General features: G+C 50.9%; 218 protein-coding genes, 1 pseudogene and 4 riboswitches (2 of these 223 cut by a window edge). Of the genes and pseudogenes, 165 read left to right on the top strand and 54 right to left on the bottom strand.

From position 1 onward, the window contains the following. The 10 genes from BMX91_RS04635 to BMX91_RS04590 all read left to right on the top strand — a co-directional run. Positions 1-231: the 3' end of a thiolase family protein gene (locus tag BMX91_RS04635; protein WP_092050420.1), read on the top strand. Its footprint begins 909 nt before the window's first position; the window shows 231 of its 1,140 coding nt (coding positions 910-1,140); its start codon lies off the left edge, out of view; the stop codon is at positions 229-231. A gap of 51 nt (positions 232-282) precedes the next feature. Then, positions 283-1,053 (top strand): 3-hydroxyacyl-CoA dehydrogenase, encoded by a 771-nt coding sequence (locus BMX91_RS04630; protein ID WP_092050417.1) that lies wholly within the window; start codon positions 283-285, stop codon positions 1,051-1,053. Positions 1,054-1,301: 248 nt separating this feature from the next. Next, positions 1,302-2,468 (top strand): acyl-CoA dehydrogenase family protein, encoded by a 1,167-nt coding sequence (locus tag BMX91_RS04625; protein WP_092050415.1) that lies wholly within the window; start codon positions 1,302-1,304, stop codon positions 2,466-2,468. Continuing rightward, positions 2,465-3,448 (top strand): CaiB/BaiF CoA transferase family protein, encoded by a 984-nt coding sequence (locus tag BMX91_RS04620; RefSeq protein ID WP_092050413.1) that lies wholly within the window; start codon positions 2,465-2,467, stop codon positions 3,446-3,448. The genes BMX91_RS04625 and BMX91_RS04620 overlap by 4 nt, the downstream gene beginning before the upstream one ends. A gap of 178 nt (positions 3,449-3,626) precedes the next feature. Continuing rightward, a complete protein-coding gene (locus tag BMX91_RS04615) occupies positions 3,627-5,240 on the top strand; it encodes a long-chain fatty acid--CoA ligase (RefSeq protein WP_092050411.1) in 1,614 nt (537 codons plus the stop codon). A 181-nt stretch (positions 5,241-5,421) separates the two neighbouring features. After that, on the top strand, positions 5,422-6,843 hold the full coding sequence (locus BMX91_RS04610) for a YfcC family protein (RefSeq protein ID WP_092050409.1): 1,422 nt from the start codon (positions 5,422-5,424) through the stop codon (positions 6,841-6,843). A gap of 54 nt (positions 6,844-6,897) precedes the next feature. Further along, positions 6,898-8,109, top strand: coding sequence for a M20 metallopeptidase family protein (locus BMX91_RS04605; RefSeq protein ID WP_092050407.1), 1,212 nt, complete (start codon positions 6,898-6,900; stop codon positions 8,107-8,109). Positions 8,110-8,267: 158 nt separating this feature from the next. Beyond that, entirely contained in the window at positions 8,268-9,572 is a 1,305-nt protein-coding gene (locus BMX91_RS04600) for a DUF4139 domain-containing protein (protein ID WP_092050404.1), read from the top strand. 157 nt (positions 9,573-9,729) lie between these two features. Continuing rightward, complete coding sequence (locus BMX91_RS04595) at positions 9,730-10,341, top strand: DedA family protein (protein WP_092050402.1); 612 nt, start codon at positions 9,730-9,732, stop codon at positions 10,339-10,341. 6 nt (positions 10,342-10,347) lie between these two features. Next, the gene (locus BMX91_RS04590; protein ID WP_092050399.1) at positions 10,348-11,178 is read left to right on the top strand and encodes an undecaprenyl-diphosphate phosphatase; all 831 of its coding nucleotides are present in this window, start codon (positions 10,348-10,350) and stop codon (positions 11,176-11,178) included. Positions 11,179-11,307: 129 nt separating this feature from the next. On the opposite strand, the gene BMX91_RS04585 is transcribed toward BMX91_RS04590, so the two are convergent. Continuing rightward, on the bottom strand, positions 11,308-12,297 hold the full coding sequence (locus BMX91_RS04585; RefSeq protein WP_177168269.1) for a nuclease-related domain-containing protein: 990 nt from the start codon (positions 12,295-12,297) through the stop codon (positions 11,308-11,310). Between the two features lie 369 nt (positions 12,298-12,666). Here BMX91_RS04585 and BMX91_RS04580 point away from each other — a divergent pair, with 369 nt between their 5' ends. From BMX91_RS04580 to BMX91_RS04570, 3 genes are all read left to right on the top strand, one after another. Next, positions 12,667-13,857: a M14 family zinc carboxypeptidase gene (locus tag BMX91_RS04580; RefSeq protein WP_092050395.1), complete on the top strand. Its 1,191-nt coding sequence runs from the start codon at positions 12,667-12,669 to the stop codon at positions 13,855-13,857. 117 nt (positions 13,858-13,974) lie between these two features. Continuing rightward, positions 13,975-15,018, top strand: a complete 1,044-nt coding sequence (locus BMX91_RS04575) for a M14 family zinc carboxypeptidase (protein ID WP_092050393.1) — start codon at positions 13,975-13,977, stop codon at positions 15,016-15,018. A gap of 194 nt (positions 15,019-15,212) precedes the next feature. After that, positions 15,213-16,751: an AbgT family transporter gene (locus BMX91_RS04570; RefSeq protein ID WP_092050391.1), complete on the top strand. Its 1,539-nt coding sequence runs from the start codon at positions 15,213-15,215 to the stop codon at positions 16,749-16,751. A 163-nt stretch (positions 16,752-16,914) separates the two neighbouring features. Here BMX91_RS04570 and BMX91_RS04565 read toward each other — a convergent pair whose 3' ends face one another. Next, positions 16,915-17,646: an IclR family transcriptional regulator gene (locus BMX91_RS04565; protein WP_092050389.1), complete on the bottom strand. Its 732-nt coding sequence runs from the start codon at positions 17,644-17,646 to the stop codon at positions 16,915-16,917. A gap of 200 nt (positions 17,647-17,846) precedes the next feature. Between BMX91_RS04565 and BMX91_RS04560 the strand changes: the two genes are divergently transcribed. From BMX91_RS04560 to BMX91_RS04535, 6 genes are all read left to right on the top strand, one after another. Then, entirely contained in the window at positions 17,847-18,722 is an 876-nt protein-coding gene (locus BMX91_RS04560; RefSeq protein ID WP_092050386.1) for a dimethylarginine dimethylaminohydrolase family protein, read from the top strand. 44 nt (positions 18,723-18,766) lie between these two features. Beyond that, entirely contained in the window at positions 18,767-20,407 is a 1,641-nt protein-coding gene (locus BMX91_RS04555; RefSeq protein ID WP_092050797.1) for a M20/M25/M40 family metallo-hydrolase, read from the top strand. Positions 20,408-20,420: 13 nt separating this feature from the next. Further along, the gene (locus BMX91_RS04550) at positions 20,421-21,188 is read left to right on the top strand and encodes a dimethylarginine dimethylaminohydrolase family protein (RefSeq protein ID WP_092050383.1); all 768 of its coding nucleotides are present in this window, start codon (positions 20,421-20,423) and stop codon (positions 21,186-21,188) included. 169 nt (positions 21,189-21,357) lie between these two features. Next, positions 21,358-22,773, top strand: coding sequence for an amino acid permease (locus tag BMX91_RS04545; protein WP_092050381.1), 1,416 nt, complete (start codon positions 21,358-21,360; stop codon positions 22,771-22,773). Between the two features lie 218 nt (positions 22,774-22,991). Continuing rightward, entirely contained in the window at positions 22,992-23,231 is a 240-nt protein-coding gene (locus BMX91_RS15705) for a hypothetical protein (protein WP_092050379.1), read from the top strand. Further along, a complete protein-coding gene (locus BMX91_RS04535) occupies positions 23,165-23,959 on the top strand; it encodes a nuclease-related domain-containing protein (RefSeq protein WP_245744246.1) in 795 nt (264 codons plus the stop codon). Before BMX91_RS15705 ends, BMX91_RS04535 begins: the two co-directional genes overlap by 67 nt. Positions 23,960-24,128: 169 nt before the next feature. Here BMX91_RS04535 and BMX91_RS04530 read toward each other — a convergent pair whose 3' ends face one another. Then, positions 24,129-24,464 (bottom strand): zinc ribbon domain-containing protein YjdM, encoded by a 336-nt coding sequence (locus BMX91_RS04530; RefSeq protein ID WP_092050375.1) that lies wholly within the window; start codon positions 24,462-24,464, stop codon positions 24,129-24,131. Between the two features lie 129 nt (positions 24,465-24,593). Beyond that, the gene (locus tag BMX91_RS04525) at positions 24,594-25,328 is read right to left on the bottom strand and encodes an MBL fold metallo-hydrolase (protein ID WP_092050373.1); all 735 of its coding nucleotides are present in this window, start codon (positions 25,326-25,328) and stop codon (positions 24,594-24,596) included. Positions 25,329-25,515: 187 nt separating this feature from the next. Between BMX91_RS04525 and BMX91_RS04520 the strand changes: the two genes are divergently transcribed. The 8 genes from BMX91_RS04520 to BMX91_RS04485 all read left to right on the top strand — a co-directional run bounded on the left by BMX91_RS04520 (position 25,516) and on the right by BMX91_RS04485 (position 32,331). Beyond that, complete coding sequence (locus BMX91_RS04520; RefSeq protein WP_092050371.1) at positions 25,516-26,208, top strand: response regulator transcription factor; 693 nt, start codon at positions 25,516-25,518, stop codon at positions 26,206-26,208. Then, on the top strand, positions 26,205-27,551 hold the full coding sequence (locus BMX91_RS04515) for a sensor histidine kinase (protein WP_092050369.1): 1,347 nt from the start codon (positions 26,205-26,207) through the stop codon (positions 27,549-27,551). The genes BMX91_RS04520 and BMX91_RS04515 overlap by 4 nt, the downstream gene beginning before the upstream one ends. Positions 27,552-27,619: 68 nt before the next feature. Continuing rightward, positions 27,620-28,354, top strand: a complete 735-nt coding sequence (locus tag BMX91_RS04510; RefSeq protein ID WP_092050367.1) for a PepSY domain-containing protein — start codon at positions 27,620-27,622, stop codon at positions 28,352-28,354. Positions 28,355-28,417: 63 nt separating this feature from the next. Beyond that, complete coding sequence (locus BMX91_RS04505; protein ID WP_092050365.1) at positions 28,418-28,762, top strand: DUF6176 family protein; 345 nt, start codon at positions 28,418-28,420, stop codon at positions 28,760-28,762. 90 nt (positions 28,763-28,852) lie between these two features. Further along, complete coding sequence (locus BMX91_RS04500) at positions 28,853-29,359, top strand: PepSY domain-containing protein (RefSeq protein ID WP_092050363.1); 507 nt, start codon at positions 28,853-28,855, stop codon at positions 29,357-29,359. Between the two features lie 93 nt (positions 29,360-29,452). Continuing rightward, positions 29,453-30,055 carry a PepSY domain-containing protein gene (locus tag BMX91_RS04495; protein ID WP_092050362.1) on the top strand — a complete coding sequence of 201 codons (603 nt, stop codon included), beginning with the start codon at positions 29,453-29,455 and terminating at the stop codon, positions 30,053-30,055. 399 nt (positions 30,056-30,454) lie between these two features. Further along, the gene (locus tag BMX91_RS04490; RefSeq protein WP_092050360.1) at positions 30,455-31,138 is read left to right on the top strand and encodes a response regulator transcription factor; all 684 of its coding nucleotides are present in this window, start codon (positions 30,455-30,457) and stop codon (positions 31,136-31,138) included. 167 nt (positions 31,139-31,305) lie between these two features. Continuing rightward, positions 31,306-32,331 carry a sensor histidine kinase gene (locus BMX91_RS04485; protein ID WP_092050358.1) on the top strand — a complete coding sequence of 342 codons (1,026 nt, stop codon included), beginning with the start codon at positions 31,306-31,308 and terminating at the stop codon, positions 32,329-32,331. Between the two features lie 6 nt (positions 32,332-32,337). Here the strand turns inward: BMX91_RS04485 and yyaC (BMX91_RS04480) are convergent, their stop codons facing one another. Continuing rightward, positions 32,338-32,934, bottom strand: a complete 597-nt coding sequence (gene yyaC / locus BMX91_RS04480) for a spore protease YyaC (RefSeq protein ID WP_092050356.1) — start codon at positions 32,932-32,934, stop codon at positions 32,338-32,340. A 134-nt stretch (positions 32,935-33,068) separates the two neighbouring features. Here yyaC (BMX91_RS04480) and BMX91_RS04475 point away from each other — a divergent pair, with 134 nt between their 5' ends. From BMX91_RS04475 to yedF, 9 genes are all read left to right on the top strand, one after another. Beyond that, a complete protein-coding gene (locus BMX91_RS04475; RefSeq protein WP_092050354.1) occupies positions 33,069-34,184 on the top strand; it encodes an AbrB family transcriptional regulator in 1,116 nt (371 codons plus the stop codon). Between the two features lie 227 nt (positions 34,185-34,411). Continuing rightward, on the top strand, positions 34,412-36,910 hold the full coding sequence (locus BMX91_RS04470; protein ID WP_092050351.1) for an NEW3 domain-containing protein: 2,499 nt from the start codon (positions 34,412-34,414) through the stop codon (positions 36,908-36,910). A gap of 168 nt (positions 36,911-37,078) precedes the next feature. Then, positions 37,079-38,242 carry an ROK family transcriptional regulator gene (locus tag BMX91_RS04465; protein ID WP_092050349.1) on the top strand — a complete coding sequence of 388 codons (1,164 nt, stop codon included), beginning with the start codon at positions 37,079-37,081 and terminating at the stop codon, positions 38,240-38,242. Between the two features lie 20 nt (positions 38,243-38,262). Then, a complete protein-coding gene (locus BMX91_RS04460) occupies positions 38,263-39,387 on the top strand; it encodes an extracellular solute-binding protein (protein WP_177168267.1) in 1,125 nt (374 codons plus the stop codon). Between the two features lie 108 nt (positions 39,388-39,495). Continuing rightward, positions 39,496-40,593 (top strand): ABC transporter ATP-binding protein, encoded by a 1,098-nt coding sequence (locus BMX91_RS04455; RefSeq protein WP_092050346.1) that lies wholly within the window; start codon positions 39,496-39,498, stop codon positions 40,591-40,593. A 49-nt stretch (positions 40,594-40,642) separates the two neighbouring features. Next, complete coding sequence (locus BMX91_RS04450; protein WP_092050344.1) at positions 40,643-42,331, top strand: ABC transporter permease; 1,689 nt, start codon at positions 40,643-40,645, stop codon at positions 42,329-42,331. Positions 42,332-42,358: 27 nt separating this feature from the next. Next, positions 42,359-43,792: an argininosuccinate lyase gene (argH, locus tag BMX91_RS04445; protein ID WP_092050341.1), complete on the top strand. Its 1,434-nt coding sequence runs from the start codon at positions 42,359-42,361 to the stop codon at positions 43,790-43,792. 130 nt (positions 43,793-43,922) lie between these two features. Continuing rightward, positions 43,923-45,134 (top strand): selenium metabolism membrane protein YedE/FdhT, encoded by a 1,212-nt coding sequence (gene yedE / locus BMX91_RS04440; protein ID WP_092050338.1) that lies wholly within the window; start codon positions 43,923-43,925, stop codon positions 45,132-45,134. After that, positions 45,124-45,351 carry a sulfurtransferase-like selenium metabolism protein YedF gene (yedF, locus tag BMX91_RS04435; protein ID WP_092050336.1) on the top strand — a complete coding sequence of 76 codons (228 nt, stop codon included), beginning with the start codon at positions 45,124-45,126 and terminating at the stop codon, positions 45,349-45,351. The genes yedE and yedF overlap by 11 nt, the downstream gene beginning before the upstream one ends. Before the next feature lie 648 nt (positions 45,352-45,999). On the opposite strand, the gene BMX91_RS04425 is transcribed toward yedF, so the two are convergent. Then, on the bottom strand, positions 46,000-46,398 hold the full coding sequence (locus BMX91_RS04425; protein ID WP_092050331.1) for a VOC family protein: 399 nt from the start codon (positions 46,396-46,398) through the stop codon (positions 46,000-46,002). A 308-nt stretch (positions 46,399-46,706) separates the two neighbouring features. Here BMX91_RS04425 and BMX91_RS04420 point away from each other — a divergent pair, with 308 nt between their 5' ends. The 16 genes from BMX91_RS04420 (at position 46,707) to dmpG (ending at position 62,205) form a co-directional block, all read left to right on the top strand. Further along, on the top strand, positions 46,707-47,501 hold the full coding sequence (locus BMX91_RS04420) for an ABC transporter ATP-binding protein (protein WP_092050329.1): 795 nt from the start codon (positions 46,707-46,709) through the stop codon (positions 47,499-47,501). Further along, positions 47,479-49,437, top strand: a complete 1,959-nt coding sequence (locus BMX91_RS04415; RefSeq protein WP_245744244.1) for an ABC transporter permease — start codon at positions 47,479-47,481, stop codon at positions 49,435-49,437. Before BMX91_RS04420 ends, BMX91_RS04415 begins: the two co-directional genes overlap by 23 nt. A 143-nt stretch (positions 49,438-49,580) precedes the next feature. Further along, the gene (locus BMX91_RS04410) at positions 49,581-50,915 is read left to right on the top strand and encodes an LLM class flavin-dependent oxidoreductase (RefSeq protein WP_092050326.1); all 1,335 of its coding nucleotides are present in this window, start codon (positions 49,581-49,583) and stop codon (positions 50,913-50,915) included. 170 nt (positions 50,916-51,085) lie between these two features. After that, positions 51,086-51,190: riboswitch (guanidine-I (ykkC/yxkD leader) on the top strand. Between the two features lie 89 nt (positions 51,191-51,279). Continuing rightward, positions 51,280-51,624 carry a DMT family transporter gene (locus tag BMX91_RS04405; RefSeq protein WP_092050323.1) on the top strand — a complete coding sequence of 115 codons (345 nt, stop codon included), beginning with the start codon at positions 51,280-51,282 and terminating at the stop codon, positions 51,622-51,624. Further along, on the top strand, positions 51,606-51,920 hold the full coding sequence (locus BMX91_RS04400; protein WP_092050321.1) for a DMT family transporter: 315 nt from the start codon (positions 51,606-51,608) through the stop codon (positions 51,918-51,920). The genes BMX91_RS04405 and BMX91_RS04400 overlap by 19 nt, the downstream gene beginning before the upstream one ends. Before the next feature lie 145 nt (positions 51,921-52,065). Then, positions 52,066-52,245: riboswitch (cobalamin riboswitch) on the top strand. A 225-nt stretch (positions 52,246-52,470) separates the two neighbouring features. Then, positions 52,471-54,672 carry a ribonucleoside-diphosphate reductase subunit alpha gene (locus BMX91_RS04395; RefSeq protein ID WP_092050319.1) on the top strand — a complete coding sequence of 734 codons (2,202 nt, stop codon included), beginning with the start codon at positions 52,471-52,473 and terminating at the stop codon, positions 54,670-54,672. Between the two features lie 75 nt (positions 54,673-54,747). Beyond that, a complete protein-coding gene (locus BMX91_RS04390) occupies positions 54,748-55,209 on the top strand; it encodes a flavodoxin (protein WP_092050317.1) in 462 nt (153 codons plus the stop codon). A gap of 32 nt (positions 55,210-55,241) precedes the next feature. Beyond that, positions 55,242-56,294, top strand: a complete 1,053-nt coding sequence (locus BMX91_RS04385) for a ribonucleotide-diphosphate reductase subunit beta (protein WP_092050315.1) — start codon at positions 55,242-55,244, stop codon at positions 56,292-56,294. A 123-nt stretch (positions 56,295-56,417) separates the two neighbouring features. Beyond that, on the top strand, positions 56,418-57,098 hold the full coding sequence (locus tag BMX91_RS04380; RefSeq protein ID WP_177168266.1) for a transposase: 681 nt from the start codon (positions 56,418-56,420) through the stop codon (positions 57,096-57,098). Positions 57,099-57,163: 65 nt separating this feature from the next. Then, positions 57,164-58,123 carry a 2-hydroxyacid dehydrogenase gene (locus BMX91_RS04375; RefSeq protein ID WP_092050311.1) on the top strand — a complete coding sequence of 320 codons (960 nt, stop codon included), beginning with the start codon at positions 57,164-57,166 and terminating at the stop codon, positions 58,121-58,123. A 141-nt stretch (positions 58,124-58,264) separates the two neighbouring features. Then, complete coding sequence (locus BMX91_RS04370) at positions 58,265-58,465, top strand: hypothetical protein (RefSeq protein WP_092050310.1); 201 nt, start codon at positions 58,265-58,267, stop codon at positions 58,463-58,465. A gap of 142 nt (positions 58,466-58,607) precedes the next feature. Next, positions 58,608-59,036, top strand: a complete 429-nt coding sequence (locus BMX91_RS04365) for a VOC family protein (RefSeq protein WP_092050794.1) — start codon at positions 58,608-58,610, stop codon at positions 59,034-59,036. Next, positions 59,036-59,302: an iron-sulfur cluster biosynthesis family protein gene (locus tag BMX91_RS04360; RefSeq protein ID WP_092050308.1), complete on the top strand. Its 267-nt coding sequence runs from the start codon at positions 59,036-59,038 to the stop codon at positions 59,300-59,302. Before BMX91_RS04365 ends, BMX91_RS04360 begins: the two co-directional genes overlap by 1 nt. A gap of 169 nt (positions 59,303-59,471) precedes the next feature. Beyond that, positions 59,472-60,248 (top strand): IclR family transcriptional regulator, encoded by a 777-nt coding sequence (locus BMX91_RS04355; RefSeq protein WP_092050306.1) that lies wholly within the window; start codon positions 59,472-59,474, stop codon positions 60,246-60,248. 33 nt (positions 60,249-60,281) lie between these two features. Beyond that, positions 60,282-61,166, top strand: coding sequence for an acetaldehyde dehydrogenase (acetylating) (locus BMX91_RS04350; protein ID WP_092050304.1), 885 nt, complete (start codon positions 60,282-60,284; stop codon positions 61,164-61,166). Positions 61,167-61,179: 13 nt separating this feature from the next. Then, positions 61,180-62,205: a 4-hydroxy-2-oxovalerate aldolase gene (gene dmpG, locus BMX91_RS04345; RefSeq protein ID WP_092050302.1), complete on the top strand. Its 1,026-nt coding sequence runs from the start codon at positions 61,180-61,182 to the stop codon at positions 62,203-62,205. A 178-nt stretch (positions 62,206-62,383) separates the two neighbouring features. On the opposite strand, the gene BMX91_RS04340 is transcribed toward dmpG, so the two are convergent. The 7 genes from BMX91_RS04340 to BMX91_RS04310 all read right to left on the bottom strand — a co-directional run bounded on the left by BMX91_RS04340 (position 62,384) and on the right by BMX91_RS04310 (position 69,612). After that, entirely contained in the window at positions 62,384-63,586 is a 1,203-nt protein-coding gene (locus BMX91_RS04340; RefSeq protein WP_092050300.1) for a M20 family metallopeptidase, read from the bottom strand. Between the two features lie 21 nt (positions 63,587-63,607). Then, positions 63,608-64,474, bottom strand: a complete 867-nt coding sequence (locus BMX91_RS04335; RefSeq protein ID WP_092050298.1) for a MetQ/NlpA family ABC transporter substrate-binding protein — start codon at positions 64,472-64,474, stop codon at positions 63,608-63,610. A 49-nt stretch (positions 64,475-64,523) separates the two neighbouring features. Next, the gene (locus tag BMX91_RS04330) at positions 64,524-65,186 is read right to left on the bottom strand and encodes a methionine ABC transporter permease (RefSeq protein ID WP_092050296.1); all 663 of its coding nucleotides are present in this window, start codon (positions 65,184-65,186) and stop codon (positions 64,524-64,526) included. Continuing rightward, a complete protein-coding gene (locus BMX91_RS04325) occupies positions 65,176-66,201 on the bottom strand; it encodes a methionine ABC transporter ATP-binding protein (RefSeq protein ID WP_092050294.1) in 1,026 nt (341 codons plus the stop codon). Before BMX91_RS04325 ends, BMX91_RS04330 begins: the two co-directional genes overlap by 11 nt. 84 nt (positions 66,202-66,285) lie before the next feature. After that, positions 66,286-66,399, bottom strand: a riboswitch (SAM riboswitch). Positions 66,400-66,854: 455 nt separating this feature from the next. Then, positions 66,855-67,556 (bottom strand): ABC transporter permease, encoded by a 702-nt coding sequence (locus BMX91_RS04320; protein WP_322787444.1) that lies wholly within the window; start codon positions 67,554-67,556, stop codon positions 66,855-66,857. Then, the gene (locus BMX91_RS04315; protein ID WP_092050792.1) at positions 67,556-68,401 is read right to left on the bottom strand and encodes an ABC transporter ATP-binding protein; all 846 of its coding nucleotides are present in this window, start codon (positions 68,399-68,401) and stop codon (positions 67,556-67,558) included. The genes BMX91_RS04320 and BMX91_RS04315 overlap by 1 nt, the downstream gene beginning before the upstream one ends. 155 nt (positions 68,402-68,556) lie before the next feature. Next, positions 68,557-69,612, bottom strand: coding sequence for a LytTR family transcriptional regulator DNA-binding domain-containing protein (locus tag BMX91_RS04310; RefSeq protein ID WP_092050290.1), 1,056 nt, complete (start codon positions 69,610-69,612; stop codon positions 68,557-68,559). Between the two features lie 647 nt (positions 69,613-70,259). Between BMX91_RS04310 and BMX91_RS04300 the strand changes: the two genes are divergently transcribed. The 4 genes from BMX91_RS04300 (at position 70,260) to BMX91_RS04285 (ending at position 74,832) form a co-directional block, all read left to right on the top strand. Next, positions 70,260-71,441 carry an acetyl-CoA C-acetyltransferase gene (locus BMX91_RS04300; protein WP_092050286.1) on the top strand — a complete coding sequence of 394 codons (1,182 nt, stop codon included), beginning with the start codon at positions 70,260-70,262 and terminating at the stop codon, positions 71,439-71,441. A gap of 144 nt (positions 71,442-71,585) precedes the next feature. Continuing rightward, complete coding sequence (locus tag BMX91_RS04295; RefSeq protein WP_092050284.1) at positions 71,586-72,827, top strand: acyl-CoA dehydrogenase family protein; 1,242 nt, start codon at positions 71,586-71,588, stop codon at positions 72,825-72,827. Between the two features lie 233 nt (positions 72,828-73,060). Further along, positions 73,061-73,804, top strand: a complete 744-nt coding sequence (locus BMX91_RS04290) for a 2-phosphosulfolactate phosphatase (RefSeq protein WP_177168265.1) — start codon at positions 73,061-73,063, stop codon at positions 73,802-73,804. After that, positions 73,801-74,832, top strand: a complete 1,032-nt coding sequence (locus BMX91_RS04285; RefSeq protein ID WP_092050280.1) for a phosphotransferase family protein — start codon at positions 73,801-73,803, stop codon at positions 74,830-74,832. Before BMX91_RS04290 ends, BMX91_RS04285 begins: the two co-directional genes overlap by 4 nt. A gap of 443 nt (positions 74,833-75,275) precedes the next feature. Here the strand turns inward: BMX91_RS04285 and BMX91_RS04280 are convergent, their stop codons facing one another. Continuing rightward, positions 75,276-76,133, bottom strand: coding sequence for a glycerophosphodiester phosphodiesterase (locus BMX91_RS04280; protein WP_092050278.1), 858 nt, complete (start codon positions 76,131-76,133; stop codon positions 75,276-75,278). A gap of 478 nt (positions 76,134-76,611) precedes the next feature. On the opposite strand from BMX91_RS04280, the gene BMX91_RS04275 reads away from it, so the two are divergent. From BMX91_RS04275 to BMX91_RS04240, 8 genes are all read left to right on the top strand, one after another. After that, positions 76,612-79,236: a Cna B-type domain-containing protein gene (locus BMX91_RS04275; RefSeq protein ID WP_092050275.1), complete on the top strand. Its 2,625-nt coding sequence runs from the start codon at positions 76,612-76,614 to the stop codon at positions 79,234-79,236. Then, positions 79,233-80,966 carry a SpaH/EbpB family LPXTG-anchored major pilin gene (locus BMX91_RS04270; protein WP_092050791.1) on the top strand — a complete coding sequence of 578 codons (1,734 nt, stop codon included), beginning with the start codon at positions 79,233-79,235 and terminating at the stop codon, positions 80,964-80,966. Before BMX91_RS04275 ends, BMX91_RS04270 begins: the two co-directional genes overlap by 4 nt. A 77-nt stretch (positions 80,967-81,043) precedes the next feature. Next, complete coding sequence (locus BMX91_RS04265) at positions 81,044-81,892, top strand: class C sortase (protein ID WP_092050273.1); 849 nt, start codon at positions 81,044-81,046, stop codon at positions 81,890-81,892. After that, a complete protein-coding gene (locus BMX91_RS04260) occupies positions 81,882-82,583 on the top strand; it encodes a class C sortase (protein ID WP_092050270.1) in 702 nt (233 codons plus the stop codon). The genes BMX91_RS04265 and BMX91_RS04260 overlap by 11 nt, the downstream gene beginning before the upstream one ends. Before the next feature lie 45 nt (positions 82,584-82,628). Further along, positions 82,629-82,841 (top strand): hypothetical protein, encoded by a 213-nt coding sequence (locus BMX91_RS04255; RefSeq protein WP_092050268.1) that lies wholly within the window; start codon positions 82,629-82,631, stop codon positions 82,839-82,841. A gap of 135 nt (positions 82,842-82,976) precedes the next feature. Next, on the top strand, positions 82,977-83,873 hold the full coding sequence (locus BMX91_RS04250; protein ID WP_092050266.1) for a hypothetical protein: 897 nt from the start codon (positions 82,977-82,979) through the stop codon (positions 83,871-83,873). After that, complete coding sequence (locus BMX91_RS04245) at positions 83,870-84,082, top strand: hypothetical protein (RefSeq protein WP_092050263.1); 213 nt, start codon at positions 83,870-83,872, stop codon at positions 84,080-84,082. Before BMX91_RS04250 ends, BMX91_RS04245 begins: the two co-directional genes overlap by 4 nt. Before the next feature lie 114 nt (positions 84,083-84,196). Then, complete coding sequence (locus BMX91_RS04240) at positions 84,197-84,715, top strand: YfiT family bacillithiol transferase (protein WP_092050261.1); 519 nt, start codon at positions 84,197-84,199, stop codon at positions 84,713-84,715. Between the two features lie 55 nt (positions 84,716-84,770). Here BMX91_RS04240 and BMX91_RS04235 read toward each other — a convergent pair whose 3' ends face one another. Further along, entirely contained in the window at positions 84,771-85,034 is a 264-nt protein-coding gene (locus BMX91_RS04235; protein ID WP_143059348.1) for a hypothetical protein, read from the bottom strand. Positions 85,035-85,260: 226 nt separating this feature from the next. Between BMX91_RS04235 and BMX91_RS15700 the strand changes: the two genes are divergently transcribed. Next, positions 85,261-85,419, top strand: coding sequence for a hypothetical protein (locus BMX91_RS15700; RefSeq protein ID WP_177168264.1), 159 nt, complete (start codon positions 85,261-85,263; stop codon positions 85,417-85,419). A gap of 49 nt (positions 85,420-85,468) precedes the next feature. Here BMX91_RS15700 and BMX91_RS04230 read toward each other — a convergent pair whose 3' ends face one another. After that, complete coding sequence (locus BMX91_RS04230; RefSeq protein WP_092050256.1) at positions 85,469-86,161, bottom strand: GDSL-type esterase/lipase family protein; 693 nt, start codon at positions 86,159-86,161, stop codon at positions 85,469-85,471. 138 nt (positions 86,162-86,299) lie between these two features. Between BMX91_RS04230 and BMX91_RS04225 the strand changes: the two genes are divergently transcribed. Then, positions 86,300-87,007 carry a GntR family transcriptional regulator gene (locus BMX91_RS04225; protein ID WP_092050254.1) on the top strand — a complete coding sequence of 236 codons (708 nt, stop codon included), beginning with the start codon at positions 86,300-86,302 and terminating at the stop codon, positions 87,005-87,007. Positions 87,008-87,047: 40 nt separating this feature from the next. Here the strand turns inward: BMX91_RS04225 and BMX91_RS04220 are convergent, their stop codons facing one another. After that, a complete protein-coding gene (locus tag BMX91_RS04220; RefSeq protein WP_092050252.1) occupies positions 87,048-88,685 on the bottom strand; it encodes an SLC13 family permease in 1,638 nt (545 codons plus the stop codon). 226 nt (positions 88,686-88,911) lie between these two features. Here BMX91_RS04220 and BMX91_RS04215 point away from each other — a divergent pair, with 226 nt between their 5' ends. From BMX91_RS04215 to tcuA, 3 genes are all read left to right on the top strand, one after another. Then, positions 88,912-90,006 carry a tartrate dehydrogenase gene (locus tag BMX91_RS04215; protein WP_177168263.1) on the top strand — a complete coding sequence of 365 codons (1,095 nt, stop codon included), beginning with the start codon at positions 88,912-88,914 and terminating at the stop codon, positions 90,004-90,006. A 95-nt stretch (positions 90,007-90,101) separates the two neighbouring features. After that, a complete protein-coding gene (locus BMX91_RS04210; RefSeq protein WP_092050248.1) occupies positions 90,102-91,247 on the top strand; it encodes a glycerate kinase family protein in 1,146 nt (381 codons plus the stop codon). 148 nt (positions 91,248-91,395) lie between these two features. Further along, the gene (gene tcuA / locus BMX91_RS04205) at positions 91,396-92,886 is read left to right on the top strand and encodes an FAD-dependent tricarballylate dehydrogenase TcuA (protein ID WP_092050246.1); all 1,491 of its coding nucleotides are present in this window, start codon (positions 91,396-91,398) and stop codon (positions 92,884-92,886) included. A gap of 318 nt (positions 92,887-93,204) precedes the next feature. On the opposite strand, the gene BMX91_RS04200 is transcribed toward tcuA, so the two are convergent. Further along, positions 93,205-94,083, bottom strand: coding sequence for a LysR family transcriptional regulator (locus tag BMX91_RS04200; protein WP_092050244.1), 879 nt, complete (start codon positions 94,081-94,083; stop codon positions 93,205-93,207). A 113-nt stretch (positions 94,084-94,196) separates the two neighbouring features. Here BMX91_RS04200 and yyaC (BMX91_RS04195) point away from each other — a divergent pair, with 113 nt between their 5' ends. Next, positions 94,197-94,793 (top strand): spore protease YyaC, encoded by a 597-nt coding sequence (gene yyaC / locus BMX91_RS04195; RefSeq protein ID WP_245744242.1) that lies wholly within the window; start codon positions 94,197-94,199, stop codon positions 94,791-94,793. 65 nt (positions 94,794-94,858) lie between these two features. Here the strand turns inward: yyaC (BMX91_RS04195) and BMX91_RS04190 are convergent, their stop codons facing one another. Further along, positions 94,859-96,172: a CitMHS family transporter gene (locus tag BMX91_RS04190; RefSeq protein ID WP_092050242.1), complete on the bottom strand. Its 1,314-nt coding sequence runs from the start codon at positions 96,170-96,172 to the stop codon at positions 94,859-94,861. 172 nt (positions 96,173-96,344) lie between these two features. After that, positions 96,345-97,208: a LysR family transcriptional regulator gene (locus BMX91_RS04185; RefSeq protein ID WP_092050240.1), complete on the bottom strand. Its 864-nt coding sequence runs from the start codon at positions 97,206-97,208 to the stop codon at positions 96,345-96,347. A 148-nt stretch (positions 97,209-97,356) separates the two neighbouring features. Between BMX91_RS04185 and BMX91_RS04180 the strand changes: the two genes are divergently transcribed. After that, positions 97,357-98,484: a 2-methylaconitate cis-trans isomerase PrpF family protein gene (locus BMX91_RS04180; RefSeq protein WP_092050237.1), complete on the top strand. Its 1,128-nt coding sequence runs from the start codon at positions 97,357-97,359 to the stop codon at positions 98,482-98,484. Positions 98,485-98,628: 144 nt separating this feature from the next. Here BMX91_RS04180 and BMX91_RS04175 read toward each other — a convergent pair whose 3' ends face one another. The 3 genes from BMX91_RS04175 to BMX91_RS04165 all read right to left on the bottom strand — a co-directional run bounded on the left by BMX91_RS04175 (position 98,629) and on the right by BMX91_RS04165 (position 101,338). Next, a complete protein-coding gene (locus BMX91_RS04175; RefSeq protein WP_092050235.1) occupies positions 98,629-99,153 on the bottom strand; it encodes an SMI1/KNR4 family protein in 525 nt (174 codons plus the stop codon). A gap of 22 nt (positions 99,154-99,175) precedes the next feature. After that, positions 99,176-100,549 (bottom strand): Na+/H+ antiporter NhaC, encoded by a 1,374-nt coding sequence (gene nhaC / locus BMX91_RS04170; RefSeq protein WP_092050233.1) that lies wholly within the window; start codon positions 100,547-100,549, stop codon positions 99,176-99,178. A 333-nt stretch (positions 100,550-100,882) separates the two neighbouring features. Continuing rightward, positions 100,883-101,338 carry an SMI1/KNR4 family protein gene (locus BMX91_RS04165; RefSeq protein WP_245744240.1) on the bottom strand — a complete coding sequence of 152 codons (456 nt, stop codon included), beginning with the start codon at positions 101,336-101,338 and terminating at the stop codon, positions 100,883-100,885. A gap of 913 nt (positions 101,339-102,251) precedes the next feature. On the opposite strand from BMX91_RS04165, the gene BMX91_RS04160 reads away from it, so the two are divergent. Together BMX91_RS04160 and BMX91_RS04155 are read left to right on the top strand one after the other, a co-directional pair. Further along, positions 102,252-103,211 (top strand): S8 family peptidase, encoded by a 960-nt coding sequence (locus BMX91_RS04160; protein ID WP_092050228.1) that lies wholly within the window; start codon positions 102,252-102,254, stop codon positions 103,209-103,211. Then, positions 103,208-103,972 (top strand): endonuclease I family protein, encoded by a 765-nt coding sequence (locus tag BMX91_RS04155; RefSeq protein ID WP_092050225.1) that lies wholly within the window; start codon positions 103,208-103,210, stop codon positions 103,970-103,972. The genes BMX91_RS04160 and BMX91_RS04155 overlap by 4 nt, the downstream gene beginning before the upstream one ends. 34 nt (positions 103,973-104,006) lie before the next feature. Here the strand turns inward: BMX91_RS04155 and BMX91_RS04150 are convergent, their stop codons facing one another. After that, the gene (locus BMX91_RS04150) at positions 104,007-104,900 is read right to left on the bottom strand and encodes a sulfurtransferase (protein WP_092050223.1); all 894 of its coding nucleotides are present in this window, start codon (positions 104,898-104,900) and stop codon (positions 104,007-104,009) included. A 241-nt stretch (positions 104,901-105,141) separates the two neighbouring features. Further along, positions 105,142-105,519 carry a hypothetical protein gene (locus tag BMX91_RS04145; RefSeq protein WP_092050220.1) on the bottom strand — a complete coding sequence of 126 codons (378 nt, stop codon included), beginning with the start codon at positions 105,517-105,519 and terminating at the stop codon, positions 105,142-105,144. A 126-nt stretch (positions 105,520-105,645) separates the two neighbouring features. On the opposite strand from BMX91_RS04145, the gene BMX91_RS04140 reads away from it, so the two are divergent. Together BMX91_RS04140 and BMX91_RS04135 are read left to right on the top strand one after the other, a co-directional pair. After that, on the top strand, positions 105,646-105,939 hold the full coding sequence (locus tag BMX91_RS04140; protein ID WP_092050218.1) for a hypothetical protein: 294 nt from the start codon (positions 105,646-105,648) through the stop codon (positions 105,937-105,939). A 261-nt stretch (positions 105,940-106,200) separates the two neighbouring features. Continuing rightward, positions 106,201-106,836, top strand: coding sequence for a DapH/DapD/GlmU-related protein (locus BMX91_RS04135; RefSeq protein ID WP_092050216.1), 636 nt, complete (start codon positions 106,201-106,203; stop codon positions 106,834-106,836). 251 nt (positions 106,837-107,087) lie between these two features. On the opposite strand, the gene BMX91_RS04130 is transcribed toward BMX91_RS04135, so the two are convergent. Further along, the gene (locus BMX91_RS04130; protein ID WP_092050213.1) at positions 107,088-107,975 is read right to left on the bottom strand and encodes an S-layer homology domain-containing protein; all 888 of its coding nucleotides are present in this window, start codon (positions 107,973-107,975) and stop codon (positions 107,088-107,090) included. Positions 107,976-108,170: 195 nt separating this feature from the next. On the opposite strand from BMX91_RS04130, the gene BMX91_RS04125 reads away from it, so the two are divergent. The 3 genes from BMX91_RS04125 (at position 108,171) to BMX91_RS04115 (ending at position 111,351) form a co-directional block, all read left to right on the top strand. After that, the gene (locus tag BMX91_RS04125) at positions 108,171-109,145 is read left to right on the top strand and encodes an agmatinase family protein (protein ID WP_092050210.1); all 975 of its coding nucleotides are present in this window, start codon (positions 108,171-108,173) and stop codon (positions 109,143-109,145) included. Positions 109,146-109,383: 238 nt separating this feature from the next. Then, positions 109,384-110,025, top strand: coding sequence for a helix-turn-helix transcriptional regulator (locus BMX91_RS04120; protein WP_092050787.1), 642 nt, complete (start codon positions 109,384-109,386; stop codon positions 110,023-110,025). A 75-nt stretch (positions 110,026-110,100) separates the two neighbouring features. Further along, complete coding sequence (locus BMX91_RS04115; RefSeq protein WP_092050208.1) at positions 110,101-111,351, top strand: Nramp family divalent metal transporter; 1,251 nt, start codon at positions 110,101-110,103, stop codon at positions 111,349-111,351. Between the two features lie 139 nt (positions 111,352-111,490). Here BMX91_RS04115 and BMX91_RS04110 read toward each other — a convergent pair whose 3' ends face one another. Then, complete coding sequence (locus BMX91_RS04110) at positions 111,491-112,468, bottom strand: DMT family transporter (RefSeq protein WP_092050206.1); 978 nt, start codon at positions 112,466-112,468, stop codon at positions 111,491-111,493. A 123-nt stretch (positions 112,469-112,591) separates the two neighbouring features. Here BMX91_RS04110 and BMX91_RS04105 point away from each other — a divergent pair, with 123 nt between their 5' ends. Next, complete coding sequence (locus tag BMX91_RS04105; protein ID WP_092050204.1) at positions 112,592-113,485, top strand: LysR family transcriptional regulator; 894 nt, start codon at positions 112,592-112,594, stop codon at positions 113,483-113,485. A 180-nt stretch (positions 113,486-113,665) separates the two neighbouring features. Here BMX91_RS04105 and BMX91_RS04100 read toward each other — a convergent pair whose 3' ends face one another. The 3 genes from BMX91_RS04100 to BMX91_RS04090 form a co-directional block, all read right to left on the bottom strand. After that, a complete protein-coding gene (locus tag BMX91_RS04100; protein ID WP_177168262.1) occupies positions 113,666-114,568 on the bottom strand; it encodes an S-layer homology domain-containing protein in 903 nt (300 codons plus the stop codon). A 245-nt stretch (positions 114,569-114,813) separates the two neighbouring features. Beyond that, positions 114,814-115,710, bottom strand: a complete 897-nt coding sequence (locus tag BMX91_RS04095; protein ID WP_177168261.1) for an S-layer homology domain-containing protein — start codon at positions 115,708-115,710, stop codon at positions 114,814-114,816. A 13-nt stretch (positions 115,711-115,723) separates the two neighbouring features. After that, positions 115,724-116,620: an S-layer homology domain-containing protein gene (locus BMX91_RS04090; RefSeq protein ID WP_092050198.1), complete on the bottom strand. Its 897-nt coding sequence runs from the start codon at positions 116,618-116,620 to the stop codon at positions 115,724-115,726. 155 nt (positions 116,621-116,775) lie between these two features. Between BMX91_RS04090 and BMX91_RS04085 the strand changes: the two genes are divergently transcribed. Both BMX91_RS04085 and BMX91_RS04080 read left to right on the top strand, forming a co-directional pair. Next, the gene (locus BMX91_RS04085) at positions 116,776-117,360 is read left to right on the top strand and encodes a hypothetical protein (protein WP_143059347.1); all 585 of its coding nucleotides are present in this window, start codon (positions 116,776-116,778) and stop codon (positions 117,358-117,360) included. Between the two features lie 12 nt (positions 117,361-117,372). After that, positions 117,373-117,594 carry a DUF2188 domain-containing protein gene (locus tag BMX91_RS04080; protein ID WP_177168260.1) on the top strand — a complete coding sequence of 74 codons (222 nt, stop codon included), beginning with the start codon at positions 117,373-117,375 and terminating at the stop codon, positions 117,592-117,594. Between the two features lie 45 nt (positions 117,595-117,639). Here BMX91_RS04080 and BMX91_RS04075 read toward each other — a convergent pair whose 3' ends face one another. Together BMX91_RS04075 and BMX91_RS04070 are read right to left on the bottom strand one after the other, a co-directional pair. Beyond that, positions 117,640-117,870 carry a hypothetical protein gene (locus BMX91_RS04075; protein ID WP_092050192.1) on the bottom strand — a complete coding sequence of 77 codons (231 nt, stop codon included), beginning with the start codon at positions 117,868-117,870 and terminating at the stop codon, positions 117,640-117,642. Positions 117,871-118,055: 185 nt separating this feature from the next. Then, positions 118,056-118,688 carry a GntR family transcriptional regulator gene (locus BMX91_RS04070; protein ID WP_092050190.1) on the bottom strand — a complete coding sequence of 211 codons (633 nt, stop codon included), beginning with the start codon at positions 118,686-118,688 and terminating at the stop codon, positions 118,056-118,058. 168 nt (positions 118,689-118,856) lie between these two features. Here BMX91_RS04070 and BMX91_RS04065 point away from each other — a divergent pair, with 168 nt between their 5' ends. The 5 genes from BMX91_RS04065 (at position 118,857) to BMX91_RS04045 (ending at position 124,477) form a co-directional block, all read left to right on the top strand. Then, positions 118,857-120,044, top strand: a complete 1,188-nt coding sequence (locus BMX91_RS04065; protein WP_092050188.1) for a CaiB/BaiF CoA transferase family protein — start codon at positions 118,857-118,859, stop codon at positions 120,042-120,044. Next, a complete protein-coding gene (locus tag BMX91_RS04060) occupies positions 120,041-120,877 on the top strand; it encodes an HpcH/HpaI aldolase/citrate lyase family protein (protein WP_092050186.1) in 837 nt (278 codons plus the stop codon). The genes BMX91_RS04065 and BMX91_RS04060 overlap by 4 nt, the downstream gene beginning before the upstream one ends. Before the next feature lie 19 nt (positions 120,878-120,896). Next, positions 120,897-122,204: a 2-hydroxycarboxylate transporter family protein gene (locus tag BMX91_RS04055; protein ID WP_092050184.1), complete on the top strand. Its 1,308-nt coding sequence runs from the start codon at positions 120,897-120,899 to the stop codon at positions 122,202-122,204. A gap of 115 nt (positions 122,205-122,319) precedes the next feature. Next, positions 122,320-123,216, top strand: a complete 897-nt coding sequence (locus BMX91_RS04050; RefSeq protein WP_092050182.1) for an AEC family transporter — start codon at positions 122,320-122,322, stop codon at positions 123,214-123,216. Positions 123,217-123,493: 277 nt separating this feature from the next. Further along, complete coding sequence (locus tag BMX91_RS04045; protein ID WP_177168259.1) at positions 123,494-124,477, top strand: nuclease-related domain-containing protein; 984 nt, start codon at positions 123,494-123,496, stop codon at positions 124,475-124,477. A 139-nt stretch (positions 124,478-124,616) separates the two neighbouring features. Here the strand turns inward: BMX91_RS04045 and BMX91_RS04040 are convergent, their stop codons facing one another. From BMX91_RS04040 to BMX91_RS04025, 4 genes are all read right to left on the bottom strand, one after another. Next, complete coding sequence (locus BMX91_RS04040) at positions 124,617-125,516, bottom strand: fumarylacetoacetate hydrolase family protein (protein WP_092050178.1); 900 nt, start codon at positions 125,514-125,516, stop codon at positions 124,617-124,619. Between the two features lie 6 nt (positions 125,517-125,522). Further along, the gene (locus tag BMX91_RS04035; RefSeq protein ID WP_092050176.1) at positions 125,523-127,526 is read right to left on the bottom strand and encodes a sodium:solute symporter family protein; all 2,004 of its coding nucleotides are present in this window, start codon (positions 127,524-127,526) and stop codon (positions 125,523-125,525) included. Between the two features lie 12 nt (positions 127,527-127,538). After that, a complete protein-coding gene (locus tag BMX91_RS04030) occupies positions 127,539-128,309 on the bottom strand; it encodes a cyclase family protein (RefSeq protein WP_092050174.1) in 771 nt (256 codons plus the stop codon). Positions 128,310-128,393: 84 nt separating this feature from the next. Next, positions 128,394-129,197, bottom strand: coding sequence for a TrmB family transcriptional regulator (locus tag BMX91_RS04025; protein WP_092050172.1), 804 nt, complete (start codon positions 129,195-129,197; stop codon positions 128,394-128,396). Positions 129,198-129,486: 289 nt separating this feature from the next. Here BMX91_RS04025 and BMX91_RS04020 point away from each other — a divergent pair, with 289 nt between their 5' ends. Next, the gene (locus tag BMX91_RS04020) at positions 129,487-129,708 is read left to right on the top strand and encodes a hypothetical protein (protein WP_092050170.1); all 222 of its coding nucleotides are present in this window, start codon (positions 129,487-129,489) and stop codon (positions 129,706-129,708) included. Between the two features lie 30 nt (positions 129,709-129,738). Here BMX91_RS04020 and BMX91_RS04015 read toward each other — a convergent pair whose 3' ends face one another. Further along, positions 129,739-130,464: a hypothetical protein gene (locus BMX91_RS04015; RefSeq protein ID WP_143059346.1), complete on the bottom strand. Its 726-nt coding sequence runs from the start codon at positions 130,462-130,464 to the stop codon at positions 129,739-129,741. A gap of 241 nt (positions 130,465-130,705) precedes the next feature. On the opposite strand from BMX91_RS04015, the gene BMX91_RS04010 reads away from it, so the two are divergent. The 15 genes from BMX91_RS04010 to BMX91_RS03940 all read left to right on the top strand — a co-directional run bounded on the left by BMX91_RS04010 (position 130,706) and on the right by BMX91_RS03940 (position 145,856). Further along, positions 130,706-131,431: a YveK family protein gene (locus BMX91_RS04010; RefSeq protein ID WP_092050166.1), complete on the top strand. Its 726-nt coding sequence runs from the start codon at positions 130,706-130,708 to the stop codon at positions 131,429-131,431. 4 nt (positions 131,432-131,435) lie between these two features. Continuing rightward, positions 131,436-132,155: a CpsD/CapB family tyrosine-protein kinase gene (locus BMX91_RS04005; protein ID WP_092050164.1), complete on the top strand. Its 720-nt coding sequence runs from the start codon at positions 131,436-131,438 to the stop codon at positions 132,153-132,155. Between the two features lie 56 nt (positions 132,156-132,211). Continuing rightward, on the top strand, positions 132,212-132,979 hold the full coding sequence (locus BMX91_RS04000; RefSeq protein ID WP_092050162.1) for a tyrosine-protein phosphatase: 768 nt from the start codon (positions 132,212-132,214) through the stop codon (positions 132,977-132,979). A 279-nt stretch (positions 132,980-133,258) separates the two neighbouring features. After that, positions 133,259-135,100 carry a polysaccharide biosynthesis protein gene (locus BMX91_RS03995; RefSeq protein WP_092050160.1) on the top strand — a complete coding sequence of 614 codons (1,842 nt, stop codon included), beginning with the start codon at positions 133,259-133,261 and terminating at the stop codon, positions 135,098-135,100. Positions 135,101-135,161: 61 nt separating this feature from the next. Beyond that, the gene (locus tag BMX91_RS03990) at positions 135,162-136,667 is read left to right on the top strand and encodes a lipid II flippase MurJ (RefSeq protein WP_177168258.1); all 1,506 of its coding nucleotides are present in this window, start codon (positions 135,162-135,164) and stop codon (positions 136,665-136,667) included. After that, a complete protein-coding gene (locus tag BMX91_RS03985; RefSeq protein ID WP_092050156.1) occupies positions 136,664-137,194 on the top strand; it encodes an acyltransferase in 531 nt (176 codons plus the stop codon). The genes BMX91_RS03990 and BMX91_RS03985 overlap by 4 nt, the downstream gene beginning before the upstream one ends. A 41-nt stretch (positions 137,195-137,235) precedes the next feature. After that, positions 137,236-137,739, top strand: coding sequence for an acyltransferase (locus BMX91_RS03980; RefSeq protein WP_092050154.1), 504 nt, complete (start codon positions 137,236-137,238; stop codon positions 137,737-137,739). A 4-nt stretch (positions 137,740-137,743) separates the two neighbouring features. Further along, the gene (locus tag BMX91_RS03975) at positions 137,744-138,868 is read left to right on the top strand and encodes a glycosyltransferase family 4 protein (RefSeq protein WP_092050152.1); all 1,125 of its coding nucleotides are present in this window, start codon (positions 137,744-137,746) and stop codon (positions 138,866-138,868) included. Then, positions 138,865-139,983, top strand: a complete 1,119-nt coding sequence (locus BMX91_RS03970; RefSeq protein WP_092050150.1) for a glycosyltransferase — start codon at positions 138,865-138,867, stop codon at positions 139,981-139,983. Before BMX91_RS03975 ends, BMX91_RS03970 begins: the two co-directional genes overlap by 4 nt. A 2-nt stretch (positions 139,984-139,985) precedes the next feature. Then, positions 139,986-140,996, top strand: a complete 1,011-nt coding sequence (locus BMX91_RS03965) for an NAD-dependent epimerase (RefSeq protein ID WP_092050147.1) — start codon at positions 139,986-139,988, stop codon at positions 140,994-140,996. A gap of 12 nt (positions 140,997-141,008) precedes the next feature. Then, positions 141,009-142,289: a nucleotide sugar dehydrogenase gene (locus tag BMX91_RS03960; protein WP_092050145.1), complete on the top strand. Its 1,281-nt coding sequence runs from the start codon at positions 141,009-141,011 to the stop codon at positions 142,287-142,289. Further along, entirely contained in the window at positions 142,286-143,437 is a 1,152-nt protein-coding gene (locus BMX91_RS03955) for a glycosyltransferase family 4 protein (RefSeq protein ID WP_092050143.1), read from the top strand. The genes BMX91_RS03960 and BMX91_RS03955 overlap by 4 nt, the downstream gene beginning before the upstream one ends. Before the next feature lie 14 nt (positions 143,438-143,451). Beyond that, complete coding sequence (locus BMX91_RS03950; RefSeq protein WP_092050141.1) at positions 143,452-144,075, top strand: sugar transferase; 624 nt, start codon at positions 143,452-143,454, stop codon at positions 144,073-144,075. Beyond that, positions 144,072-144,710: an acetyltransferase gene (locus tag BMX91_RS03945; RefSeq protein ID WP_092050138.1), complete on the top strand. Its 639-nt coding sequence runs from the start codon at positions 144,072-144,074 to the stop codon at positions 144,708-144,710. Before BMX91_RS03950 ends, BMX91_RS03945 begins: the two co-directional genes overlap by 4 nt. Then, positions 144,711-145,856 (top strand): aminotransferase class I/II-fold pyridoxal phosphate-dependent enzyme, encoded by a 1,146-nt coding sequence (locus BMX91_RS03940; protein ID WP_092050135.1) that lies wholly within the window; start codon positions 144,711-144,713, stop codon positions 145,854-145,856. 1,060 nt (positions 145,857-146,916) lie between these two features. Here the strand turns inward: BMX91_RS03940 and BMX91_RS03925 are convergent. The 3 genes from BMX91_RS03925 to BMX91_RS03915 form a co-directional block, all read right to left on the bottom strand. Beyond that, the gene (locus BMX91_RS03925; protein ID WP_092050130.1) at positions 146,917-148,164 is read right to left on the bottom strand and encodes a hypothetical protein; all 1,248 of its coding nucleotides are present in this window, start codon (positions 148,162-148,164) and stop codon (positions 146,917-146,919) included. Between the two features lie 215 nt (positions 148,165-148,379). Continuing rightward, a complete protein-coding gene (locus BMX91_RS03920) occupies positions 148,380-149,729 on the bottom strand; it encodes an ABC transporter permease (RefSeq protein ID WP_092050128.1) in 1,350 nt (449 codons plus the stop codon). After that, entirely contained in the window at positions 149,707-150,396 is a 690-nt protein-coding gene (locus tag BMX91_RS03915) for an ABC transporter ATP-binding protein (protein WP_092050126.1), read from the bottom strand. Before BMX91_RS03915 ends, BMX91_RS03920 begins: the two co-directional genes overlap by 23 nt. Positions 150,397-152,057: 1,661 nt before the next feature. Between BMX91_RS03915 and BMX91_RS03910 the strand changes: the two genes are divergently transcribed. Beyond that, complete coding sequence (locus BMX91_RS03910; protein WP_322787441.1) at positions 152,058-152,519, top strand: VanZ family protein; 462 nt, start codon at positions 152,058-152,060, stop codon at positions 152,517-152,519. A gap of 92 nt (positions 152,520-152,611) precedes the next feature. Here the strand turns inward: BMX91_RS03910 and BMX91_RS03905 are convergent, their stop codons facing one another. Beyond that, positions 152,612-153,151 (bottom strand): DUF6241 domain-containing protein, encoded by a 540-nt coding sequence (locus tag BMX91_RS03905; protein WP_092050124.1) that lies wholly within the window; start codon positions 153,149-153,151, stop codon positions 152,612-152,614. Positions 153,152-153,779: 628 nt separating this feature from the next. On the opposite strand from BMX91_RS03905, the gene BMX91_RS03900 reads away from it, so the two are divergent. From BMX91_RS03900 to BMX91_RS03820, 18 genes and pseudogenes are all read left to right on the top strand, one after another. Further along, positions 153,780-155,162, top strand: a complete 1,383-nt coding sequence (locus BMX91_RS03900; RefSeq protein ID WP_245744237.1) for a sigma-54 interaction domain-containing protein — start codon at positions 153,780-153,782, stop codon at positions 155,160-155,162. A gap of 196 nt (positions 155,163-155,358) precedes the next feature. After that, positions 155,359-156,684 (top strand): acyclic terpene utilization AtuA family protein, encoded by a 1,326-nt coding sequence (locus BMX91_RS03895; RefSeq protein WP_092050119.1) that lies wholly within the window; start codon positions 155,359-155,361, stop codon positions 156,682-156,684. Further along, positions 156,677-156,985 carry an AtuA-related protein gene (locus tag BMX91_RS03890; RefSeq protein WP_092050117.1) on the top strand — a complete coding sequence of 103 codons (309 nt, stop codon included), beginning with the start codon at positions 156,677-156,679 and terminating at the stop codon, positions 156,983-156,985. The genes BMX91_RS03895 and BMX91_RS03890 overlap by 8 nt, the downstream gene beginning before the upstream one ends. A 19-nt stretch (positions 156,986-157,004) precedes the next feature. Then, on the top strand, positions 157,005-158,294 hold the full coding sequence (locus BMX91_RS03885; RefSeq protein ID WP_092050115.1) for a CitMHS family transporter: 1,290 nt from the start codon (positions 157,005-157,007) through the stop codon (positions 158,292-158,294). Positions 158,295-158,458: 164 nt separating this feature from the next. Then, positions 158,459-159,343, top strand: coding sequence for an NAD(P)-dependent oxidoreductase (locus tag BMX91_RS03880; protein WP_092050783.1), 885 nt, complete (start codon positions 158,459-158,461; stop codon positions 159,341-159,343). 177 nt (positions 159,344-159,520) lie between these two features. Then, a complete protein-coding gene (locus tag BMX91_RS03875; RefSeq protein WP_092050113.1) occupies positions 159,521-160,192 on the top strand; it encodes a GntR family transcriptional regulator in 672 nt (223 codons plus the stop codon). Positions 160,193-160,224: 32 nt separating this feature from the next. Further along, positions 160,225-161,427, top strand: coding sequence for a trans-sulfuration enzyme family protein (locus BMX91_RS03870; protein ID WP_092050112.1), 1,203 nt, complete (start codon positions 160,225-160,227; stop codon positions 161,425-161,427). A 111-nt stretch (positions 161,428-161,538) separates the two neighbouring features. Then, positions 161,539-162,303: an amino acid ABC transporter ATP-binding protein gene (locus BMX91_RS03865; RefSeq protein WP_092050110.1), complete on the top strand. Its 765-nt coding sequence runs from the start codon at positions 161,539-161,541 to the stop codon at positions 162,301-162,303. Between the two features lie 24 nt (positions 162,304-162,327). Continuing rightward, positions 162,328-163,143 carry a transporter substrate-binding domain-containing protein gene (locus BMX91_RS03860; protein ID WP_092050108.1) on the top strand — a complete coding sequence of 272 codons (816 nt, stop codon included), beginning with the start codon at positions 162,328-162,330 and terminating at the stop codon, positions 163,141-163,143. A 123-nt stretch (positions 163,144-163,266) separates the two neighbouring features. Beyond that, the gene (locus BMX91_RS03855) at positions 163,267-164,016 is read left to right on the top strand and encodes an amino acid ABC transporter permease (RefSeq protein WP_245744235.1); all 750 of its coding nucleotides are present in this window, start codon (positions 163,267-163,269) and stop codon (positions 164,014-164,016) included. Positions 164,017-164,018: 2 nt separating this feature from the next. Continuing rightward, positions 164,019-164,711 carry an amino acid ABC transporter permease gene (locus tag BMX91_RS03850; RefSeq protein ID WP_092050106.1) on the top strand — a complete coding sequence of 231 codons (693 nt, stop codon included), beginning with the start codon at positions 164,019-164,021 and terminating at the stop codon, positions 164,709-164,711. Between the two features lie 27 nt (positions 164,712-164,738). Continuing rightward, positions 164,739-165,773, top strand: coding sequence for a uroporphyrinogen decarboxylase family protein (locus BMX91_RS03845; RefSeq protein WP_092050104.1), 1,035 nt, complete (start codon positions 164,739-164,741; stop codon positions 165,771-165,773). A 63-nt stretch (positions 165,774-165,836) separates the two neighbouring features. After that, positions 165,837-167,183, top strand: a complete 1,347-nt coding sequence (locus tag BMX91_RS03840; protein ID WP_092050102.1) for a hypothetical protein — start codon at positions 165,837-165,839, stop codon at positions 167,181-167,183. Positions 167,184-167,220: 37 nt separating this feature from the next. Next, complete coding sequence (locus BMX91_RS03835) at positions 167,221-168,138, top strand: cation diffusion facilitator family transporter (protein WP_092050100.1); 918 nt, start codon at positions 167,221-167,223, stop codon at positions 168,136-168,138. A gap of 141 nt (positions 168,139-168,279) precedes the next feature. Next, a pseudogene (locus BMX91_RS03830) lies at positions 168,280-168,459 on the top strand (pyridoxamine 5'-phosphate oxidase family protein); the annotation flags it as partial. Between the two features lie 202 nt (positions 168,460-168,661). After that, positions 168,662-168,964, top strand: coding sequence for a hypothetical protein (locus BMX91_RS15885; RefSeq protein ID WP_245744233.1), 303 nt, complete (start codon positions 168,662-168,664; stop codon positions 168,962-168,964). Then, entirely contained in the window at positions 168,898-169,644 is a 747-nt protein-coding gene (locus BMX91_RS15995) for a DUF6731 family protein (RefSeq protein ID WP_322787447.1), read from the top strand. Before BMX91_RS15885 ends, BMX91_RS15995 begins: the two co-directional genes overlap by 67 nt. A 4-nt stretch (positions 169,645-169,648) precedes the next feature. Next, the gene (locus tag BMX91_RS03820) at positions 169,649-170,146 is read left to right on the top strand and encodes a hypothetical protein (protein WP_092050097.1); all 498 of its coding nucleotides are present in this window, start codon (positions 169,649-169,651) and stop codon (positions 170,144-170,146) included. 732 nt (positions 170,147-170,878) lie between these two features. Here BMX91_RS03820 and BMX91_RS03815 read toward each other — a convergent pair. Genes BMX91_RS03815 through BMX91_RS03790 form a run of 6 tightly spaced genes read right to left on the bottom strand, consistent with a single transcriptional unit; the run spans position 170,879 to position 176,439 of the window. Beyond that, positions 170,879-171,784, bottom strand: a complete 906-nt coding sequence (locus BMX91_RS03815) for a VOC family protein (protein ID WP_092050095.1) — start codon at positions 171,782-171,784, stop codon at positions 170,879-170,881. Beyond that, entirely contained in the window at positions 171,777-172,571 is a 795-nt protein-coding gene (locus BMX91_RS03810; protein ID WP_177168257.1) for an IclR family transcriptional regulator, read from the bottom strand. The genes BMX91_RS03815 and BMX91_RS03810 overlap by 8 nt, the downstream gene beginning before the upstream one ends. A gap of 29 nt (positions 172,572-172,600) precedes the next feature. Beyond that, a complete protein-coding gene (locus tag BMX91_RS03805) occupies positions 172,601-173,908 on the bottom strand; it encodes a TRAP transporter large permease (protein WP_092050090.1) in 1,308 nt (435 codons plus the stop codon). Then, positions 173,905-174,480, bottom strand: coding sequence for a TRAP transporter small permease (locus tag BMX91_RS03800; RefSeq protein WP_092050089.1), 576 nt, complete (start codon positions 174,478-174,480; stop codon positions 173,905-173,907). Before BMX91_RS03800 ends, BMX91_RS03805 begins: the two co-directional genes overlap by 4 nt. Positions 174,481-174,502: 22 nt before the next feature. Then, entirely contained in the window at positions 174,503-175,519 is a 1,017-nt protein-coding gene (locus tag BMX91_RS03795; protein ID WP_092050087.1) for a TRAP transporter substrate-binding protein, read from the bottom strand. 32 nt (positions 175,520-175,551) lie between these two features. After that, positions 175,552-176,439 (bottom strand): fumarylacetoacetate hydrolase family protein, encoded by an 888-nt coding sequence (locus BMX91_RS03790; RefSeq protein ID WP_092050085.1) that lies wholly within the window; start codon positions 176,437-176,439, stop codon positions 175,552-175,554. Positions 176,440-176,586: 147 nt separating this feature from the next. Here BMX91_RS03790 and BMX91_RS03785 point away from each other — a divergent pair, with 147 nt between their 5' ends. The 11 genes from BMX91_RS03785 (at position 176,587) to BMX91_RS03735 (ending at position 186,672) form a co-directional block, all read left to right on the top strand. Then, entirely contained in the window at positions 176,587-177,246 is a 660-nt protein-coding gene (locus BMX91_RS03785) for an aspartate/glutamate racemase family protein (RefSeq protein WP_092050083.1), read from the top strand. Between the two features lie 26 nt (positions 177,247-177,272). Beyond that, entirely contained in the window at positions 177,273-178,877 is a 1,605-nt protein-coding gene (locus tag BMX91_RS03780) for an FAD-dependent monooxygenase (protein ID WP_092050081.1), read from the top strand. 408 nt (positions 178,878-179,285) lie between these two features. Continuing rightward, positions 179,286-179,636 carry a cupin domain-containing protein gene (locus BMX91_RS03775; RefSeq protein ID WP_177168256.1) on the top strand — a complete coding sequence of 117 codons (351 nt, stop codon included), beginning with the start codon at positions 179,286-179,288 and terminating at the stop codon, positions 179,634-179,636. A 39-nt stretch (positions 179,637-179,675) separates the two neighbouring features. After that, positions 179,676-180,728 (top strand): TRAP transporter substrate-binding protein, encoded by a 1,053-nt coding sequence (locus BMX91_RS03770; RefSeq protein ID WP_092050078.1) that lies wholly within the window; start codon positions 179,676-179,678, stop codon positions 180,726-180,728. A gap of 73 nt (positions 180,729-180,801) precedes the next feature. Next, the gene (locus BMX91_RS03765) at positions 180,802-181,326 is read left to right on the top strand and encodes a TRAP transporter small permease (protein ID WP_092050076.1); all 525 of its coding nucleotides are present in this window, start codon (positions 180,802-180,804) and stop codon (positions 181,324-181,326) included. Next, positions 181,323-182,615, top strand: a complete 1,293-nt coding sequence (locus BMX91_RS03760) for a TRAP transporter large permease (RefSeq protein WP_092050075.1) — start codon at positions 181,323-181,325, stop codon at positions 182,613-182,615. Before BMX91_RS03765 ends, BMX91_RS03760 begins: the two co-directional genes overlap by 4 nt. A 20-nt stretch (positions 182,616-182,635) precedes the next feature. Continuing rightward, the gene (locus BMX91_RS03755) at positions 182,636-183,412 is read left to right on the top strand and encodes an IclR family transcriptional regulator (protein WP_177168255.1); all 777 of its coding nucleotides are present in this window, start codon (positions 182,636-182,638) and stop codon (positions 183,410-183,412) included. After that, positions 183,409-184,293 carry an HpcH/HpaI aldolase/citrate lyase family protein gene (locus BMX91_RS03750; RefSeq protein WP_092050071.1) on the top strand — a complete coding sequence of 295 codons (885 nt, stop codon included), beginning with the start codon at positions 183,409-183,411 and terminating at the stop codon, positions 184,291-184,293. The genes BMX91_RS03755 and BMX91_RS03750 overlap by 4 nt, the downstream gene beginning before the upstream one ends. 5 nt (positions 184,294-184,298) lie before the next feature. Further along, a complete protein-coding gene (locus tag BMX91_RS03745) occupies positions 184,299-184,757 on the top strand; it encodes a MaoC family dehydratase (RefSeq protein ID WP_092050070.1) in 459 nt (152 codons plus the stop codon). 20 nt (positions 184,758-184,777) lie between these two features. Beyond that, positions 184,778-185,935, top strand: a complete 1,158-nt coding sequence (locus BMX91_RS03740; protein WP_092050068.1) for a CaiB/BaiF CoA transferase family protein — start codon at positions 184,778-184,780, stop codon at positions 185,933-185,935. 260 nt (positions 185,936-186,195) lie between these two features. After that, positions 186,196-186,672, top strand: coding sequence for a pyridoxamine 5'-phosphate oxidase family protein (locus BMX91_RS03735; RefSeq protein ID WP_092050067.1), 477 nt, complete (start codon positions 186,196-186,198; stop codon positions 186,670-186,672). 529 nt (positions 186,673-187,201) lie between these two features. On the opposite strand, the gene BMX91_RS03730 is transcribed toward BMX91_RS03735, so the two are convergent. Continuing rightward, entirely contained in the window at positions 187,202-188,809 is a 1,608-nt protein-coding gene (locus BMX91_RS03730) for a PucR family transcriptional regulator (RefSeq protein ID WP_092050065.1), read from the bottom strand. Between the two features lie 144 nt (positions 188,810-188,953). Here BMX91_RS03730 and BMX91_RS03725 point away from each other — a divergent pair, with 144 nt between their 5' ends. The 16 genes from BMX91_RS03725 to BMX91_RS03655 all read left to right on the top strand — a co-directional run bounded on the left by BMX91_RS03725 (position 188,954) and on the right by BMX91_RS03655 (position 205,123). Then, a complete protein-coding gene (locus BMX91_RS03725) occupies positions 188,954-190,117 on the top strand; it encodes a M20 family metallopeptidase (protein ID WP_143059344.1) in 1,164 nt (387 codons plus the stop codon). A gap of 61 nt (positions 190,118-190,178) precedes the next feature. Further along, positions 190,179-190,316: a hypothetical protein gene (locus tag BMX91_RS15695; RefSeq protein ID WP_177168254.1), complete on the top strand. Its 138-nt coding sequence runs from the start codon at positions 190,179-190,181 to the stop codon at positions 190,314-190,316. Continuing rightward, on the top strand, positions 190,297-191,724 hold the full coding sequence (locus BMX91_RS03720) for a sodium:solute symporter family transporter (RefSeq protein WP_092050062.1): 1,428 nt from the start codon (positions 190,297-190,299) through the stop codon (positions 191,722-191,724). Before BMX91_RS15695 ends, BMX91_RS03720 begins: the two co-directional genes overlap by 20 nt. 173 nt (positions 191,725-191,897) lie before the next feature. Next, on the top strand, positions 191,898-192,761 hold the full coding sequence (locus BMX91_RS03715; protein ID WP_218143872.1) for a nitrilase family protein: 864 nt from the start codon (positions 191,898-191,900) through the stop codon (positions 192,759-192,761). Positions 192,762-192,801: 40 nt separating this feature from the next. Beyond that, positions 192,802-193,503 carry a DUF1028 domain-containing protein gene (locus BMX91_RS03710; protein WP_092050058.1) on the top strand — a complete coding sequence of 234 codons (702 nt, stop codon included), beginning with the start codon at positions 192,802-192,804 and terminating at the stop codon, positions 193,501-193,503. Between the two features lie 214 nt (positions 193,504-193,717). Beyond that, a complete protein-coding gene (locus BMX91_RS15875; protein ID WP_245744231.1) occupies positions 193,718-193,987 on the top strand; it encodes a fumarylacetoacetate hydrolase family protein in 270 nt (89 codons plus the stop codon). Further along, positions 193,872-194,219, top strand: a complete 348-nt coding sequence (locus BMX91_RS03700; protein ID WP_245744277.1) for a pyridoxamine 5'-phosphate oxidase family protein — start codon at positions 193,872-193,874, stop codon at positions 194,217-194,219. Before BMX91_RS15875 ends, BMX91_RS03700 begins: the two co-directional genes overlap by 116 nt. 179 nt (positions 194,220-194,398) lie before the next feature. Next, positions 194,399-195,778 carry a M20/M25/M40 family metallo-hydrolase gene (locus tag BMX91_RS03695; RefSeq protein ID WP_245744230.1) on the top strand — a complete coding sequence of 460 codons (1,380 nt, stop codon included), beginning with the start codon at positions 194,399-194,401 and terminating at the stop codon, positions 195,776-195,778. Beyond that, positions 195,775-197,019, top strand: coding sequence for a M20 metallopeptidase family protein (locus BMX91_RS03690; RefSeq protein WP_092050057.1), 1,245 nt, complete (start codon positions 195,775-195,777; stop codon positions 197,017-197,019). Before BMX91_RS03695 ends, BMX91_RS03690 begins: the two co-directional genes overlap by 4 nt. Beyond that, positions 197,016-198,572 (top strand): ABC transporter substrate-binding protein, encoded by a 1,557-nt coding sequence (locus BMX91_RS03685; RefSeq protein ID WP_092050055.1) that lies wholly within the window; start codon positions 197,016-197,018, stop codon positions 198,570-198,572. The genes BMX91_RS03690 and BMX91_RS03685 overlap by 4 nt, the downstream gene beginning before the upstream one ends. A gap of 46 nt (positions 198,573-198,618) precedes the next feature. Beyond that, positions 198,619-199,533, top strand: a complete 915-nt coding sequence (locus BMX91_RS03680) for an ABC transporter permease (protein ID WP_092050053.1) — start codon at positions 198,619-198,621, stop codon at positions 199,531-199,533. A gap of 13 nt (positions 199,534-199,546) precedes the next feature. Beyond that, positions 199,547-200,449 (top strand): ABC transporter permease, encoded by a 903-nt coding sequence (locus BMX91_RS03675; protein ID WP_092050052.1) that lies wholly within the window; start codon positions 199,547-199,549, stop codon positions 200,447-200,449. A 17-nt stretch (positions 200,450-200,466) separates the two neighbouring features. Further along, positions 200,467-201,450, top strand: a complete 984-nt coding sequence (locus tag BMX91_RS03670; RefSeq protein ID WP_092050050.1) for an ABC transporter ATP-binding protein — start codon at positions 200,467-200,469, stop codon at positions 201,448-201,450. Beyond that, a complete protein-coding gene (locus tag BMX91_RS03665; protein WP_092050048.1) occupies positions 201,447-202,466 on the top strand; it encodes an ABC transporter ATP-binding protein in 1,020 nt (339 codons plus the stop codon). Before BMX91_RS03670 ends, BMX91_RS03665 begins: the two co-directional genes overlap by 4 nt. 20 nt (positions 202,467-202,486) lie before the next feature. Continuing rightward, entirely contained in the window at positions 202,487-203,794 is a 1,308-nt protein-coding gene (locus BMX91_RS03660) for a hypothetical protein (RefSeq protein WP_092050046.1), read from the top strand. 78 nt (positions 203,795-203,872) lie between these two features. Continuing rightward, positions 203,873-205,123 carry a M20/M25/M40 family metallo-hydrolase gene (locus BMX91_RS03655; protein WP_245744229.1) on the top strand — a complete coding sequence of 417 codons (1,251 nt, stop codon included), beginning with the start codon at positions 203,873-203,875 and terminating at the stop codon, positions 205,121-205,123. A 196-nt stretch (positions 205,124-205,319) separates the two neighbouring features. Here the strand turns inward: BMX91_RS03655 and BMX91_RS03650 are convergent, their stop codons facing one another. Further along, the gene (locus BMX91_RS03650) at positions 205,320-206,540 is read right to left on the bottom strand and encodes a M20 family metallopeptidase (RefSeq protein ID WP_092050044.1); all 1,221 of its coding nucleotides are present in this window, start codon (positions 206,538-206,540) and stop codon (positions 205,320-205,322) included. 283 nt (positions 206,541-206,823) lie between these two features. On the opposite strand from BMX91_RS03650, the gene BMX91_RS03645 reads away from it, so the two are divergent. The 3 genes from BMX91_RS03645 to BMX91_RS03635 all read left to right on the top strand — a co-directional run bounded on the left by BMX91_RS03645 (position 206,824) and on the right by BMX91_RS03635 (position 210,694). After that, positions 206,824-207,735, top strand: a complete 912-nt coding sequence (locus BMX91_RS03645) for a fumarylacetoacetate hydrolase family protein (protein ID WP_092050042.1) — start codon at positions 206,824-206,826, stop codon at positions 207,733-207,735. Between the two features lie 229 nt (positions 207,736-207,964). Next, a complete protein-coding gene (locus BMX91_RS03640; RefSeq protein WP_092050040.1) occupies positions 207,965-209,485 on the top strand; it encodes an AbgT family transporter in 1,521 nt (506 codons plus the stop codon). 33 nt (positions 209,486-209,518) lie between these two features. Beyond that, positions 209,519-210,694 (top strand): M20 metallopeptidase family protein, encoded by a 1,176-nt coding sequence (locus BMX91_RS03635; protein WP_092050039.1) that lies wholly within the window; start codon positions 209,519-209,521, stop codon positions 210,692-210,694. Between the two features lie 100 nt (positions 210,695-210,794). Here BMX91_RS03635 and BMX91_RS03630 read toward each other — a convergent pair whose 3' ends face one another. Further along, positions 210,795-211,739 carry a LysR family transcriptional regulator gene (locus tag BMX91_RS03630; RefSeq protein ID WP_177168253.1) on the bottom strand — a complete coding sequence of 315 codons (945 nt, stop codon included), beginning with the start codon at positions 211,737-211,739 and terminating at the stop codon, positions 210,795-210,797. 370 nt (positions 211,740-212,109) lie between these two features. Here BMX91_RS03630 and BMX91_RS03620 point away from each other — a divergent pair, with 370 nt between their 5' ends. From BMX91_RS03620 to BMX91_RS03610, 3 genes are all read left to right on the top strand, one after another. After that, a complete protein-coding gene (locus BMX91_RS03620; protein ID WP_092050034.1) occupies positions 212,110-213,648 on the top strand; it encodes a sodium:solute symporter family protein in 1,539 nt (512 codons plus the stop codon). Next, entirely contained in the window at positions 213,626-214,558 is a 933-nt protein-coding gene (locus BMX91_RS03615; protein WP_092050032.1) for a carbon-nitrogen hydrolase family protein, read from the top strand. Before BMX91_RS03620 ends, BMX91_RS03615 begins: the two co-directional genes overlap by 23 nt. Positions 214,559-214,832: 274 nt before the next feature. Next, the gene (locus BMX91_RS03610; protein WP_092050030.1) at positions 214,833-215,603 is read left to right on the top strand and encodes a hypothetical protein; all 771 of its coding nucleotides are present in this window, start codon (positions 214,833-214,835) and stop codon (positions 215,601-215,603) included. A 46-nt stretch (positions 215,604-215,649) separates the two neighbouring features. On the opposite strand, the gene BMX91_RS03605 is transcribed toward BMX91_RS03610, so the two are convergent. Both BMX91_RS03605 and BMX91_RS03600 read right to left on the bottom strand, forming a co-directional pair. Beyond that, complete coding sequence (locus BMX91_RS03605; RefSeq protein WP_092050028.1) at positions 215,650-216,165, bottom strand: DUF6241 domain-containing protein; 516 nt, start codon at positions 216,163-216,165, stop codon at positions 215,650-215,652. A 259-nt stretch (positions 216,166-216,424) separates the two neighbouring features. Beyond that, positions 216,425-216,531, top strand: a riboswitch (SAM riboswitch). 48 nt (positions 216,532-216,579) lie between these two features. After that, on the bottom strand, positions 216,580-217,473 hold the full coding sequence (locus tag BMX91_RS03600; RefSeq protein ID WP_092050026.1) for a LysR family transcriptional regulator: 894 nt from the start codon (positions 217,471-217,473) through the stop codon (positions 216,580-216,582). 147 nt (positions 217,474-217,620) lie between these two features. On the opposite strand from BMX91_RS03600, the gene BMX91_RS03595 reads away from it, so the two are divergent. The 9 genes from BMX91_RS03595 to BMX91_RS03555 all read left to right on the top strand — a co-directional run bounded on the left by BMX91_RS03595 (position 217,621) and on the right by BMX91_RS03555 (position 227,155). Beyond that, positions 217,621-219,177, top strand: a complete 1,557-nt coding sequence (locus BMX91_RS03595; RefSeq protein WP_092050024.1) for a long-chain-fatty-acid--CoA ligase — start codon at positions 217,621-217,623, stop codon at positions 219,175-219,177. 198 nt (positions 219,178-219,375) lie between these two features. Beyond that, positions 219,376-220,155, top strand: coding sequence for an enoyl-CoA hydratase/isomerase family protein (locus tag BMX91_RS03590; protein WP_092050022.1), 780 nt, complete (start codon positions 219,376-219,378; stop codon positions 220,153-220,155). A gap of 13 nt (positions 220,156-220,168) precedes the next feature. After that, complete coding sequence (gene dctP / locus BMX91_RS03585) at positions 220,169-221,227, top strand: TRAP transporter substrate-binding protein DctP (RefSeq protein WP_092050020.1); 1,059 nt, start codon at positions 220,169-220,171, stop codon at positions 221,225-221,227. Between the two features lie 36 nt (positions 221,228-221,263). Further along, positions 221,264-221,740 carry a TRAP transporter small permease gene (locus tag BMX91_RS03580; protein WP_092050018.1) on the top strand — a complete coding sequence of 159 codons (477 nt, stop codon included), beginning with the start codon at positions 221,264-221,266 and terminating at the stop codon, positions 221,738-221,740. After that, positions 221,730-223,040, top strand: coding sequence for a TRAP transporter large permease (locus BMX91_RS03575; RefSeq protein ID WP_092050016.1), 1,311 nt, complete (start codon positions 221,730-221,732; stop codon positions 223,038-223,040). Before BMX91_RS03580 ends, BMX91_RS03575 begins: the two co-directional genes overlap by 11 nt. A 277-nt stretch (positions 223,041-223,317) precedes the next feature. After that, a complete protein-coding gene (locus BMX91_RS03570; RefSeq protein ID WP_092050014.1) occupies positions 223,318-223,806 on the top strand; it encodes a hypothetical protein in 489 nt (162 codons plus the stop codon). Positions 223,807-223,832: 26 nt separating this feature from the next. Next, a complete protein-coding gene (locus BMX91_RS03565; protein ID WP_092050012.1) occupies positions 223,833-224,180 on the top strand; it encodes a hypothetical protein in 348 nt (115 codons plus the stop codon). 149 nt (positions 224,181-224,329) lie between these two features. After that, positions 224,330-225,688 (top strand): SEC-C metal-binding domain-containing protein, encoded by a 1,359-nt coding sequence (locus tag BMX91_RS03560; protein ID WP_143059343.1) that lies wholly within the window; start codon positions 224,330-224,332, stop codon positions 225,686-225,688. 267 nt (positions 225,689-225,955) lie between these two features. Beyond that, a complete protein-coding gene (locus BMX91_RS03555; protein WP_092050007.1) occupies positions 225,956-227,155 on the top strand; it encodes an iron-containing alcohol dehydrogenase in 1,200 nt (399 codons plus the stop codon). A 473-nt stretch (positions 227,156-227,628) separates the two neighbouring features. Here BMX91_RS03555 and BMX91_RS03550 read toward each other — a convergent pair whose 3' ends face one another. After that, complete coding sequence (locus tag BMX91_RS03550) at positions 227,629-228,396, bottom strand: SDR family oxidoreductase (protein WP_092050005.1); 768 nt, start codon at positions 228,394-228,396, stop codon at positions 227,629-227,631. Between the two features lie 54 nt (positions 228,397-228,450). Further along, positions 228,451-229,260: a DeoR/GlpR family DNA-binding transcription regulator gene (locus BMX91_RS03545; RefSeq protein ID WP_092050774.1), complete on the bottom strand. Its 810-nt coding sequence runs from the start codon at positions 229,258-229,260 to the stop codon at positions 228,451-228,453. A gap of 210 nt (positions 229,261-229,470) precedes the next feature. On the opposite strand from BMX91_RS03545, the gene BMX91_RS03540 reads away from it, so the two are divergent. Together BMX91_RS03540 and BMX91_RS03535 are read left to right on the top strand one after the other, a co-directional pair. Beyond that, the gene (locus BMX91_RS03540) at positions 229,471-230,580 is read left to right on the top strand and encodes an MDR/zinc-dependent alcohol dehydrogenase-like family protein (protein WP_177168252.1); all 1,110 of its coding nucleotides are present in this window, start codon (positions 229,471-229,473) and stop codon (positions 230,578-230,580) included. A gap of 22 nt (positions 230,581-230,602) precedes the next feature. Further along, positions 230,603-230,686, top strand: partial view of an MFS transporter gene (locus BMX91_RS03535; protein WP_092050003.1) — the 5' end (the start) only. Its footprint extends 1,209 nt past the window's final position; 84 of the gene's 1,293 nt are visible here — the first part of the coding sequence; it begins with the start codon at positions 230,603-230,605; the stop codon falls past the right edge of the window.

Here is a 230,686-nt window from a genome sequence, read left to right as displayed (position 1 = left end):
GCTTTCGCGCCTGTCCCGCTTGCCTGGCTCAAAGAAACCGGTGCGGATCCGGAAAAGCTGAACGTCGACGGCGGCGCCATCGCACTCGGCCATCCGCTCGGCGCAACAGGAACAAAACTGCTTGTCACACTCATGAACCGCCTGGATCGGACCGGCGGGCGATACGGACTGCTTGCGATCTGCGAAGGCATGGGCATGGCCAATGCCACAGTCATTGAACGAATTGATTAATAATCATTAATTACACCGAATGAGCATTCAGTCAGGTTAGGGGGATTTGAGTTGGACATGAACAATGTGAAGGCGATCATCACCGGCGGGGCGTCAGGTCTTGGCGGTGCGACCGCAAAGCGGATCGTCGAAGCCGGCGGCAAGGTCGCCATCTTTGATCTGAATGAAGAAAAGGGCACGGGGTACGCGGCTGAGCTTGGAGAGGGTAACGCCTTCTTTTATGAGACAGACGTCGCCGACGGGAAAGCCGTTGAGGCGAACGTGGCGGCGGCAAAAGAAGCGATGGGCGGACTCAACACCGTCGTCAACTGCGCCGGCATCGGCACGCCGGGCAAGCTGATCGGCAGGAAGGGTGTCCATCCGCTTGAGCAGTTCGAGCAGGTGATCCGCGTCAATCTGACCGGCACCTTCAACGTCATCCGGCTTGCCGCGGACGCGATGACGGACAATGAGCCCGGCGAGGACGGCGAGCGCGGCGTCATCATCAACACCGCTTCCGTCGCCGCCTTCGAAGGCCAGATCGGCCAAGTCGCCTACAGCGCGTCCAAAGGCGGCGTCGCCGGAATGACGCTCCCGATCGCCCGCGAACTCGCGGCATACGGCATCCGTGTGATGACGATCGCCCCGGGCCTAATCAACACGCCGATGTTCGACGGCCTGCCGGACAGCGCGCGCACCGCGCTCGAGCAGACCGTGCCGTTCCCGAAACGCCTCGGCCAGCCGGAAGAATACGCCCAGCTCGTCGAATCGATCGTGACAAACCGCATGCTGAACGGCACCGTCATCCGCTTGGACGGCGCCATCCGGATGCAGCCGAAGTAAGGGGGAGTTGGGTTGGAGGGAGCGGACGCGGAATTGGGTGTTGCAGTCGCGGATTTGCGGGTTGTCGGCGTGAATTTGCAAGTTGCCGGCGCGAAATCCCGAGTTGTGGGCGCGAATCCGGTTGCCGGCGCAGAATCGCTGGATGCCGGCGCAGAATCCCGAGTTGCCGCCGCGAAACCGACAGTTGCCGCCGCGAATCCAATCCACCCGCCCCAACCAACCCACATACAAAGAAGGGAGTGGTCGCCATGCCGCGATACCGATGGGAAACCGAAGAGCATGATCTGTTCCGGGAGTCACTCCGGAAATTTCTCGAAAAAGAAGCCGTGCCGCATTATGAACAATGGGAACAGGACCGGCTGATTCCGAAATCGTTCTGGAAAAAGCTCGGGGAGATGGGGTTCCTCTGCCCGCAGGTTGAAGAACAATACGGCGGGCTTGGGCTGGATTTCAGCTTCGGCGTTGTGATCGAAGAAGAGATGGAGCGTGTCGGCGCCGGGCTCACCGGTGTCGGCCTTCATAACGACATCGTCGTGCCGTATATCGAATCGTACGGGACCGATGAGCAGAAAAAACGTTTCCTGCCGGGCTGTGTGACAGGGGATGTCATCACCGCCATTGCGATGACCGAGCCCGGAACCGGATCGGACCTTGCCAACATCAAGACGACCGCGATCAAGGACGGCGATCATTATGTCGTGAACGGCCAGAAGACGTTCATCACAAACGGAATCAATACGAACCTGGCACTGGTTGCGGTAAAGACCGATCCTAAGGCGGAGCCGAAACACCGCGGGATGAGTCTGCTTTTGATTGAAGAGGGGACTCCAGGATTTACGAAGGGCCGGAAGCTCGACAAGGTCGGCATGGATTCACAGGATACGGCGGAACTTTACTTCGAGGACTGCCGCGTGCCTGCCTCGAATCTGATCGGCGAAGAGAGCAAGGGCTTCCACTATATGATGGAAAAGCTGCAGCAGGAGCGGCTCACAGTGGCAATCGGTGCCCAGACCGCGATGGAGGATATGCTCGAGATCACCATCGACTATGTAAAGTCCCGCGAGGCGTTTGGCCGCCCGGTCGCCGCGTTCCAGAACACCCAGTTCAAGCTGGCGGAACTCGCGACGGAAGCCGAACTTGGCAAGGCATTCCTCGAGTCACTGATTGCCGACCACCTGGACGGCAAAGACATCGTGACGAAGGTGTCGATGGCGAAGTACTGGATCACCGAGACCGCGCGGAAGGCGGCTGCCGAATGCATGCAGCTCCATGGCGGCTACGGCTATATGGAAGAATACAAGATCGCCCGCTGGTACCGCGATATTCCGGTCATGTCGATCTACGCCGGCACAAACGAGATCATGAAAACGATCATCGCGAAAAACATGGGACTGTCGGGAGGAAGGAAGGCATGACCAGCATGAAAGAAACCCGTAAGCGAAATGCCGTCCGCCCTCCAGGCGGCGGATTCCTCGAAGGCATAAAAGTGCTCGACGTGACATATTATCTCCCGGGACCGTATTCGAGTTACCGGCTCGCTGAAATGGGCGCCGACGTTACAAAAGTCGAGCCGCCCGGCGGGGAACCCGCCCGCCGCCTTGCCGGAGGGCTGATCCATGAAAAGAAAAACGCCGGCAAGACGATCGTCGAGCTCGACCTGAAGTCAAAGGAAGGCCACGAGAAGATGAAGGAATTCATTCGCGGCACCGACGTCCTGATCGAATCGTTCCGCCCCGGTACGCTGGAGCGGCTCGGCTTCGGAGAGGACGAGCTGTTTGAGCTCAACCCCGGACTCATCTACTGCTCGATGACCGGCTACGGCCTGGATGGTGAGTTCGCCAGGGCCGGCAGCCATGACCTCAATTATCTGGCGCTGTCCGGTGTGCTTTCGCAACTTACCGATGAAAACGGCCGGCCGGTCCAGCCGAAAAACACGCTGGCCGACTTTGCCGGCGGGCACTTTGTCGCGGAAGCCGTCCTCGCCGCGCTTGTCCGGAAGATGAAAACCGGGGAAGGCGCGCGTCTGGACGTCTCCATCACCGACGGGCTCACGCATTGGCAGAGTGTCCACAAGGCATTCGAAGAAGCCGGCCTGTCTGACCGCGGGGTGCCCGACCTTGACGGCTCCCGCGCCCGTTACGCCATTTATCCGACTGCCGACGGCCGATACGTCGCGCTCGGTGCGCTCGAGGACAAGTTCTGGCACGCCTTCTGCGACTTTGCGGGCCATCCGGAGTGGAAAAACCGCGACGATGTTCATGAAGACGTCGCCCGCTACTTCGGGGCGGAACCGCTAAGCCACTGGCTCGACGTCTCGCTCCGGACCGACTTCTGCCTGACCCCGGTTCTCCGTCCGGGCGAACTTGACGAACACCCGCACTGGATGAAGAGCTGAGCAGGACGTAATCTTCAAACTCGGGGGGCCTAATCTTCAAACTCAAGCGTGTAATCTTCAAACTCAAGCACCTAATCTTCAAACTCACATCCGATAACCGCCAGCCATGCCATGCAGCAACCCACTCAACCAGACCTTCACCATCGCCAATCCACCATACAAAAGGAGCTGGATTCAAATGATGAAGACGCCGCTGCTATTGAAGACGTTCGTGGACCGCGCGGAGCGCTATTTCCCGGACAAGGAGATCATCTCGAAAACCGCCACACAAACGCATCGCATTCCGTACCGCGAATTCGCGAAGCGTACCCGGAAGCTCGCTTCTCTCCTGACCGAACTCGGCATGGAGCGGGGGACAAAGGTTGGCTCGTTCGCCTGGAACACACACCGCCATCTCGAGGCGTATTTCGGTGTCCCGTGCGCCGGAGCAATCCTGCACATGATCAACATCCGCCTGTCACCGGAGCACATCGTCTATGTCATCAACCACGCAGAGGATGAAATCCTGCTTGTCGACGACGACCTGTTCCCGCTGATCGAGAAACTTGCGCCGCAGCTGAAGACGGTCAAGCACATCATCGTCATGTCGGACTCGGACAAGCTGCCGGAAACGGCCCTCAGCAACGTCCACTCCTACGAAGCACTAATGTCGAAAGCATCGGACGACTATGTATTTCCGGATGACCTCAACGAAAACACGCCGGCCGGCATGTGCTACACAAGTGCCACGACCGGCAATCCGAAAGGCGTTGTCTACTCCCACCGAGGGCTCGTCCTCCACAGTTACGCGCTCGGGCTTGCCGACGGCATGGGCCTGTCGGAGCGGGATATCACGCTGTCGGTCGTCCCGATGTTCCATGCGAACGCGTGGGGCCTCCCGTTTGCCGGTGTCTTTTTCGGCATCACGCAGGTGCTGCCGGGACCGGGCGGATTCAATCCGGACGTCCTGCTTGATCTGATCGAACAGGAAAAAGTCACACTCACAGCGGGTGTGCCGACCATCTGGCTTGGCGTGCTGAAGACACTCGAGCAGAAGCCGCGTGACATCAGCTCGCTGCGCGCCATCGTCTGCGGAGGATCCGCCTCGCCGAAGGGCCTGATCAAGGCGTTCGAGGAAAAGTACGGTGTTCCGTTCATCGTCGGCTACGGCATGACCGAAACGTCGCCGCTTGTCAGCTTGTCGAACTACACCTCTTCGGTGGAAGAAAAGACCGCCGAAGAAAAGCTCGACCTCCGCGCCTCGCAGGGCATGACGATCCCGGGCATCGATACGCGCGTCATCAACGAGCAGGGCGAAGTGCCGTGGGACGGCAAGACGATGGGCGAGCTGACCGTCCGCGGCCCGTGGATCGCGGACGAGTACTATAAGGATGAGCGCACGAAAGACGCGTTCCGTGATGGCTGGCTCTATACCGGCGACATCGCCGTCATGACACCTGACGGCTATATCAAGATCACCGACCGGACCAAGGACCTGATCAAGTCCGGAGGCGAATGGATTTCCTCGGTTGACCTCGAGAACGCCCTTATGACGCATCAGGACGTCTTCGAGGCAGCGGTCATCGCCGTCCCGCATGAGAAGTGGCTCGAGCGTCCGCTCGCCTGCGTCGTCCTGAAAGACGGCATTGAGCGGAATGAGGAAAAAAAGCAGGAACTCCTCGGCTATCTGGAAGGCCAGTTCGCCAAATGGTGGGTTCCGGACAACGTCGTCTTCCTCGATGAAATTCCAAAAACCTCCGTCGGCAAATTCCTCAAGGCGAAGCTGCGGGAGCAGATGGGGCAGACGGTATAACCTTTCATAAAGATCCGATAAAAACCGGGCAATGCCCGGTTTTTCCATTTCTTGAAAATCTAATAAAAGGAGGGGGCGAGATTTATTTTCTGTAGATTTCGTATTGACCGCCTACTTCTATTAACTTATATTTATACATACTTAAATTTCGACGGTCTTCGACCTATAGGAGTGACTGTGCATGGCCAATATTTCAGACACCACCAACCGCCGCAAAAAGCGGTTCAAGTTCGAAGTTCCCCATCCATTCGCCATATTGTTCGCAGTTATCCTGCTGACGGCAATCAGTACATATCTGATTCCGGCCGGTGAATATGAACGGACGACAAACGAAGAAGGACAGACCCTGGTAGTGGAAGGCTCCTATCACCAGATTGAGTCCAACCCGGCCGGATTCATGGATATCTTCAAGGCGATCCATGCGGGCCTCACAACCAGTGCCGGCATCGTCTTCTTTATTTTCATCGTCGGCGGGGCGTTTAACGTCTTCAAGGAGACCAAAGCGATCGAAGGCGCATTCGGCTCCGTCTCAGGCAGGCTGGAGGGCCGGGAGATGCTGATGATCCCGGTATTCATGATGTTCTTCGCCATCGGGGGCGCGACAATCGGCATGTTTGAAGAAGCACTGCCGTTTATTCTGATCCTGGTGCCGCTTGCGATGATGATGGGCTTTGACTCGATGACCGGCGCCGCAGTGGTCATGGTCGGAGTCGCCACCGGATTCACCGCTGCGTTCATGAATCCGTTCACGGTCGGCGTTGCACAGGGGATCGCCGAACTTCCGACCTTCTCAGGAATGGTGCCGCGGATCTTCTTCTGGTTTGCCTACGTAACGGTATCGATTCTCTTCGTCATGCGCTACGCGGCCAAGGTCAAGAAAAATCCCGAGCTGAGCGTGACCTATGAAGAAGACAAAAAACGCAATGTGGACAAGGCGGCCGCGCTGGATATGAAGCTGTCCCGCAGGCAGGGTGTAACGCTTCTGATTCTGCTGGCCACATTCATCGCCCTTGCTTACGGCGTCATCAAGTACGGATGGTATATCCAGGAAATCTCCGCGCTGTTCGTCATCATGGCGATTGTAATCGGAATCGTGAACCGCATGGGGATCAACGGGACGACGATGGCGTTCGTCCGGGGATGCGAGGAGCTGATCGTCGGCGCCCTTGTCGTCGGATTCGCTTATGGTGCGGTCACGTTGCTTGAAAACAGCAACACGATCGACACCATCCTCTATGGCATCTCGGGCCTTGTATCGGAGCTGCCGACCGTGATGGCCGCGGGTGCCATGTTTGTCGTTCAGGCGTTCATGAACCTCATCGTTGCTTCCGGAAGCGGCCAGGCCGCACTGACGATGCCGCTCATGACGCCGCTCGGCGACCTGATCGGCGTCAGCCGCCAGACGGTGGTCCTCGCTTTCCAGATGGGTGACGGCATCACGAACATCTTCTCGCCGACAAACGGGCTGCTGTTCGCGGCACTCGCCATGGCCGGCATTTCCCTTACGAAATGGTTTAAGTGGATGGCACCGCTGTTTGTCATCCAGTTCATCATGGCGATTATTATTGTCACGATCGCCCATCTGTTTATCTGGCCGGCTTGATCAAATCTTTGGGGCGGCAGTTGCCGTCCCTTTTAAAATGGAGGAGTAAAGAACATGAATCAACCATTATATGAACGGTTCAGTCAGTTGCAAGAGGAGCTCGTCGCGATCCGCCGCGACCTCCATATGCATCCGGAAGTCGGGCATACCGAAGAGCGTACGCCGGCGTTTGTCGCCGAGTATCTCCGGAACCTCGGCATCGAGGTCCGCACCGGTGTCGGCGGCCGCGGGGTTGTCGGGACACTGAAGGGCGGCAAGCCAGGCAAAACTGTCGCCCTGCGCGCGGACTTTGACGCGCTTCCGATCCAGGATGAAAAAGAGGTTCCGTATAAATCGACCGTGCCGGGCGTCATGCACGCCTGCGGCCACGACCTTCATACAGCCACGCTGCTGGGCGTAGCCAAAGTGCTTTCTGAAGTCCGTGATGAACTTTCAGGCACGGTCGTCTTCCTTCATCAGCACGCTGAGGAAACGACGCCGGGCGGAGCGGACTTCATGATCCAGGACGGCTGCCTGGACGGGGTGGATGTGATCTACGGCGCTCATGTTATGGCCGATGAGCCCCTGGGAAGCGTCGGGGTGATGGAAGGCTATGCCTCTTCTGCACAGGACGATTTTGAGATCGCGATTTTAGGCAAGGGCGGCCACGGAGCGGCGCCGCACACAACGATCGACCCGCTCGTGACCGGCAGCCAGCTCGTCGTCAACTTCCAGCAGATCCTCAGCCGCCGCGTGAACCCGATGCGCTCGGGCGTCATCACGGTCGGCTCGTTTCAAAGCGGGGACGCGACAAATGTCATCCCGGACAAGGCGGTTCTGAAAGGTACGGTCCGCACCTATGATCCGGAAGTGCGTGACCTGATCGAAGAAGCGATGGAACGCCTGACACGAACGACGTGTGAAGGGAACGGCGCGACCTACGAATTCCATTACGTCCGCGACTGCCCGTCCATCTACAATGATGCGGAGGAGACAAAGCGCGTTGCCAAGGTGGCGGCTTCCATCTTCGGCGCTGAAAATGTCCGTTACGTTGAACCGATGTCCGGCAGCGAAGACTTTGCCTACTACACCGAGCACGTGAAAGCTTCTTATTTCATCGTCGGCGGAGGCAATCCGGAGATCGGGGCAGACTTCCCGCACCACCATCCGAAATTCAATGTCGATGAACGATCGATCCAGTACATCGGCAAAACCTTCATCGGCGCGGTCCTCGACTTTCTTGGGGACACGGCGGCAGAGGAGAAAACGACAGAGATTCATGCATGAGGAATCGGGCTCCGGCCCGATTTTTTCATTTTTGGAAGGTGGTATCATGCCTGAAGCATCCGGCGAGTAAATTGAAGTAAAGCCAGCTCCAGGCGCTGCATTTACATAAGGGCGGATGGACAGACGGGTGATCCAGTCATAGAAAAGGGGGAGTTGCCATGCCGGCTGATATTTCGGGTAAAGACACGGTGTCACGTGCATTGACGGTCTATAACGACGGGTTTGCGCTGGTCAAGGAAACGAGGAAGCTGCCGGAGTTTCCTGAGGACGGGGTGCTGCGGTATCTGGATGTCGCACAGCGGATCGAAACGGAGTCGATCCTCGTGGAAGGGCTCGAGATCCGTGAGATGAACTACGAATACGATCTCGTGGACAAGAATAAATTGCTGGAGAAGTATATCGGGCGCGAGATTACGATCGTCGACCCGGAGTCCGGCAAGCGGATGCGCTACCGCCTGCTCAGTGTCGCGAACGGCATGGTCGTCGAAGACCTGGAGACGGGCGAGGTTGTCCTTGATCCGGAAGGGCAAGTCCGTCTGCCGGAACTCCCGGGGGGCCTGATTTTGACGCCGGCACTTGTCTGGCATGCGGCACCGTCCGGATCGGACGAAGTGCGCGTGAGCTACCTGACACAGGGGATGACATGGGAGATGGACTATGTCATCTCGCTGCCGGCCGAGTCATCCGGCGAGGAGACATTCAGCCTGACCGGCTGGATGACACTCCGGAACGAGTCGGGGATGACGTATGAGGATGCAGTCCTCCGAGTACTAGCGGGGGAGGTCCACCGTGCGGAAGACGCGGATCCGTATGTCCTCTACAGCGCCATCCCGGAGCGCGGCATGCCGGAGCAGGAATCCTTCGCCGACTATCACCTATATACGATTCCGGGCACCGTCACCATCAAGGATCGCCAGCAAAAACAGATTTTCCTGATCGGCGCGGAGGGTGCGAAGGGCCGCACCATTTATGAAGCAGGTCCGTATGACCGCAACCCGGCGATCTATTTTGAGTTCGACAACACCGAAGCGGCCGGCCTCGGTTTCCCGCTGCCGCAGGGCACCGTGAAGTTTTACAGGAACAATTCGTCTGACGGTACGGCAGAATTTATCGGAGAAGACCGGATGGATCACACCGCCACGGGAGAGCGGGTCCGTCTCCGTCTCGGCAACGCATTCGACATCACCGTGGATTCAGGCCTCACATCGTCCGGGAAAGAGGGGCGCTACGATCTCGAGTCCTATATGTATGCGATCCGCAACGCAAAGGACGTGCCCGTGACGGTCATCATCCGCCATCCGGTCCACGAGCGACACTGGGACATTGCCGAGTCCGACCACCCGGCGGAGCGGGAGTTCGGTGATGTCCTGATTCCCGTCACGGTTCCGGCGAACGCCGAGGAGACCGTCCGTTTCACGCTCCGGATCGACCGGTCGGTCACCATCGCCGGGGAAGAGGAATAACCGGGAACCTTACCGGGCCGGCTGCGTCTCTATATGAATCTCGGGAGAACATCCCGCGCGTCCTGCAGGCCGTACAGCAGGTGCGTCGCACGGCACGTCTTCCCAAAATGTACATTCTTTAGTAAACTGGCTAAAGGAAAAAATTCGGAGGGAACTGATGGAAAACTGGATTACCGACATCATGGAACAGTTCGGATACTTTGGTGTATTCGTCCTGATCATGGTGGAAAACGTGTTCCCGCCCATTCCGTCCGAAGTGATTCTGACGTTCGGCGGATTCATGACAACTGCGAGCTCACTGACGAAAGTCGGGGTCATCGGCACGGCGACCGCAGGGTCTGTCGCGGGTGCCGTCATTCTATATGGCATCGGCCTGCTGCTTGATGTGGAGCGGCTCGAGAAGATCGTGGACCGCTGGGGCAGGGTGCTCCGGCTGACGAGGGAAGACATCCACAAAGCGGATGCCTGGTTCGATAAGTACGGACCGTGGACAGTGTTTTTCTGCCGCCTTGTGCCGCTGATCCGGAGTCTGATCTCGCTTCCGGCCGGGATGTCGAACATGAACTTCCTGCTGTTCCTTCTCCTCACAACGCTCGGCAGCCTGATCTGGAACACCGTTCTCGTATCGCTCGGAGCGGCTGTCGGAGATAACTGGGAAAGCATCGTCCGTTATATGGATATCTATTCCAATATTGCATATGCCGTCATAGCAGTGCTGGGGATTGCAGCAATCATCTGGTACATTAACTTCAGAAGAAAGCGGGCTTAATAAAGTATGGATTGGTTTGACCTGTTAAAAGCCATTATTCTGGGGTTCGTCGAAGGGATGACGGAGTTTGCTCCGGTCTCCTCGACGGGCCACCTGATCATCGTCGACGATATGTGGCTGAAGACCGAGGAATTCCTCGGCAAGTATCCGGCGAATACGTTCAAGATCGTCATCCAGCTCGGATCGATCCTCGCGGTTGTCATTGTGTTCTGGAAGCGGCTGTTCAGCCTGATCGGACTTTACCAGGTGGAGACGCGCGAAGGCGGCAGCACCCGGTTCAACCTGATGCACGTCATCATCGGCATGCTGCCGGCGGTCGTGCTCGGATTTGCGTTCAAGGACCTGATCGATGATTACCTGTTCGGCGTCGAAACTGTCATCTGGGCACTGGTCGCCGGGGCGATCCTTATGATCGCGGCCGACAAGTTCGGCCCGAAGACGCCGAGCGTCACGTCGCTTGACCAGCTGACGTACAAGCAGGCCTTCTCGATCGGCCTCGTCCAGTGCCTCTCGCTCTGGCCGGGCTTCTCGCGCTCCGGCGCGACCATCTCGGGCGGCGTCCTGTTCGGCCTGAACCACAAGACTGCCGCCGACTTCACCTTCATCATGGCCGTCCCGATCATGGCCGGTGCGAGCCTCGTCTCCGTCGTCAAGAACATGGACATGATGTCGATGGACTACCTGTCGTTTTATGTGGTCGGCTTCGTGAGCGCGTTTCTGTTCTCGCTCCTGTCGATCAAGTTCTTCCTGAAACTCATCGACCGCATCAAACTCACCCCATTCGCCATCTACCGCATCGTCATCGCCGCGGTTCTGGCGTGGATCGTGTGGATGTAATGTAATAACCCCGCTGCGGCGGGGTTTTTTGTGTGGGCGTAACACTCAGACGGGCGTGTGTAACACTCACCGGCCGTTATGTAACACTCAGGTGGGCTTGTGTAACACTCAGCTCCCGTTCCGTAACACTCACGGTTTCAGCAGTTGGTTGAGCGCTTCAAAGTCAGTGTAATCAATCCGGTAAAGGGTATGTTTTCCACCTTTCCCCTCGACCTTGGTCAGCCGCATCCGGCCCAGCAGCCTCCATGCACTCTGTCTGTGAATGCCGAACAGCGCGGCGCATTGCTGGACAGTAATGGTTTCACTCCTCAAAAGGAACCAATCTAACAATGCAGGTCCATAAGCGGGCGTTCCCTGAAGTTTGCAGTTCTCACAGTTCCAACGCCGCTCCGTCGATTTAATTAGCTGAGACCCGCACCCGCAGCGCGGCCCCCACTGTATTTTCGTAGAATCAATCCCATAACGCCCACAGAGTGGGTAAGGGATAAAGCGGGAGCGGCTTTTTTCGATCGTATTGACGAGAAGCCGGACGTCCTTTGAGCTAAGAACAGGCTCGGCCTGAACAGCAGACCGGATAAAACCGCGAAGTTCCCGCAGGCTGATGATTGGGAGATTAGGTGGACCTTCGATCACCGGATTGGTCGTGAACACGACAGACCCGTCAACGGGGGCCCGGAACCCCCTCGTTGCCAGCCAAAGGGTAAAGCTATCCCGCTGATCTTCAAATTGAGCGGCCGGACAATCCATCACAAGTGTGACTTCGCCGTTTTCGACTTTTTGAAGGGCAGCCGGATTCTGGACAAACCGCAGCCTTCCCGCGATCTGCTTGGACTCAAAAATCAGCACACCATGCCTGAGTACCATTACAATATCCATCTGGATAAACACGGAAGGGGACAATGGCAGGCCGACGTCCCAGAAAATCGGGGTGTCTGGAGGCAACCCTGCAGACTGAAGCACCTCGATTACCCGCTCTTCGCCGGCCATTCCGGCACGACGGTTCCTCTGCTGTTGTTCCAGCTCGTCCCGCTTTGGTTCCCATTTCGGAAGCACCGCCAACAATCGCTCATGAGCATAAACATTCCAGTAAGCAGACCCTTTTAGAGTGATTTCCCCCACCATCCCCGCTCCTTTTCATCCACCATACCACTGAACATCCTGATCGGAAAGAGGCCTGGAAACCGCATTACACCGCGGATTTGGCCGTTTTTCAATCTTGCGCATGATCAGGTAGCCAAGTTTTAATTTTGCCTATGTAAAATGAGTGGTTGGACCTATATGGCGTGACAGAACAATCTACTTCGACCTACGAAAGACTTCGGCATTTCACTCCATTGAATCACACGGCACCCCCTCCGTTTGGCATCCCTTTTCCCAATGATTCGACAGCAGACTGGATCTATATAACTGAAAATTAGAACAGTTATTGAGGGATACGAAGAACCTTGCTATGCTTGCGTTGAACATACCGAAGGGGAGTGGAGATAGATGAAGAAGTGGGTTGGCGTGACGGCGGCAATCGCCATGGTCGCAGGAATCGCCTTGCCGGCAGCACCGGGGGAGGCGCTGGCGAAGGAAGAGTCGCATCATGAGTTTTCGATCAAGGGCTTCACTGATTATGCGGAGCTGACAAAAAAACTCCAGCAGATCGAGAAGACGAGCAAGGGACTGGTGTCCGTTGACGTGGCAGGCCAATCGAACCAGGGCCGCGACATCTACACGGTGCGTGTGGGCTCCGGTGAAAAGGTCGTTCTGATCCAGAGCGAGATCCACGGCAACGAAAAGACCGGGACCGATGCGATCCTGAATCTCCTGAAGACGGTATCGGGCAGTTCACCTTACGCGCAGCAGCTTCGCGAAGAGATCACGTTCGTCTTCATGCCGATGATGAACCCGGATGCATCCGTTGGGGACAAGCGCCGCAATACGATGACATGGTCGGAAGTGGTTGAGGACTTCCCGCAGCTTAGCGGTGTACAGCCTTCATGGAACTATCTGGACGACCGAATCCAACAGAATTATGATTACAGCCAAAACCCGGGCTTTGATGTGAACCGTGACTTCAACCCGGATCTTAATTACGTGCCGCAGCCGGAGGACTTCCCGGGAAGCTCGTCCGACCCGGGCTGGTTCATCACACCGGAGTCCCAGACGTCCCGTGACGTTTACAAATCGCTCGTCGAGGAGTTCGGCAAAGTCGACGTCTTCATCGATCTGCACCATCAGGGGATCTACTACGTGGAAGGCACATCCGACGAAGTGACGCTGTCGCTGTCGGCGCAGTTTGTCCCGGACCCGTCCAGTTCTGAAGGCGCGGAATACGCCGAGTACGCGGACAAGTACAACTATGACTTCTCGCGCCAGCTGAACGTTGCCGCCTACGACGCGCTGCAGGCCAAGGGCAACTCGGGCTTCAGCAACATCACGCTTTACTCGCAGGGGCTTGACCTGCCGGGAACGGCACTTGGTTCTTACGCCCTGAACGGCAGCGGCACCGTTCTGTTCGAAGTGACCGGCCAGACGCAGTCGTTCGGCCAGAAAAAGCGCGGCCAGCTTGTGAAGGCAGTTGAAACCGGTCTTCTCGGAATCGTAAATGCGGTCGCAGACGGCTCTGTACATGACCTTAATCCGGAAGACTATGAGGACATCCCGCTGACGTCTTACCGCCCGGCGGAATAAAGGCTCCTGCGGATGGGGCCTTGCCCGAAGGTATTACGGACAGGACCTGGTCCGTTGCGGGACGGAACGCCCGGGAGAAACAATTGCGGAACCGATTAAACAAAGGGGAGTGGGAATATGAAGAAAAAGTTGATCACACTGGCCGCAGCGGGGGCGCTCCTATTGAGCGCGGCGCCGCTGCAGGCGGATGCTGTGGGGAACGGACCGAACTACGGGGGAAATGAAACGATCAACACGTCGATCCTCCATACGTACAGCGAGCTTGCGTCTTACCTGCAGAAACAGGAGGCCAAGCAGCAGGATTTGGAGCTCGAGGTGATCGGCCAGTCGGTCAAGGGCCGCGACCTGTACCTCGTGAAGTATATGAAGAACCCGGAAAATCCGACGATCCTCTTCCTGACACAGCAGCACGGCAATGAGCAGCTGACGACGGAAGGCGCGCTTGAGTTCATCAAGCATCTCGGCACGGGCAAGATGAAGGGCGTGACGGACAACGTCAACATCCTGATTGTCCCGATGCTGAATCCGGACGGGGCGATGGGGGATGTCGACTTCTCGCTGGATGACTATGTCGCTTCAGGTGACCGCCATCTGACGCGCTATAACGCGCTCGGCGTCGACCTGAACCGTGACCACGTCACGAAGATCCAGCCGGAAACACAGGCGCTGCACAGCAATGTCATGCAGAAGTATGACATCGATTATATGATCGATCTGCATCATCAGGGTGCGGACCGTGTGATCAACGGGGATGAGCTCGTTTCAGGCTCCATCCTGTACCCGACAACGCCAAATGTCGATCAAGAAGTACTGGCCGGCTCCAAAAAGCTTGGAGCGGTCGTCTATGATGCCATTAATCCAAAAGGCTGGGGCACACTCGGCAAGTATCCGGGCGGATCGGCTGAGACGATTTCCCGCAACGGCATTGCGGTGGAATACGGCATTTCCACGCTCCTCTTTGAAATGCGTGGCATGTCCGACCACAACGATCCAAACCGTGTGCTCGGCCAGAAGAGCAACGGCTACCTGATCAAGCAGACGATCACTACACTGGAGTCCACTGTCAAGGCAATCGCAGACGGCTCCATCGACTCGAAAGATACATCATTCTGGGATACGCTCCCTGAACAGACGACGCTTCCTTCCGAAGAAGATGAATAACCCTTTAGCCCCGGCTGATTTGGCCGAGGCTTTTTATATCGTCCACCGATTATAAAGGTTCGCCCTATTTCACCAATTAGAACATATTGAAAACACCTTCAATTCTTCCTCAGTCCACGATATACTGTGCAAAGCGTAATTTTCTGAACGCTAAATTGACGGAATATTATTTGTCATCTAAGAAAGGAGATAACATGGAAACGACCAAGAAAAAAGGGTTCGTCCAGAAATTCCTAGATACGATCGAAACGGTCGGGAACAAGCTGCCCCATCCGGTCACGCTATTTGCCGGGCTGGCGCTTCTCGTACTCGTCCTTTCCGCAATCGTCTCGTCCTTCGGCATCTCGGTAGAACACCCGGGTAAAGAAGGGGAAATCATCGAGGTCAAGAACCTCCTCAATAAAGAGGGAATCCATTACATATTCACGAGCATGACCGATAACTTCATCGGCTTTGCGCCGCTTGGCGTCGTGCTCCTCACAATGCTCGGCATCGGGGTCGCGGAACATTCCGGCCTCATCTCTGCACTTCTGCGCGGCTTCGTCATGTCGGTGCCAAAGCGCCTTATCACGCTCGGCCTCGTATTCGCAGGGGTTATGTCGTCCGTCGCATCCGATGCGGGCTATGTCGTCCTGCCTCCGCTCGGTGCGGTCATCTTCGCCGCGCTCGGCCGGCACCCGCTAGCGGGTCTCGCTGCCGCTTTCGCCGGCGTATCCGGCGGATTCAGTGCGAACCTGCTCCTGTCGGGAACGGACGCGCTCCTCGGTGAGCTGACGATCCTTGGCGCTGCGATCATCGACCCGGCATATGCTGATGGCATGAACATCGCCATGAACTACTACTTCATCATCATCTCCGTATTTGTTCTGACATTCGTCGGTGCATGGATCACGGAGAAAATCGTCGAGCCGCGTCTCGGCGAATACAAGGGTGAGTTCCGTGAAAGCATGGACAAGCTCACGGCTGTTGAGAAAAAGGGCCTCGTCTGGGCAACGGTCTCCGTCGTTGTCGCATCGGCTCTAATGGCATTGCTTGTCCTGATCCCGGGCGCTCCGCTCCGCGGCGATGAGGCGGACATGCCGATTATCCGCTCGCCGTTCATGAGCTCGCTCGTGCCGATCATCGCGATCCTGTTCTTTATCCCAGGGCTGGTCTACGGAATGGTCACAAAAGCGATCCGGAATGACAAAGACGTCGCCGAAATGATGGGCAAGACGATGGCATCGATGGGGATGTTCATTGTCCTCAGCTTCACCGCCGCACAGTTCGTCGCCTACTTCTCCGAATCGAATATGGGCCTTGTCCTCGGCGTGTACGGTGCAGAGTTTCTGCAGAGCATCAACCTGACAGGCATTCCGCTCGTCCTGCTCTTCATTCTGATCGCCGCGTTCATTAACCTGTTCATCGGTTCCGCTTCCGCGAAGTGGGCCATGATGGCACCGATCTTCGTGCCGATCATGATGCAGCTTGGCTACTCGCCTGAGCTCACACAGATGGCGTACCGCATTGCGGACTCCTCGACGAACATCATCTCGCCGCTCATGACGTACTTCGCGATCATCATCGCGTTCGCACAGAAATACGATAAGAAAATGGGGATCGGGACACTCGTTTCCACGATGTTCCCTTACTCCATGGCGTTCCTGTTAGTCTGGTCGGCTGTCCTCATTATCTGGATGCTTCTCGGCCTCCCGCTCGGACCGGACGCACCGATCTACTACAACGCAAACTGATGCTGAAAACCCCCTCGCTTTGGCGAAGGGGGTTTTTGTGTGGGGTGAGACGGGTTTCGCCTGAGTTTGAAGATTAGTGGCGTGAGTTTGAAGATTAGGTGCCCAAGCTTGAAGATTAGGCTCCCGAGTTTGAAGATTAGCTCCCTCCCCGCTTTCCCGATCCTCAGCCGGCCCCCAGATTCCTTGAAATACGGGCACCGGTTTCTTTTACTTTCTCCGACAGGTAAGCGAGCCGCTCTTCGGTCAGGTCATAGCTGATGAAGCCGATTGAGACGGCGCCGACGAGGGTGCCGAGCCCATCCCTGACAGCGACGGCAACTGAAGAGGTGCCGGGTGTGCGTTCACCGTGGCTTTCGGCATATCCGGCCTGCCGGATGGCCGCAAGCCCGGCATGGAAAGCCTGCTGCTCGTCGCGGGGGACGAGTTGGCCGATGATTTCCGCAGCTTCTCCAGGCGGCATATCCGCGAGCATGGCCTTGTTGGCAGCCCCGATATGGAGCGGGATCCGGATGCCGAGCGGGTCATTGATCCGGATCGGATTGTCATCACTGTCAATGCGCTCCATCACAATCGCCTCATGGCCCGATGGCCGGCTCAGATACACGCTTTCCTTTACCTCGCGGGAGAGACGCTCGAGTTCTGGCCGGATCTTGGTGATGTAATCCATCGAGTCATACAGGCGGAGACCGTATTCCAGCCAAACCGGGCCGAGCCGGTACAGTTTGGTCTGTGGGTCCTGCTCAACCATCCGCTGCTTTTCCATCCCTTTCAGGATCCGGTGCATCGTGCCGAGCGCGAGTCCGCTTTTCTTGGAAAGGTCCGAGATCGACATTCCCCCATTTTCCGCCTCCGATAATAGTCCCGTAATACTCATTGCCCGTTCCAGTGCCTGCATTGCAACTTCTCCTTTGATTGTGAACCGATTCTAACGTGTTATGTATGCCAGTTGACTTCTCTTTGTATAGAAGAAAGATATTCCTGAAATGAAGGTTCAAAATATATTGACAGTATAGCACGAATTGACTATATTAATCGTAACAACTTTCCGTTTAATGAAAATACTTTCCGTACAACGGAAAAAGGAGCTTGATCAATATGGTTTATCTGTCATCCATGCATGAGCCGCTCCGACGTGTGATCGTCAAGCGGCCTCAGGAAGCATTCAAAAGCCAAAAGCATCTTGATGAAAACTGGAAGCGCTTTAACTATGCCGAGGTTCCTGAATACGAGGAAGCGCTCCGGGAGTATGAGGCGTTCCTCGATATCCTGAAAGAGCATGTCGAAGAGATCGACTTTCTTCCGGAGGCAGAGGAGACGGGACTCGACTCGCTTTATGCGCACGATCCGGTCAAGTTTACACCGGCGGGAGCCATCATCCTGAAATCAGGCAAGGCCCTCCGGCAGCCGGAGGCGCAGGTCTATAAGAAGTTTCTCGAAGAAAAAGGCATTCCGGTCATTGGTGAACTGGAAGGGGATGCGGTCTCCGACGGTGGAGACATCGTCTGGCTCGACAACCGGACGATTGCGGTCGGCAGGGGTTACCGGACAAATGATGAAGCGATTAGACAGCTCCGCGAAATCACTGCCCCATTTATTGATGAATTCATCGAAGTGCAGCTGCCGCATGACCGCGGGGAGGCGGAGTGCCTCCATCTGATGTCGTTCCTGAGCATCGTCGACAAGGATCTGGCCGTCGTCCATTCCCCGCTCATGCCGGTATTCCTTCGTCAGCGCCTCATTGAAAATGGGGTCCGGCTGGTCGAAGTGCCTCAGGACGAGTATGAGAATCTCGGTTGCAACGTCCTCGCGTTGGCACCGCGCAAAGTGGTCATTCCGGCGGGCAATCCCGTGACGAAAGCGGACCTCGAGGAAGCCGGTGCAACCGTGTATGAATACAAAGGCGATGAAATCTCTTATAAAGGAACCGGCGGGCCGACTTGCCTGACCTGCCCGGTGGTGAGAACTACATGACTCTGGCATACGAACAAAAACAGATGAACAAGGGGGAACAGCCGATGGGACGCCGATGGAGCACACCTGAAGCACGCCGCGCGCTTCTCTGTGAATTGGTCAGCTGGGACAGCCGGACGCTGACGGAAGGAGAGCGGCTGTTTGCGCAGCGGCTCGAGACGAAACTCCGCGAAATGCCTCACTTCCAGCAGCATCCGGAACGGGTCGCTCTTCACGATGCGGGCCTTGGCCGCCAGACGGTGACGGCACTTTACAAGCATCCTTATGCGACGGATACGATCGTGCTGATCAGCCATTTTGACACGGTCCAGACCGAGGAATACGGAGCCCTTCAGGCGCTTTCGACTTTGCCGGAGGAACTGACGGCAAAGCTCCACGACGTCAAGGACACGCTCCACGCGGAAGCGCGCGCCGACCTGGAGTCGGGTGAGTACCTGTTCGGCAGAGGCACGATGGACATGAAGGCGGGCCTAACCGCCCATCTTTCGCTGCTCGAGCAGGCGATCGACGAAGATTGGCCGGTCAACCTTCTTCTCCTGACCGTACCGGATGAGGAAGTGAACTCCGCAGGGATGCGGGCCGCGGTGGGTGTCATGCTTGAAATCGCCGAGAAGGAAGGGCTCACATTCAGCCTGTTCCTGAACGGGGAGCCGTCCTTCACGCAGGAACCGGGCGACACAAAGGAGTATATCTACTCCGGAACGATCGGCAAGATCATGCCGGCTGCCCTGTTCTATGGAAAGGAAACCCACGTCGGGGAACCGCTACAGGGCCTGACTGCAAACTATATCGCTTCCTATATGACGCAGCAGATGGAGTTCAGCGACCTGTTCGAGGAGAGCGTGTATGGTGAGAAGACACCGCTCCCGGTTTCGCTGTACCAGCGGGACCTGAAGGACCAGTACTCCACCCAGACACCGTACCGCGCGGCCGCGCTCTATAATGTCTTCCTCTTCAAGCGCACGGCGGCGGACGTCATGGAGACATTCGAAAAGGTTGCCGGTGAAGCGGCATCCGCGTGCAACTCGGCCTATAGGGAACTGTGCCGCCGCCACGGCGTAAGCGGCGTCGGTGACGTGAAGGTGTACCGCTACGAGCAGATCCTGACTCATGCGGAAGACAAACTTGGCGAGGAAGAGGTCCGTAAGCTGAAGGAAAAAGCAATAGCCCTGGCCGGTCCGGACGAGCGGGCGCAGAGCTTCGCCGTCGCCGACCGGCTCATGATCGAATGCCAGGAACTGTCACCGGCAATTGTCCTTCTATACGCGCCGCCATACTACCCGGCGGTCAATTCCACAGAGGACCAGCTGATCCGGGATGCGGTCTCGCTCATGCAGGACACCGCACGAACGCTCGGCACCGAACTGGAGCAGGTTCACTACTTCAACGGCATCTGTGACCTGAGCTATGTGAACTACCGTGACGGCAGTGCAGGCTGGACCGCCTACGAACGCAACACCCCGGTCTGGGGGGACACGTACAGCATCCCGTTTGAAGACATGCGGAAACTGAACGCTTCCGTACTGAACGTCGGACCGCTGGGCCGTGACGCCCATCAGCGCACAGAGCGCCTCCACACCGACAGTGCCTTCCGCCGGCTGCCGATCATGCTGGAGACGCTGATCCGCAAGCTGTTTATTGAAAGAAGTGAACATGCCGCAACCCAATACAACCACTCATCCTGAAAGGAAGATCTCCATGTCCCGATTCCAGAACGTCATCGTCAAAGCGCCCGCCAGAAGCTATGTGGACGGGCTGACAACCTCCGACCTCGGCAAGCCGGACTATGAGAAGGTCGTCGAACAGCACAAAGCCTACGTCGAAGCGCTGAAAAGCTGCGATGTCGAAGCAACCGAACTTCAGGCAGACGAGCAGTACCCGGACTCCGTATTCGTCGAGGACCCTGCTGTCCTGACACCGGAATTCGCCGTGATCGCCAATCCGGGCGCGGAATCCCGAAATGGGGAAAAGGAAGCGATCGAAGAGGCCCTGAAGAAATTCTACGACAAGTTCTACCGTATCGAAGCACCCGGTTATCTCGACGGCGGCGATGTGCTCCAGGCAGACGAGCACTTTTACATCGGCCTGTCCGAGCGCACCAATGAAGAAGGCGCCCGCCAGCTCAAAGAGATTCTTGAAAAAGAAGGATACAAGGCGGACATCCTGCCGCTCAAGGAATTCTTCCACCTGAAGACGGGGATTGCCTACCTCGGCAACAACAACATGGTCGTCGCCGGAGAGTTCATTGACCACCCGGCCTTTGCGGATTACAACCGGATCGTCATCAGCAAGGAAGACGAGTACTCCGCCAACTGCATCAAGGTCAACGACACCGTCATCATCCCGTCCGGCTACCCGGAAACGAAGCGCAAGATCGAAGAAGCCGGTTACCGGACCCTGGAGCTCGACATGAGCGAAGTCCAAAAGCAGGACGGGGGACTCAGCTGTCTGTCGCTGAGGTTTTGATTAAGAGAAATGGGGAGGAACCGACCGCCGTCGCGCGACCGGGTCCTCCCATTTCCGATAGTGATAGTGACTGAAAATTGCCACCATTAGCCATTGCTGTAAGCGGATTCACAACAAAACAGGCGGTTTCCGGCTGAAGGGTTACGGAACCGCCGGACAGGGGGAAATGATGAACGATCCACAAACGCTGCTGCCTCCACAGGAACTGAACCGCTCCATGAAGAGCCGGCACTTGCTGATGCTGAGCCTGGGCGGTGTCATTGGGACGGGGCTGTTCCTGAACGCCGGATATACGATCAACCAGGCCGGTCCGGGAGGCGCCATTCTCGGTTATCTCGTCGGAGGGCTCATCCTGTACATGGTCATGACCTGCCTCGGAGAACTGGCGACCCATATGCCGGTCACCGGATCCTTTCAGACGTACGCCACAAAATTTATCAGTCCTTCCGCCGGGTTCTCGCTTGGCTGGATGTACTTCGTCGGATCAGCCGCGACCGCGGGCGTCGAGTTTACCGCAGCCGGGATTCTCATGCAGCACTGGTACCCGGATGTGCCGGTCTGGATCTGGTGCGCAGTCTTCATGCTGCTTCTGTTCGGGCTGAATGCACTGTCGACACGGGGCTTCGCGGAGGCGGAGTTCTGGTTCGCCGGCATTAAGGTGCTGGCGGTCATCGCGTTTATCATCATCGGCGCGCTAGCCATCTTCGGAGCGGTGCCGCTCGCCGACCGGCCGACACCGGGGCTGTCCAACCTTGCGCCGACCGGCCTGTTCCCGGCGGGGATCGCCATCGTCTTTGTAACGATGATGAACGTCATCTTCTCCTATCAGGGCTCGGAGCTGGTCGGGGTGGCTGCCGGAGAAACGGAAAACCCGGAAAAGAACATCCCGCGTGCAATCCGCACGATCCTCGTCCGGATCATCCTGTTCTACATCGCATCCATCGTCATTTTGTCTTCCATCTTCCCGGCGTCCGAACTCGGCTTGCTTGAAAGCCCGTTCGTCACGCTCATGACGATCGCCGGCGTGCCGTTCGCCGCGGACATCATGAACTTCATCATCCTGACGGCAATCCTGTCTGTCGGCAACTCGTGCCTCTATGCATCGACGCGCCTGCTCTGGTCGATGTCAGGCGAAGGCATGGCGCCAGGCGTGTTCCGCAAGCTGACCAAGCGCAAAGTCCCGCTGAACGCGCTGCTCTTCACGATGGTCTTCTCGCTCCTGTCGCTTTTGACCAGTTTCATGGAAGCCGACGCCGTCTTTGTCCTGCTGATGTCGATCGCCGGCATCTCCGTCACGATCTCCTGGATGGGCATCGCCGCCAGCCAGTTCATGTTCCGCAGAAAGTATGTGCGGGATGGCGGCCGCATCGAGGACCTGAAATTCAAGGCGCCGCTCTATCCGTTCCTGCCACTGTTCTGCATCGCCTTCTGCCTGCTCATCCTCGGATTCCTGTTCGTCGATCCGACCCAGCGCATCGGCCTGATTTACGGCGTCGGCTTCTTCATCGCCTGCATGGTGTTCTTCAAGGTGAAGGAAATGCGCGGGAAGAAAGTGTTGCCCGACCCGCCGGCGGCTGCGGAGTGAGGGCGTGGGTGTACTAATCTTCAAACTCAGGCGGGTAATCTTCAAACTCAAGACACTAATCTTCAAACCCGTCTAATAACGCTCGTATGAATGCCCCGCCAGCCGGGGCATTTTTCAATTTTGACATGCAATAATGCTTCAAAATCCAAAGATGCCAAGTTGTCTTCCGGCTTGTTCCCCGATATGTTATGGTTCGGAAAAAGGAAGGGGAGGATCCGTTGGGGAACGAATCGATGTCGGTCCTTAAAGGGAATGCGCATGAACGGCTGCTTGTCCGTGTTGGCAGCCGTCACCGATCTTACACAGATATTCAGGGGAAAATGAATTCCATCAAAGCGGGAATAGCGGGAGAAGAAAAGGTCCTGAACTACATCCGGCGACTGAAAGTCCCGTGGCCCATTCTTTGGATGTCAATTTGGAAGTCACGCCCGGGCAATACGTTCAGATCGATGTCCTGATCCTCCTGCCCTCGGGAGCGGTTATTTATGAAGCCAAGAATATGGCTGGAAGACTCCGGTTTGAGGAACACCCCAAGAGGCTGGACAAGGTAGATGAACATGGAAGCATCACTGATCGCTACGACTGCCCCATGCTGCAGTTGCAGGACGAAATCGCCAACCTGCAGGTCTGGTTTCATCTGCACGGTATACCGTTCGGGGCAGATGGCGCTGTCATCATGACGGGAAGTGCGATCATCGAGAAACCTCCAGCCAATGGACGCATCTTCAGCCTCCGTGAAATCCGTGGACACCTTGCCGAAAAAGAGAAGAAGACGGGAATGACCGTCCAGGAACTCCGTCAACTTGCCGACTACATCCGCCGCCATAACAGGCCCTATATCGCCTTCCCGCTGATCGGACGGTTTGGCATTTCTGCCGAAGAGGTTGAGTGGGGGCCGCTCTGTGAAACTTGTAATAGCCGGCTCGGAAGAAAAAGTGAACGGGTCTGGTTGTGCCCGGCCTGCAAATGGAAAACTGCCGACCCCTTCACCCGCACATTGCAAGACTGGTTCACCCTAAGGAGCGGGACGATTGTGAACAGACAGGTCCGGGAGCTGTTCGGCATGAAAAGCCCGGGAGCCGCCTCCCGTCTGCTTCAGTTCTATCCACTGAACAAAGACGGCGACGGGCGGTCGACCTGTTATGCCTGGGACTATACCACGCCCCTGACGCGCCGGCAGGAATGAGGAAAGGGGGTTCGCCGCGGCGAACCCCCTTTCTATTTCGAGTGAGTTTGAAATAAAACGGTCTGAGTTTGAAGAATAGGCGTCCGAGTTTGAAGATTAGGGCCTTCCTTCATCACCTGTGGTGTGCGAAAAATGGCCCCGTATTCCATAGCGGAATACGGGACCATGATTAGGCCTTTTTCACAAATTCAGATTTTAGTTGCATGGCACCAAATCCATCGATTTTGCAATCAATATTGTGATCACCATCAACGATGCGAATCCCTTTTACTTTCGTACCGATTTTGAGGACTGAGGAACTGCCCTTCACTTTTAAATCTTTGATGACGGTCACCGTATCTCCATCTTTCAAAACATTGCCGTGGACGTCTTTTACAACGTTTTCCTCACTTTTTTCACCATCTTCATGTGTCCACTCGTTTCCACATTCAGGACATACGAATACATTGCGGTCCTCGTAAGTATACTCCGATTGGCATTTGGGGCAATTCGGCAAAACAGCCATGATCGTTTATCCTCCTTCAGATAAATGTCTGCAGCACCAACTACAACATTCTATATGATTATCCAGAAATGGCAAATTAGCACCACAAAGAACAGGGTTCCGCCATCCCCGACGGAACCCTGTTCTCATTCATACCTCTATCACTTCTCCAGCTTCCGCCAGCCTCGCACTCCCGCCGAACGCTTCCTGAGCAGCCGACAAGATCAGCTGCACGTCGCCTTCCTGCGGCAGGTGGGTCAGAAGCAGCCGCTTCGCACCGGCGAGCCGCGCCAGCTCACCGGCCTCGCTTCCCGCCATATGCCCAGGCGACTTGCCCTTATATTCCTCATACAGATTCGCCTCGCTCACAAGCAAATCGGCGCCCGACGCGAATTCTGCGAGCGGCTCGTGGAACTCCGTGTCTGCGGTGAATACGACCGCCTTGCCGTCGACCTCAAACCGTGCCGCCAGGCAGTACACCGGATGCACCGTCTCGGCGAACGTCACCGAAAACGGCCCGATTTCGTACGTCTCACCCGGTGCCACCGCATGCCCCCCGGCAACTTCCTTATACGTCAGCTTCCCGAAGCCGTCCGCATCCCGGTCATGCGCGTAAAACGGCAGCTTCCGGAGCGGCCGCCCCGTGTAGTACGCAATCAGATGATGATACTGCAGGCTCCCGATATCCGCCACATGATCCGCATGATAATGGCTGATCACAACTGCATCAATCTCATCAAGCCTGATGTACCGCTGCACCTGCGCCAGCACCCCGCTCCCGCAGTCGAACAGCACCCGGAACCCTTCATGCTCGATCAGAAACGATGACGTCGCCGACTCCGCCTTCGGATAACCACCCCAGATCCCGACAGGAATCACCTTCATCCAAAACCCCTCCTCTGAAAAACTCATTACCAACAGTGTACCACCGGCACGGACGGTGAACCCTTTTGGGAAGAAAAGCCGTGCGCCGCACGCCCTTTGCATCCTGCAGGCTTTGAGCCCTTCCGCCCTTGACGCCGAAATCCATCCCAATCATAGTTATAGGTAGAAAGAGAAGGAGGCAGACGCCATGGCAGAACGGATCCTGATTGTGGAGGACGAGGAGAACATCGCGCGGGTGCTGCAGCTGGAGCTGGAGTTTGAGGGCTACGAGGCAGGCGTGGCGCACGCAGGGGACGAGGGGCTGATCAAGTTCCGCGATGGCGGATGGGATCTCGTGCTGCTCGATCTGATGCTTCCGGGGCTCTCCGGGCTGGATGTACTGCGCCGCATCAGGGCGAGTGATACGGCTGTTCCGGTCATCCTCCTCACGGCGAAGAGTGATGTGGAAGACAAAGTGGCGGGGCTGGATCTCGGAGCGAACGATTACGTCACGAAGCCGTTTGAGATCGAGGAGCTTCTGGCGCGCATCCGTGCGACGCTGCGCGTGGCGCAGGCAATCACCGGACCCAAGGAAGAAAGGCCGGAGCACATCCATTCGTTCGCCGGGCTCACGATCAATGAAGAAACGCGCGACGTGACCCGTGACGGGCGTTCCATCGACCTGACCCCGAGGGAGTATGACCTGCTGCTGTATCTCCTCAAGAACCCGAACCGCGTGTTCGAACGTGACCAGCTTCTGGATGCGGTATGGGGGTTTGACTACTACGGCGACACAAATGTCGTGGATGTGTATGTCCGTTATGTGCGGAAGAAGATCGGAGACGGGCTCATCCACACGGTCCGCGGGGTCGGCTATGTGCTGAAGGAAGCACCAAAATGAAATTAAGGACGAGGATTCACGTATTTACGACGCTCCTCATGTTCCTGATCCTAGCCGGGCTCAGCATCGGCATCTACTTCCTGTTCGAGAAGATGACGTACGAACGACAAGCGGACCAGCTGATGGCGAGGGGCGAGGAGCTGACCGCGGCGCTGCAGGAAACCGCTGCGGAAGATAAAAACATGGTCATAAGGGCTTACATGCCGCCGGACGGCTCGCTGCTGATTGTTGGGTCAAACGGACAGGTGATTGATGAAGTGGAGAGCGACAGGCGGCTGCGCGGTTTCCCGGCTGAACCCGATGGCAGCGGCCCGTATACGATCACCAATGTAAAAGGTGTGCCTGCCGTAACGGTGGCCATGCCGTTCATCAGCACGGGCGGAGAAGTGGCCGAGCTCCGCATCACCCAGCTTGCTGACGACATCGCGAACGAACTTTCCACACTCAGACTGATCCTTATCGGCCTTACCGCCGCCGCGATGATTCCCGTCATTGCCTCGAGTGTCGCGCTCGGCCGCATCGTCACCCGGCCGATCAATGTGCTAACAGGCACGATGCGCGAGAACCGGGAAAAGGGGGCCTACGAGAAGATCGACGAGGGCCGTGGCCGTGACGAACTGCACGAAATGACCCTTGCCTACAACGACATGATGGACCAGCTGGGCCGGAACTACGAAAAGCAGGAACGATTCGTGTCTGATGCCTCGCACGAACTGAAGACGCCGATAACCGTCATCGAAAGCTACGCACGTTTGCTGAAGCGTCGCGGGTTCGATGACCGGAATGTCGCGGATGAAGCCGTCGGGGCCATTTTGTCGCAGGCGGTCCGCATGAAAGACCTGACGGCACAGCTCCTGGACCTCGCACGATCTGACCGGGCTGCAGCCTACTCCTTTAAACAGGCAGACATCCGGAAGATTGCAGAAGAAACAGTCCAGCCGATGCGCCAGGCATACGGCCGGGAATTTTCGATCGAAGGGCCGGAAGAACTCCTGGCCGTTACCGATCCGGACAAGCTCCGGCAGCTGCTGTTCATCCTCTTGGATAACGCACGAAAGTATAGCGACGGAGCAGTCCGGCTTATATTGGAAGAAAGCGGCGGCCGCGTCGAACTCGCCGTTGCTGACCACGGGCCGGGCATTCCGGAAACGGATCTTCCGCATCTCTTCGACCGCTTTTACCGCGTCAACAGCGACCGGAACCGCAAAACCGGTGGCACTGGGCTCGGCCTCGCGCTGGGCAAGGAAATCTCAGACGGCCTTGGGGCGGATATCAGTGTGGAGAGCGTCGTCGGTATCGGAACGGTATTCAGGGTGGGCTTGCCGAAAGAGCGCCAAGAATAAGTGGAGCATTCTCAGCGTTTTTTAATTTTCACCCTCTATAATGGGAAGAAAGGAGGGGGTCGTTCAGCATGGATAACCGAAAATGGCTATGGCTCGCGGCAATCGGAGCGGCAGCATTGATTGTGGTCGTGGTGTCTGTCATGGCGCTCCGCGGCGGCGAGGCGATGGCGGCAGATGATGTCGAGCAGAAGCTTCTGAATATGTACGGCGGCGAGGTGCAGGAGATCGTGCAGGACGGCGACCTCTACCGCGTCACGCTGGAACGTATCGACGGGGTCTTTGAGGCGGTCGTCGACAGCGACGGCGGCGCCATCATCTCGATGGAAAAGACGGGAAGCGTCGATCCGATTCCGGAAGACGACATGAAAGCGAAGATCGCTGAACAATACGGCGCAGAGCCGTCGGCGATCGCGCTGAAGGATAACGTCTACAGCGCAACGGTCGAAGAAGAAACCCGCACGACCGAAGCAGAGTACGACGCCGTCACAGGGGAGCAGATCAAAGAATCTGTGACAGAAAAAGAGCCTGCCGCACCACCGGCAAAGGAAGAGACACCGCCGGCGCAGGAAGAAACACCGCCGGCACAGGAAGCACCGAAACCATCCGTCCGGCTCACCCCGGGCGAAGCGGCGAATATCGCCCTCAAGGAGGTTGCGGGCGACCTGGACGATGACATCGATTTCGAAGAAACCCAGGACGGCGGCTATTACATCGTCCAGGTCGAAACCGTGGATGACCGGGAAGCCGACATCCAGATCCATGCCATCACCGGAAAAATTCTGACTGTGTCTTGGGACGATTAATAATTGAACCATTCAGGGCCGGGAGATACCCGGCCTTTCTTACATAGAAAGGGGGAAGCGAACATGAATGTGGAGCTGACACGTTTCCGGGTAAAGTCCGGCATGTCTGAAAAGGTGGATGAATGGCTGACGTTTCTGAAAGAACATATGGAAGATGTACTTGTCACACTCGAGGGCGAGAAAATGCATGTGGAGACCATTTTTCGCGAAGTGCTGGACGGGGAAGAATATTTATATTGGTATTCCATTCAAGGTGAGGGCGGCCAAGAAGTTGAAGAATCGGACCACTGGATCGACAAAAAGCACCTAGCGTATTGGGGTGCGTGCATCGACCCGGATTTCCGCCCGGTCGACCTGAAGACGGAAGTGGTGATGGTTCCCGAAAAAATCCGCCGTGCCATGGTTTGACTAATTCTCATCGTTTTCTAATCGTTCTTTCAAAGTTGTTTCATTCCCGGAAGGTAACCTGTAGGTAACGAAGCCAAGGAGGAGAGCGGGTTGAAGAAACGATGGATGGTTGCGCCGATTGCATCAGGGATTCTGGCTATTGGAGGATTGGCAGCTGTGGCCTACGGCGAACAGGGGAAACTCATCCCGGTGGATCCGGTTACGCTGGAGCCGGTCGAAGCGGCGGAGCAACCGGCTGCTTCCGATCAAACCAGTGCAGAGAACGATCGGGAATATGCTCCGGTTGCTTCTGAGGAAGCACCTGCACAGATTCCTGCCGCTGCTGAGCCGGTCACTTCCCCGGAAACCGGCCACCAACCAGTTGTCCATGCCAAGGCGGAACGGCCAACCGAATCCCGAGCCCTGATTTCCCGCGACGAAGCGGTCCAAATTGCCATCAGCCAAACGGGTCCATCGGCTAGGGTCACCGAAGTCGAACTGGACAATGACGACGGCCGCATCATCTACGAGGTTGAGCTCGAGGGCGGACCTTATGAATACGAGCTGGAAATCAACGCGGTGACGGGAGACATCCTGGACTTTGAAAAAGATGATTAATTCAACTCTCATCAAACTCTAATCTTTCCCTCAGAGCCGTTTAATCCGGCAGGGATATGATAAAGACAACAAGAAAACGAGGAGGAACACAACATGAAAAAACGTTGGTTTATTGCACCGGTCGCAGCAGGGGTTCTGGCATTTGGAGGCATGGCCGCATTCGCGGAAGACACAGGGAAGCTCGCGCCGATCGAAACGGCGGAGGCAAAAGTGAAGCAGGTCACATCCGGCTGGATCTCGGCGGATCAAGCCACAACAATCGCACTTGAAGCGGCAGGCGGCGGGGAAGTCCGGGAAATGGAACTGGACCGTGACGATCGTGAATACGAATTCGAAATCTGGGGCGAATCCGGTGAAGTGGATGTCAAGGTCGATGCGAAATCCGGCGATGTGCTGAAGGCTGAGCATGACGACCAGGATGATGACCGCGACGATCGGGATGACCATGACCATGACCATGACCATGACGATGACGACCGCCAGGCTGCACCGGACAACCTGATTTCCCAGGAAGAAGCAATCCAGATCGCGAAAGGCAAAGCCGGATCGGCAGCCAAAGTCATTGAAGCGGAACTCGACGAAGATGACGGCCGCTGGCACTATGAGCTGGAACTGCGGGACGGCCGCCACGAGTATGAAGTGGACATCGACGCAGAAAACGGCAATGTCATCAACTTTGAAAAAGACGAAGACTAATTATGTATGAAAGACCGCTGCCGAATTGGGCAGCGGTCTTTTGGCGCGCAATAAAAAAGGATCCGCCAGACAACTTGGCGGATCAAAGACCTGCATTCTCTAAAAGGGGGAAATAGAGAAGTGGGGCTGGTCATAGGTTACCCGGTCCATCGGATTTTAATCCTTAAGAAAGAAAAATCTTAACTTTTTCGTCCCATCGGGGAGAGAAGCGGTTCCGCACGTCTTCCCACAAAAAAATGCCCGCCGACATCGCCGGCGGGCCAGGACCTGCATTCTCTAAAAGGGGGAAATAGAGAAGTGGGGTTGCTCATATGGTACCCGCCTCACAGAGAGTTATTCATGTTTTGCTGAAAAAAATTGGAGTTTTCCGGTAAACTGGTGGTGAAGGGGGTCTGCGTGATGGAGTTTACGGTGTTTTTGGTGGAGGATGACGAAGCGATTCTCCGGTCACTGTCCGAAAAGCTGGGGCAGTGGGGACTTAAAGTCACGGGGCCGGAAGGTTTTCATGAGGTGATGGAGGCCTTCCGGGCTGCCGGTCCCCATCTGGTGATTCTCGATATCGGGCTGCCGGCATATGACGGATACCACTGGTGCCGCGAAATCCGCGCAGAGTCAAACGTACCTATCGTTTTTTTGTCATCGCGCGACCACCCGATGGACCAGGTGATGGCGATGTCGATGGGGGCAGACGACTTTATCCAGAAGCCGTTCAATTCCGATGTTCTGCTGGCGAAACTCCAGGCGATCCTGCGGCGCACGTATGCCTATACCGACGAAAAACCGGATATTGTTGAGTGGAACGGAGCGGTGCTAGATCTGAAGCGCGGGGTGATCCGCTCGGGGGGCACAGACGTAGAACTGACAAAAAACGAATTCTTCATCCTCGCCGTCCTTGTCGAGTCGCGCAACGAAATCGTGACTCGAGACGAGCTGATCCGCAAGCTCTGGGACGACGAGCGGTTCGTAAACGACAACACGCTCACGGTGAACATTAACCGGTTGCGAAACAAGCTCGAGGAAATCAGAATCGGGGATAAGATTGTGACAAAGAAGGGCATGGGATATATGGCGGTGGAGGAATAGGGTGTGCGGACAGCGGACGCAGTCGAATCGGTTTCGTCATTCATCACCTGCCGTTAAACGAATGACGAAACTTTTCGGTCCAATGACGAGATTGGATGGACGAATGACGAAATTAAAGAAGATTGGTGAACCCAATCCGGAATATCAAAAAAGGAGGCAAGCCCGGCATGTTCATTCCCTACCTGAAATCCCGTCTCCCATGGATCCTGTTTTTCCTCGCATCACTTCTCCTCGCTGATCTCATCATTGCCCTCGACGACGGAATCGAAATCGAGGCGGCGTCCGTCCTTTACATGAACCTCCTGCTTATTGCAGCATTCGTCCTGTTCATCACCTGGCGCTGGCGGCGCGAGACGGTGTTTCTGCGGGAAGCTTCCCGTCTGGCAGACGAACCGCTCCGGGAGTGGGAGGAGCTGTTGCCGGAGCGGTCGTCGGCGCTTGAACAAACGACGGCAGGACTTCTCACCGCGGCCTCCCGGGCGCACCGGGAGGAGTTGGCAAAGCTTGCCGATGCGCAATATCTGGAAGCAGATTATCTGGCGGCCTGGGTGCATGAGGCGAAGGCGCCGCTGACGGCGATGAAGCTGATCCTGGACGAACACCGGGCGGACCCCGCGATGCGGCGGCTTCAGACTGAGTGGCTGCGCCTCCATCTTCTGATCGACCGGCAACTGTACATCTCAAGAATGCCGACGCTCGCGGCTGATTTCCTGCCCGAGTCGGCGAGCGTGCGCTCGCTCATCGCGCCCGAAATCCGTGAACTCGCCGCCTGGTGCATGGAAAAGGACGTGGCGGTTGAGTTGGAAGGAGCCGGCCTCTCCGTCCGGACCGATGTAAAATGGGCCCGCTTCATCATCCGTCAGGTACTGACGAATGCCGTGAAATACAGCCCGGCCGGCGCTGCAATCACCATTACCGCCGACCGTTCTCCTGATGGGAATGTCCGGGTGCAGATTAAAGACGAAGGTCCTGGCATCCCGCCCCAGGACCTGCCGCGGATTTTCGAAAAGGGCTTCACCGGCGGCACAGGCCGGATCCATAATGCCGCGACAGGGCTCGGCCTTTATCTTGCCGACACAGTCGCCGCGAGGCTCGGCATCCGGCTTTCAGCCGATTCCAAACAAGGGCAGGGCACCGTTCTGACGCTGACTTTCCCGAAGGACAATGAATTCGACCGAATCATGGGAGGCTAGGATTCCTTATGTTTTTTCAGAGCCGGCCAGCCGGACCGAGTCCAAGATGACACCTGAAGTAATTCTGGCAAGCCGGAGAACCGTGTCCAATCGGGTGCTGTTCAGCGAATCGGCAGGGAAATGCGGATCGAGATGGTTCACAACGCCCTTGAAATGACAAACGCCCACGCCCGGAAGCGGATTTCGGATGGCGAAGCCGGGAATAAGGGGCCCCTCATTAAAGAGGATGGAGCCGATCCGGTCGGCACTGCCCAGGCAGGCATCGACGCTGACAATGAGCGGTTCCGTTGTCCGGCTTCGTATCTCGCTGAGTGTCTCACTTATATTCAGGGCGTGAACGGGCTTTTCAATAGTTCCATAGACAGGATAGGGACATCCGTGTTCCTTCAGCTGAGACCCGACAAATGGCCCGTAAGAATCTCCGGTCGAGCGGTCAGAACCGATACATAGAAACACGATATCGCCCGGGTGCGATTGGTACATCCCGGCAAGCTCCTTTGTGATATCGCACAGCACGCCGTCATCTGGAGATCCGGTGGCGTAGCAGTATGAAAACTTGGGGTCGCATGTTTCGACCGTTTTTCTTCTGACAAAAGGAAACATCGGCAGGCCTCCTTTCCGTGATGCTTTCCTGTTTCGACGGAGGAGAGGCAAACCCTCTATTTGGAAGGCCGGACAAGCAGATCCGGCCTTCATGCTACAATGGATCATAGAAAAGCATCAGAAAGAAGTGCAGGATGATGAAGTCACCAGAGAAAAAGAAAGTCTTTCCATTTATACAAGCGTTGCTGTGTGGCCTCGCAGGCGGAGCCGTGTTTGCCTGGATCGGCCTGCCGCTTGCCTGGATGCTCGGACCGCTGACGGCCGTAATTATCTGGAATCTGTTCGTCAAAAGGGAATTATACTGGCCGAAAAGCTTTAAAAATGGAGGACAGATGCTGCTCGGCTACGGCATGGGTCTGGCATTTACGGCGGAAAGTGCAAAGCAGATTGCCGGCCAGTTGCCGACAATGACCATTTCTACCATTCTGATGATCGCGGGCGGTCTCGGCATCGCCATCATCGCTTCAAAGCTTGCCGGCATGAATACTCCGACCGCAGTGATGGGAACAACGCCAGGCGGCCTTTCTCAAATGACGATGCTGAGCGAAGAGATCCGGGGAGCAGACCCGGCCGTAGTCACCTTCATGCAGACCGTCCGGATGCTCACCGTCACCTTTATGGTACCCATGCTGTCCACATACGCGTTTTCGGATGGAACGGTATCCGCAACGGGCCTTCAGTCATCCGGAGCAGCCGTGCAGGCAGGTGCCCCGGGCTTGCTTCATATCGCGGCAACCATAGTCATCGTCACCATCGTCACGCTGTGCGCCTTAAGATTCCGGTTTCCCACACCCTGGATACTCGGCCCTCTGATCGCGGCTGCCATCCTGACGGTGAGCGGCTTTGCGCCGCCGCACCTTCCGCCTATCCTGACAATCATCGCGCAGCTGTTCCTTGGAGTTTATCTGGGGCTCAGCATCCGGCCGGGCATGCTGAAAAGCTGGAAAACGCTGTTGCCGTTTTCCTTGCTGACCGGGTTGCTCATGGTCGGCTTCGCCCTGTTTCTGGCCTGGATGATGCACCAGATCCACCCGATGTCTTTGGCAACAGCATTCCTCTGTGTTGCGCCTGGCGGCCTGCCGGAAATGGGCGTGACCGCGCAGGAAATCGATGCGGACGTCTCTCTGGTCGCAGCGTACCAGCTGTTCCGAGTGCTGTTTATCCTGTTTATCGTGCCGGTCATGCTGAGGCTGGTGTTTGGCAGGCATGACGCGGTGGACACCTATAAACCTTCAATGACAACAAAGTAAAAGCGGTGCTTGTGCATCGCTTTTTTAATTCCTACTTTTTACCCCAGTCGTTATACACGGTATACGTTAATGAAATAGGCGAAAAGTTAGATTAAAAATATTCTGACTATATGTATACTTGCAGTTAATAAAAGGAAGTTTGTGCGGCATTGTTAGTTAGTAAGTTTTACTAACTAATGTGTGTATGCGCTTTCTTTTAAATTCGACTCATGAAAGGGGTTAGAAGTTTGAAGAGGTTATGGTACGGTGTGCTTTCCATCTTGCTGGTGCTGTCCATCCTGCCGCAGGCCGTCTTAGGAGACAGCCGGGAGCAACCTGACGTGGATCTGTGGAACGCTGTGAAGCCACTGGATACGACGGTCACGTTCCTGAATACGGGTGCCCATCCGGATGATGAACGCAGTGACTTCCTCGCTTATTTGTCGAGGGGGCTGGGTGTGAAGACAGCCAGCATGATTGCCAACCGCGGAGAGGGCGGGCAGAATGCAATCGGGAATGAACTGGGGAACGGTCTCGGCATCATCCGCTCCAACGAGATGATTGAAGCGGCAAAAGTCAATGGCGTAAAAGCATATCACCTTAGCGACACGACCTCGGACGCCATCTATGATTTCGGCTTCTCGAAATCTCCGGAAGAAACTCTGGAGAAATGGGGAGAGGAAGTGACCTATTCCCGCCTCATCGAATTTATCCGTACGTATCAGCCGGATGTGGTGATGCCGTCCTTCCTGGATGTGGATAGCCAACATGGTCACCACCGGGCGATCAATGTCCTGTCGGTAAAAGCATTCGAGGATGCGGCCGATCCGACGGTCTTTCCTGAACAGATCGAGAACGGACTGGAGCCTTGGCAGATCAAAAAGCTCTACCTGCCGGTTTCCCAAGATGAAGCGACTGTGTCCATCGAGATCGGTGACTACGATCCGATTTACGGGATGAGCTACCCGCAGCTTGGTGAAGCGTCTCGCTATCTTCATAAGAGCCAGGGAATGGGCCGGGATATTCCCGTTGAGCCGCGCCAGGTTCATCTGAAGCTTGCAGAATCTGCGGTACAGGAGAATTCGGACGATCTGTTCGACGGTATTCCTTATGACTTCAATGCATGGGCAGATGAAATTTCAAACCAAGGGCTCAGCGAATCTCTCCGTTCCCTTCAGCAGAACCTGGACCGGATCGTTGAACTTTACCCAAATCGCGGAGCCATCCTTCCAGAATCCCAGAAGGCACTGAGGGATGTAAGGAAATTGTCCGGAAAGGTGGCCTCCTCAAAGCTGGATCAGGCTACCAAAAATGATCTTCTCCATAAACTGAATCTGAAAGAGGAACAACTCGTTGAAGTAAGCCGGGTGGCTTCCGAGCTGACGGTAGACATTACAATTGATTCTTATGTGCTGACCCAGGGTGAGCAGGCGAAAGTGGAAGTGACAGTCACTAATGAAGGGAACCGAAAACTTCATCACGTTGAAGCGGAATTGCTGACTCCTGAGGACTGGGAGCATGAAAAAGCCGTAAAGATCAAGCATCTGAAACCTGGTGAATCCAAGGCTGCCGGTTTCACCGTAACTGTTCCGGAGGATGCGGAATACTTTGAGCCTTATGCGGAAGCTGCTATCCAAGCACAGATTTCATTTAAAGAGAAGGGCGTGGACACTGCATTTGTCAGTGACCTCGATAACACGGTCAGTGTCCTGCCAGAACTGGGCGTAACGCCTGATCCGGTCAATATCACGGTGAACACGGCTGATGTGCAGGAAAAGATTCCGGTCAGCGTGAAAGTGAAGAATTACGATGACGCTACTCAGAAAGCTGAAGTTTCACTGAACCTGCCTGAAGGTTGGAGCAGTGAGCCGGAATCGGCAGAGGTGAATCTGGTAGAGCGTTTTGAAGAAAAAAGCGTTTCTTTTGATCTGATTCCGCCTTCCGAGGTGGAGGAAGGCGAGTTCACAATTGAGGCCATTGCCGAGGCAAATGGCAAGACCTACAATACAACTGTCCAGGAGATCAAATACGAACATATCAATGACTCTTATTACCTGTACCCATCCTCCATCAACGGCGTTGCATTTGAACTTCTTAAGCCGGAGAACCTGAAGGTCGGATACATTGACAGCGGTTTTGATACGATCGCTGATTCGTTCATCAATGCCGGCTTTGACATCACCAAGCTGACTCCGGAAGATCTTGCATCGGCTGATCTGTCTCAGTACGACACGATCGTGTCAGGCATCCGGGCGACTCTCGGCAGGGAAGACCTGCTTGCAAACAATGACCGAATCAAGGAGTATGTCCGGAGCGGCGGGCATTTCGTCATGCAGTATGTGACGGCTTCCGATCCATGGGATGCAGAGCTGACAGCCCCTTATCGCCTGAAAATCGGAACACCGTCCATCCGCTGGCGCGTGACCGACGAGAATGCGCAGGTGACGGTGACCCAGCCGGACCATCCGCTGTTCAACTATCCGAACAACATTACAGACAGTGACTGGGACAACTGGGTACAGGAGCGCGGCCTGTATTTCCCGATGGATTGGGATGAGCGCTTCGAGACATTCGTGTCGATGGCAGACCCGGGAGAAGATCCGTTCACAAGCGGAATCCTTATGGCTGAATACGGAGAAGGGACCTATCTGTATACGAACCTCGTATTCTACAGGCAGATCGGTGCCCAGGTTCCGGGCGGTTACCGGATTTTCGCAAACCTGCTCAGCTACGGGGCCGATCAATAATATAGGTGGATCAATCATAGACTGCAGAGACTTGCAGTCTATGATTTTTTAGAAAGAAAAGTAAAAAAAGTTTATGAAAGCGGTTTACATTTTAAATATCATTGTTTACAATGTTTTCAAATAAGTTAGTAAGTTAAGTTAACAAACTAACCTTTTAGGGGCATTGCCATGCAATATGTGAATGACGAACCGAATATTAACCGCAACGCACGGCAAGTGCTCAGATGTGTGCTGGAAACAGAACCTACGACCCGTACGGCGATTGCCAAGAAGCTGTCTCTCAGCAAGCCGACTGTCTCAGCAGCTGTTTCCCATCTGATAGAGGAAGGATGGGTCACCGAGACGGGGAGCGGCGAGGCCTCGGCAAGCGGCGGACGAAAACCCGTCAATCTGAAGTTCAACCCGAAAAAGGCTCATTGTATCGGAATTGATATCGGGGGAACAAAGGTAGCTGTTGGAATCACCGATCTTAAAGGGGAGCTTGAGAGTTACCGGACATTCCCCACACAGGAATGTTTGAATCACGATTTCTTCCCGACAATCCGGAAGATGGCCGATGAAATGATGGCAGAGCTTTCCCTGGAACAGGAAGAAATTCTGGGTGTCGGCGCCGGTGTTCCTGGGGTGACCAACGTAAAGACCGGGATTGTCGAAGAAGCACCGGCTCTCAGATGGAAGGATTATCCTGTCAAAGGAAAGCTGGAGGAAGTGTTTCCGTATCCGGTATACGTGGACAATGACGTCAATATCGGAGCACTCGGGGAGCACTGGACGGGGCGCGGCAGGGGCAAGCAGAACCTGATCTATATTGCCATCGGAACGGGTATCGGAAGCGGGATTATCCTGAACGGGCAACTGTTCAGGGGGAGCCAGTACAGTGCGGGCGAGCTCGGTTACATGGTGACGGATCGGAATCTTGCCAAAACGTACCGGCCATCCTTTGAAGGTTATGGATTCCTTGAAAGTGTGGCGGGCGGAAATTCTGTCGGCACTGCGCTGTCAGAGCGTCTTGGCAGGGAAGTGACGGCTGCCGAGGCGTTCGGATTGTATCGGTCCGGTGATAAGGCTTCAGCCGAAATGCTCAGAAACGCACTGGAACATCTCGGGATTGCAGTCGCGAATTACGTGTCCCTGCTGAACCCGGAGTTGATTATTTTAGGGGGTGGTCTGTCACAGTCATTCGATGTGATCCAGCCGATTGTCTCAGACAACGTGAAGCGGTACGCACCGAAAGAATGTGAGATCGTCAGGACGGCGTTCGGAAAGGAAGCCGGCGTGATCGGCGCTGTTGCATTGTTGCTGAAAGAACATGAGGGGATGTACAACATTTAAATCAGAAGGGGGCAGTTTGGATGGGAAAATGGATTAAGAAAAGCTGGTTGCTTGTTTTGACGGCGCTGTTTGCGCTTGCCTTGGCAGGGTGTATGGCCGATTCCGGCGGAGGAGAGGAAGAGGATTCTTCCGGAACATCCGGAGATGCGGGCGGTGAAACTTCCGCTTCAGAGGAACTGGAGGAGAAAGTCGTCGTTTATTCTCCGCATGGCAGTGACATTTTGGGGGACTTCAAGCAACGCTTTGAAGAAGAGTACGGTATCACGATGGAGTTCCTGGACATGGGCTCGCAGGAAATTTTGGACCGGGTCCGCTCCGAGAAAAACAATACACAAGCTGACGTCTGGTGGGGTGCACCTCAAGTGAACTTCGACCAGGCCAAAGATGAAGGGCTGCTTGCCGAATACAAGCCGTCCTACGCGGATGCGCTTGATGAAATGTATCATGACGAAGACTGGATGTGGAGCGGTACTTCGATGACGCCGGAAGTCATCATGTACAACAACAAGGAAATCTCCGAAGAAGAAGCTCCGAAAGACTGGGACGACCTGATTGATCCGAAGTGGCAGGATGAGCTGATCATCCGCTATCCGCTTGCATCCGGTACGATGCGTACCATCTATTCGGCAATGATCTACCGGACCTACAAGGATACGGAAGATCCGCAGGAAGGCTACGCATGGCTTGAGAAGCTGGACAACAACACGAAAGAATACTCGGCCAACCCTGAGCTGATGTACAACCAGCTCGCCAAAGGCGTCGGCTCCCTGACGGTCTGGAACATGCCGGATGCCGTCATGCTCGCGGAAGAAAAGGGCTATCCGTTTGGTTATGTCCTGCCGGAAAGCGGAACGCCGGTCCTTACGGAAGGTATTGCAATCGTCAAGGATGCGCCTCATCCGAAAGCGGCAGAAGCGTTCTATGAGTTCGTCAACACACCGGAAGCTGCAAAACTGCTCGCGGAAAAATACTACCGTATTCCGACACGTGAAGACGTGACCGATCTTCCGGAATGGATCACTGAAGCCGAAGAAGACATCAAGCCGATGGATATCGACTGGGCACTGTTCCAGGAAAAATCCGATGAGTGGATGGATCACTGGGATAACCAGATCAAAAACGCAGAAAAAGAAACAGGCGAGTAACCTGCAGGCTGCATGGGCTCCGTATAGCGTTTACTTTTGACGTTGGACTATCGCGGGCAGCAATGCCCGTGATAGTCCAGTGTTTTTACAGGGAAGGGAGTGGTTGCTGTGTCAACCGTTCATTTATCAGCGATTACCAAGCAATTTGGCAAAGTGACGGCGGTAGAGGACCTTGACCTCCTGATCAAGGAAGGGGAATTTTTCACTTTCCTCGGGCCGAGCGGCTGCGGAAAGACGACCACTCTACGGATGGTCGCAGGATTCTACTATCCGACAAAAGGGGTCGTGAAATTTAACGATCGTGATATGACGACCGTCCCGCCTGAAAAACGGAATACCGGCATGGTGTTCCAGAACTATGCGCTGTTCCCGCACATGACCGTTTTCGAGAATGTCGCGTTCGGCCTGAAGGTGCGGAAGATGAGTAAGGAAGAAACGAAAAAACGCGTGGAAGACGTGTTAAGGAAAGTGCGGCTCGACCAGTATGTCGACCGGCAGGTAAGCCAGCTTTCCGGAGGCCAGCAGCAGCGGGTCGCATTGGCCCGTGCACTCGTCATCGAACCTGACATCCTCTTGCTGGATGAGCCGCTCAGTAACCTGGATGCGCGGCTGCGGGATGAAATGCGGGCGGAAATCCTCCGGCTGCAGAAGGAATATCAGATCACGACAATCTATGTGACGCATGACCAGGTCGAGGCTTTGACGATGAGCGACCGGATTGCCGTCTTCAATTTCGGCAAATGCCAGCAGGTAGGCACACCGACAGAGATCTACAATGAACCGGTCAACGACTTCGTCGCCGAATTCATCGGAGAAACAAATCTCCTGACAGTCAAAGAAGTCCATGCCGGGGAAGGCCGGAGAACGTATCATGCCGATAAGCTGAACGGAGAATTGGCGGTCAAGGACACCTCCCTGAACATTGGCGGATACACCGAAAACGATGAGCTGTGCATGTCGGTACGGCCGGAAGCTGTGGAAGTGTCTGACCAGCCGCTGACCGGAGCAAATGTTTTTCCCGGGAAAGTGAAAATGGTCCAGTTTACCGGAGCGGCCGTACATACCTATGTAGAGATGAACGATCATCTGACCTTAGTCGGCACCGCACTGAACCAGGGGCCGAGCACCTATCTGAAAGAAGGCGCCGATGTGCATGTCCGCCTTCCGGAAGACCAGATCCGGATTGTGCCGAAAGCGGGGGTGTGATTCATGAAAAATCGGAATCTGCGCCAGTCCGCTAAAGGAGGGCGCCGTCATGCTGAACGCTGAAAAAAGGAAGACACTGCTGCTCCTGATCCCGGTCATTCTCATTCTGATCGGCTATGTGCTTTATCCGACCTTGAGGACGGCCTATGAGAGCTTTTTCCAAAATGGCGTCCCCACGCTCCAGAACTATGAGGACTTCTTTGGTTCGAAGGCGAAGGCCAACCTGCAGGCACTTTGGAACTCGGTCTGGATTTCATTGCTGTCGGTCCTGTTCAGCGCGCTGATCGGCGTGCCGCTCGCATACATCTTCAACCGCTATGAGTTTCCGGGCCGCCGGTTCTTTTCCAACATTGCGATCATGCCGATCGTCCTGCCTTCTCTCGTCGGCGTCATGGCGTTTATGTTCCTCTACGGAGAAGCAGGCCTCATCCCGAATGCAATCAAGGACTTGCTGAATCTCTCGGAAGTTCCGTTTAAAATCGGCGGGATCTCCGGCATTCTGATCGTTCATGCTTATACGATGTATCCATATTTCTATATGACAACGGCATCCGCCCTGTCCAATCTGGATCCTTCCCTCGAAGAAGCGGCATCCAATCTGGGTGCGAACCGCTTCAAAGTGTTCTGGCAGGTAACGTTCCCGCTCCTGACACCGGGCCTGGTTGCAGCCTCGCTCCTTGTCTTCATGGTGTCGATGGCCAGCTTTAGTGCGCCGTTCCTTCTGGCCGGCGGGTTCCGGGTGCTGAGTTTGCAGATTTACTTCTCTAAGATCAATGGTGATCTTGAGATGGCCGCAACACAGTCGGTCATCCTGTCGATTGTCTCGATCACGTTCCTTCTGTTTATGCGCTGGTATCAGGGGAGGAAGGATTACCGGATGGCGTCCAAGGGAATCGGTGCGCACCGGAGTGAAGTGAGCAATCCGCTCCTAAAGTGGACGATGGTCACACTCGGGGTCATCGCAATGATCGTACTTCTGCTGCCTCATGCAACGTTGCTTATCCTGTCACTCGTGCCGGAAGGGACCTGGACATGGCAGACCTACCCGACCGCATTCAACCTGGAAAACTATACGATGCTGTTTGATACGCCATATATCTGGGAGCCGGTCCGCAACAGTCTGATCATGGCGTTTATCGCCTGTCTCGGCGTATTTGTTTTCGGGATTTTCACGTCCTATGCACTTGTCAAACGGAAGTTCGTCGGGAAGAATCTCCTGGATATTCTCGTGATGATTCCTTGGGCTCTTCCGGCGACCGTTGTCGGGATGAACCTGATTCTGGCGTTTAACTCGCCGAACCCGTTTTCGTTCGGACAGATCCTTGTAGGGACCTTCTGGATCCTGCCGCTCGCCTACTTTATCCGCTTCCTGCCGCTTGTTGTGCGATCGACGAACGCTGTTCTCGAGCAACTGGATGATTCCATCGAAGAAGCTGCACAGAATCTGGGAGCGAAATGGTTCTATACATTCCGGAAAGTCGTCATTCCGATTATCCTTCCGGGTGTCCTGAGTGGTACACTGCTCGCGTTTGTTCAGGCGGTCGGGGAATTCCCGACATCCGTCCTTCTCTACACGATCGGCAACCGTCCGATCTCGATTGAAATCATGAACCAGCTCCGGATGTTCAACATCGGGCAGGCTGCAGCATACGGCATGATCCAGGTGGCTCTAATTGCAGTGGTCATGTTCATCTCCAGCAGATTCCTCGGGGTCAAGGCAGAAAAGTCACTGGGTTAATCAAAAAGAATTTGAGGTGCCAGCATTATGAGTGCATGGAAAAAAGAATTTGTTGTGGCCGACGGGGATGTCTTCCCTGGAAAAACGTATGTGGACGTTCTTTTGCGTCCGGTGTTTGACGACCAGCGTGACTACCTCTTTGATGCAATGTTCGAGGTACACGCCGCCCACACCCAGATGCTCGCCGAGCAGAAGATCCTGGCCGAAGCGGAGGCGGGCAAGATTCTGAACGCCATCCGGGAAGTCTGGAAGATGGACCGGGCGGAACTCAAGTACTCCGCGGAGCATGAAGACCTGTTTTTCCTCGTGGAATCGAAGATCGGCGAGCTGATCGGCGAGGAATTGGCGGGCAAGATGCATATCGCGAAAAGCCGGAACGACATGGGCGAGGCGATGTACCGGATTGTCCTCAGGCAGTATTTGGCCGAGACGGTCGAACAGGCAGAAGCTCTGGCTGAAGCCCTGCTCGCCCAGGCGGAGGAGCATGTGGAGTCGGTCATGCCGGCGCACACCCATACCCAGCCTGCCCAGCCGACGACGTTCGGGCATTACCTCGTCGCCATCTACGACAACCTGATCCGGGACATCGAGCGGCTGAAGCGAGCCCGCCACACGGTGAACCAGTCGCCGATGGGCGCGGCCGCGATCACGACGACCGGCTTCCCGATCAGCCGGGAGCGGATGGTGGAACTGCTCGGGTTCGAGGGGATGATCGAGAACTCGTATGACGCCATCGGGACCGGGGATTACCTGATCGAAGCCGCCCAGAGCCTTGTCAGCCTCATGACGAACATGGGCCGCTGGATCCAGGAATTCCTCCGGATGGCTTCCAAAGAAGTCGGCCTGCTTCGGGTGTCCGATGCCTACGTGCAGATTTCGAGCATCATGCCGCAAAAGCGGAATCCGGTCTCGATGGAGCACTCCCGCGCACTCGCCTCGAGCGCCGCGTCGGAAGGCCTTGCAGTCATCCACATGATCCATAACACGCCGTACGGCGATATCAACGACACCGAAGATGACCTCCAGCCGCATCTGTATACCGGCTTTGAAAAGGCGACCCGTGTGCTCCGGCTGATGCATGCCGTCGTGACCACGCTCACCTTCAACAAAGATCGCGCCCTCCGCCAGGCGAGAGAGAACATGATCACCATCACAGAACTGGCGGACGTGCTCGCCAGGGACTACGGCGTCTCATTCCGCCGGGCCCATCACAAGGCAAGTCTGATCGCCCGCGAAGCCGACCGGCAGGAAAAGGAACTTTATGAGATTCCGCTCGAAACGGTCAACGGCTGGCTCGGTGATGTGGCACTTACCGCAGAGGACTGGAAAGCCATCGCCGACCCGGTCGCCTTCGTCGAACGCCGCCGCATCACCGGCGGGCCGGCACCGGATGTCGTGCGGGGGATGATTGCGAAGAGGAAAGAGGAGCGGGACCAAGGACAGACAGGGCAGGGGAAATAAAACGGCTCCGCCCTGTTCCCGGAGCCAATTTGACGAACCCTGGAGTGAGGACTATACTTTTTAAGGAAAACGACTGACCGGCGGATCTTGCATCCGTCTTTTTTTCAGTAGAATAGAAGGAGTCCTCATCATGAAAACCCTCTACAATCGGGTGTTCGGCCAGTATTGGAACCCGGTTATGGCGCTGGTGGCGGCCGGCATCTTCAGTGCGGCCTACTTCGGGCTCACCGGCACGGTGTGGGCGGTGACCGGCGAGTTCACGCGGCTCGGCGGGCATGTCGTTGAGTTCTTCGGCGTTGATACATCGACCTGGGCCTATTTTGACCTGGTCCATCTGGAAGGCTCGACGTTCGCCCGCTCCGACGGCTGGATCGTCTGGGGCATGCTGATTGGCGCCCTGATCACCGTCCTTCTCGCCAATAACTTCAAAATCCGCAAGCCAAAGCAGAAGCGACGCTACGTACAGGGCCTGATCGGCGGAACGATCGCCGGGTTCGGCGCACGCCTTGCGATGGGCTGCAACCTTGCTGCGTTCTTTACCGGCGTCCCGCAGTTCTCGTTCCACTCTTGGATCTTCATCGTCGCGACAGGCCTCGGCACTTACCTGGGCGTGAAGGTCGCCAAGACCAAATGGTGGAAAGGGAAGCCGAAGCTCATGAAAGGCGGGCCGGCACCCGTAACTGCAAAGGAAAAGCAGGTCATCCAGCCGTATATCGGCGGCCTGATCGCGCTGCTTTACGCAGCTCTGATCGCCTGGTTCTTCATGACCGGCCGTCCGCTTCTCGGCACCGCAGCGATCTTTGGCGCCATCTTCGGCATCCTGATCGAACGCGGCCAGATCTGCTTTACGTCAGCGTTCCGAGACCTGTGGATCACCGGCCGCACGCTTATGGCAAAGGCGATTGTGATCGCCATGGCGATCAGCTCGTTGCTGACAATCATCATCATTGCAAATACCGGCATGACGCCAATTACCCAGGTCACCTCCATCGGCACATTCGTCGGCGGCTTCCTGTTCGGACTGGGCATCGTCCTTGCCAGCAGCTGTGAGACCGGTATGATGTACCGCCTCATGGAAGGCCAGGTGCTGTACCTGTTCGTCTTCGCCGGAAATCTCATCGGCGTCACGGCGCTCGCCTTTGCCTGGGACCACCTCGGCGTCTACAACCTGCTTGTTGCAGGCGGCGAGAAGTTGAATCTCATCCCGGCGATGGGCCCGATTTGGGCGATCATCGCCACGCTCACGATGCTCACCGCGTGCTATCTGTTCGTCGACCTCTACTCGAAACACAAGCGCGGCACACTGATCCTACCGAAAGGGGAGAAACGAATTGTCAGCTGACTTCACACTCGACCTGCGCGGCGAATCCTGCCCGTACCCGGTCATCTACACACTCGACGCCCTCAAAGAAATGCAGAAAGGCCAGGTCCTCCACGTCGTCACCGACTGCCCCGGCTCATTCCGCAACGTTCCGGAAGAAGTCGTCACCGCCGGCTATAAACTCGCCAAAGAACCAGAGAAATCCGGCCAGGAATATCTTTTCTATATCGAAGCATGACAAAAGGGACGCGCGATGCGTCCCTTTTCCTATTTAAACCAATTCCGTCCTGTGTTAGCCTTGCCGTACGATGTGACCTGCATCAGGATAGGGGGGATTTGGGATGACTTGGGCTTCATCGCATCTCTGATTCTGAAATTAGGTTTGATGATGATTGTTTTGGGGCAGTCGAAGAAAATTCAGTTCCTGCAGTCGCTTATCGGGCAGTCACGTTCTGAATAACCTGTACATCAAGGGTGGGTGAAAAGTTTGCATACCAAAGATCAACTATTGGCTGTCAGAATAATAGCTACGCTGGTTATACTCTTGTCTTTATCGCTGCCGTACTTTGGCTTATTTCCCCATAGTACAAGCTTAATCGTGATTCCCATAACGTTAATTGCTTTTTGCATGATAGAATCCATTTTTCAATAGGATCAGGAGGGGTGGCATTTGCTATCCTTTTTGACGTTAATAAAAGGCTGATATTAGCCTGAGAGATGCCCACGAATGTTAAGTTCGGGGCATGACAAAAGGGACGCGCGATGCGTCCCTTTTTTGATGGGATAATAGACGATAGATCGTACAGTTTTAATGCGCAAGTGATGAATGTGGCGCTGAAAGTGACGAATCTACCCCTGAAAGTGGCGAAGCATCCCTGTCGGACGCTCACGGCAAATTGATCTGCCAGGACACCCCGTACTTATCATTGACCCAGCCGAATTTTCGGCTGAATCCGTGGTTGCCGAGTGCCATGAGTTCCATGCCGCCTTCTGCAAGCTTGCTGTACAAGTGGTCGATTTCCTCTTCGGTGTCGACGTCCACGTAGATCGAGATAGACGGGGTGAAGTCGAACTGGTGGCGGATGCTGCTGTCGATGCACTTGAATTCGCGGCCGTTCAATGTGAATGTCGCAAGCATAACGGTGCCTTCCTCGCCGCCGGGAACATCCGGACCATACCGGACGATGCTGGTGATCTCAGAGTTTTTGAAGAGCGATGTGTAGAAGTTCATTGCTTCCTCTGCGTTGGCTTCCTGGAACATGAGGAACGGGGTAATGTTGGTCATGTTTGAGTCTCTCCTTTTATGAACGCTATTCGTGCAACATTGTTGAAGGCATAACCGTGAAATTGCGGTCGCATGGCTTCAGGCCAATCCTTTTGAGCCTAAATAATTCACCAAATTATATCATGAATATCCTGATGCCTGACGCGAATGTCCCGCTTCATTCCGTCTTGCACGCCTAACCTTACAGAATCGTCACTTGTGCCACCTTGATTGTAACCAATATCGAACGACCGCAGTCGCCTGTGCGCGTTATGATAAACTCAACAAATCGGGCGGGGCTATAAATCCCGCCGCCGGGAGGAATCATCATGGTGACAAACACCAACCAACCACATGGCCGCACAGTGCTGCAGGCGCATCAGATCAGCAAATCGTTCGGTTCCAAACTGAATTCTACCGAAGTGCTAAAAGGGATTAATCTCCAAGTGCGTGAAGGGGAGTTTGTCGGAATCATGGGACCGTCGGGAGCGGGGAAGACGACACTTCTGAATGTGCTCGCGACGATCGACCGTCCGACATCAGGCACAATCACGATCGACGGACAGGAAACATCGAAAATGAAGGATGCGCAACTGTCGACGTTCCGCCGCGACAAGCTCGGATTTATCTTCCAGGACTACAACCTGCTGGATACGCTCACGGTCAAAGAAAACATCCTTCTTCCGGCGTCCCTCGGCGGGCTTTCGAAAAAGGCGGCCGAGGAGCAGTTCAACGACATCGCGGGCATCCTTGGCATCAAGGAGCATGGCCACAAATACCCGCATGAAATATCCGGCGGTCAAAAACAGCGGACGTCCGCCGCGCGTGCGCTCGTCAACCATCCGTCGATGGTGTTCGCCGACGAGCCGACAGGAGCGCTCGACTCCAAGTCAGCGTCGGCGCTGCTCGGCACGCTGGAAGACGTCAATAAATCACGCGGCGTGACGATCATGATGGTCACTCACGATGCGGTCGCATCCAGCTACTGCAGCCGAGTCATTTTCCTGAAGGACGGCGCGATGTACTCCGAGCTGTACCGCGGTGACAAAGCTCGCCAGGCATTTTTCCAGGACATCCTGAACATGCAGGCTGTGCTTGGAGGTGACCGCGTTGACGCTCGTTGACCTTGTGATCCGCAGCATGCGGAAAAACCTGAAACATTACTATCTGTACTTTTTCGCGCTGATCTTCGGCGTCACGCTGTTTTTCATCTTCTCGACGCTTCAGCACGACTCGGCCGTCGTGGAACAGACCGACCTGTCGGCCAAGATGGCATCCGGCTTCCAGGCAGCGACCGTCCTGCTGTTCGGGATCCTTCTCATCTTCGTGACCTATGCGAATGACCTGTTCCTGAAGCGCCGGAGCCGGGAAATCGGACTTTATCAGCTGGTCGGCCTGACAAAAGGCGCGGTGTCGCGCCTCCTCATCATTGAAAACATCTTGCTCGGTGCCGGCGCCTTCATCGTCGGAATCGGCGCAGGGATGCTCGTCTCCAGGCTGTTCTTGCTGCTTCTCATGAAGCTCGTCGGCTACGAAGGGTTCGTTAATCTGTCATTCAGTGGAGCGGCGTTTCTCCAGACAGCGGTCGTATTCGCCGTCCTGATCGTCATCACATCGTTCCGCATGTTCTGGAAAATCCGTCGCTCGCAGCTGATCGATCTGTTCAATGATGATAAAAAGGATGAACATCCGAAGCAGCCAAAGCCAATCCTGTCTGCACTTCTCGGAATCCTGGGCATCGCCATGATCGGCATCGGCTACTGGTTCGCCAACTCGGAATACATGATGACCGCGTTTCTGTTTTTCAATATGCTGCTTGTCCTCATGCTCGTCATAGTCGGAACTTACATCGCGTTTCGTGTGACGATCGGCTGGCTCATGACCCTGGTCAGAAAACAGCAGAATGGCCACATCGGGCTTGCCGGCGCCCTGTCCCTCGCACCGCTCATGCACCGGATGAAGGCCAACGCAAAGTCGCTCACCGTCATCACGACGTTGTCCGCGATGACTCTCGCCATGGCAGGGTTTGCCTACTCGATGTATTACTCGACTGAGCAGGAAACGCGCGTGAGGGTTCCGCACGACTTTCTGATTGACGAAGTAGGAGAAGGCAACGAAGGGACTTCTGCGGAAATAGCCGCACAGTTCGCCGAAGACCTGGACAGTGCAGGCATCGGATACACCCAGCAGCCCATCACTTATCTTGAGCTGACCGGTGCATTTAGCGGTGAAAATCTGCCGGATCTTCTCAATTGGGAAGGGAACACGGTTGAACTGCTCGTGTTTGATACACGGGAACTGAAAGCAGCCGGACTCGACATCGAAGAGCCGGAAACTGGAGAAGCGACGATCCATAATAATGGGATTTCCTGGCTTCTGACCAAAGAAGTCTTTCCGGTTGGGGCTTCTGTCGCTGTGGATGGAAGAACGGAGAAATTGAACGTCACTTCCATTGGTACACAGGAAGTGGCAAGCGGTTATGCGGGAGTTTATACGCAACTGACTTTGAATGGGGAAACATTCGACCGCATCAAGGAAGCGGCTCCGGCTGAGTCACATCGTCCTCTAGTCGCCTTTAATCTGGACGACAAGGGTGACCTTGCAGAAGCTTCGGCTATCTTCAAGAACTACAGGGAAGAAATGACCCTCGATTTCTATTCCACCTATAAGGAATCATTGTCATACAACGGCATCATGATTTTCATCACCGGCTTCCTTGGTCTTGCTTTCCTAGTCTCGACCGGCAGCATCCTGTACTTCAAGCAGATGAGCGAGGCCGAACAGGAAAAGCGCAGCTACACGACACTCCGCCAGCTCGGATTCAAGACCGGCGAAATCATGAAAGGCATCCGCCGCAAGCAGGCATTCGTCTTCGGGATTCCGCTGTTGATGGGCCTTGTCCACTCCGTATTCGCCATAAAATCGGTCTCGTTCCTGTTCACGTCAACTGATATCACAATGCCTGTGACCATCGCGATGATCGCATATGCCCTGGTCTACCTCGCATTCGCCATACTCACAATCGGCTATTACCGGAAAACGATACAGGCCGCCCTTTAAATGAAACGCCTTTTCCCGACGAGGAAAGGGCGTTTTCGACATTTCCCGGGAAATAAAGTCGGAAATTGTCCAGTAAAAGGTGTCTTTACACCTGTAAAGAAAGGCGGTATGATGAAGCCAATATCATCCGGGAGGTATGCATCATGGGAAAAGGAATGATTCTGGGGACGATGATTCACGGAGTGGGGGAACGCCGGACGGACTGGAGGCATCCGGCGATCCCCTCTGATGCGAGTGTCAGCCTTGATTTCTATAGGAAACAGGCTCTCGTGTCGGAACGCGGTAAATTTGATTTCATCTTTGTCGCGGACGCGATGTACATTTCCCCGCAGTCGACTCCCCATTATCTGAACCGCTTCGAGCCGCTCACGATTTTGTCCGCGCTAGCGGCTGTGACTTCCCGGATCGGGCTCGTCGCGACGGTTTCGACCACGTACAGCGAACCTTTTGCCGCGGCCAGGCAGCTGGCCTCCCTCGATATGCTGAGCGGGGGGCGTGCAGGATGGAACGCTGTCACGACAGGCCTTGGCGGCACCTCGCTCAACTTCGGTCACCGCCGGGATATGCACCCGGAGCATAGTATCCGCTACCGGATGGCCGCCGAATTCACCGAAGTGGTTCAGAAACTGTGGGATTCCTGGGAAGATGATGCGTTTGTGCGCGACAAGGCGAGCGGCGACTTCTTTGATCCGGATAAGATGCACGAGGCGGATCACGACGGGGAGTTTTTCTCAGTCCAAGGCGCACTCAACATTGCCCGGTCGCGACAAGGACAGCCTGTCATCTTCCAGGCAGGCAAGTCGGAGGATGGACGCAGATTTGCGGCGGACACGGCGGAAGTCGTTTTTGCGATCGACGGGGATATCGGAGCGGCCCGTGAGTATTATGGGGACATGAAAAAGCGGGCGGTGCGCGCCGGCAGGAACCCGGATGAATTGCTCGTCATCCAGGGCATCAGCCCGATTGTCGCGGAGACGGAGGAAGAAGCGTTCCGCATCCGCGAAGAGCTTACTGCCACCGTCTCGCTGGATGAAGCGCTCGCCGACCTCGGCCGCCACTTCGACCACCATGACTTCACCCAATATGATCCGGACGAGCCGTTTCCGGACTTGGGCGGCCTTGGAGCGAACGGATTCCAGAGCGATACCGAGCGCATCATCAGAGGCGCCCGCCGCGATGGACTCACTTTAAGAGAGGCGGCCATGCGAGAAGCCGCACCGAAAACCCCGTTTATCGGAACACCGCAACAAGTGGCCGACCGGATTGAAGAGTGGTACCGGACGGATGCGGCAGACGGCTTCATGCTGATCGCCAACCTGCCGGGTCTTCTCGAGAGTTTTGTGAACGGAGTCGTCCCGATTTTAAGGGAACGTGGCCTGTTCAGGGAGGATTATGAAGGTGTGACCCTGCGCAATCATCTGGGGTTGCCGTTTAGAGAAAACCGGTATACACGGGTCGTAGAGGCAAGCCTCGTCTGAGGAATGGGAGAGCTTGCTGTACTTTCAAGGGACAATGGTGTACTTTCGTGACCTGATTGTGTACTTTCGCGGGCTAATAGTGTACTTTCACACACACTGACGAATTCCCCTCCCCAAGCCTGAGAGTTGCCGCCCAAGGCCGAATTGCTATAATGAAACCAACCTCATACAAACAAGTCCCCTAGGGTTCCGCGACGCCGAGTGCGCCGGTCTGGTCCGAGAGGGGGCTCACGGCATTAATTGCCGTGCCACGGAAGGATAAAAGCCTGGGAGATGCTGTCGGATCAGCATGCTCCCGGGCTTTTTTGTTTGGACAGGGTGCCGGTCCGACAGGGTGAGGAAATCAGTAGAGGAGGACAATTACATGAAAGACTGGGGAAAAATCATCGTCGCATCTGTCTTCGAAGTCGGCTGGGTGATCGGACTTAAACACGCGGAAAGCGCAATGGAATGGCTTGGAACCGCTGCGGCCATCTGGGTGAGCTTCTATCTGATGATCGTTGCCAGCCGCACCTTACCTGTCGGCACTGCATATGCCGTCTTTGTCGGTCTCGGTGCGGCAGGCACCGTCATCGCCGAGATCATCCTGTTCAGTGTGGCGGTCAACCCGGCCAAACTGATCCTGATCACCGTCCTGCTTACGGGTGTGATCGGACTGAAATTCGTCACGGATGAAGGGGGAGAAAACGAATGGCATGGCTCTCACTGATTGCTGCCGGTCTGTTTGAAACCGCCGGCGTCCTGAGCATCAACCGGCTCAACCGGGAACGCAACGCCAAATCGCTTCTGCTGCTGGTCGGCGCATTCGGCGCCAGCTTCATCTTGCTCGCGTACGCCATGGAATTCTTTCCTATGTCCACCGCCTATGCCATCTGGACGGGCATCGGTGCATCCGGCGGAGCACTTGCCGGCATGTGGATCTACGGGGAATCCAAAGATTGGCGGAGGATATTATTTATCTTGATGATCCTCGGGGCTGCGGTAGGACTGAAATTAGTGGAATAAACGAACGCCCTTGTCGGGAGCGATATGTCTGGTATAGTAGAATCCGTGTGTGGATGACACGCTTCGCCAAATTTCGTAGCCTTTCGTCCTATTCACGTTTAAAACACAATATGTTAGGCTATATGAGAATTGACAACACAATATATTGTAGTAACGATGGGTTGGTACCAATCGCGGTTTAAAAGGGAATCCGGAAAATCCGGAGCTGTCCCCGCAACTGTAAGCGCCGACGACCGCCGAAGAAGCCACTGCAGCCGTTGCTGCGGGAAGGCCGGCGGAAGGAAGAAGCGCGAGCCAGTAGACCTGCCATCCATCGGCAAGCGACACTTTCTTCGGGGGTTGAGAGGTGGATGCGAACGGGCGCCGGCCTTTCATATCTTTTATTCATCTCTTCATTCATCCCCGGGCCCGATCCTCCATTACCCACACGCAAACAGCGGAAGCCCCGCCGAAGAACCTTCTTCGGACGGGGCTTTTGCGCGTCTGAAGACCGGTTTCGCGCCGGCAACACACCATTTCGCGTCGCCATAACCACTAAGGAGGAATATCCATGGTCACCACCAAACAGACAGATCAGCCCGACATCCTATCCGCATTGGAACAGGAATTCACGGCAGATAAAATCGCCCCGCTCCGCCGCGCTGCAGAAGACTATAGCGGCCCGGCACTCCCGCAGCATCTGATCCGCGAGGCGCTCGGCCGGGTCGATGAGACAGAAACGTACTGGACGGATGTTGCGGCACGCATTTTGCTTGCCCAACTTTACCGCGAGCAGAAGGAGCGCCGCGGCACGGAAGAAGTCTACGGCGACTTCGCGCACCATGTCCGCACACAGGCTGAAGCCGGCTTCTACACAACCGCGCTTACCGAGCAATACTCTGAACGCGAGCTCCGGGAAATCGGTACGTTTCTCGATCCGTCACGCGACCGGCTGTTCACGTACACCGGCCTGAAGACACTCACAGACCGCTATGTGGCCACTGATTTCAATAAAAAGCCGGTTGAGTTGCCACAGGAGCGCTGGCTTGTTATCGCGATGACGCTGATGAGGAACGAAACGGAAGACCGGCTCGGAAAAATCGAGGAAGCCTACTGGGCACTATCAAATCTCTATATGACCGTCGCGACGCCGACGCTCGCGAATGCCGGAAAGCCGCACGGCCAGCTGTCATCCTGCTTTATTGACACTGTCGACGATTCGCTACAGGGCATCTATGATTCGAACACTGACATCGCAAACCTGTCCAAATACGGCGGCGGGATCGGCGTTTACATGGGGAAAGTCCGCTCCCGGGGCGCCGCAATCCGAGGTTTCAAGGGCGCATCATCCGGTGTTCTTCCGTGGATCAAGCAACTGAACAATACCGCTGTATCCGTCGACCAGCTTGGCCAGCGCCAGGGGGCAGTCGCTGTCTACCTGGATGTCTGGCACAAGGACATCCTCACGTTCCTGGACCTCAAGCTCAACAATGGCGACGAGCGCCTGCGTGCCCATGACATCTTTACCGGTGTCTGTCTGCCTGATCTGTTCATGGAACAGGTCGATGCGCGTGGCGACTGGCATCTGTTCGACCCTCATGAAGTGCGCACCGTCATGGGCTGGTCGCTTGAAGACTTCTATGACGAAGAGCGGGGGAGCGGCTCTTTCCGCGAGCGGTATGCAGAATGCGTTGCGCACCCGGATATCCATTCTGAAAAGGTACCGGCGATCGATATTATGAAGCGCGTCATGCGCAGCCAGCTCGAGACAGGCGTGCCGTTCATGTTTTACCGCGATGAAGTCAACCGGATGAACGCGAACAAGCATGAAGGGATCATCTACTCGTCCAACCTGTGCTCAGAAATTGCCCAGAATATGAGCGCGACGAGCGCTTCACAGGAAGTGCTGGAAGACGGCGTCATCGTCAGCAGAAGGACGCCAGGAGATTTCGTCGTCTGCAATCTGTCATCGATTAACCTTGGCAAAGCGGTGCCGGCGGGTGTGCTCGGAAGGCTGATCGACATCCAGGTCCGTATGCTCGATAACGTCATTGATCTGAACAAAATCCCCGTCCTGCAGGCGCAGGTGACCAACGGGCGTTACCGGGGTATCGGACTGGGCACGTTCGGATGGCACCATCTGCTCGCGCAGAACAACATCCAGTGGGAGTCGGAAGAGGCTGTTGAATTAGCCGACAGTCTATATGAAGATATCGCCTACTATACGATCCGTGCATCCGCGAAACTGGCACGAGAGAAGGGCGCATATCCGCTCTTTTCCGGTTCGGACTGGCAGACCGGGACGTACTTCGAGCGCCGGGGATACGAGGAGGAACGCTGGGAAACGCTCCGGGCGGAAGTCGGACGGAGCGGTGTCCGAAACGGCTATATGATGGCTGTTGCCCCGAACTCCTCGACATCCGTCATTGCCGGCTCCACCGCATCGATTGATCCTGTCTTCAAGCCGTTTTATCACGAGGAAAAGAAAGACTACAAACTCCCGGTCGTGGCACCGGACCTTGATCACCGGACCTATGATGTGTACCGTCGCTCCGCCTATATCGTCGACCAGCGCTGGAGCGTCCGGCAAAACGCCGCCCGCCAGCGCCACATCGATCAGTCGATCTCATTCAACCTTTACGTCCCGAATACCATCCGCGCCAGCGTCCTGCTGGACCTCCATTTGCAGGCATGGAAGTCGGGGATGAAGACGACCTACTACACGCGCTCCACAGCGAGTGACGTGGAAGAGTGCGAATGGTGCCAGTCGTGAACATTTCTGAGAGCTAAGATTATGCCGGCGAGAGTTAAGAATATGGTCGGCGCACTACCAAGGGAGGGTCGCATCATGGACGTGCTGATCGCCTACGCCACATACAGCGGCAACACGAAGGAAGCAGCTGAGCTGATCGCCGATTTCTTCGAGGAGGCGGGCCATTCCGTCAATTTTCATTGGATCGGAGGTGAGTCGGTCCCCAATGTTTCCGGATACGACGCGCTAATATTAGGTTCATTCACCTGGGCGGAGGGCAGTGTGCCTGAAGAAGTGAAGGACTTTATCCTGGACGTGGGCTATAAACCGCCGAATACGTTCATCTTCGGAACCGGTGACACACAGTTCGGCGGCGATGCGCTTTTCTGCAGGGCTGCCGTCAAACTGGCCCGTTTCTATGAGTCCCCGCTGCCTCCGCTCAAGATTGAACAGAGCCCCCGAGGCGGGCAGGAGGGAAGCGTGCGGGAATGGACATTCCGCGTTGCGAGGTATCTGGAAAGCCAATTGAGCGCTCGCTCGACCGGAAGTTTGATTTGACACACCTTGACATTAGAAAGGAGCCACCATACATGACGACACAATCGGCCCAGCTGCTTACCCGCGTGAAGGTGCTTGACCCGGTCAATCCGAACCGGGCGACGGCGATCTTCGGCGGAGAGGCGAGCGGCATTCTGAACTGGAACGACCTGAAATATCCTCATTTCTATAAGCTCCGCCAGCGGATCCGATCCTTGTTCTGGACCGCCAATGAGGTGGACATGACACAAGACGTCAAGCAGTTCCCGAACCTCTCCCAAAAAGAACGGGATGCGTTCCTGAAGATTATCGGCCTGCTGGCGACATTGGACGGGCCGCAGACGGATGTCGCGGCAAAGCTCGCGAATTATGTGACCGACCCTTCCGTCAAATCGCTGTTCGCGACGATCGCCGACCAGGAAAGCGAGCACAACCACAGCTATGCGTATGTCTTGAGCTCGGTCACGACTTTCGACAACCAGGTGAAATCTTTCGAAACCGGGCGGTATGACCCGGTGCTTCTGAAGCGGAACGAGCGCATCGCCAAGGTCTACAATGAGTTCGCGATCCGTCCGACTGCGGAAACTGCACTTAAGGCGATGGTGTATACGACGCTTCTGGAAGGCCTGTTCTTTTATTCCGGCTTCGCTTTCTTCTACAATCTTGCGCGAAACGGGAAGATGGTCGGGACGTCGACGATGATCAGTTACATCAACCGCGACGAACTGGAGCACGGGAAGGCGATGAGCGATGTGTTCCGTGCCGCGATGGGGGAGAATCCGGACCTGAATACGCCGGCATTCACCGAATGGATCTATGATGCATACCGTCACTCGGTCGTACAAGAGACGCTGTGGAGCCGATATGTGCTGGACGGTGTGGATGGCATCGATTTGGTGGAGATGGAAGGCTACATTAAATATAGGGCCAACAAAATGCTGAGGATGCTCGGCCTGTCCGAGCTGTATCCGGAACACACCGATAATCCGATGAAATGGATCCGTGCTTATGTTGACAGTTTTGATGATACAAAAACAGACTTTTTCGAACAGACCTCCAGGCAATACACGAAGACAAGTGACCTAAACGGCTTCGACGACCTGTAATCCCCTTAAATCAAACCTTTTTTCTACAGAAAATATGTAATTTCCTCCTTTAACTATGGACAATCGACATCATAAATTTGTTATAATTGCGTCAATGATAATTTGTTCAAGGGGGAAATGTGCATGGCGGCTAATGTGATGGAAGATAAAGAAGCAAAACCACAAAAAACGTTTGAGGAAAGACTCCGGGCCGTGAATGAAGTCCTGGAAAAGAAGCGGAAAAAGGGAGCGGTCGCACGTGAGTTCGGCGTCCACCCGAATACGCTGAAAAACTGGCTGGATGCCTATGAGGAATCTGGCGAGGAGGGCCTCATCCCGAAAAAACGCGGCCGCCAGCCAAAATCCCCGGGCATTGACCCGAACCGCCGGCTCCGCGACCTGGAGCGTGAAGTGCGCCGGTTGCGGGAGGAAAACGAGATTCTGAAGAAATTCACATCGATGATCGACGTCAAGAAGAATGAGCGCTTTGATGCGATCCATGAAATGAAGGACGAGCACAAGGTCCGCCGGCTCTGCCTGACGCTCGATGTATCGGAAAGCGGCTACTACAACTATGTGAACCGGCCGGAAAACAAGCTGTCTGACCGTGACCGTGAGGATATCGCCCTGATGCGCCACCTGATGGAGCAGGAAGATGTTCTGGATCCGGATTGGATCCTGCTCGAACTGAGAAAGGCCGGTCGCACGATCAACCGCCGCCGCCTTCTTCGGCTTCTTGACCAGATCGATGAGGTCGAGGTGCTTGAGGTGGAAGTTGACGTGGACGATCACTCCGAGGAAAAGGAAGCCGTCACGGCAAAATAACGCTTGATCAAAACCGTCGGAATGCAGTTTCCGGCGGTTTTTCACAGTGAAAGGGGATGCGGGGAATGAAGAAAATTTTTATCACACGAAAGTTGCCGGAAGAAGCCGTCGCCGGACTCCGGGAATTGTTTGACGTGGACATGTGGCACAGCGAGGACGAGATCCCGCCGAAAGATGTGCTGGTTGAAAAGGCGAAGACAGTCCATGCGCTCTGGACGAATGTGGCTGACACGGTCGACCGCGACGTGATCCAGGCGGGAGAGAATCTTGAGGTGATTGCAAATCTTGCCGTCGGCTACAACAATATCGATATCGAGGCGGCTAAGGAACGGGGACTAACCGTCACAAATACGCCGGGTGTCCTGACCGAGACGACCGCGGACCTTGCGTTTACGCTGATGCTCGCAGCGGCCAGGCAGACCGGTCAGGCGGAGCGGTTTCTGCGCGAGGGGAAATGGACTTCCTGGTCGCCGATGGGCTTCACCGGCATGGATATCTTTGGTGCCACACTCGGCATTGTCGGCATGGGCCGCATCGGGGAAGGCGTCGCCCGTCGCGCCGCCGGTTTTGACATGGAGGTGCTTTATCACAACCGCACCCGCAAAACGGAAGCCGAGTCGATGTTCGGCTTCAGGTACGCGGAACTGGACGACCTCCTTTCAAAGTCCGACTTCGTCGTCGTTCTCACGCCGCTTACCGACGAAACCCGTGGCATGATCGGCGAGCGGGAACTCGGCCTCATGAAGGAAACCGCCGTTCTCGTCAACGCCGCACGGGGAGGGATCGTAGACGAAGATGCCCTATATGAAGCGCTGAAAAATGGCCAGATCTGGGCTGCAGGACTGGACGTTTTCGAAGGTGAGCCGATCGGTTCCGACCACAAGCTCCTCACCCTGCCGAACGTGACGGCACTCCCGCATATCGGAAGCGCAAGCGTCAAGACAAGGCTCGCCATGATGCGGATGAATTCCGAAGACATTGAAGCAGTACTGTCAGGACGCGAGCCTGAAAACAGGGTGGTGTGAATATGAAAAAGCTCATCGTGGCAGGTCTGATCACATTGGCCGGCGTTCTTCTAAAACCAAAGAAAGTAGAGTCGGGAAAGTATACCCGCTGAAACCTTTCCTGTCCCCGGACCGTAAAAGGAAGGAAGAGGAGGGACCCCAATGATCCAAACGAGACATATGATCGGCCTTATCGCAGTCACGCTGCTTCTGGTGGTCGCGCTTCTCCTGGCCGCCCAGCATTATTTCACCAAGTATGAGATCAGTGCCCTGACCGAAGGCTGCCTTGAAAATGACGGCACGGTGGAGCTGACTATCCATAACACGTTAACGAACTCGTATGAATTCGCCTGTACGCGCTAAAGAACCGCCCGCTTTCCCGGAAGGAGGAGCGGGCGGTTTCAATTATCGCTTGGCCGGCTGGCTGCCTTCTGCAAACCAGGCTCACTCCCACAATAATCGGGTATGATAAATGAAGACAATCAGAAAGCGGGGCGGTTTCCAGATGAAAGAATGCATTACACCTTATCTCACGTTCTACGGCCGGGCAAAGGAAGCGGCCGTATTTTATGCGGATCTGTTCGGCATGAAGAATCTCGGCATCCAGACATATGGGGAATCGGAATTTCCTACGCCCGAGGGTGCCGAGGACTATGTGATCCACTGTCACCTGAAGCGCGGCAATTTCCAGCTGATGCTGGCCGATTCCACTGAGCCGGCACCGGAAGTTCCGCGCCGCGGGCTTTCTCTCCTGATCGACTGCGAATCAGAAGAAGAGATCCGCAGGCTCTATGATGCGCTTCTCGACGAAGGACGCCGCATCATGGAGCTCCAGGACACGTTCTGGGGCGCGAAATACGCCAAGGTGGAGGACCGGTTCGGATTCACATGGGACCTGAATTATTCTGAGGATCCGGATCAGGCATTCGAATAATGTTTACCGTTTCTGATGCGGCAAAAGCTGAACTGGCTAAACGCCTGAAGGCTTTCGATCACCAGTTTGTCCGTCTAAGGATGAGGGATAGCTGTTTGCTGAGCCTGAAGCTGACCCTGGATGAGTCCAGGCAGCAAGGTGATAAGGAATTTCCGATGGACGGCTTTCGATTTCTCCTGAGTGAAGGAGAACTTCATTACTTTAATGGGAAGACCCTCGATTACGTCCCGGACCAGACGGGCTTCAGGCAATTTGAGATGCTTTAACATACGCAAGGGCATGCTTTCTGCAATTGAAGGCTGCCCTTTTTTAAATTCCAAATTAAATTTTCTAAATTTTCATTGATATTGAACTGCTAAGAGATTACGATAAACACATCATCAATATTTACGAACGGCGTTCGACAATGTCGAACGATAGAAAGGAAGGTTGGTAGTGACCGGGAAAATCATTCAATCGGTGGACCGGGCGATCGATATCCTTGAGCTGTTCATGGCTACGGGACCAGAACTCAGCATCAAGGAGATCAGCGAAAAGCTGGGCTTATCGAAAAGCACCGCCCACGGAATCATCAAGACGCTGGAACATCGCGGGTACCTCCAGCAGGACCCGGAAAGCCTGAAATACCGGCTGGGGATCAAGCTGTTTGAACTGGGGAATGTCGTCGGAAGCAGCATGGACATCCGGAAAATCGCCTCACCCCTGATCAGGAGCCTGGTGGAGGAACTCAGTGAAACCGTCCACCTCGCGGTCATGGAAAGGGAAGAAGTGGTCTACGTGGAAAAGCTGGAAGGCCCGAGGACACTGACGATTTATTCGCATGTCGGCAAGCGGGCACCTGTCCACTGCACGGGCGTGGGCAAGGCGATCCTCGCTTATCAGAGCGACGAGCTGATTGATAGGATGCTGGAGACCGAAGAATTGGTCGCCCACACGCAGCACACCTTGACGGACGCAGCTGCAGTCAAGGAACACCTTAACAACATCCGGGAAAACGGCTATGCCGTCGATGATGAAGAAATTGAGCTTGGACTCAAGTGCGTTGCCGCGCCGATCTTTGACCACCAGGGGAATGTAACCGCTTCAATCAGCTGCTCCGCTCCGAAAGTCAGGGCGGATGATGAGCGCTTTGCAGAGATGGTCGGGAAAATCACGGCGGCGGCAAGCGAGATTTCGGCCGCACTGGGTTATCGCAGTCCGCAGACAGTCTAACTTTGAAAAAATGATGGGTAGGGGGAGATTCATGTGTCAAAAGTAAAAGTGGCAATTCTCGGTTCGGGGAACATCGGGACCGACCTGATGATCAAGCTGGGACGCTCTGACGTGCTGGAACTCACAGCGGTAATCGGGATCGATCCGGAATCCGACGGCCTGCGCCGCGCGCGGGAGCTTGGATACACGGCGATTGACAGCGGCGTCGACGGATTCCTGAAGCAGCCGGAACTGGCGGATATCGTGTTCGATGCGACATCCGCTAAAGCGCATCTCTACAATGCAAAGGTGCTTCAGGAAGCGGGCAAGAAAGTGATCGACATGACGCCGGCCGCCATCGGCCCGTATGTGTGCGCGGCCGTCAACATGGACGAGCACCTGGACAAGGACAACATCAACCTGATCACATGCGGCGGCCAGGCGACCATCCCGATGGTCCACGCCGTCAACCGGGTCGCACCGGTCGAATATGCCGAAATCGTCGCGACCATCTCGAGCCTGAGCGCGGGTCCGGGAACGCGCGCCAACATCGACGAATTCACGGAAACAACTTCCCGCGCAATCGAAAAAGTCGGCGGCGCCAAAAAAGGCAAGGCGATCATCATCCTGAACCCGGCGGAACCGCCGATCCTCATGCGGGATACGATTTACACGCTCGTCGAGGAAGGGAAAATGGACGAAGAAGCCATCCGGAAGTCGATTCAGGACATGACCGATGTCGTCCAGTCGTATGTGCCGGGCTACCGTCTCCGTACGGAACCGTTCTTTGACGGCAACCTGGTCACGATCTTCGTTGAAGTGGAAGGCGCAGGAGATTACCTGCCGAAGTACGCGGGGAACCTCGATATCATGACGGCCGCAGGTGTCAAAGTCGCAGAAGAGTTCGCTAAGAACGTACTGGCGAAACAAACGGTTTAAGGGGGAACGGACCATGACAAAACAAAGAGACATTCTATTGACTGAAGTCGCCCTGCGGGACGGCAGCCACGCCATCGCCCACCAGTTCACGGTCGACCAGGTCCTTGACGTGACGAAAGCACTGAATGACGCAAACGTTCCATACATCGAAGTCTCTCACGGAGACGGCCTAGCCGGTTCGTCCGTGCAGTACGGCCTATCCAAAACGAATGAAATGGAACTGATCGAAGCCGCGGCTTCCGTTGCCGACAAGTCCAAGATCGCAGTGCTGCTCCTGCCGGGCATCGGCACGCTCAATGAATTGAAGGAAGCGGCCGGCCTCGGTGCTAAAATGGCACGCATCGCGACACACGTCACTGAAGCGGACGTGTCCCCGCAGCACATTGCCTATGCGAAGGAACTTGGCATGGAAACAGTCGGCTTCCTCATGATGGCGCATATGGCACCGGTCGAAAAACTGGTCGAACAGGCCAAGCTGATGGAAAGCTACGGCGCGGACACTGTCTATGTCGTCGACTCGGCAGGCTACCTGCTTCCGGATCAGGTCCGCGAACGGGTCCGCGCGCTTAAGCAGTCCATCGGTGTCAACGTCGGCTTCCACGCCCACAACAACCTGTCTCTTGCCATGGCCAACACGCTTGCGGCGATTGAGGAAGGCGCGACACGCATTGACGGCAGCGTCCGCTGCCTCGGCGCCGGCGCGGGCAATACCCAGACGGAAGTACTCGTCGCTGTCCTCGAGCGGATGGGCATCGAAACAGGCGTCGATCTGTACAAGATGATGGACTTGGCCGAAGACATCGTCGCGCCGATCCTCCAGAGCCCTCAGGAAATCACAAAAGACAGCCTGACACTTGGTTATGCCGGTGTCTACTCCAGCTTCGCGCTCCACGCCAAGCGGGCCGCCAAGAAGTTTGACATTGATTCCCGGGACATTCTGATTGAACTCGGAAAGCGCAGAGTCGTCGGCGGCCAGGAAGACATGATTGTCGATGTTGCTGCGGAAATTGCTGCAAAGAAAGAGAAAGTGCTCAGCTAAAAAGGAATGACCCCGCCTACCTCCAGCATTGGAGACGGCGGGGTTTTTAAGTGAGGGGAGGGAATGACGAAACTGCGCCGCCGAATGACGAAACCGCAGCCATGAATGACGAAACCACCCCAAATCGAAAAAACCCCCCGCCACGGCCAAAGCCGCAACGGAGGGAATCAAATCAATCTTATTCACCTTTAGCCGCAAGCGCCCGCTCAAACTCAACCTTAATTTTCTGGAGCAGCAGCTCTTCCGTGAGCAGGCGGTAGCCCGCCGCAGCAAGGGCTTTGGCGCCGCGGATGAGGGCTTCGTCGCCGACCGGGGAGGCGGCGGCTTCGCGGAACTCATTGGTATGCCCAATCAGGTCGTCCGGTCCGATCTTGATGTGCGGGTGGGCGGTCGGAACAGCATAGCTGATGTTGCCGGCGTCGGTGGAGCCTTTGCCGGAACGCTTTTCATCGATGACGTGCTCGCCGACGGCCGACAGTTCCTGGCCGATCGTTTCATCGAGAACGCGGTTCAGGACAAAGTCACGGACTTCATTCTGGAACCGTTCGATCTTGACCGTGGCGCCGGTCGCGAGGGCTGCGCCTTCAGCGACGGCACGCACTTTTGCCGCGACTTCCTCGGTCCGCGACCAAGTTTCCGCACGGATATAGAAGCGGGCGGAGGCATAGTCCGGAATGATATTCGGTGCATCGCCGCCGTGCGTAATGATTCCGTGAATCCGGACATCTTTCGGCAGCTGCTGGCGGAGTGCGTTAATGCCGTTGAACAGGCCGATGACAGCGTCCAGCGCGTTGATGCCTTTTTCCGGAGAACCGGAGGCGTGCGCGGAGCGGCCATAGAAGTGGAAATCAAGCGGATCGACTGCGAGCGTTTCGCCGGTCGGAGCCGTCTTACCGCCCGGGTGGATCATCATGGCGACATCGACATCCTCCAGGAACCCGTGGCGGACAAAGCTTCCTTTCGCGCTGCCGTTCGGGCCGCCTTCTTCGGCCGGAGTGCCCAATACGACCACCCGTCCGCCGGTTTCATCCAATCGTTCCCCGAGGGCTATTCCTGCTGCGACACTCATCGTTCCGATGATGTTGTGTCCGCAGGCGTGGCCGAGTCCCGGAAGCGCATCGTATTCCGCCAGGTAAGCGACAGTCGGGCCTTCTTTCCCGCTATCCTTCACGGCATGGAATGCCGTTTCGTGGCCGGCGACATTCCGCTTAACCGTGAATCCGGCTTCCTCAAGCAGCGCGGACAGCAGGCCGCTCGCGTACACTTCCTCATTCCCGATTTCCGGGCGGGCATGGATGTCATGGCTTACTCCAATATAGCGCTCTCGATTCTCTTCGATTGATCCCCAAATCTTCCCTCTCGCATCCTGTGCAACGGTCATTCCGGATCCCTCCACTCAAGATTACTTTTTCAGTTCTTCAAATGCCTTGTCCAGCTCTTCCTGGCTGAGTTCGACGAGGATGGATCCGTCATTCGTGTCTTCTTTGACAGCCTCGGCAATGTCTTCTTCCTGGTAAAGCTCTGCGATGCGCTTGTACGTTTCATTATCCTTGTCCTCACCGCGTGCCGCGATGATGTTGACGTAAGGGTGGACGTTTTCGTCGGTTTCATCTTCCACGAAGATGGCATCTTCCTTAGGGGAGAAGCCGGCCTGTCCGGCCACGCCGTTGTTGATGACCGAAGCGGCGACGTCAGGCAGGACGCGCGGCGTCTGCTGGGCAGTCATCGGCAAGATATCGAGGTTCAGTTTGTTATCCGCAATCTTGGACGGGTCACCGAACATGCCAAAGTCGTCAGCAAGTGTAATAAGTCCGGCGCTTTCAAGTAGAAGAAGTGCGCGTGCCTGGTTGGACGGGTCATCTGGGATGGCAATTTTGTCGCCTTCCTTCAGCTCGGAGACGTCAGAGATTTTCTCGGAATACAGACCCATCGGTGCGAACATCGTGGAGCCGATCGGAATGATGTCGTTGCCGCTTTCAGTGACATACTGGCCGAGGAACGCGATGTGCTGGAAGGCGTTCAGTTGGATGTCCCCTTGGGCAAGGGCGTTGTTCGGAAGCGTGTAGTCGGCGAACTCGATCAGTTTGATTTCGATGCCTTCTTTTGCTGCCTTTTCCTGCAGGATCGGCCATTGTGCGCCGTCCGCACCGTTGACGCCGATCTTCACTTTGACGGTATCGCCGCCGCTTTCTTCAGCACTTCCGCCGCCGCATGCCGCAAGGGCAAGGGAGGCAATGAGGGCAATTGCCAGAATCCGAATTTTCTTCATGGTGTTCATTCTCCTTTTGGTTTAAATGTTAGTGTTGTTTCCGCAAAGCTTATCGCCGCATGATTTTCCTTGAGAGTGTGTTCCCGAGCCATTGTGCCAGCTGCACGAGGACGATCAGGATCAGCACGGTGACGATCATGACGCTGGCGTCAAAGCGCTGGTAACCGTAGGTCATGGCGATGTGTCCGAGGCCTCCGCCGCCGACTGTTCCGGCAACTGCCGAGAAGTCGATCAGTGTGACCGTGACGAACGTCAGTCCGAGGACGAGCGGTCCGAGGGCTTCCGGAATCAGGACCGTGAAGATGATCCGGAGCGGGCTTGCGCCCATCGCCTGTGCAGCTTCGATGACACCGGGGTCGATGCTGACGAGGTTGTTCTCGACGACCCGGGCAATTGTAAAGCTTGCGACGATCGTCATCGGGAAGATCGCGGCCGCCGTTCCGATCGTCGTGCCGACCACGAGCCGTGTCACTTGCGAGATGGCGACGAGGAAGATGATGAACGGCACCGGCCGGATGATGTTGATCACGATATTCAATAGGTTAAAGAGGAATTTATTCTCCAGAATATTGTTCTGGCGGGTCACAAACAGGAGGAGCCCCATGATGATGCCGAGAATCGATCCGAAAATGAGTGTGGCGATGACCATGGTGATCGTCTGGCCGGTCGCTTCGACGATGCGCGGCCAGAAGGATGTCCAATCAACGTTCAATTTCCTGCACCTCCTCGATGTCTGTCAGCGTTGCAATTTCCTTGATGGCGGCTTCGACGTCCGCCGGATCGCCGAGGAACGAGACAATCAGATTGCCGAACAGCCGCTCCTCAAGCTCCCGGACGGATCCGTACACGATGTTGAACGTAATCCCGTGTTTTGCCGTAACCGTCGAAAGTACCGGCTCGTTCGCGACAGGCCCTTTGAACTGCAGGCGGTACAAACTGCCGCCGCCCGATTCCCGCCACTCGGCGAGGACATTCGGGGAAGGGAGGTCCTGCTGGACGGAGCGGATGAACCGCTTGGTCGTTGCGTGCTGCGGGTCCGTGAACACTTCGAATACGCCGCCGGACTCGATCACTTCACCGTTCTCCATGACGGCGACCTTCGTGCAGACCGACTGGATCACTTCCATCTCATGGGTGATCAGAAGGATCGTGATGCCGAACTCCCGGTTGACTTGTCTCAGGAGACGCAGCACATCTGCCGTCGTATCCGGGTCAAGCGCGGATGTCGCCTCATCACAGATCAGGATGTCCGGGTTGGTTGCGAGCGCCCGCGCGATTCCGACGCGCTGCTTTTGCCCGCCCGACAGCTGATCCGGATAATCCTTCGCTTTGTCCGCAAGGCCGACGAAGCGGAGAAGCTCTTCCACACGGGTGTTGATCTCATGCTTCGGGGTGCCGGCAAGCTTCAGCGGATATGCAATGTTACCGGCCACCGTCCGCGAATTGAACAAGTTGAAGTTCTGGAAAATCATTCCGATGTTCCTGCGCTGTTTTCTCAGCTCTTTGGCTGACAGGGACGTGACATTCACGCCCTGGATTTCGATCGAGCCCTCACTCGGCCGCTCCAGCAGGTTCACCAGCCGCAGCAGCGTACTTTTTCCGGCGCCGCTGAAGCCGATAATTCCGTAGATGTCGCCCTGCTCGACTTTCAGCGACACATCCTTTACCGCGTGTACTTCACGCTTTCCAAGCCGGAATGTCTTGGAGACTTGTTTAAATTCAATCATCCGGCGTACCTCCTGTTGTTATCAGAAATGAAAAAATCCTCTTGATCTCATAAAGAGAAAAAGAGGACCGGGTAGGCCATCTTTTTCTCATCTTCCAGATGCACCAGGCATCTGCAGGAATTAGCACGGTGCCTCCACTGAGTGGGGTCCGCTGCCGAGACGTCCTAGGGCCTGTCCCTCGGTCTCTCTTGATAAGAAAAGATGTGCATATTCGATTAGTGCAAGAATTGAAACTAACTTTACTGGGATAAAGTAAGGAAGTCAATGACTTGCAAAAAGTATTTTTATTCTGATTAATTGTGAATATAATGGAAGCGTTTGCGACTCGTTGTGGCGTATGGGGAGTGGAGTTTGCAGGACCATTACGTGAAAAATAGAGGACGGCATATTTAGTGGGTGAAAAGCATGAAAAGCTTCCGGCATGGCGGAAGCTTTCAACTGGAAGTATAGAGCGGGAGGTTTCGTCATTCCCCCGCTTAATTTCGTCATTCCCCATCTAAATCTCGTCATTTGTATCCTGGAAATTTGCGAATGACGAAACCGGAGGTGTGAATGACGAGATTGCCGTCTCGAATGACGCAACTTTCATCCCGAATGACGAGATTGAGCTCATAATAAAACCCCGGCACTCACATGCCGGGGCTTACACTCTATCAGTCCATCCGTCGTTTCCGGTACACAATCACAGTCGCTGCGACTGACACCGCAGCCCATACAGTGAGGATTAGGAACGATTCACCGACGTCAGCACCGCTCTCCAATCCAACCCAGATGTTCATAAGCAGTTCATTCGGGAGGTAATCCATCACTGTCAAAATCGCTTCATTCGTAATCATCGATTTGAACATCGAAGACATTCCGAAGATCAGCATGACGGGCATGCCGATGATGCTTGTTTCCATAACTGTTCGGGAAAGCAGTCCGAGCAGCGTGCCGATTGCGAGGAAGATGACGAGTGCGATGACAATGCTAAGCGCAAACAGGGGGAGGGAAGGGACACTGAATTCAGCGAGCCAGATGCAGCCGGCCACGACTACCAGTGTCATGACTCCGCTCAGCAGGCTTTTCCCGATAAACACTTCTGCCACGCTTGCCGGGGACAGCAACAACCCGCGCAATGTATTCTTTTCCTTTTCTTCCGCAACCATCGCTGCCTGGACAAAGGCGCCGGCGATGACCAGGGCGAAGACAATCGGGAAGGAAATCATTTCTGCGCTGTCCGCGCCGATCCGCCCGAGCCAGGCTGCGAAGAAGAGGGGCAGGGCCAGTGTGAACAGGACGTATGAGTTGCGCTGAAGGTCTTTCCAGTCTTTCACGAAAATCGCGTTGACACGCTTCATCGAAAATGTGGTCATCATAGGTTCCTCCCGGTCAGTTGTACGAACAGGTCGCCGAGTGTCGGCTCATTCGAGTGGATTGTAAGCAAATTGCCGCTTGCCATGTAGCCGGCGATTGCTGCGGCTCCGGATTCATTTGGCTCGACGGTGACAGTTGTCTTGTCTTTTAGTAAAAGAGAAATCGTCGGACTTCCGGACATCGTCCGCAGGTTTTGCGGGGTATCGAACAGCTTGATCTCCCCATCATGGAGAAAGGCGACCCGGTCGCAAAGTGCTTCCGCTTCATCCATATCATGTGTGGTCAAAAAGATCGTCGTGCCTTCCCGGTTCAGCTCGCGGAGCCCTTCATGGATATGCTTGGTCGTCGTCGGGTCAAGCGCTGACGTCGGCTCATCGAGGAACAGGAGGGCCGGCTTGTGAAGGATGGCCCGGGCGAGTGTGACGCGCTGCTTCATCCCTTTGGAAAGCTTTTTCACGGGTGTCTTTTCTTCGCCGAGAAGGCTCACCATCTCCAGCACTTCGCGGACCCGCTCTTTTCCGACGTCATACAGATCCGCATAAAGCGCCAGGTTGTCCTGGACGGTCAGCCGGTCGTACAGTCCGCTGTTATCGGTCAGGATGCCGATCTTCTTCATGCGTGCAGGGTCTTTTAATAGGTGGACCGGCTCTCCAAATACCCGGACATCGCCTGCGGTCGCCGCGAGCTGCGCTGTCAGGATCTTGATCGTCGTCGTCTTGCCCGATCCGCTCGGTCCGAGAAATCCGATTGTCTCTCCCTTGCGGACCCTGAAGTCCACATCTTTCAGTGCGAGTTTGTCTCCGAATGATTTGGCGAGGCTGTTGACCTCAATGATGTGCTCCATCATGATCGCTCCTTTTCTGCCGTTCGTTTTCTTGACTCCACCTTACCGCGCCACTTTAAAGAACGCAGTAATATCAAGGTGAAAGGAGCTTCCGGCACGGTGAATGGAGCAAATAGCAGGTGAATGGAGCGCTAATATTAGTGCTGACAGAACGGTCAGATGCCGAGGAACGTCTTCAGTTCTGCGTACTTGCCCTTGGAGAGGGGGACGGTGCTTTTATTGGGGTCCTCCAGAATCAGGCTGTAGCTGTTGCGCGTCCACGTGATGACTTCGCGCACACGCTGGAGGTTCACAATATAAGACCGGTGGCAGCGGAAAAACCCGAACGGCTGGAGCCGCGTTTCGAGGTCCGCCATCTTGATCGCACACGGGAACGTCTCGCCCTGGACATGCAGCTGCGAGACGCCTTCCACGCTTTCCACGAATACAATCTCCGTCGGATCGAATAAAATCAGCTTTTCGTTCACCTTCGCGGGGATTTTGTTGAACTGAAGCTGTGGTGATGGAGTGTCACCTTCAGTCTCCGGTACCGTTTCTTCGACAGGAACAGAATCCTCTAAAATCTCTTCCTCCTCCGCAACCTCAAACAATTTCAGTCCGCCTGCATTAAGCCGGTAGACGGTATCTCCCATCGTGACCGCATTTTCCAGATTGCTCGTCGTCAGCAGTACCGCGCCGCCGCCCGCCGTAAACTCCGCCAGCACCCGCTGCAGGATGATCCGGCTCTCGACGTCGAGATTCTGTTCCGGCTCCTGCAAAATCAGAAGATCCGGTTTATGTACGAGCGCCCGTGCCAGCTGCACGCGGCGTTTTTCGGAATACGACAGCTTCGAGATCCGGGTCCGTCCGCGCTCTTCCAGCCCGACCTGCCGGAGCAAGTCTTCAACTGTCGCCCCGGTATTATGCAGGTTGCGGAACAGCCGCAGCTGCTCAGACGGGGTCAGTCTTTCATAAAGGGCATCATCCAGCAGCACCACCCCGATGCGCGAGGCCAGATTCCGGAACTGCCGTCCGACCAACTCTCCGCCAAACCGTACCTCCCCGTGGGAAGCGGGGGCCATTCCCGTCACCATCCCGATCAGCTGCAGCCCGGCCTCGTGCTCACACTGCACAGCCGTCACGGCGCCCGACTCCACACTCAAATCAAAGCGGGGAAACACCACCTGATTCCCCGCCATTTTCTCCACCTGATGAAATTCCAAAATCCCCAAGATGCCTGCCTCCCGATGTCTGATTGTTGTTAATCTTAGTGTAAAGAATGCAAAGGCAACGGGCAATAGAGGGTCTGGATGATTACGAGGGTAATATTAGGCCGATTAAAAACAGGAAATGAAGAAGATGTGGTGACGGAAGGGCTGGCATCGTGATAATGATGTCATCACATTTATTTGAACCATGCCCTAATAATTCTTAGACCTAATTATTAATAGTTTGGACAACGTTTAGAAACTCTCTTTACACTCTACGCTTGAAGCGTATAATAAGGAACGATGAATAATAATCAGACAATTTAATGAATTTTCATGGAACATCCCAACCTTTGAGTAAAACCTACCAAGTTTCGGACTACATTTGTAAGCCCTTACAAAATGTCTGCTCGGACAAATTGGGGATAGCCATGAGCAAAGCGAGTTGTAAGCAACAAGAGAAGAGAGGTCGGGGGTTTCAGAACTCTGACATCAAGATCATCCGGATGATCCTTCTCGGGGCAATGAACTGGGTCCAGACCTGATACCGGAAAGACGGATTGATCAGCGTGGACGAATTGAAAGATCTATATGCGCAATACCTGATGAAGCTCCTGAAGTAAGGAACTTCGCAAGGACAACACATAGAGAAATCTGGAGGAGATGGAGAAATGACTGAAGTTTATCTGATTGATGGTGCACGCACGGCTTTCGGCGCATTCGGAGGATCATTCGCCAACACGCCGGCCGATGAGCTCGGGAGGGTGACGGCAATCGAAGCCATGAAGCGCTCCAATGTCGTCCCTGAAGACATCGACCATGTCATCTACGGAAACGTCATCCACACGTCGACGAACGCCTCCTACCTGTCGCGGCACATCGGACTCAAGGCGGGCATCCCGCAGGAAGTACCGGCGCTGAACGTGAACCGGCTCTGCGGTTCCGGAACGCAGTCGATCGTATCCGGCACGCAGATGATCAAGCTCGGCGACGCGGGAATCGTGCTTGCCGGCGGAGCGGAGAACATGTCGATGTCGCCATACGCGAGCTTCAAGGCCCGGTTCAGCCAGCCGAAGATGGGCGGCATGCAGTTCGACGACATGCTGCTGTCGACGCTGACCGACGAATACACCGGAAACGGCATGGGGATGACGGCGGAAAAGCTGTCTGAAATCCACGGCATCAGCCGCGAGGAGCAGGACGAGTTCGCTGTACTCAGCAACAGCCGCGCAGCAGCCGCCCGCGAGTCGGGCCGATTCGCTGAAGAGATTGTCGGCGTGGAAGTGAAGACGAGAAAAGACTCCAACACAATCACCGAAGACGAACATATCAAGCCGGAAGCAAGTAGAGAAACCCTCGCCAGGCTCCGCCCTTCTTTCAAAAAAGACGGGACGGTCACTGCGGGGAACGCCAGCGGCATTAACGACGGAGCGGCGAGTGTCGTCATCGCAGGGGAAGATGCGGTCAACAAGCACAACCTCCAGCCGACAGCCCGGATCGTCAGCTACGCCATCACGGGCGTCGATCCGACCATCATGGGAATCGGCCCGGTGCCGGCCATCTGCGAGGCGCTCCGCCGCGCTGGCCTGACGCTCGGCCAGATGGACCTGGTCGAAGTTAACGAAGCATTCGCCGCACAATACCTCGCCGTCGAGAAGGAACTCGGCCTGGAGCGGGAGCGGACGAATGTGAACGGCGGTGCGATTGCACTCGGCCACCCGGTCGGTGTCAGCGGCACCCGGATCGTCTTGTCTCTTGCCTACGAGCTGAAAAAGCGCAACGGCCGCTACGGCGTCGCGAGCCTCTGCATCGGAGGCGGCCAGGGGATTGCGTTAGTCATCGAATCTGTCTAATCAGTTGAACGGAATGATCAAGATCAGGTTCAGGATGTTTAAAGACTACGCGGCTTCTGAGTTGATTGTATTCCTGGATGAACTGCGGCGGAACGCCTCCGGTAAAATCCTGAAGACAGCCATGAAAAACAAAGGAGGATCATCATGCTAAAAGAACTATCCCCAAAAGCGCAAAAAATCAAAGACCAGCTTATCCAATTCATGGACGACCATGTCTACAAAAACGAGGCGGTATACGAACAACAGCTGAACAACGCGGAAAACCGCTGGATCGTCCCGCCGGTCATCGAGGAACTCAAAGAAAAAGCCAAAGCGGAAGGCCTATGGAACTTGTTCATCGACAACGAGGAGTTCGGCCACGGAATGACCAACTACGAATACGCCCATCTGTGCGAGATCATGGGCCGTTCCCTGATCGCACCGGAAATCTTCAACTGCAACGCGCCGGACACCGGCAACATGGAAGTGTTCATGAAGTACGGTACCGAAAAGCAGAAGGAAAAGTGGCTTAAGCCGTTGCTTGAAGGCGAGATCCGCTCCGTCTTCTCGATGACCGAGATTGAAGTCGCTTCCTCTGACGCGACGAACATCCAGGCATCGATCACTCGTGACGGCAACGAATACGTCATCAACGGCAAGAAATGGTGGTCGTCGGGCGCGATGGACCCGCGCTGCAAGGTTGCGATCGTCATGGGCAAGTCCGATCCGGAAGCGGAAACGTACCGCCAGCAGTCGATGATCATCGTACCGTTCGACGCGCCGGGTGTCGAGGTCAAGAGGTACCTGCCGGTGTTCGGCTATGACCATGCCCCGCACGGCCATGCGGAAGTGCACTATAACAATGTCCGTGTCCCGGCGTCGAACATCCTTCTTGGCGAAGGCCGCGGATTTGAAATCGCACAGGGACGCCTCGGACCGGGCCGGATCCACCACTGCATGCGGGCGATCGGTGCCGCTGAACGCGCGCTGGAACTTATGATTGAACGTGCGGATGGCCGTGAGACGTTCGGCTCCCGCAACATCGATAAAGCCGTTATCCGCGAACAGATCGCGGAAAGCCGGATCGAGATTGACTCGGCGCGACTCCTCACTCTTTCTGCTGCACACAAGATGGACACCGAAGGCAACAAGGCAGCACGCAAGGAGATCTCCATGACCAAAATCGCGGCGCCGAGGATGTGCCTGAACGTCATCGACCGCGCCATCCAGCTGTTCGGCGGCGCCGGCGTATCGGACGATACCGTCCTTGCCGCGCACTGGGCCAATGCCCGAACACTCCGGATTGTCGACGGTCCTGACCAGGTCCACCTCCGTGACATCGCCAAGCTGGAAATCCGCGAACAGCTAAACGAAAGGACGCCCAAGGAAAAGGAGCCCGTGCGATGAAGGGCCTGACGAAATAGGGACTGGACATCGGTATAAAGAGGTTGAGGTTTATGCAGCGGCGGGCAAGCTACCCACGAGTCAGGCAAGTTGGCGAGCCGGAGACTCCCCGGAAGCTGTTGCTGAGGGTTGAAGAATATTTATGACAGTAAAGAGGAAAACCCAACCTTCGTCGTGGAGTACAATCCGTCCGAGGAAGAGCAGATCATCAATCAGGCCGTGAAATGAGGCATTCCATGAGAAAAATCCATGTGGTTCCGCAAAAGGAAACCATTGATCCCGAGAAAATTACCGATTGTGTGGCGGTGGTCTACGACGTGTTCCTGGCCACTTCCACGATCCTGTTTTTGCTGGAAAAGAATTATGGGCCGGTCACGGCGGTGGAGAATGAGGCGGCGGCGCGGGCATTCAGTGCTTCCGCCCATACGCCTGCCGTCATGATCGGAGAATCTGACGGAGATCCAATTGAGGATTTCCTTTATCCGGATCCCCAGCAGATCGGTCCTGCCGAAAGCGGTGAACGGGCGGTGTTTTCTTCGACCAACGGCACGAGGGCGCTCGAGAAGGCGAAAGGGGCAAAGGAGCTCCTGATCGGATCGCTCCTGAACGGGCGCTCGCTCGCTGCCTATATTGCTGAGGAAACGAAAAGCGACTCAATCGTCATCGTCGCTGCCGGCAATGCCGGCCGGCTTTCGGTAGAGGACATGGTCGGCGGAGGGCATCTGATCGATGAACTGCTGAGGCTTGACGAATTCGAGCTTTCGGATGCGGCCGTCATCGCGCACCGGTTATATATAGAGTCAGCCAGTGCTAATCACCGGGATCTCCTGGATGTCGAGACGTTCCACCTGCTAGAGGCAAAAGGCTTTCCTGATGCAGCGGAATACGTGATCCGTCACAAGGACCGGGTGCCGATGATTGCGAAGTATTCGGAAGAAGAAAGAGGGATCGTGAAACTACGAAAAGGGGTGTTTCCATGACCGTTCAAACATTCTATATCAACTGGGAGCCGCTGGAGCAGCTGCTGAGGGACAAGATCGATCTTCCGGAGGAGCCGCTCCGCTACGAGAAATTCTCCGAGGGCTACTCGAACATGACTTATCTCCTGAAAGTGGGGGACTGGGAAGGCGTCATGCGCCGTCCGCCGGGTGGTCCGCTTCCGCCGCGCGCTCACGACATGGAGCGGGAATTCACGCTGCTCCAGAAAATCAACCCGTTGTTCCACTACGCGCCGAAGCCGTACCTGCTCCATGAAGACGAAGCGATCATGGACAAACATTTTTATGTGATGGAGAAAAAGGAGGGAGTCGTCGTCGACGAGACCTTCCCGGAGCGATGGGGCAGCTCTGAAACGGTCGGACCCAAACTGTCGCGCAACCTGATCGGCACGCTCATCGAACTGCAGCAGGTGGACTATAAAAAGGCCGGTCTCGAAAAGATGGGCAAGCCGGAAGGGTTCATGGAGCGGCAGGTCAACGGCTGGATCCGGCGCTATGACGCCGCCAAAACAGAAGATATCCGCGGCATCGCCGAACTGGAGGACTGGCTCAAGCAGGCCGTCCCCCTTAACCCGGAAACGACGATCGTCCATAACGACTTTAAGCTGAACAACATCGTTATTGATGCGGATGATCCGTCAAAAACATCGGGTGTCCTCGACTGGGAACTCGCCACGATCGGCGACCCGCTCAGCGATATCGGTTCATCGCTTGCCTACTGGGGAAGCGCCCAGGACCGCGACCTGGGTATCAACTCAATCTCGAGCCTGCCCGGGTTTTATTCCAGAAGGGAATTCACGGAAGAATACGCGAAAAAGAGCGGCCGCGACATGACCCATATCGACTTCTACCTGGCGTTCGGCTTTTACAAGCTGGCAGTCATCCTCCAGCAGATCTACAAACGCTGGGCGGACGGCACGGTGGAAGACGAGCGGTTCGGAACATTGAACGGGGCGGTCAGGAACCTGATTGAGATAGGTCACGATGCCCGGGCGGGAAAACTGCTGTAACCGCGATCGGATCTGAATTCAACTATGGGCCGTTTGTGCCACGGGGCTTGTCGGCCAGATCATCAGCGTCGACGGCGGATGGTCGGCAAGATAAGTGAGGATTAGAGAAGCTCCCGGCTGCGGCCGGGAGCTTTTGTCTGCGTTAAGATTAGGCTTTGTAAAGGTTAATGTTAGGGTGTTTATCGCGACTATCGAAACGCCGGTTTCGTCATTCATCCGTTCAATTTCGTCATTCGTCCCTTCAATCTCGTCATTGGAGCCAAAAGTTTCGTCATTCGCCACCAGCAATCGCATGAATGACGAAACCGAGGCCGCGAATGACGAGACTAAGCCCGCGAATGACGAAACCGGAGCCATGAATGACGAGACCGAACATCAGCCCCGCCCGAAGCAGAAATATAAAACAGGACCGCCCCAAGAGGCAGCCCTATTTCCATTCCTATTCAGTTAAATACCGGATGCTTGTACACATGCTCAGGGAAATCGGTGATGATGCCGTCGACGCCGAGGTCGAACAGGCGGAAGGCCTGTTCCTGCGAGCGGGACGTGTACGGGAAGATCCTCATGTCCGCAGCATGCACACCAGCCACCAACTCATGCGTCACGATGTTCATGTTCGGGTTAAAGTAATCCGCGTATGTAGCAAATTCCGCCAGTTGCTCATCTGTCACATTCGCCCAGCTCATACCGGCCAATACGCCGTGAGGGATATTCGGCAGGAGCTCCTTGGACGTCTGCATCGATCCATGGTTGAATGACTGGATGATGATTTTCGCGTTGTTCGGGCGGTGCATGTTGCGTTCGATCAGCGCTTCTGCTACTTTCTCCTCGATTCCCGGATACAGTTCTGGCGCTTTCAGCTCGATCAGCACGCCGGTCTTGCCGCGGAAGCCATCGAGGATCTCTTCGAAAGTCGGCACTTTCTCGCCTGCGAACTCCGGACCGAACCAGCTGCCTGCATCCAGTTGGCGGATTTCTTCGAACGTCAGGTCACCCACTGCGCCCGTGCCGTTTGTGGTGCGGTCAACGGTAGTGTCATGGATGGCAACAAGCTCGCCGTCTTTTGTCATCTGGACATCGATTTCGATATAGTCCGCCTTCATCTCGAATCCTTTTTGGAATGCCGCCATCGTGTTTTCAGGTGCGTGTCCGGATGCCCCGCGGTGCGCCACGTTCACCATTTTCTGCTGCTCCTGCTTAGAAACGAGACTGCTGAGATCAGCCGTTTCAGCCGCTGCTGTACCTGCGAAGACACTCATCGCGATCCCCATTCCTGCCAACATAGCTCCGATCCGCTTCATCCAACCACTCCTTGTCTGTTTGTCGCCTCCAGTATAGGAATCGAATATGAAGCAGACATGAATAGACTATTAATAAGTGATTGAGCCCAACAAAACTATTTTAATAGAGTCGCAACAATAAGCCCCCGGAACCAGCTGTCCGGGGGCTTATTTCCTATGTAATTGCGGCACTACCGGGCTCTCACCCCGGCCGGAGCGGCGCGTTTTTATTTTCCACCTTCCGTCGAAAGTGCCCATGCGCGCAGGACAGGGCGGTGCCGCGGCCCTGTGATGAAATCAGTCTATGCAATTTAGAAATAATTAATACACCATTATGGTGGGGATAAAGGTTCATTTACTTTCCTGATTTCAGAATAAATAAATTTATATATTAGGTCATTATTCCTTTCTGTCTAGCATAAATATAGTTTTGTGCAGTAATTAAGGACCAGTATGGGAGAGGTCTGCGCATAGATTCGGATGGAAAGGAGGGAACCGTATGCGGAAATTGAGGGGGCTTTCGGTTATGCTCTGCGTGCTGTTGGCCCTACAACTCGCCATTCCGTATTGGACCGGGGTTTCAGCGGGCCAGACGGATGATTCGGGGAGGGTGCAGGCAGAACTGTTTGATCAGTCCCCGGAATCCGTGACATGGCGAATCACGCTGAATGCAGCCGGTGGGGAACATGAAGAGATCCGGGCAGCGATTCGTCTGGGCGCAGGACTGACACCAGGAACAGTGACGGACAGCGGAAATGCCCATGTCAGCCAAACTGCGGACGGCTATGACGTCACAGCAGGGCCTGGCAGTGGAACTATTCGGTTGGACCTGACGGCCGCGATCACCGATCCGACTCTACTAATCTGTGAGATTCGTGTGACAGCTTCCTATCCGGATGGGGACTTTAAGGCGAGCCATCAGGCGGAAGCCATCAAGCCGGAAACCCCTGAGCCAGAGCCGGAGGCGGCACCGGAAGAAACGGATGAGCCGGAGGAACTGCCTGCAGAAGAAGATTCAGGCGCCCTGCCGGAAGAGGATCAGTCAGGTCCGGAAGCCCCTCCTGCTGATAGCCCGGACCAGCCGGCTGAAGAGCCATCGGAGGGAGCGACCGAGGATCAGGATGTCCCGGGCGGGCAGCCGGCCGAACAGCCTGAAGCCCCTGCCGATCAACCGGCGGAACCTTCGGATGAGCCTGGGGCACAGCCGGAGGAAGAAGAAGTGGAGGAGCAACCCCCTGCTGATCAACCGTCCGCACCGGTGATTATCGACGACAACTGGCCGCCAAAAGATGAAGAAGAGGCACCCGCGGACCAGCCGTCAGCTCCAGTTGTGATTAACGACACGGCCGACTGGCCGGCGGACACCGAGCCTGATGCTGTCTTGCCGGATTCGTCATCGGCACCTGTGGTTGTCGACGACTCAGTGGTTCCGGATGAGGCAGACGAATCAGATGAACAGTTAGAAGAGGATACACTCACCGAACTGACGCCGCCTAAAGCCGGTCTGTCCGCGGCTTCCGGCGAATACAGCCCTGATCCGAACGGGGTTGTCATTCCGACTACGATGGAAGGCATCTCGACAAATGCCCACACGATTCCGGTCCTCCTGTGGGCGACGGGCAATACGGTCTACTCCGCGGTCAAATCGACTCATGAGCTGGAATTTATGACGTTGGATGGACTGCTGGCACACGATCGGGACACTTACGCTGCCAAAGTACCGATACGTGTGAGTGGAAAGGATTATCAGCCTGAAGAAGGCCTGAACGGCAACACCAAAGACGCGCATTGGACCGTGTTCAAGTTCGACGCCTCGAAGCTCTTCCTGGAAGACAAACAACACTATCCGTTCTTTATTGACGGAATCGGAAATGGCCATGATGTCGGCGATAAGTTGGTCGTCACGATCCCAACCACTGACGTAACCGCCAACAAAGCCTGGGTAGGCGGGACGGAGCGGCCGCCAATCGACCTGCAACTGATTGCGCAGGCAGATGGTGAAGCACGGAGAATCTTGGAGACCCAGACGGTGAACGGAACGGAAACCGAAGCCTGGTCCCATACCTGGCTGCAGGTCCCGAAGTACAACCCGTTCGGACGGCCATATGTGTTTACGGCGGATGAAGCAAAGGTCCCTGTGAATTATGTAAAGACCATTAACGGCCTGACCGTCACCAACACCTATGAACCGGTACAACGCATCATCCAGGTTGAGAAGCGGTGGATCGGACCGACCGGGGAATCAGCTACGGTCCGGCTGACTAAAGATGGAGCGGACACCGATCAGACAGTCGTGCTGAATGAAGCGAACAACTGGACCGGATCGTTCACCGTAAACAAGCTGGATGACCGGACTGGAAACCCAATTGCCTATGACGTAGAAGAATTGGAAATGGACGGCTATTCATCAGTCAAGACCGGTTCCATGGAAGCAGGATTCATCTTCACGAATACGAGCACCTCTACGACACAGGTGAATGTCGTGAAAAAGTGGGTGGGTCCGAAAGCAGGTCCCGTTACCATCCAGCTGATCGCAGACAGGGAAGCGACAGAGCAAACCCTTACCCTGTCTGAGGAGACTAGCTGGGCGGCATCATTCACCGACCTCCCGAGGTACCATCCGGTAACGGGAGAAGAGATCGTTTACTCGGTTGAGGAACTTCAAGTTCCCGCGGAATACGAGGTCAGCTACAGCAGAGACGAAGAGGGAGCGTTCATCGTCACGAACACGGCCCAGGCCGCCATGCTCACTGTGCTCAAAGTCGATGAAAGCGACCAGCCGCTTGCGGGCGCAACGTTTGAACTGCGCGATGCAGACGGAGAAACAGCTGGTACCGGAACATCCGGCACGGATGGAAAAATCACCTTCGGGAATCTCGAATGGGGCAACTACACACTCGTTGAAACGAAAGCGCCCGAAGGCTACCGCCTGTCTGCAAATCCAGTCGAAGTAACAATCGGAGCCGACTCGCTGAATGTGGAGAAGAAAGTGGTCAACACCCGGATCGGCTGGGAACTGCCGAACACTGGGGGGGTGGGTACGACGCTGTTTTACGGAGCCGGAGCGGTCCTGATGGCGACTGCAGGATTCATGCTGTTTAGAAGAAGAGATGAAGAAGAATGAGAGGGGAAATGAAAATGGGGGCTGCCCGGAAAAAATCATCCAGGCTGTTGTTTGTGTTCGTGCTGGTAATGTCGGTGTTTTTACCGCAGATGGTGTTTGCTAGTGGGGGTCCAACTGATTATCAGTTGGTCATCCATAAATTTGAGAAGGAACCGGGAACAGAGGCTGGCGGTCCAGGAAACGGTTCGCCGGAGCAACAGGTAGAAGGTGATCCAATTCAAGGCGTCGAGTTCACTTTAAAGCAAACACACTCGTATGATCCGGCAACGGATAAGTGGACGGAACTGGCTGATGGCCCGACACTTAAAGAAACTACAAATGAGAACGGAATCGTAGTTTTCACGTCGGGTAATGGCCTTGAACTGGGCCGATACTCAGTTACAGAAACTAAAGGCCCTGAACACGTCCTCCTCAATCCGAAAACATACTTCGTCGATATTCCTATGACGAGCAAAGATGGCTCGTCCCTGAACTACAACGTTCATATCTATCCGAAAAACGAGATCATCCGCTCTAATGTAACGCTGAAGAAAGTAGATGAGACCGGGGATGCGCTCGCTGGAGTAACCTTTAACCTGTACAAAGAGGGAGAAAGCACTCCTTTCAAAGAAGGATTAATAACGAATTCAGATGGAAACATCAATATCGAAAGCCTTGGTTCAGGCAACTACTACTTCCAGGAAACCGATGTACCTGATGGTTACGCGCTCAACAACACTAAAATTAAATTCCAAGTTAAGAAATCAGAAGACATCAATCAGAAAATCGTTGTCGAGTGGACCAATGTGGACGGCTTCGCCAATAACGGCACCGTGACCAACTACATCAGCCCAGAAATAGATAAAGATGCGGAAGGCAAAAAACAGCTGGATGTCGACCGCAATCAAGTGTTCAACTACAACATCACCATCAAGGCGCCGAAGGATATCCATAAATATAAGACGCTTATCGTAACGGACAATCTGGACAGCCGCCTCCAGTATGCTGGTTCATGGGAAGTGACTGGAGCGTCTGATGGAGCCTTCGAATTCACAGAGAATGGTCAACTGCTGACTTGGTCTGTAAAGGACTTCTCTAAGCTGACACCGGGACAGGAAATCAAAATCACGTTCGCAGCCAAGATCCGTCCGGATGCTAAGCTTGAATCTACTGAAACTGGTATTCCGAACACTGCGACACTAACATTCGACAATGACCGTGGATGGTTCTCAGACAAGGAGAAGCCTAAAGAGCCGCCGGTGGTTACTCCGACGGATGGCGGCCTGGAAATCACAAAAGTGGATGCTGCCGATCAAAAGAAACTTAAGGGTGCAGTATTCAAACTCACCGACATGGCCGGTAATGTCATCAATACGTCCCAAGCGGGTGGGGTTGTGACGCTTAACGGTACAGTAATCAGCGGCGCGCTCGACAACCTTGTAACCCGTGAAGATGGCACATTTATCATTAAAGGCCTGACGCCGGGCACTTACCAGCTTCATGAAACAAAAGCACCGACGTATGAAGATGAAGAGGGCTTGAAGTCATATCGCCTTCTCACTAAGCCGATCGAAGTAGTCATCGAGAACAAAAAGGACGCGAAGTATAAAGTCGAAAACTCCAAGTCCGGCTGGCTCCTCCCGACAACCGGCGGCATCGGAACAGTCCTTTTCTCCAGTGTGGGCCTGACCCTCATGGGCGCAGCATTGGTGCTTTACTTCCGACGCCGCAAGTCTGAAACGACCGCTTAACCCAACCAATGGGGGAGGTTACTCTCCCCTGTTTTTATTTCTGTCTACAAAATTTCCTTATGATAGGGTGGGAATCTATGAAGAAAATCCTCATTATCCTGTTCCTGATCGGCCTGGCCATATTTTCCTACCCTATGATAAGCAATATTTTTTCGACGCAGGTCCACCGTTCCGTCGTACAGGAGTATTCGGAGACGGTTAAAAGGATGGATTCCAAGGAGATTGAAAGGGAAAGGGAAAAGGCCGTCCGGCACAATCAGGAGCTGGCCGGCGTAGAGATGGATTTCGACGATCCGTTCGCAGAAGGCGGCAGTGCAGGCGGGACCGGAGAGGACCGGAGCTACTATGATGCACTGAACATTGGTCCGGCCATCGGCAGCGTGGAAATCCCGACAATCGGTGAGGAACTGCCGATTTACCACGGAACGAGCGAAGAAGTGCTATCAAAAGGAGTTGGCCACCTGAAGCAGTCGTCGTTGCCTACGGGTGGGGCGGGAACGCATAGCGTGCTGACTGCCCATCGGGGACTGCCGTCATCAAAGCTGTTCCGGAATCTTGGGGATATGGAGGAAGGGGACCGGTTTTATATTGAGGTACTTGGGGAGAAGATGGCCTATGAGGTGTCCGACATTAACGTCGTCCTCCCGCACGAAACCGACTGGCTCCGGATGGAGGAGAACGAAGACCTCGTGACCCTCCTGACATGCGACCCGTATATGATTAACACGCACCGTCTGCTTGTTACCGGTAAACGTGTCCCTTACGAAGCAGAAGACGAAAAGAAGAGCGAAGAAATCAGCGAACAGCAGGAAGAGCAACAACTTTTCATTTACATCGGAGCGGCTGTGCTGATTCTGTTCGCCATTACATTGACTGTCTTGTTCCGCAGACGCAGAAAAGGAAAGGTTGAACAAGATGAAGCATAAATGGAGCCTTGTCCTGTTCGCCATCGGCCTCCTCATCCTCCTCTACCCGCACATCGCCCAGTTCACCAACAGCCAGCTTCAGCGCACCCAGGTGGAGGAGTTTCGGACCACTCTTGACGATCTGCCAGATGACGATGTGGAAAATCTGCTAGACCGTGCCCGCCAATACAATGAAGAAATCTCCCGGGACCTTGAGGGGCTGCGAGACCCATGGGGCGACCATCAGGAACTGATGACGACTTACCACGACCTTGGTTTTGACGACAAGAATATGTTCGGCGCCATTGAGATTCCGAAGCTAAATCTGTGGATCCCGATTTACCTCGGCTCATCGGAAGCCGTTCTCAGCAAGGGGGTCGGGCAGGTCGAAGGCTCCTCGCTGCCGCTCGGCGGAACGAGCACGCATACTGTTCTCGCCGGCCATCGCGGCATGAGCACGAAGGCGATGTTCCGCGACCTCGACCAGCTGTATCCCGGTGATGTTTTCTACATCCATACGATGGGGGAAACGCTGGAGTACCGGGTGACGGAACAGGAAGTGATCTATCCGACCGACACCGATTCCCTTGAAATCCGCGAGGGGAAGGACCTGGCAACCTTGCTGACGTGCCACCCGTACCGCCACAATTACCAGCGGCTGCTGATCCACGGGGAGCGGGCGGAAAACCGATCCGCCCAATCCCAACCCTGACAAATGCATAGGATGCACTTGATTCCCTATTAAAGGAGAGATCTTGTGGATCCGAGATTGGCCCAGCTTCTTCAAATGACGAGTCTGTATGGCACATTGGCGAAGTTTTACGAACACAGTGACCCGGAAAAGCATATTTATTTCTACAAGATGCACGTTCAGTATGAAATGCAGCTCGTGCAGATGTATTGGGCGCTGCACGGTCATGAACATGGCCAGCCGGAATCCCATTCTTGGGATAGCCACTATCATGGTTAATAGGACGTAATCATCTTAATGAGGGAGCCGATCAGGCTCCTTTTGCTGTTTTCGGGTCCTGTTTTACCATTTGCCAGACGTCAGCGGAGAAGAACCGGTGAAGCGTTGCATACACTGTACGGAGGAGGGGATGCGATGTGGAAAGCCTTCTGGTCAGCCAGGCTGCGGCCCTTTTTGACACGGTACCTGCCGCACGGGCTTTACTTTGCGGGGCTGCTGTTTTTGCTGGGGGTCATCTTCCGTAATGTGCTGGCCTTTGACGGAGTCAGGGAATTCACAGAGGCGGAGCTGGAAAAGCTCAGTTTGTTCAAGTTGGCCCTTGTGGCGATTGGGGACTCCCCTGAGCTTCAGAAAATCTCGGTCAGCGCCTGCCTGATCCTGCTTTGGATCCTGTTTTTTGTCGTCGCACGCCTCGGCATGAAGAATCTGCAGCGCCTGAAGGTCATGAACTTCGAGCTGGAAGCGGAAAGCCCCGAGAAGAGAATCGAAGTGCTGAAGGGGCAAGTGGAAGGGTCAATCCACCCCGCGAAGCTGATGAAGTTCTTTTCGGGGCAAGAGGTGTACGACTTTGTATTTGAGGTGCTGCTTGAGGAAAGCTTCCAGCCAGCGGACCGGATGCGGCCGATCGGCGAAGTATACGAATCCCTATTGTCCGGATACCTGGAGCAGACGGCCGACCAGTACCTGAAGCATTACGGGCACAGCTTTGATTATAAAATCATCAGCGGAACAGAGACGGATTCGCTTTCCAAGCCCATAAAGCTCCTCGTCAACAAAGCCCGGCACTCCGCTGATTCGGTTTTCGTCAACCGGGAGGCGGACATCTGGCCGAAGAAAAACACCTTCGTCCACCGGCATGTGTTCGAAGAGGAAGAATACTTCACGATCTTCACCAGCTATTCTTATGCATTCCGGACGAGCGACGACTTCCTATTTTCCGTACTTCATAACATCCTCATCAGCAACATCGACCGCGCCCTCCACGTCATCACCCTTTCGCAATCAGGATTTTTATTAGAGGAAGGAGAATGAACATGAAAAACCGCCGCATCAATAAAGCCTTCATGGAAGCGGCCTCCCAAAGGGCGCAGCAGCAGATGAAGTCGCACATGGACCGCCTGAAAGAACAGGGATCCGCCCGGGCATGCCGGATCGATCCGAGAGCGGCTGAGAAAACCCGCCTTTCAGACAACGACGGAGCGGTGCTGGATATCAAAAGGAAATTCCGGAAAATCGACTGACGGGCATGCGCTGGAAAGCGGCATGCTTATTAGATTGCAACGGACAAGCCTGTTCGGTATATTGAGGGTTAATGGCGAAATATTTAGAAATAAACTCGGAAAAGGGGTTTTAGCATGGATGTGAAGTTCCCGATCGGCCAATTGGACGTTCCCGAAAAGGTCACGCTGGAGGACGTACAAGGATGGCTGGAGCAGATCAAAACGTACACGACCCGGCTAAGAGAGACGGTCGACTCTCTGAATGAAGATGAACTGGGGCGAAAATACCGCGAAGGCAGCTGGGACGTCCGGCAGCTCGTTCACCATATCGCCGACTCTCAGCTGAACATGTACCAGCGTTTGCGGCTGGCCCTGACAGACAACAGCCCGACCGTGCCCGGCTTTGACCAGGACAAATGGGCGGTCCTGCCTGATACCGAACTGCCTGTTGAACCCTCTATTAAAATGTTGGAGGGAATCAATGAGCGCATCGTAGCCCTTGGCCAAAGCATCACCGATGACCAGTTGGAACGCTCTTTCATCCACGAGACAAACGGCGAGATCAAAGTCTCCACGAAGCTCAGAAAGCTCTCCTGGCATCAGGAGCACCACCTGGCGCACATTAAGATTGCCTTGGAGACCCTCGCTGATTAATGTTCACATAAAAAAGGCCGACCGGCATTCCGGTTGGCCTCGTTTTTATAGCTGCTCATCTGGAACGGTAGGGACGCAGGAAGATTCTCCCGTCATCCGCTGAATCGACCTCATACCTGCCGCCGAAGGCGAGATAGGTGCCATCTAGTGCCGTCAGGTTGCTAATGACAGCCTTATCTGCACGGAGCACCCGGAAATGATCGATCGTCGGCCCATCCGCGGTCCGGATGTCTACACCTTTGGAGGAATAGGCAATCGATCCCGTTGCGGCCCGCTCCCATTTGTCATGCGACAATCTAGTGAAGTTAAATGTTCTCAATAGATCACTCCTGGATGTTGCACGATAATCGCTTTGAATTCAAACTTCCATTCCCTTTTTAACTGCTCCGGCAAACTTGTCAAAACAAGTAAGGAAACTGCTAAATAATTTTCCGTCGTTAAATCAAGTATTTTGAAAATAAATTAATTGATGAATTTAGGTTGGATTTTCCAAAAACGGGTAATAAAAAATAACAGATATTGTTTCATAGAAGGAGGGAGGGACCATGGAACAGAAAGAACGAACCCCTGAAGTGATGATGTTCTCTTATGAATTGTTGCGCCTGTATAGTGACAGAATCCGCTGCAGCGATAAAGAAGTACAGTCGAAAATCACGGATGATATCAAGTTTTTGAAACAGGCGTTAAAAGAATCTGTAGCTTAATCAGAATGAAGCATGCGCCAGAGCAGCGCATGCTTTTTCCTTATTTTTATCATTTCATACTCTCCAGCCAAACATCATAACCCTTACCGTTCAAGTGCACGCCGTCCACTGTATACTGCTTATCCAGTTGCCCCTTGGCATCCAGGAAATGGGGATGAAGATCAACAAACTTCGCGCCATGATCCTCTGCGATTTGCCGGACAATCTCATTAAAATTGTTAATCTCCTCGTCCTTGACCGCGTTGCCGACCAGGTCGTGGTTCACCGGCAGGATGGAGAATAGGGTCAATTCCGTTGTGCCAGGATCAAAGGCTTCCACAATCCCGCGAAGATTCTTCTCGTACGTCTCCGCCCGCACACCCTTAATGATATCGTTGATCCCGACCATCAAGTACGCCTCCTTCGGCTCACGCCCGGCCACTTCATCGATGCGGTTCAGTACGAGCTCGGACGTGTCGTCATAGACACCCCGATTGATCACTCGCTCGTCCGAAAAGTACTCGCCAAACGCCCCGTAATCAGTCAGGCTGTCACCGACAAAGGCCTTGTCGACCGGCGCATCCGGCGACTCCTTAAAAACGGACGTCTTGGTCAGATAGTATTCACTAAACGACTTGTCGGAGGTCATCGCCCGCCACTGGGCCTTGATGAACCGCTCCCCGCCGTTCATATAGATCATAAATCCTGCTGCCCCGATCAGCAGCACATTCAATAATACCGAAACCACAAGCCATTTCTTCATGATGTCCACTCCAAGTCCTGATGCAGAATAAAAGATGTCTACCCGCTTAGGCCCGGATGCAATCAGCACTTGGCAAACGCTATGATTGAGCGCCCCCGTTCCTTTATAATAAAACCAACAGGAAATGGAGCGGATGGTATGGAGATCACAGCGACATTAACACCATTTGCGCAGCAACTCGATGGGCTGGATGAATACCGCCTGCCGCAGCGCGCGTATCATACGGTGAGGCTGGCCATCAGGAATCTGGTGCTACCGCCGGGCCAGGCGATCCTCGAGCGGGAAATCAGCGAGGCGCTTGAGATGAGCCGGACGCCGGTGCGGGAGGCGCTCGTCCGGCTTGAAACGGAAGGAATGCTGACACTTGTTCCGCGGCGGGGGTTCATCGTGGCACCCATTGAAGCGGATGACCTCCGAGAGATCTATGCAATCATCGGCACGCTGGATGGGCTGGCAATCGAGCTGGCTGCGGAGCGGGCAGAAGAGGAACTGCTCGGACAGTTGGACAGCATCATCGACAGTCAGGAGGAGGCGCTCCGGTCCGGTGATCTGAAAAAGTGGTCGTCCCTGGACGATGAGTTTCACGACCGGATCGTCAGGTGTGCGGGCAACCTGCGGCTTACCGGCATCATCGACAGCTACGCGGATCAGTCGTACCGGGCCCGGCTGTATACGATAGGGGAGCGGCCCGTGCCAACGCGGTCGATTATCGAGCACCGGGCGATTGTTGCGTCGATGAGGGCAAAAGACGGCAAGGCCGCGCGGATGCTGATGGAGTCTCACAGGAGCCGTGCCCAGAGGGAGATTCTCGAAGTCTTGCAGCAACATGAACACATTAACGAATAAAAGGGATTGGAGGCCATATAGCTTCCAATCCCTTTTCCATTTATTTGATCAGCCCGCCAAACACAAGCGGAACAAAGTAGGTGACGACAATGAGCGTAAACACAAGTGAGAACAGGTTCAGCCAGAACCCGGTGGCAGCCATCTTGCTCATTTTGATATATCCGGTACCGAAGACGATGGCATTCGGCGGTGCAGCAACCGGGAACATGTAGGCAAACGTTGCGGCCATGTTCGCTGCGACCATGAGGATGATCGGGTCCGTTCCCAGAGACACGGCTGCTACGGCAACAATCGGATAGACCATTGTTGCGGTCGCCGTATTCGATGTGAACTCGGTCAGGATCAAGATGACAGTGGCCATCAGAGCGATCGAGACAATCAGTGGCAGGCTTCCGAACGCGGTCAGCTGCTCGCCGATCCACTTATCGAGTCCGGATTCCATAATACCGGCGGCAAGCGCAAGGCCTCCGCCAAACAGCCAGAGGATGCCCCATGGCAGTTTCATGGCGGTGTTCCAATCCATGATGCTGCCTTCCGCGTTTTTCGCAGGGATCATAAAGAGCAGAATGCCTGCAAGAAGTGCAATCAGTGCATCATCAATGCCCGGGATGAACTTGCTCAAAATAAAGCTGCGGGTCAGCCAGGCGATGCCGGTAAGCGTAAACACCGTAAGGACAATCTTTTCTTCGTAGCTCATCTTTCCAAGGGAGTCGAGGTCTTTCTTTACAATGTCCCTGCCGCCGGGAATGCTTTTGGCCTTGATCGGAAACGCCACTTTCACGAGGTACAGCCAGACAAGAGGGATCAGGATCGCCACAATCGGCAGTCCGAACATCATCCAGCGGGCAAAGGAGATGTCAACGCCATACATCGTCTTTACCGTACCGGCAAGGATGATATTAGCCGGCGCACCGACGATGGAGCCGAATCCTCCGATCGTTGCAGAGTATGCTGTCCCGAGCATCAGTGCCGTTCCGAAGGCGAACTTACCCGGTGTCGTATCAATAGAGGAATCACCCTTCAGGGAATCCGCCACATGTTTTGTGACAGCGAGGCTGATCGGTACCATCATCATCGTCGTTGCCGTATTGGAGATGAACATGGAAAGGAAAGCAGTGGCTGCCATGAATCCGAGCACGATAGTCGCTGGGTTCGTTCCGACCGCACTAATGATCGAAAGGGCAACCCGCTTATGAAGGTTCCACTTCTCCATGGAAAGCGCGATCATGAAGCTTCCTGCAAAAAGAAAGATGAGCGTATCGCCGTAATTTGCCGTCACGGCACCTGAATCCATCACGCCTTGGAACGGGAACAGCAGGATGGGCAGGAGAGAAGTGACGGGAATCGGCATCGCTTCGGTGACCCACCATGTGGCGACCCAAGCGACAGTCGCCAGAACAGAGACTGCAGCGGCTGACATGCCGGCCGGTTCGACGAACAGCTTGATTGATAAGAACAGCGTCGGCCCGAGGACAAGCCCGATCTTCTGTGGGATGGTATACGTCGGGGCACGCGGCGGACTTTTCAGCCTGCCTTCTTCCTTTTCAGATCCGGAAGAACCGGATCCGGCAGTGGTCACAATGGCCATGACGTTCAGCGTCACAATCGCCTTTAAGAGGGCCTTGGCCTGATCGTTCCAGACCCAGAGTTGCCCCCACAGGTTTTTAGCAAATGACATCTACTGTTCTCCTCCTTTTCTCTGCGCAATGTGAAATCGCTTTCAAAAACAAATCTTGAAACAGATTGTAGTCAATGAATACATTATAGTCAATAGTAAATAGAGAAATTTCTAAAAATAAAGGATATTTCGCCGTTAATTGTTACCGTTTTCATTTTGCTCTTGACTTTAATGTATACGTTAATCTAAGATTCAGATAACACAATCACGAAGGAGGAGCATGACGATGGGAGAACAGATATTTAAGATTGCAGTCATTCCGGGGGACGGGATCGGTAAGGAAGTCATCAAGGAGGGGCTGCGCGTCCTGGATCACCTTGCAGAGGAATCGAACGGTAAGTTCGCATTTGAATACGACCATTTCCCGTGGGGCTGCGAGTATTATCTGGAGCATGGCAAGATGATGGATGAGGACGGCGTGGAGAAAATGCGGGACTACGACGCAATCTATTTCGGTGCGGTCGGCTTCCCGGGCGTGCCGGACCATGTGAGCCTTTGGGGCCTGCGTCTCGCAATCTGCCAGGGCCTCGACCAGTGGGCGAACATCCGCCCTGTCGAATTCCTGCCGGGCGTTCCGCACCGCATCAACCATCCGGACCCGGAAAGCCTCAACTGGATCCTCGTCCGTGAAAACTCGGAAGGCGAGTACTCCGGCATCGGCGGCCGCAACTTCCAGGGTCGCGGTCCCGGCGGGGAAGTCGCTGTCCAGTCAGCGCTGTTTACGGAAAAGGGCACCGAGCGGATCATCCGCTATGCATTCGACCTTGCCCGCACACGCAAGCGCAAGAAAGTCACGAGCGTGACGAAGAGTAACGCCCAGCAGTACGGCATGGTGCTCTGGGATGAAGTGTTCGCCCGCGTCGCGAAGGACTATCCCGATGTCGAAACCGACCAGTGGCTCGTCGACGCCATGGCGGCTCACTTCGTCCTCCATCCGGAAGACCTCGAAGTCGTCGTTGCATCCAACCTGTTCGCTGATATCCTGTCCGACCTCGGCAGCGCACTTGCTGGCTCCCTCGGCATCGCGGCAAGCGCCAACCTCAGCCCGGATCATAGCGCGCCGAGCATGTTCGAATCCGTGCATGGTTCCGCACCTGACATCGCAGGCAAGGGCATTGCCAACCCGATCGGCACAATCGGCAGTGCCGCGCTCATGCTGGATCACCTTGGCCTGAAAGAAGAAGCGGATCGCGTCAACCAAGCGATCGCCGATACGACAGGCCAGGGCGTCCTCACGCGCGATATCGGCGGTACTGCGGACACAGTTGAAATCACTGACGCCATCATCAAGAACCTGTCAAAGGTGAATGTGGAAGCGTAAGGCGTAAAAGGACTTTTCGGGGACAAAGAAGAATGAAGAAATAGACGAGGGGTTGCCATCCGGCAGCCCCTCATTGAATAAGGAAGGTGATTCCGGTGAACATCCTCATCGCCATCGATTCATTTAAAGGCAGCCTCACCTCAGCCGAGGCAGGGGAAGCGGCCGCAGCCGGCATCCGCAGGGCAATTCCCGACGCGCAAATTGAAGTCGTCCCGCTCGCTGACGGCGGGGAGGGGACGGTCGAGGCGCTTGTCCAGGCCACCGGCGGGGAACTTATCTCGGCACAGGTGACCGGTCCGCTCGGCGAGACGGTCGATGCTGCATATGGCATTCTCGGCGACGGCAAAACTGCCGTCATTGAAATCGCCGAAGCATGCGGGCTTCCTCTCATTCCGGAAGCTGAGCGCAATCCGTTAAAGTCCACGAGTTACGGTGTCGGCGAGCTGATTCTGGACGCCGTCTCCCGCGGGGCCCGTTCACTTATTGTCGGTCTCGGCGGCAGTGCAACGAACGACGCTGGGGTCGGGATGTTGCAGGCGCTCGGCTGCCGCTTTCTGGACGAGGCCGGGGAAGAGGTGCCGCAGGGCGGGGCGGCGCTGGGCGCCATCCGTTCAGCTGATGTCTCAGCTCTGCACCCCGACATCAAAAATCTCGACATCCAGGTCGCCTGCGACGTGAACAATCCGCTGCACGGCAAGCAAGGAGCAGCCTATATCTACGGACCACAGAAAGGCGCGACACCTGAGGTGGTAGAGGTACTGGACAGCGGTCTCCGCAACTTCGCGGAAGTGGTGAAGGCAGAACTCGGCAAGGACATCCAGGAGATTCCTGGCGCCGGAGCGGCCGGCGGACTCGGCGCTGCCTTCGCCGGTATCCTAAATGCAGATCTCCGGAGCGGAATTGAACTAATCCTGGACACGACCGGACTGGAGGAAAAGGTGAAAAACGCTGACTTCGTCATCACCGGCGAAGGTCGCATGGACGCCCAGTCTTCGATGGGAAAGGCGGCCATGGGTGTCGCCGGGCTTGCTGAGAAACACGGCGTTCCGGTCATTGCGCTTGCCGGCAGTGTCACGGAAGAAGCAACTGTATTAAATGACAAGGGAGTCACCGCCTTATTCCCCATCCTGCAGGAAGTGGTCTCATTAGAAGAGGCGATGGATCCCGAAACCGCCAGACTTAATCTACGCACCACCGCCGAACAGGTTTTCCGGCTGGTTGGGTATTCATCAAAACGATAAAAGGAAGGTCCCCAACAATTCCGGGACCTTCCTTTTTTATAACAGCCATAACTTTTCTGTATGGTGAATCATACAATAACAATATTTTATTTATTCTTCTATTCACCTTACGATAGATTCATCAAGGAAAATGCCAGGAGGAATATAGATGACAAAGAATTACGACGTGATCGTTGTAGGAGCTGGGAACGCGGCACTGTGTTCGGCCATCGCTGCAAGGGAAAACGGAGCGGAAGTGCTAGTCCTCGAACGCGGCCCGAAAGAAAAGCGGGGCGGGAACTCCTTCTTCACGGACGGGGCGATCCGGGTTGCCTACGAAAACCTGGATGCCATCCGCAAAGTGATTCCGCTTACTGATGAAGAAGCGGAGAAAATCGAAATGCCCGAGTACAAACAGGAGGATTTCCATGCGGACCTGATGCGCGTCACGGAAGGCAGAAGCGATCCGAAGCTGGCCAACCAGCTGATTTCTAAGTCCTATGAGACCATCGCCTGGATGGCGGAGCAGGGCGTCCAGTTCGAGCTGAACTTCGAGAACCAGTCTTTCGAAAAAGACGGCAAGCGTCATTTCTGGGGCGGCCTTCCGATCCGCACCAAGAACAAAGGAATCGGTCTGATCGATGACCTGATCAAGCGGTCCGAGGAACTGGGCATCGACATCTGGTACAACTCGCGCGCGACCGATCTGGTCTTGGACCATGGCCGTGTCACTGGTGTGGTGCTTGAACAGGAAGGCAAGCAGGTTACCGTCTGCGCACCAAGTGTGGTCCTGGCGTCCGGCAGCTTCGAAGCCAATAAGGAAATGAGGAGCGAGGAAATGGGCAAGGAGTGGGAAGCGGCGATCGTCCGCGGAACCGAGTTCAATACAGGCGACGGCATCAAGATGGCACTTGCCGCCGGAGCACAAAAGCACGGACAGTGGGACGGCTGCCACTCGATCGGGACGGACTACAACGCACCAAAGGTCGGGGACTTCAACAAGCCGGGCGATATCTACAAAAAGTCCTCCTTCCCGCTCGGACTCTTGGTCAACAAAGAAGGAAAGCGGTTCGTGGACGAAGGCGCCGACTTCCGGAACTATACGTATGCCAAATATGGCCGCGAAGTGCTGAAGCAGCCGGAACAGACTGCATTCCAGCTGTTTGATGCACAGGTCCGTCCGATGCTGCGCAAGGAATACAATCTCGAAGAAGCCACGGTACTCCAGGCAGACACTCTCAAGGAACTGGCTGACCTGATGAAGGTCGACAAAGAGCAATTCCTTGAGACGATCAAAGCTTACAACGCGGCAGTCCAGGAAGGGGAGTACAACCCGACCGTGAAGGACGGCAAGGGCACAGTGGGCATCACCCCGCCGAAGACCAACTGGGCACTGACCCTCGACCAGGCGCCGTTTTACGCCTACCCGCTCACATGCGGCATCACCTTCGCATTCGGCGGCGTACATGTCAGCCCTGAAGGCGAAGTCCTGGACGAGCAGGAAAACCCGATCGCCGGACTCTACGCGGCAGGCGAAATGGTCGGCGGCATCTTCTACCACAACTACCCAGGCGGCTCAGGCCTCATGTCCGGAGCGGTCTTCGGAAAACAAGCCGGCACCTCCGCTGCAAACTATTCGCAGGCAAAAGTCACAGTCTGATTTAAAAAGCACCGCTGAACAACAGCGGAGCCTCAATAAAGAAAAATACAGCCGCCGCTACATCCGTTCCTCGGAAGTAGCGGCGGCTTTTTGTACTACTGATCATTATGCGGAATGTTCGATGCCATATAAGGTTGGCTCACTACCAGAAAATTCATCATGCGGCTGATTGAAACGGAAGGCCCGAGACACCTGCGGGAAAAGCGTTAGCCGAAGACCCCGCAGAGCGCAGCTCGAGGAGGCTAAGGCAACGCCCGCGGTAAGCGAAGGGCCTGGAGTGGAAATCAGCCTTTTCTTTCCCGAGTTTATGCCCCCATTTCAATCCGTCAGCCATTCCATGGCATCCGATTCCTTCACAAAGTTGACGAACGCCTTCACGATATTGAGCTCCAGCGATTCCTCATGGTAAAGCATCCAGGTTTTGCGGACTATCGGATTGCCGTCGGCAGTATGGATGACATTCGAGTGGATTTCCTCGTTGCCCTTCAGGACCATTGAAGGCAGAATCCCATATCCGAGCCCGTTCGCTACCAGTTTCTTGCAAGTGCCGGCCCTGTCCACCTCAATGCTGACCAAGGGTGGCTCTGAAAAGTGTTCATGCCACCAATTATCAATAGAATGCTTCAGGACCGGGTCAGTATGATAGTCGATGCGCGGCAGCTCAGGCAGCTTCCCGATATCGATTTCCCGGTCGGCAGCAATGCTCAGCGTATCTTCAAACAACAAATGCTTCTTCCCGTTCCAGGCATAGTCGCCCCGTACAATCGCGATATGGACTTCCTGGCTATAGATCAGATCCGCGATGTCGCTGCTGAAGCCGGTCGTGACCTTGAACTCGATGCCCGGGTACTGTTCCTTGAAAGCTTTCAGCAGGCTGGGCATGACATAGTCGGTCGAGAAGTTGGAGACGGCGAGCCTTAGGGTGCCGGTGAGCCGGTCCTCGAAATTCAGCACATTCTCCTTGATCCGCTGAATCGACATCAGCATTTCCGACGCAGCCTTTGCCAGGTACTCGCCCTGCGGCGTAAACTGGACGCCGCGCCGTCCTCTGTTGACGATCCTCACATTCAGTTTCCGCTCCAGCTGATGAAGTCGGTTCGTCAGGGCGGGCTGAGAGATGTAGAGCATCTGGGCGGCCTTTGTTATGTTCTTTTCCTGATACAGCGTCTGGATCAGGACCCAATCGCGTTCATCCAATCTTTTCCCCTTCTTTCCATAGACTTTCGGATCATCTTTTCAGTGTTCATTCTCCAGATACGGTATGATAGAAGTAAATTGTTGTTCATGCCAAAAACGTGAGGATGATGACAGTGTTTTCGTTATTCGGGAATGATGAAAGACGCTTGGACTCCACCCCATTTTATCTGAAACCCAGCGGGGGAACAGAAGAAAAAGAGATTGCGATCCTGTCCCTGACCATCGGAGAAATCATCAGGCAGGCTTCAGCCGCCGGTCGGGAAGTGGTCTTTTTGTGCATCGGATCGGACAGGTACGTCGGGGATTCCCTCGGCCCCCTTGTGGGATCGATGCTTGAAGACAGCCAGGTCCCATACAAGGTATACGGAACATTAAAAGACCCGGTTCACGCGTTCAATCTGAAAGGAACCATCAAGGAAATCAACCGGCAGTTCACCGAGCCGCTTATTTTCAGCATTGATGCGTCCCTCGGTACGAAGGAGGAAGCCGGCTCTGTCATCTTCAAAGAAGGCCCTCTGAAGCCGGGCAAGGGAATTGAAAAAGTGCTTCCGCCCGTCGGTGATTATCATTTTGCGGGTGTCGTGAATTACATCGACCCGCTCCCGACCTCGCAGTTTTTGAACGACACGAGGCTGTACACCGTCATGATGCTTGCGCAGGCGATCGTTAAAGTCATCACGGGGACACTGCCTGACGAAGGAAGAGTGTAAAACTTCATCGCACCCAAAAAGCCATCCAAATCCAGATTTCTCTGGTTGGATGGCTTTTGTTTTGATCAGATGACGCCTGTCAGAACAGCGACGATGATCATGAACACGGAGCAGAGGAAGGCCCATTTAAAGGCGAATTTCTGGATTTCCCCGAGATCGCGCTTGACCATACCGGTCAGAAGCAGCGTGGAAGCTACCAACGGACTGAGGAAATGTACCGGCTGTCCCAGTACGGAAGCCCGGGCGATTTCCATCGCACTCGCGCCATACGCTGTGCCGGCTTCTGCCAAGATTGGCAGGACACCAAAGTAGTAAGCGTCATTGGACAGGACAAACGTGAATGGCATGCTGGTGATCGCGACGATCAGCGGGAAGAAGCCGCCGGCGGATTCCGGAATGATGGCGATCAATGCATTCGAGATGGCGTCGACCATCCCTGTTCCGGAGAAGATCCCCGAGAAAATCCCTGCTGCGAATACCAGCACAACAACCGTCAGTGCATTTCCTGCGTGTGCCTGAATCCGTTCCTTTTGCAGATCGATGTTCGGGTAGTTGATGACACAGGCGATGACGAATCCGATCAGGAACAGCACGGCTACCGGCATGACGCCCATGACCAGCAGTGACATGACAGTAACAACGAGGATCAGGTTGACGATTCGTAGTTTCGGGCGTTTCAGGCTTTCTTCTGCAGCGGCTGTAGCCGATACAGCCATTTCAGTCATTCCCAGGGAGACATTGGAATTGTCCTTTATTTCGACGACTCCGAGCCTTGCCCGCTCTTTTAGGCCGAGGACATAAGCGATGAACAGGATGGAAGCCATTCCTCCAAGCATCGTAGGAATGATCGGGAGGAAGAATTCATCGGCGTCCAGTCCCAATGAAGCGATGGCTCTTGTAGCAGGCCCGCCCCATGGCGTCAGTCCGCTCACGACACTGACAGCCAGCAAGGAGATCGTCGCGAGTATAAGAGGGTTCATGCCGATCCGGAGATACAGGGCAAACATCGCGGAGATCGTGATCATATGGGTCGTGGTACCATCACCGTCCAGTGCAGCAGTCATGGCAATAACGGCTGTACCCAATGCGATTTTAGCAGGGTCCCCCTGAACCAATCTGGTAATCGTATTGATCATCGGATCAAATAATCCAGCGTCAATCAAGATTCCGAAGAACAGAATGGCGAACAGCAACAGGGCGGCGGAAGGAGCGACTTCTTTTATGCCGTCCATCATCATGTCCCCAAGCTCTAACCTAAAGCCGGCAATCACTGCGAATATAATCGGAATTGCGACAAGCGCAGTGACCGGTGATAATTTTTTGGCCATAATCAGGTATGTAAATGTAATGACCATCGCGATGCCCAAGAACGTAAGCATGGATGAATCCCTCCTCCAAAAATAAGTAATCGCTTTCATCGATGATAACAAAAAAAGCATCGAAAAAAAGTATTGTTTTTAGAATATTACAAGGAGAAGGATAAGTGAAATAGTTTTATTTTTGAGGTTTTATAAAAATTTATTTATAATCCAAAGCAAAATCGCCGCTTTTTCATACGGAAGCACGATTTTCAAGAAACTCCACAAAGCTTTTCACCGTCGGCAGTTTAAGCAAATCCTGGTCATACATCAGCCAAGTATGTCTGCTGACGGGCTTGCCATTCTTATAGGAGAGTTCATAGACATGCAGATTGTCTGAAGGCTGGAGGCAGATCTGAGGAACGACGGCGATTCCCAAATCATTCTTCACCATCTCTTTGCACGTTTCCAGACGGTCCGTCTCCATGACGACACGCGGAGGCTCCGAAAACTGATCCTGCCACCATCCCATGATGAGCGCCTTTAACGAATTATCGGTTTTGTAATTGACGAAGGGAAGGTCAGCCGAGTTTTCAATCGAAATTTCTCGGGCGGATATTAGACACAGGTTTTCGGTATGCAATAATTTCCGTTCCCCGTACCACTCGTAATCCCCGCGAAAAATCCCCACCTGAACCGTGGAGGAGTCCAGCAGGTCCATGATTTCGGTGCTCCATCCTGTGTTGACGCTGAATTGGACTTGCGGATACTCAGTGGAAAACTCCTTCAGGATCTTCGGAAGTTTATATTGGGCAAAGTTACTGGAAACGCCCAGCCGCAAGGTTCCTTTTACCTCACCCTGCATATTCATCATATAGTCCTTGGTATGCTGCAGTTTTTTGATCATTTCATCCGCATATTCAGCCAGATGGGTGCCTTCCGGCGTGAATTCGATTCCGCCTTTGATCTTGAAAAAGATCTTCATCCCGAACTCAGTCTCCAGGTTTTTGAGCCTATAACTCAGTGCCGGCTGGGAGATGTACAAGCGCTCTGCCGCCCTGCTGATATTTTTTTCTTCATATAGGACCCTGATTGCAGTCCAATCTTTTTCATCCATTCTTGTATTCTCCCTTCATGGTTATAAGATTTTTTATAAGTTTAGTAAATAAAATATCTATTTTACTTATGACATTAACTATCATACTCTAATTTTACAAGTAGGGTGTTAAATGATTTAAAAAATTGAGCAAAAGGTGGTTGGTGACATGAAAGTTCCTGTAGTGGTGATGCGAGGCGGAACGAGTAAGGGCGTATTCATCAATTTTGATGATATGCCGGCAGACCGGTCCCTGTGGGAGGAGTTCCTTCTGGATATTATGGGAAGCCCGGACCGCAGGCAGATTGACGGACTTGGCGGAGCCAATTCACTGACGAGTAAAGTGGCGATCATCAAACAATCCAAACTGGCCGGAGTGGATGTGGAATACACATTTGCCCAAGTCAGCATCGAGCACCAGATGGTCGATTTCAAAGGGAACTGCGGAAACATCTCATCCGCGGTAGGGCCGTATGCCATCCAGCAGGGGCTGGTGGCAGCCGTTGAACCGGTGACCAAAGTGAGGATCTTCAACACGAACACGAACAAAATGATCGGTGCCGAAGTGGAAGTCGAGAACGGGCAGGTGAAAACGGAAGGGCTCTGCTCCATTCCGGGTGTCCCGGGTACCGGCTCGCCGATCTACCTCTCATTTAAGGATGCCGAAGGGGCCGTCACAGGAAAAGTGCTGCCGACAGGGAAACCGGTCGAGCAGATCATGACGTCCAAGGGAACGGTGTCCATCTCGATCGTCGATGCCGCCAATCCGCTCGTGTTCATCTTGGCGGAAGAAGTCGGCCTGACCGGCGCCGAACTCCCTCATGAGCTATCGCAGGAAAAGCTAAACGAACTCGAGGAAATCCGCTCCATCGCAGCCGAACTGTGCGGATTCGCATCCAGGGAAGAGGCGACAGTGAAGTCCCCGGCAGTTCCTAAAATGACCGTCATCGCACCTCCGCAGGACTACACGGATGTCACCGGTACCTTCAGGAAAGCAGAAGACATGGACTGCACGATCCGCATGATGTCGATGCAAAAACCGCACCAGGCACTGGCCATCACAGGGGCGATCTGCTCGACGACGGCCATCTTTCTGAAAGACACGCTCCTGTATGACCTGGTCGAACCCAAGCAGGAAGTCATCCGTCTGGGCCACCCGGCAGGCATCATGGAAACCAAAGTCGACCTGATCGCCGGCAACATCAGCTCGATCAAAGTCGTCCGCACGGCGCGCACCATCCTGGAAGGAAGCGTCTATACCAAGAAGAGTTATGAGTATGAATATAGCTTGGCATGATGAAGAAAAGCAGCGACTCCATCCGCGGAGTCGCTGCTTTCTGTTTGTGACGATTCAATTGATGAAGGTTAAAGCTCAGGGAGTAGAGGTCATCTCTCCGGACCTGCAGGTAAACACTCGGAGAGCTGAGGTAATCGCTTGAATCTATCCCCCGGCACTAAGCGCCTCTACTTCCTCGCGGTTATAATCAACCATCGCCAGGAAGTACTCTTCAAAACTCTCAAACCTCTCGATTTCCTCGCCGGCAAACCAAATGACAGTGTCCGGAGCGGGGGAGTCGGGAAGGGCGATGACAAAGAGGTCCCGGTCATGTGTGCCCGCCGCAATCGGCAACAGTTGCTCCCGTGAAAATCCGCTATCATCCAATACGTCCGGCTCAATGGCACCCAGCAAGGCCAAGGCTTCATCCATTAAAGGAGAGCCCATCAGCTCGCGTGTGCCGAGCAGGTCGACCGTCTGTAAAAACCCTTTCCAGCCGTCGGCATGCATCAGGAATTCGTAATACTGAGGATCCAGCGGGAAGCCCAATGCCTTCTCGGCTTCCTGCATCTGTTCTTCGGTCGCACCGACTTCCGGCAGGTGATGAGGCCACAACCGGTCCTTGTCCCGCTTCATCAGTTCCTGTTTAACCAGATGCATGACCGCGATCTGGTCTTTCCAATCGCTCATTGTCCAATCCTCCCGCCATCGATTATTGTTTGGTCAACCCAACCTTGGTGACACCACTTAAAATCGTCAAGATCGGGCACAGCAAACAGAAGATCGCGAACGGGACATATTCCACCGTCGGAACACCGAGTACGCCTGCGATAAATACGCCGGCTACGCCCCAGGGCACGAGCGGATTAATCACGGTGCCCGCATCCTCCAGAGCTCTTGATAATGCTTTTTTATTGTAGCCCAGCTTGGTGTATTGCCCCTCAAACGCTTTTCCTGTGATCAGGATGGACAGATACTGCTCGCCGACGAAGAAATTCAGGCCGATCGCCGTAAAGGCGGTCGTGGAAATGAGGCGCGACGCGCTTGTTAATAGTCCTGCAACTGCCTCCAGAATCGCCGGAATGATCCCCAGCAAAAACAGAAGCCCTCCCATGCCAAGCGCCAGCAATACCAACGAAATGGAGAACATCATGCTTTCAATCCCGCCGCCGGAAAGCACGGAATTCAGTTGATCCACATTGCTTTCCATGACAAATCCGGAAAACAACATGTCAGCCATCTCCGTAAACGTGATGGTGCGGTCATGGATCATGGCAATCACGACACTGCTGATGATTCCCGCAGATAATGTAGGAATCGCAGAGACTTTCCTCATCGCAAGGACAGCGACGATGATAAACGGAATAAAGGCAACCCAGCTGATATGGCTAAAATCTTTGAGAGCCTGCAAAAAGGTTTCGATGTCGTTTGTTTTTTGACCTTTTTCCGGCGAGATGATTACAAATACAACGGCAGAGATGATGAACGCCGGAACCGTCGTCCACATCATGTTCTTGATATGTTCAAAAAGTGGGACGCCGACAGTTTCTGAAGCGAGGTTTGTCGTTTCCGAAAGGGGGGACATCTTATCTCCCAAGAAAGCTCCGGAAACGATGGCGCCCGCCGTAATGGCCAAAGAGGCGTCCAGTGCCGTGGCCATCCCGATAAACGCCACCCCGATCGTAGCCGCGGTCGTAAAGGCACTGCCGATCGCTACGCCGACAATGGAAGTAACGACAAATACGGCAAAATACAGCGGCAGACCCGAGAACAAATGGAAACCATAGTACATAAGGCTCGGAATCGTCCCGCTCGCCATCCAGCTGCTGATCAGCATGCCGATAAAGAAAAAGATATAGACGGCGCCAAGTCCTGAGGCCGCGCCATTAATCATGCCCTTTTCAATTTCATGAATGGGAAGGCCCTTGAACATTCCATAGACCATCAGGAAAATGATCGAGAATATAATGGGCAAATGCGGATTCATGCCAAGCAGGATAATCCCGATGCTGATGGATGTAAATACCACCAGCAACACCAACACCGCTTCCCAAACCGGTAATTTCAATTTCGACGATTGCAGCATAACATTCTCTCCTCAACACATGATAAGCCTCAAAAAAGAGCACAAAAAAAGCCCTTCTCCGTAATAGGGACGAAGAGGCTTCGCGGTACCACCCTAATTGACAAGAAAAGCTTGCCCACTCAATTCGAAATCCGCCTGAAAGATGCAGGTGTAATTCACTTTGATTCCGCTCGGATTCGCACCAACCATCCGATCTCTTTGTTCTGCAGGAATTCAAAGCTACTGTGTCTGCTGGCAGATGATCATAATTTATCGTGAAAAGTATATGGCTTAATTTACGGCTGAACCATCCTTTTGTCAACCGGGGAGTGAAATGACTGTAGCCGGTATGTTCTATCTGTCGAAAGGTCCGACATCGCGTTCTTCTTCCTCTTCATCCAGAAGTGATTCAAAGAAATCCCTATAAGTGGCCCATTCGTCAGGTGGGGTAACGAGCGCTCGCTTGCCCAGATGTTCTGCATCCGTCGCATCGACCCACAGAACGGCCGGGGTCCCGGCTGTATTCATGACAATCAGGCTGGAGGGCGGTTCGGCCAGCACGACATACTCGTGCGGCAGGTCGCTCTGCTGCCTGAGCCGGAGCGTCTCTCTGGTGATATTTGGCTCAGCTTTATCTGAAATCGAAAAATGACTGATTCCGCCAAGCAAGCCGCCGCTGTAAAATTGAGCGATTTCCTTGAAGTCATCGGGCAGCTTCATATCGGGTTTGTTCTCAATATTCATCAGTTTAATTCCACTTGTTCCCTTAAGAGGGTAAAGCGTTCTATACCTTTTTATCAGCTGTTCCATCATTAAGTCTCCTTAGACGGTACTGTCCCTAAGATCATCTTTCCCCTGAATAACATCATCCAACTTGGCGTATGTTAAAAGGGGGCTCGTTGGAGGTTTCTCCCCCATCAAATTCTATCATGATAGATTGGGAAAATTTCAGCGACAGAAGGTAATCACTCAAGCCCGTCATGTAAGGACTCGCGGGCCGAAGGTAAAGACCCAGACCTCCAAAATAGAAACTGGGCACTGACACAACCGTTTCATCACACCGTCATCGGTGGTATACTAAAGGCAACAAGAACAAACGATAAAAGCCATCCGGCGGCAACCGGATGGCCCAGCGGATACGGTGCGGTTGAGACCTGCCCGACGCTACGATCGATCAAAAAATGACCTCACTATCGAGCGGCTATCTCAGATGGGGGTCATTTTTTGTGTTTCGCTTCCATAACGGTTGCGATCAGTGCTGCGAATGCAACTGCAAACATCAGTCCCTCATAAATGGACATCTAGCCTCACCCCCTCTCGGCGGGGAGTGGGCAGACCACCCTTCGCAAGCCGTACCGCTGTCCCATAATTATACCATTTAATGATAAAAAACTTACTAGGCTAAGAGTAGGGATTATTATTTTAAACAAAGGAATAAAGTAGCATTTTTGTATATGGATTGTTTCTTGTTTCGAAGATCAAGATGCTGATTTCCCTATGGGAGAGTAAGCGAAATCAAGTCATCGCTCGATTGGTGTCGAAATATGGAACCCAAAAGGAAGGCATCTGTATTGGATGCCTTCTTCTTTCGTTTCACAATGAACTCTATTATTGAGATAGTATTTTTAGGGCGAACGACTCTATCTGGAAGTATTTTTAATTGTTAAAATTTAATCACATCAAGAACCGGCTTCTTTTGAATCTCATAAGGGGAGGGAAAGCAATGAAGCATCATGTTCGCGTCATTCCTCACACGGTGATTCAGCAGGAAGAGTCAGTCAAGGAAGTGCCAAAGGGTGTTGAATTGATTCAGGCGCCAGAGATTTGGAAGGAAACCAAAGGAAAAGGCATGAAAGTCGCTGTTCTGGACACGGGCTGTGACACCAATCATCCGGATCTGAAGGAACGGGTGATTGGCGGACGCAATTTCACGGAAGATGATCAAAGCAACCCCGACATTTATACAGATTACAACGGACACGGTACGCATGTGGCCGGAACGATTGCGGCTCAGGAAAACGATGCGGGGGTCATCGGGGTCGCCCCGGAAGCGGACCTCCTCATTGTGAAGGTGCTGAACAAAAACGGATCCGGACAATACAAGTGGATCATCAACGGCATCCAGTATGCGATCGAGGAAAAAGCGGATATCATCTCGATGTCCCTCGGCGGACCGGTGGATGTTCCGGAGCTCCATGATGCAGTCAGAGAGGCGGTCGAAAAGGGGATCCTCGTCGTTTGCGCAGCGGGCAATGAAGGTGACGGCGACCATTCGACCGACGAATTCGCCTATCCTGGCTGCTACAACGAGGTGATCAGTGTCGGGGCGGTCAACCTTGAACTGGATCCGTCCGAATTCACGAATTCCCACAACGAAGTGGACTGCGTGGCACCCGGTGAAGAAATCCTCTCCACTTATCTGAACGGCAAATACGCCACACTCAGCGGAACCTCGATGGCCGCCCCTCATGTCTCCGGTGCGCTGGCACTGATCAAGATCTATGCCAACGAGCATTTCGGAAGAGAACTTACGGAACCCGAGCTGTATGCACAACTGATCAGGCGGACCGTCCCGCTCGGCAACTCGCCGAAACTTGAAGGAAACGGACTCGTCTATCTGACCGTAACTGACCATCTGGCCGGCATCTTTGAACAAAGCGTCAAAAACGTGGTTGCCATATGATCAACGCATCGGTTCAGGTTGAAACCTATTATGATCCAGAGAAGGATTTAAAAGCGCAGGAAGACTATTACAGCGAGGTGGATTTCGGGGGAGGAAACCTCCCGGAACAGATTCGCTCGCTGCTTGTCAGCACGCACACCCGCCCACTGAATTACTCACCGCACCAATACGTCTATCCGTGGGTGGACCTGCAGGAAAACGGCCGGCTGAAGAGCCTGTACTCGGGAGCCAGTCTGGACCCGATCGAAGCCATCAATCATGATCTGAAACTTTTGCAGATGAGCCGGCAAGAAGTTGAATCGACAAGCGAAAAACTGATGTTCAATACCGAGCATGTCGTGCCCCAATCGTGGTTTGATGAGAAAGAACCGATGAGAGGGGACCTTCATCATCTGTTTGCCTGCGAACCCGCCTGCAACAGCATGAGAAGCAACTATCCGTACCATGATTTCGAGTCGTATGTCCCTGAATTCCGGGCGGACAAGATCCGGAGCGGCTGCGGCATGGCGGAAGAAGGGAAGTTCGAGCCGGAATACGGCAAGGGGATCGCCGCGCGGGCCGTGTTCTATTTCGCGGTCAGATACAAAGATGTGATCAGGATGGAAGACAAAATGGACCTGGACCTGTTGATGAGGTGGCATCAGGAACATCCCGTAGATGTCTACGAAAAGCACAGAAACGCCGCCATCCAGGAGCTGCAGGGAAACCGCAACCCGTTTATTGATCACCCGGAGCTGGCGGCAGACATACTTGGAACATAAAAAGAAGGCGCCCATTGCGGACGCCTTCTTACTTTTATTCCGTTTCCATTGGCAGTGAAGGATCTTTTGCCCATTCAGTCAGTGAACCATCATAAACCGATACATTCTTCTGTCCGAGTTTGTTCAGAATCATGCCGGTCCAAGTCGCGGCAATGGCGCTGCCGCAATACGTGATGACTTTCTTGTCCGGGTCAAGCGCGCCAACACTACCGAAAATCTCACGCAGCTTTTCATCGTCATAAAGTTCTTTTGTATCCGGGTCGGAAAGCGCGCCAAAGAATACGTTGACACTTCCGGGAATATGACCGGGTCTGTCGTAAGTGTTCTCTTCTCCGCTATAGCTTTCCGGTGATAAACTATCCAAGATGACAACGTCTTCATCGTCAATGGCTTTGAGGACATCCTCTTTCGTGACAAACAGTTCAGGCCTTCTTTCGCCTGTAAAGTTCCTTTTTGGATAGGAACCGGGCTCGGTCGTAACCGGACGGCCTTCTTCCTTCCACTTCGGAAACCCTCCGTCGAGAATAGCGACGTTATCGAAACCTTCATATTGCAATTGCCAAGCCAGGCGCGATGCCCAATCCGATGCGATGACTTCAGGGATATTGATGATCGCCCCCTGGTCATAGACGACGACATAAGTGCCCTCGCCAACACCCAGCTCACTGATTTTCTCTACAAATCTCTCACGGGAAGGATGGGTAAAGGAATGTTCTGCATCCGGGTCCGAAAGCTCCTTGTGCAGATCAGCGAACACGGCTCCAGGGATATGTCCCTTTTCGTATGCTTCCTTACCCGACCAGACATCATAATAACCGCCCTCTTCAGGGTGTTTCAGGAAGGTCGTGGCATCCAGCAATCTCACGTTAGGATCATCCAACCGTTCCGCAAGCCATTCAGTCGTTACGAACTTTGGTACGTTAACCATTTGGACAGCTCCTTTAAAACAGATTTATTTAATCGGGATTAAAAATAGCGTAACACGCTGTTATGCTTCTTTCAAACGAATCACATCTAGAATGAAAAGGAAAGCGCCCATTGCGGACGCTTTCTACTTTTATTCGTTTCCACTGGAAGTAAGGAAGTGACGGTTCCTTCGCCCAATTAGTCCTTTAACTTCATTAATGAAGCGGGTTGAATTGGGGAGTATTCACTGCGCAATGAATCCCTCACCACCATTTTTCAGCCCCCTTTTCATCCGTAATTTGAACGGGCGACTCACGCCTTTCTTTCCGGTCGATCAGAGAAAGGACAATCGTGGTGATCAGGGATAGGGTCAGGAAGAGAAACAAGAGAGAGATTTGTTTGTAAACAACATGAGAGAGTACGCCCAATATCATCAGGGATGTAGGAAGCATCCAGCGGGCTTTTTCTCCGGCCAGCCATTCGCCGAGCATTAAGATGGTGCCACCGCCAATCAGAAAATAGGGAAGGGCGGATTCGTAATAATCTTCGTAGATCGCAAAGGCCGGGAGGACGACGGCTAAGAAAAATCCGATGATTTTCATGACTTTCCCGAGTCGCACTTTAAACGATTTCTTTTCCATAATCATCCCCCCAGATCGTTAACGTTGATCCAATTATACCATTCTTTCCCACCTCTGTTTTATAAGAATTAATCAGTGGGTGGTTAGGGGCCAAGTCTGGGAAATGGCTAACGAGGGTTAATTAGGTTGGATATTTATGTTTTACTAAAGAAAATGAGACTTTCGATTAGCAGTATTAGACTTTGGAGCTCTATACAATCTTTGGCTGAAGGGATTGAGCTACAAGTGAAAAGCAATCTTAGTGTGGGTGCTGCCTTTTGTATTGTCATCATCTTAAATATCGATAAAATTATCAGCAGCTCATTTATTGCAAATGTCATTAAAGTGCTGGCAATCACAGCGTTCATTGCTTATGCAATTGTAGTAATAAGAAAAAGAGGTAAGAACAGGGAGGATGAAAAAAGCGATCGCGTAGAGTAAATGGATGACTTGGAGCGATTAGTGAAAGCAGCGGGTCCGGAGGCGATTCTCCGGACCCGCTGCTTTTGATTGGTGGGGATTCACCTCTGATTCGTCGTAACTCAAAGGGGTCGAGGTAGGAACTCGCCCCCCTAGTAGGTAGTAACTCGGCAGGGGTGAGGCGGGGATTCGCATTTTACAAACATTTAATAGTGTGTTGATACGGGTTCAATCCTGCCAAGCTACACTGGAACTATCCAGGATAGAAAGAGGCGGGGAGAAGTGAGGGAAATCCATCAGGTAAAAAGCGGGGCCATCCTTTCTGAAGAGCCTACCGTCCACGAGACGGCTCAGGTGGCGAACAGTCGGGCAGGCGTGTATACGTCGATCGGGGCGTTCAATAAAATCGTGGAGTCCGAGATTGGCGACTACACCTATACGATGGAAAACGTCACGATGAATTACACGGAGATCGGGAAGTTCTGCTCAGTGGCGGCACAGGTCTGCATCAATCCGGTGAATCATCCGATGGAGCGGGTCACCCAGCATCATATGACGTACCGGCGCCGCTCGTACGGTTTTGCCGATACGGATGATGAGGAGATTTTCGACTGGCGGCGTTCGCACCGGGTGAAGATCGGTCATGATGTGTGGATCGGCCACGGGGCGATCATCATGAAGGACGTCACGATCGGGGACGGAGCGGTGATCGCATCGGGCGCGGTGGTGACGAAGGATGTGGAACCGTATACGATTGTCGGCGGGGTTCCGGCCAAGAAGATCAAGGACCGTTTTCCGAAGGAGATTGCCGACAAGCTCCAGCAGATCGCCTGGTGGGACTGGCCGAGGAAGCTGATTGAGGAGCGCTTTGAGGAACTGAATGACTTGGAGCGATTTTTGGAAAAGTATGGTCAGTAAAGACAGCGGGTCTGGAGTCGATGCTCCGGACCCGTTGCTTTTGATTGGTAGGAATTCATGCCCAACTGGTTGTGATTCGAAGGGGTGGAGGTAGTAACTCGCACCCCTATAGGTGGTAATTCAGAGGGGGTGAGGTGGGAATTCACCCAAAAGCAAAAGGAAGGCCGCGGCCTTCCTCTGCTCAGGTAATCACTCGCACCTCCGGGGTAAACACTCGTCCATACTCCCGAAAGAATGCCTTAACACTCCATTCACTCACTCACACCCATCGGGTCTTCGACGATCACGTTCACTTCAAGGGTGTGACCGGTGTCGCCAACCGTGCCGGTCACGTTATATTCACCCACAGTCATTGTATCCAGGTCTCTCAAATCCCAGAAGACAGGGGTTTCCGTCACGACGCCGTTCACCAGTGTGACGTTCAGATGTGTTGGTGGCTCGGGGTGCTCACCGACGGCGAGGGTGATGGTATCTGGGAAGTCGACGCTTTCAATCGCGTAGTTCACGACGCGCTCGTCATGCGCCCTTACGAGGAAGCTGGCGAATTGTGCCCTGGAGACGTGTTCTTTCGGCCGGTAGGTGTCGACCTTCGTGACTTGGTTTTCAGAGAGGATCAGGATGTGATCCTGGAAGTAGGCGGCCGCCTGGCCGATGTCGCGGATCGATGCGATGCGGTTTGGGATGTCTTTCAGCCCAAACGCGCCGACGAGCACTTTCGCCATCTGTTCACGGGAGATGTGCGGAGCGGGGTTGATATGATTGTTCGGGTCCCCGTCGAAGATGCCTGCATTTCTCACAATCAATGAGTACTTGTACAGCTCGTTGTCCGGGTGGTCCGCCGGTACGTCATCAAATGGTTGGATGCCGCTGTAGTCATAGGTTTCCAAAGTCTCGCCGGAGCGGTTCAGCTCGAGCTTGCCGAGTGCCTTGATCGTCTGGCCTCGGGTGAGCTTCATGTTCGGCTTGAACGTTCCGTCCGGGTAGCCGGTCATGACGCCCGCTTCCTGGGCGATGAAGATGTTCGTGCTGTGTTCCGCTTCAGGTGATACGTCCGAGTAGCCCTTGGCTGCCGCAACGCCCGGCACGAGTGCGCCAGCCGCAAGTACCGCAGCTGCACACCACTTTGCGAATCCTTTCATGTCAATCGACCCCTTCTTTATGTTGGTACTTTTTACATACCCGTCGGGAGGGGCGGGGTAATCACGAATTCAAGCAAATACATGATAAAAGTCTAAGACACATAACTTTTACAAAAAGTAAAAGAATATTTGACTATCAATAAAAACCTACGTACCATTGCACTAACTTCCAATTCTCAGGAAAGGGATGATTTCATGCTATACGGCAATACACCATGTTTTCTCGATGCGAAGAACATTTCCAAGTCCAAGGACACAACGGATATCGACGCGGTGGTCTATGGGGTGCCTTGGGAAGGTGCAGTGACGTGGGGGGATTACACGGGCTGCGAGCTGGGGCCGAAGGTGATCCGTCTGGCGTCGGGGCGCTACAGCGGCTATCTTCCTGAGCTGGACCATATCGATGTGTTCGAGCATATCCGGCTGGGGGACGCCGGGGATATCGATGTCGTCCCGGCGGATGTGGAGGAGACGATGGACCGGATTTCCGGATTCACCGCGGATCTCTGGAAAAGCGGCAAGTTCCTGATCGGGCTCGGCGGCGACCACGGAATCACGTACCCGATCATCAAGTCGCTCACTGAGACGACGGGCAAGAAGGTCGGCATCATCCACCTGGATGCACATTATGACAACATGCCTCATTACCAGGGGGACAAATACGCCCGCTCCACGCCATTCGCGCGGCTGTATGAACTGGACGGCGTGCGCAATGAAAGCCTGATCCACACCGGCATCCACGGGCCAAGGAACAAACCGGACAGCGGAAAGCTCGCGCGTGATGCGGGGGCGGTCACACTGACGGTTAACGATATCCGCAACCGCGACCTGAAGGAACTCGCAGATGAGATTTATGAAATGGCGAGCAAGGACGTCGACTGCGTCTACCTGAGCATCTGCAGCGACGTGCTCGACTTCGCCTTCAACCCGGGCGGACCGGTCGACGGCAACGGAATCACTTCCTATGAATTAGTCACGCTCGTCCACGAGTTCACGAAAAAAGGCATCATCGGCATGGACTTCGTCGAAGTGTACCCGCAGCAGGACGCCAACCAGAACTCCGCGCATTTCGTATCGACAGTCGTGCTATACGCACTCGCGGGCCATGCACTGCACCAGCAAACCAAACAGGAAAGCAGCAGCCAGGAGACCGTCAGCACTAGGTCGTAAGCTGATGCGCTCCGAGCACTAAATGAGCTGATTGAAGCGGAAGGCACGAGACACCTGCGGGAATAGCGTTAGCCGAGGACCCCACAGAGCGAAGCTCGAGGAGTGCAGCTAATGCCGCTCAACGCTTTCGCTTTTGAGCGCAGACGCCAAACTTCGCATTGGCGTCGGCAACGCCCGCGGTAAGCGAGTGCCTGGAGCGGAAATCAGGTACACCATTAACAACAGAACAGGTGAAATCATGACAGCCAATGAACATCAGGACATATTCAACCGCTACATCCCGATCGCGGACATGATCGCGGCGACGTTCGGAAGCCGCTGCGAAGTGGTGATCCATAACCTGCGCGACCTCGAGTCATCCCTCATCTACATCACCGGGAACGTCACGGGCCGGAAGATCGGTGCGCCGACGACCGAGGTGATCCTGAAGGAACTCAGGAATCAAGAGGACGGCATCGGAGACATGCTCGGGCAGGTCTCCCGAACGGAGGACGGCAAGTTCATCCGGACGTCCACGTCGTTTATCCGCGACAGCCGGGGCAAGGTCATCGGATTTATGGGCATCAACTTCAACATTTCGGCATTCGCGGAGATGGAGTCCGTCATCAGCGAGTTCACCGCCGGGATGAGCGATGCTTTCGTCCCTCCAAAGGAATCCTACGCCCAGACGGTCGGAGAGGTGTTCGAGAAGCTGATCGATGACGCCCTGCAAGAAGTGGGCGTCCCGATCGAAAAGATGAAGAAAAGCGATAAGGTACGGTTCGTGAAAAAACTCGAGGAAAACGGCGTCTTCCTGATCCAGGGGGCTGCCGAGCGCATCAGCGCAGTCCTCGGCGTCACAAAACAGTCGGTCTACAACTATCTGGATAAAGCACGGTGACGGCCCTTCAGGCCGCACCGTCATCGGCAAACCTGAAAGCGTTTTAGGGGGAAATCATCAAAAGGGGTGGAAAGGATGGAAACAACGGTAAGCAAATCGGAAGCGCCCAGAAGGGGACTGATGGAGCGGCTCAAATCCATCGGTCCGGGAATGGTCATTGTGGCAAGCTTTATCGGACCGGGTACCGTCACGACGGCGACCCGGGCAGGGGCATCGTTCGGATACGCCCTTCTCTGGGCGGTCATCTTCTCGATTCTCGCAACGATCATCCTGCAGGAAATGAGCGCACGGCTCGGCATCATCACGCAAAAGGGCCTGGGGGAAGCCATCGCCGAGCAGTTTTCCAATCCGATCATCAAATACGCGACGATGACACTGGTCATTGTCGCCATCACCGTCGGGAGTACGGCATATATTACGGGTGACTTATTAGGAGGCTCTACCGGCTTGTCAATCATCACCGGGTTGCCGCAGAAAGTGATTGGCCCGATTCTCGGGATCATCATCCTGTTCCTGGCACTGAAAGGGTCCTACAAGATCGTAGAGAAATTCATGATCGGGCTCGTGCTCATCATGGGCGTCACGTTCTTCACGACGATGATCGTCGTCAGGCCCAACATCGGCGAGGTATTCCAGGGGGCCTTCCTGCCGTCGATTCCGGTGGGCTCGATCATCACCGTCATCGCGCTGATCGGGACGACGGTCGTGCCGTATAACCTGTTCCTTCATGCGGCGACGGTCAACGAGCGGTGGAAAAGCCCGGATGACCTGAAAGAGTCGCGCCGCGACAGCATGATTTCGATCCTGATCGGAGGACTGATCACCGCGGCCATCCTCATCACCTCCGCTACGGTAATGAAAGGCATGACCGTCGAAAGTGTCGGCGACCTGTCGATCCAGCTTGAGCCCGTTCTCGGCAGCTGGTCGTCTGCCTTTATCGGCATCGGCTTCTTTGCGGCGGGCCTGTCCTCCGCACTCGCCGGACCGCTCGGCGCCGCCTACACCATCTCCGGCCTTCTTGGCTGGAAAAACGGCATGAAAGACAAAAGATTCAAAGCCGTCTTCGCCGGCATCACGGTCTTCGGCATCTTCTCGACACTCACCGGCTTCGAAGTCGTCTCGGTCATCATCTTCGCCCAGGCGATCAACGGGATCCTGCTGCCATTCATCGCGTTCCTCCTGCTCGTCATCGTCAACAACAAAAAGCGCCTCGGCGGCTACGCCAACACCCTCACGCAGAATATCATCGGCGCGGTTGTCGTGATCATCTGTGCGGGACTTGGGATTTACAGCCTGGTCGATGCGATCGGTGCATTTCTCGGATAAAAGCACAAAGGAAAGCCCGGACGGATTCCCGTCCGGGCTTGATTTGGATTGGTGGTGATTCAGGCAAGATTGGTAGGAATTCAGTAGAGGGGAGGTGGGAACTCGCACCCCTCTTCGTAGGGATTCACACCCCCCTCTCTTATGCTTCCGTTTCCTGCAATCTTCCTCTGAAATCCTCTTTTGTTTCCCTTTTCTTCTGCTGTAACCGAAGAAATAGATTGTTTAAAAGTAAGGACATGATAATGAAAACTGTGCCGATATAATCATAAGCTGTGACGCTTACACCTTGGGAAATTTGAATGACTAGCGTTGTGACGGGCACAAAGTTAAGAAATAACAACCCATTCAACGGGGTGATGACACTTACGCCATAGTTCCACCCCACCAGTGCGATGACTCCCGGGAAGATGACCATAAATGCAATATGCGGGCTTGTCATGGTCAATGTTTCAACGGTTGGAAACGAGACATATCCTGTAAGCGTGACACCAAGCACAACAACAGCCGCAGTAGCCGTTCCGAGCAAACAGCTCAAAGTTGAATAACGCAATGCGGACCAGCCATCGTTACTGAATCGGGTTCCACCCATCGTGTACACAACCCACCCAACGACTGCGATAAAGATCAATAAAGATGGAATGATCGCATTTGAAGCTGAGAAAAAGGCACCGAAATCTCCTTTTGTGACGACTAACGATGCGCCGACAAACCCAAGAACGACACAAAACATCGTAAATGCGTGAGGTCGTTGCCTGATGAACACCCAGGCAATAACAATAGAAATCATAGGCATTAACGATTCCATAATCGAAGCAACCATCGTACCCGGATCACCCAATAAATCCTGTCCCCAGAAAATCAGCAAATTATAAACCGCAAAGGCCATGGTTCCAAAAAACCAGAGGAGCCGGCCCTTCCCTTCAAAACGGAAAGATTCTTTCCCTTCCTTCCAAAACAGCCAGACAACCAAAATAATCGTTACAAAACCATACCGGAAAAGTGTGAAGTAAAAGGGGTCGATATGTTGAAATGCATGATTCGCAACCGGAAACATGGCTCCCCAGGAAACTGCGGAAATCAGGCATAACATAGCGGCCCATACGACGGTGTTCTTCATGATGTTCGATCTCCTTCAACTCTATTACCTCTAATTAAATCACATGCGCGATATCTTTAAAAATGAACGATATTGATGCTTGCCATCTCGATTGGTGATATCATAAGAAGGAGGGGTGATCATATGGAATTTAAAGATCTAGAGATTTTTCAAATGGTTGCACAAAAAGGGACAGTGACCGATGCTGCAAAAGAATTAAGTTATGTCCAATCCAATATCACCTCAAGGATTAAAAAACTTGAGACTGAAATGAATACCGCTCTTTTTAACCGTCATAGCCGTGGAATGACATTAACGCCGGAAGGAAAAAAACTTCTTGTTTACTGTGAAAAGATTCTTGCGCTGACAAATGAAATGAAGAAAGTCGTTCAAAGCAAAACTGAACCGGCAGGCAAACTTGAAATCGGGACTGTTGAAACCGTTATGAAACTGCCGGTGATCCTGGCTTCTTATAACAAAAAGTATCAAAACGTAGACCTATCACTCTACACGGGTGTGACTCATCAACTACAAAATGATGTGCTGCATCACCGTTTGGACGGTGCGTTCGTGACAGAAATCGAGCCCCATCCTGAACTGGTTTCCCATGATGTTTTTCAAGAAGAGCTTGTCCTGATCTCGGACAGTACGAAGACTTCTTTGGATCAATTAAAAGAAGAACCGATTCTTTGCTTTAGCGAAGGATGCGGCTACCGGGCACGGCTGGCAAAGTGGTATAACGATCAAAACATCACACCGCAAAAATTAATGGAGTTCGGGACGCTGGAAACGATTTTGGGGAGCGTCACGATGGGGCTGGGCATTACGTTCGTTCCCAAATCAGCTGTTGCCCATCTCGAAGAAAGAGGAATCATTCACTGCCATTACTTGCCCGAAAAATACAGTAAAGTCAACACAATATTTATCAGACGGAAGGATGCCTATTTAACGTCCACACTCGAAAAGTTCATCGAAACATTTGAACGGGTCGGCGAAATGGCATACCCGCTTGCAAATAAAAAAGTCCTCAGTACTTGAAAAAGTATCTGAGGATTTTTTCGGTTATGACTGGGATGGACGTAGGAACTCGCAACCGATTGGTAGGAGCTCAGCAGGGGGGAGGTGGGAACTGGCACCCCCCTTGGTAGGGATTCGCACCCCCATAGGTGGGAATTCACGCAAAAAGGAGGAGTGCCCGCAGGCGCTCCTCCTTCGACATTACTCAACCGGTTCGTCTTCCAGCCACTGATCCTCAGAATAAACATAGATCGTCGCCACAGCTGTCTCACCAGGGAATTCTTTCAGTGTCCCGGTAATCACATATTCACCCGGCGTAGTCGTATCCAGCTCATCCAAATCCCATTCGACAGGTGTATTGAACATGGCCCCGTTCTGGAGGAAAACATACAGGGAATCCGGCAACTCCGGCTGTTCGCCAGGCAACAGGTCCGCATAATACTCCTCGATATACTCCACCGGGGAGTCGGTCATGACGTCATATGCCCGCACCAGGAACGAAGCGAACTGTCCGCGGGTCGTCGTCGCGAGCGGCCGGTACTCCGACACGGTCGTCACGCCATAATGGGACAGCAGCAGGATATAGTCCTGGAAATACCACGCCGCCTGATCAAGGTCGGTAATCGCAGTGTCGTCAAGGTCCCCGACTTGCCACAGCCCGAATGCGTTCACGAGCACCTTCGCCATCTGCTGGCGGGTCATGAGTTTATCCGGATTCACATTTCCGTTTGAATCCCCTTCGAAAATGCCGGCGTCGCGGACGATGATCGAGTACTTGAACAGCTCCTTGTCCGGATGCGTCCGCGGGATGTCGCGGAACGGCCGCGGCGCGTAGTACGGATAGGTCTCCAGCGTCTCGCCGATCAGGCGCAGCTGCAGCTTGCCGAGCGCCTTGATGACATTCGCCCGCTGGAGCGGCTTCGACGACTGGAACGTCCCGTCCGCATAGCCGGTCATGAGTCCGAGCTCCTGAGCGGCCAGAATATTCTCGTAGTGCGTGTCATTCTCTGTGACGTCGGAATACCCCTGCGCATAGGCCGCGGACGGCAGGAGCGTCCCGACTGCAATCAATGCCGCCAGCCCCCATTTGATCAATGATTTCATGTGATTCCCCCAATTCTCTGTGTGTTGAGATGAGTATAGTCGGCGGGCGGGGGCGAGTCCATAGCGGTTGATGTCGGAAGAAATATATAGTTTTAGAGGAATAAAACCGGTATCCGACATTGTCCGGGCTGGTTGTTTACCCTTGGATAAAGATAGAGGTAATCACTCACCCCTTCGGGGTAACCATTCAACTGATCACTACAAAAAGGAGGAGTGCCCGCAGGCGCTCCTCCTTTCACAATATATTATTTTTCCTCAACCGGATCCGTATGCCGCACGTCATCCACGATGACTTCAAGCTCAATGACCCAGTCTGCATCCCAGATTTCGCCGGTGATCGTATAGCGGCCGACTTCCTTCAAGTTCAATCCGCTCGTATCCCAGTCGACATACGTCTCGGCGATGATGCCGTTTGTCAGCACGACTTCCACAGATTCCGGAAGTTCCGGTTCAACGCCAACAGTCGTCGTAACCGGCTCCGGATCGATCACGGATTCAATCGGAGCGGCGAGCATGGCGTCAAACGAACGCACGAGGAACGAGGCGAACTGTGCGCGCGAAGTGGTTTCTGTCGGACGGAATTCTGTCACGTTTGTCACGCCGTTCTCGGAGAGGATCTTGATCTGATCACGGAAGTAGGGCGCCGCCTTGTCCAGGTCACGCACGTCCGCATCGACATCTTCCAGGTCCTCGAGCCAGAATGCGTTCACAAGCACTTTCGCCATCTGCTGGCGGGACATGAGGTTTGCAGGTTTGGCATCATTGTTCGGGTCGCCGTCAAAGATACCCGCCGCCTTCACGACGAGGGACAGCTTGTACAGTTCCTGGTCCCGGGAGGTCGGAGGAATATCCCTGAACGGCTTCACGCCAGCAACGGGATACGTGTCCATCGTCTTTTCCGCCATCTCCAACTCAAACTTGCCGAGTGCCTTGATGACGTGCGCGCGTGTCAGCTTCTGGTTCGGGCGGAATGTGCCGTCCGGATAGCCGCTCAGGATGCCAAGCTCCTGCGCGATCAGGATGTTGTCATAGTGTGTGTTGGTCTCTTTCACATCTGTGTAGCCTTCCGCGAATGCCGCGGATGGAAGGAGCGTACCTGCAGCGATGACTGCGGCCAGGCCCCATTTCAACATTGATTTCATCAGTATTCCCCCATTATTCTTCAATTTCCATCCACTCGTCTTCCGAGTAGACATAGATCGTAGCCGTCGCCGTTTCACCCGGGAACTCCTTGAGAGTCCCGGTAATGACGTATTCTCCCGGCGTATTCAAATCGACCCCGTTCAGGTCCCATTCAACAGGCGTGCTGAACATGTTGCCGTTCTCGAGGTAGACAAACACATGGTCCGGCAGCTCCGGCTGTTCACCAGGAAGCAGGTCCACATAGTACTCATCGATCGAATCGATCGGGGAATCAAACATCACATCATACGAGCGCACCAAGAACGAAGCGAACTGACCGCGCGTCGTCGTCGCGAGCGGACGGTATTCAGTCACAGTCGTCACGCCGAAGTGGGACAGCAGGAGGATATAGTCCTGGAAGTACCAGGCCGCCTGATCGAGGTCCGTAATGACGGTGTCTTCCAGGTCCTCAGCGTCCCACAGCCCGAACGCATTCACGAGCACCTTCGCCATCTGCTGGCGGGACATCAGCTTGCCGGGATTGACGTTCCCGTTCGGATCCCCATCGAAAATGCCCGCATCCTTGACGATGATCGAGTACTTAAACAGTTCCTTGTCCGCATGCGTCCGCGGGATATCCCGGAACGGCCGCGTCCCGTAATACGGATACGACTCCAGCGTTTCACCGCTCAAGCGCAGTTGCAGTTTGCCTAAAGCCTTGATGACATTCGCCCGCTGAAGCGGCTTCGACGACTGGAACGTGCCGTCCGCATAGCCCGTCATAAGCCCAAGTTCCTGAGCAGTCAGGATATTCTCATAGTGCGTGTCTTTCTCTGAAACGTCGGAGTACCCCTGTGCAAACGCAGCGGACGGAAGAAAGGCGCTGACAGTCAGCGTAACCGCTAGCCCCCACTTAATTAGTGATTTCATGTGCTTATTTTCCCTCTATTCTGTTGGCATTGAGAAGATTATAGTCGGCGGGCGGGGGCGTGTCTATAGGTTTTGAGAGTGGTAGAAAAATATATTTCTGGAGGAAGAAAAGCGATGAACTCCACTGTCCGGATTGGCCAGTCTCGTAGAGGGGAATGAAAGAAGAAAAGAGCGAAGAAGGAGTGAGGAGGATGGAAATCTGGATAATTATTCTCACCAGCTCTGTAATTACCGCTTTAATTAACATTGCGTGGAAAATCATTGAATCTAAAATTACCCAAAAGAATACTCGCTACCTCCAAATTGATAACTATTTTCGCAGTACAAGCGGGGAGAATATGCAAGATATTTACAATAAGTGGACTGAGCTATTATTTCGGGTAGGAGAAGTAGAAGTGAAAGAGAAAATGGCGGATGTTGGATATATAAATTCATTGATTTACGACACGTTCATGTATTCATCTTCTGAAAGTGTTAGGAGGCTAGCGATATTCCAACAATATAGTTATACCGAACATGAGAAAAAAGCAAAGGGGGACATTGAAATAATAGTTCTTGTTGCCTCTATTATAGCGTCACTCAAGAAAGACTTTACAGGAAACCAGGTAAACATAGAGGACGTCCTGAGGATAAAAATGACGGACATAAATGATAAAGAAGAGGAAGTTAAAAAAGTAATTAAGAAGCATGGGTTTAAATCCCTTAAGGAGTTTAGGACAACCAACACAAAACATTATTAAGGAGTGAGCAAAATGGGCAAGAACATACATGTGGTACCGATGGATGACAGATGGGGCGTTAAAGCGGAAGGGGAGTCGGAGCCGTCACAAGTGGTAGGTACGCAGGAAGAAGCGTTCGAAATCGGACGGGAGCTCGCCAAGCAGGAACGGGCGGAGCTGCTGATCCACGGTGAGGACGGACAGATTCGGGAGCGGAATACATACGGGAAGGATCCGTTTCCGCCGAGGGGATAAGGGAAGTAGGATGGGACTGCCAAAGCGGCAGTCCCATTTCAATTTCTATCTGGCCGTTCTCCGTGGTTTGGAGAACTTTTTCACGCTGAACATCAGGATGAAAAGGAAGATGAAGATGGCGACATAAGACATCAGTAGAGCGCCGACTGCCACTCCGGCACCCTCAGCGAACATCTCTGAGAAATAGGAGGGGTTATTGAGGATCTTGGTAATGCTTTTTAAAACAAGGATAACTGCCGCCGCAATAAGGGCATCCCGAATCGTTTCCTTGATCATCTGCTGCACCTTCTTTCAAGGGTGATGTATGTATAGAAATATTGAACATCAATTTGTTGGGAATTGGAAGGCGCCACAGGTAACCACTCACTGACTCAAGGTAACCATTCAGTACGAAACTCCAAACTATCAAAAAGAGACGCATTTTGCCGCAGTTCCAGGCAAATGCGTCTCTTCAACGTGCATCAAAAGATCTTCAGAAAATCAATTTTGCTCCGCTTGATATGACTCATCATCAACTCGCGTGCTGCATGTTCATCTCGATTGCGGAAAGCTTCCAGGATGTCCTGATGTTCAGAATGCGCCTTTCCCATCTGCTCTGTGACCATTTCTGCAAGGTGCGGGGGCAGACCGCTCCAGAGCTGATCCAGGAATGATTGCAGCCGCACGCTATTGGAAAGCTTCCAGATGGTCCTGTGGAAATGTTCGTTGGCAACAATATACTCATCCGTGTTTCTTGCTTGGACGGCTTTTTCAATCTCTTTATTGATCTCCTCAAGGTCCTTCAAATCAGTCGCGAGGCGGGCGGCTTTGGCAGCTGCTTCCCCTTCCAGCATCGCGCGGATATCGTAGTGGTCCTTGATGTCTTCCTCAGTGACGCCTTTCACGATAACCCTTCGGTTTTGTTGAGTGAGCAGCAAGCCTTCCCGTTCAAGGGCATAGAACGCTTCCCGGACAGGCATGCGGGACACATTTAGGATTTTTGCGATTTCTTCCTGGGTGATTTCTTCCCCGTTTTTCAAATCACCGTTAAAGATCGCTTTTCTCAACGAGATAATCACTTGGTCGCGAGCGGACTTCTTCTCAATCGGTTTCATCTCGCGGGACCTCCTCTTCACAACTTACTATTGTATTCATAAGTATAAGCCATTCTATTTGTAGATAGAAAAGAAAAAATACATTGACAATTGTGTTACTAAGTTGAATAATAACACAAAGGATTCTGTATCCAAAATCCAGAATCCCTTTTAAGGGGGTAAAATTAGTTGAGACCTTTGGAAGGTATTACAGTCGTTTCGTTGGAGCAGGCAGTTGCAGCGCCTTTTGCTTCCAGGCAGTTGGCAGACCTTGGGGCACGTGTCATTAAAATCGAACGTCCCGGGAGCGGAGACTTTGCGCGTCATTATGATGGGACAGTGAATGGCCAGTCCAGTCACTTTGTTTGGATCAACCGTTCGAAAGAGTCGCTAGAGTTGGATCTGAAGAGTGAGGAAGGCAAGGAGATTCTGCACCGATTATTGGCGAAGGCGGATGTATTCATTCAGAACCTTGCGCCCGGAGCGGTGGACCGTCTCGGATTCGGCGCGGAAACGCTTCAGGAACAATATAAGGATCTGATCATCTGCGGGATTTCCGGTTATGGGACAGACGGCCCGTATCTCAGCAAGAAAGCCTATGATCTGCTGATTCAGTGCGAGGCCGGCCTTGTGTCCATTACAGGAACCGAAGACACCCCATCAAAAGCGGGGATTTCCGTTGCGGATATTGCGGCGGGGATGTATGCCTACTCCGGAATCTTGACCGCGATCATCCAACGTTCCAAAACCGGCAAGGGGAGCGTTCTGGAAGTTTCCATGCTTGAAGCCCTCGGGGAATGGATGGGGTACCCGCTTTACTACTCGAAATACGGCGGCAAAGAACCTGCCAGGACCGGTGCGAGCCACGCGACCATTTATCCGTATGGGCCGTTTCCGACGGGGGACGAAAAGCAGGTATTCCTTTCGATCCAGAACGAACGCGAATGGCAACGTCTCTGCGAGAATGTCATCGGCGACGGCAGTCTGGCCACGGATGTCAGGTTCCAATCGAATACGGTAAGAACCCAGAATAAGAGTGAACTTAAACCGATTATTGAAAACGCTTTTAGACAGTACACGGCGGAGCAATTGACCGAGTTGCTGGAAAAAGAAAAGATCGCTAACGCCCGTCTGAATACGATGGAGGAATTCGCGGATCATCCTCAATTAAAAGCGAGAAACCGCTGGCGGGGTGTAGAAACCCCTGCAGGACAGATCCAGGCCCTCTTGCCGCCTGCGACATTTGAAACGTTCGAAGCCAGGATGGACCCGATCCCGCAGGTGGGAGAACACAACGAGAAAATACTCGCTGAACTCGGATTCTCAGACTTGGAGATTGCACAGTACGGACAAGAGAAAGTGGCGGGTGGGAAATGATGAAGTTGAAATCATTGATGTTCGTGGCCGGAAACAGTGAAAAGCATTTGAAGAAGGCGGGCGGGGTAGACGCAGATGCCCTGATCATCGACCTGGAAGATGCCGTGGCTCCGGAAGATAAAGAAGAGGCCCGCCGATGTGCAGCTAAATTTCTTGAGACGGGAAGCAAGCCCGCTTATCTAAGAGTGAATGCAATCGAAACGCCTTATTTCCTCGATGACTTGAGCCTAGTCTGGAATCTGGAATCTTCCTGCCTGAAAGGAATCATGCTTCCAAAGACCAATGACGAGCATGACTTGATTCTCGTCGACCGTTTGCTGGATTCAAAGGGGATCGGAAAAGACTTTGAAGTGATCCCTCTTCTGGAAACAGCGGCAGGCATCCAGAATGTCAGCAGGATCGCCGCGGCAAGCGGCAGAGTGAAGCGACTGGCATTCGGCTCCATCGATTTTGCCCTCGATATTGGAGCGGGGCAGTCGGAAAGCGGAACGGAACTGCTTTATGCCCGCTCCTCAATTGTGGTCGCGTCAAGAGCCGCGGGGCTGGAACCACCGGTGGATACTGTGTATCCGGACTTTAAAAACCCGGAAGGACTGCGGGAAGAAACTGCCTGGGCTAAGACACTTGGTTTTGGAAGCAAACTTGCTATTCATCCGGCACAAGTCACGGTGATCAATGAGACCTTCCGGCCGAGTCATGAAGCGGTTGAAGAGGCGAAAAGAATTCTTGAGTATGTGGAGAAAAACGGATCTTCAGTATTCAAACTGGATGGGAAGATGATCGATGAACCGATCATCAAGCAAGCAAGGCTAATCATTAACGCTGTCAATTAAGGGATTAGGGGGAAATGGTATGACATCGATTGAGCAACAACAGGAAATCGGCATTCCGGCTGCCGGTGTAAAGGGAAGGTTCAGCATCTTTAACTTGCCGGGGGGGTGGTTCCTCGCCATCGCTGCTGTTGCCATCGGCAGTATGTATCTGGAGGTATTGCCTCCAGGGTTGATCGGCTCGCTGATCATCATGATTGTTCTGGGGGAATTGCTGGGATGGATTGGTGACCATACACCGATTATCAAATCGTTCCTGGGGGGCGGTGCGATTATCGCGATTTTCGGTTCGGCTTATCTGACGTATGCTGGACTGATTCCGGAATCGACAGTGACCGGAATTTCTGATTTCATGCAGGGCGGAGATTTTCTGAACTTTTATATTGCTGCACTGATAACGGGAAGTATTTTGGGGATGAACAAGAAGGTCCTGACGCAGGCGGGTCTGAAGTATGCGTTTCCTCTGTTGGCTGGGGTAGTGGGCGCTATTGTCTTAGCCGCGGTAATCGGACTGCTCGTCGGATTCTCCATACAAGACTCCGTCTTGGTCATGACGTTGCCGATTATGGGAGGCGGTCTTGGTGCCGGTGCGGTCCCGATGGCACAGCTTTACTCTGAACTCTTGGGGAATGAGCCGAGCTACTACATGTCCATGTTGATTCCGGCACTGGCACTTGGTAACGTATTTGCCATTATCTTTGCTGCCGCACTTCATCAGGTCGGTAAAAAGTTTCCTTCGCTTACGGGTAACGGTCAACTGATTAAAGGATTTACATACGAGGAAAAGAAATTCACACCGGACGTCGCCAAGATGGGAATCGGCCTGCTTGCAGCAGTTACGTTCTACATGCTCGGTCAACTGCTGGGTGAAATAATTCCGATCCACCCATATGCCATCATGATCCTATTGGTTGCCTTTGCAAAGATTGTGAACGTATTACCGGCAATCGTTGAAGAAGGCGCGAGCCAGTGGTTCCAGTTTGTCGCCAAGAACTTCACGCTTGCTTTGCTGATCGGTGTAGGCGTTGTGTACACTGACCTCGAGGCTGTCCTGAGTGCACTGAGCTTCCAATACATCGCGGTCGTTATGGCAGTTGTGCTGGGGGCTATTCTCGGCGCGGCATTTGTAGGGAAGCTGGTCGGCTTTTACCCAATCGAAGCGGCAATCACTGCAGGCCTGTGCATGGCCAATATGGGAGGAACAGGAGATGTCGCTGTGCTGTCTGCTGCACGACGCATGGAACTGATGCCGTTTGCACAAATCTCTTCCAGACTGGGTGGCGCACTGATTATTCTGATCGCCGGCCTGCTCGTCAATGTATTCTTGTAACAACTGCTGGTGTAGGCTTTAAGTCAAGAAGGCGTGCTGCAAGGCAGAGGAGTTCTGCTGATGCTGCACGCCTTTTGGCGATATGGTGTAGAGGGATAGATAGGGGTGAGTAGATTTGGGCATCTTCATAGACGTTGTTTTGCCCGTCATTCTGATATTCGCTGCAGGATATGTTCTACAATGGTTCAAGTTGCTTGAGGTAAAGTCCGTCTCGACAGTGTGTATTTATTTATTCGTCCCCTGCCTTGTATTTACGAATATTTACGAGGCGAGTTTTGATGAGCGCTTCTACATGATTATTTTGTTTGCCGGGGTCCTGTTCATTGCGTTGATTGCCATCATTAAACTGTGTGCCAAGTTGTTCAAGCTCGGGCCTTCCACGGAAAGTGCACTCATTCTATCGACCGCATTCATGAATGCAGGAAACTTTGGCGTTCCGATCATGCTGTTCAGCCTTGGGGAAAGCATCCTTCCTTACGCTGTCTTTTTCATGGTGGTCCAGAACGTGATCATGAATACGGCAGGCGTCTACTTCGCATCACGGAGCGGCGCGGGAGCCGGGACAGCCATCAAGTCCATGTTCAGGCTGCCGGCCATCTACGCAGTGATTGCAGCGCTGCTCTTTAAATTTGCAGGACTCAGCGTGCCCGGACAATTCTATCAGAGTCTTGAGTTTGTCGGGCAAGGGGCCATCCCGCTGCTGATGATCGTACTGGGAATGCAACTGGCCAACATCCGGACATTCCGCCTGAACTGGCCAATGATCGGCCTGGGTTCACTGATCCGGCTCGGCATCTCCCCGCTGATTGCACTGCTGTTTATCCAGATATTTGAGCTGGATCCGATAATCAGCATGCTGTTCATCGTCATCGCCTCGATGCCAAGCGCCGCAACAACAACGCTGTTGGCGGTGGAATATGATGCGGAGCCCGGGCTGGTCTCGAGTATCACATTGGTTACTACGTTATTGAGTATTGTAACGTTGTCTATTTTGTTGAATGTGGGGATATAGGGAGCAAATGAGAGAAGGGCTGCCGATGTGGCAGTCCTTTTTGGTATGGATCGTCATCACTCAATTGCTCCAGGTAACCACTCATCACCAAACTACCAAATTTCAATTTTGAGGGAGTGTGAATTAGCGCTAAGCCCTAGTTCCGAGAAGGATATCGCCGTCCATCGCCCATTGCAAAATCCAATTTCAACGCAAAAACCCCCTCCAAAATTCAAATATGGCGATTCGCCAGCTGTTCCGGAGCCTTGCTATGGTGATTCCGAGGGGAGGGGGCTTCATGAAAGTCACACGGAAGTATCCAATTTACCTCCACGCCTTGGAACGGGCGATGGAGCGGTTGAAAGAGGGGGCGCCGGAGCGGGAGCAGGTGAGGGAGGAGCTGCTTCGGCAGGAGGCCGGTTATTTTGGTGAGATTGCATCCGATAAGTATGTGCGTCGAAGCCGGCTCCCCGGGGTGGTGCTCACGGATATACAGATTGAGGTTGAGCCGGGGGAAGTCGTCCAGATTGATACGCTTATCCTGACACGGAGGGGTATCTGGCTGATTGAGTCGAAGAAATACAAGGGGGCACTCCAGTATCAACTCTCTCCCAGGAGGATTGAGCGGAGGGAGCGGGGAGGATCTATTATTGTGTTCCCTTGTCCGATCATCCAGTTGGAGAGCCAGATCCATGCGCTTGAAGGGTGGCTGGAAAAACGGGACATCAAGCTACCGGTCTTTGGAACCGTTGCTTTCGCGTCGCACAATGTATGGGAAGGGCTCCCGGATGACGCGCCGATTATCCCGACCAGGGAGATTCCTCTTTACCTGGAAACCGGCTATAGACAGTTGCCGGAACAACTGAGCATGGAATCATTCGATGAACTCATGGTTCTCCTTGACCAAGAGCGTCATTATTTGCAATGGATACCCATCTGCAAGAAGTTCAGCATCAATCCGAACCACCTGAAGCGGGGCTTCCTGTGCCTGGATTGCAGCGGGACGCTGACTCGTGAAAGTGAGCGGACGCTTCACTGCAAGGCTTGTGATAAGAAAAGTAAAGCGGACTATGGACAGCTGATCCTCGATTGGTTCCTGCTTGTCCACCCGACACTGAATAATGCACAGCTCCGTGCCTTCGCCAAGATTAAGAGAAAACAGACGGCCAGCCGGATTCTCCGCCGGTATGAGCTCGCGCAGTCAGGGAAATCAATTGGCACGACTTATACAGTGAATCTCTATACAGAACTGGATGGGCTGGAGATCAGAAAGCGAGGGTAAACACTCGGTCTCGCTAGGTAATCACTCAACTTAGTTTTCAGGCTTTCGGCAAACAGCCCTTTGCCCTTTGCCCTTTGCCCTTGCGGGCTTGTGCACTACATTAGAAAAGGCTGCCCGCTCAATCCGGGCAGCCTCATATTCACTTCAACGTATTCTTCAACACCCCAAGCCCCGTAATCTCCAGTTCCACTTCATCCCCCGGCTTCAGCCACGGGTGTACCTCCGGGCCATGCTCGAGGAGGCAACCGGTGCCGACGGTTCCGGAGCCGATGATGTCTCCGGGGTAGAGGGTCGAGTTGGAGGAGGCGCGCTCGATCATGTCGCCGAAGGAGTGATGGATGTCTTTGAAGTTCCCTTCGGAGATTTGTTTGCCATTGATCTTTGCCGTCATCTTGAGGTCATAGAGGGCACCGTCCCGATAAGGCTCCAGCTCGTCTTTGGTGACGATGTACGGGCCGATGGAGGTGGCGGCGTCTTTGCCTTTGGCGGGGCCGAGGCCGACTGGCATTTCTTCCATCTGCAGGTCGCGGGCGGACCAGTCGTTAAAGATTGTGTAGCCGAGGATGTAGTCATCGGCTTCTTCGGCTTTGATGTTCCGCCCTTGTTTGCCGATTACCGCTGCAATCTCCAGCTCGTAGTCGAACTTCTCGCTATTGGCTGGGATCTCGACAGCTTGCCCCGGTCCGTGAATTGACTGGTGATTGGAGAAGTAGAATACCGGGATCTCATACCATTTCGGATGGACTTGCAGTCCTGCTTGCTTAGAGGCATTAAGCAGATGCTGCTCGAAGGCCATGAAATCCCGGACACTTGCTGGATTCGGGAGCGGAGCGAGCAGCTCGACTTCGTCCAAGCTGTACTCTACATCTTTCGGTTGTTTTACTAGTTCCGGCAAAATCTCTTCACTGTGCCTGATCACTTCAAGCATCGTTGAGATTTCCGAACCTCCAATTTCCATGGAAATTGGATAGACCTTCTCATCCTCGATCCAGCCGGCCTGGGCTTTCCCATCTGAATTTCTGAATGTCACAAGTTTCATCGCATGTCATCCCCCTGCAGGTGTTTGTTGGAGTTCCGGTTTGATTGGCTCGGAAGCGAAGTTGTATTTCTCTAGTACTTCTTTTCCTTTAGGGCTGAGCGATACCTGGCGTCTCCATAAGCCCTTCTCAGCCAGATAGCCTTGTTTGATCAGCTTTGATAGGATGGCGGAAGCGTGGAGCGAGTCGAATTCCTTTTCCTTCACGTAACTGTTCAGAGCATCCATGCCACCCCGAAGCTTTTCGAGGAAGGTGAAATCATCTTCAGTGAGCCGGTCATCCGCGTAGCGGTGTCCGTCCTCCGGCAGGTAGGCTTCTGGTTCGATGCCCTCCCGGATGTGGAACGTGTAGAAGCCTGCCCCGGCATATTTCTTCCGTCCGATCACCCCGCGCTGATCGAGGTTCTCGATGATTTGGTTGCTGACGGAAGAGTCCACGCCGAGCATGTCGCTGATTTCGGCCATTGTGTCATAGCCGTAGTGAATGAATGTCAGGACGCGTCTTTCATCATCCGCCAGCTGGAGTACCGCGTTGCCAATGTTCCCAAAGTCCTTCTTTGTATAGTAAGCCGGCTCTGACAGCAGGCTGACAATGACAACGGTCAGGACGGTCGCGACAAGGCCGACGACACCGACATGGGTGTAGGTGCCGAGCGGGAAGACTCCCGTCAGGTCAAGAACGGTGAAAACTGCTGTGGCCGAGATCCCAACTACTGCACCGTAAAAGGCGCCGGTCTTCGTGGTCCGCTTCCAGAACATCCCGAGAAATACTAGAATCGACGGAGCGCCGAGCCAGGCGGTGGAGAAGGCGAACAGGTAGAGCGGGCCGCCCGGGTAGAAGCAGAGCAGCCAGACAATCAGTCCGAGAATCATCGTGATGACTTTGGACGGAACGGTCAGTTCCTTTGACGTTGCATTTGGCCGAACAAAGCGCTGGTACAGGTCACGGACCGCCGTGCTCGATGCACCGATCAGCGCGGTCGTTGACGTGGAAATCGATGCGGCAAGCGCTCCGAGAAGGGCGAAGGCCGCCACCACAATTGGAAGCGCTCTCAAAACAACGCCGAATGCGGCGGTCGGATCCACTGTGCCGTAAGGAAGGAACTGATCACCCATCACCGATCCGGCATAGACGCCGGTAAAGGCGAGCACCGTGATCGGGACGATTACGAGCAGCAGGGCACCGAACACAAATGAAAGCTTGGCTGTACGTTCACTTCGTGTGGATGAAACCCGCAACCAATAGTAGTTATTGCCCCACACCAGGAAGCAGGCAAAAAGGATGGAGAACGTCAGGACACTGGGGTACTGCAGAGAAAGAATAGGAAGCTCGCCTCCGGCAATCCCGCTCGTCCAGTAGCTGCCCGGTCCCGGCCATCCGGATGTTGCGGTGGATAGACCACCGAACTTTGAGATGATTGCAATCAGCATGACAGGAAGGGCAATAAGGCCGATGACCATCTGCATAAAGTCAGTGAGCGTAACTGCCCAGAATCCGCCGATGTATGTGAACAACAGAAACATCGCAAAGATCGCCGACAGGGTGGCAAGGAGCGGCCAGCCGGTAAAGCTCGTCGTGACGATCGCCATCGACATGACGTTGTTCGCCATGATCCCGAGAAGTCCGAGAATCGTTGCTACCGTGACAAGTGTCCGCGTCCGCTTATCAAATCGCATCTCCAGCCACTCGGACAGTGTATGTGCGCCGGAGCGGCGGATGTAAGGGGCAAATATCAAACCATATAGAGCGAGACCCCCAATTCCATAAATCAGACCGAACCCAAAAGAGCCCCAGAAACCGGTCATGATGGCAAGACCGGGACCGAGCGTGATGATCGTCCCAGCAAAGCCGATGGCCGCAACCCCGAAGATATTCACAAGCAGTCCAACTTCACGTCCGGCGATAAAGTAATCGTTGGAGCCGGTCACCCACTTTCGGGTGATCCATCCTCCTGCAATCAGAAGGGCGACAAAGGCAACGAAGAAGAGCAGAAAAACACTGTTAAAGCTCATTGAAATCCCCCTTTAGTCAATGATCGCAACAGGTCTGGCCCAGCCGGCGCTTCCTCCCTTGATATTGACCGGGAATGCCGCAACTTTAAATCCGTGTGGCTTCGGCAACTGATCCAAGTTCGCCAGCTTTTCAATCTGGCAATACTCCGCTTCTTTGCCTACGTAATGTGCTGCCCACAAAATCCCGTCCTGTGGGTTTTCTCGGTACTGCTGTGCCTGAAGCGGGAGCGGGATGTCCCATCCCCATGCATCGATTCCCATCACTTTGATTCCTTTATCGATTAGCCATCTCGTCGCTTCAGCCGATACCCCCGCATGACTGAATGCATAATCCTCGTCGTAGAACTTCTTGTCCGCATCGGTACGGACTAAGACAATGTCATATGGCTTTAATTCATAACTCATCGCAGCAAGTTTCTCTTCAAAGTCCGCCACCCCCAGCTCATAGCCGGCCGGCTTATCACTGAAGTCGAATAGCACTCCGTCGCCATAAAACCAGTCGATCGGAAGCTCGTCAATCGTCCTAGACCGTTCCCCTGCGGTCTTGTCGGCGTAATGCCAAGGTGCATCGACGTGGGTACCCGTATGAGTTGTCAGCGTGAGCGTTTCAACCGCCCAGGCTTTGCTGTCGGGAAAGTCCTCTTTCTTCAACCCAAGAATTCCTGCCGCTTGTGCCGCCCCTTCCTCATGGGTCGAATATTCAATTCTAGGCGGGAACGGCTCCTTGGCCTTAACATCCATTGGCACACTCAGATCAATGACACGTGTACGATTTTCCCCCATTATTATCCCCCTTAAAGATTGTTGAGTGATACGAAAACTGCCCTCCTTGTCCAAGAGTTATATTGGATGAATCATCAATCCCGTTTAGAATCGGTCCAGCAACTTCTCGAACTGTTCGCCGTACTTAGCTGCCAGCTCCTCATGAAAGTCTGACACTACCTGATTCACATAGATGTCATGGCGGATGTAATTGACTGTAGTGCGTACCAGCGCCGCATGACTGGAAATGACGGAGTGGGCCTCTCCGGTTGCGGAATGAAGAATGAAGACCCGGGCGTCATCAAACGCACAAGAGAGTTCTCCGACATGACGCCGGTCAGAGAAAGGTCCCTCATGGTGCTTATAGTGATGCCATGGGAGCGGGGCAGGGATCGGATCAAACGTGATCGACACAATCTTGACTCCCCGCGCGTGAGCTTCCCGCAGTTCCCCTTCAAGCTGGGAAAGCTCAGCTGTCCAGCCGCTGATGTAGATGTTGGAAACCGCCCCAGTTATCAGCTCTCGCAGGGTGTCCAGGGAAGAGGCATAGCCGGTAATGTGGTACAACTCCGACCAATCGACATCCAGATTTGTGGATAGACTCTGAAAGAAGCCGTTCAAAAGTGCGGTATCTTCTTCGAACTCGGCTTCCATGACACTCAGCAGCTCCTCATAGGGGAGCGGGCTATACAGTTTCTTGTTGCTTGAAGAACCATCGGAGACGGAAAACACAACCGTCCGCTCGTTCATCCGTTTCAATGTTTCGTATACCTTCGGGCTCGGCACTCCGGACTGCCTAGCTATTTCATTGCCATTCATCGGATGCCGCTGGAGCAGTGCCAGGTAAATCTTTGCCTCGTACTCGGTAAAGCCATATTTCTTCAACGTCGCCAATACATTTGCTGTCATCAGTCATCACCTGACCATAATGTACTACCCAGGTAGTAATAAGTCAATAAGTAATTAAAATATTCTGTTAAATATATAATGGTAATCACTTCTGAGAGGAAGGTAACCACTACAATCGGTTCTTGGGTTATCGGCGAACAGCCGAAAACCTCTCGTTTGGTTTTGCCCTTTCGGGCTTGGTAAACACTCAGTTTGGCCAAGTAATCACTCGGTGCCTATTTATCTCTGAGGTATATTGGACGGCTCTATTGGACAAGCTCTCTACAAGCAATCACGAGGAGGGGTATTGATGGAGCGGAGTGTGTTGGAGATTACGCCGTCGCAGTATTATTTTCTGGCGGTGAGTTGGATGGATATGTTCAATACCAGATGCCAAGATGATGTGGATGCTCAAAACCGGGAGCAGTTCGCGAGTATGGCGACTGAGGATTTGGTGGCTCTGCAGGAGCGGGTGGGGCCTCAGGAGTTGAGGGATCTGATTTGTGCAGAGTTGGAAATACGGGGACGTTAAAAGGCTTCCGGCGCATAACCGGAAGCCTTTTTATTTGGCTACAAAGTATTCGATAAGTGCGCTTGCCCAGAGGTCGAGTCCTTGGTCGGTCGGCCGGTCACTTGCGTCCAGATAGTTGTTGATCTCTTCAGAGGTACGTACCGGCCATTTAGTCCAATGGTCTATGTAGGGCATGTTTTGCTGTTCGGTGAATGTCTTGAGGTTGTCGATCTGGGTCTGGTAGTAGCCCGCGTTTCGGATTGGCTGTGGTGGAGTCACCAAAAAGGCGACATCCGGTACGGCTTCCATCGCGCGCTCTTCTACCTGCAAGAGGTGCTGTTGCTCATCCTCGATCGTCACCACACCATTGTTGTTGAGAGTGAATGGTTCGTAAACGACAATGTCATACTCGTTTGTCCATGCCAGGTGTTGCATGCCGTCGGTGACGAACTCGGTGCTTGTGCCGTCATAGGCGAACGCGTCGACTGACAGGAATCCGCCGTATGCGTCATGGACTGCGTTTGCGAGGCGGTCGGCAACACCTTGGATGTCGGCGGAACCGATGACGACCATCCTTGCATCATCGCCGGCTTTTAGTCGGGCATTCAGTACTTCTCGAACTTTCGGGCTGGCATTCGCTGTCAGTGCATCCAGCTGTGCCTGGTCAATAGTTGGTTCTTCAGCGGGTTCTTCTGAACCGCTTTCGTTCTCCGGTATATCTTCCATAGGCTCGGACTCTGCCTTCGCAGCGGCGTCCAATTTCTCTTGGTAGCTCATATAACTAAATACCAATAATGCTCCGCAAATTAGTGTAATTAGCGTAACCAATAGTCCCTTCCGCACAGTTCTGGCTCCCTCCGAATTCCAATCGGGCAGGTCGATTCTCCCGATTTTCTACTGCGTATCAGTTTACCATATCTTAATGCAGAATTTGTCACATTTTGAAATGAAATTATGCTATACTCGGAGAATAATTGGAAATTAAAATACACTGTATTTACATAAAGGGGCCGCATGAATGGAAGAAACGATCAGTCTGCAAGATTTGTTCAAAACGTTAAAAAAGCGCCTGGCACTGATTCTGACGTGTATGATTCTCGCATTGACGATCGCAGGCGTGGTGAGCTATCTGTTGATGACACCGATCTATCAATCATCGACTCAGATTCTCGTGAACCAGACGCAACAGGAGCAAGAACAGTTCACATCTCAGGAAATCCAGACGAACCTGCAGCTCATCAATACATACAATGTCATCATCAAAAGCCCTGCAATTCTGGAAAAAGTGATTGAACGGCTGACATTGGATATGACTCCGTCGCAGCTTACACAGAAAATCACGGTAAACAGCGCTGAGAACTCGCAGGTCCTCAATGTCACTGTTCAGGATCCGGAACCTCACCGTGCAGCGGATATCGCTAACACAACTGCTGAAGTATTTGAGGAAGAAATCCCTCAATTGATGAATGTCGACAACGTCAACATCCTGTCACCGGCGGTCGTGGGAGAGAACCCAGCTCCAGTAAAGCCGGATCCGATGCTGAATATGGCCATCGGAGCAGTCATCGGTCTCATGATCGGTGTAGGCATTGCGTTTCTGCTGGAATACCTGGATACTTCGATCAAGAACGAACGAGATGTCGAAGAACTGCTCGACATGCCGATCCTCGGCCTGATTAGTCCAATCCCTGATTCAGACGTCAACCTGGACAACATCGTCAGAAACCGCAGAAAGAGGAGGTGAACCCATGGCCATCCGAAAAAAGAACCGCAAGAAACAGCAACTCGAGCAGCGCGCGCGTAAGCTCGTCGTACATGCAAGTCCGAAGTCGATCGTATCCGAACAATTCCGGACGCTACGGACAAACATTAACTTCTCTGTACCTGCGGGAGACCTGAAGACCATTTTGTTCACCTCCGCTTCTCCGGGAGAGGGCAAGTCGACTGTGTCCGCAAACATGGCGATGCTGTTTGCCCAGGACGGCCAGAAGGTGCTCCTCGTTGATGGAGATATGCGTAAGCCGACTGTCCACTACACGTTCCACCTATCGAATACACAGGGTCTGTCCAACGTGCTTACACGCCAGGAAACCCCTGAAACGGTCATCCGGGAGACGGAATTCTCTCCAAACCTGCATGTCATGACGAGTGGGCCGATTCCGCCAAATCCGGCAGAACTACTCGGCTCAGAGACAATGCATCAGTTCATGGACTACATTTCGTCCCAATATGAACTGGTCATCTTTGACGCTCCGCCCGTCCTATCCGTGACAGATGCTCAGATTCTAGCTAATAAATGTGATGGTACTGTCTTCGTCATTAACACCGGTGAAACTGAAAAAGACAATGCGAATAAAGCAAAAGAACTACTGGATGCGTCGAAATCACGCATCCTCGGCGCAGTCCTGAACAACTTCAAGCTGGGCAAGGACCATTATTACTATCATTACTACGGCTCGGGAGAGTAAGGGGACTATTGGCCCTCTTACTCTCTTCCTATTTATGGACTGGGGAGGGATTTAGGTTGATCGACACACATGCACATATCTTATATGACTTGGACGATGGTCCTGCAGCCTTGGAGGATGCACTGCAAATGCTCCGGCATGCTGAAATGGAAGGGATCACTGATATTACGGCGACTCCGCATGCACGGCATCCGCAATTTAATGCGACTAAAGAAGCCATCTACCAGCGGTTACTGAAATTAGAAAAAGAAATCAAGAATGCCGGTATCTCGGTCAAACTTCATCCCGGCCATGAGGTTCGCGTAACAGATGACATTATTGAACGCTTTGACAGAGGAGAGTTTCTCACACTTGCCGGCTCCAAGTATTTGTTGCTTGAACTGCCTTCTTCGGGCATCCCGGGCAATACAACATCAGTGATTCATGATCTCTTGTCCCGAGACATCCTTCCGGTTATTGTCCATCCGGAACGAAACCGGGCAATCCTCGACAAGCCATCACGCCTTGCTAAGCTCATTAATCACGGTGCACTGGCGCAAGTCACAGCGGGAAGCTTAGCCGGAAAGTTTGGAACTGACGTCCGCGATATAGCGCTTCAACTCATTGATGCAAACCTGATCCATCTGTACGGATCAGATGCGCATGATCTGAAGAAACGGAATTTCTTCTTCGATAAAGGACTCAGCTTCCTCGAAAAACGGGGGCATGCAGATTGCGTTGATATCCTGCTGGAGAACAATGCTCGAGTTCTAGAACATCGTGACCTGGTTGTTCTGGAGCCGGCTGACCCAACGCCAAAGAAAAGGTGGTTTATCTTCGGATAAATAGGATATTTTAGGAAGATAATTTCCTTCCAATATAAAGGTAATATAGAGTATAATAGTCACGTCCTCTAAATCTAGTAGAATAGACTTATAAAAATCACGGATATCTTACCAATTGTTCATAAACGCAAATATGCTGTCGAATGCTCTGTTAACGCCATATTAAGTTTTGACAACATTTCCCGTAATATGAGTGCGAATTAGTAGATTTCCGTTATACTTTTCTTGACTAATCTACCAGCAATTTCTTAAACAACTATTTTGAAAGGAGTTGGACAAATGGCGCACCCGAAACGCTTGCTCTTACTCGCGATCATCGACTCCTGCATTGTCTTTTTTTCTATCTATGTAAGTTTCCTCATCCTGCATCCGGCCGCGGATGTCCTGGAATCCAAAACTCTTCTCCTCAGTGCGCTGACGATCTTCATCGCACACCATCTGACTGCGTCCTACTACGGGTTGTACCGGAAGGCATGGGCATATGCTTCAATCGGTGAACTCAAGGCGATCTTTAAGGCGGTGACAATTTCAATCGCGACGGTCGCGGTTGTGCAGCTCATTGGTCTTCAGGACATCTATGTGCGTGTTCTTGCCATCACGTGGATGCTCCACATGCTATTGATTGGCGGTTCACGGTTTATGTGGCGGATACATCGTGACTCAATCACTAAGCGGCTTAAGCTCGGCGGTAGACGCACAATGGTGGTCGGCGCGGGACAGGCCGGCACAATGGTCGTCCGCCAAATGAAGCAGAACCCACAGAATGGACTCATGCCAGTTCTGTTTGTTGACGATGACAAGAATAAGCAACATCTAGATATCTATGGAGTGAACGTTGCTGGAGGATCAAAAGATATTCCACATCTCGTCAAAGCCCATAACATTGAAAACATTGTCATCGCAATTCCATCGATGTCCAAGACGGAGATGGCAGAACTCACTAAGACTTGTGTAGACACCGGATCTCGTACACAGACGATTCCGCGGATTGAAGACGTCATGACAGGCAAAGTGTCTGTGAATGATATCAGAGACGTAAAGATCGAAGACCTCCTCGGCCGAGAAGAAGTTGAACTCGATATGAAGGCCATCGCAGACAAACTTGAGAAGAAAACGATTCTCGTCACCGGAGCGGGGGGCTCGATTGGATCGGAAATCTGCCGTCAGGTCATCAAGTTTAAGCCGAAGAAGTTGCTTCTATTAGGACATGGAGAGAACTCAATTTATCTTATAGACCGCGAACTACGTGGATATAAACAATCCGAGACCGAAATCGTCCCAATCATCGCAGATGTACAGGATCGGAATCGAATTTTTGATATTGTCGCTGAACATACACCAGATGTGATCTATCACGCCGCTGCTCACAAGCACGTCCCACTAATGGAAGCAAACCCGTTTGAAGCGGTTAAGAATAACATCTTCGGAACAAAGAACGTCGCAGAAGCTGCGGACACTTTCGGTGTTGGCCACTTCGTCCTAGTCTCGACTGACAAGGCTGTAAACCCGCCAAATGTCATGGGCGCGACTAAACGTTTTGCGGAGATGGTCGTCCAAAATCTTGCTAAGACTAGTAAGACTAAGTTCGCAGCTGTTCGCTTCGGTAACGTGCTCGGATCCCGGGGATCTGTCGTACCGCTCTTTAAAAAGCAGATTGCAGCTGGTGGGCCGGTGACAGTCACTGATGAGCGTATGACCCGTTATTTCATGACAATTCCCGAAGCTTCTAGGCTTGTCATTCAGGCTGGTACGCTAGCTAGCGGTGGAGAAGTTTTTGTTCTAGACATGGGAGAACCAGTGAAAATTGTTGACCTTGCCAAAAACCTAATTAAGCTGTCTGGGTATGACGTAGAAGAAATTGGTATCACCTACTCTGGGATTCGCCCGGGGGAAAAGCTTTTTGAAGAACTACTGGACTCTTCTGAAATACAACAGGAGCAGGTTTTCCCTAAAATCCATATTGGGCGTGCTACTCCAATTGGTCAATCAGAGCAACAATATGTCTTGACTAAATTACCAAATATGAATGAGGATGAACTTAAACAAACACTTATATCATTGGCTAACAGGAAAGTACCAAAATCTCCGGAGAAGTCACTTACAACGGTAGGACTTTCTTAGAAATTATAGTGGAATGGAACTGCGACAATACCAAATAACCAATGTAGTTTGGAAGATTGCAATGAAAAAAACAATTGTTATAGTGTTGATACTTTCTTTAATCGGAAAGGGATTAGGTTTTTTAAGAGATATCCTGATAACAAATACAGTGGGTTTTAACTTTGAAACCGATGCACTGTTTTTAGCATTATCGCTTACAACAATTATATTTTCTATTTTCAGTACTAGTATTAGAACAACTTTCGCACCTATATTTTCAGAGAACATTATAGAAAACCCCAGCGTTGCAATAAATGACTATAGGAACTTAAAAAGATTTATCCTTTTTATTGCATTTATAACCAGTGTTATTGTATTTGTTTTTTCCGAATGGATTTTGAAGGTGTTTGCGCTAGGATTAGATACAGAAACATTTAATCTCTCAAATAAGTTTCTTAAAACCTTATCCGTACTTGTATTTTTATATGCTTATTTTTCAATTACAATAGGTTTTTTGCAGGCTGCAAGAATTTATAGAACTGCAGAGACGGCAATAATTATAAACAATTTTGTAATTGTATTATTTATTTTGTTGTTTTATGAAAAACTAGGAATCTGGTCAATACTTTTAGGGTTTATTCTAGGAGCAGTTACGCAAGTTATTTTAGCAAATTATATCCTACTTAAAAAAGTCCCAAAACCAATTGAACATACGGCCCATAAGGCCAACAAAGAAAAAATACTTAAGTTTCTTAACATGTCTAAATACGTCCTCTTTGGTAGTGTCGTAGCACAATTGACTCTAATTGCAGATAAAAGTGTTGCTTCTTTTCTAGAAGAAGGAAGTATAACAGCTCTACATTATTCCAGTTTACTAAGAAACCTTCCTCTTAATATTATAATTTTAGTAGTAACCAATGTCTTATTTACAAATCTCTCATTATACTATAAAAAAGATAAATCAATGTTTTACGGATTGATTGAAAAACAACTTAATTATTTATCATTTATGATTAGCCCTTTTATTGTATTCTTTTTACTATATAGCGAAGATCTGGTTGATATGCTGTATAACCGTGGATCTTTTACAGAAAATGGAGTTGATATGATTTCAAGTGCATTAGTTGCTTATTCAGCAGGAATGCTATTTTGGGTAATTAAAGAAGTATTTAATAAAGTTTGTTATGCAGCGGGTAATACAAAATTACCATTGATAACTGCATTAGTTTCATTATTAATTAACGTTGCATTGAATGTCTTCTTGGGAATTTTCATGGGATTGGGACATGTCGGAATAGCCTTGGCAACATCTATTAGTATTTTAATAAATGCATCTTTAACATTGATTTATTTAATAAAGAAGAATATTATTGCTACCCACAGAAATACAATAATCATTTCATGTAAAGCACTTGTTAATTTGTTAATAATATTATCAATAGCATATATATACAAAGAATATGGTTATGAATATAATAGTCAAACAGTGGAAATAATATTAGGCTTTATTATAATTTCTCTAATTACTTTAATAATGAGTAGATTTATGGGTATAAATCTAAAAATATATAAAAGAGGTAAAAAATGATTAAGAAGATTTATTTTAAAATTCTTAAAAAAATAGATAGAAAAGAGTACGCAAGTTTGGTCTATAAAGATAGGGAAAACAACCTAAAGAAATTAGGAGTTAAAATTGGAGAGAACTGTAGAATTGAAAATGCGAAATTTGGTTCTGAGCCGTATTTAATTGAGATTGGTAATCACGTAACTGTGGGTGCTAATGTTCAATTTGTTACTCATGATGGCGGGGTATGGGTTTTAAGAGATAAACACCCAAAAATTGATGTATTCGGAAGAATCATGATCCAAGATAATTGTTTTATAGGAATTAATTCTATAATTATGCCTAATGTAAAAATAGGAAGGAATTCAATAGTTGCAGCAGGGTCTGTTGTAACCAGGGACGTCCCTCCGAATAGTATTGTTGCAGGGGTGCCAGCGAAGGTTATAAAAAATATAAGCGATTACGAAGAGAAAGTTTTGCAAAACGCCCATTATACCAAACACATGAACTATACAGAGAAGAAAAAATTCCTTTTAGATAATCTTAAATAATAATAATAGGTGACTAATAAAAGAAAAGAGGAAAAGCTTTTATGTTGGGTGTCCTAAAGAGGTATATAAACAATTTGTTGTTAAACAAGGCAATTAGAAATGGATTGCAATTGGGGAGTAATTGCAGAATTTTGGGGAAGCCGAATTTTGGAAGCGAACCTTACCTAATAAAAATTGGTGATAGATGCACGATAACCAGTGGAGTTAAATTTGTAACCCATGATGGGGGAACCTGGGTTTTTAGAGATAACCCACAATATAAGCATATAAAAAAATACGGTAAAATAGATATAGGCAACAATTGTTTTATCGGTATAGATACTATAATAATGCCAGGTGTAAAAATTGGGGAAAATACTGTTGTTGGTGCAGGATCAATAGTCACTAAAGATATTCCTGGGAATAGCGTTGCAGTCGGTAGTCCTGCTAGAGTGATTATGACATTAGAAGAATATATTGAGCGTAGTGAGAAGAACAGAACGATTTTTCCTGAAAACTTTAACGAATCAAAGAAAGAATATTTAACAAAATATTTTTGGGGTTGATTATTTGAGAATTGTTATGTTGATTTCAAGCTTTCATCCTTTAGTAGGTGGAGCAGAAAGACAAGCGCAGAGGTTATCAAAAAAGTTGATTGAAAAGGGTAACGATGTAACAGTGCTCACAAGGTGGCATGAAGGGTTGCTAGCAAAAGAAAAAATAGAGGGAATTAATGTAGTCAGATTTAAGGTCTCCAAAAATAGTAAGTTGGCACCTCTTATTTATTTAATAAAAGTACTGAAATATGTGAGGGAAAACAAAGCAAATATTGATATTGTTCATGCACATGCATTAAGTGCTCCTGGTATTTCCGCAGCCTTTATTAGTAAGTTTTTCAAGATACCTTCCATTGCTAAAATAGCAGGAGGAGGCGGCAAAGATGGTTGTGAAATAGTAAGAATGAGAAAGTCAGGTAAAATAGGCGAAATGAAAGTGGACTTTCTAAAAAAGCACCTTGATCTGTTTATCGCTATTAGTAAATCTATCGAAAAGGACTTATTAGATAGTGAAATAGAACAAAATAAAATTGTTTTTCTTCCCAATGGGATAGATTTTAATAACTTTTACTCTAACAATGCTAGTCCAAATGAGATTTTTAAATTTGTTTATATAGGCAGGTTAGAAAAGATAAAGGGAATAGATGTTCTGTTAAGCGCCTGGGAGGCTCTAAGTGATGATTTCAAGCAAAGAAATCAATTGGTAATTGCAGGAGAAGGGAAAGAAAGAATTCTCCTAAAAGGGATTCAAAAAGATAATATCAAATATATAGGAAAACAAAATGATATCTTATCTTTATTAAACAGTTCAGATGTTTTTCTTTTACCTTCTAGATATGAGGGTATCTCTAATGCTTTGCTTGAAGCAATGGCAACTGAGAGAATTATTATTGCGAGTAATGTAGGCGGGAACATTGATTTAATAAATAATAATAATAATGGTCTGTTATTCGAAAGTGAGAATGTTAATGATTTAATAGATAAAATAACTTATGTAAGTGAAAATAGGGAAAGGCTCACCAAAATGAAAAAAGAAGCTCGTAATACTTTGAAAGATAATTATGATCTTCAGAAGAATGTAAATCGGTACATTGAAATTTACTCTCGACTCGCTAATCCCGGAGAAAATAGATCATGAGTGTGAAAATTTGTCATATAATAACAGGGTTGGGTAGTGGTGGAGCTGAAAAAACTTTATTTAAGTTGGTATCCAAGATGGATAGTAAATATGAAAATACAATAATTTCCTTAAGTGACTTTGGGTTCTACGGTGACAAATTAACTAAACAAGGTATAAGAGTTTATGCTCTAAATATCTCAAAAAATAATCTTATTTCAAAGTTTGTAAAATTGATTTCTATAATAAAGAAGGAAGACCCAAAAATAATTCAAACATGGATGTATCATGCTGACTTTATTGGAATTTTCATTAAATTACTGATGCCGAAACGCAAACTAATTTGGAATATAAGGCATAGTACCTTAATTAAAGGAGTTGATAAAAGTACTACTATATTAATCGCTAGAATCTGTGGTTTGCTATCAAATATTCCTAATGCAATAATTTGCGGATCAAAAGCAGCTGCAAAATCTCACCTTAAAATAGGATATAGTCCAAAGAAAATAAAGGTCATACAAAATGGTTTTGAATTAGATAATCATTTATCTCAAACTACTAAAGAGCAACTTAAAGAAAAATATGGAGTTAATGGACAGTTTATATTTGGACATGTGGGGCGTTTTCATCCAATAAAGAATCAAGAGGTATTAATCCGTGCATTTGGAGAATTTCAAAAATCAAATGATACCTCTTTAGTTCTAGTTGGAAATGGCCTTGAGGAAAGTAATGAAAAAATCAAAAGTTTATTAGAAGAGCTTAAAATAAGGAACGTGTATCTTTTAGGGCATCAATCCAACATACCTGAAATAATGAGAATTTTAGATGTTTTCATACTCCCTTCTAAAAGCGAAGGATTTGCCAATGTATTAGGAGAGGCAATGACAATGGAAGTTCCTTGTATTGCAACTAATGTAGGTGATAATAAAGAGATAATTGGTCGAACTGGAATAGTTATTCCCACATTTGAAAACATAATCCCTGATTTGGTGTCTGCAATGTTAACATTATACAATCTTTCGTCCGCTGAAAGAAAAGAGCTGGGATTTAAAGCCCATAACAGAATTAAAGAGAATTATTCAACGGAGAAAATCATTAATGAGTACCAGATATTATATGCGAAAGAAGGTAATTAATTTTGAAGGTATTAATCACAGGTTCAGCAGGATTTATCGGTTCTCATCTGTCTAAAAAGCTACTCTCATGTGGCCATCAAGTTGTTGGAATAGATAATATGAATAATTACTACTCAGTTAGCCTAAAAGAAGATAGAAACAAAAGCATAGGCGTTGATAATTATACTTTTTATAAGGCGGATATATCTACAGGTGATTTAGTAAATAGAATAGTTGAAAGTGAGAAGCCTGAAGTTGTTGTAAATCTTGCTGCTCAGGCAGGTGTACGTTACAGTTTGGAAAATCCAAAAGCGTATATCGATTCTAATATTGTTGGATTTACGAACATTTTGGAGGCTTGTCGTAACAATAACATAGGACATTTAATATATGCTTCTTCAAGCTCTGTGTATGGCGCTAATGAGCGCTTGCCATTTTCAGTTCATGACAATATTGATCATCCTTTAAGCCTATATGCTGCGACCAAAAAGGCAAATGAATTAATGGCACATACATATAGTAGTTTATATAACATTCCGACAACAGGCCTTCGATTTTTTACCGTTTATGGACCTTGGGGACGACCGGATATGGCCTTGTTCAAATTTACGAAGAATATTATTGAAAAAGCCCCTATTGATATATACAACAATGGTGATATGATGCGTGATTTTACATTTGTTGATGATATTGTTGAAGCAATTTACCGTCTTATCGACAGGCCGGCTAAACCTAATCCGAACTGGAATGGAAAAAATCCCGATCCGGGTACAAGCTATGCGCCTTACCGTGTTTATAATATTGGGAATAACAGCCCGGTTAAGCTTATGGAATTCATTACGGCTATTGAGGATAAACTTAATATTAAAGCGATAAAAAACTTCATGCCAATGCAACCAGGAGATGTTCCAGCAACATACGCAGACGTAGAAGATTTATATCGAGAGATTGATTTCCGTCCTCAGACATCAATCAAGGATGGGGTAGATAAATTTATCAATTGGTATTTAGATTATTATCAAATTGACTTATAAGGGGTTATTGAAATGGAGAGAAAAATTGCGGTTGTCGGTCTCGGATATGTCGGTTTACCAGTGGCTGTAGCATTCGGAAAAAAACATTCTGTAATTGGATTCGACATCAACACTCGTCGAATTGAAACACTGAAAGATGGAATTGATTATACGAATGAAGTAGAACATCATGACCTTAAGGAAGCAAAGATTCACTTTACGAACGATCCAAATAAATTAAAATCGGCAGATTTTATAATTGTAGCAGTTCCTACGCCAATTGATAGTCATAATCAGCCTAATCTAACTCCATTATTAAAAGCATCTGAAACAGTTGGGGAAAATCTAACCAAAGGCTCAATTGTTGTGTACGAGTCTACAGTATATCCTGGCGTAACTGAAGATGAATGTATTCCAATATTAGAGGAAGCCTCTGGCCTAAAAAGCGGAGAGGAATTCTTTGTGGGATATTCACCTGAGAGAATTAATCCTGGTGACAAGGAACACACTTTCACTAAGATTTTAAAGGTTGTTTCAGGTCAAACCCCTGAAGTACTAGACATTATAGCTAATGTCTATGGAAGTGTAGTGGAGGCAGGCGTACATAAAGCCAGTTCTATAAAGGTAGCCGAGGCAGCCAAAGTAATTGAAAATACCCAACGCGATGTCAATATTGCTCTTATGAACGAACTTGCTTTGATTTTCGATCGAATTGGCGTTGATACGTCTGAAGTCCTCGAAGCAGCAGGAACGAAGTGGAATTTCCTTAAGTTTTCTCCGGGGCTTGTAGGTGGACATTGCATTGGAGTAGATCCATATTATCTTACTCATAAAGCAGAATCCGTAGGTCATCATCCCGAAGTTATCCTTGCTGGTCGTCGGATCAATGACGGCATCGGCCGATACATTGCGCGTACGGTTGTAAAGAAACTCATCAATCACGGCGTAGTAATTCAAGGAGCGACAGTAACGGTTCTTGGCTTGACCTTTAAAGAGAATGTTCCAGATCTCCGGAACTCAAAAGTCATCGATATTATCAACGAACTCAAAGAATATGGCGTTACTATCCAAATTGCTGATCCACAAGCAAATCCAGATGAAGCCTTCCGTGAGTATGGAGTCGATTTAACTCCATATAAAGAACTTGAAAAGTCAGATGCTGTAGTCTTAGCAGTACCGCATAACGAATATAAGAACGAGGGTTGGAGCGGTATCCAAAACGTGCTAAGGAAAGATGCTACTGTTGTGGTAGACATTAAAAGTGTTCTTCCGCAAGATGAAAAACCTGATGGGATTGATCTTTGGAGACTATGAGCCAAGGAAAAAAAATCCTCCAAGTCTGTGCAATTGATTTAAGTGTAGATGCTTTATTAAAACCGCTTATTAAGAGATCAATGGAAGAAGGATTTGAGGTACATAATGCCTGCTCGGATCAGGGGCGCTTTAAAGCATTACGGTCTGAGGGGTTTACAATGATTGATGTTCCGATTGCCAGAGAGATCAATCCAGTTAGCAATATTAAGTCCATTTTGGCGCTGTATAGACTAATGAAGAGTGAGCGATATGATGTTGTTCATGTACATACGCCGGTAGCTGCACTGTTGGGCAGGGTTGCTGCAAAATTGGCTGGGATGCAGAACGTAGTCTATACAGCTCATGGATTCTACTTCCACGATGAGATGCCAAGGAACCAATATAAATTGTTTTTTAATATCGAGAAATACGCTGCACGTTGGATAACAGACTGGCTCCTTCTCCAAAGCCGAGAAGATTTTGAACTTGCTCTTGATCATAAATTTAAAGAACAAGTACGCACCATTCACTTAAGCAACGGTGTTGATATTTGGAATAAGTTTAATCCTGAACTGATTTCTAATGCAACAACGAATGAATTAAAGAGAACCATTGGTCTTAAAGAAGAAGATCTTGTTTTTTTGTTCATTGGTCGATTAGTTCGTGAAAAAGGCATTTTCGAACTGGTAGAAGCTTTTAAACGAATTGTGAAGAGATATCCTTATGCAAAGCTTCTTCTAATTGGCGGTTTGTTAGAGAGTGAACGTGACCAGGAGAGCTATAATCAATTAATGAGAGACTTAAACCATCCTAATATCCATTATCTTGGGTTCAGGTCGGATACCCCCGAGTTGCTGTCTATTTCTGATTGCTTTATTCTTCCTTCACACCGAGAAGGATTGCCTCGATCCATCATAGAAGCCATGGCAATGGACACTCCGATTATTGCTTCAAATATTCGAGGGTGTCGTGAAGAAGTCTTCCATGGAGAGAATGGTTTCCTCTTTGAAAAGGAAAACGTAGATGACTTGGAAAGGGCCATGGAAACTATTGCAACTGACAGCAATGCTCGAGAACGATTCGGCAAGAGAAGCCGAGAGATTGCCGAAGAACTATTTGATGAAGAAAAAGTGCTCCAAAAGCAGATTGACTTGTTTAAAGCACTTTAAGATAGGTGTGCGATATGAAACGGGTATTTGATACAATAGTGAGTTTGGTTGCCCTCGTCCTGTTGTCACCAATAATTGGAATCACTGCTCTCCTAATTCTTAAGAAAATCGGCTCGCCAGTGTTCTTTAAGCAACAACGTCCCGGACTTTTAGGCAAGCCATTTAATGTCTATAAGTTTCGTACAATGACGGACAAGAGGGATGAGAAAGGTGATTTACTACCGGACGATGTTCGTTTAACTTCTTTCGGAAAGTTAGTCCGCAAATTGAGCCTAGATGAGCTTCCACAACTCTGGAATGTCCTTAAGGGAGACATGAGTTTCGTCGGTCCACGGCCATTGTTGATGGAATACCTCCCGCTGTATAACGAGCATCAGGCAAGGCGTCATGAAGTACGGCCGGGAATCACGGGTTGGGCCCAAGTGAATGGCCGGAACGCGATTTCGTGGGAACAGAAGTTTGACTACGATGTCTGGTACGTAGACAATCAATCATTTTGGCTAGATATCAAGATTTTGTTAATGACTGTAATAAGAGTCTTTAAGTCTGAAGGTATCAATCAGACAGGACAGGCAACTATGACGAAATTCACCGGTACCCCTTCTGCTTCGGACCGAGGTAAGGAGCGAGTCAAATGAAGAAGGTTGTCATCCTTGGTGATAGTGGCCATTCTAAAGTTGTTGCCGACTTGATCCATTCAAATGAAGGTATGTCACTTACAGCGAAATTGGATGATCGTTACGATGAGGTCTTTGTAGGAGAAGGCGTAACTAAGGGGCCGATTTCACATTTAAGGCAGTTGCTTCAAGAAGAGTCTAATATATACGTGGTTCTTGGTATTGGGTCTAATGTGGTTCGCAAAAAACTGGTTAAGGAACTAGGGGTGCCGAGATCTTCTTTTATTTCTTTAATCCATCCAACTGCAGTAATCAGTCCTAGTGCTGTTATCGGTTTGGGAACAGTCATTATGCCAAGGGTTGTAGTCAATGCAGATACAATAATAGGGGACCATGCAATTCTCAATACGGGATCGATTATCGAGCATGATTGCAAGGTTGCCGACTACACCCATATCTCGCCTCAGGCTATATTGGCAGGTGGAGTTGCTGTTGGGGAAGGAGCCCATATTGGTGCGGGAGCTTCAGTAATTCCGTTGAAGACAGTGGGTGAATGGTCCACGATTGGTGCAGGTGCGGCTGTAGTGTCCAATATTAATAGAAAAGTTACAGCTGTGGGGGTCCCGGCAAAAGAGATCAGGAAAGAAGGAATCTAAATGGCTGATCGAATTTTTCTATCTGCTCCTCATATGAGTGGAAATGAACAGAAATACATAAACGAGGCATTTGAAACAAACTGGATTGCACCACTTGGACCGAATGTGAATGCTTTTGAAGAAGAGCTGGCTACTTATGCGGGGACAGAAGGAGCAGCAGCGCTTTCTTCGGGTACTGCGGCGATTCACCTGGCATTAGATCTGTTGGGTGTTGGAAAAGGAGATGTAGTATTCTGTTCTAGCCTCACGTTCATTGCGAGCGCAAACCCGATTGTCTATCTAGGTGCTGAGCCAGTTTTCATTGATTCTGAGCCTGAGACATGGAACATGTCTCCTGTTGCCTTGGAGAATGCATTTAAAGAGACAAAAGCGGCAGGTAAGCTTCCTAAAGCAGTTGTTGTTGTTAACCTATATGGTCAGAGTGCCAAGATGGATGAACTGATTGAGATATGTGACCGTTATGGCGTGCCGGTAGTTGAAGATGCTGCTGAATCACTTGGCTCTACTTATAAAGACAAAAAGAGCGGTACATTTGGGAAGTTTGGAGTCTATTCCTTCAACGGTAATAAGATTATCACCACTTCTGGTGGAGGCATGCTGGTTTCAAACGATACCGAGGAACTTAAACGGGCACGCTTCTTAGCTACGCAGGCACGCGACCAAGCAAAGCATTATCAACATAGTGTGGTTGGTTACAACTATCGCTTGAGCAATATCCTCGCTGGTGTAGGTCGTGCACAACTCGAAGTGCTAGATAAGCGAGTAGAGGAAAAACGGGCTGTGTTCGAGCGTTATGTGGAAGGCTTAGGAGATATTGAAGGCCTAGAGTTCATGCCTGAATTGGAAGAGACAACATCTAATCGATGGCTATCGGTGATGACACTAAATCCAGAAATGATTAAAGTTGCTCCATATGACTTGATAGATGCCTTGGAAGCTGAAAACATTGAAGCCCGACCGGTTTGGAAACCATTACATATGCAACCGGTTTTTGATGGTAATAAGTTCTATGCACATGCGGAAGATGAAGTAATCAGTGAGCAGTTGTTTGCTACTGGTGTTTGCCTGCCTTCAGGTACAACAATGACAATTGAGGAACAACAAAGAGTGATTAAACTAATTAGAACTTTTTTGCAAATCCTATAAAAAACTCTCGGAATGATTTGATTAAACGGAAATTAAAAATTCTAAATGATTGTCTCAAGTGAATTCCAAACTTCGTATGGTGATATGCTCCCTTCAAAGCAGACAGAGGAAATAACAAAACTCTGTTTGATTTGAGAGGAGCTTTTCCTATGGCTTACAAAGGGTTCTCGTGTGAAGAAATGTTTGAAATTAATCAGCTTTATCGAAAACTCGAGAGCGCAACCCTGTCCGTGTTCAAAGAGTGCGTTAATACGGATTATCCAATACGAAGCGATTGGTGCAAGTGTCTGGAGGAAGTCAGGGTGGAGTCGTATCCTGAGGAAATGAAACAATCCCCAATCAAATATTATTTAAGCGGTCAACTTTCAAATAGTGAGATCCTCCTGAAATATCGCGATGATACTGTTTTTGGAGTTTGCTGAGAAACTATAATGGTCATGGAGAAGTCCCGAAGGGACTTAAGGAACGGAGAGATCCCATGACCAAGGGAGGAAGACGACATGGGAAGAACGGTTGAGATTGAACAGTAATGCATAGCATCCGGCAAGGACTATCAGGGAACAGCAGAAATCTAAGATGGTGATTGGTCGTAGACATAGCTGCAATATCAATCTCAAGTGGGTGTTAGTCTCTGATGATACTGGCTGGAATCAGGTCGGTCATTCGCCAGAAACGCTATTTGCCATCCACTCCACAACACGTGGCGAGAACATTCTGAACGGGGGATTTGACCGCGGATAAGCCTAATCAGAAATGGTTCATGGAAGTCATTGAGTTCATGTACGGTGGAATAGCCAAGGCAAACTTGAGTGTAATTCGCGACCTCTCGATTCCATCAATTCCCATGTCTTGGTTGGGCGGAGACACTGAACAAGCCCAACGGGCTGAGTCTGGTGCCAAGCAGGTTCTCCACAATGAGAATACAGTTTGAATAAACAGAAGTTGGACCAAAAAGAGAGCTAGTTATGAAAGTACCTAGTTTTTACCACAACCCGAAAAATATAAAAAAGATAACACTGGAATAGTCTAGTGTTATCCTTATCGTAATAGGTAGGTGTCCTTATTGGTCTGTCTGTTTAATAGGATGTAGTGATTTATTGGAGGATTTTTTGTAAAGTAAACCGATTACATACAAAAGAATGATGAAAGAATAAACAGCGATTTTTTGTCTTACCCCGCCACCATAAGCAGTTCCCAAGACATAGGCGTGAACTAATATTGGGAGGATGTAAAAATGAATTTTCCTACGTAGTTCCTCGTTTTTCAATACTTTTACTACAAAGAGAATTAAGCTAAATGAAAAAAGTAGGGTGAAAAACGTGTCAATTTGAATTAAGGAATATGCAGAATGCTGATTTGTGAATACGCCCCAAGGGACAGGGGTGAATGTTAAATTAATAAAGGCTAAGGGTATGCCTATTATTCCTTCAAGAATAGAGTTTGATGTCAAGAAGTCAGCTCCTAAATCCAAGTAACTTTGAAGGAAGGTATAATTAAATGCCAACAAAAGCACTAGAATGATTCCTATTATAGGTATCATTCTGAAGAGTATGTTCAATCCCTTGGTTTTATTCAACAAAATATCCACCAAAATGGCCAATAACATTGAGGCTCCAGCATATATTCTTGTGGTGAATAGGAGTGGGAGAAGTAAAATCAGAAATATATAATATTTTTTAGAGCAGGTTTTATATATAAAAGCAATCGACATTGCTAACAACAAAACTGTACTATCTTTTAAGATAGTGCTTGTGAATGTAAAAAAAGTCATGCTAAATATCGACGCAACTGTAGTCCAATAAGCTATTTTCTTTCCAAAATCCTTTAGTATGACTTGGTAAAGAAATAACATGGAAACACTAAAGAATAGTATGTTTACAATATAAAGAGCATAGTTTGTGTTAAATATTGAATATGTATAATACATTATAAAATAATAAAAAAATTGAGATGTACCTACAATGGACTCAACTGATGTGAAACTTGGATTCCCCATAATGAGTAGGGTTTCCAAGTTTTCTAGGTACTTGAAGCTGTCGGGAAATGGTGAAGTAATGGTGTTATAAAGGTTAAAAGAATAAATACTACGAAAAACAAATCCAAAAATCAAAATAATTCCGATAGACATTGGAACAGGTTTGTCAATGTAGCGAGTGAATAAAGTAACAATACCAATAAAGAACAAAAAGAGAGAACCAAATGCTATAATTTCTCGCGGAATCAAATCGCGTAAAATAAATATTAAAGATAACAAGAAAGCAATAATTAATATTATAAAAGATGATATGAGTAATTTTTGTTTGGGCATAAATAATCCTCCAGTCATTAATAGTATAGGATTTAAATGCCTGGTAAGTCCATGAAGTTTTTGAAAGTTAACAAGATGTGACTTCACAGAACATCACTGGTTAAGTGATCAGTAAGAGAATTAGTCATTTCCAGTTCTTCGATACTCTCATCAGGAATTTGTGTCTAATGTCAATAAGTATTCTTGTATCCCCTTAAGTAACATTTTTCTCTCTCTTATTCAAACCTTAACGCCCGACTAGGCTGCAATATAGCCGCCTTAATCGCCGGATAAACCCCGCAGACAATACCAATCAGGATAGAGGAACCAAGTGCGAGTTGGATGACCCACATAGGAAGAACAAGCGGGAAGATTGTGATGGCACCATTCCACCAAGTGACAAATCCATATCCAAGCAACAGCCCAATGATACCTCCGGCCAGGCAGAGCAGTATCGTTTCAAAGAGAAACTGGAATAGGATTTCAATAGTGGACGCGCCCAGTGCTTTACGAATTCCTATTTCTCTCGTGCGTTCCCGGACGGACATAACCATCACGTTCATAATTCCAGCACCACTTATGACTAGAGCGGTAGCCGTAATGCCCACCAGCATGACCTGCAGGATTCGGGTGACCGTGTCGATGGCGTCTAACATTTCCGTTTGCTTAACCGTGCTAAAGTCTGTCTCCGGATGATTGAGCTTGACCGCTGCGTGCACGTCTTTTTCTGCCTGGTCCAGGTTTTCGATGGAGTCCGCTTTGACATAGATGCTCGTTAGGTTTTCAGTGCTGGTCACCTCAAGTGCGTTCTGGACCGGCATGAGTATGCTGTTATCGGATGTCATGCCGAGTGTGGCTTCGGATTCCAGCACACCGATGACGGTGAATGTTTCTCCCTGGATGGTGACTTCCTTTCCGACCAGGCTTTCCTCTTCAGCCGGTGCATCTGCGGCACTAACGGAAGAACCGGTTAGCCTGTCCAACAGCTTCTGCCACCAGGTTTTCTCTGGTTCTGCTTGCTGAGCGGGATCTATTTCGGGCAGTTCCTGTTTCTGGTTCAGCAAAGATGCATGAATTCCGCTACCCAGCACAACCACTCGGTCTTTATTTGCTTCTTCTTCCTCTGTAAAGAACCGGCCTTCTTTGAGGGTCGTATGGAAGACTCCCTGATACGAACCGCTCGTGCCTACCAGCATGCCTTCCACGCTGGTGGGTTCTTCATTTTCCTTGGTGTATTGGATGCGGCCGACCGTTTCCAGCATGGGTGTGACGGATTCGACGGATTCCAGCTTGCGGATCTCCTCGGCATCAGTGTTTGTCAGCGTGCTGGGCAGGCTGGACACGCCGTTCAGGAAGTTATGGGCTCCGCCTCCGTCCTTCAGCACACGCCCGGGCATGACCATGATCTGTTCCGCGCCGAGACCGCCCATCTGTTTCATCACCGTATCCTTCACGCCCAGTGAAATAGCGGAAAGGGCAATCACGGCGAACACCCCGATGACCACACCGAAAATCGAAAGCAGCACCCGGAACTTATTGCTCCAAATCCCGAGGAGCGCCATCTTAAAGACTTTGAAGAGTCTCATACGCTTGCTCCTTTATCCGTCCGCCTTTTAGGTGCAGAATCCGCTCCGCCCGTTTCGCCACTTCCGGATCATGGGTGATCAGGATGATCGTCACCCCGTGCTCATGCAGCTCATCGAAAATCTCCAGAATCGACTCCGTCGTCTTCTCATCCAGGCTCCCCGTCGGCTCATCTGCCAGAAGCAGGGAAGGCTCATTCACAATTGCACGCGCAATCGCCACACGCTGCTTCTGTCCGCCGGAAAGCTGATGCGGCTTCGCCTTCAGCTTTCCTTCAAGTCCCACCATGGCGAGCGCCCGTTTGACCCGCGCCCTCTTTTTGGACTGCCACTTCCGCTTATACGAGAGGGGAAGAAGTACATTCTGATACACAGATAAATTCGGGATCAGCTGATAATTCTGGAACACAAACCCGATCTCCTCATTCCGCAAGAGCGTCAGCTTCCCGTTCCCCATCCGATGAACCTTCTTATCACGAAATATGTACTCACCGCCATTCGGCCGCTCCAGCGTCCCGAGGATATTCATCAGCGTACTCTTCCCCGTACCCGAAGCCCCCATAATCGCCACATACTCACCCTCATCAAGCTCAAAATCCAGCCCTTCCAAAACCGACTCCCTACCCGCAGCCGACCGATACGACCTACGGATATTCGATAACCGGATCATCTGAAACCCTCCCACTTCGTCAGCAATCGACACGTTTCACCCCGTACCCTCTATCTTTAACACGAAAACTAGCTCATGAAAATGGACGGAAAGGCATGAGTTGGGGAGGGGGAGGAGGGGGAATCGTAGGTGAGTGGGTTACAAATGGCATAGGTGGCCGGGAGGCTACCGAATCAAGCTGAGTTCCTACCTAGCCCTCTGCGAGTTTCCACCTCTGGGGTGTTGAGTTACTACCAACATCCCTATGAGCTCCCACCTTTGTTGGGTAAACTCTCACCAATCACTTGACCGTCCTTGATCATATTGATCAACAGGCAGGTCGTGATGTGTCAATTGGATATTTAACAACGAAAATTAAAATTGAAGGGGGGACTTGAAGCTCGTGCTAAGGTTTTATGAGAATGGAAACCTAGACTTAGGAGCTACTTTACAGAGATAAAAGCCATAAAAAAACTGAGAGTCAAATAGACCTCTCAGTAAACAGCATTACTGCTTAATTTCTTTATAGAGCTTCACGCCCCAATATATCGCTTTAAGCGTAGCAGCAACAATTCCAATGACGATTAGCAAAGTCCCCAAAATCGGGAATTCTAAGCCAAAAGAGACCAAGTCGATCACAATGTTCATTAACTTCTAATCATACAGTTATCAATCCCCCTTTAATTGTTATTATATCAATATTTTGTGATAACTATCTAATTAATAATAAAGTTAATGGATAAATGAATTATAACTTTTCGATGTTCTTCTCGCTGTTGGTGAGCACCCCTTTACCATGAGTGATTTGATGTACTATGAGCGTAATACTACGGTTTCTCCGAATGTACTCCTTTATCCACTTCAATATCGAAAGATTGTAGGCGGATAACCAAACTGATCCATAAACTGTAGACGATATCAATCAACTTAATTAGTGAGGAACAATCAATAATCAGAGTTGAGTGGAATTAAGTTTGTCGGCAATAGGTCGATTATTGGACAGCCCTTGGGCAGGCAAGTAGAACAGGCATTTATATGGGTTGAATTTCTACCAATCCCCTTTTGAGCCCCTACCTTAAGGCTGTCAGTTCCTACCGAAATATGAACTTACCCCGCAATGGTTAGTAGCTATCTAAATGACTGAGAGGGGGAGTCCATAAGAAAGATTGTTCTAGAGTCCGGAGCGCGATGCTTATCTTTATCCGAAAGATAGAGAGTTGCCATTTTCGAGGATGTTACCACTTACGAAAATTAGGATGGAGCCACTGTATCCGAAAACAACTTTCTTACGAAGCTTCATCTGAAAGCTGTTATCATGCACACCGAATGTGTGGATTTTGCTGCGCTGAAGCAGGCGGTAAGGATAGGGCTGTGAGCATCTGGATGCATCAGGTAACGCCCTCCTAACTTGATACTTTGATCGAAGGGGTATTATATTGTGCTCCCAAACGGTTTGCTAGTTTTAGGAGAAGAGATCATTAAGAGCTCGCTTATTGGGTTAAGCAGTTGCTGGGGATGGTTACTTCTTGGAAGTGAGTGATTACCAAATCAAATGGATGGGAACACTGTTGGGGAAATATTCCTCACTATCGGGGAGGGCATGCGTATTTGATTCTAACGTTGAATTGTTTAGAGACTTCATCACCTCTGCGCCTTGAAAAAGATTTTAGCAGGAATGGTTTATGCTTATGAATAACGATAGAAAGAGCGTTTTACCTATTTCAGCTATCTATACTTTGCTGTGGGCCGCTTTCATTGTCATCGCAACATGTACGAGCGATCCACATGCCTTTTTATATGAACGCGTCGTGAGTTTTCATTTGGACTTCACGCCTAACTTTCATGACCTGCTCATACTGAGTGATATTCACCTTCAAAGCAATTTCTATTTGATTCAAAAGACAGGGCACTTGTTATCATTTGGGGTCTTGTATGGTTTGCTTGTAACGTGGATCAACCGACCAGGTCAGGCGTTTGTTCTGTGTGGATTATTTGCGTTGTTTACGGAGGTCCTTCAATTGTTCTTCCGACGCAGTGGTCGGCTTTTTGACGTAGGCATTGATTTATTGGGTATCTTCTTGGCATATCAACTATGCATCGCGTATATGAATCGACAAAGGGTAACGGAGAAGCGTTTGTTTTGATGTCCGGTTGCCCTGAGTGAGTGGTTATCTTTTTATAGGTGAGTGATTACCAAATAAGCCGGCCGGGAAGCTACATGTTCCCAGCCAGCTTATTAATTATCCTCTTCGGCTTTCCCCTCAATGAACCATTCCTCGATAAACAGTAGCTCTTCCTCTTTGCTCAGCAGGCCCCTGGCTTTGCCAAGTGTGCCGTTCTGGAGTTTCCAGATATAGTTGTGGTCCTCATCGGCTTCGCTGAAGTCGCCGTTTTCCCATTTGGCTATAATCTGGATCAGTTGTTTCTTCGCTTGGGGTGAATGAATCTTTTTTGAGCTGGAAACGATCGATTCGATCTGTTCAATGTTCCTTGTTGTCATCGGGATCGCTCCCCATTTCTGGTTGGCCACGATTTTCTGGTGGGTCATCTGATGCATGATGTCCAGGATCTTCTCTTCCAGGGAATTGCCGTTGACGCCCGTCCGGTCCAACCCGTCAATCTCCATTAAGGCCTCCGTTTCCTCGAAGGTCTCTATAAACTCATCTTGCGTAAGAACTTCCTCCGGCTGCGAGTAGGAAAAGCGAGTCTGGTAAATGACGAGAGTGGCGACGGCCAGGAGCGCCAGCGCTGCAATCAGGATTCCTTTCTTCTTCATCCAATCCCTCCGGTCGGTTGCTATGTCTATTAGCTAGTTATCGAAAAGTATACGACTTCATATAGGTAAAGCCTGTCGAAGATTCGCCTGCGACAGGCTTTTTTATTGATCAGAGGAAGGGTGCCTGGCGGCCGTCTTCGATCGCATGGATGCCCAGGGCGATGCGAGGGGTCAGTAAGGTTTTAAACAACGACAATAAAGTCAGGAGATTTCGCTTAACGCCCGTGCTGATATTCCTAGTTCCGGTTAATCAGCAGTATGTTCCAACCTTCCATTTCAAACTTGATGAGTAGTTTCATAATAAAAGGTTTGCTCTCCAAACGAACTCACACTTTGTTATAGTTTCCAATTAGCTCGCTTCATCCACATTTTCCGCCAACTGTTGATTAACCAGTTAAACAGCCAGACGGCCTATGTACGGATAAGTCACTTCAGGGCGTGAGCGGTTACCCTGATGCCTGAGTGTCTACATAAAGGTCCCTCAAACATCGTTTAAGTCAGCCAGCTATGTACCGGGGTAACAGATATCATTAGATGACTAACACTATACTGAAAATATTGACTCATTAATGGCTCGTGATATATTCAGTATTAGCTAATGTTTTTAATGTGTATTGCAGAAATAGAAATGATCGTTGATATAAAGCACGCCTATAAGGGGATGGTGACAATCCAACAGACAGTTGAGTGGTGGAAAGCAATCGTGGAGTCGATGAATGACGGGGTGTTGGCCATCGATCGGGAGGGGATTGTGCAGACGATCAATCCGGAATATACGAGGATTACTGGGGTGACTTCTGATATCATCGGAAAGCCGTTGGTTTCGTACCGTCCGGGTGCCCGGTTGCCGCAGACGCTCGCCAGCGGGGAAAGCCAGGTGGGGGTCTACCGGAAAACCCATGACCGGGAATATATTGTCGATATGGCTCCTGTCAGGGTGGAGGGTGAGATTGTCGGAGCGGTCTCTGTGTGCAAGAGCCTAAATGAAGTGCAGGTTCTGACACGGGAACTTGAGCAGCAGCGCCAGCGGGTGCGGGAGCTGCAAGAGCAGATGGATGCGCTACATAAAGTGCGGTATGTATTTGAAGATATCATTACGAAGAATGCCAAAATGAATGAACTGATTGGAGTGGCGAGAAAGACGGCCAAGACCGATTTGCCGATTTTGATCAAAGGTGAGAGCGGGACGGGCAAAGAGCTGTTTGCGCAGTCCATCCATCATTCCAGTGAACGTTCATCCAAACCGTTTATCGCGGTGAATTGCTCTTCGATACCGGCGGACATGATTGAAAACGAACTGTTTGGCCATGCGGGCGGGGCTTTCCCGGGTGCTTCGGACAATGGAAAGCAGGGTTTGTTTGAAATGGCGGATGGTGGAACGCTGTTTTTGGACGAGGTCAGTGATTTGTCTGTTGATGTCCAGGCAAAGCTGCTTCGTGTCCTGCAGGAAGGGACCATCCGGAGAATCGGTGAGGGCGCGGAGCGTAAAGTGGATGTACGTATAGTGGCTTCGACCCACAGGGATCTGGATCACCTTATTACAAAAGGGCAGTTCCGTGAAGACTTTCTGTATCGGCTGAACACGATTGCTTTGGAGATTCCGCCGCTGCGTGAACGGAAAGAAGATATTCCGTTTATTACACGCTCCATCTTGAACGGGAAGTTTAGAGTGGATGATGAAGTGATGCGTCTGTTCATGAAGTATGACTGGCCGGGGAACATCCGGGAACTGCGCAATACCCTCGATTATGCCATGTGCCTGGTCAATGAAGGTGAACGCATTTCACTAAGTGACCTGCCTGACGTGCTGCAAAAACAGCATCAATTGTACAGCGAGAAACCGAAAGTGTTTCCATTGCATGAAGCGGTGGAGGAAGCTGAGAAAAGTATTCTTCAGTCCGCCTTGCAGTCCAGCGGATCGACCGTAGAGGACCGCCAGGAAGTGGCGAGGTCGCTTGGAATTTCTCTTGCCACTTTGTACAACAAAATGAAGAAATACGATATCAAGTGACCGATTCTAATTTTTTGGAATGAGCAACTACTTATTCAATGAAGTTGGAATCGCAATAGGGACGCCGTTTTACGAAGAAAAATCACGCTGTACATTCTAATCATTTGGAAGAAGAAATGCCTTGAACATAGGCATTTCTTCTTTTTGCTTTGATACCATTTATAGAGACAGATTGACTAAACAACGGGGTGATGACATGTTGCGGATTGGATCAGGGGCCGGCTTCTCTGGAGACCGACTCGAACCTGCCGTGAAACTTGCTGAAGAAGGGGAATTGGATTATTTGGTGTTGGAGTGTCTGGCAGAGCGGACGATCGCGCTTGCCCAGAAGCGCAAAAAAGCGGACGCTTCACTCGGATATGATCCTTTGCTTGAAAAGAGGATTCGTTCTTTATTGCCGGTCCTGCTGGAAAAGAAGGTTCGCCTGATTACCAACATGGGGGCGGCAAACTCTGTGGGCGGTGCCTGGAAAATCATAGAGATTGCCGAAGAGATGGGATTGTCCGTGAAGGTTGCCGCAGTGACCGGCGATGACGTGCTGCCTTATGTATTATCCAACCGGGATTCCATTCAGTTCAGTCCGGCATTAAATGAAAGCGCTGACATCGTTTCTGCAAATGCCTATATGGGGGCTGCTTCGATTCTCCCGGCGATTGAAACTGGGGCCGACATCATCATCACGGGAAGGGTGGCCGACCCGTCATTGTTCCTGGCGCCGATGATTCATCATTTTGAGTGGTCGATGGATGACCATGATCTGTTGGCGAAAGGGACAGTGATCGGCCATTTGCTGGAATGCGGGGGCCAATTGACCGGCGGCTATTTTGCGGACCCGGGAAAGAAAGATGTGAGCGGCATGGCATCACTCGGGTTCCCCTTGGCTGAAGTGCAGCCTGATGGATCCGCGTTGCTGACGAAATTGCCGGGTACCGGAGGGGCACTGACATTGCGCACAGTGAAAGAACAGCTTTTGTATGAAGTGATGGACCCGTCTGCGTACATCACACCTGATGTGGTTGCTGATTTTACGTCCGTTCAACTGCAGGAGGACGGAGAGGACCGCATTTTGCTGACCGGAGGAAACGGGAGGAAGCGGCCTGATGAGCTGAAAGTCAGCATCGGATTTGACGCCGGCTATACCGGTGAGGGGGAAATCACTTACGCCGGTGCAAATGCGGTAGGGCGCGCGGAATTGGCGGGCGCCATTATCCAGGAACGTTTGGAGGATGAATTCGAAGAACTAAAAGTGGATTACATCGGGGTGACTTCTGCTCACCGGGGCGCTTTTGACCATCAGGGAACGCCATACGAAGTCCGGCTGCGTATTGCCGGGAAAACATATGAACTCGACAAGGCCAAACGGATCGGTGAAGAGGTGGAAGCCCTTTATACCAACGGGCCTGCCGGGGGCGGAGGCGCCCGGAAGTACGTAAATGAAGTGGTTGGCATCGTGTCCGGGATGATCCCGAGAGGCAACGTCGAACCGGACTTCACGGTCATGGAGGTGGAGGCAAATGACTAAGTTATACGAACTGGCCCATAGCCGCGCGGGGGATAAGGGGGATGTCCTCATGCTGTCGCTGATTCCCTATGAAGAGGAATTATACGGGGCATTGCGGGAGCAAGTGACTGCGGAGCGGGTGAAGAAACATCTGCAGCATATTGTGAGCGGCGAAGTCGAACGATACGAGATGCCGAACATCTCGGCGCTGCAGTTCGTATGCCACGGCGCCTTGCTCGGCGGCGTGACGACTTCCCTGGGGATGGATACACACGGGAAAACATTGAGCTATGCACTGTTGGAGATGGAAATAGAGCTTTAATAAATAGGGGGAAATGAATATGTTGGCTCTGTTGGGCTTTCTGACAATTGTGGTGTTTCTGGCGCTGATCCTGACGAAGCGGGTATCCGTCATCGTGTCTTTGATACTAGTTCCGGTCGTCTTCGCCCTGATCGGGGGATTTTGGGGTGAAATGGGCGGATTCATGCTGGACGGCGTCATCAGTGTCGTCCCGACCGGCATCATGCTCGGGTTCGCGATTTTGTACTTTGGTGTCATGAACAATGCGGGATTGTTCGACCCGCTCATCTCCCGTGTATTGCGGGCAGTGAAAGGGGATCCGCTCAAGGTGGTCGTGGGCACCGCGGTCATCGCGATGCTCGCACACCTGGACGGATCGGGGGCGTCGACATTCCTGATTACTATACCGGCGTTGCTGCCGCTTTACATTAAGCTGGGCATCAGCAGAATTGTGCTGGCTGGAATTGTGGCGCTGGGGGCCGGTGTAATGAACCTGTTGCCGTGGGGCGGTCCAACAGCGCGTGCCGCATCTGCGCTGGAGCTCGATGCCAGCGCCATCTTCAACCCGGTCATCCCTGCAATGATCGCGGGGATAATATGGGTATTGTTCGTGGCTTACTGGATCGGCCGGAAAGAGCGAAAGCGTCTGGGGATAGCGGATGTGGAGTACGACTTCCATGCAGAACTGTCGGATGAAGATAAAGCGATGCGGCGGCCGAAACTATTCTGGTTTAACCTGTTGCTGACGATCATCACGATCGTCGCACTCGTAAAAGTATGGCTCCCGCTGCCGATCATCTTCATGCTGGCCTTCGCCATCGCAGTCATCATCAACTATCCGAAGCCGGAAGACCAGATGGAACAGGTGAGAACGCAGGCAGTCGGTATGATCACCGTAGTCTCCATCATCTTCGCAGCCGGGGTCTTCACCGGCATCTTGTCAGGCACGGGCATGATCAGTGAGATGGCCAATGCGCTCGTCAGCATCATCCCTGACGAAGTCGGCGGCATGATGGGAGTGATTGTAGCGGTCATCGGAATGCCGCTCAGCTTACTGTTCACGCCGGATGCCTTTTACTTTGGCGTCCTGCCGATTGTAAGTGAAACGGCAGCGGCGTACGGAGTCGAAGCGGCAAGTATCGGCAGCGCGGCCATCCTCGGCCAGATGACCACCGGCTTCCCACTCAGTCCGCTAACTGCCTCAACCTTCCTATTGATCGGACTCGCAGGCGTCGAACTGGCGGACCATCAGAAATTTGTGTTCAAGTGGGCCTTTGGAACGACGATAGTGATGACGATTGTGGCGGTGATTACTGGGGTGATTATTTAATATTATATAAGGGGGAGTCCCTCTGCCAAGGCCATGCGGGCAGAGGGACTCTCTATACGTAAAGACACACTTGAGAAAAGCATAGGTAGGAAGCAAATATAATATAGACAATTAAGAAATATTAGTTATTATTATACAAAGGAGTGATAAGGGTGCGGAACGAAATCAAGGAATCAATAGGTTTTGTTGGTGTAGGAATAATGGGAAGCAAGATGGCCAACCGGTTAATTGAGAAGGAGTACCTCGTTAATGTTTTCACAAGAACAAGAGAAAAAGCTGTGGAATTACTGGACAATGGAGCGGTTTGGAAGGACTCAGTTAAGCAGTTAGCTGAAGAGTCTGATGTGATATTCACCATGGTAGGGATACCGGAGGATGTCGAGGAGATTTATTTCGATCAGGATGGCATTTTGGAAAATAGCAAATCCGGCACTTTGTTAATCGATATGACCACATCCAAGCCCTCGCTTGCAAAAAGAATTGCGGAAGTAGCAGAAAAAAATCGACTCATTTCTTTGGACGGCCCTGTTTCTGGGGGAGTGGAAGGAGCGGAAAAAGGAACACTCACCATAATGGTTGGTGGGAGCCGGAAAGGGTTTGAGCGGGCATTGCCGATCCTACAGCAACTAGGCAGAAAAATTGTTCATACAGGACATGCGGGTTCAGGTCAATTAACGAAGGCTTGTAATCAGTTGGCGATGGCTAATCAAATGGTTGGTGTCTGTGAAGTGATTGTCTTGGCAAAGAAAGCTGGCCTGGATCCTGAGTCAGTGATTGACTTGTTATCAACAGGAACTGCTCAAAGCTGGGTAATGGAAAACCTGGCATACAAAATGATTAAAGGGGATTATCGTCCAGGTTTCCAAGTGAAGCACCTCGTTAAAGACTTGAAAATCGCAAAGGACGTTATGGGGAATACTGAGACACCCAGCTTAGATTTATCTCTGGCTTTGTTTGAGGAACTGGAAAGATTGGGCGAGGGGGAAAATGGAACAAGGGTCATCATGAAGATGTTTGAATCAGCCGATAAACAAAGCAGCTATTTTTAAGTTGAAAGACCAAGATAAAAGGTTAGTACAGAATATTTCATAAATATTTCGAAAAATGTGTTGACAGCGCTTACAATACATCTTATTATTTGTGTACAGGAATTGTATACAGAGTTCTAAATTTTTTTACCCTTAAACTTTGTATACAAATATTGTGTACAGAAAGGAGGCGTCTCTTTGGTAAGGTCTACCGCGGCAGAATATGCCTATCATGAAATTAAGAAACGAATTATTGAGGGTACATTAGAACCGCTACAGCCTGTTGTCGAGGAAGAGATCTCTGCAAGGTTGGAAATTAGCCGGACCCCTCTAAGGGCTGCGCTGCAAAGGCTTGAACTCGAGAAGCTAGTAGAACGCCAAGGAAATGGGCGGCTGAGAATATCGAATATCTCTGTAAAAGAAGTCAAAGAAATTTTTAACGTACGATCTAAACTCGAAGAAATCGCTGTTTACGAGGCCACTGAAAATGCAACTGAGCAGGATTTGGCCGAGCTCGCCAAGCTTGCCGAAATGATTCATGAAGCATTGCAGTCAAAGGACCTGGATGAGATTTTAAAGTACGGTTCTATGTTTCACACATACATCTACCAATTAAGCGGCAATCAGACGGTGAATAACTTTATCACTCAACTAAACGATCACATCCATCGATATCGAAGACTGGTTCCAAATCAAAAGTTGGAGCGAACTATCGAAGAGGGGAAGGAACACCATCAGATTGTTAGGTGTATGGCAAACAGAGATGCGGAAGGGGCTGGGCTGGCCATGAAGCAACATATTGAAAACAGTCTTCAATCCGCTATCGATGCCATCAAAATCTATGAAAGCAGAAAACAGGAAGCCTGGTGAAATTTAATTCAATCAAGAGGAGTGGTTTATTCATGACAATCAACCATCGTTTCAATACAACTGCCATTCATGCGGAACAATGCCCTGATGAGAAATCTGGAGCTGTGTCACAGTCCATCATTCCGGCCGTCGCTTATTGTTTCGACAATGCGGAGTCCGCCGTTGACGTCGTTTCGGGAAAAAAAGAGGGCCGTTACTACGGACGGTATGGAAACCCGACGACAAGAACGCTAGAAAATAAGGTCGCTGTCCTAGAAGGCGCTGAAGATGCCCTTGGGGTCAGCAGCGGAATGGCTGCGATCAGTATCGCATTGATGGCATCTCTTCGCACCGGAGATCACGTAGTCGTAACGAAAGATGTATATGGAGGCACTCATAAATTCCTATCTAACATTGCGACACGCTATGGAATTGAGTATGATTTTGTAGATTGCACAGATTATTTAAATATTGAAAATGCAATTAAAGAGAATACAAAGGCGGTGTATATCGAGACGCCATCCAATCCGACGCTAACACTCATCGATATTGCAGAAGTGGCAGTGATCACAAAACGCCACGACCTAAAGCTTATTGTTGATAATACGTTCATGACACCCTATCTCCAAAGGCCCATCGACTTGGGGGCGGATATCGTGGTTCATAGTGCTACGAAATATTTGAATGGTCATGGAGATGTGATTGCGGGTATTATCTGCGGATCCAAAGCGGACATCGATTACATGCGCAAAGATGTCATGGGGGACCTTGGCCAGAACCTAAATGCCTGGGAATCTTTCTTGGTCCTCAGAGGGATCAAGACGCTAGGGATCCGGATGGAACAGCATTGTAGAAATGCACAGGAGGTGGCGGAATACCTGGAACAGCATCCAATGGTGGAGCGGGTCTTCTATCCTGGACTGCCATCCCACCCGCAACACAGCCTGGCTAAAAAGCAAATGAAGAACATGGGAGGGATTGTCGCATTTGAGGTCAAAGGAGATGTCCAGACCGGAAAGGACTTTATCAGCGCCCTGAAAGTCGCGATGATTTCATTTAGCCTGGGGGATCCAGAAACGCTTGTCCAGCACCCTGCATCCATGACGCATTCATCCATTCCTGAGAGTCAGCTCCATGAATTCGGTCTTTCGACAGGTTTGATCCGTTTGTCGGTAGGGTTGGAGGATGCCGAGGATATTATAGAGGACTTAAATCAGGCGCTTTTGTGTACAGTTGCTGTCCCGATGAAAAACTGACTTGGACCATCTAGGTGCTTCACGATGAAGCATGTTGAGGACAAGTCATCATTTTTTCGAAATAATTATCCTAATATTCCGAATCGTAAGTTAAAAAATGGAGGGGACCGAATGCTGACACTGAAAAACTTGCGGGTTGCTTTCGGAGAACATGAAGTGCTGAAAGGAATAGATATCACCGTTCAAAAAGGGGAAGTCGTCACGTTTATAGGACCAAGCGGCACCGGCAAAACTACTTTGCTGAGATCTATTAATTATCTTGAAAAACCATCAGATGGGGAGGTGAAACTGTCTGATGTAGGCATCAATTTTAAGTCCGCAAATAAAAAAGACATTTTAAAACTTCGAAGAAAAACAGCCATGGTTTTTCAGCAGTTTAATCTCTTCAAGCATAAGACAGTCATCGAGAATGTGATGGATGCGCAGATCGCCATTCAAAAGAAATCGAAAAAAGAAGCTTACGAAAAAAGTTGCGAGGAGTTGGAGAAAGTTGGCCTTCTGGAGAAGAAGGATATGTATCCTTCCCGCTTATCCGGAGGGCAGCAGCAGAGAGTGAGCATCGCCAGGGCATTGGCTTTGGAGCCGGAAGTCATTCTTTTCGACGAACCGACATCTGCACTGGACCCTGAACTGGTCGGTGAAGTTCTGAAAGTTATTGAGAATGTCGCAAGATCAGGCATGACCATCCTGCTCGTCACGCACGAAATGAGATTCGCTAAAAACATCTCATCGAAAGTCGTCTTTATGGATCAGGGACACATTGTAGAACAGGGGACCCCCGAAGAAATCTTTGAAAAGTCGACCCACATCCGGACAAGGCAGTTCCTGAAAGAGTATTACGAAACAGAAGAAGAACTAGCGGTTGCCAATGTATAAATAAGACTAAATAGGAGGTCAAACATGAACAAAAAATGGGGATTCATTACACTGGCCGGTCTGCTTTTCCTGGGTGCTTGCAGCGATGGAGAGGCCTCTACAGATGAAGACGGTGTACGAACACTCACCGTAGCCGTCCCGCCGACATCTAAGCCTCTGAGCTGGGAGGAAAACGGCAAACTGACAGGCTATGAACCGGATATCCTCCGACTTGTCGATGAAAAACTCGAAGACTACGAGTTCGATTTAGTGGGAGTGGCGGATAGTGCTGCAGAAATCGGCTTGGATACCGGCAAGTACGACATGATTGCACAGGGTCTCTTCAAAAGTGAAGAAAGGGCCGAGAAGTATCTGCTTCCGGATGAAAATAATGGTGCAAGCCTTATGCGAATCTATAAACGAAATGATTCTGATGACATTGAGAACATGAAAGACCTGGTAGGTAAGAAAATCGTGCCAACAACCCCTACTGGAGGCGTTTTTAACTTCATCATGGATTGGAATGAAAACAATCCTGATCATGAGATTGAATTCCAGACTTCTGACGCAGGTCTATCGTATGCAGACCGGATGCGCGAAGTGGAATCAGGAAAATACGATGCTCTGATTCTTCCTTCCAACTTGGGCCAAAACGAAATCATCGAAAGTCAGGATATGCAGATCGTCACCACTGAACCGGTTGAAGTATTCCCGACATACTTCATGATTTACAAGAACGAAGAAAATGAAGCGTTAAGGGATGACATCAGCGAAGCGCTGGCCGAGCTGAAAGAGGAAGGGAAGTTATCAGAACTCTCCCTTAAATACTACGGTGAAGACGTATTCCAATTCACTGAGTAAAAAAATGGGCAAGCAGGCCAGCACGCCTGCTTATCCCCCATACGCTCCTGTCAATGACATAAAGAGCTGTATCTATTATACCCAAAAACTCCCTCTGCCATCCAAGGAAAGGAGGAAGCCTCCTTGCTCGATATTAAATATATGCTCGAAATCACTCCGTCGCTCCTGAGTGTTCTTCATGTAACCCTCATCATTCTGATCGCATCTTCGACTCTTGGTTTGGGCTTGAGCATTCTGGTTACCGCAATCCGAATCAAAAAGGTGAAATACCTGAGCAAGGTCATGGATCTATTCATCTCGTTCACGAGAAGTGTTCCCATTGTCCTGCAACTGTTCCTCATGTATTACGGTTTCCCATTCCTGTTGTCTATGATCGGAATCCACATCAATGATTTTAGTGCAGCTGCCGCAACCGTTCTGGCACTGACCCTTTATAATGCAGGTTACTTGTCAGAGGTTCTTCGTCCGGCATACCTCGCTGTGGAAAAAGGGCAGCATGAAGCTGCAGATGGACTTGGCTATACCCCTTTTCAGAAGTTCACGCGAATTATCGCTCCTCAAGTGATTCCGATTGCTCTTCCAGGATGGGGAAATGCGCTAGTCTACCTGATTCATGATACGTCCCTCATCTTTACAATTGGCGTAGCAGATATTATGGGGGTGGCCAATACTCTCGTTTCAAGCTCGTATGGCGCCCACCAAATTGAAATCTACCTGACCATTGCGCTTCTTTTCTGGGCGATCACTGTTTCTGCGGATACAATGGTACGAATCTTTGAGAAGAAGGCTGCAAAATACAACTTGAGCAATGGATTTGCTCCGAAGAAAAAGGCAAAGCGTAAAATGAGAATCTTGGTTCAGAAGGGGGTATGACAATGTTCAAATTCGATGTTCTAGCTGAAGATTTTATCGGCATCCTGATGGTTGTCCCCAAAACCCTTCTTTTGGCGATTCTCATTCTCTTCCTATCAACTTTGCTCGGAGGAGTCATTGCGCTGATCCAGCAATACCGGATTCCCGTCGTTGCTCAGATTGTAAAAGTGTTCACCTCCTTTTTGAGGGGTACCCCTGCTGTCGTGCTGCTCTACCTGATGTATTATGCATTGCCGCAGATCGCACATCTGTTACTGAAGATAGTGGGAATTGAGTTCAATCCCCATGACTTAAATCCCGTCGTTGTTGTCATCGTGACTTTCTCGCTCACTATGTCTGCGTTCCAGTCGGAGATTATCAGAGGGGCGTTTATGTCTGTGAGTGAAGGTCAGATTGAAGCTGCACATTCTCTTGGTTATAACTTCTTGCAAACACTGTCACGCGTTATCATGCCGCAAGCTCTCATGGAAGCACTTCCGGATTTCCTAAACTCCTATATGGTGATCATCAAAGCGCTCTCCCTTGCTTTTCTGATCACTGTTGTCGATATCTTTGCCCAAGCGAAGATAATGGGAGCGATGAGCTTCAGGTATCTGGAAGCATTCGTTGCGGCAGCACTGATCTATTGGCTGATTAGCGCGATCCTCACCGCCTTGATCAACCGATATGAATTGAGGCTAAGAAAAGCGTATTAAAGATTATATAAAAAGGAGTCGAAGCAAATGAATAAATTTGAGCGGATCCAAGCAGCGTTGAATCATGAGGAAGTCGACCGTGTCCCGATGAGTCTTTGGATGCACCTTTCCGCAAACGATATAAATCCGCGCGGGCTAGCTGAATCACAAGTCGCCCAAAGCCGAAAGTTCGATTTTGATTTCCTCAAGCTCATGCCATTCGGCCTGTACTGCGTTGAGGACTGGGGTGCAACGGTGGAGTACTACAGCACACCGAACCGTCCTCCGGTCGTCGTGAAGCCGGGAATTGAAACTGTTGAGGACTGGGGAAGACTTGAAGTTCTTCCTGCGATCTATGGAACATACGGGAAACAGCTACAGTACGCAAAGTATGTCAGTAAGGAAGTGAAAGGTGAAATTCCTTTTGTCCAGACTATATTCAGTCCACTGACTGTGGCCAGAAAATTGGCAGGAGACCGATTGCTTCTTGATATGAAAATGAATCCGAAGTTAGTCATGCAGGCGCTGGAAGTCATTACTGAAACCACAATTAACTTTGTTAAAGCTAATATTGAAGCAGGGGTGGATGGCTTCTTCTTTGCAACACAATGTGCAACCGAAGAACTGATGACAGAAGAGGAGTACCGGGCATTTGGTGTCCCGTATGACCTGAAGGTGATCAACAGCTATCAGCAAGAGACGTTTCTTAACATCGCACATATGCACGGAGACAAGGTGATGTTCGATCTCGTAGCCGATTATCCCGTGAACTGCCTGAATTGGCATGACCGGTGGGTATCCCCTTCCTTGGCAGAAGCTCGCAAGAGGACGGATAAATGCCTTCTCGGCGGTATTCGGGAGGCACCGTACTATGACGAAAACAATAAGGTCGTTAGAAACAGCCTTTTGATTGATGGGACGGTAAAAGAAATCGAAGATCATGTGCGGGAGTCCATTAATGCCGTCGATGGAAAGGGACTGATTCTCGGCCCTGGATGTGTAATTGACCAGGAAACACCTGAGCGAAGCCTCTTTGCAGCCCGCAGAGCTGTTTATCCTTCCATTCAAACGGTCATTGCCTAATTACCCTTTAATGAGCTTCGGATTAAAACGAAGCTCATTATTTTTGATGTAAAGGGGCTTGCCATGAAAAAGTGGAGTAACTTCATTGTTCTGTTCATGATTATGCTGTTCCTTGTCAGTCAAATCTTCTCTCTTCCATTTCTCGAATGGACATTGTCCGGGCTCTCTCTGATGGTGATGTTGACCAGTTTGATGTACAGCAGGCAATTGCCGAAATGGTTCAGTATTGTGATGGTAGCCATCGGTTCTATGATTCTCTTGGATCAGCAGGCCGACTGGGCGGTTTGGGAAGAAGCACTCACAAAAAACTTGCCGATCGTCTGCCTTATTATTGTAGTTCCAATCCTTGCCGTCCCGATTAGACAGGGGAAGTATGATGAAGCCATCTTTTCTCTGGTGACCACATTCAAGGGAAGCCTAAAAATGTTTTTCGCTTTTCTTCTCATGCTCTTTAATTTCATCGGACCGATCACCAATCTGGGCTCCATTCATATCATCCATTCAATGGTGGGCCAACTAAAATTGCCTAAGGAGTTCTTGGCCAAAGTCTATACACGCGGTTTTTCTTCCATTAATACATGGTCCCCGTATTTCGCGTCCGTCCTGTTGGTCATCTATTACTTGGACATTCCAATGTCCAGGTTTTTGCCGTTTGGACTGTTATTAAGTTTTGTCCAAATACTATTATCCACTGTATTGTTCTCGCTGAAAGAGGCCCCTTCCATGAAAGCCAGCCTGCCTGATGCTTCAACTGCAGTCGGGGGCAGAAAGCTGACTGAATTGTGTTTGGCGTTCGTCGGTCTGATCGGAGTCATTATTGTACTAGAGCCCTTTGTCCCGATAAATGTAAGTGTCTTGGTGACTGTAACGCTGGTCCTGTTCTCTATTCTTTGGAGTGTTTTACTGAACCGCTTTAAGACATTTCTCAAAGAGGCAAACGAATTCCGCTCAAACATCATTCCTAGACAAGCCAATGAAATCACTTTGTTCTTTTCAGCAGGTTTTTTCAGCGTGGTGTTGTCGGGGACTTCTGTTTCAGGCCACTTGAACTTCTACTGGGAGCAGATTGCCGAAGTCTCGGTCTTTCTGTTAATTCTATTTACCATTGTCCTTATTTCGGCTTTTGCGTTCATTGGCGTTCACCAGATTGTGATTGTCAGCTCCATCCTCGCCAGTGTTTCTCCGGGAGTCATCGGAATCGATGACATCACATTCGCCATGATCCTGTTAAGTGCCTGGGCGATTGGCAGCGTGCTCTCACCTGTTGCGCCTATGAATGTAATTTCCTCAAGCCTGTTAAACGTCAATGTGTATCGGGTGATTTTGAAATTGAACTTGCTTTATGCAGTTCTGTTAATTGGTGCTCATACGTTGGTGATTTATGGGGTGCATCTTTTGCGGGTAGGGTGAACGATTGATTGCACGGAAAGGAGGGGGGATTTAAATAGTGGCTACTGAACTTTATGCAAACTTGAAAAAAGGAGAACGGGGTGCATGGCTCAGCATCGCCGTTTATTTGGTGCTAAGTGCAATTAAATTCATCACAGGAATAGCAGGTTCATCAGGAGCATTAAAAGCAGATGCACTGAACAATACAACAGATGTAATCGCTTCGATTGCTGTCCTGATCGGTTTGAGGATTTCCCAGAAGCCACCCGATCGGAATCACCGATACGGCCATCTCCGCGCCGAAACCATTGCCTCGCTCATCGCATCATTCATAATGGCGGTGGTCGGCATTCAAATCTTAATTGAAGCAATCACCGTGATTTACAATGGAAGTGCAGATCAACCCTCTGTCATAACAGGTATTGTCGCGCTCGCCAGCAGTATCGTGATGTACACGGTCTACTTATACAATGCCAGGCTTTCAAAGAAAATAGAGAGCTCGGCACTCCATGCAGCGGCACAGGACAACCGTGCAGACGCACTGGTAAGTTTCGGAGTAGCTGCAGGGATTGGCGGTGCCATCTTTGGATTCCCGATCATCGACACCATCACGGCCCTGATCATCGCGATCATCGTCCTTGTTGCAGCAGGCTCAATTTTCAAGGAAGCCGTCTATATGTTGACCGACGGGTTTGATGAGGACGAAGGGGAAATGCTGAAACAACTAACGGAATCTGTGCCTGGTGTTCATCAGCTCCGAGACCTTAAGGGTCGGAGGCATGGGAACATGACATTGGTAGACTTGACTATAACAGTGGATCCCCTCCTTAATGTCATCGAAAGCCATAAGATCACAGAAGAGATTGACGACAGGATGCGCAAAGCTAAGCCCTATATAAAAGTATTTATTCACATTGAGCCGGGCTGGGAGAGGGGGGCGGAAGAAAGTAGATGTAGACGAAGGTTATTGGACTGAGGAGTATGTTATATGTATGACAAGGTTTTTAGCTTATCTAATCATCTAATCCAAAGGATGTATTCGAGATAAGGGCAATATATCGAATAACCAATTACTAGAAAGGGTAATCTACCTCTATAACACAAATGAGGTGATTCGATGAAACAAGAAGAAATGGAAACGCTCAGAGACTTAATAAAAGGCGTCGACACGGCGATGCTGACGACCGTATCCGATGAGGGACTCGTCTCCCGCCCGATGAAAACACAGGAAGTCGAGTTCGACGGCGACCTCTGGTTCTTCACCAAGAAAGAAACCGACAAATATAAAGAAATTGTATTAGCCCATAGTTAACCAGCCGCCACCGAATTGTTCGGTAGCGGCTCTTCTATATACCTCCCTTCCTATTTAGCACTTGAAGTCTAAAGGAACTTTCCGGTGTGGGAAAATTAACAATGTTATACTTAGAGATAATAATGTTAAACACCTTAACAAATCAACGTTAGTTGAAAAGGGGAATTTTTCAAGTGGGGTGGGGAAGATGAGAAAGTACGTAAGATTTAATTACTTCGAGGTTCAATTAATTCCAGCCGAAGCTGAGGTTCATGAGGAACTAGGCGAGGAATATAACTTTCATGCCGCTGAAACTTGGGATATGAAAAGCTTTCTAGATTATCTAATGGTTAGGCGGAATACCTTTGAAACTACAGTAAGTATAGGCAGCGAGTATTCAGAAGTTGAAAAGGACTCGTACGTTTATGACCAACAGAGAGATCTATACCATTTTCAACTTTCAAAGTTAAGGGAAACAAATATTCCTGCAAAAAGAAATTTGGAGAAATAAAACAAGATATTCTCTTAAACCAAGATGAGTTTATTGGCGAATTTAATAGTATTGTTTATGATCCCGTTTATGGAGCTGTTGCAATTCAATCCAATTTTTATGGATTAACTATAAAGCAAACCGAACAAGTCTTAACTGAATTAAGGTTTAGGTACCTGCATGAAATTGGTGAAAGTGAAGAACATCCATTTACAGTAAAACTTGCTCCGATTATTGACCGCTCAAAAATCGATAGGGTAGCAAATGCAGATTACTTCAAAAAGATACGTATTAAAGGATCAGATGTAATGTTAGATGCAAATCTAGGAGATGATAACTTACTTTCTGAAGCTCGTGATATTTTGAATGAATCAGCAGGAGTTAATATTGATTTATCTATTTCGTTAGGTAGAGCTGAAAGAACGGCCTCGTTAGATACGGAAAATATTATCAAGGTTATTGAGCAGTTCAAAGACATTGAAGTAGATGAGAGGCCACAAATTGAATTAACAGCTCTCTATAATGAAGACGCTGAGGTAGAAGTAGTAAATTTAATTGAACCAAGAATGACAGATAGAATAGCAATTGAAGTTGAACCGAGACAAACTGTAGGACATGAATATCTGCTTCAAGAGTTTCTAGTTAAATATGATGAAAGGAGACCCGATGTTCGTAGGGTGTTAGTGCCAATTGGAGAGTGAGAATATGACTAAGAGGGAAAAACTTCTTGGTAAACTTGAAGGTATATGGGAAGGTTATTCTTTTCGGATTAGTTTTCTGATGGGTATTGCAATGGGAATACTTTATTATTTGGGTGTTCTAGAGAATATAAGGTCTACCTTAGGTAATGCCATTACTTTTTCCTCCATTGTTATAGGGGTAAATGGTGTTTTTCTCACACTAGTGATAACACTTCAAGAGAGCCTTGCTTTTACCAGGTTGAAGGCAATAATGCCTTCCTTTCAAACAAGGCTATATTTGAGTCTAAGGAATCAAATACAATATGGATTAGTAACAGTGATAATTTCTATTGGTATATCGGTATTACCATATTCCCCTCATAAGTTCTACTCCGCTATTGGCGTGTCTGTCTTCTTTACATTTTTTTGGATTATGACTCTAGGTTCGTTTTATACGGTAAAGTTAGTAACCGATATTATAGTCAAAAATTTCGATCCACCAACAAGAAAAACAAGAAAATGAATAAAAGAATACTAATTAAAATTTTTAAGTACGGCAATGCTGCGTAAGGAACAAACAGACTCTGCTTATCAATACCGCTCCCATTTCTGATTTACCGCAATTTTTGGTGGGTCATCTGGTCTTGACAACTAGGAATCAGAGGAGGGACTGGCCAGACGTGAAAGGCAACCGGCGGGCGAAAGCTTGTGTGGTGCTATTTCCTGTGGGAGTGATCCCAGAAGATGAATAGAGTCCGCCTATCAAATCTCCATAACCCCTCCTAATGGGGTACGTTTTTAATTTCTCCGGTTTATCAAATGCTTGTGCCGCACGGCGGATCTTTTCGCCAGGGGAGAGGTAGTCTGCGGGTTCCACGCCAGGTACAGGCTGACCGAGTCGTCGGCGCCTTCAATCCGCGGTAGATAAATATCCCTAGGGCTTTCTGCTGCGGCGCTTATGGAGATGTCGATGCCGACGGCGACAAGGTTGTGGATGGTCGTAACGCCATCCATCCCTAGCGATATGGGGCTGATGCCTGCTGGTTGCGGAAGGCAATGATCTGGTCGTTAGTAGCCGGCTTCTTCATACATCGTCAGCAAGGATAAACTGCTTACCGCAAGCAGAATTAGTACAGGAGCCAGCCGGCGGCTATGTGGAAGAACGGATATAGAAGAAAAGTCATGCCACAATCACTCAATACAAAAAAGCATCTGGCCCTTCAGCCGGATGCTTTAACTTTATACAGAACAGCTATTAAATTGGCTGAAGTTCAGTTTTCTTCAGGACAGCATCCAGAATGGTCGTTTCATACTTGGTGTACCATGCACAGTTATCTTCCCAAACCCGTGGTTTAAGCGGGAGTTCTTCATGCCATGGGCGCGGGTCGAAATGGCCGAGCGGTTTGATGTATTGGTCCATATCGATGTAGAGCTCGATGAGATTCAGCTCAGGATCATGATGATAGGTAGCCATATTGTGTCCTGCGGTATGGCGGGACGGTCCCCAGACGATCGGCATTTCGTTTTTGGCAAGAATGTCTGCGGAACGGACATGGTGACTTGTATCCTTGAGTTCAAATGCGATGTGATGCATCATTTTATGGCCGAACGAGGATACATTCAGAACATGGTGATCCGTGTTGCAGGTCAGGAAGGTAGCACGGGTTCCGATGGTGTCCGTGTAACTAAAGTTCAAGACATTCATATAGAAATCAGTCGATTTCTTGGCATTCATCGAACCGATTGCGATATGGCCCAGCTTAAATGGGCTGATGCCATTTTCTTTGTAGCCGGGGGCAGGAGTTTCAATCTCATGGAAGAGCTGAAGCGTGAAGCCGTCGGGATCTTGGAGTTCCACCAGCTGATGAACACCTGGGCGTGCATCTGACTTTACTTCTGCGCGGATTCCTTCCGCAACGAGAATCTTCACCACATCGTTCAGTTCCACGTTCTGTTCGATCTGATAGCCGATGATATCAAGCGAACTTTCGTTGGAGTGTTTCAGGACAACCGTATGATGGTCTGTTCCGCTGCTGATGTAGACGGTGTCTCGGGTTTTATCCGTTACCGTCATCCCCATGACATCCGAATAGTAATTCTCCATTTTTTCGGCGTCCAGACAATTGAACTCGGCGTAACCCAGTTTAAATGGCTTAATCATGTATGCCGCTCCTCTCGAGTTCCTGTAATTTAAAATTCATCGTTTGCTCTTCTGTTGAGCAGAATTCGCTGATGTCCTGCGCTGCGCGGATCGTGAGCTCAATGAGCTTTTCTGCGTTATAAATCTCATGCATCGACGTCTTGTACACAAGGGACAGACTCCCCTTTAATGTGTTGTTCTTAAAGACCGGTGCCGCAATGCCTGTCACGCCATCATCCAATTCCCCGTGTGAGAGGTAATAGCCTTGCTTTCTGATCGCCGCCAGGTTCGATTTAAACTCCTCAAAGGTGTTGCCCATATCTGCTTCGCTGATATCATCGGCATATGATTCATACAGCCTGGCGATATGCGCGCGGGGCAGAAAGGCAATCATCGCTTTTGAGGTGGAACCGTAAAAGAGGGGATGCGGCTGTCCGCGCTCATAGATCACATTGGACGGATGGCCTTCAGGCGTTTCAATATGCGCGATCAGAACTTCATCGTTATAAATATTGCTGAGCAACACCTCACATTGAGTCAGGCTGCAAAGGTGTTTCATCACAGGAATGCCGGCTGAAATAACCGGATCGGTCTGACGGATATGGCAATCAAGTTTGATGATCTTTGGGCCGATCGAGTACTGCCCGTTGTCGCTCACGAGTAATCCCGCATGGGTCAGTTCCCGCAAGTAGCGGTAACCGGTCGGCTGGCTGAGCCCGAAAAACTGGATGACTTCATCAGCCGTCCAAATCGGCTTGTCTGCTGTAAACAGATCTAGAATCTGCAACACTCTTTGTATGCTTGACATTGACTTTGCTCCTTTGATGTAAGGGGCCATTATGTTTTGATGAGTTCAGGCAGGAACGTGACGATGTCCGGGAAGATGACAAGGACGATGATGAATACGACCATCGTGACAATAGCCGGGATAACCCCCCTGAACAGCTTCTCAATCGGAACATCCTTAATGACCCCACTGATGATGTAAATGTTGAGACCGAGCGGAGGTGTCAACACCCCTAAGTTTACAATCATGATCATGATGACACCAAACCATAATCCGTCAAAGCCCAATTGAGTGATAATCGGATAGACGATTGGAAGGGTGAGGACCATGATGGCGATCCCTTCAAGGAACATTCCCAATACGAAATACACCAATAGGATTAGCGCCAGAATCACGTAAGGTGATGTATCAAGGCCTGCTACAAGGGAAGTAAGGTAAGTCGGAATCCGGCTCAGTGCGAGGAACTTCCCGAATAATGTTGCACCGATCAGAATCAGGAAGATCATGACCGTGAGCCTCAAAGTCTGATCGAGGGAATCCTTAAGCATTTTAAAGCTCAGCCTTTTGGTGAAGAGTGTAATGAGAAACGCACCTGCCGCACCGATTCCGCCGGCTTCGCTTGGTGTAAAGATCCCGAAATAGATCCCGCCGATACTCATTAAAAAGAGGACAAGGAATGGCCAAATACTTTTTAAAGAGGTTACTTTATCTCTAACCGTATAACGCTCGGTCTTTTGCGGAGCCAATTGCGGGTTCTTGCGGACTTGCAGATAAATCATGAGGAAGAAAAGTATGGTCATTAAAACCCCGGGAACAATCCCGGCGATCAGAAGAGGACCGATCGGTTCAGATGTAAGTGCCCCGTAGATGATCAGGAGAACACTCGGGGGGATCAGTGCTCCGAGAGTCCCGCCCGCAGCAACTGCCGCACTCGAAAAAGAGGGGGAGTAGCCGTGCTTGCGCATCTCCGGTATGCAGATCTTGGCCAGAGTGGCCGTAGTGGCATTGCCCGATCCCGAGATGGCGGAAAAGATGGAGGCTGCCCCGACTGAAGCGATTGCCAGTCCGCCGCGGAAGTGGCCCATCCATTTGTCGACAGAGTCAAATAGATCTTTGCCGATTCCGGTATTGGCGATGAAGGTCCCCATTAAAATGAAAAGAGGTATGACGCTCAGTGAATAACTGTTTGCGGTATTGAAAGCCGACAATCCGAGTTGGGACAGGCCGACATCCAGGCCGGAAAGATAGGTGACGCCGATCACGCCTACCAAAAACAGTGACAATCCAACTGAGAACTTTGCCAAAATCAATGCCAATAGAACGAGCACGCCTATGAGGCCGATCAGTTCGGAAGTCATCCTGCTCTCACCGCCTTTACAACACTTTGAACAAAGCTATTCAGGAGGGAAAGAAAGAAACCGATCGCCCCGAAAGTAGTAAGGAAAGCGATTACATAAATCGGTATTCCAAGATCTCCGCTGACGTTGTTGCCCTGCAATAATCTCTGGGCATATACAAATAGCTGCCAGCTTGTGAGCAGTACAACCAATGTCAATATCAAATAGATGACCGCATTACATACGTTTTGAGCACGTTCGGGCAACTTTTTGAACAAGAAGTCAACTTCGATGTGATCTCCTTTTAGCTGGGCTGCACCAAGGCTGAAAAAAACAGTGATCGCCAATGCAAATCCGGTCAGTTCATAGGTTCCCAAAATGGGGCTGTTGAACAGGTTTCTCCCGAGCACGTCGAAGACTGTCAAAAACATCATGGCGAACAGAAGCACACAGGAAAGGCCATGGAGAATGCGGTTATAGCCTTTTGTGAGTTTATCCAGACTGGAAGAGAATCTGATAAGAAGTGACCCATCCCCTGAATTGTTTTCAAGGGATGAGTCGAGCTTGGCCATAACCAGAGAGCTTTTTTTCATATTGTCCACCTCTTTTCAGCAATCACTTTGCGGTGGCTGCATCATAGATTGATTGTGCGGGGAGGCCTTCTGCTTCTTTGGATTTGATCCAATCGTCAATGACAGGCTGGAGCGCTTTTTCGAATTTATCCTGTTCTTCAGAGGAGAGTTCGATCACGCTGATGCCGACTTCATCGGCTTTGTCTAGCCCGTCCTGTCCGCCTTGGTCAAGAGCGGCACCGGCCTGCTGGGAAAGAGTTTCGGAAAGGGCGTCAAACTTTTCTTTCTCCGATTCCGGAAGCTGATCATAACGATCCTTGTTCATCGTGATGAACATTGAAGAAGCGGAAAGGTTGGCGATGGTGACATGGTCCACGACTTCATGAAGGTTCAGGTCATTGACTGTGGAAACCCCGGCGAGAGCCGCATCAATTACGCCTTTGTTCAGGGACTCGTAAATGTCATTGACCGGCATGGAAACCGGTACGGCACCCACTGCCTCCAGAATTTCATTTCCAAGTGTGGAAGGGGAACGGACTTTAAGGCCGCGGAGATCCTCCAAACGCTCAATCGGTTTATCCTTGCTCAGGATCTGATTCGGTTCACCGGTGAAGAGGGCGAGAGGATGGGTGTCTCCATGCTCTTCCTGAAGTTCAGGGAACTCCTTGTACAATTCCCAAAGCTTTTTTGACCCCTCTTCGGAGCTTGTCACAACAAATGGGAGATCCATGACTTCGACCAGCGGGAATTTGCCCGATGTGTACCCGTGAACACTCAGGGAAATGTCGGAAGTGCCGGTTGTTGCGAGGTCATACTGTTCGGGAGGTGTCCCGAGAGAACCGCCCGGATAAAGTTCCAGTGTGACGGCACCGTTTGTCTCGGATTCCAGATCACTTCCGAACTTCTCCAACACTTGAGTATGGACGATATGGTGGCTTGGCCAAAAGTGAGAAAGCTTCAGTGATGTGGTCTCTTCGGTAGAAGCAGAGCCGCAGGCCCCCATGAGCACGGACGCCCCGAGAAAAGCTGCTGCAAGAACCCCTTTTTTCTTCGTAAGCATAATAATCCCCCTTTAATTGGTTTTTCCGGTGATCAGACAGACTGGGCAGCCGTTTTGGCTTGCTGTTTCTGTTTGGCTTCTGCAGCAATCGGATTGCGGAGCACGCCGACTTTCTCGATTTCAATCTCTACTACATCGCCCTCTTGCATGAATATAGGCGGATTACGTTTGGCTCCGACTCCTCCAGGTGTACCGGACACGATGACGTCACCCGTCTGCAGAGTCGTATAAGAGGAAACATATTCGATCAGCTCAGGGATAGAGAAGATCATCAGATCCGTTGTTGTGTCCTGCATGACCTCGCCATTCAAGCGGGTTTGCAGCCGAAGCGACTCGCCGTCTCCGATTTCATCCCGCGTGACAAGATCAGGTCCAAAGCCACCGGTTGCATCAAAGTTTTTACCCGGTCCCCATTGGTGGGTATGATGCTGCCAGTCGCGAATACTCCCGTCGTTGTAGCACGCGTAGCCGGCGATATGCTCATAGGCATCTTCTTTACTGATTCTTCTGCCCGGCTTTCCAATGACCACTGCCAGTTCGCCTTCGAAGTCGAGCCGATCAGATTCTTCCGGCAAGAGGATCGGTTCATTATGGCCGACTTGAGATTCTGCGAATCTGTGGAAGACGACAGGGTAACCGGCCTTCTCCCGATTGGTTTCAATGCGGTGTGTTTCATAATTGATGCCGATACAGAAGATTTTGTCCGGATTCGTGATGACAGGGAGGAACTGGACTTCCTCTTCAGAATAGGTAACGCTTTCATTTTCATGCTGATTGCCTTCGGAAAATTCCTTTGAAGAAAGGAAATCTTTCAATGTTGGATACGTTTCTCCGTATTTTGATTTTAGATCTGCAATCCCTTTGCCTACCCGGACTCCATAACTCTCTTCACCGTTCACTTGATAGCTGACATATTTCAACTTAAAGACCCCCTTGTGTTTAGTGGATTGAAGTCATTGTATTCTAAAATCTTTAAATTATCAATAGATGATTATTGATTTCTTCGAAAATTCATTTATCATGTTAATTACGTCATTATTATCATAATGTGAAAGAAGGGGTGTAATTTGAAGGTTGTATTGATTTCTGCAACGGCAAATTCATTGGCACCGATTGAAGAAGCCTTCAGGAGGTACGCTCCTGACGTTGAATATGTGCATCTGTTGGATTCAGATCTTCTGTTTCACCTGGAGCGTGCGGGTGAAATAACTGCCTCAATCAGAAGTCGGTTTGTGGACCTGGTCCGGCTTGCCGAACAGTCCGGTGCCGATCTGATTCAACTGACCTGTTCAGCCTTTAATGGTATGGTGCCTTATCTTCAGCAGCTCACAGAGGTCCGGATTTTCCGTTCTGACCAGGCTGTCTTGGACCGTGCACTGGAGTATGGAAGGATTGGCCTTGTTTCGACTGTATCGGCAACACCGGTTGCCCTCAGCGGTTATTTAAAAGAAAAAAGGCCAGATGTCCAGGTGATCAGCGAAGTCGAGGACGGTGCCATTCATCTGCTGTCGGAAGGACGAAAACAGGAGCACGACGAAAAGGTGATCCGTCTGATCCGAAAAATTGAAAGCCGTGTCGACGTAATCGTGCTTTCTCAATACAGTATCGAGCATGTCCGGCAGCTGGTTCAGTCTGAGGTGCCAATATTGGGGGCGGCATCTGCGACGGCACAGCATGTGCGGGAGTGTTTGGAAGAGACAGAGCGGCAGCGCTTGACCAGAACGTAATCGGAAATAAGAGGGAGGGGATTGGAATGTACGATGTCATCATAGCAGGAGCGGGACCATCCGGACTCATCGCTGCGAACTTGTGTGGCCTGTACGGAATGAAAACATTATTGATTGAACGCAATGCCGGGATAAGCGAAATTCCCAAGGCCATCCTGGTCGACGATGAAACGCTCCGTGTGATTGATCGGATTGGCTTGTATCCGGAAGTGAGGCGGGTAATTACACCGGGAGGGGGAGCCGATTACTTTTCGAATAAAATGAAACCGTTTGCAAGCGTGCGGCCAACTGAAATGTCATTTGGCTATCCAAAGCGCAACAAGATTGTACAGCCGATTTTTGAAAAAGTGCTTCTAGAAGGCGTCCAACGCTTTTCGAATGTTGAAATCCGTTATAACAGCGAACTGATCAGCTTTGACCAGAACGATGATTACGTGAAGGTGAAGCTGCGGGATGACGACGGGGAAAAGACATTGGAATCCCTGTATCTGTTGGGGTGTGACGGTGGAAGAAGCACGGTGCGCAAGCAGCTCGGAATCAAACTGGAAGAGGTGGGAAGCAAGAAAAACGGTTCCAGCTTTGAGGAGCCGTGGGTCATTGTCGATCTGAAAAACGATGATGTAAATACGCGGCACACATCATTTTTCTGCGATCCGCCGCGACCTGCCATGCATGCCTATACCGCGTTCGGGCAGAGACGATATGAATTCATGTTGCTGGATGGAGAAGATCCGGAGGAAATGTTAAGCGATGAAAAACTCGCTGAACTGATCGCACCTTATACGGAATACAAACCGGAAAATCTGGTGAAGAAGGCAGTCGTCGTCTTTAATGCACTTGTAGCCGAGAATTTTGGAGAGGGGCGTGTTGTCCTTGTCGGGGATTCCGCACATTTAACGCCTCCATTCGCAGGCCAAGGGCTTAATTCAGGGGTACGGGATGCATTCAACATTGTCTGGAAGATTAAATTGGCGGCCGAAGGAAAAGCCGCACCTTCAATAGTTGAGAGCTACGAAAAGGAACGCAAGGAACATGTGGAAGCGATGATCCGTCTTTCCGTCAGGATGGGCAACTTCATTCTGACGACCAGCAAAAAGAGAAAGCTGGTCCGTGACGCGGCATTTGGGGCGATGAAGATCGTACCTCCACTAAAGCGCTACGTCACCGAAATGCGCTTTAAACCGAAACCCATCTGCTCAAAAGGACTCTTTATCGATATCGAAAAGCCGCTGGTCGGTGAGATGTTCAGACAATCTACTTATATGGACTGTGATTCCGAGATGGTGCCCATTGATCGGTATATGAAAAGTGGCTTCAACTTACTGAAAATAGGAGCGCCGGATGAGATTGCATTTCCCGCTATGGACAGCCCTGTATGGAAAGCAATCAATCCAAACAAAATCTCGATTTATCCGGAGCATTTTGTAACGAGGGAAATGGAAGAAAGCATCCCGCTGACAGACGTCCATAATGACCTGAATCCGTACTTAAATAAATTTGTTTTAATACGACCGGACTTTTACGTGATGGGTGTGTTTAGTGCAGAAGAATTTGAGTCGTTTACAGATCAGCTGGAGGATGTTCTGGAACCGAAAATACAATTGGAAGAGAGCTATCGTGTTGCATTATAAATTCAAGACATAAAAAACAGCCTAGCAGCCTGCGCGGCTGCTTTTTTTGTGTTGGGAGGGGCTGAATCCCCAGCTGGGGGTGTTCGGGTTACTACCTATGCGAACTGTGTTTTTACCTCTCATATTTAAATCCATACGAAGGACTTCTGAGTGTTTACCTTTCTGGGATGAGTGATTACGCCCATCTGAGGATCCTATTAGTGATTTAGTAAACTAAGGGTTGCGGCTCTGGAAAAGTCTATGGCTTAAACAGAAGAAATAAAGATAAAAGACTTAATGTAAGTATAAAACAGAATCAATATTTTAAAATAATTTAGAAATTTCATTGAAAGCTAAGTTTGGATATGGTAAGTTTCTTTTAACAAACGGAATGCCATTCCGTATATTGGAATGAAGAGGGGGATATTAGTGGCTTACTGGAGAAATGTTTCTGAAGTAGAAGCGTACACGCCACCTGCACATGAAGGTACATTCAACCGCCGATTGGCGGGTATGGCAGACGGCATGGAAGACATGGAAGTAATCATTGGGGAAATGGAGCCGGGGGGCAGTGCAGATCCGCATGATCACGAAGATATGGAGCAATCCATGTACATCCTACAAGGAAAAATGCATGTGATAATCGGGGGAGAAGAAGCGGAGTTAGGAGAAGGAGATATCGTTTGGATTCCTAAGAAGACGATGCATGAGGTGAAAAACATAGGGGAAGGCAATTTGAAGTTTGTCTTAATGTACTCGCCGCCAAAGCAAAGAATCTAACAGCAAAATTGAAAGCGTTCACATAAAAGGAGGAGAATCATGTTCAAGCTTAAAAAGGGCGTATTACTCGCGGCTACCGCTGCTGCTGTACTGATGTTAGGAGCCTGCGGAGATAGTAGTGCTGAATCCGAAGGTTCGGGTGGAGACGAACAAGAAACAATAAAACTTAAGGTTGCAGATTCATTCCCGACAAGTAACTATCTTTCTTCAGAAGGAATTGTTTACTACATGGACCGAGTTGAGGAACTGACAGACGGCCAAGTGGAGTTCGAATACTATCCTGCTGAACAAATTGGGAAAGCGAACAGCTACTTGGATTTAACGCTTTCTCGGACCGTGGATATCGGCTATACATCTTATGCTACAGATAAACTGCCTCTATCAGAAATCGCAACACTACCTGGAGCTTATTCAACAGCTGAGGAAGGATCAAAGATCATCTGGCAGCTGATGAAAGATTATCTCATTGAAGAGGAATATTTGCCGAATGATGTACGACCAATTTACGCAGTTGCAATTCCGCAGTATCAGTTGGTCACGACGAAGAAGCCGGTAACAAGTCTTGAAGACTTTAAGGGTTTGAAAACACGAGTAACCGGAACGATGGAGTATGCGCTGGATGAACTCGGTGGCTCTCCGGTATTTATGCCTGCAACTGAAGCTTACACGGCGATGGAAAGAGGGACAGTCGACGGAGTGACATTCCCGTTCACAAGTTTTGAGCCTTACCAAATAGAATCGATTGCAAAGCATTCTACGAAAGGGGCAAATTTGGGGAGCTTCACCGTTATCTATTCAATTAATGAAAAGCTCTATCAAACGCTTCCGGAAAACGTGAAAGAAGCGATGGCTCAAGCGGGCGATGAAACTGTAGAGTATCTGTCCAAGTTCCTTGACGAAAAGGACAATGAACTTGCAGAGAAGTTCAGTGACAAAGTAGAAATCTATGAACTGAGCGAAGAAGAGTCTGCCGAATGGGATACGGCACTTGAACCAGTCTGGGATCGCTGGGCCGAGTCACTTGAAAAGAGGGGCATTAACGCAAATGAGGCGATCGAGAAGTACCGATCTATTCAAGAAGAACTTAACTAATGCATAAAAGGTTTTGGCCAGGCTGCGTGTCTTATCGGCTTGGCCTTTTTCTTTAGAAAGGAAGGTGTAAACAATGGAGAAGTTAGAAAAAGGTTTTTCGATATTGGAATTTGTCTGCTTAAGAATATCCCAAGTCGCTTTGCTTGGAATGATGTTGCTAACAAGTCTTGATGCATTCAGCAGATACATATTTAACCAATCGATTACAGGAGCTTATGAAATAACGGAAATGTATCTGATGGTAATTACCGTATTCCTCAGTATGAGCTACGTTTTAAAGGAAGATGGACATATCCGTTTGGATATCTTGTTTGATAGGTTTTCCTCTAAAGTGCAAGGCATGCTGAATATTATTTTCTATATTCTTGGTGCTGCATTAATGATTGTTATTGGTTATCTGGGATTGCAAAGCACAATGGAAGCATTGGATAAAAACCTAGTGGCATCTGGATTGATTGATTTCCCCCTGTGGCTGTCTTACATCTGGGTACCGGTCGGAGCATTCTTGATCGCCATTCGCTTTTTGATTCTCTGCGTGTTCATTCTAACCGGAAGACCACACGGTAAACCGGCAGATGAGGAGGTGGATATCGTATGACAGTAGCAATTCCATTATTATTGCTTGTCCTATTCCTGGCTTTTGGAATGCCGATTGCATTTGCGTTGGGGGTTTCAGGGGCAATTGGCCTTCTTATGTTCAGCGGGATTGATTCGTTCTTAGGTATTTTACAAACCACTCCATATGATAGTGTGAAAAGCTTTCTTATGAGCGCCATTCCGATGTTTATTTTGATGGCCGCCTTTATGACAGTAAGCGGCATCATGAAGGATCTTTTCAATGCGGCCTATAAATGGCTCGGGAGGTTGCCGGGTGGTCTCGGAATTGCCACTGTATTTGCCGGAGCTATGATGGGTGCGGTATCCGGCTCGAGCCAGGCTTCAGCAGCTGCTATGGCAAAAGCTGCTGCCCCGGAGATGAGAAAGTATAATTACAGCACAGCGTTTACTATGGGTGTCATCAGCATGTCGGGAACCCTTGCTGTAATGATCCCTCCAAGTATCATTCTTATCTTATATGGAATTCTGACAGAGACAGGAGTGGGCTCCCTGCTGATCGCGGGTATAGTTCCTGGGATTTTAACGGCGCTCGGTTATATCATAGTTATCTTTGTTTGGGTGTCTATGAAACCGGAAATTGCTCCGAAAATTGAAGTCGTCCCGACGCTGCGCGAGAAGTTTGCCTCTCTGAAGAACATCTGGCCGATGCTTCTGATTATCATCGCTGTTATCGGAGGAATCTACAGTGGTTTTGTAACTGCCACCGAAGCAGGCGCTTTAGGTGCATTTATTACGTTCCTAGTCGTTCTTCTGATGGGGAGACTCAGTATGAAGAAAATGGGCGTCGCGCTGAACGATACAATCAAGTCCACCACCATGATTATGACGATTATCATTGGTGCGCATATTTTCAGCTACTTCCTCACAATCACTCAAGTCACACAGAAATTGGTAGTGTTTGTTGAAGGGTTAGATGTATCGAGATATTGGATTTTAGCGTTCATCATTATCCTTTATTTGATATTAGGATTCTTTATGGACCAGATTGCAATATTGATCCTCACGTTGCCTCTGACGTTCCCGATTATCGTTTCGTTAGGATTCGATCCGATCTGGTTTGGAATCATTGTAACTAAAACGGTAGAAATCGGGCTTGTAACACCACCGGTTGGAATGAATGTCTTTGTTGCTACTGGAGCTGCCGGTGTTAAGACTGCAGAAGGTTTTAAAGGGGTTACTTGGTTTGTCCTAACGGATTTGCTTATTCTCTTGGTGCTTATCCTGATGCCATTCCTTACTCTATGGCTACCAGAAATGATGATGGACTAATAAAAAGTTGGTGATTGTACTTGAAGAACCCAAACGTGATTTCAAAGACCTTTTCAATATTAAGAGCATTCACTGACGTGAAAAGTGAATGGGGAGTTAATGAGCTAGCTAGACATTTGAAAATGCCACCCAGTTCGCTGCACCGAATGCTGACCTCATTAAAAGAGGAGAACATTGTGGAGCTTGTGGAGTCCTCACAAAAATACAGGATTGGTATGGATCTGATCCGAATGTCATCACTAATTTCTACACATGTAGATGTAAAGAGTATTGCAAGGCCATTTTTGGAAGGTTTAAAGGCGAAATTGAAGCATCCTGTCTACTTTTCACTGTATTATCCGCAGCACAGAAAATTAGCTTTTATAGATAGCATAAAAAGTTCCTTCGCACTTCAATATGTCCTGGATATCGGGGTGTTGCAGCCGATCCATGTAGCCTCAAGCGGGAAGTCTATATTGGCTTTTCTAACTCAACAGGAGATTGATGCCGTGTTAGATCAAGAGGGAGTTCCGGTTTCCGAGCGATTGAAGGTTATAAAGGAACTGGAGTACATCAAAAACGATGGGTATGCCATTACGTCGAATGAGCGGAAAGAGGGGGCCCTAAGTGTTGGTGCGCCAATATTTAAAGCGAACAACGTAATAATCGGAAGCATTATTTGCGTCATGCCGATCAATGAATTTAAAGAAGAAGAAAAAGAATTCTTCATTAGAAGTGTGAAAGAGACTGCAGAAAGCATTTCCTATGTTTTAGGGTCATCGAAAGCCAGTAAAGAGGAAGAGGAGTTGATGATATGAACTTAACCCGTTCGCTATTATTTGTTCCGGGAATTAAAGCAGCATGGATTGAAAAAGTAAGAAACTATGATGCCGATGGGTATATTTTGGATCTCGAGGATAGTGTCCCATCTCATTTAAAGGAACAGGCAAGAGAAAATGTGGCATCCGCTCTTCCTTCTCTTTTCAAACAGAATAAGAGAATATTCGTCAGGATTAACAAGGATGAAGATGGTTTTAATCGAGCGGATGTAGAGGCCATTGTAATGGAAGGGCTGGAAGGCGTTGTTCTTCCTAAACCAGAAGAACCTGAAGAATTGGAGAGGTTATCGGAAAGAATCAGCGAACTGGAGACGGAACGGGGGATACAGCTGGGCAGCATCAAGCTTCTGCCGGTTCTTGAAACGGCAAAGTCTATGCATTTTGCATATGAAATTGGAAGTGTATCGCGCGTTTTTGCAATTGCCGGATTAACAGCTAAAGATGGAGATGTTGCGCGTGCTCTAGGATACAAGTGGTCAGCAGAAGGCCTAGAGACGCTGTATATGCGTTCCAAAATTGTCATGGCGGCACGTGCTGCAGGCGTACTTCCACTAGGCGGACTTTGGCAGGATGTTCACGATCTTGAAGGACTTGAGAAGGCAGCAGAATTCAATCGACAGCTTGGATTCGATGGAGAGCTGATTCTCCATCCCTCCAATGCAGCAATTGTGAATCGTACGTATTCACCTTCTGAAGATGAAGCAGCTTATTACCAGGGAATGATCGATGCATTCCGGGAAGCAGAGGCAAAAGGTATATCTGCAATCATGTATGAAGGGGTACACATTGACTACGCGCATGTGAAAACTGCTGAACAGGTATTGGAAGCTTATCATGAGAGCCTAGGGGAGAAGGTTTAAACACAATGGGGAAATACTTTGAGGAATTGAAAGTGGGCAGTGTGTTTCACCACCGCCCACACCGGACCGTGACGGAAACAGACAACCTGCTGTTCACGACTCTAACCCACAACACACAATCCCTTCATCTGGACGAAGAATTTGCAAAGCAGACCATTCACGGCACTAGGATTGTGAACAGTTTGTTTACCCTTTCTTACGTGGTTGGAGTTAGTGTGGGGGAGCTGACAGAAGGCACGACATTAGGCAACTTAGGGTTTGATGAAACTGTATTTCCAGCTCCGGTTAGGATTGGAGATACTATTAGAGCAGAAACCGAAGTAGTAGAGAAGCGTGAGTCAAAATCGAAGGGTGACCGTGGAATCGTTTGGTTTGAGCACCGTGGATACAATCAGAGGGATGAACTAGTAGTTAAATCAAAGCGAGCAGGAATGATGCTTAGGAAAACAACGGTTACTAAATAGATAACAAGGGGGAGAAGCAGATGGAAGGGCCATTAAAGGGAATCAGAGTATTGGACTTGACCTCCGTCGTGATGGGTCCCTATTGTACGCTCATGTTAGGAGACATGGGGGCGGATGTGATCAAGATCGAACCGCCCACCGGTGACACGACCCGATACTTGGGGCCTTCAAATAGCGGTGAACTAGGAAGTCTATTTCTACATTTAAACCGCAGCAAGAGAAGCGTGGTACTCGATCTAAAGTCGGAAGAAGGCCGGAATGCCATCTTAAAGCTGGCTGAACAGGCGGATATTATTGTCCATACGATGAGGCCGGCTTCCATGAAGCGACTCAAATTGGCCTACGCAGACTTTAAGGCGGTGAATGAACGAATCATTTACTGTGGCATGTATGGTTTCTCGGAGGATGGTCCATATGCTGGTCGTCCAGCATATGACGACATCATCCAAGCTGCATCCGGGATGGCCTCAGCCCAAGGGAAGATTAACGGCCAGCCCCAGTATCTTGCAACTGTTCTCGCAGATAAGACGACTGGCCTAATCGGGTTGAGCTCGGTCTTAGCAGCGCTTTACCAAAGGGAAGTCAGTGGCATTGGTCAGGAAATTGAAGTACCCATGTTCGAATCTATGGTTGGCTACACGATGACAGAGCATCTATATGGAAAAACTTATAACCCACCATTAGGCGATAGCTACTATTCCCGTGTGGTATCCCCGTATCGTAAGCCATACCAGACGACTGACGGATATATCGGGGTAATGATTTATAATGACAAGCATTGGAAGAACTTTATTGAAGTATCCGGCAGAGAAGATTTGGTGGGGGATGAGCGGTTCGTGGATATCAATGCACGAACCGCAAACATTGACTTCGTTTATCAGACGGTAGAAGACATCATTAGAACCAAATCAACTGATGAATGGTTATCGATATTAAAATCTGCGGATATCCCATGCACAAATATAAATACGCCAGAAGATTTGCGGCAAGACCCGCATCTAAACGCTGTAAACTTCTTTAATGAAAAAGAACATCCTGCTGAGGGAACAGTTGTGGATATGAAGTTCCCCGTTAAATTCAGTCTTACTCCTACCGCATCTGAAAGGCTGGCGCCTGGGTTGGGAGAGCATACGGATGAGGTATTGAATGGGATTAGGGAAGGGATTAAGCGAGATTAGAAAAGGTGTATTAGAATGAATCTAGAATAGCAGCCCATGCGGCTGCTATTTCGTAGTTTTTAGGGCTATCACTCCCCAATCACTACCAATGGGTACCTGAATCCCTACCTATCCCACCCCCAGTTCCCACCTCACCCCACATGAGTTCCTACCATTGGGGCGTGAGTGATTACCTTGGTGGTCTGAGTGATTACCTTGTAACTGAATACATGACTCATAGAACGGGTAATCTATCTCTATAACATAAATGAGGTGATTCGATGAAACAAGAAGAAATGGAAACGCTGAGAGACCTGATCAAAGGCGTCGATACGGCGATGCTGACGACTGTATCCGACGAAGGGCTCGTCTCCCGCCCGATGAAAACACAGGAAGTCGAATTCGACGGCGACCTCTGGTTCTTCACTAAGAAAGAAACCGACAAATACAAAGAAATCCTCCACAACAAAGACGTCAACGTCGCCTACGCCGGCAAATCCTACGTCTCCGTCCGCGGCCGGGCTGAAATCGTCGAAGACATGGCCAAGAAAGAAGAACTCTGGAGCAAAGCCTACGAGAAAATCATGCAAACCACCTACGACGACCCAGACGTCATCCTGATCAAGGTGAAAGCTGAAGCTGCGGAATACTGGGAGAGCGGTAGCCTAGTCAAGAACATCGCGTTTATGTACAAGCGGATGACTGGGCAGGATCCGGAGTCGGCGGAGATTAATGAAACGTTGGAATTGGATAAGTAAATTTTAATAAAGATGAGAAGCAGCCTATGTGGCTGCTTTCATTTCATTATGAGCAAGATACAGACTAGCTGTAACTGTGCTTAACTCCAGCTAGCCAGATGATGTAGCACACCAGCAAGCGGTAGTATTCCCTCCAAATATCTGTCTTATCGATGGAGGCGAACGATGCAGGGAAGCTGAGGCCACAGAATCCGTAGATTATTTTGACTTTGATGGGTGGGCCAGGTTTTTTGTGTGCGAGGCATTTCGACTGCTCCAACAAATCACATCTACATCTTATTCGAATCCCTACATAAGCTACGGGGGTTACAACCACATAGGGATAAGTTATAACAAAAATTTGTAGCAAATAAAGAAAGAGGGGTAATCTTATCAAAAACTACTATTCAGGATACCGAGTCGGCTGGGATCATTGAAACGCTGAACTTGGAAGAGTAAAAATCAACTGTAGAAATGGAATTCAAAGTAGCAGGAAAGGCCACTTTTTAGTAGCTGATGAAGGAAGGTTCATGCCGAATCTACCTTACACTTATGATAAAGCGCTAAAGGTAGGAATGATATTCGTGTCCCTAAAGTAATAGTAATTCAAAGCAATCTTGCAAAGTACTATTGTATTGACTGAATCAAGACTCATGTTTAGCAATGTGGCTATTAGTTTAAGGCGATATCTGACAGTGTTTTTATGGATGAATAACTGCTGCGCCGTACGTTCAACATTCATGTTACTTTCTAGGTAGCAACAAAGGGTCTCGAATAGAGCAGAAGAATGATTAATGTCATGTTCTCTAATTTTATGCAAAGTTTCTTTGTAGACTTGGTTCATCTCTTTTAATATATTCTCGGAGAATAAAACTCGTTCCAAGTCCAAATCTTCAAAACGGGTTAGTTGAAGTAGGTCTTTTTTAATTTTATTCTCTTTCGAGATAGTCAGCGAAATTGTTGCTTCTCGATAGGCGTGTGCCAATTGGTCAATTGAATATGGGCGACTCAATCCGCTCATAATTTTAATGCTTGGATAATTAGTTCTCATATATCTGAGAATTAATGAAAAGGCTGCTTCTGACTGTTCATCCGGCAAAATAATAATTAAATTATTGTAACGATCTTGACCAACAAGAGTCTGCTCTATGTTCAATTTGGAAATCGATTGTATACGGCTTAAATAATTGTACTCCGAGGAAAAGTTTCCTTGTTCAGTGTTAATCATCAGCACTCGATAGAAATCGGCGATATCAAGGTCCAAGTCACACATCTTGTCTTTGATAAATTCAAGATTCTCAGAAGTTCCCTTCAACAGTTCCAGAATAAATTCATTCAAATGCCGTTGTTCGATAGACTTAATATTGTTCTGATGCTCCACCTCTAGATTAGCAATCATGGCAGCCTGCTCGATTGCAATCTTTTGTTTTGGAGTCAGTTCACTGGTATCTGACCAAATAAAAATACCGCCCTCGAGTGTGCTTTTTTCATTAATCCATTTAATCTTAAATACTGTCTCACCGTATTTTACTGACTGAATGTCATTACTGATACTGTTGAAAACAGTTGTCACGAGATAATTTAAATTAATGTCACGGGAGGGACTAGAAGGATAATCGACTCTAATATCCGTTTTTTTTAGGTAAATAGTTAATGGCTGCTCAATGATGCTATACAGCACTCTAGCCAAGTCAGTAATACTTCCTTTGGCTTTCATATGTTCATGAAATTTTTCGTATACCGTATTCATTTGTCGGAGTTCGTCGTCCTTGGCTTCCGATAGGGCATGGGTAATCTCCCAAAGGAAATCTGACCAGGAAGGTTCGTTGTTTAGCTTAATGATGGGGAAATTCCGTTCATTTGCATGGCGTCTTACTGATTCAGGAAGATAAGGAATATGCCTTCCGATCTTAACACCAAGGGCTGCTCCTCTCTTTTGTATTAATCCATCAATGAAGTTATGAAACCGTTCCTCCCAGTCTTCGGAGCCTGAAGCAAAGTAGCCTGTAGTTAAGACAAAGTCACCTTCCTTAATCCATCCGCTGCCATCGGGGGAATCAATGAAAGTGACATTTTTTATTTCGTCTGACAAAGGACAGACAGTCAACACATCAGATTTGTTAAATGACGGCAAGCCGATTAAGTCTTTAAGTAACAAGATATCCCCCCTCTATTTAGATAAAAATACAATAATTAGTTTCTTTATTTGTTACCAAGTCCAATTGTATCTGATGTAGAGTAAAATTTACAGACAAATAGACGGAAAAGTCAGCTTTGTCTGAAATGGGGGTGGGGAAAGTCTGTGAACAGACAAAGAATGGTGGAACTGCTTCAGGGGTTGGTACGGATTGATAGCGTCAATCCGCCCGGTAATGAGTTGGAAGTAGCGCAGTACATTTGTGAGTTCGCCTCAACACATGGTCTAGAGTGTGACATTCACACGTTGGATGAAAAACGCGCGAATGTCACTGTCAAACTCAGGGGTAGGGATTCCACATTAAGTAAGGTGTATTTCAACGGGCATCTAGATACAGTACCGGTCGGCGAAGTAGCTTGGACTACTGAACCGTTCGGAGCTGAGATCGAGAATGGCAGGATATATGGAAGAGGTACAACTGACATGAAAGGTGGCATAGCCGCACTTCTTGAGTCAATGGTGGCAATCAAGGAAAGCGGATATGAACTCAATCAGGATCTTATTTTTCTAGGAACGGTTGGGGAGGAAGTCGATTGTGCAGGAGCTGTGGCTGCTGTGGAAAGTGGTCTGCTCGAAAACCCGGGAACGATGATCATAGCAGAACCAAGCGCGCTAAATGTATACGTCGCGCATAAAGGTGCATTATGGGTCGAAATTAGTACCTATGGGAAAACTGCTCACGGCTCAATGCCTTATGAAGGGATCAACGCAGTTGATTCTATGGTCTATCTTATCAACCGGCTTAAACAACTGAATAAAGAGGAAGAACATCCGGTCTTAGGAAAAATGAGCTATAGTCTCAATACAGTCAGTGGTGGAGTGGCGACAAATGTTGTACCTGATCTTTGTAAAACCCAATTAGACTTCAGAACGATTACCGCCTCTCAGAATAAGTCAATTTGCACTGAAATCGGGTTAATTCTCAAAGAATTGACCAACACGATTCCCAATTTTAAGGCCGAGTATTCTATCATCCATAATCTCGAGCCCCTCTCTAATGAAAATGACAGCGATTTCATTAGAAGGTTACATCTATTGAATGGAGTACAGACCGAAGAGGGGCGTTATTTGGGAGCTAACTACTATACCGACGGCTCAGTGTTTAGGAAGCATATGAATGTCCCAATTATCTTATATGGCCCCGGTGATCCTGAGCTGGCTCACCAACCAGATGAATCAATATCCATTGCCAACATGGAAAAGTCAGTAGCTTTTTACATGGAGGCCATACGTGTTTACCAAGAAAGTGCACGAACTGCCGCAATATAGGATGGTGTGATAATCTTCCATCTTTAATTTACTGTCTTGAGATGACAAAGGAGGAAAGACGATGATTGGTTGGATCATTGCAAGTATTGTATTGTTTATCATTACTTTAGTCTCTGCATTTGGAACATATTTCGGACTCTATAAAGAAGAAGTAGAGCCAAAAGGAGTTGAGCCTGAAAATGAGCTCTCTTTGGATTAATGTACTAATCATCCTTGCATTAGGTGCGGTATTTATCATTAGTAGTTGGTATATCTCCCGAAAGGTTTCTTCAATCGATGAATATGTAGGGGGGAGAGGAAAACTAGGTGTAGCATTCGGGACTACCTCCCTTTTAGCATTTTGGATTACCGGCAACACAGTAATGGCAGGTCCTGAGGCTGCTTATAATGACGGAATCCTAGGCGCGTTAGGGTACGCTGCGCTAGGAGGAGTTGCAGTCATTGCTTTTGCACCATTAGCTAAACGAATTCATGAAGTGGTTCCCAACGGCCGAACAGTAGGAGACTTTTTTAGACACAGATTCGATACTAAAAATTATAACTTATTTATAGTGCTGTCATTAGTATGGGTATTCGGCTTTTTAATGACTCAAGGCATAGGGGGAGGACTTCTCCTTGAGCAGGTATTTGACATTCCCTACGAATTGGCAGTAATATTGACCTTTTTTATTGTAATTGTCTATTCGACGATGGGCGGTTTTTCTTCGGTTACTGGGTTGGCATTTTTCCAAGTTATGCTAATACTAGTAGTAATTGTTGTGGTTCCGCCTCTGGTTTATCTAACCGTAGGAGTAAGCCCTGTCTATGAAGGAATGCAAGCATTCGATCTTGGATCACTGGATCTACTAGCTCCTGCAGGCCTTCTTCTCTTATTTGCAGGTCCTATTCTGGGAATAGGAGAAGTGTTTATGGATAATACATTTTGGCAGCGAGCATATGCAATTCGAAAAGATAAGGTAACTCAGATTTTTTCTCTATCAGGGATTGGATGGTTTTTTGTCCCTATCGCCGTTGCCACATTGGCATTTGTAGCAATTGGTACACAACAAGCACCGAAAGAAGTAAACCAGGTTGCTCCGTTTATTGCTGAAATCTACGGTGGGGAATTCGCCTCATGGGCATTCTTAATTGGGGTTTGGGCAGCGCTTGCTTCATCGATAGCAGCATTGCTAAATTCCATTACATCACTAATTCTGAATGATATTTATTTGAAATTTAAACCGAAAGCAACCAATGATCAGCAGTTATCATTTGCAAAGAAATTAACAATTGCTATTGGTGTGTTGGGGTTGCTGGTGAGTTTACCGAAAATCACCTCAATGTTGCAAATGTTATTTTTCTTGGGTGTAGTTAACGCTGCATTGATTTTCCCTATTATGTACGGTCTCTTCTGGAAGAAGTTAAATCCAAATATGTCATTCGTCGCAGCTATTTCGGCAATTATTACCGGGTACATCGTTTATTACAGTGTTGGGTCGCTTCAAGGAGTTGTAGTAAGCGGTTATGTCTCGTTCCTTGTATGTTGGGTCGGTAGTATGCTGAAGCCTGATAATTTTGATTGGAAAAGGCTTGAACTAGCTGGTGTGGGACAGGAGGAAAACAAATGATAGTTTCATTATTGTTTTTCAAAATAATGGTATGGGGAAGTATAATTATTTCAGCTCTTCTTATGATTGCTGTATTTTTATACTTCCTGTATGAAATAAAGAAAAACGAGGTTTGGTAAGAAAAAAATTTATTTGAATTCCTAAAAAATAATGTAATGAGGGTGAGAAATATTATGACGACAAAGTCCCAAACAAAGGTCGCATGCTGTCAATTTGATCCTAAAGTCGGAAAAAAACAAGAGAATATCAATCGCTCTATTGAATTAATAAAAGAAGCATCCAAGAATGGGGCACAATTGGTTGTCCTACCTGAACTCTGCAATAGTGGATATGTATTTAATAGCAAGAAAGAAGCGTTTGATCTATCAGAACCTGTCGTAAGTGAAAAGGGAGAAACGATTAAAGCATGGGAAGCGTGCGCCAAAGAAAATGACGTATATATTGCGGCTGGTATAAACGAAAGGGACGGGGAGATTTTATATAATTCAGCAGTATTAATCGGACCAAATGGATTAATCGGTTCATATCGAAAAGTACACTTATGGGATGACGAGAAAAATTTCTTTGTTCCAGGGGAGTCAGGGGTACCTGTATTTGATACTCCGATAGGCAAGGTTGCCTTGCTGATTTGCTATGATGTTTGGTTCCCAGAGATTTTCAGAATGTGTTCTTTGAATGGCGCCGAAATAGTTGCAGTGTGTACAAACTGGGTCCCACTGCCAGACTACAGACAGGGAGATACACCGGTGGTAGTCCATATTTGCATGGCCAGCGCGCATACAAATGGTGTATTTATTGTTGCTGCAAATCGTGTAGGTGTGGAAAGAGAAAGACGATTTTTAGGGAACAGCCTGATTATTCGTCCTACCGGAGCAATTGAAAGCGGACCAGCCAGCTTCGATAAAGAGGAAATCATCACAGCGACTCTTAATCTTGAGGAGGTTGAGAGCGCACGCAAGTTAAGTAAGCAAAATCACATTTTAGGAGACCGACGTGAGGAAGTTTATAGTCTTGATGAATCCAAAATATTGAATTAAATAACAGAGGAAAATTCAGTAATCAAAGGAGAAATCCCGGATGACATTTTCTATAGCAGCAATCTGCAAGAAGACCAATCAGCTTGGGGTGGCAGTAACGACTAAGGTTCCGGCTGTTGGATCACTCTGCCCCTTTGTCAAAGCAGGCGTAGGAGCGATCGCAACACAGTCCTTTGTGAATCCCTATATAGGTATTAATGGTCTGAAATACCTTGAACAAGGAATGACTGCACAAGAGGTCAAAGAGCTTTTGATAAAGGAAGACCCAGAGCCTTCAATCAGACAGTTTACGGTAGTAGATAAGAATGGCAACACCGTAGCATTTACCGGAGAACAATGTGATGGGTGGTTCGGCGATGTAGTAGGCGATGGATTCGCTATAGCAGGTAACATGCTGGTAGGCGAAAAAACTATTCTGGAAACTCAGAGAGGATTCGAGGAAAATCAGACTCTCCCTCTAGCGGACCGATTAATAAAGGCGCTAGAGGAAGGTCAAGCCGCTGGAGGTGATAAGCGTGGCAGACAATCGGCTGCAGTACTCGTTTATTCTTCAGAAGACTATCCGTTAGTTGATTTAAGAGTCGATGAACATGAAGACCCTGTAAGTGAACTTCGGCGAATATATGAAGTGGCCAAAAGAGAATTATTCCCTTTCCACGGAACACTGCCGACTAAAGCAAACCCCAAAGGAAAGTTTGATAAAGAAACACAAAAGCAAATTGGTATCCTCATAGACCAATAAGTTTTTAAAGTTGTGGTAGCTGAGGAATATGAACTGGTTCAACCGGGAAAGGAAAGAGAAGATCCAGAACGGGATGATTGCAGGGGCGGACACGGCGTCTCTCGACTACCAACCGCTGCCGCAATCCTTCGAAAATCTGAGGAAACGGACTGAATTATGTAGGCCACGCATCGGATCTCGGTGAATCGCTCCGAACACCGAGCCGGCGAGCTTCATGAAACCGACGACGACCATCATCGGACCCGGCGAGACGCTCAACATTCCCCGCCAATCTGAACGGACGATTTCTGAAGCAGAGCTGGGAGTTATCATCGGTAAGGTATGCAAGGATGTGGAAGAAGCAGACGCGATGGATTATATCGCCAGCTATACAACAATCATCGATCAAGAAAGAAACCGACAAATACAAAGAAATCCTCCACAACAAAGACGTCAACGTCGCCTACGCCGGAAAATCCTACGTCTCCATCCGCGGCCGGGCTGAAATCGTTGAAGACATGGCCAAGAAAGAAGAACTTTGGAGCAAAGCCTACGAGAAAATCATGCAAACCACTTACGACGATCCCGACGTCATCCTAATAAAAGTTAAAGCCGAAGCTGCCGAGTACTGGGAGAGCGGCAGTCTCGTGAAGAACATCGCGTTTATGTATAAGCGGATGACTGGGAAAGATGCAGAGTCGGCGGAGATTAATGAGACGTTGGAATTGGATAAGTAATGAATGAAAGCAGCCCGCGCGGCTGCTTTTTATTTTGCACAAAATTTATAGAAGCTATTGTTAATAGAAAACACATTCTATTTATAAAAATCTAAAAACTTTATTGACATTCCTAATATGCATCGATTAAAGTTGTAACAACATTAAGGAAATATTCCGTAACTAAAGGGGTGTGTTGTTTGAGTTCAGATGTCCTGAAAGTGATCGAAGAAAACAAAGAGATGTATATCCGTTGGCTGGTCGACTTTTGCAAGATCCCGAGTGTTGCGGCACAGGGGCGGGGAATGGATGAGGCGGTCCGGTACGTGGAAGAGCTGTTCAGCAAGGAGTTAAAGACATCCTCAGAACGGCTGGAGACAGGAGGCTACCCGGTTGTCTTCTCCGAGATGCCGGGCGCTTCCGACGGGACGGTCAGCTTCTATAACCACTATGACGTGCAGCCGGAAGATCCGGTTGACCTGTGGGAAACGCCTGCATTTGAGCCGAATGTCCGTAATGGCAAGCTGTATGCGCGCGGCGTGGCAGACAACAAAGGCAATCTAATTGCGCGGATGGCCGCGGTGCACGCGCTCCAGCAGGTCAACAAGCAGCTTCCGATGAATGTGAAGTTCATCTTTGAGGGAGAAGAAGAGATCGGAAGCGTCCATTTGCCTGACCTGGTGGACAAGTACTCTGAGAAGCTCTCATCAGACGGATGTGTGTGGGAGTTTGGCTACCGGGACCCTGACGGAACGGTACAGCTTTCACTGGGTGTGAAAGGCATGCTCTATGTGGAGCTGGAGGCGACAGGCGCCACTACGGATCTGCATTCCGCAAACGCCTCGATCATTGAAAACCCTGTTTGGCGGCTTGTCTGGGCGCTGAATACGCTGAAGGACGAGCGGGAGCGGGTGCTCATTCCGGGGTTCTATGACGACATTCAGGAAATCACGGAGTCTGAAGTGGAACTGCTGGAATCCTATCGCTTGGACGAAAAAGCGACTTTGGAAACGCTCGGTCTGGACCGCTTCCTTCTGGATCTGAAAGGCAAGGAGCTGAAGCATAAGCATATTTTCGAGCCGACCTGCAACATCTGCGGCATTGATGGCGGGTACACGGGTGAAGGGTCCAAGACAGTCCTTCCGGCAAAAGCCAAGGCGAAAATCGATTTCCGGCTGGTACCGGGACAGGATCCTAAAAAGATCCTGAACGCCCTGCGGGAACACCTCGACCAACATGGGTTCGAAGACATCACGATCCATGAATGGAGCTCGGAGGTGGCTGCAAGGTCGAAGCCCGAGGAGACATTGGTCCAGGCGATGACGTCGGTGACTGAAAAGGTCAGCGGGAAAGCGCCGAATATCGTCCCGAATACACCGGGAACCGGACCGATGCATGTCCTATGCCAGGCGCTGGGGATTCCATCCGCTTCATTTGGAGTGGGCAATGCGACATCCAACAACCACGCGCCAAACGAAAACATCGGCATTGATGACTATATCGACGGAATCAAGATGGCGGCCATGCTGATTGAAGAGTTTAGTGTCCGTCTCAGTGAAGAAAAGAGCATGGTCCGATGAAGGCGGCAGAAGCAGCAGTTCATCAATTCGAATCGTTACAAGTAAGCCATCCCGATCTCTATCAGGCGGTGCGTGGTGTATTTCCTGAAACCGTCGAGCTCCGCAGGCACATCCGGCAGCATCCGGAACTCGCATTTGAAGAAACTGAAACAGCCAAGCTTGTGGCAGCCAAATTAAGCGAGTGGGGATATGAAGTTCGGACAGGTGTGGGGGGTACCGGCGTCGTCGGTTTGCTGAAAGGAAAGGCGCCAGGCCCTGTCGTCGGACTCCGGGCGGATATGGATGCCTTGCCCATGAATGATGAGATTGAAGAACCTTATAAAAGCAACCGTCCCGGAGTGGCCCATACATGCGGGCACGATGCCCACACAGCCATATTGCTGGGGGTGGCACAAGCCTTTTCAAAAGCGGGGCTTGAAAAAGGCAGCCTGAAAGTGATTTTCCAGCCTGCCGAGGAAATCGGTAAGGGTGCTCAGGCGATGATCAAAGATCAGGCGCTTGAAGATCCGCAAGTGGATGTGATGGCCGGCCTTCACGTGCATCCGACGATCAGGACCGGGGAATTTTCCCTGGCGTCAGCGGAATTCACGTGTGCTGCGGTGGATATTTTCGAACTCCAGTTTAAAGGAAAGGGCGGGCACGCGGCCCATCCGCACCAGACGGTCGATCCGATCATGATTGCTGCCCAGGCACTGGTTGCGCTGCAGCAGATTGTCAGCCGGCAGACAGATCCGCTGGATTCGGTGGTCCTCAGCTTCGGGCAGCTCAAGGCCGGCACGAAAGCGACGATTATCCCTGATACCGTGACGGTGGCAGGAACTGTCCGGACCCTGAAGCCGGAAACAAGGGCTCAGATGGAAGAGAAGATCCGCTCCATCTCGGAAGGGGTGGCAAGAGGGTTTGGCGGGGATTGCACGCTTGACTATCAATACGGCCCGCCTTCCATAAAAGTGGGCGACGTTCCGCGCCGGATGCTGGAAGAAACAATCGGCACGCTCTATGGTCCGGATGCCTTGAAGGAGACGTTGCCTTCGATGGGCGGGGAGGATTTCTCTTATTTCTCCAATGAGGTCCCGTCTGTGTTTTTCCGTCTCGGGACCCGCGGGGAAAATGAGCGCACAGCGTTTCCGAATCACAATTCCCGATTTAATGTGGATGAAGAAGCATTCTTGTACGGCATGTCGGTTTTAATCGCACTGACCAAACAGTTCTTGGAAAACGAAAAGGGGGATTTCAGATGAAGTTCAGGTGGAAAACAGCAGCGGCGTTTCTTAGTCTCGCATTACTGATGGCGGGCTGTTCGGACAACGGGGATACAGAAGGCCAGGAAAGCTCGGAACCGGTAGAACAAAGTGACAGCAAGACACTCGTCGTTGCAAACGGCAGTGACATGGCGACATTTGATATCCATGACCACAACAACACATCGACTGAAGCCGTGCATGTCAATATGTTCAACTATCTGGTCAAGAACGGCGGAGAAGAAGGGTTCCTCCCTGACCTGGCTGAAAGCTGGGAGAACAAGGACGAAACCACTTGGACATTTAAGCTGCGTGAAGGTGTCAAGTTCCATAACGGTGATGACTTCACCGCAGAAGACGTGAAATTCACGCTGGAGCGTGTTGCGAAAGACGATTCCCTCCTTGAATACGGCAACTACAATCAGATCAAAGAGGTCAATGTTCTCGGCGATTACGAAGTGGAGATTGTAACGAACGGTCCGGAGCCGGCATTGCTGAACCGTCTGTCCCGTCTCGGGTCGGGTATGCTGCCGAAAAACTATATCGAATCTGAAGGCTGGGACGTGTTCCTGGAAGAGCCGGTCGGTACAGGCCCGTACAAATTCCAGGAGTGGAAAAAAGACGACCGTCTGACTTTGGTGGCGAACGAAGAGTACTTCGGCGAAGCGCCGAAATGGGACGAGCTCGTATTCAGGGCTATTCCTGAGGACTCCACCCGTGTATCCGAGCTCATGACCGGCGGAGTGGATGTCGCGGTAAACGTCCCGCCGACCGATGTGGAGCGGATTGAAGGAACTGAAGGTGTTCACGTCGAGCAGACGCCGACACAGCGGGTCATGATGCTCGTGCTGAGAACGGCGGAAGGCAATCCGACCAGCGATCCGAAAGTACGTGAAGCGATCGATCTCACAATCGACAAAGAAGCTATCGTTGAATCCCTGATGGGCGGAGCCGGTACGGTGACCCGTACGCGTGTAACGCCGGGCAATACAGGGGCAAACGAGTCCCTGTACGGTACTTCCCTCTATGATCCGGAACGTGCGAAGGAACTGTTGGCGGAAGCGGGTTACGCGGATGGATTGGAGCTGACACTCAGCTCTCCGAACGGCCGTTACCTGAAGGACAAAGAATCGGTTGAGCTCATGAGTGCGATGCTCGGAGAAGTCGGCATCACGATCGATCTGGAGCTACTGGAGTGGAGCGCATTTAACGAAAAGTATCAGAACCGTACATTCGGAGACATGTTCCTTATCGGCTACGGCAACTCGATGTTTGACGCATCGCTCGCACTGGAGCGGCTCACATTCGAGCAGGCTGCCGGCGAGACGGACTACAACAACCCTGAAACGGAACAGCTTCTCGAGACAGCGGAAACCAACATGAATGCTGAAGAACGTTCCGCACAGTATCAGGAAGCACAGGAACTCGTTGCTGAAGACCGTCCGCATATCTACCTTTACCAGCTGGAAGCGATCACGGGCATTAATGACCGGATCGATTATGAGCCTCGTCTGGACGAAATGTTCTATGCCGACTCGGTTAATTTGAAATAACAAAGAGAGGGGCTTCCCCTCTTTTTTGGTTCAGAGGAGGAAAGAGATGAAGTACTTACTGAAGAGCCTTCTAAAAACGATCCCGGTCCTCTTATTGATCACTATGATCGTCTTTGTGCTCATGCGGCTCACCGGGGATCCAGTTTCACTGATGCTCCCTGAAAATGCGACTGCCGAGGAACGCGACACACTCAGGGAATCTCTCGGACTCAATGACCCTCTGCCTGTTCAGTACCTGGCTTTCCTTGGAGATCTGGTGAAAGGGGACTTTGGGGATTCATTCCGGTACAACATGGATGCACTGGATCTGGTGCTGGAGAGGTTGCCCGCGACACTGGAGCTCGCCATTGCCTCGATGATCGTGGCCGTTATCATCTCCGTCCCGCTCGGGATTTTGTCCGCGATCAAGCGGAACAGCGTGCTGGACCTGTTTATCACTGGTGGGGCGGTCGTCGGAAAGGCGATGCCGAACTTCTGGCTGGGGATCATGCTCATCCTGTTCTTCTCGGTGACTTTCCAGCTTCTCCCGGTATCGGGGAGAGGGACACTGGCGCATCTGGTGCTGCCGGCAATCACGCTTGGCACGGGTATTGCTGCCGAGATGACCCGCCTGATCCGGTCGAGCATGCTGGAGATTTTGGGACAGGACTTTATCAGGACCGCGAGGAGCAAAGGTCTCCGTGAAACGGTTGTCGTCAATCAGCATGCGTTCAGAAACGCGCTTATCCCGGTCGTGACGATCATGGCCCTTCAGACGGCCACGCTCGTGGGCGGCACCCTGATCACTGAAACGGTCTTTGCATGGCCGGGCCTCGGGCAACTGCTCGTCCAGGCTGTGAACCTGCGTGACATGGCGGTTGTGCAGGCGGCGACGTTCATCATCGCCATCTTTGTCATCTTAAGTAACCTGAGTGCGGATCTGATCTACCGCTTGCTGGATCCGCGGATCAAATACGAGTAAAGGAGGAGGGACGATGGCGCAAATCACCGAATCTGTCCCCCGTTCATCCAATAAGCCCAAGTCAGCTATTGGCGCCTTATTCCGGAGACTGTTAAGAAGCCGCACGGGGATGCTGGGCCTGGTCATTGTCGTTCTGGTCACGCTAATTGCGATATTCGCTCCATTGCTGGCGGCGCATGATCCCGCGAAAACGGACATCATGAACCGCCTGGTTCCTCCTTTCTGGCTGGATGGTGGGAACATGAGCTATCCGCTCGGCACCGACAACCTCGGGCGTGATGTCCTGAGCCGGATCATCTACGGTTCGCGGGTTTCCCTGCTCGTCGGGATCAGCGCGGTCCTGCTGGCGGGAGCTATCGGAATCGTCATGGGACTGCTTGCCGGGTACTACGGAAAAGCGTGGGATTTCATCATCATGCGCTTGGTCGACTCGTTCCTCGCCATCCCAAGTATCCTGTTTATGCTGATCATCCTTGCTGTCATGGGGCCGAGCCTGATGACCCTGATCCTGGTTCTCGGCGGAACGTCCTGGGTCGTCTACGCCCGGATGGTGAGAAGTGAGACGCTCAGTGTAAAGGAACGGGATTATGTGCGATCGGCAAAGGCGATTGGTGCGCTGGACTTCAGGATCATCGTGAAATATATTCTGCCGAACGTCATTTCTTCGTTTATCGTCATTGCCACACTGAATGTGGCGTCGACCATCATCATGGAAGCGAGCCTGAGCTTTCTCGGGCTCGGCATCCAATCGCCTGATGTTTCCTGGGGACTGATGCTGAGCGACGGCAGGGAGTATATCGCCACAAGTTGGTGGGTAGCGACTTTCCCTGGCCTTGCGATCACCATTACGGTACTCGGAGTCATCTTCTTTGGAGACTGGCTGCGTGATGTGCTCGATCCGAAAATCAAGGACTAATGAAGGGAGGACTCAATATGGGGGAAGAGCTCCTGAAGGTGGATGGACTCAAAGTAAGATTCAAGACAGATGACGGCTATATCACAACAGTCAACGGTGTCTCCTTTTCCGTGAAAAAGGGAGAGACACTGGCGATTGTCGGTGAATCCGGGAGCGGAAAGAGTGTCACATCGCTTGCGCTGATGGGCATTCTGCCGCCGAACGGAGAAGTCGTCGATGGAGACGTAACGTATAAGGATAAGGATTTGAGGACGTTATCCAAGAAGGATTACCGAAAAATCCGCGGGAATGACATCTCCATGATTTTTCAGGAACCGATGACCGCGCTGAACCCGGTGTTCACGATCGGCTTTCAGCTCCGGGAACCGTTGATGCTGCATGAGGGACTCAGTAAAAAAGAAGCTCAGGCACGGGGCGTAGAGATGCTGCGCAACGTCGGCATATCCGATGCCGAAAAGGTTATGGGCAGGTTCCCGCATCAGCTGTCGGGCGGCATGAGGCAGCGTGTCATGATTGCGATGGCCCTATCATGCAATCCGGAGCTGCTCATTGCAGATGAACCGACAACTGCTCTCGACGTGACCATTCAGGCGCAGATCCTGACTTTGCTGAGGAACCTGAAGGAGTCCTCCAACACAAGCATCATGATCATCACCCATGACCTCGGCGTGGTGGCCGAGTTGGCGGACCGGGTGATCGTGATGTATGCCGGGGAAGTCGTGGAAGTGGCGACGGTCCATGAATTGTTCGAATCTCCCCAGCATCCGTACACGAAAGGACTGCTGGATTCCATGCCGAAGATCCATGACGTGGTCAATGAGCTGTATTCAATAGAAGGAACTGTTCCTAATCCGGCGGAAATGCCGCAAGGATGCAAGTTTCACCCGAGATGTCCGTTTGGCGATGAAGAATGTGTCCAAACCCATCCAAATCTGTTGAATGTCAAAGGGGATCATGCGGCGCGATGTATCAAGTTGGCGAAGAAGGAGCTGGTGGTATGACCATCTCTGCAGAACGTGAAGTGATCGTTGAAGTGCGCAATCTCAAAAAGCATTTTGAGATGTCGAATGGATTCTTAAAAAAGACCAAGACGACCGTCCGTGCGGTGGATGGTCTGAACTTTAAAGTTTACGAGGGTGAGACGCTTGGCATCGTCGGGGAATCCGGCTGCGGTAAGTCGACGACCGGTCAACTGCTGCTCGGACTAATGGAAGCAACTGAAGGGGAAATCTATTTCCGTTCAACCGACCTTGCCAGCATGAACAAGGAAGCGCTCAGAAAAGCCCGGAAGGATCTGCAGGTCATCTTTCAGGATCCTTACTCGTCCCTGAATCCAAGAATGACAGTAGGAGAACTTATCGGTGAACCGCTGGTCGTGCATGGTATCATGAGAGGAAAAGCATTGCGGGAGCGCGTCATAGAGCTGATGCAGCTGGTCGGGCTCAGGGAGCACCAGTACGACCGTTTTCCTCATGAGTTCAGCGGAGGTCAGCGGCAACGGATCGGAATTGCCCGGGCACTTGCCTTAAATCCCAAAGTGATTGTTTGTGATGAGGCGGTCTCGGCACTGGATGTCTCGATTCAGGCACAAATCCTGAATCTCCTGAACCGCTTGCAGAAAGAGCTGGATTTAACCTATGTCTTTATTGCACATGGACTTCCGGCTGTCCGGCATATCAGTGACCGCATCGGTGTCATGTATCTCGGGAAGATGGTCGAACTGGCAGGCCGGGATGAATTGTTCAATAATCCGCTTCATCCGTACAGTCATGCCCTGCTGGATGCCGTGCCGATTCCTGATCCCAAGTTCCGGAAAGAGCATGAACTTATAGAAGGGGAAATCCCGAGCCCGAGCAATCCGCCTTCCGGCTGCAGGTTCCATCCGAGATGTCCGTACGCGACGGCAAAGTGCCGGGAAGAAGAGCCGGAATATCGTGAAGTGCTGCCGGATCATTTCATCGCCTGCCATCATCCGCTGCTGGATGAAGACACGAGTATTGTTCCTGCAACACACTGAATTGTCAAAGGAAGTTGAACATGAAAATTCGCATTGGAGCCATTGGCGCATCAGATTCATTAAAACAGATACAGGCGGTCGCCCAGGAAGATCCGAGGATTGAACTGGTAGTCTTTGAATATGAGGAACTGGAGGAACTGGACGCCATCCTGCAGGAAAACCGTCATCGTGTTTCCCAATGGATCTTCTCAGGGCCGTCCCCGTTCCATTATTGCCTGGACAAAGACCTGATCTCATCCAATGAAGGCATGTATCCGCCTGTTCATGGGATGGCGCTTTTGGGAACCTATCTGAACGTCACGAAGGATTTCGGCCGGATGGTCAAAAAGATCAGCCTGGATAAAATGGACGAACAAACAGTCCGTGAGATGTTCAGTGAGTACAATCTCGAAGATGTCCAATTCGAGCTTTGTCCCGAGTTTGGCTTTAGCCAGAACGGGAAACTGATCGAGTTCCATACGACGTGCTATGAAAGTGGCCTGTCCGAAGTGGCACTGACCTGCCACCTGGGGGTGCACCTGGAACTGCAGAAGCGCGGAATCCCGTCCTACCGGATCATTCCGCCGAAACTGGCGATCCGAACAGTTTTCAGGTTGCTTGTCGGCCGAGCCCAGAATGAGGTATACGGCAAACTGAAGATGGCGATTGCCGGTATTGAAGTCATTTGGGGCAAGGAAGATAAAGAAAAGCGAATTCACAGCTTCGGGGAACAAGAAAAACTGCTTGAACTGAAGCTGGAGCTGCTTGGAATCGCCAAACAGGTCAACGGCTCGCTGGTCGACAAGGGAGAAAGCAGCTTCCTGATCTACGCAACGCAGGGAGACTATGAACTGCTCGATTCCTCGGGCGTTTCGTTTGTTGCAAGGGTCGATGAAATCCTGAGGAGACTGTCCCTGGAATACCGCTTCGTGATCGGCATCGGGTTTACGGTGTATGATGCCGAGCAGCACGTTCAGCTCGGATTTGAATATGTCACGGACAATCCGGCGCGGCGTGTAGTCGTTGTCGATGAAGAAAAGACGATCTCTGACTTTGATTCCGGCTATCTTCCAAACTTCTCGGAAGAGCATCTGCCGGAACATTGGAAGACGACACTAATGGAGCATCAGTATAAGCCGGCCATCCCGGCAAAGCTGTATCACTACATGAAGCTGAAGGACCTTGAAGAAATCACAAGTGAAACATTGACCATTATCTTGAAAAACACGGAACGCAACTCCCGGAGAATCTTAAATGAACTGGAACAACTAAAGTTAATCGAAGTGACCAGGGAAGAAAGCTTGGGAAGGCCCGGCCGGCCCCGCAAAGTGTATCGGCTCGTTGAGTGAGCCGGTCAGTGGATTTCAGGTTGTTCGGCGGTGCCATATCCGGCACCGCCTTTTCTTATGAAGGGGAGGGATTTGATCATGGGGATTGATCATACAGAATTGATGAGGACATTGCGTTCGGACAATCGGGTAGAGGCAGGTCTCGCGTATATCGAAGAGGACAATGAGTTCACTACCGCCGAACAGATTGAATTGACCGAAGTGGAAGCACCGACTTTCGAAGAGAAGGTAAAGGGGGAGCTTTATAAAAAGAAGCTCAGCGAACTTGGGATCGAAGACATCAGAACGGATGAAGTGGGCAATGTGTTCGGAATTCGGAAAGGAAGCGGGGATGGCCCCTCGCTTGTCCTATGTGCCCATCTGGATACGGTATTTCCTGCCGGCACAGACGTCAAAGCGAAGTGGAAAGACGGAAAAGTCTATGCACCCGGTATTTCGGATGATGGTCGGGGACTTGCTGCTGTTCTGTCGGTCGTCAGGGCACTTAACCATAGTGAAATTCGGACAGAAGGGGACCTCATCGTCGGAGCAACCGTCGGTGAAGAAGGCCTCGGAGACCTTCGCGGCGTGAAGCATCTGTTTGAAACGAGTAGCGGGATTGACGGGTTTATATCAATTGAACCGGGCAGTCCGGAACGGGTGACGTACCTGGGGACGGGGAGCAAGCGCTATCGGGTGACTTATCGCGGACCGGGCGGACATAGTTTCGGGAATTACGGAACGGCGAGTCCGATTCATGCAATGGGCCGCGCCATCGCCGCAATCTCGCAGATCCGGACAGAAGAGGACCCGAAAACGACCCTGAATGTCGGCGTGATCGGCGGCGGGACCTCTGTCAACACGATTGCGGAAACGGCAGAAATGCTGGTCGACATACGCTCCAATTCCCAAGAAGAGCTGGAGAAGCTGGAAGCCCATGTTCTGGACTTGATCCGCTCCGCCGCAACTGCAGAAAACGAGTTCCGGGAACATCCGGGACAAGTGACCGTTGAGCTGGAGCGTGTCGGAAACCGTCCCGCGGGAAGTCAGTCTGCGGATGCTCCGATTGTCCAGGCCGCAGCGGCCGCGTCGGAAGCCCTCGGGTTCGAACCGATTCTCGATCAAGCATCCAGCACGGATTCCAATGTACCGATCCACCTCGGGATTCCGGCAGTCACGCTCGGTGGAGGCGGGGATTTTGGTGGCTGCCATACACTGAATGAGTACTTCGATCCAGAAGGCGCATTTGTCGGGGTCCAGAAGATTTTCCTTACGGTGCTGGCGCTGGCTGGAATCGAGGGAACGGTGGAGCCGGTGCTGGAAGTCAGGAAGAAAAAGTCGGAAGTTTAAGGGGTGACGGAAGAGATTAATGAGACATTGAAATTAGATAAGTGATTGCGGAAATGGACTGTCCTGTAAGGGCGGTCCATTTTTTGATTCAAACGAATGAGCGGTGAGTGATTACCCTGGAAGAGCGAGTGGTTACGGACGTGTCAGGGGGTCATTTAAATAGAAAAAAGCAGCCGGTCCGGGCTGCTTTTGTCCATTAATCAAAGCTATACTCACAAATCACATGTGCAACGGATTTGGCGGAGATCAACAAGGCGTCTTCATCAATGTCGAACTTCGGATGATGGTTCAGGAAGGGCTTGTCCACCCCTTTGGGTTTGCATCCGATGATATAAAACGTACCTGGGGTCTTTTGGGTATAGTAGGCGAAATCCTCAGAACCCGAGTTGATCGGAATTTCTTTGACGGCCTCAATGACCGGGTCATCCGCTTGTTCCAAAATGGAAACGACTTTGGCGGTGACGGAAGGGTCATTGTAGAGCGGCGGATAATCCGGGACGTAGTTGAGTTCGCATTCGACACCGAACTCTTCCTCGATTCCTCGTGTGATCCGGTGGATTTCCTCCGAGATGACTTTCTGTGTGTCTTCATTCATATAGCGGACGTCGCCCTCGAGTTCGACGCTGTCCTTGATGACGTTGAATGAGCCTTTCCCATCAAACGAGCCGATGGTCACGACGCCCATTTCAAACGGATTCAACCGGCGGCTGACCACCGTTTGGATGGCCGTGATGAAATAGGCGCCCGCAACGATCGAGTCGTTGGATTGGTGGGGGGAGGAGCCGTGGCCGCCTTTGCCTTTGATCACAAGCTTAAAGTACGTTCTGCCGGCCATGGAAAAGCCGCTCCTGTAGCCGATGGTCCCTGTCGGGAGTGCAGGCATCAGATGGGTCCCGAACACGGCATCCAAATCATCCAGAACACCGGATTCGACGATGCTTTTTGCGCCGCCCGGCGGTGTTTCTTCCGCGTGCTGATGGATGATCTTGATCGTCCCGCTGATCGAGTCCTTCAGCTGGATCAGACAGTCGGCCAATACGAGCATGTAAGCCGTATGGCCGTCATGGCCGCATGCGTGCATGACACCCGGATTTTTGGACTTGAACGGAACGTCGGTCTCTTCCTGAATCGGCAACGCATCAAAATCGGCACGCAACCCGATTGTCTTGCCTTCTTTCCCGCCCTTGATCGTCACGATAATCCCATAGCCGTTCCCGACATTGGTCTGGATCTCGACGTCCTTGCCTTTGTAAAAGTCCTCGATGTATTTTGCGGTTTTTTCTTCCTTAAAGGACAGTTCAGGGTTTTCGTGGAGATGCCTCCGGATCTGGATCGTTTCTTCTTTCCGGTCTTCCAGCATGGATAGCAATTGCTGCTTGAGCGTCTGATTTTCGTTCGATGTGTTCGAAGTCGTCATTTGTCTCCCGCCTTTTCTGATTTTGCCTTCTCTAATAGTATACAAGCTGCGACTGTCCCGAGTGCATAAGTGGAGGTATGGAGTCGATTCCGCAAACGTCGTAATTCCGTCAGTTCCCACCTACAGGTACCCGAATTCCTACCAGGGGGTACCTGAGTTCCTACCAAGAGGGATGTGAGTTCCTGCCAAGTGGCGATAGGGCGAGTAAATTGGATGAACCGAGAGAAGGGAGTATCCCCCTCTGAAGCGAACTATTTAAGGAGAATCACAAGGGGGAATGAACATGCGACTGGCAACAGTGAAACTTGAGGGGAACGAAGCAGCGGTCATCATTGCAGGGGAGAAGGCAGTGTTGGTTGAAGAGGTGAACAAGGCTGAGGGGAAGAAGTGGGCCACTTCGTTATTTGGGATTATCGATTCCGGTCAGCTCGGTGAAATGACCGACTGGTACAACCGGGAAGGGAAAGAGAAAATCTTGAGCGGGGCGATTGTAGGGGAGGATACGGCGTCTCTCGACTACCAGCCACTGTATCGCAATCCGTCGAAAATCTGGGGGATTGGACTCAATTATGTGGACCACGCTTCGGATCTGGGTGAAGTCGCACCGAACACGGAGCCGGCAAGCTTCATGAAACCGACGACGTCGATCATCGGACCGGGTGAGAGCATCAACATTCCCCGCCAGTCCGAGCGGACAACCGCTGAAGCCGAGCTGGGGGTCATCATCGGCAAGGTCTGCAAGGATGTGGAAGAAGCGGACGCGATGGACTATATCGCCGGCTATACAACAATCATCGACATGACAGCCGAGGACATCCTCCAGCGCAACCCGCGGTACCTGACCCGCTCAAAGAGCTTTGACACATTCTTCAGCTTCGGCCCGCAGTTTGTCACCCCCGATGAAGTGGAAGACCTCATGAAACTGGAAGTCTCCACGGTGATCAATGGTGAACTCCACCGGAAGAACACCGTCGACCATATGACATTTAATCCTCTGAACCTCGTGTCGTTCCACTCGAAGGTCATGACGCTATTGCCTGGGGATATCATCTCAACAGGAACACCGGGAGCGGTCGTGATCAATGATGGCGATGTGGTGGAGTGCCGGATTGAGGGGTTTGAGCCGTTGGTGAACCATGTGAGGGACCTCAAGGTTAAAGCAAAGGAAGAGCTGGCGGCGGAGGCGGGAGTCTAATGTCTTGTTGATGGATCTAATAGATATAAAAAGCAGCCCACGAGGCTGCTTTTCTAGTTCATGGCAGACAGCACTTACACATTTAATTCGAACCGTGTTGAATCGCTAGATAAAAGGAAGGGTCCCTCACAAAAACGGGATTTGTTGGGTGAAATCCCAAAACAAACTTGAATATTGACTGATATTTTGAAATGATTAATATGTTCAAATGAAGGGGGAGAAAACATGAATGAGCAGTCAAAAAAAGGGGTGGAGTGATCGATTTCTAACGAAGCTCGAGGTAGCCGGTAATAAACTTCCTGATCCTAGTGTGTTGTTCATCATTATGTCTGTGGCTATTCTTTTAGCTTCGGCAGTCGCCGGAATCTTTAATGTAAAGGCAAAGAATCCTGCGACGGGTGAAACGATTGAAGCGGTCAATCTTTTGTCGAGTGAGGGGCTTGTGCTCATCTTGTCGGAAAGCATCAATAACTTTATTGAATTTCCTGCACTCGGCATGGTATTGGTCGTCATGATCGGCATAGGGATTGCTGAAAAGACGGGCTACTTCGAGGCGCTCATGAAGCGCACGATTGAAATCACTCCAGAGAAATTCATTCTGCCGACTGTGATTTTCGTTGGCATTATCAGTAACGTGGCCGGAGATGCGGGTCCTGTCATCTTGCCGCCGATTGCTGCAATGGTTCTGATGCGAATTGGTTACCATCCGTTTGTCGGATTATTGGTCGCTTATGCAGCAACGAATGGCGCGTTTTCTGCGAATATCATTCTGGGAATGACCGATGCTCTGGCACTTGGGTTCACGGAAAAAAGCGCGCAGTTGGTTGACAGCGATTACACAGGTAACATTGCAATGAACTATTACTTTATCGCTGCTTCTAGTTTCTTGTTGGTGTTGGTCTTGTATTTTGTGACTAAAAAAGTGGTCAGTCCGAGACTGGGTACATATGAGGGAGTTAGTTTCACTCACGAGAAGATATCGGACCGGGAAGTATCGGCACTTCGCTGGGCCAATATCTCTGTCGTTGTCGCAGCAATTGCTCTCTTACTTCTTGTCATTCCGGAAAATGGGATTTTGAGAAACCCGGAGACGGGCTCAATCATTAACGATTCACCGTTTATGAACTCAGCGGTCTTTCTCATCACCATTTTGTTCTTTATTCCGGGGCTTGTTTTCGGACTGAAAGCGAAAACGCTGAAGTCGACAAAGGATTTTGGTGATATCTTAGCGGATTCAATGGGAACGATGGGCGGCTATATCGTCCTGGTGTTCTTCGCGGCACAAATGCTTGCCTATTTTGAATGGAGCAATCTTGGGCCGATTATCGCGGTGTATGGTGCTCAACTTCTGGAGTCGATCAACCTCTCCGGTATTCCGCTGTTTATCAGCTTCATCCTTATTGTAGGATTAATCAACCTTTTGATCGGCAGTGCTTCTGCGAAATGGGCAATTCTCGCACCGGTGTTTGTCCCGATGTTTATGTTCTTGGGGTACGATCCTGCATTCACGCAAATGGTTTACAGGGTCGGGGATTCATTCTCGAACCCGATATCACCAATGTTGCCGTTCCTTCCGTTGTTGTTGACCTTTGCCAAGAAGTATGACAAAGACGTCAAGCTGGGGACATTGATCGCCAATCTGTTGCCGTATTCGATTGCCATTCTGATTGTATGGATCATCTTCCTGATTGTATGGTATCTGCTTGGCATTCCGGTGGGACCAGGAGGACCGATTTATTTGGAACAATAAGGACAGATCAATAAAGGATAGAGGAGAGATAGAATGCAATTTGATCATCAGATCGCTGAAGTCATGGATGATGTGATGGACTGGAGAAGGACGCTGCATCAAAACCCGGAATTGTCTTTTCAGGAGCATTGGACCAGTTCCTATATCGCAGAAGAACTGAAGAAGATGGGCAACATCGAAGTCCTGCGTCCGACTGAGACAAGTGTACTTGGAATCATCAAAGGCGAGAAGCCGGGCAGAAAAGTGGGGTTGCGCGCAGATATCGATGCACTCCCGATTCAGGAGGAGCGGGAAGGAATCGATTACCTCTCAAAGAACGAAGGCGTCATGCACGCTTGTGGCCATGATGGCCATGCATCCATTTTGCTCGGTGCGGCAAAGGTATTCGCTCGAAACGCGGATAAATTACACGGGGAAATCTATCTGATTTTCCAGCACGCCGAAGAAGTGCCTCCTGGTGGCGCGATCGAGATGGTGCGGACCGGCCTCTTCGATGATCTGGACTTTGTATTTGGACAGCATTTGTTTACCCCTATCGAACTAGGGAAGATCGGCATTAAGAATGGCCCGATCATGGCAAACTCAGATACTTTTGACCTGACAATCCAGGGCCGGGGCGGGCATGCTGCGGAACCGGAATTTTCTGTGGATCCTATTGTGGTGGGGGCGAAGATCATCGACCATTTTCAGACGATCGTCTCCCGCATCACTTCTCCCCTAGATTCAGTCGTCATCTCCACCACCAACTTCCATTCCGGAACGGCAAAAAATATCATCCCGGATAAGGCGGTTCTCGAAGGAAGTGTGCGTACCATATCTGATAAAACCAGATATTTGGTGAAAGAGAAAATGGAGCAGGCGGTTAAAAGCACCTGCGAATTTTACGGGGCACAATATGAGTTTTCGTTCGATTTGGGATACGACAGCCTGATCAATGATGAGAAATCGACAAACCGGGTACGTGAAATTGCCACTCAAATATTCGGTAATCGCGTCTTTGAATATCCGTTGGAACTCGGAGGAGAAGACTTTTCGGCCTTCTCGAGGAAAATTCCAGGGACGTATATTTACATTGGTGCTGGAAATGCGGAAACTGACACCGAATATCCGCATCACCACCCCAAGTTCGCATTTGATGATGACGCACTGATTGATGGGATAAAGGCGATGGTTTATGTGGGGTATGAGATGAGTAAGGGAAAAGCATGAAATGATTGGTATATAAAGCGGCCGGATGGGAATCGATTCAGATTCCATCCGGCCCTTTAAGTCCCGCGCACCCATTTCATACGAATCCAAGTATGTAACATTACAGTAGCGAGTGGTTACCCGGCTGTAGTGAGTGCTTACGAAATGATGGGGCATAGACTTCTTCCACCACTTGAACAAAGGCTTTCAACGCAAAAGATTGGTACGCCTTTTCATTGGTGATCATGCCAATCTGCCATTTAAGGTCAGGTTCATGCAACGGGATTGTAGAAATATCGATATTGTTCAGCTTATTGGCTAATACCCGTGGCACTACAGAAATCCCCATGCCGGCCGATACCAATTCAAGAACCAGATCCCACTGTGTGCTTTCCATGGCGACTTGGGGAACGAATCCTGTTTCTTTACAGGCGTTAACGACATGGCGATGCAGGGCGAACGACTTTTCAAAGAGAATAAATTTTTCATTCTCCAGTTCAATTAGAGAAATGACTTCTCTATTGGATAAAGGGTGAGTTGATGGGACACAGACCACAAATTGATCTTCGTAGATTCTCATGATGTTCAGATTGGGGTTTTGGACTGGCAACACAACAAAGGCTACATCAAGGTTCTCTTTTTCTACCAATCGCTCTGTCACTAATCCTCCTTTTTCTTCGATTTGTATGGTCACGCCCGGATAGCGTTCTGAGAACACCCTCCATACAGAGGGGAAGAGGAAGGTCCCGATAATCTGCGGAAGTCCGATGGAGATGGTGCCGACCATAATTTCGGATAACTCGTTTAGTTTTAGTTGCATTTGCTGGATCACCGTTAGTTGGGATTTGCTGTATTGGTAGACGATTTCCCCGGCATCCGTTAAAGATAATTGTTTTTTGTTCCGATTAAATAAGACTAGCCCCAATTCCAGTTCCAAACGTTGGATGGTTTTGCTAATGGATGGTTGTGCGATAAAGAGCCGTTCACCTGCTTTTGTAAAACTCCTTTGTTCTGCCACTTCCCGAAATATATTGAGATCTCTGGTACTGAAATTCTTTATATCCATGGTTCCATCCCCTTTTAAGTATTCCGAAATGGAATACATAGAATGACAATGATGTATTTCACATTATATATCCCCCTGCTTACTATTGAAATATACAGAATAGTTAGAGGGAGGGAAAATGATTGCGAAAACTTCATGCATTATTGATCGGCCTCTTCTTTGTTTGCTATGCTCTAACGTTTTTACCGAACTTCGGCATCTTTAACAATTTGGATTTTGTCGGATTCTTGCCCCAGTCACTTGCTTGGGTTCTACTATTGAATGCAATCAATACGGTAATCATCTTCATTGTGTACTTTAAGTTCTTCAAGCCCTTTTCTGAAAGGGCTTCCAAGGAATTTGAAAATCTCGAAGAAGGGGAGGGAGTGAAATGAGTCAGGCTGCCATTACAATCATTGTCTTAGTGATCTTTTTGGCAATTCTCTTGTTGATCAGTAATTTCGCTTCGAAAGAGAATGCCGCGACCCCGAGTGACTTCTTCCTGGCGAATCGTGGTCTTGGAACAATTGTGATGACGATGACTACAGGGGCGAGCTACTTCAGTACATGGACATTATTAGGGGCAATCGGTTCACATTATCGGGACGGGGTCTGGTTCGCGGCATTTGCTGCCTGGGCAGTTGTCCATGCGTTGTTCATCTGGCTGTTTGGCTCGAGAATTTGGTATCTCGGCAGGAAACACAATTTCATTACTCCAGGCGACATGATGGAAAAGTATTTCAAGAGTCCTGGACTGCGGTTGCTGTTTGCGATTGTAGGAATTGTTGGTCTTGTCCCTTACATGCTGATCCAAATTACTGGCGGTGCATTTGCGCTTAACAGTTTGACGGATAATGAGATTCCTTACTGGGTTGGCGTCATGATTATGGGTGCCTTTGTTGGAATCATCGTCACGCTTAGTGGGGGAAGGGGGGCTGCCTGGTCAGATACATTCATGGGCTTCTTCTTCGGAACTGTACTTGTATTAATCACTGTCATTTTTGTTAGCCGCTCTGGGGGCTTTGAGGCATTTAATAGTCTACAGGCAACTGCCCCTGATATCTTAGTGAATAAAGGGAACTTCTGGGGCATTGCGGAAACAGCGTTGGGGCTTGGATTCGGATTCTGGATCATGCCGCATATGTGGCAGAAGTTCTATTCTGCCAAGTCGCCGATGATTCTGGCCAAGACGTCGATTATCACACCATTTTGGAATTCCTGGCTGATGGCACTCAGTGCGCTATTTATCGGCATGCTTGCCCATACACCAGGGTTGGTTCCGGGACTGACAACAGAAACGAGCGACCGGATCATCCCGCTGTTCTTCTCTTCTTACGCCCCACTCTTTGGCTCGGTCGTCGTGGCAGCGGTTATCGCAGCGGGAATTTCCACGGTTAACAGTGCATTGCTTTCTTCAGCGAGCTTATTGGTCAATGATTTGGTCGTCCGCTTTATGAAAAAAGATGTCTCTTTGGCTAAAACAACATTTATTGCTAAGGCGACTGTTTTGTTCATGACATTACTTATTATCGTGATATCGTTCATTCCAGCAGCTCAAGGTTTCCTGGTACCTGTGGCAGCGTTGGGCTACGGTATTGTCCTGCAATTGGTACCGGCTGCTTTGGGGCCTCTCTACTGGCAACGTGGAACCAAAATGGGGGCAATTGCATCCATTATCGTTGGTGAGGCCACATTGACACTTATCTATCTGTTCGGTTCTCCGCTTCCGCTCGGTCCGGCAACATCAGGGCTGTTCCTCGGCCTGCTGACCTTTGTCATCGTCAGCCTCGCTACACAGGATCAGGATGATACAGTGAAAAGCGAGTTCCATGACGATTTAAAGAAAGTCTATTTCCCTGAATCAATAGAAGAAGACTACTCAATAGAGAAAAAAGGAGTCGGTCCAGTTGGAAACGAAACAACCATTTAAAGTCGCGGTCGTGCAGGCAGGATCCATCGTGTTCGATAAAGAGAACTCAGTCAACAAGGCGGTAGAGTTGATTAAAGAAGCAGGGGAAAACGATGCGAAGATCATCTTGTTCCCCGAGGCCTTCCTTTCGGCTTATCCTAGAGGCATGTCGTTTGGAACAAAAGTCGGAAGCCGGGATGCATATGGCAGAAGTGATTTCCAACGATATTCGGAAAGCTCGATCACTATCCCAGGTCCGGAAACCGACCAGATTGGAAAAGCAGCAAAAGAAGCTGGTGCATATGTCGTGATGGGCGTGATTGAGAAAGATCCGGAATACAGCGGGGGAACGCTATACTGCACCGTTGTCTTTATCGATCCGAGCGGAGAGGTGATCGGCAAGCACCGAAAGCTGAAACCAACCGGAACGGAGCGGCTCGTATGGGGCGAGGGAGACGGCAGCACGATGCCTGTCTTTGATACGCCATATGGCCGGATCGGCTCCCTCATCTGCTGGGAAAACTATATGCCGCTTGCGCGGATGGCAATGTATCAAAAGGGCGTACAGATCTATCTGGCCCCGACTGCTGACGGAAGAGATACCTGGTTCTCCACTATGCGGCACATCGCCTGTGAAGGCAGATGCTTTGTGTTATCGAGTAACCAGTACTCGACAAAAGACATGTATCCGGAAGACATCGTAGAAAGAGAACTTGGCGAATTCGACCACGAAATGACACGTGGCGGAAGCTGCATCGTGGATCCATTGGGAGAATTCATCGTTGAGCCGGTGATTGGAAAAGAGGATATTCTGTATGCAGACATCGACCTGTCCAAAATCACCGAAGCTCAGTTTGACTTCGATGTTGTCGGACATTACTCTAGGCCAGATGTATTTAAGTTTGAGGTGAATGAGGAAGCGTTGAAGTGAGGAAGACTGTGACTCCCAGGAGGAAGGGTTCCTGGGGGTTTTTAATATTATTTCATGGGAGCTTTGTATTAAGTCCATTTAAGGCGCCCCTAAATACATAGTAGGCTACTCAAAAGCTCCTGCATAAGAGACATTATCCAAACGCTGACTGGGCAGGTACGAAGTCAAGTATATTCATTTAAAAGGTAAGAAAAGAATAAAAATTTATGGATTACTGGAAAGTTTTAGAGGATAATGAGGGGTAAAGGAATTAGTCACAGGGGGAGTTAAATTGATGAAAGATAAAATCACACAAATAAAATCGTTTTTACAAACATTGTCTAGCAATCAACAAGTCGCCAACGATTTGGATTACTATACTTTTTTGGCTACCCTTCTTCCTGTTCCTGGTTTCCAACAGGCCGCTTTGTTAGTCAATAAGCTGTTAGGAAATCATAATTTAAACTTACTTATAACGGATCTACAAGAGAGTATTTATAGCACGAATACACGTATAACTTTAATTGAGGATGAAGTAGAAAAGGTTCAACAAATGGCCCGCACCGTTTCTGCCGTTTCGGTATTAGAGGAGAAAATTGATTTAATAATTGAAGAGGCAAAGAAAGAGCTACCTTCTGAGTTTATAGTTGAAACAAATAATTGGAGCACTCAAGCTGTAATTAATCAAATCATAAATGCGGATTATACAGCAATTTCCGCTAATAATAACAGTCATAACCATTTTGAAAATGTCGAAATAACATCAAGAAGCACTCATTTACGTGCTACCAACCATTCATCTAATTTTCTTCGAGGTACAGATTTTAAAGACGCCACAGGTGCTGTTAGTATGAATGGTATTACTCAACAAGGAAATATTCATGTCACGAGTAACTCAATTGGATTTGGAGATGGTGGCACCTTAATCTTTGGTAATCCTAATGAAGTCAACGGGAATTGTCCTAATTGTAATACTGATATAGTAGTAGATAAGAATCACTTACAAAACTATTCGAGTATTAAGTGTCCAGAATGCAAAGGAATATTTCCTTATAGAATAACTTAAATAGAAAGCCGTAAGGAAGCAATTCTGCTTTCTTACGGTTTTCTATTTAGTCTCCCATTGCTTTCGTTTCTTCATCCAAGAACCACTGTTCAATAAACTTCAGTTCTTCCTCTTTGCTCAGGAGCCCCCTGGCTTTGCCGAGTGTCCCGTCCTGCAAGTCCCAGATGTAGTTGTGGTCGTTATCTGCTTCATTGAAATCTCCACGTTCCCATTTTGCGATAATAGCCAGCAGCTCTTTTTGCACCTCAGGAGTTCGGATTTTGTCGGAATTGGAGACTATAGATTCCAGTTGCTCGATGTTCCTGGTGGTCATGGGAACAGCTCCCCATTTCTGGTTGGCAGCGATTTTCTGGTGGGTCATCTGGTGCATGACCTCAAGGATTTGGGCTTCGGCTGAATTACCGTTAAGGCCGACCCGGTCAAGTCCGTCGACTTGATCCAGTGCACCGGTTTCCTCATAGGTTTCCGTGAATTCATCTTGTGTCAGCACTTCCTCCGGTTCGGGGTAGAAGAACTGGGTTTTATAGATGACGAAACCGGCGATAGCGAGGAGTGCAATCACCGGGATGATGATTTTTTTCTTCAGTCAGCATCACTCCAATGGAAGTAGAGTTACTATCTCGGAATAAAGGTTTCGTTTGAGATTATAGCATTTCAGGGATAGGAATAGTTCTTTATGGAAGAATTCTTTATTTAAGGGAAAAGTGAATGTCGAAAGGCATGCTGCCTGTATGGGAAGAAATCCTCTTTGACCAATACACTTTAGGGTGATAAACTACTAAATAGTCCGACTAACAAATAAATTAAAATTTTATACCAACTTCTTATCCAGAGCGGCGGAGGGACTGGCCCGACGATGCCCGGCAACCGGCAGGCGAAAGCTTGTATCGGTGCTAATTCCTGTGGGAGTGATCCCTGAAGATGAGAAGAGTCCGCCGATAAATCGTAACGCACTCTTCTTTATGGAGTGCGTTTTTTATTTGTCCTGGTTTGGGATAAATACTTTCGCCGCCTGGACGAATCGTTCCGCCAAGGGAGAGGCATCCTGCCGGTTCCACGCCAGGTATAGGCCGATGGCGTCATCCGCACCTTTGATTTCCCGGTAAAAGATCTCCTCCCGCTGAGTCTCAGCTGCGGCGGTTGACACGATGGAGATGCCGATGCCGGCGGCGACGAGGGAGAGAATTGTTGTGACGCCTTCCGCTTCCTGACGGATGTCAGGGCTGATGCCGGCCCGGTTGCATAAGGCAATGATCTGGTCGAAGTAGCCGGCTTCCTCGCCCCTCGGCGGCATGATGAAAGGTTCGCCTTTTAGTTCGGACAGGCGAATCGGTGAGGTGTCGGCGGCGAGCGGATGAGAGGACGGCAGGGCGACGACGAACGGATAGTCGTACAGGTGGAAGAATCCGAGCGTCTCCCCGTCGATCGGCGGGCAGAGGAATCCAATATCGATCCGGCGTTCGGCCAGAGCCTCGTTCTGCATGGCGCTCGACATCCGGTGGAGGATGAGTTCCACGTCGGAGTGCTTGTCCTTGAACGACCGGAGGATCCGGATGATGCCGCTGCTCAGCATCCCCGTATACCCGACGGCAAGTTTGCCGGCTTCACCGGTATGGATCTTCCGGGTCTGTGTGGTCGCGCGCTCGAGATTGCCCATGATGGCCTTTGCTTCCCGGAAGAGATGTTCGCCAGCAGGGGTGAGCCGGACAGAGCGGTTCGTCCGGTAGAAAAGCTGCGCACCGATTTCCTCTTCGAGTTGGGCAATCTGTTGGGAGAGGGGCGGCTGGCTTATGTTCAGTTCCTTGGCGGCGCGCCCGAAATGCAGGTGTTCGGCGACGGCGATAAAGTACCTCAGATGTCTTAATTCCATGGCGGACTCCTCCGGTGGCAGTTAATGGTTGATTGATAGTCTGTACGTATCATTACATCTTCAATACATATTATCCCGATAGGGGTCAGAATGGTAGTATATTTCAAAAGATTAAATGTCGGAATATTTATATAGGGAGGAAGGCCAATGTTTGCTCCTGCAAATGACTTTAATACATTCCTGAAAAACCGATTTACCACTCACGGAAAAAGAACCGCGCTTCATGCTGCGGGTGAGTCGATCAATTACGAGGATCTGCTCGCGGAATCCAGCCGCCTGGCGAATGCGTTTATCCGAGCTGGTGTCCGCCGCAATACGCGGATCGGAATGCTGATTCCGAACAGCATTGAATACGTAGTCACCGAACTAGCGATCTATTTCTCGGGTGGAACGAAGGTCGCACTTAACACGATGCTTCGGGAAGCGGACATCGAGTACATCCTGAATGACTCAAGTGCGGAAATCATGGTCGTGGACCACCAGTACTTGCCGATCATTGAAAATGTGAAGGACAAGCTCACGACGGTACGGCAGATTGTCGTCCTGAATGGGCCGGCGGATCAGCCTGAAGAATACGTGGATTGGCACGCATTCAAGGACAGCGAATCGGCTGAGTTCCCGGAAGTAGGCAACGTTCCGAACGACATGACGACCATCCAGTACACGGGCGGGACGACGGGGGAACCGAAGGGCGTCATCTACACGCGCGAACGAACACTGCTTACACTGTCATCGATCATCATTGACGCGGACGTGCATCACGACGAGAAAATCCTGGTGACAACACCGCTCCCGCATGCCGCCTGGCTGTATACGTATTCCGGGCTGATCATGGGGGCGGAGGTCTTTATCGAAGAAAAGTTCGACCTGGAGACGGTCGTCCGCCATATCGAAGAAAACCGGATCACGTTCCTGAGCCTCGTTCCGACGATCATCTACCGTCTGCTGGATTACCTGGAGGGCAAGGACATCGACGTCAGCTCGATCCGCACGATCCAGTACGGCACCGCTCCGATTACCGCGGAGCGGCTCAAGCAGGGACTGGAGCGGTTCGGTCCCGTCTTCACCCAGATCTACGGGCTGAGCGAAACGCAGAGCGCCGCGACATGGCTGCGAAAAGATGATCACCTGAAGGGCGGCAAACTGCTCCGGAGCTGCGGCAAACCTGCCTACTTCAGCGCGGTGAAAATCGTTGATGACGAGGGGAACGAAGTGCCGGCAGGTGAGCCGGGCGAGATCCTGGTCAAGGCGGTTACGAACATGACCGGCTACCTGAACAAGCCGGACAAGACTCGCGAAGCGTTGACGGAAGACGGCTGGCTCCATACAGGCGACGTCGGCTCAAAGGACGAAGACGGCTACGTCTACCTGCTCGACCGCAAAAAAGACATGATCATCAGTGGCGGCATGAACGTTTACTCGTCGGAAGTCGAAAACGCCCTCCAGCTGCACCCGGCCATCCGCCAGGTCGCCGTCATCGGCGTGCCGGACGAAGACTGGGGCGAAGCGGTCCATGCGTTCGTCATTTTGAAGGACCGCATCACCGACGAAGAACTCGTCCGATTCGCCAAAGACAACATGTCCAAATACAAAGTGCCAAAAGCCTTCCACATCGTCGACGAATTCCCGCTCACCAACTACGGCAAAGTCGATAAAAAAGCCTTGCGTGAACCTTTCTGGAAAGTGAAGGAACGTCAGATCTGAGGCGTGTGTTGATTTCCGTTTCAGGCACTCGCTTTCCGCGGGCGTTGCCTTAGCCTCCTCGAGCTCCGCTCTGCGGGGTCTTCGGCTAACGCTGTTCCCGCAGGAGTCTCGTGCCTTTCACTCCAATCAACACTTCAGACGAATCGTTTCCGTGCCACTCACTACTCAAGAGTTAGATAGAAGATAGGGGGATTCCAAATGTTCAACTACGAAACCATCCAAGTCATCGACGAAAAGCCCGTGCTGCGGGTGAACCTCAACCGGCCTGAAAAAGCCAATGCCATGAACGCGCAAATGAATCAAGAACTCAACGATGTCCTCACACGCGTGCGTCAGAATCACGACTACCGGGTCATCGTCTTCACAGGAAACGGCCGGGTGTTCTCGGCTGGAGCGGACATGAAAGAACTAAGCGGGCTTCTGAAAGACGACCCGACAGACACCACCTGGATCCGCGAAGACCAGCTACAGCGCCATGAATTCCTGCGCAAGTTCGACACGCTTGACCAGATCACCGTCGCGGCCATCAACGGCCCAATGCGCGGCGCCGGCATGGCACTCGCAATGGTATGCGACTTCTCCATCATGGCGGAGGAAGCGGACGGCGGACTGCCGGAAATCGAGCGCGGACTGTTCTTCTCCGGTGGCGGCACGCCAAGGCTCGTGAACCTGGTGGGTCCATTGAAGGCGAAGGAACTCATCATGCTCGGAGAGACATTTACCGCAGAAGAAGCAGAGAAGATGGGCCTTGTGAACAAGGTCGTCCCACTCGCAGAGCTGGAAGCAGCAACCGATGAACTCGTCGGAAAGCTCACGGCAAAATCGTTCGCCCCACTCCGTATCTCCAAGAAAATCGTCAATGCCGCCGTTCCGGCAATCGACCCGCTCCTGTACTACGACGCAGAACTCCAGGAAGCTGTCATGACGGCCGGCGGCACCGCCGACCAGATGGCCGGATTTGAAAAAGCGAAGAAATAAGGGGGAACGGAAGATGAAAAAGAGCCTCCTCGGCGTCATGCTGCTGGCCCTGCTTGCCGTCCTTTCCGGATGCGCCTCGGCAAGCGGGAGCGGCAAGGCGGAATATGTGTATTCATTTAATATCCAGCCGGCGGCGACGCACAAGTTCCATACAGATGTCGTCGCACCGTGGGCGGAATACGTGGAAGAACAGACCGACGGCCGCGTCAAGATTGAAATCTACAACAGCGGAGCACTCGGCAACCTCGCCACCGCCTATGAGGACATCGAAGGCGGCTTGTATGATATCGGCTACGTAAGCCCGAGTGCTTCGACGAGCACACCGGCTTACCCGCTGACGCTCGGCGACCTGCCGTTTGCAATCCTTGATCCGATGGACAGCCCGAAAGTCCTTCAGCCGTTTATCGATGAATTCATGCAGGACGAATTTGAAGATAGCATCCCGCTTGCCATCTCCGCGACGGATGCCTATCAGCTCATTACGACGGAGCCTGTTGAGACCGTTGCTGATGTGAAAAACAAGAAAGTTATCGTCTCCGGAAAAGAGCGTGTCCAACTAATTGAACTGTGGGGCGGCGTGCCTGTCACCCTCGGAATCGAAGAAAACTACCAGGCGCTCGACCGAGGCACCGTCGACCAGACGACGTACACCGCGATCGGCACGAACGGCTTCCGCCTGTTCGAAGCGGCACCGTACATGACGAAAGTTGATATCGGTGCCACGACGCTCCTGTTCCTCATGAACGAGCGGGCATTCGACAAGCTGCCGGACGACCTCAAAAAGCAGTTCGAGGAAGACTTCGGTCCGAAGCTGAGCGAACTCAACTCGAAAATGTATTCCGAAGGCACCGCCGATGCTCTGGTCCAATTCGAAAAAGAAGTGGCGGACAAGGGCGGCCGCGTCATTGTGCCTGAAGGAGAAACACTCGCAGAATTCCGCGCCCCTGCCGGACAGATCTGGGAAGACTGGGTGAAAAACGCCGAGAAAAAAGGCTACGACAACGCACAGGAAATGATGGACTTCTTCACCAAGACGCTCGAAGAGCAAGGCATCGACAACCCGGTAGATTAATTTCGTGAAACACAGATATAGAAAGAGGGGGAAAGTATGGAGCTCCTGCAGAAACCGGTCCGTCTCCTGACGAACATCAATAAATGGATCGGCCTGATCGCACTCGGCCTGATGTTCCCGGCCGTGTTCGTCTTCGCTGTTGCGCGGACGACGGGCAACCCGATCATCGGGGACATCGAACTCGTCCAGTTCGTGATGGTCGTCCTCATAATGGGTTCGCTGTCCCTCAGCGAAGCCACCAACACCCATATCTCGATCGGGCTTTTCGTGGACAAGTTCTCGCCCGCCATGCAGCGCGTGATGGACTTTATCGCCCATCTCCTGACACTGGCGTTCTGCCTGCTGGTCTGCTGGGCGTTTTTGTCCCACCTGAAAACCCAGGAATCCGACCTGCTCGGAATCTCGTACGTCCCGTTCAAGCTGTTCGTCATCTTCGGCTTCCTCACCTGGGGGCTCGAAGCACTGCTCAAGCTGGTGCAGGACCTGAAGGGGGAGAAGACCGTTGCCGACTGAAATTGTTGGACTCATCGTCATTCTGGGGGTCCTCTTCCTCATGTTCCTTCGGATCCCAATTGCGATTGCCATGGTCGTCCCGGCCGCACTCGGCATCATTTATCTCCGGGGAATCGATACGCTCCTGGCAGCCGTCAACAGCATCGTCTGGAGCCAGAGCTTCAGCTACACACTCAGCACCATCCCGCTGTTCGTTCTGATGGGGCAGCTGCTGTTTGCCTCCGGCGTCACGAACAGCCTGTTTGAAACGTGCAAGCACTGGTTCGGCCACCTGAAAGGCGGCCTCGGCATCTCCACGATCGGCGCCTCCGCGCTGTTCGCCACAGCCGCAGGCTCCAGCGTCGCAACGACCGGTACGATGGGCGTCATCGCGACCGATGAAATGCGAAAAGGCGGCTACAGCAAGAGCCTCACCGGCGGCACGATTGTCGCGGGAGGCGCTCTTGGAATCCTAATTCCGCCGAGCACGACATTCATCGTTTACGCGATGATCACCGAGCAATCCGTCGGCGCACTCTTTACTGCCGGCATCATCCCGGGAATTTTGCTCACGCTGTTCTTCATGATCACCATCTGGGCCGCTGTCCTGATCAACCCGAAACTTGCACAAACCGAGCAAGTGGAGAAATCCACCTGGAAACAGCGGTTTGCCTCGCTGCCGAGCAACCTGATGGTCGCGGTGCTTTTTATCGTCGTCATGGGCGGCATCTATCTTGGCTGGTTCACCGCGACAGAAGCCGCCGGCGTCGGCGCACTCGGTGCCATGCTCATTGGTGTCATCAAGCGCACACTGACTTTGGAGAAACTCAAAGAAGCCATGATCGGCACCCTGCAGACCACCGGCTTCATCTTCGCCATCATCATCGGCGCCTTTATCCTGAACTATGTGTTGGTGCTGACAAGGTTCCCGAACATGCTCGCCGATGCACTGCTGTCCGCGAACCTGTCCGACGCCATGATCTTTGCCCTGATCGTCCTGCTCTTTATTATTTTGGGAGCGCTCATGGACTCACTCGCCATGATGGTCGTCACCATCCCGATCCTCATGCCTGTCTTGGCAGCGTTGGAATTCGACCTCGTCTGGTTCGGCGTCATCATCGTGCTGGTTGTCGAAATGGCACTCATTTCACCACCGATCGGCATGAACGTCTTCGTATTGAAAGGCGTCACCAAAGAACTCGAACTCACCGACATCTTCAAAGGTGCCTTCCTGTTCATGATCCCGATCCTGACACTGATCATCCTGATCTATATCTTCCCTGAAATCGCTCTGTATCTGCCTCAGCAGATGGCGGGGTAGGGGAATGGAGCTGCCTGGAGAGAAACACTCTCCGGGCGGCTTTTTTTGTTATGGGGGTGAGTGGTTACCTTGGGGGAGTGAGTGATTACCAACTACTCTGATGAATCACCACCTAGGTACCTCTGAGTTCCCACCAAAGTGTATCCGGGCTCCTACCAATCCCCGCCGAATCGCCACCAACCGGGATTGAATTACCACGAATTTCTTAGAGGAGTGAATGGGGAAGAGTCGAAATCAACTGCATTAAAACGTTTAGATATACGGGGGAGGCGGTTAAATGGAGAACATGTTGAATGAAATTGAAAAAGGGTTGGAAGCAGGGGTATATCACTTGGCATTGGGAATGACATTATGTATTCCTGATATCTGTGCCGCTCTGCAATCAAATAATGGGGAGACCAAGAAAAATAAATATGTGAATTGGTATGATCAGTACGTAGGAGATAAAGTTCGTATGTCAGCCAACGATTGCTATTATTTCCGATGTGCATTCTTGCATCAGGGGAGAACTGAACACAAGGATTCGCAGTATAGGAAAATTATTTTCATTGAACCAACTTCGATATTAACTTTACACAACAATGTATTGAATGATGTCTTGAATATCGATATCCAGATTTTTTGCAGAGTAATCATTGATGCCGCGAGGAATTGGTATGAGGAACAGAAAGATACCAAAAACTATAAGAGTAATTTTGAGCACTCATTTAAAAGGCATCCTGAAGGGATGGCTCCTTATATTGTCGGTGTTCCTGTATATGGATAAGATAACTGGAAGGAGGCGAATTAATCGTGAAACGAGGAATGCGTTACTCGGACTTTCTTGAAGCGTTGGATAAGGAACAGAATTACCTTCAAAATGGCGGGACCTCTTATCGTCGGCAAACAGCAGCAATGGCAAGGGACTTGGCAAGTATTAATGATGGGCTCGCTCAGTTCTTGAACCGCCAGGAATTGGTGCGTCAGGTTCGTACTTCTTATCCGTTAGCAGATGAGGAACGCATCCAAGACGTAGCTAAGATGTTGAATGTGGTGGCAAAGAACGTCTATCTGCGATCTAACGTTTCCGATGAAGCCGCCGCATATGTCCGTTCAAGGAAAGCTCGCCGAAAACCGTTAACACTGATGAAACATGAATAAAAATAAACAATAGCGCCTTACTTGGATTATTCGTATTCAAGTAAGGTTTTTTATTTGCAGGTGATCGTCAAAACCTGAGACTAGATCCCTTCGTAATCAACTCCTTTTGCCATTATACTTAAAGCAGCAGAATCAGACGGAGGGATACGGTGGATCAACAACGATTGACTGATTATATCATTGCGGCGGCTTCATTTTATGGCATCATTCCGATGGAGAAGGTCAGCCAGTTATTTAAAGAGCATACCGGCATTGGTTTCCATAAGAGGGAGGTCCGAAAGTTTGCGGAGATGAAGTCTGCCGCGCTTGAAGCGCACGGGGTGATCCTGTATGGCGACACGTTCGTCCATGAACTGATCGACCGGGCGGGGGCAGTCGAGCTCTACTTGGAACGGACTTACCGGAAACGGTACTATGTGCCGGAGCTGGAGGAGATGCTCCGCTATCGGGATGAGTCCTATATCGAGATGAACGAACAGGCCAGGACACTCGCGGCGTTTCTTCGGGAAGAGATGCAGTATGATGAAGTAAAGACTGAGAGCGTCCTGATAGACGTCAAGATGGCAGCGGATGAACCTGGGGCGAATCTGTTCATGAATCTGTTGCTGAACCTCGATTTAACACACTTTGAAGAACGTCCGGAGGAAGATCTGGGAAAGTTTATTTATCTGGCGCAAGGTATGTTCAACCATAGCCGATCCTGGATCCATCGTGGACGCACACCGCTGGAAGCGGATGAGCCGCTTGTCCTGCCGGATGCTTCCATTCGCTTTACTGAAGCAAAAACAAGGGAACTGATCCGCTACATCCAAGCGCTCGTCCATCTTTACGGCGTGGTGCCGGCTTCCAAGATTGCCGAAATCTATAACGCTCAGAACAACAGCGATGTGCAGGCCATTGAGTTACTCGCATTGACCCGCTCGCTCATTCCTGCAGCCTGGCTGATCAACAGCCGGATCTCCTTGAGGAATCAATCCTTTACCGCTCAGGCGATTACGGGGCGGGGAGACCTCGAGAAGCTGCAAACAGAAACGGCAGGAAAACCTTATTATATTCCTGAAAAGCAGGAGCTGCTCCGGTATGCAAAAGACGATTACTTCGAAGAAACACTGCAGTCGGAAGCGCTACGGAAGTATACGGAGAGGCACTTCTTCCGGGGAAGACCAAAGGATCTCAGCGTGTGGATGGGCCATGCACAGAATCTGTGTCTGCATGGTTATCCACCTGCACAGGCGTTCTCGTCACTGCTTGAATTCGGTGGGATCGTCCCTGCAAGCGAGCAGCAGACCCGTGAACTCATCGAACTCTTTTTTGACATGGTCAACCACAGCCGCACCTGGGACAACCGTGGTCACACTCCAGTGGAAATGCGGAAACGCCAATCCAGGATGCCTCTTGCAGGGGTGCAACGGGAAGAAATGCATTCTACCGATTCCATCAAAGTTGGTCGTAATGATCCTTGTCCATGCGGGAGTGGGCAGAAATATAAGAAATGTTGCGGGAAATAGGGAGCGGGAGCTGCCTGGAGAGAAATACTCTCCGGGTGGCTTTTTTGTTATGGGGGCGAGTGGTTACCTTGGGGGAATGAGTGATTACCGACGGATTCCCACCAAGGGGTATCCGAGTTCCTACCAAGCCCCTGGTGAGTTACTACGAATGCCAACTGAAACTAACCAACGAAAGAATAGACAGAAAAGATGAAACACATTGACACTTCCTGCTTTTGTAAGATACGCTTTTTCTAGAACGTCGTTCAAACAAAAGGGGGAAACATCATGAATACGAGCAAGGAGTTCCTGACACCGCCATCGATTGTCTACCTGCAGGGGGCGTTTCAGCAGGTGGGCAAGCAGGCGTTGAACTTGAAGGGGAGCAAGGCGCTGATCATCAGTGACGCGATTATGAATAAGCTCGGGTATGTGGATGAGTGCCGGAAGCTTCTTAATGATGACGGAATTGAAAGCGCTGTCTATCTGGGAGTGGCGTCTGAACCGACCGATGACTTTGTGTCTGAGGCGCTGCGTATATTCGAAGAAGAGCGCTGCGACCTGATCATCTCGCTGGGGGGCGGGAGCTGCATCGATACGGCGAAGGCGGTGTCGATCCTGGCGACGAACGGGGGCTATATCGGAGATTACATGGGCGGCCGGAAACTGGCCGATCAGCGGCCGGTGCCGCATATCGCCATTCCGACCACTGCCGGGACAGGAGCAGAAGCGACAGACGCGACTGTCATTACCAACACCACGACCCAGGTGAAGATGATGATCAAGCAGCCGGCGCTCATGCCGGACGGCGCGATCGTCGATCCGATGCTGACACTGTCTACGCCGGATAAGGTGACTGCCGCGACAGGCGTTGATGCACTCAGCCACGCCATCGAGGCGTACATCTCTAGGAAGGCCCACCCGATGACGGACATGCTGGCCCTTTCCGCTATCCGGCTGATCGCGTCCAATCTCCAGCGGGCTTACGACAACCCGGAAGATGTTGAAGCGAAAGAAGCGATGTCGCTAGCAGCGATGCAGGCTGGAATGGCTTTCTCGAACGCTTCCGTCTGCCTGGTCCACGGCATGTCCCGCCCGATTGGCGCGCTGTTCCATGTACCGCACGGCTTCTCCAATGCGATGCTGCTGCCGGCAGTCCTGGAATACAGCAAGGAAGCCTGCGTGGAACGGCTGGCGGACATCGGCCGGATCTTCTCCCCGGATGAAGAAATGACCAATGAACAAGCCGCAGAACGGACCGTGCAGGCTGTGAAAGAACTTTGCCACTCATTGAACATCCCGAACCTAAAAGAATGGGGCATCGACGAACAGGACTTCATGAACGCCAGAGAAAAAATGGCCAAAGACGCCCTCGACAGCGGCAGCCCCGGGAACAACCCGAAAGTGCCGACTGGTGAGGAAATCAAGGAGCTTTATCAGCTCGTCTATGAATATCAGACACAGGTGAAAGTGAATCAGGGAGTATGAAAAAAGCAGCCGCTCCGGCTGTTTTTTTCATTAGAGAGCATCATAACCACTTTGTCTCACTGGGTTTTTTTAATATAGGTAGGGGAGTTTTATCTTAGAAGAAGGACTTACCATGAAGCCATGCCTAAACTCCATTCTGCACAGAAACAGCATGCTTATCCCCTATTACTCATTAGCCTATTAACCTGTCTATAGTCTCAATAGATACAGGAGGATTGAAGCGGAGGGCCCGAGACACCTGCGGGAAAAGCGTTAGCCGAAGACCCCGGATGTTGCGCAACGCTTTGCGATGCGCACAGACGCCAGTCTCCGTACTGGCGCCGGCTAAGGTAACGCCCGCGGTAAGCGAGGGCCCGCAGCGGAAATCCGGAGGATTTTCAGGAATAGAAAGAACTGCAGACGAAGGAGTAGTCCACTCACTTTGTCTACAGTCTGAAAGCAGCCATCCCGGCTGCTTTTCAATTTAATTTTATTTACTTGATCGTGTTTCCGCCATCGATGACAAGGTTCTCTCCGGTAATTAGGTTTGTGGCGTCGCAAGATAGGAACAGAGCGACAGCGGCGACTTCCTCGGGATAGCCGAAGCGTCCGAGCGGAATTTCCTTCATGGCTTTTTCACCTTTTTCGCCGGCCCATGCCTCTCTTCCGAGCTTGGTCAGGATAACTGTCGGGGAGATGGCGTTGACATTAATTTTATACTGGGCCCACTCGTACGCAAGTACTTTGGTCATGCCGAGCACGCCCGCTTTGCTGGCCCCGTAGGCGACATGGTTGTCGAGGGCGATAAGGGCGGCCTGGGAAGCGATGTTGACAATTTTGCCTCCGGTGCCTTGCTCGATCATGACGTTGCCGACAGCCTGGCACATCTTAAAGGAGCCCGTCAGATTCACGTCGATTGTCTTTTGCCAGTATGCGTCGGACAGGTTTTCCGCATCATCCAGTAAAGCGATTCCCGCAGAGTTTACGAGGATATCGATTTTTCCGAAGTGCTCTTTTGCTGCGCGGACAGAAGTTGCGATGCTTTCGTCGTCCGTGACATTGCAGTAGAAGCCGATTGCGTTGTCGGGGTGCATCTGTTTTGCGCAATCTGTAATGGCTTCATTCATATCCAGGAGTGCGACTTTTGCGCCTTTCTCGAGGAAAAGTTGTGCAATGGCTTCGCCGATTCCGCTGGCGCCTCCGGTAATGAGGGCTACTTTGTCTGTAATGTTAAAGTTCTTGTCAAAGCCTTGAAACTCCATGAAATCCCTTCTTTCTGGCTGGACAGGCAGCCGGATGATGTTGCGTCAGGCTCTTTATGCCTTGGTGGAGATAGAAGCCGGTTCCGCTGTGGAGAGCACGTCAACCTGCGCGGCGAGCGCTTCTTTGATCACATCATGGTCCAGCGGTGCGTCGGTGATCAGCTTATCCACGTCCTCCAGCCGTGCAAACGATGCACTGGATGACTTGCCGAGCTTGGAAGAGTCGACCAGCGCAATGATATTGGTGGCGCGTTTGGCAATCTCCTTTTTCAGGGCGACTTCGTAGAGGTTAAAGTCCTCCAAGCCGTTTTCAATCGTAAAGCCGCTGGCGGAAGTGAACATCATATCGATATTGATGGAGTCGAGCAGTTCGATGCCGAGCGTCCCTTCGATAGAAGAAGATTGGCTTGTCACGACACCGCCGACCATGATGACGATCAAATTCGGATTTTCTTTCAGCTCCAGTGCGGTGTGCAGACCCGTAGTCACGATGGTCAGCCGCATGGACAGCTTTTTAAGCTGCTTGGCCAGTTCGAGGGCGGTTGAGCTGGCATCGAGCAGCAGGCATTGCTTCGGCTTGATCAGTTCAAGCGCTTTCATTGCGATTTTCACTTTTTCTTCAATGTTTTTCTTTTGCCTGACATCGAAGCTGGTTTCAGGTTCCTGCCCCGGCTTTTCTTCGTCGAGAATGGCGCCGCCGTGGGTTCTCTTCAACATGCCCATTTTCTCCATCATGTTGAAGTCCGTACGTAAAGTGGCCTCCGATACCCTCATTTCGGAAGCTAGCTCTTTCACGGTTACTCTCTTTTTTTCTTGAAGGATCTCCATGATCCTGTCTCGCCTTTCGCTCACAAACATCTTCATGATACTCACCTTTGCTTCCATATTGTCTTAATCTTATTCCAATTTTTAAATAGAATCAATCTCGTCTGTATATATTTTCGAAAGCTTTCGTTTTGAGCATATACAGAAACTTATCAATAGAATTCAAAAATTAACTTGACAGCAAACGATGAAATAGTAGAATTAAATCAAATTAATTGAAAACGATTTCAGCTTTGGAGGAGGATTAACATGATTCATACCCTGAATACACAGCAATCCGAAAACCTGGAACTTCCCGCAACAATGAAGGCAGTTGTCGCATACGCACCGGAAGATTACCGATATGAAGAAGTCGAAACGCCAAAACTGGCGAACGAGCATGAAATCATCATTAAAGTGGAAGCGTGTGGTATCTGCGCCGGCGATATCAAAGCGTTTGACGGAGCCCCGAGCTTCTGGGGTGACGAAAAACAACCTGCTTACATCAAGGCGCCAATGATTCCGGGCCATGAGTTCGTCGGCCACGTCGTGCAGAAAGGCGATGCGGTGACCGATTTCGAAATTGGTGACCGGGTCATCTCTGAACAGATCGTTCCATGCGAAGAGTGCCGCTTCTGCAAGCGCGGACAATACTGGATGTGCGAAAAGCACGACCTTTACGGTTTCCAGAACAATGTTAACGGCGCCATGGCCGAATATATGAAATTCACCAAGGAAGGCATCAATTACAAGGTCCCTGCGGATCTCCCGATTGAAAAAGCCATTCTGATCGAACCGTATGCATGCAGCCTTCACGCGGTTCAGCGGGCGAACATCCAACTTGGGGATGTCGTCGTCCTTTCGGGCGCCGGCACACTGGGCCTCGGAATGATCGGCGCGATCAAGAAATCCGGAGCAGGCAAACTGGTCGTCCTCGACATGAAAGAAGACCGCCTGGAGCTGGCGAAGGAATTCGGCGCGGATCTCGTCCTGAATCCTGCGGAAACAGATGTTGTGCAGACGATCAAGGACATGACGGAAGGATACGGCTGCGACGTATACATCGAAGCGACCGGGCATCCTGCTTCCGTTGAGCAGGGGCTGCACGCCATCCGGAAGCTGGGCACATTCGTGGAATTCAGCGTTTTCTCGGAGCCTGTTGCAGTTGACTGGAGCATCATCAGTGACCGCAAAGAGCTGGACGTTCTCGGTTCCCACCTTGGGCCGTATTGCTATCCTCTCGCCATTGAGGGCATTGCGAACGGTGATTTCCCGACAGAAGGCGTCGTGACCCATCAGCTGGGGCTTGAAGATTTCAAAGAAGGATTCGACCTGATGAAAAAAGGCGAAAAGTCGCTGAAAGTCATTCTAAAACCTTGATGGGATAAAAGGGGAGAACGGGATGGGAAATTTAATCGGAAATCAATCGTTTCTTGACCGGATTGGAATACCTTCACACCTGATATGGGGCTATGTCGGGGTACTG

Source organism: Bhargavaea ginsengi (genome assembly GCF_900109165.1).
Lineage (GTDB): Bacteria > Bacillota > Bacilli > Bacillales_A > Planococcaceae > Bhargavaea > Bhargavaea ginsengi.
This window is presented reverse-complemented; position numbering and strand designations above follow the sequence as displayed.

Bases quoted from the DNA above. Each gene is read 5' to 3' on its own strand.
- BMX91_RS04260 (WP_092050270.1), top strand. From the start codon at position 81,882: ATGAAGCATAAATGGAGCCTTGTCCTGTTCGCCATCGGCCTCCTCATC.
- BMX91_RS04580 (WP_092050395.1), top strand. From the start codon at position 12,667: ATGAAGAAGTGGGTTGGCGTGACGGCGGCAATCGCCATGGTCGCAGGA.
- BMX91_RS04110 (WP_092050206.1), bottom strand. From the start codon at position 112,468: ATGAAGAACACCGTCGTATGGGCCGCTATGTTATGCCTGATTTCCGCA.
- BMX91_RS03985 (WP_092050156.1), top strand. From the start codon at position 136,664: ATGATTAAGAAGATTTATTTTAAAATTCTTAAAAAAATAGATAGAAAA.
- BMX91_RS03670 (WP_092050050.1), top strand. From the start codon at position 200,467: ATGGGGGAAGAGCTCCTGAAGGTGGATGGACTCAAAGTAAGATTCAAG.
- BMX91_RS04390 (WP_092050317.1), top strand. From the start codon at position 54,748: ATGGACGTGCTGATCGCCTACGCCACATACAGCGGCAACACGAAGGAA.
- BMX91_RS04620 (WP_092050413.1), top strand. From the start codon at position 2,465: ATGACCAGCATGAAAGAAACCCGTAAGCGAAATGCCGTCCGCCCTCCA.
- BMX91_RS04320 (WP_322787444.1), bottom strand. From the start codon at position 67,556: ATGACCACATTTTCGATGAAGCGTGTCAACGCGATTTTCGTGAAAGAC.
- dctP (WP_092050020.1), top strand. From the start codon at position 220,169: ATGAAAAAGAGCCTCCTCGGCGTCATGCTGCTGGCCCTGCTTGCCGTC.
- BMX91_RS03955 (WP_092050143.1), top strand. From the start codon at position 142,286: ATGAGCCAAGGAAAAAAAATCCTCCAAGTCTGTGCAATTGATTTAAGT.
- BMX91_RS04020 (WP_092050170.1), top strand. From the start codon at position 129,487: ATGGAGCGGAGTGTGTTGGAGATTACGCCGTCGCAGTATTATTTTCTG.
- BMX91_RS04510 (WP_092050367.1), top strand. From the start codon at position 27,620: ATGGATAACCGAAAATGGCTATGGCTCGCGGCAATCGGAGCGGCAGCA.
- BMX91_RS03860 (WP_092050108.1), top strand. From the start codon at position 162,328: ATGAACAAAAAATGGGGATTCATTACACTGGCCGGTCTGCTTTTCCTG.
- BMX91_RS03540 (WP_177168252.1), top strand. From the start codon at position 229,471: ATGATTCATACCCTGAATACACAGCAATCCGAAAACCTGGAACTTCCC.
- BMX91_RS04465 (WP_092050349.1), top strand. From the start codon at position 37,079: ATGCAATATGTGAATGACGAACCGAATATTAACCGCAACGCACGGCAA.
- BMX91_RS04600 (WP_092050404.1), top strand. From the start codon at position 8,268: ATGCCGGCTGATATTTCGGGTAAAGACACGGTGTCACGTGCATTGACG.
- BMX91_RS03890 (WP_092050117.1), top strand. From the start codon at position 156,677: ATGACTAAGTTATACGAACTGGCCCATAGCCGCGCGGGGGATAAGGGG.
- BMX91_RS04280 (WP_092050278.1), bottom strand. From the start codon at position 76,133: ATGAAGCGGATCGGAGCTATGTTGGCAGGAATGGGGATCGCGATGAGT.
- BMX91_RS04270 (WP_092050791.1), top strand. From the start codon at position 79,233: ATGAGAGGGGAAATGAAAATGGGGGCTGCCCGGAAAAAATCATCCAGG.
- BMX91_RS03715 (WP_218143872.1), top strand. From the start codon at position 191,898: ATGACGACAAAGTCCCAAACAAAGGTCGCATGCTGTCAATTTGATCCT.
- BMX91_RS04590 (WP_092050399.1), top strand. From the start codon at position 10,348: ATGGATTGGTTTGACCTGTTAAAAGCCATTATTCTGGGGTTCGTCGAA.
- BMX91_RS03620 (WP_092050034.1), top strand. From the start codon at position 212,110: ATGAGTCAGGCTGCCATTACAATCATTGTCTTAGTGATCTTTTTGGCA.
- BMX91_RS04485 (WP_092050358.1), top strand. From the start codon at position 31,306: ATGTTCATTCCCTACCTGAAATCCCGTCTCCCATGGATCCTGTTTTTC.
- BMX91_RS04120 (WP_092050787.1), top strand. From the start codon at position 109,384: ATGACAGCCAATGAACATCAGGACATATTCAACCGCTACATCCCGATC.
- BMX91_RS04035 (WP_092050176.1), bottom strand. From the start codon at position 127,526: ATGAGCTTTAACAGTGTTTTTCTGCTCTTCTTCGTTGCCTTTGTCGCC.
- dmpG (WP_092050302.1), top strand. From the start codon at position 61,180: ATGACAAAACAAAGAGACATTCTATTGACTGAAGTCGCCCTGCGGGAC.
- BMX91_RS04425 (WP_092050331.1), bottom strand. From the start codon at position 46,398: ATGACCAACATTACCCCGTTCCTCATGTTCCAGGAAGCCAACGCAGAG.
- BMX91_RS04370 (WP_092050310.1), top strand. From the start codon at position 58,265: ATGATCCAAACGAGACATATGATCGGCCTTATCGCAGTCACGCTGCTT.
- BMX91_RS04085 (WP_143059347.1), top strand. From the start codon at position 116,776: ATGAAAGAAGAAAAGAGCGAAGAAGGAGTGAGGAGGATGGAAATCTGG.
- BMX91_RS04130 (WP_092050213.1), bottom strand. From the start codon at position 107,975: ATGAAAGGATTCGCAAAGTGGTGTGCAGCTGCGGTACTTGCGGCTGGC.
- BMX91_RS04115 (WP_092050208.1), top strand. From the start codon at position 110,101: ATGGAAACAACGGTAAGCAAATCGGAAGCGCCCAGAAGGGGACTGATG.
- BMX91_RS04180 (WP_092050237.1), top strand. From the start codon at position 97,357: ATGAAAGTTCCTGTAGTGGTGATGCGAGGCGGAACGAGTAAGGGCGTA.
- BMX91_RS04365 (WP_092050794.1), top strand. From the start codon at position 58,608: ATGAAAGAATGCATTACACCTTATCTCACGTTCTACGGCCGGGCAAAG.
- BMX91_RS04395 (WP_092050319.1), top strand. From the start codon at position 52,471: ATGGTCACCACCAAACAGACAGATCAGCCCGACATCCTATCCGCATTG.
- BMX91_RS04045 (WP_177168259.1), top strand. From the start codon at position 123,494: ATGAAAGTCACACGGAAGTATCCAATTTACCTCCACGCCTTGGAACGG.
- BMX91_RS03895 (WP_092050119.1), top strand. From the start codon at position 155,359: ATGTTGCGGATTGGATCAGGGGCCGGCTTCTCTGGAGACCGACTCGAA.
- BMX91_RS04220 (WP_092050252.1), bottom strand. From the start codon at position 88,685: ATGTCATTTGCTAAAAACCTGTGGGGGCAACTCTGGGTCTGGAACGAT.
- argH (WP_092050341.1), top strand. From the start codon at position 42,359: ATGAGTGCATGGAAAAAAGAATTTGTTGTGGCCGACGGGGATGTCTTC.
- BMX91_RS03545 (WP_092050774.1), bottom strand. From the start codon at position 229,260: ATGAAGATGTTTGTGAGCGAAAGGCGAGACAGGATCATGGAGATCCTT.
- BMX91_RS04095 (WP_177168261.1), bottom strand. From the start codon at position 115,710: ATGAAATCAATGTTGAAATGGGGCCTGGCCGCAGTCATCGCTGCAGGT.
- BMX91_RS04530 (WP_092050375.1), bottom strand. From the start codon at position 24,464: ATGGCTGTTTTGCCGAATTGCCCCAAATGCCAATCGGAGTATACTTAC.
- BMX91_RS04555 (WP_092050797.1), top strand. From the start codon at position 18,767: ATGGGACGCCGATGGAGCACACCTGAAGCACGCCGCGCGCTTCTCTGT.
- BMX91_RS03570 (WP_092050014.1), top strand. From the start codon at position 223,318: ATGGAGAACATGTTGAATGAAATTGAAAAAGGGTTGGAAGCAGGGGTA.
- BMX91_RS04090 (WP_092050198.1), bottom strand. From the start codon at position 116,620: ATGAAATCACTAATTAAGTGGGGGCTAGCGGTTACGCTGACTGTCAGC.
- BMX91_RS03910 (WP_322787441.1), top strand. From the start codon at position 152,058: ATGCTTATGAATAACGATAGAAAGAGCGTTTTACCTATTTCAGCTATC.
- BMX91_RS04105 (WP_092050204.1), top strand. From the start codon at position 112,592: ATGGAATTTAAAGATCTAGAGATTTTTCAAATGGTTGCACAAAAAGGG.
- BMX91_RS03760 (WP_092050075.1), top strand. From the start codon at position 181,323: ATGACAGTAGCAATTCCATTATTATTGCTTGTCCTATTCCTGGCTTTT.
- BMX91_RS04030 (WP_092050174.1), bottom strand. From the start codon at position 128,309: ATGGGGGAAAATCGTACACGTGTCATTGATCTGAGTGTGCCAATGGAT.
- BMX91_RS04515 (WP_092050369.1), top strand. From the start codon at position 26,205: ATGAAATTAAGGACGAGGATTCACGTATTTACGACGCTCCTCATGTTC.
- BMX91_RS03795 (WP_092050087.1), bottom strand. From the start codon at position 175,519: ATGCTTACGAAGAAAAAAGGGGTTCTTGCAGCAGCTTTTCTCGGGGCG.
- BMX91_RS03780 (WP_092050081.1), top strand. From the start codon at position 177,273: ATGTACGATGTCATCATAGCAGGAGCGGGACCATCCGGACTCATCGCT.
- BMX91_RS04040 (WP_092050178.1), bottom strand. From the start codon at position 125,516: ATGAAACTTGTGACATTCAGAAATTCAGATGGGAAAGCCCAGGCCGGC.
- BMX91_RS03765 (WP_092050076.1), top strand. From the start codon at position 180,802: ATGGAGAAGTTAGAAAAAGGTTTTTCGATATTGGAATTTGTCTGCTTA.
- BMX91_RS04475 (WP_092050354.1), top strand. From the start codon at position 33,069: ATGATGAAGTCACCAGAGAAAAAGAAAGTCTTTCCATTTATACAAGCG.
- BMX91_RS04165 (WP_245744240.1), bottom strand. From the start codon at position 101,338: ATGGAACAGCTGATAAAAAGGTATAGAACGCTTTACCCTCTTAAGGGA.
- BMX91_RS04075 (WP_092050192.1), bottom strand. From the start codon at position 117,870: ATGATCAAGGAAACGATTCGGGATGCCCTTATTGCGGCGGCAGTTATC.
- BMX91_RS03870 (WP_092050112.1), top strand. From the start codon at position 160,225: ATGACAATCAACCATCGTTTCAATACAACTGCCATTCATGCGGAACAA.
- yyaC (WP_092050356.1), bottom strand. From the start codon at position 32,934: ATGTTTCCTTTTGTCAGAAGAAAAACGGTCGAAACATGCGACCCCAAG.
- BMX91_RS04015 (WP_143059346.1), bottom strand. From the start codon at position 130,464: ATGAGCTACCAAGAGAAATTGGACGCCGCTGCGAAGGCAGAGTCCGAG.
- BMX91_RS04340 (WP_092050300.1), bottom strand. From the start codon at position 63,586: ATGACCGTTGCACAGGATGCGAGAGGGAAGATTTGGGGATCAATCGAA.
- BMX91_RS04215 (WP_177168263.1), top strand. From the start codon at position 88,912: ATGGGAGAACAGATATTTAAGATTGCAGTCATTCCGGGGGACGGGATC.
- BMX91_RS04155 (WP_092050225.1), top strand. From the start codon at position 103,208: ATGATCAACGCATCGGTTCAGGTTGAAACCTATTATGATCCAGAGAAG.
- BMX91_RS03850 (WP_092050106.1), top strand. From the start codon at position 164,019: ATGTTCAAATTCGATGTTCTAGCTGAAGATTTTATCGGCATCCTGATG.
- BMX91_RS03995 (WP_092050160.1), top strand. From the start codon at position 133,259: ATGGCGCACCCGAAACGCTTGCTCTTACTCGCGATCATCGACTCCTGC.
- BMX91_RS15700 (WP_177168264.1), top strand. From the start codon at position 85,261: ATGGAACAGAAAGAACGAACCCCTGAAGTGATGATGTTCTCTTATGAA.
- BMX91_RS04250 (WP_092050266.1), top strand. From the start codon at position 82,977: ATGTGGAAAGCCTTCTGGTCAGCCAGGCTGCGGCCCTTTTTGACACGG.
- BMX91_RS03635 (WP_092050039.1), top strand. From the start codon at position 209,519: ATGCAATTTGATCATCAGATCGCTGAAGTCATGGATGATGTGATGGAC.
- BMX91_RS03595 (WP_092050024.1), top strand. From the start codon at position 217,621: ATGTTTGCTCCTGCAAATGACTTTAATACATTCCTGAAAAACCGATTT.
- BMX91_RS04240 (WP_092050261.1), top strand. From the start codon at position 84,197: ATGGATGTGAAGTTCCCGATCGGCCAATTGGACGTTCCCGAAAAGGTC.
- BMX91_RS04150 (WP_092050223.1), bottom strand. From the start codon at position 104,900: ATGGTTAACGTACCAAAGTTCGTAACGACTGAATGGCTTGCGGAACGG.
- BMX91_RS03925 (WP_092050130.1), bottom strand. From the start codon at position 148,164: ATGCCCAAACAAAAATTACTCATATCATCTTTTATAATATTAATTATT.
- BMX91_RS03970 (WP_092050150.1), top strand. From the start codon at position 138,865: ATGAGTGTGAAAATTTGTCATATAATAACAGGGTTGGGTAGTGGTGGA.
- BMX91_RS04520 (WP_092050371.1), top strand. From the start codon at position 25,516: ATGGCAGAACGGATCCTGATTGTGGAGGACGAGGAGAACATCGCGCGG.
- BMX91_RS04100 (WP_177168262.1), bottom strand. From the start codon at position 114,568: ATGAAATCATTGATCAAATGGGGGCTGGCGGCATTGATTGCAGTCGGG.
- BMX91_RS03885 (WP_092050115.1), top strand. From the start codon at position 157,005: ATGTTGGCTCTGTTGGGCTTTCTGACAATTGTGGTGTTTCTGGCGCTG.
- BMX91_RS03745 (WP_092050070.1), top strand. From the start codon at position 184,299: ATGGGGAAATACTTTGAGGAATTGAAAGTGGGCAGTGTGTTTCACCAC.
- BMX91_RS03610 (WP_092050030.1), top strand. From the start codon at position 214,833: ATGAAAGATAAAATCACACAAATAAAATCGTTTTTACAAACATTGTCT.
- BMX91_RS04460 (WP_177168267.1), top strand. From the start codon at position 38,263: ATGGGAAAATGGATTAAGAAAAGCTGGTTGCTTGTTTTGACGGCGCTG.
- BMX91_RS03820 (WP_092050097.1), top strand. From the start codon at position 169,649: ATGACTAAGAGGGAAAAACTTCTTGGTAAACTTGAAGGTATATGGGAA.
- BMX91_RS03905 (WP_092050124.1), bottom strand. From the start codon at position 153,151: ATGAAGAAGAAAGGAATCCTGATTGCAGCGCTGGCGCTCCTGGCCGTC.
- BMX91_RS03580 (WP_092050018.1), top strand. From the start codon at position 221,264: ATGGAGCTCCTGCAGAAACCGGTCCGTCTCCTGACGAACATCAATAAA.
- BMX91_RS04595 (WP_092050402.1), top strand. From the start codon at position 9,730: ATGGAAAACTGGATTACCGACATCATGGAACAGTTCGGATACTTTGGT.
- BMX91_RS04570 (WP_092050391.1), top strand. From the start codon at position 15,213: ATGGAAACGACCAAGAAAAAAGGGTTCGTCCAGAAATTCCTAGATACG.
- BMX91_RS04315 (WP_092050792.1), bottom strand. From the start codon at position 68,401: ATGGAGCACATCATTGAGGTCAACAGCCTCGCCAAATCATTCGGAGAC.
- BMX91_RS04245 (WP_092050263.1), top strand. From the start codon at position 83,870: ATGAACATGAAAAACCGCCGCATCAATAAAGCCTTCATGGAAGCGGCC.
- BMX91_RS04625 (WP_092050415.1), top strand. From the start codon at position 1,302: ATGCCGCGATACCGATGGGAAACCGAAGAGCATGATCTGTTCCGGGAG.
- BMX91_RS04490 (WP_092050360.1), top strand. From the start codon at position 30,455: ATGGAGTTTACGGTGTTTTTGGTGGAGGATGACGAAGCGATTCTCCGG.
- BMX91_RS03720 (WP_092050062.1), top strand. From the start codon at position 190,297: ATGAGCTCTCTTTGGATTAATGTACTAATCATCCTTGCATTAGGTGCG.
- BMX91_RS04160 (WP_092050228.1), top strand. From the start codon at position 102,252: ATGAAGCATCATGTTCGCGTCATTCCTCACACGGTGATTCAGCAGGAA.
- BMX91_RS04185 (WP_092050240.1), bottom strand. From the start codon at position 97,208: ATGGATGAAAAAGATTGGACTGCAATCAGGGTCCTATATGAAGAAAAA.
- nhaC (WP_092050233.1), bottom strand. From the start codon at position 100,549: ATGCTGCAATCGTCGAAATTGAAATTACCGGTTTGGGAAGCGGTGTTG.
- BMX91_RS03710 (WP_092050058.1), top strand. From the start codon at position 192,802: ATGACATTTTCTATAGCAGCAATCTGCAAGAAGACCAATCAGCTTGGG.
- BMX91_RS04610 (WP_092050409.1), top strand. From the start codon at position 5,422: ATGGCCAATATTTCAGACACCACCAACCGCCGCAAAAAGCGGTTCAAG.
- BMX91_RS04125 (WP_092050210.1), top strand. From the start codon at position 108,171: ATGCTATACGGCAATACACCATGTTTTCTCGATGCGAAGAACATTTCC.
- BMX91_RS04265 (WP_092050273.1), top strand. From the start codon at position 81,044: ATGAAGAAAATCCTCATTATCCTGTTCCTGATCGGCCTGGCCATATTT.
- BMX91_RS03770 (WP_092050078.1), top strand. From the start codon at position 179,676: ATGTTCAAGCTTAAAAAGGGCGTATTACTCGCGGCTACCGCTGCTGCT.
- BMX91_RS03815 (WP_092050095.1), bottom strand. From the start codon at position 171,784: ATGATTAAGCCATTTAAACTGGGTTACGCCGAGTTCAATTGTCTGGAC.
- BMX91_RS04380 (WP_177168266.1), top strand. From the start codon at position 56,418: ATGGCGGCTAATGTGATGGAAGATAAAGAAGCAAAACCACAAAAAACG.
- BMX91_RS04190 (WP_092050242.1), bottom strand. From the start codon at position 96,172: ATGCTTACGTTCTTGGGCATCGCGATGGTCATTACATTTACATACCTG.
- BMX91_RS03950 (WP_092050141.1), top strand. From the start codon at position 143,452: ATGAAACGGGTATTTGATACAATAGTGAGTTTGGTTGCCCTCGTCCTG.
- BMX91_RS04060 (WP_092050186.1), top strand. From the start codon at position 120,041: ATGATGAAGTTGAAATCATTGATGTTCGTGGCCGGAAACAGTGAAAAG.
- BMX91_RS04450 (WP_092050344.1), top strand. From the start codon at position 40,643: ATGCTGAACGCTGAAAAAAGGAAGACACTGCTGCTCCTGATCCCGGTC.
- BMX91_RS03810 (WP_177168257.1), bottom strand. From the start codon at position 172,571: ATGTCAAGCATACAAAGAGTGTTGCAGATTCTAGATCTGTTTACAGCA.
- BMX91_RS03735 (WP_092050067.1), top strand. From the start codon at position 186,196: ATGAAACAAGAAGAAATGGAAACGCTGAGAGACCTGATCAAAGGCGTC.
- BMX91_RS03920 (WP_092050128.1), bottom strand. From the start codon at position 149,729: ATGAGACTCTTCAAAGTCTTTAAGATGGCGCTCCTCGGGATTTGGAGC.
- BMX91_RS04055 (WP_092050184.1), top strand. From the start codon at position 120,897: ATGACATCGATTGAGCAACAACAGGAAATCGGCATTCCGGCTGCCGGT.
- BMX91_RS15885 (WP_245744233.1), top strand. From the start codon at position 168,662: ATGAGAAAGTACGTAAGATTTAATTACTTCGAGGTTCAATTAATTCCA.
- BMX91_RS03990 (WP_177168258.1), top strand. From the start codon at position 135,162: ATGAAAAAAACAATTGTTATAGTGTTGATACTTTCTTTAATCGGAAAG.
- BMX91_RS03650 (WP_092050044.1), bottom strand. From the start codon at position 206,540: ATGACGACTTCGAACACATCGAACGAAAATCAGACGCTCAAGCAGCAA.
- BMX91_RS04080 (WP_177168260.1), top strand. From the start codon at position 117,373: ATGGGCAAGAACATACATGTGGTACCGATGGATGACAGATGGGGCGTT.
- BMX91_RS04070 (WP_092050190.1), bottom strand. From the start codon at position 118,688: ATGAAACCGATTGAGAAGAAGTCCGCTCGCGACCAAGTGATTATCTCG.
- BMX91_RS03845 (WP_092050104.1), top strand. From the start codon at position 164,739: ATGAATAAATTTGAGCGGATCCAAGCAGCGTTGAATCATGAGGAAGTC.
- BMX91_RS03600 (WP_092050026.1), bottom strand. From the start codon at position 217,473: ATGGAATTAAGACATCTGAGGTACTTTATCGCCGTCGCCGAACACCTG.
- BMX91_RS03660 (WP_092050046.1), top strand. From the start codon at position 202,487: ATGAAAATTCGCATTGGAGCCATTGGCGCATCAGATTCATTAAAACAG.
- BMX91_RS15695 (WP_177168254.1), top strand. From the start codon at position 190,179: ATGATTGGTTGGATCATTGCAAGTATTGTATTGTTTATCATTACTTTA.
- BMX91_RS04565 (WP_092050389.1), bottom strand. From the start codon at position 17,646: ATGCAGGCACTGGAACGGGCAATGAGTATTACGGGACTATTATCGGAG.
- BMX91_RS03740 (WP_092050068.1), top strand. From the start codon at position 184,778: ATGGAAGGGCCATTAAAGGGAATCAGAGTATTGGACTTGACCTCCGTC.
- BMX91_RS04325 (WP_092050294.1), bottom strand. From the start codon at position 66,201: ATGATTGAATTTAAACAAGTCTCCAAGACATTCCGGCTTGGAAAGCGT.
- BMX91_RS03655 (WP_245744229.1), top strand. From the start codon at position 203,873: ATGGGGATTGATCATACAGAATTGATGAGGACATTGCGTTCGGACAAT.
- BMX91_RS03680 (WP_092050053.1), top strand. From the start codon at position 198,619: ATGAAGTACTTACTGAAGAGCCTTCTAAAAACGATCCCGGTCCTCTTA.
- BMX91_RS04505 (WP_092050365.1), top strand. From the start codon at position 28,418: ATGAATGTGGAGCTGACACGTTTCCGGGTAAAGTCCGGCATGTCTGAA.
- BMX91_RS03555 (WP_092050007.1), top strand. From the start codon at position 225,956: ATGAATACGAGCAAGGAGTTCCTGACACCGCCATCGATTGTCTACCTG.
- BMX91_RS04025 (WP_092050172.1), bottom strand. From the start codon at position 129,197: ATGACAGCAAATGTATTGGCGACGTTGAAGAAATATGGCTTTACCGAG.
- BMX91_RS04385 (WP_092050315.1), top strand. From the start codon at position 55,242: ATGACGACACAATCGGCCCAGCTGCTTACCCGCGTGAAGGTGCTTGAC.
- tcuA (WP_092050246.1), top strand. From the start codon at position 91,396: ATGACAAAGAATTACGACGTGATCGTTGTAGGAGCTGGGAACGCGGCA.
- BMX91_RS03590 (WP_092050022.1), top strand. From the start codon at position 219,376: ATGTTCAACTACGAAACCATCCAAGTCATCGACGAAAAGCCCGTGCTG.
- BMX91_RS04335 (WP_092050298.1), bottom strand. From the start codon at position 64,474: ATGAAGAAAATTCGGATTCTGGCAATTGCCCTCATTGCCTCCCTTGCC.
- BMX91_RS04400 (WP_092050321.1), top strand. From the start codon at position 51,606: ATGGCATGGCTCTCACTGATTGCTGCCGGTCTGTTTGAAACCGCCGGC.
- BMX91_RS03665 (WP_092050048.1), top strand. From the start codon at position 201,447: ATGACCATCTCTGCAGAACGTGAAGTGATCGTTGAAGTGCGCAATCTC.
- BMX91_RS04575 (WP_092050393.1), top strand. From the start codon at position 13,975: ATGAAGAAAAAGTTGATCACACTGGCCGCAGCGGGGGCGCTCCTATTG.
- BMX91_RS03915 (WP_092050126.1), bottom strand. From the start codon at position 150,396: ATGATCCGGTTATCGAATATCCGTAGGTCGTATCGGTCGGCTGCGGGT.
- BMX91_RS03840 (WP_092050102.1), top strand. From the start codon at position 165,837: ATGAAAAAGTGGAGTAACTTCATTGTTCTGTTCATGATTATGCTGTTC.
- BMX91_RS04615 (WP_092050411.1), top strand. From the start codon at position 3,627: ATGATGAAGACGCCGCTGCTATTGAAGACGTTCGTGGACCGCGCGGAG.
- BMX91_RS03865 (WP_092050110.1), top strand. From the start codon at position 161,539: ATGCTGACACTGAAAAACTTGCGGGTTGCTTTCGGAGAACATGAAGTG.
- BMX91_RS04550 (WP_092050383.1), top strand. From the start codon at position 20,421: ATGTCCCGATTCCAGAACGTCATCGTCAAAGCGCCCGCCAGAAGCTAT.
- BMX91_RS03550 (WP_092050005.1), bottom strand. From the start codon at position 228,396: ATGGAGTTTCAAGGCTTTGACAAGAACTTTAACATTACAGACAAAGTA.
- BMX91_RS03750 (WP_092050071.1), top strand. From the start codon at position 183,409: ATGAACTTAACCCGTTCGCTATTATTTGTTCCGGGAATTAAAGCAGCA.
- BMX91_RS03940 (WP_092050135.1), top strand. From the start codon at position 144,711: ATGGCTGATCGAATTTTTCTATCTGCTCCTCATATGAGTGGAAATGAA.
- BMX91_RS04405 (WP_092050323.1), top strand. From the start codon at position 51,280: ATGAAAGACTGGGGAAAAATCATCGTCGCATCTGTCTTCGAAGTCGGC.
- BMX91_RS04005 (WP_092050164.1), top strand. From the start codon at position 131,436: ATGGCCATCCGAAAAAAGAACCGCAAGAAACAGCAACTCGAGCAGCGC.
- BMX91_RS03690 (WP_092050057.1), top strand. From the start codon at position 195,775: ATGAAGGCGGCAGAAGCAGCAGTTCATCAATTCGAATCGTTACAAGTA.
- BMX91_RS04410 (WP_092050326.1), top strand. From the start codon at position 49,581: ATGGGAAAAGGAATGATTCTGGGGACGATGATTCACGGAGTGGGGGAA.
- BMX91_RS04375 (WP_092050311.1), top strand. From the start codon at position 57,164: ATGAAGAAAATTTTTATCACACGAAAGTTGCCGGAAGAAGCCGTCGCC.
- BMX91_RS03980 (WP_092050154.1), top strand. From the start codon at position 137,236: ATGTTGGGTGTCCTAAAGAGGTATATAAACAATTTGTTGTTAAACAAG.
- BMX91_RS04275 (WP_092050275.1), top strand. From the start codon at position 76,612: ATGCGGAAATTGAGGGGGCTTTCGGTTATGCTCTGCGTGCTGTTGGCC.
- BMX91_RS04295 (WP_092050284.1), top strand. From the start codon at position 71,586: ATGCTAAAAGAACTATCCCCAAAAGCGCAAAAAATCAAAGACCAGCTT.
- BMX91_RS04525 (WP_092050373.1), bottom strand. From the start codon at position 25,328: ATGAAGGTGATTCCTGTCGGGATCTGGGGTGGTTATCCGAAGGCGGAG.
- BMX91_RS04300 (WP_092050286.1), top strand. From the start codon at position 70,260: ATGACTGAAGTTTATCTGATTGATGGTGCACGCACGGCTTTCGGCGCA.
- BMX91_RS03900 (WP_245744237.1), top strand. From the start codon at position 153,780: ATGATCGTTGATATAAAGCACGCCTATAAGGGGATGGTGACAATCCAA.
- BMX91_RS04545 (WP_092050381.1), top strand. From the start codon at position 21,358: ATGAACGATCCACAAACGCTGCTGCCTCCACAGGAACTGAACCGCTCC.
- BMX91_RS04495 (WP_092050362.1), top strand. From the start codon at position 29,453: ATGAAAAAACGTTGGTTTATTGCACCGGTCGCAGCAGGGGTTCTGGCA.
- BMX91_RS04285 (WP_092050280.1), top strand. From the start codon at position 73,801: ATGACCGTTCAAACATTCTATATCAACTGGGAGCCGCTGGAGCAGCTG.
- BMX91_RS04605 (WP_092050407.1), top strand. From the start codon at position 6,898: ATGAATCAACCATTATATGAACGGTTCAGTCAGTTGCAAGAGGAGCTC.
- BMX91_RS15875 (WP_245744231.1), top strand. From the start codon at position 193,718: ATGAAACCGACGACGACCATCATCGGACCCGGCGAGACGCTCAACATT.
- BMX91_RS03630 (WP_177168253.1), bottom strand. From the start codon at position 211,739: ATGGATATAAAGAATTTCAGTACCAGAGATCTCAATATATTTCGGGAA.
- BMX91_RS04560 (WP_092050386.1), top strand. From the start codon at position 17,847: ATGGTTTATCTGTCATCCATGCATGAGCCGCTCCGACGTGTGATCGTC.
- BMX91_RS03640 (WP_092050040.1), top strand. From the start codon at position 207,965: ATGAGCAGTCAAAAAAAGGGGTGGAGTGATCGATTTCTAACGAAGCTC.
- BMX91_RS04225 (WP_092050254.1), top strand. From the start codon at position 86,300: ATGGAGATCACAGCGACATTAACACCATTTGCGCAGCAACTCGATGGG.
- BMX91_RS03805 (WP_092050090.1), bottom strand. From the start codon at position 173,908: ATGACTTCCGAACTGATCGGCCTCATAGGCGTGCTCGTTCTATTGGCA.
- BMX91_RS04420 (WP_092050329.1), top strand. From the start codon at position 46,707: ATGGTGACAAACACCAACCAACCACATGGCCGCACAGTGCTGCAGGCG.
- BMX91_RS04230 (WP_092050256.1), bottom strand. From the start codon at position 86,161: ATGAAGAAATGGCTTGTGGTTTCGGTATTATTGAATGTGCTGCTGATC.
- BMX91_RS04010 (WP_092050166.1), top strand. From the start codon at position 130,706: ATGGAAGAAACGATCAGTCTGCAAGATTTGTTCAAAACGTTAAAAAAG.
- BMX91_RS04360 (WP_092050308.1), top strand. From the start codon at position 59,036: ATGTTTACCGTTTCTGATGCGGCAAAAGCTGAACTGGCTAAACGCCTG.
- BMX91_RS03675 (WP_092050052.1), top strand. From the start codon at position 199,547: ATGGCGCAAATCACCGAATCTGTCCCCCGTTCATCCAATAAGCCCAAG.
- BMX91_RS03685 (WP_092050055.1), top strand. From the start codon at position 197,016: ATGAAGTTCAGGTGGAAAACAGCAGCGGCGTTTCTTAGTCTCGCATTA.
- BMX91_RS04290 (WP_177168265.1), top strand. From the start codon at position 73,061: ATGAGAAAAATCCATGTGGTTCCGCAAAAGGAAACCATTGATCCCGAG.
- BMX91_RS04145 (WP_092050220.1), bottom strand. From the start codon at position 105,519: ATGGAAAAGAAATCGTTTAAAGTGCGACTCGGGAAAGTCATGAAAATC.
- BMX91_RS03960 (WP_092050145.1), top strand. From the start codon at position 141,009: ATGGAGAGAAAAATTGCGGTTGTCGGTCTCGGATATGTCGGTTTACCA.
- BMX91_RS03645 (WP_092050042.1), top strand. From the start codon at position 206,824: ATGCGACTGGCAACAGTGAAACTTGAGGGGAACGAAGCAGCGGTCATC.
- BMX91_RS03800 (WP_092050089.1), bottom strand. From the start codon at position 174,480: ATGAAAAAAAGCTCTCTGGTTATGGCCAAGCTCGACTCATCCCTTGAA.
- yedE (WP_092050338.1), top strand. From the start codon at position 43,923: ATGAAAACCCTCTACAATCGGGTGTTCGGCCAGTATTGGAACCCGGTT.
- BMX91_RS04175 (WP_092050235.1), bottom strand. From the start codon at position 99,153: ATGAGCGATTGGAAAGACCAGATCGCGGTCATGCATCTGGTTAAACAG.
- BMX91_RS03945 (WP_092050138.1), top strand. From the start codon at position 144,072: ATGAAGAAGGTTGTCATCCTTGGTGATAGTGGCCATTCTAAAGTTGTT.